The following is a 230,686-nucleotide window of genomic DNA, read 5'->3' on the forward strand; positions in this document are numbered from 1 at the left end:
ACTGTTTCAATTGCTCTCTTAATTTAGTATCAATCAATAGTGCGTAATCTGAGGCAATTTTAGACTCTATAAAACTATACATTAATTGATTTTTCCTGCTGTGAGCTATTGATTTTTGAAATTTTCTATCAGCAATCAGCTTGTCAAACCGTTCTGATGCCAAAGGTTTTTGCCAAAAAAACTTATTGTCCTTTGTCGTCAGACAGGTACGAAAATAATTATGGGACACTGTTGTAAACTCCTTACCAACAATTGATTTGTTAAACTAAGCAAAGTAGTCGACCAGTCCTTTGGGTAGATGCCTGGTTAATGAAGTGATTTTATTTTTATCTTCTGCTGATTGGATAAGATCTATTTCAGCATGATGGTTTTTCTGCGAACCTTGGCGGGAACTTGTATCGGTTCCAATATGCACCTCAGACAAGTTTATACCTTGCTGAGCCATCATCTCTCTTAATCTGGGAATCGCTTGATCAACAATTTCTTTTACATAAACACTGTGAGTAGATATGTTAACAGAGGCATTATCCTTTACAACTTTTACATTAATTTCCAAAGGCCCCAATTCTTCAGGATGAATTTTAATTAAGGCACTTTTTACATCTTGATGACCAAGCCAAACAATATGTTCAGATAATTGCTCTGACCATTGTGAATGATTGACATGAATTGGAATTGAAAAATTTTTAGGTATGTGAGAGTTGGAAACAACTGGGGGTTGAATATCTGAACCGGCTTTTTGGTTCATTTGAAAGGAACTACCAGGTATTTCAGTGCCCACTTTAGTTGCCTCTACTTCAGATTTTATTGCTTTAGTTCCTGGCTCAGCATTCGTTTTAATGTCTTCTAATATCGGGAAAGAGTCATTCCCTTTAATTAATTGATGATTTTTCGATGAATCATTCCCCGGTTGATTGATTGCCTCTTTTTGATAAGGGTTAATGTTATTCCCATCGTAATCTGCTTTTGGAAAATCCAGTTTCAGTTTGCCAGATTCAATAGAAGTTATTTCCGAGTCCCAAATTTTGTAAGTCTCATCTGTCTGATTTTCAGGTTTAACTATTGGTGGTTGGAAATTTTCAGAATTAATCCATGTCAAAGCCACATTTTTTTCTAGTGTTGATTCAAACTGCCCTTCACATTGATTACCTGATATTTCATTAATAACAGGTAAATCAACATCATGCCACAATGGATTATCTAAGGATTTTTTTTGCTCATTGAGTCCTTCAATTTGTTCGTCCTCTTCCACCTCTTTAAATTGCAAATTTTGCAAAACTTTATTATCTGCTGAATTTTGATGCTCATATTCGCATATTGTATCTGCATTATTTGTTGATAATATTTCGGCCATTAGCAGTATAAAAGATTCAGGAGTTAATAAATCCCTGCCACCATCAGAATCTTCATGAACATTAATCAATTGCTCAGGATTTAGATCATTTTGAACTGTTGAAGAGGTATCCAATAAGATGGATGAATTGAGTATAAGGTTTTTCAGATCAGACATATCACACTCCCTGTGTTATGATTAACATATAGCAAAACTCATACCATCTGCAAGCTTACTGAAAAAATAATCAAGGGACAGTTAAAAAATATTGCATGCATGTAAAACCTCTTAATACTCACTATAACCCCTAAAAAAATAATGCTAGTTTTTTGACATATTTTATAGGGAGAGAAATTTATCATGTATCACTATTTATTCAGCTGCCATAAATCTCAGGAATCTATAGATGGCTTGATTGAACAAGTAAAACAATTACTAAATCATGTAGAAATGGAACAAAAAGCTTATTTTTTAAATTTGTTGACTGCCCGTGTTGCCGAATTTCAAAACGAACTTAAATCAGAGGCCTCAAATACTATTAATAAACAACAGATACTTATCCAGTATGAAAAATTTGCGAAAACCTTGCTCATTTGCATAAAGCAACCTGAACGAACATCCTATGCAATACACAATTACCATAAAGGATTTTATTATCCCGTTGCTATTCACGATAAAATTAAACCCGATCCCACTATAGAAAATGCAGCTATAGCTACTCTTGGAGTAAGCCTTGCTTTGCTTTTGGGTTCAATACCAACATTCATTTTTAACCCACTCTTTGGTGTTATCATGGTATCACTAGCGGTGACACTGCTGTTACCAAGTGGATTTTATTTACTAATCCCAGATTCTCCAGATACAACAAGCAAAAAAGAAGAAGAAAAAAGGATTTTTATGGAAGGTGCAAAAATCATTAATCCTGATGTTAGAATCGAAGAATTTGATGAACAACCTTACCTCTCCTCTTCATTAATCAAAACATGATTTTGTTGATACTGAATGAAAACTTCCTGAAATTGAGCTATTATTCCTAGAGATTATTAATAATAATGATTTTGGGAGTACTTTATGAAAGTGGGTCAAGACAGTCTATCAACAAAATCACAATTAACAGTTGATGGAAAAACCTATAATTACTATAGTTTGAAAGAAGCTGAAAATAAACATTTTAAAGGAATTAATCGCCTCCCTTACTCCTTGAAAGTACTTCTCGAGAATTTATTACGTTTTGAGGATGGCAATACAGTAACGACCAAAGACATCAAGGCAATTGCCGACTGGCTCCATAATAAAACATCCCAGCATGAAATAGCATTTAGACCAACTAGAGTCCTGATGCAAGACTTCACTGGTGTTCCCGCAGTAGTAGATTTGGCTGCCATGCGTACTGCCATAGTAAAAATGGGAGGTAACGCAGACAAAATTTCTCCTCTTTCTCCTGTCGATTTGGTCATAGACCATTCAGTCATGGTAGATAAATTTGCTTCAGCTGATGCCCTTGAAGTGAACACCAAAATCGAGATAGAAAGAAATAAAGAACGTTATGAGTTTTTACGCTGGGGACAAAAAGCTTTTTCTAACTTTCAGGTCGTCCCACCCGGAACAGGGATTTGCCATCAGGTCAACCTGGAGTATTTAGGAAAAACTGTGTGGAATAGTGAAAATGATGGCCAGTTGTATGCCTATCCGGACACTTTGGTCGGCACAGATTCTCACACGACCATGATTAATGGACTAGGTGTCCTGGGTTGGGGAGTCGGTGGTATAGAGGCAGAAGCAGCCATGCTGGGGCAACCTGTATCCATGCTAATCCCCGAAGTAATCGGTTTTAAATTATCAGGTAAACTTAAAGAAGGCATTACCGCAACTGATTTGGTCCTTACCGTCACTCAAATGCTGCGAAAAAAAGGGGTTGTTGGTAAATTTGTTGAATTTTATGGTCCTGGACTTAATGATTTACCTTTGGCAGACAGAGCGACAATTTCCAATATGGCTCCCGAGTATGGCGCAACATGTGGCTTCTTTCCGGTAGACAAGGAAACAATAAAGTACTTGGAATTAACTGGTCGTGACAAGCATACCATTGCCCTTGTTGAGGCTTATGCAAAAGCACAAGGTATGTGGTATGACAAAGACAATGAAGAACCTGTGTTTACTGACTCTTTACATCTGGATTTAGGCAGCGTTGAACCCTCTCTGGCTGGCCCAAAACGCCCCCAAGATAAAGTCAATCTCAGTTCATTACCTGTAGAATTCAACAATTTTTTAATTGAAGTTGGTAAAGAAAAAGAGAAAGAAAAAACCTTTGCTGTTAAAAACAAAGATTTTCAAATGAAACATGGTCATGTAGTCATTGCAGCGATAACCAGCTGTACTAACACCTCTAATCCAAGTGTACTAATGGCAGCAGGACTGGTAGCAAAAAAAGCGATTGAGAAAGGATTACAGCGCAAACCCTGGGTTAAGTCTTCATTGGCACCTGGTTCTAAAGTAGTTACTGACTATTTAAGGCATGCCGGCCTACAAACCTACCTGGATCAACTGGGTTTTAATTTGGTTGGTTACGGCTGTACCACTTGTATAGGTAATTCGGGTCCTTTGCCTGATGATATTTCCCATTGTGTTGCAGAGCATGATCTTGTTGTTTCATCTGTACTGTCTGGTAATAGAAATTTCGAAGGGCGTGTTCACCCGCAAGTCAGAGCCAACTGGCTGGCTTCTCCCCCATTAGTAGTCGCTTATGCTCTATGCGGTACAACTTGCAGCGATTTAAGCAGGGAACCCATTGGGCAAGACAAAGAAGGAAACGATGTTTATCTCAAGGATATCTGGCCATCTAATGAAGAGATTGCTGCGGAAGTCGCTAAAGTAAGCGGTACCATGTTCCGTAAAGAGTATGCTGAAGTATTTAAAGGAGATGCTCATTGGCAAGCCATTCAAACAAGCTCAGGGCAAACTTATGAATGGAATCCTGATTCTACATACATACAACACCCCCCATTTTTTGAAAATTTAAGTCTGAAACCAGAACCGCTCAAACCTATCAAGCAGGCTTATGTTTTAGCCCTATTCGGCGATTCAATTACAACGGATCATATTTCACCTGCAGGTTCAATAAAAGCCAGCTCTCCAGCAGGCTTATATTTAAAATCCAAAGGGGTAGATGAGAAAGATTTTAACTCCTATGGATCACGCCGCGGTAACCACGAGGTCATGATGCGAGGCACTTTTGCCAATATACGCATTCGTAATGAAATGACTCCTGGACAAGAAGGTGGCGTCACTCGTTATGTTCCTACTGGAGAAACCATGTCGATTTATGATGCAGCCATGCGTTATCAGGAAAATCAACAAGACTTGGTTATCATTGCTGGTAAAGAATATGGAACAGGCTCTTCTCGCGATTGGGCAGCAAAAGGCACTAATTTGCTTGGTGTTAAAGCTGTGATTACTGAAAGCTTTGAGCGAATCCATCGTTCCAATTTAATTGGTATGGGTATATTGCCATTGCAATTTAAAGAGGGTACTACTCGTAAAACATTAAAATTGGATGGTAGCGAACGCATCAGTATTGAAATCTCTGATAAATTAACCCCGGGCGCGATGGTACCTGTAACCATAGAAAGGCAAGATGGGGACATTGAGAAGATAGAAACTCTTTGTAGAATTGATACTGCTGACGAGCTCGAATACTATAAAAATGGCGGAATACTTCAGTATGTATTGCGCAAAATAAGCTCTTAACAATTGGGCACATTGCGTGCCCTTCTCCCTTAGAGTGTTGGGTTCACAAAATATCTAGAGACGCATGAACACTGCATCACTAGGCAGCTGAAATCAGAATATCAGTAAAAATTGATACCATAATCAGGAGAAACCCAACAACTTATAAATATTAAGCAGTAATTAAACTGTACAGACAAACTTTTCTTTACTCTGTTAACTTATCATAATACCATTTATACCCCATTCAATACCCGGGTTTATTGCACTCATAAAGGATAAATAATGAATCATTCAAAAAAGGTTCTGAACGTTTTTTCTTTAGTTATGATCAACGTCATTGCTGTAGATAGTTTGAGGACCTTGCCTATCAGCGCAAAACTTGGATTTTCTCTGGTCTTTTATTATATTTTTGCAGCCCTTACCTTTTTTATTCCAGTAGCATTGGTTGCTGCAGAGCTCGCTACCGCCTATCCTAATACCGGCGGAATTTATGTCTGGGTCAGGGAAGCATTCGGGAGACGGGCAGGATTTATCACTATTTGGCTGCAATGGATCTATAACGTAGTTTGGTATCCAACTATGTTAGCTTTTATCGCCGCCACGTTATCCTATTTAATCGCTCCTCATTTGGGGAATAACAAATTTTATTTATTAGGCACAGCACTTACCTTGTTTTGGGTGTTTACTTTTTTGAATTGCTTTGGCATGAAACTATCCAGCATTGTAAGTATTATCGGCGCCTCCATAGGCACACTACTTCCTATGATAGTGATTATTGTCCTGGGCGCAGTTTGGATATTTCAAGATAGACCTGTAGCAGTCAATTACCCCACAACATGGTTACCTGATTTTAGTTCTTTAGGAAATCTGTCTTTATTTTCAGCGGTTTTATTTGGCCTTATAGGAATGGAAATGTCTGCTGTTCATGCTGAAGAAGTAAAAAACCCGCAAAGAGATTATCCAAAAGCACTTTTTTATTCGGCTCTTTTAATTATATCCACCTTATCATTAGGTTCTTTGGCAATTGTTATTGTAGTACCAAACGATAGTTTAAGTGTTGTGTCAGGCCTTGTTGATGCCTACGCCATATTTTTTAATTCCTATAATATGCCGTGGATGACATCAGTGATTGCCGTGTTAATTATTTTAGGAGGCCTCAGTGGCGTTTCAGCCTGGATAATAGGTCCAACCAAAGGATTACTAGTGTCTGCACGCGATGGTTCCTTACCTGCACTGTTTTCCCGTGTCAATAAATACGGCTCGCCGGTAGCCATACTGCTCACTCAAGGCGTTATATTTACTGTATTAAGTACAGTCTTTATTTTACTCGATTCAATTAATGCTGCGTACTGGGTATTAAGCGATTTAAGTGCTCAAATGGCATTGTTGGTATATATCATGATGTTCGCTGCAGCAATTAAATTGCGATACAGCAAGCCCGAACAGCCGCGTGGCTATACTATTCCTGGTGGAAATCTGGTAATGTCTCTTATCTCTGGAATTGGGATCATCTGCTGCATAGCTGCTATGATTGTCGGATTTATCCCCCCTTCACAAATCCCTATAAAGAATGTTTTTCTCTTTGAATGTTTTCTGATCGGCGGCCTTATTCTATTTGTTTTCATTCCCTGGTTATTTGCTAAAAAACACGACGAGCAATTATGTAGTGAAGAATAATTGAGCAAGAATTGTAAGCCCACAAAAAATTTTGTTGGGCTTTTCAAGATGATTCTTAAAAGTTGTTAATCAATTGTAATATACCCAATAAACTTCAAACTGCGAGTTTTACAGCCTCTTCTTTCGCAATATTCTCACGCATAATATGCTTTTTTAAATCACCAAGGCTGCTTAGTATTGTTTTCTACCTTTCGATAATTGCCATAATATTTGCCACATTAAATTGTTTTTATATGAACATTAAATTTAATGTATAATGCTCAATCATATTGTGAAAATAACCGAATGTATGTATGGCACGCAGCAAAGAAGAGAAGGCATTAGAACCAAAAGATGCAGAAAATAAGTTTAGAGTCTTAACAAGCGATGTTGCTGGAAATATACCCACTCATTCCTCTGTAACGGACGTATTAAATTTAATCTATTCTTCCATTACCACCCATAACTTATTCAAACCCCATTTAGAACCATTAAAAGCCAAGGCTTGTGTCGTGCAAGGCGATTTAGCTACATTAATATTGATAGCACAACGCAACCCTGCCGCGTTATTCCAAAAGGGAAATATCACCGACCCAAGAGAGCGAACTTTTTATAATGTATCTGCCTGGCAACTTATCCTGTTTCTGTGTGATGTGGACATGAAGAATCAACTGATGCCTTTCATTCCAGAGCAGTTTAAGGCCATAGCTCAAAAGCAAACCAACGAGCTTGGCAGTGGCGGCGCTGATTTAATTAAATTATCCCGTGACCCACAAGCCGTGGCTTTTGAAGATTTCGATGGGTTAACTCAATTTAAACAAACTCTCCCCCTCATTGATGGGACACGAAAGGAAGTCACTTTCCCATTGCTTGAAAATGTTGATGGGATTGTTTATTTCCAAGACAAGAATAAAGAAGTTCATTTCTACTATGCGAATCGAGAGTCCAAAACGATTACATCTCTCGTACCAGACCTCAAGTCAGAAGAAGATAAACAATTATTTGCTGCATTTAAGGCCTCCTTTGATGCCATGGAAAACAATTCCAGTCGTCGCTCAAGTGATACTGAGCATCAATTGATTGCAAAGCTATTTAATGCCAAACCTCAGCGTCAAGGCATTCAGTATGAGCACCAAGGAATACGTTACCAGGATAGTCGCACTTCATTTAGTTTGATTAATGCCTATAGAACAAGTATTAGACTGTATGACGAAGTACAAAATTATCAATATGAAAAAGCCGACACCTATTGGCGCGAAGTGGTAGGTAAAGCACAAGGTGAAGAGATGTGGCTTTTAGAGCGAATTTGTGAAGAAGGCCGTCCATTCCACCCTTTACCCGCAGATTTTAAAGAGTTTAAACGGGGATTTACCTTTTATAATTGGATTACCAACAAGGTAGAATCTGCTTTCGCGGGGGGGAAACTTGCAGTCGGTCTAGGTTCTGATTTTGCGTTATATAAGGGGCGGCTGGGTGGGGGCCGGGGTTGGGCGGCGGCGGGGTGGGACGGGGGCAGGGGCTGGGATTTGATTGCTGTATGGCGGCTTGTTGAAGACGCAAAAGCAAATATTATTGAGCCTGAACAAGAACAAGTGCCTGATTTACGTACGAGTGGTCCGAGTTAGCTAAAGCCGCTTGTGCTCCATCGAGGCGGTGAAGCAACATCCTTGCAACTTCTTTCGCGGATGCGTCCCAACAGGTGTCAATAAACCAGGTTAATAAGTTATGCTTTGTCCAATCATTTGCTGTTCGCGTCCACCAGGAGACCCATTGATGCAAGTAACTCATGGCTCGAAGGGAGGTGTATAGGTTCCATTGATAATGGATTGCACCCCTTGAGTTAACCATTCACTGATAGTACGAGCCATTAAGTTTGTGATGGGCAAACTTCTTGCGCTTATGGGTGCTTGCAAAAAGCTTGCTACCGGTATTCGTCATCTCTACAAAATCCCAGCGTTTCATGATGCTCCAATGTCAAAGTCACTGGAAATTATCATTGATACTTTGTCCTAATGATGCACCGATATCAGGCAGTATTTCAGTAAAAAACCGTTCAATTTCTCTTCTAAAATCCTTAGCACTGTTGAAAAATCGATTGTTTCTGACCTTTTCATTCATGACTTTCCATAATCGTTCGATAGGGTTTAAATTGGGACTATAAGGAGGAAGATAGTTTAAGTGAATAACTAATTTTTTAGCCTTTTCTTTGACTTTATCTGCTCGATGATAAGGGGCTTGGTCAAGTATTAAATGAATGATTCCTTTTGAACCATGGTTTGCTCTTATCAGACTGCTCCTGCTGTTCTCTATTCGCTTTATGTGGATGACCTTTAGGTTTCTTGTAGCTAAAGCCATTACGATGCATCCATTTATTCATCCCTGGAACACTATAGATAATAGACCATTTCTTCTCTACATAGGCAATAATATAACGCAATAAAACAGCTTTTATACGATCACGCTCCTTACCGTTAGAGCAACAACTATTCCTTGCTTCCAGCCCTTCTTTTCTTCTGGTGATAAGTGTATTCTTTTCATGCGGCATAGCATGATCTTCTCAGATCAAAAAAGCAAGCATTTTCATAGATCAGCGGTATAGATCAGCCCTCATACAAGAACAACCAAATATTGCCGTTCCAGACAGGGGCAGATCTCCTGTAATAAATTCACTTAAGATTTTATTATTCTCTTAAGTGAATTTCTAATACTGCTAACCTTCTTCCGGGATAGACATTAAACTGGCATTGCCTCCTGCAGCAGTTGTATCAACTGTATAGGTACGCTCATGGCAAAGTCGAATCAAATAGTTAGGGCCTCCAGCCTTGGGTCCTGTGCCAGATAACCCTTCACCACCAAAAGGCTGTAGACCTACTACTGCGCCAATCATATTACGATTTACATAACAGTTCCCTGCATGAACCCTTTGCCTAATGTAGTCAACTGTTTCATTAATTCGGCTGTGTATTCCCAGTGTTAAACCATAGCTAGTTTGATTGATTTGATTAATTACCTTATCCAGATCTTTTCTCTTAAACTGAATCACATGCAAAATTGGCCCAAATACTTCTTTTTCCAAAGCGCTGATACTATCAATTGCAATAGCTGTTGGCGGCATGAAATATCCTGATAAAGCTTCATCGTCAACAGTGCATTGATATAATATTTCATGATGTTTTCTCATGTTTTCGACATGATTTTTCAATATAGATAATGCTTCCTTGTCTATAACAGGGCCAACATCGGTTGATAACCATTGAGGATCCCCTACGACTAGCTCAGCCATGGCACCTTTTAATAGCTCTACAGTTCTTGGATACACTTCCTCTTGCACATACAATACCCTAAGTGCCGAGCATCGCTGCCCCGCGCTGCCAAAGGCAGAAGTGACAGCATCAACAACCACTTGTTCCAATAATGCTGAAGAATCGACAATCATTGCATTTTGACCACCTGTTTCAGCAATTAGAGGAATGATTTCACCACCTCGAGTAGCTAGCGTCCGATTAATCAAATTCGCCGTGTCAGTCGAGCCTGTAAATAATACTGCTTTAATTCGTTTATCTGCGACCAAAGCAGCGCCAATAGTCTCTCCAGCGCCTGGAATTAATTGAATTACTCCTTCAGGGATACCGGCCTGATGCATTAACTTCACAGCATAGGCTGCAATTAGTGGCGTTTGTTCTGCCGGTTTCGCAATAACACAATTGCCTGTAACCAGCCCGGCTACGACTTGTCCCGTAAATATAGCCAATGGAAAATTCCAGGGACTAATACACAATATTGTCCCGCGAGGATGCAAACTCAATTCATTTAGTTCCCCAGTGTATCCATTAAAGCGTTGAGGGCTACTCATAAGCTCTTGAGCTTTCTTGGCATAGTATCGACAAAAATCAATAGCCTCTCTTACTTCAGCAATGCCATCACTCCAGGTTTTACCAGCTTCCCGACAAGTCAATACCATGAGCTCTGCCATATTGGCCTGTAATAAATCTGCAAATCGATTTAGACAAGAAGCGCGTTCTTCTACTGGTTTCTTGCTCCACAATTCAAAAGCCAATTTTGCCTGATTTAATGCCACCTCTACATCATCAAGTGTGGCTTGCTGCACTGAGCCAATAGCATATGCCGGCTGCTGTGGGGACATAACTGTTTGCAGTAAGTCCCTGGATAATTTTCGACCAGCAATCATAGGACTTGCCTGCCATTCTTTTGATTCAATTTTTGCCAGTTCCTGCTGCAATAATGCGCGTTCAAGTCGATTTGTAAAGTCAAAGCCTTTAGAATTTTTTCGTACGGGTAAAAAGATATCCTCTGGCAATGGTATATTTTTATTTATTTTATCAAGTAACGATCTTGATTTAGCTACCGGGTCCTCCACTAACTCGCTAATAGGTGCCTTATCATCAACTATGCGATTGACAAAAGATGAGTTTGCTCCATTTTCCAGTAATCGTCGAACTAAATACGGTAATAAATCCTCATGGCTACCAACTGGTGCATAAATACGGCATGGAATACCATAACAATTTGCTGGAACAATCTGTTCATAAAGTTCATTACCCATACCATGCAGACATTGAAATTCAAAATCTCTATAACCTCCTACCAAATTAAGAATCATTGCTACAGAATAAGCATTATGTGTGGCAAATTGTGGATAAATGGCATCGGTCATAGTCAGGATTTTTTTTGCACAAGCCTGAAATGACACGTCAGTAAATACTTTACGGGTAAAAACCGGGTATTCAGAAAAGCCTTGCATTTGCGTTTTTTTGATTTCACTATCCCAATAGGCTCCTTTAATCAATCTGACCATAATACGCCGCTGCTTACTTCTTGCTAAAGCAGCAACCCAATCCAAGACATAAAAAGCTCTTTTTTGATAGGATTGAACGGCCAAACCGAACCCATTCCATCCCTGTAAACTCTCATCAGTAAACACTTTCTCTATCACATCAAGCGAAAGATCTAAACGCTCTGACTCCTCGGCGTCAATTGTCAAAGCAATACCATAATCTTTTGCTAAACGAGACAAGGCTAATAATTTGGGGGGTAATTCTGCCATGACACGCTCATACTGAAACTCGCTATATCGTGGATGTAAGGCAGAAAGTTTGATGGAAATACCAGGGCGTCTATATACATCTGAATGTTTATCAGCTTTCTCTCCAATTGAAATGATTGCTTCCTTGTAGGCTTCAAAATATCTTGCAGCATCAGCAGATGTTAAGGCAGCTTCACCAAGCATATCGTAAGAATATCTGTATCCCCTGTCTTCCTTTTTTTTCGCTCGAGCTAACGCTTCATTAATGGTACGTCCCATCACAAATTGTTTGCTCATAATTCGCATGGCTTTATCCACTGCTTTTCTAACAACAGCCTCACTACTTCGATTAACCAATTTTAGTAAAGCTTTGGTTAATGTATTTTCAGCTTTTTCAGGAGTTAAAACTTTACCAGTTAGCATTAAAGCCCAAGTAGTAGCATTTACAAAAAATGATTCACTCTGTCCACGATGCGCCCCCCAATCACCGCCAGCTAATTTATCTTTAATCAAGTTATCTATGGTGGCATTATCAGGAACGCGTAATAAAGCTTCTGCCAGACACATTAAGGCAATTCCCTCATCACTTGATAAGGCATACTCCGTTAAAAAAGAATCTATTCCTGTGCTTTTCTTTCTCTCACTACGAACTGATTGAACCAATTTTGTAGCACTGGTTTTAATTGCCATCATTTGCTGAGGATCAAGTGCTGCCTGTTCACTAAGCTCTGTAATTAAAGAAAGCTCATCCATGCGATAAGCTTTATTAATAGCAGCTCTTAATCCTTCCGGTAAATGAATGGACTGCTTTTCCAGCATAATGTTCTCCAAGACTAAAGTGGTAATTGAAAAAAATAGTTATTAAATTTTTACCATATAAGACAAAAATTAAATTCATTATTATAACAATGAAAAAATCCGGTTATGATATCTTACACTGGCTTATTTGCCATGCCCCTCTCTACGACAAGGCAATATTTCAGATATAAATCATAGTATCGAGCAATAAATTGGGCTATATAAAATCAATGCATCAACCCCCTTTTTGTGGCATATTATATGACGACAATCCTGTTCGATAAAGTAAAAACATGCTTTTTAACCCAGAAAAATAGAACTAAATTTAACCAACAAGATCTAATTATAATCAATAAGATGTTTTTTTGGTTATACATATAGAGCAATTAGTGAACTTATTGAAAACATTTTGCTCCATTCTCTTTTTCAGCCTGTAATTAACCTCATGATATGATTAATATTTTTACCTAATGGGCAACTTAAACCCTTATAAATTTACAATTAACTTATTTGTTAATATAATCACCATCTTTTGTAATAACCAATAATGGTGATTTAACAAGAAGAAAGGAGCAGTATGAATACATTATTTACTCTAATCTCAACTGTACTACTAACAAGTAATATCACATCCAGCACTCCATTATTTGCCAAGCCTGGAACAGACATTAACACCCAGGTACAACATCTTAGCCACAAGGCCCCTCAATTAAACAAGAAAGTATTAAAGCTTGCTTTAACGGCCTATAAAAATGCGAGTAAGAGAGGAGCAGTTAAAAAGCCTGTCCTCACAGTAATTGATTATTCCTTGCCTTCAAATAAGCAACGTATGTGGGTATTCGATCTTCGTAATGAACGTCTATTATACAATACGTACGTAGCCCATGGTAAAAATTCGGGAGTTAATGTTGCACGGAGTTTTTCTAACAGAGAGTCCAGCAAACAATCCAGCTTAGGTACCTATATCACAAAAAACACCTATATCGGACACAAAGGCTACTCCTTGAACCTCCAAGGCCTGGACAGAGGCTTTAATGATAATGCATACAATAGACGTGTTGTGATACATGGCGCGTGGTATGTTGAACCTGAATTTATTAAAAAGGCAGGTCGCGCTGGTTTATCCTGGGGCTGCCCAGCTATAGCACAAACCTTGGCAAAACCGGTGATAAATACCATTAAAAATGGTTCGGTTGTTTTTGCTTATTACCCTGATAAAAAGTTTTTATCTCACTCAGGTTATCTTGTAGCATAAAAAAGTAAGCCAGGGACTCAGCCCTGGCTTTTCGCAGTCATCCGTATAAGAACTTGCGTTCTTATTGTCATCCTGACAAATCAGATCCATCTAATTGCAAATCCATTTGCACGACTCATATCCATATAAGTCTTGATTAAAATTTAGCAATTGAATAGGGGAAGCGCAAGGTGTTAAATCACACCTTCACTCAATACTATTTTCAGATCAGAAATAGTCTTATATATTTATTTTATTAATAATCAATAACTTACCTACTTGTGTAAGAATTATTGCCAGGTAAACAGAATAATTTCTTCTATGGAATTGAGAAATTTCTTACATCAATTACAGCTTAAATTACGTCATTTTATCTTTTAGAGCAATATGCTGCTTGATTATGTCATAAGATATGGTAGTTTATTTACGATGAAATGTAGCGGGGTATGATTATGAACCAACAACTAAATGCAACCAAGAAAGATAAGCTTCAAGTAATCGATTGGCTTATTGAAAATTTTCCTAATGCATTTTTTAAAAAAGGAAACCAGGTCAAACCGCTCAAAATTGGAATATTTGATGATCTAATTGATTTTTATGAGCGACTGGATACTCCGCCTTTTAGTAAAAAATCGTTAAGAGAAGCATTAAGCTATTACAGTGCTTCTCCAGCTTACTTAAGCTGTCAAAAACCTGATACAGCACGTGTAGATATTTATGGTAATGAAGTCGATGTAGTTACGCCAGAGCAGGCCAAGTATGCTTATCAGCGTTATCAGGAGCGCTATGGCAATAAAAAAAGCCAAGAGTTAAAATAGCGCGGAAAAGCCACATTTGGATTTGTTTTATTGTAGGACCATAATGTAATTAATGCTTACATCAGAAACCAGAGTGGTCTTCCTAAGGAAAGGATTATAGCATAGGCCTTTCATATCAATGAGATTTAAATCGTAAAGGCGTGCCATTTTAACTAACTCACTGGGTTTAATGAATTTATCATAATCGTGTGTTTGCCTGGGTAACAAATTAAGCACATACTCCGCAGCAATAATAGCGCCGAGATAAGCTTTTAACGTTCTGCTAATAGTTGATAAAAATAATAGCCCATTTGGTTTTAATAAACGCCTGCAATGTTGTAAAACCAACTCAGGGTTTTGTACGTGTTCCAATAACTCCATACAAGTTATTACATCAAAACCTTGCTCCTCATACTCTTCAATAGGATTGCAAAAATAATCAATCTGCAACTGGTTTTTATGAGCATGTTCTTTGGCAATTTGAATAGCTTCTGGTTCTGCATCTAATCCACTCACATAAGCTCCTGCCTTGGCCATAGATTCACAGAGTATCCCGCCACCGCAACCGACATCCAACACCCTCAGCCCCTTTAGATTAATGTGCTCTGAAATAAACTCAAAACGAGCGCCATTGATATCATGCAAAGTTCTGAGAGGACCATTAGTATCCCACCAATCATTTGCAAGTTGGGCAAATTTATGTACTTCTTCAATAGCAATAGTCGATTCAATTTGATTCATAAGACAATAAATCCATTGGTTTAAAGAATTCTATAACACGTTGATTAGTAATAAAGCTTACATTATATGGGTGTTCTGAAACCAGTCCTATCAATAATTTATTTGCGGGTATTTTCTCAGCAATTTTACCAAATAAGATTAATTGCACATCAGGCTTCCTGATAGCCAATTGCTCAAATAAATTTTGCATAAATGGCTTCCAATGACGCGCGTGATACGGAACCTTACCTTTACTGTATATCAGGGAAGCATTCAATAATAAAATTCCCTTTTTCATCATTCCTTTAAAAAAATCTTCCGCAGTTTGTACCAGACATGATTTATTTATCTTGGCGATTGCTTCTTGCGAGGTATTTCCATGCAAATCACCCCGAGCGATCAATAACGTTTTAATCCAGTTGCGTAGTGAGGTTGCTCGATTAACTTCCTTACTTAGCCCTGTGGAGCTCCACAATAAACCTACAGAGTTATCCCAAAAAGCATACCCATTAGCAGAAATTTTGCGTGGATATGGGGACTCGCCTAAAAGAATATATTGTGTCTGGCTCAAAGGCAGGCTAAAAGCAGAAAACAGTTGATTTAGCCCAGGTAACCAATGGCTATCCTCTTGTATTTGTTTTAAGTAATCACTATCCATTGTATTCAATGCTTTCATCAGAATCTCTTTCCATTCCTCATGGCATCCAACCAATAAATTCTCATACATCTTAATTTTTACCCTTCCGTCATGATAATTAAATTTTCAAATTGAGGTATTTTGATAATTACCTATGTTTTTAAACCAGGTTTTCAGCCACTTTAACACTATTCTTAGACCATGAGAAATTGTCTTATTTTAACATCTGGAAATAAACCCCACGTTGGCCAATAGCTTATCTGTTGATTGCAGCGATTTTCTTGCCATATCAATCGTGGTGTGTTGCCTGAATATTCAAATTACACTAACATCATTTAAAAATGATAATCTGGAGTGATTATGTTTTTGGCCAACTGCAATATCGAGGAATTAGTTACAGAACATATAAAACAATTTCTAGCGGATGAAGAGTTGTCTTTCTCTGGCTTAAAAGATTTAATTCTGAGTAAAGCCCCAATTCCCTGGATTCACTCCTCTGTAACAGCCACTCTGCTTAAATCCAGAGACTCCGATAAAACAGAAGTAAAAAAAAACCTTGAACAACAATCTTATAAAGCTCAACTGGCTGAAGACAAGATTCAAAAAGAGCAGGATGATGCTGAAGCATTAAAAGATAAAAAATTAAAGGAAGTTTTAACTCGTGAATTAAACCACATCCCAACTCAAATCAGTGAACAGCAAACGGAACTCAGATTACTTCATTATAAACTAGAGCGACTCTTTGAAAGCCAAGCTAAAGTCGATGTGATTCAACATCCTGATTCTCCTATGAAAAAGATAAAGCCGTCCTCCAGTCACTCTGCGTCGATTGAGCGCCTGCAAAGATCTATTAATGAGCGTGAGATTAAAATTCAATCACTTTTTGAACAGGAAGTTAACAACAAGATAAAATTAAACGAAATTGAAAAGCGTGCCAGTGTACGCTCACAACATCACACTAAAAGGGTTAAACGCGCTCAGGCAAGAATTGGATACAATAGTACTGGAGAGGATATTCTCAGTACATTATCAGGGAAAAATCAATCCATTTTGTTGCGCAGTATTCAAAAACAACATCATGCTCTTGAAAAAAAATGCAGTGATCTCATTCAGGAAGCTGATCAGATTAATTACCCATTATTTCTTGAGGAACTTCAAAAGTATTTAAATAAAAAAAAGCATACTTTATCTTCTCAAGAGGTCGATGCATTAAAGTCTGTTATAAAATATATAAAGCAACACTTGGAATTTGAGCATGAGGTAATCAATACACAATCCAGTCTCCATATTAAAAAGCAATCCATCAGTTCCCAGATTGTAAAATTACGAGAATTACAAAATAAACTAAAAACCTTAAAAAACAATAACCCCAATTTGACAGCGGCAAATGAAGAATTAGTTTCACGTAATTTGGAATTAACGGCCATGAAAGAGCATCATGCTGACCTACGTCATCGCTTGGGCACACCCGCATTACTTTTATTTGGATTAACTTTTCTATTTTCAATTCCTCTTATTTTAACCATAAGCGGAGTAATTCCTTTTTTCATTGCGCCTGCGTTGCTTTATATTTTGGTCTCAGCGCCTCCAACCATCTTGCTGCTATCAACTCTTGGTGTTGGCATAGCAGCTATCGTTTTCAGCTTCAAAATGCATTCCAATGAATCAGCTATTAAATCCAATTTGCAAACGATTGAAACAAACTCTAATCAAATGAGCCGAAATTCCCAAAATTTAAAATCATTGGAAACGCTTACCATCCCCACTCTGGATATGCAAATCAAAAAAGATGAAAATTTAAGAGATCAATTAATGCTTTCTTTACAAAAACAGCAACGTCAAGCTGCCCAGGCATTCCAGAAAGCAAAAGAGGTAGAGTGCCTATCCTATGCTACCTCTTCACTTTTAAATTCCGGCAATACCCAATCCAGTGATCCATCATTATCCACGCATTCAGAAGAGAGCGACGAAGGGCTAAATGACTCGAATGACTCTCTGCAAGCGCTGGAAGAAGAAACAGTTAATGAGATAGCGTAAATTGCCTTTCTGTCAATAAAATTTCAATGGAGCAAGACTGAGTATTAACCCCCTGTAATAAAACTGCTAGTCCCAATATTGATAAATTAGTCTTTATGATCTAAAATGCAACAACTTGATTATTGGGAGTAATCTATGTCACTTGCTACTTATGATGTAAAACAGGAACTCGTCAAACTTACCCAGAATTTCTTCTCTATTGATCATCAATTTTCTGAATTAAAAAACTTATTAACCGATAAAAAAACCATTCCATGGATTCATAATCAAATAGTTGATCAGTTATCTCAAATTAAAAAATCAGACGAAATAGCTATGATTGCGCGGTTAGAAAAAAGCGCTTACGAACAACAAATGAAAGAAGATGACGATGAAAAAAATCGGGATGTTGAAGAGTTACGCCAAGATCTTCTCCGAAGGAATGATTTGACAAGACAACTCGAAATCTTGCGAGTCCGCAAAGAGCAATATGAAAGAGAGTTGCTCATCCGCAATACAGTACCCCATGTCCATACTCATCCGGACACTCCGGTAATTCATCAACATCCTTCTCAACCAATATCTGCACCCTTGCTAAACCCTAATAATCATGTACACACTCATCTTGAAGCCACTTTAAGTAGCCAGGATATTGAGCTGAGTGTTCGGAAGATTAACAGAAGAATTTCAGAGATAAATAAAGAGTTGGAAATTCTCGACTCCAGAAATAATGCAAGAGAAATTCGCAGAGGCGATAGAGAAAAACGCCTTCAAGCACGCCTTAATTATGTTCAAAAAACAGCAGGAGTTGTCAACACCCTATCTCCTGACAATCAGAAAAAACTGTTATCCAATATTGAGAAAGAAAAAAAATCACTCACACAACAACATTCCTCCTTGCTTCTGAAAGCAGATCAATTAAATTACTCTATTTTTCTTCAGCAATTTGAGCTCTCTTTACAATCTATGCAACGTCCTTTTCAAGAAGCAGACGCATTGAAAGCTATTGTAAAAAGAATGAAAGAGCATTTGAATTACAAAGAAAAAGCGGCATCGATTCAATCCCGATTAGATAATACAGTGCTTACTATTGGTGAAAATTTAAGAAGATTAACGCGACTTAATACTCAATTGAGTTCCTTGCAGCTTGCTAATCCTGATTTAACAAGGAGGAATGAGCGCCTGGAGGAACAAAACAGAGAGCTCCTTGAATCGTATAATAGCCATATAAAAACACGAAATAAACTGTTTTTTCCAACTCTCGTTATAACAGGATTATCCTTGCTCTTTTCTATTCCATTGATATTAACTCTAACTGGAATCATCCCCTATGCTATTGCACCAGCTGTATTGTTAACTTTGGTTATTGCTCCCCCTGCATTGTTATTGCTTGCTGGACTTGGTGTCGGTATTGCCACAATCATTTATGCTGTGAAAGCTTACTTCAATAATTCAACGATTGAATCAAACCAGGAAACAATAGAGAGTAATAGGCGGCAAATGGGAGCAAACCAAAAGGAAATTTACACTCTGGAAAATCAAACAATTCCCAATCTTAAAAAAGAATTGTTAGAGAACGAAGAAATTAAAAATCGCTTAACTGATGAATTACAGTATATCGAAAACCTGGCCGAGCAAGCATTAAAACAAGCAAACGAAGTAGAGCCATATGTCTACTCAGCTATGCCTTTCTTTAACCCCGAGGTTGTTGTTCATCAACATCCTTCTGTAGGTAATGGTATAGTAACTCCTAGCGCACCCCCGATCGATCCCCTCTATCCAGCCGTCCGGCATTAATTTCCAGCCTGGGTTATTAACACAGGCTATCATCCGGGATGACTTAAGTTGATTTCCCGGATGACATTATAGCTATCAGTTTCTCTTTAAATAATTACCACAGGCAATTCAGACCAGGAAGTTGTATAGCGAGGAGAACGGGACTGCGCCCGCATAGCCCATGGCTTCACATGCCCTTCTGCTGCCAAACGCAAGGTATGGCGGCCATATTTCGTGTTGATTTCATCTAATACCGACATCAATCGCTCTGTCTGATTCAATTCTTTCTCTGAAACCTGGTTAAACAAATCTAACTGCAAACAGTTTTTTTCAATTAAATCTCCTAAATAAACGCCTACCTTTTGGTAATGGAATCCAGAGCGAAATATTTTACGCAGGCACAATTTGGCACAACGAATCAAATGTCGCAGATCATCAGTTGGATTAATCAGCTTAAACCCTATAGTTTGCTGATATTGTGGCAAATCCAAACGAAATTGATTGGTTTTGATAAATATGGAAAGATGGCATGCCATCAATTTTTGATGACGTAACTTTTCCCAAGCTCTGGCACAATGGCTGCTGATGGCCTGAGCAAGAGCAGAATACTCTGTTTGCATAGAACCAAAGGATTTGGAAGATATTATGCTTTTTCTTGACTCAAAATCCTGTAAACTGCCACATGAAACCCCACGCAACTCAAGCACTGTTCGTTGCAATACAACACTAAATAATTTTTTAATTAATTGCAAATCCATACCAGCCAAGTCATGAGCTGTATAAATCCCCTGTTGTACTAACTTTTTACCCCATTGCCGTCCTATCCCCCATACCTCGCCAACAACTATTTTAGCTAGCCAATGATATTGATTTTCAATGTTAAATACAGGGGTTCTTAATTCCTTTTTCGCAATATGGTTTGCGAGTTTAGCCAGGGTTTTGGTTGCCCCTATGCCTATGGATACGGGAATACCGGTATGGCGCAAAACAATTTTTTGTAACTTGCGGCAAAACTCATCATGTTCAGATTGGGGCAAAGTATTCAAATCAAGAAAAGCTTCATCAATGGAGTAAATCTCTATTGCTGGCCAATTGTCTTCAAGAACTGACATAACCCGGCGTGACATATCAGCATACAATGTGTAATTGGATGAAAACACATGCACTTTATGCTGCTTACATAATGCTTTGACTGCAAAATAAGGCACTCCCATTTGAACACCCAAAGCTTTTACTTCATTAGATCGCGCAATCACACAACCATCATTATTAGACAAGACCAAAATGGGTTTATTCGCTAAGGCTGGTTTAAATAAACGCTCACACGAGACATAAAAATTATTACAATCGACCAGCGCAAACATCACAATACCGTATGAATAACATGAGTGACGACTCCCCAAATCACCATATCGTATTCCTCTGTAATATCTATGGGAGGAAAATCAGGGTTTTCAGCCAGCAACTTAACTTGCCCATGTTGACGGGATAAACGTTTTACTGTCAATTCGCCATTCAGGGCAACGATTACAATTTTTCCATGAGTAGCCTCTATGCCACGATCAACGATTAAAATATCACCGGAGTAAATACCGGCATTTATCATGGATTCTCCAGAAGCTCGTACAAAAAATGTGGATGCAGGATGCTTGATCAGGTACTCATTCAAATCCAGCATGGATTCAATATAGTCATCACCCGGAGAAGGAAAACCAGCTCTTACAGAACTGGTATATAAAGGAATCGCTGGGAACTCCTTTTCTCCTTGAAGATATTTCATCACATCCTGTATACGAGATTCAGGTATACGGACTGATTTGGTTGATTCTCCATATTTACCTTGCCCACGAGGGCGCCCAGCGCCTGCTCGTGCACCACCATGAGACATATACTCCCCTAAACTTGAATTTAGAATCAAAATTCAAGTTTAATTTTAAAGTAGCCCATTGTAAAGTTCCGACAATAATGAGAGTTTCATATGACGACTAAACTGAATTGACGCCAATACTCAAATTACGTTATTGTTGGGGATTTAGTGTAAGACTAAAGAGCCATGGTTAAATTATATAAGGAAATAATCAATTTAATAGATAATCACCAGGCAACTATGGTGGAGCAACTCCATCAATTTTGTGAAATCAATTCTGGAACAACTAACTTGACAGGATTGGCCATCATGGCTGAAACGTTGTGTTCAGCTTTCAAACCGATCGCTGATACCACAGAATTAATAACATTACCGCCTTTGTCTGTGATTGACATGACTGGAAACACAGTTATGCAATCCTGTGGGGATGTATTGTTCATTAGCAAACGTCCTCATTTAAAACGCCGAATTCTGCTAAGTGGGCATATGGATACGGTTTATTCCGCCAGCAACCCTTTTCAAAAATTAAGTTACCTGGATGCTAATCAGATCAATGGCCCGGGGGTTGCTGATATGAAAGGCGGGCTAATCGTCATCTTGCACGCATTAGCGGCCTTTGAAAACACCAGATTTGCGGAAGATATGGGTTGGGATGTGTTAATTAATTCAGATGAAGAAATTGGTTCACCTACATCAGGTTCCTTATTCAATAAATTGGCACATCGCTATCAGGCCGCTTTGGTTTATGAACCAGCAATGACACCTAATGGTACTTTGGCAAAAAACCGCAAAGGCAGTGGAAAACTAACACTGGTAGCAACAGGAAGAGCTGCCCATGCTGGCCGGGCATTTGATGAAGGAAGGAACGCCATATGCTATCTTGCTGAAGCAATTACGGCTGTTCATGCCTTAAATGGGCAAAAAAATGGAGTAACAATCAATGTAGGCAAAATAGCTGGCGGAGAAGCGCTGAATGTTGTTCCTGATAAGGCAGTAGCTCAGTTGGATATCCGAATTAGTCTGCCAGAAGATGAAATTTGGGTAAGAAATGAATTAAATAAAATCATCAAACAATTAGAGCGACCTGATTATTCCCTAAATGTGCATGGCACCTTTGGACGGCCTGTGAAGCGTATCTGCGCAGGGACAGAACGACTTTTTCATCGGATTCAAAAAATTGGAGAGGCGCTTGGCTTAACTATTGACTGGAAAGACAGTGGAGGTTGTTGCGACGGTAATAATTTGGCTCACTATGGCTTGCCTGTTCTGGATACTCTAGGTGTTCGGGGAGGCAATATACACAGTTCAGATGAATATATATTGCTTGATAGCTTATCAGAGCGCGCCGCACTTAGCGCGCTTCTTCTGATAGATTTGGCACAGGGTGGTTTAGAGGATCTAATAAAATGATGTTATTTCGTAGCGCTCGCGACTCTGACTTGGATGCGATCCATCAACTGGCAGAAATCAGTGGTGTTGGGATGACAACGCTCCCTAAAGATAAAGAATTATTAAAAAAACGCTTGGAATGGTCTTGCGAATCCTATCAAAGAAATGTCACTAACCCTGGCTGTGAATATTATTTTTTTGTCCTGGAAGAACAAAAAAATAATACAATTGTCGGTACCTCCGCTATAGAAGCAAGAACAGGTTATGAAATACCTTTTTATTCTTATAAACTCTCTAAAAGAACCAGAGTCTGTCACACACTCAACATACGCAGTGATTATGAAGTATTAAGTTTAGTCAATGACAATCAAGGTCGCACAGAAATATGTACTCTGTTTCTTCATCCTGATTACAGAAAAAATAACAATGGCCTATTGCTTTCGAAAGGACGCTTTTTATTTATGGCACAATATCCTCATCGCTTCGCCCCGATTGTCATCGCCGAAATGCGTGGGATCTCTGACGATAAAGGCAACTCGCCATTCTGGGATAATGTTGGAGCTAATTTTTTTCATATGCCTTTTGTAGAAGCGGATCGTCTGACACTAGCGACGAACAAACAATTTATCGCCGATTTAATGCCCCGCAATCCTATCTATGTCAAACTCCTTTCGCCAGAGGCGCAAGCAGTCATTGGCAAACCACATCAATCGACTATCCCTGCCATGAATATTCTCTTAAAAGAAGGCTTTCGTTATAACAACTACGTTGATATTTTTGATGCCGGGCCTACTATCGAATCACCATTATTAGAAATTAAAACCATTTCTTTAAGCCGGATCATGGTTATTAAAAACATCAGTGATGAAGCGAGCAGTAGCAATCGCTATTTACTCGCCAATACCCAAATGGATTTTCGAGCAACAATTAGCCACGCTGTTTTTAATGAACGAGAAAACACCTGCATTATTAGCAAGGAAACAGCAAAATTGCTTGATGTAAAACAAGGAGACAGTCTACGTATATCACCCATACGTACAGAAGATACTCCACCATTGTAACCAAGGAATAATGATGTCTAAATTACAAATCATACAGAGTAAAGGCCAATATATTAATGGAGAATGGATAAAGGGAAATGGTCTCATTCTGGAGTCTACAAACCCCGCCTCCGGAACTTTGCTTTGGCAAGGGAATAATGCTACAGATGAAGAAATTGCAAACGCTTGTTACGTTGCGCATCGCGCACTGAAATCCTGGGCTAATACCAGTTTTGAGGAAAGGGCTCGTTACACTAAGGCTTTTGTGGAACAAGTAGAAAAAAATCGTGAGCAACTGGCACGACTTATTTCATTAGAAACAGGAAAGCCATTATGGGAATCTCAAACTGAAGTCAGCTCAGTAATTGGCAAAGTAAATTTGTCAATTCAGGCTTATCAAGAAAGAACCTGGCCAAAACAAACTGAAACTGCAGAAGCTAATGCCTGCCTCCGTTTTAAACCGCATGGTATTGTTGTAGTATTAGGCGCGTTTAATTTCCCTGCCCATTTAAGCAATGGACACATTGTCCCTGCCCTCCTTGCAGGGAACACGGTATTGTATAAACCAAGTGAACATACTCCAGCAGTAGCGGAATTGATCATCCAATGTTGGCACGATAGCGGCTTACCTCCCGGAGTTATCAATTGTCTACAGGGTAATGCAAATTGTGGAAATACCCTATTGTCTCAAGATATTCAAGGCGTCTATTTTACCGGGAGTTATGCAACAGGGTTGCGTATACACCAACAATTCTGTAATAGACCCGAAGTTATTTTAGCTTTGGAAATGGGCGGAAATAACCCTTTAGTCATCGATGAAGTGAAAGACATTGATGCAGCTGTATACCATACAATCCTTTCAACTATGATCACTGCAGGACAACGTTGCACATGTGCGAGACGAATTATAATTCCTGACTCCCAGACAGGCGATCTATTTTTAGAACGCTTTGCCAAGGCTTGTAAATTAATGCGAATTGGATCCTTTGATAGTCAGCCAGAGCCTTTTATTGGGCCTGTTATTAGCCATGTTCAAGCATTAAAACATCTACACGCTCAGAAGCAACTAATCGAAATGGGGGGTGAAATCATTCTGCCGATGTCGCTTCTTCTTGAGTACACGGGACTTGTTTCTCCTGGCATTATTGATATGACTCGCGCCAAGAACCCGCCAGATGAAGAGATTTTTGCGCCATTTGCACAAATTTACCGTTATAATCACTTTGATGAGGCAATTCAATTAGCGAATCAGACACGTTATGGTTTGTCAGCAGGCTTACTCAGCGATAATAAAGACCATTATCAGCAGTTTTATCAAAATATTCGTGCCGGACTAATCAATTGGAACAGACCAACCACGGGTGCTGCCAGTAGCCTTCCATTTGGTGGTGTCGGATGCAGTGGAAATCATAGACCAAGCGCCTATTTTGCTGCTGATTATTGTGCTTATCCTGTAGCAAGCATGGAGCAACCTCTGTTAACAACTCCAGTGCAACGATTGCCAGGTCTGGTATTGGAGTAATTATTATGAATGTTTATGAATTGAATATGGATGGGCTTGTTGGTCAAACTCATCATTACGCAGGGCTCTCCTCGGGTAATATAGCTTCTACAAATAATGCTTTATCTATTTCCAACCCTCAAGCTGCAGCAAGGCAAGGTTTGGAAAAAATGCGGCAACTTTATAACATGGGGTTAAAGCAAGGCCTATTGCCCCCACATCAACGACCTAATTTGAATTTACTGTATCAACTGGGATTTAAAGGCACTCCCAGTGAGCAGATAAACAAAGCCTATAAAACAGCGCCCGAATTGCTTAGTGCCTGCTACTCTGCCTCAAGTATGTGGACAGCTAATGCAGCAACTGTTTCTGCAAGCGTGGATACTGAAGACAACAAAGTACATTTCACTGCTGCCAATTTAATCAGCAATTTGCATCGTCACCAGGAAGCTGATTTTTCAAAAAAATTATTGGAATTTATCTTTTCCAATTCTGATTATTTTAATCATCACCCTCTGTTACCCAAATCAATGGGCACAAGCGATGAGGGAGCAGCTAATCATAATCGCTTATGTCAAAGTCATGCGCACTCAGGGATTAATCTCTTTGTATACGGTAAAAAAGTGCTGGGAAATCATCAATTCGAACAGAGCCCAATAAAATACCCTGCTCGGCAAACTAAAGAAGCGTCAGAAGCCATCGCTCGCAACCATTTATTAAATCCTGAACGAGTAATCTTTGCCTGTCAAAATCCATTAGCAATAGATCAAGGTGTATTTCATAATGATGTCATCTCAGTTGCTAATGAACATGTATTTCTGGTTCATGAAGAAGCTTTTTATAATCAGGCTTATGTTTTGGATCAATTAAGAGAAAAAGCCGATTTTCCTTTAGTAATAATTCAGATCTCAAAAGAACAAATCAGCGTTAGTGAAGCAGTTGATACCTATCTTTTCAATTCTCAATTGATTACCCTGCCTGATCAGAAGAATATGATTTTAATAGCCCCTGCTGAATGTCAGGCAAACCTTAAAGTAAAAACTTGTATTGATGGATTGGTCGCCGATCCTCAAAACCCTATTAACTCAGTGTATTACCTGGATCTGAAACAAAGCATGCGTAATGGCGGAGGACCAGCCTGTTTACGCTTGCGAGTTCCTTTGAATGACTACGAGCTTAAAGCAATGCACCAAGGTATTCTAATTGATAATGATTTGTTAGATATTTTAGATAAATGGGTTTTAAAATATTACCGAACTGAACTGAAAATCCCCGATTTAGCTGATCCGCAACTATTATATGAATGTCTGGATGCATTGGATGAATTAACTCAGATCTTGAAATTAGGCTCAATATATCCCTTTCAATCTTGAGTATCCGAGTCATGTGGAAAACAAAATTCGGCAAATGTATCTATATTTCACCGTCAGGATATAAAGTCTATCAAAATTTGTTGTACCGTTGGCTTACTTTAGGTAGCGAAGCATGGCAAACTGTAATTAACCGTTATATACCTCGCAGGCCTGGTTTACATTATCTGCAAATTCTGACACTTATGGCGCGAAAATTTCCTAATGATTGTTGTTTATTAGGACTTGGAGGAGCAGGAATCGCTCACCTGCTGGGTGCACAAAAAACCATACGCTCTATCGTTGCCGTGGAAAGTAGTGAAGAAGTGATTCAAATTGCCAAAAAATTTTTCATGACAGATTTAATTCCTCATTTCACCATTACTCACCAAAACGCCCGAGATTTTGTACGTGAAAACAAAAAGACTTTTCAGCACATGCTTCTTGATCTATATGACGCAACACATTTTCCCGATGAGTGTCATTCTATGGATTTCTTCATTCATTGTAAAAAACAATTAACTGACGATGGATTTTTAGCTGTTAACTTAGCAAATTCCCAAGAACAATGGGCTCTGGTCCAACTAATCAAGAAACAATTTCCATCCAATATCATTATTCCAATAAAAAAATGTGCCAATATTGTTGTCATTGCCTCCAAAAATGACAACAAAGACTTGTTTATTAAACAAGTCAGGAATACTAATGAAATAAAAAAAATTACATGGGTAAAAGATTGGGGTTATGTTGCTGAATATTAATGTTCATTGAAAGGAAACAATAGTTTATTTACAAATGAAACCCAGCCAAAAGCTGGTATGTATTTAAATATTTTATCTTATTTTCGCATGTAATTAATCGCTTCAATTAATGCCTCATCAGAGCAATCGGTATTAGGGACATCTGCCTCTTTACATAAACCGCCATGATGCATCAACCCTTTACCCACCTTGACATTGTACAGCAGGTAATCCATTGCGCTTTCAAATTGTGAAGGATTATTTTTTGCTTCTATTTTTGCTTGTTTAAATCGCAGCTTCCATGCCTTTTTATCAAAAGCAGGAGGGGCTTTTATAGCCTTGGCTAAATTAGGGGCATGACAATTTTTACAGGCAATTTCGTAAGTATATTTTCCTAAATTTTTAGCAAAAACTGGAGTACTTGTTAAATAAACTAACATTATAATCAATGCATTCCTTTTCATCACATCCCCAAATTATTATTGCTAAAGCAATCTTAGGATTATATGAGATATTTTGCCAATTGAAATAGTTTTTTACTTTTTAATTAAAGCGTATAGACCATTATCTTGATGCTTAATTATAGAAATACCCTAACCAATTTATTGGTACTGAAGAGATATGAACAAAAATGAAACAAATATGCTAAAAGTCAAGGCAAGATCATTCCTATTTTAGTCGATTATGCCCGTGATATACTTTATAAATTTGAGCATATTTTTGTCATTCTCGCACGGTCGGGAATGACAAAAATTTAGCATTATATAATTAGAGTATGTTTTTTCTTGTACTAAAAACAAGAACTATAGCTCTATTATATAAAAGGAGTAACATCTATACCTTAAATTTCCATTAAATCTTTTTCTTTCTCGGCTAATACTGCATCAACTTCAGAAATATATCTATCAGTCAGCTTTTGGATCGCTTCTGCTGCACGTCGTTCATCGTCTTCAGAAATTGCTTTTTCTTTAACAAGTTCCTTTAGCTGATTATTGGCATCCCTTCTGATATTTCGAATTGAAACTCTTCCTTGTTCCCCTTCATGGCGAACAACTTTAATCAATTCCTTTCTGCGTTCCTCTGTTAAAGGTGGCATCGGAACTCGAATGGCTGTTCCAGCAGTTGCAGGATTCAAACCCAAATCAGAGTTTAGTATAGCCTTTTCAATAGCTGCGACCATAGATTTTTCCCAGGGTGTAACTAAAATAGTTCGGGAGTCACTGGTAGTGATGTTGGCAACCTGGCTTAAAGGTGTAGGACTTCCATAATAATCAACCATGACATGATCTAAAAGACTGGCATTCGCCCTGCCGGTACGGATTTTTGACATATCCGTATGCAAAGCCTCAATAGTCTTTTTCATGCGTTTTTCTGAATCTTGCTTAATCTCATTGATCATGATTAGCTCCGACTATAGTTCCTACTCGTTCTCCAGTTACAATTCGTTTTAATGCTTTAGGAGCCGCCATATCAAACACCTGTAAAGGCATTCCCTGATCTTGGCACAAACAAATTGCAGTGGAATCCATCACTTCCAAACCTTTGGTTAAAACTTCTTTGTAAGTCAAATAATCATAACGCTTTGCATCAGAGTTTTTAAGTGGGTCAGCAGAATAAACTCCATCCACCTTAGTTGCTTTTAAAACAATATCTGCGCCTATCTCAATTGCCCTCAAACAAGCAGCAGTATCTGTTGTAAAAAAGGGATTTCCTGTTCCAGCTGCAAAAATCACCACCTGACCATTGCGCAAGTGAGTGATAGCTTTTCTTCTATGGTATGGGTCAACTACCCCAAGCATTGGAATAGCTGACATAATACGAGCAGGCAGATCAATTCGCTCCAAAGCATCACGGAGTGCCAAAGCATTCATAACAGTGGCCAGCATCCCCATATGGTCTCCTGTCACTCGTCCTACGCCCGCCTGAGAGAGTGCTTTCCCTCTGAACAGATTACCTCCACCTAAAACCAAACCAACTTCCACACCCATATGAATTAATTCTGCTATGTCTCGAGCTAATGAGTCAAGAACTGAAGGATCAATCCCAAATTGAGATTTCCCCATCAGCGCCTCACCACTAAATTTAAGCAGAATGCGTTTGTATTTTAATTTAGGTTGACTTTCATTCATCATGTACGAACCTGAGCCATCACTTCTTCAACAAAATTGTCCTCTTTTTTCTCTATTCCTTCCCCTACTTCATAACGAACAAAGGATATTACTTCAGCATTTTTCTCTTTTAGAAGTTGACCCACTTTAATGTTAGGATCTTTTACATAAGGTTGTCCTAACAAGCTTACCTCATCAATAAATTTATTGATTCGCCCATCAATCATCTTGTCAATGATCTCTTGCGGCTTACCACTCTCTTTTGCTTGAGCAGTGAATATTTCTCTTTCGTTTTCAATCGCTTCGGCTGGTACCTGATCACGACTAACCACCATCGGTTTGCTGGCAGCAACATGCATGGCAATATCTTTAGCCAATGCTTCACTTCCATTCTTTAATGCGACCATAACTCCTATACGCGAACCATGCAAATAATACCCGATTACACCGTCGCAATGCATTTTTTCCAATCGGCGTAATTTAATATTTTCACCAATTTTAGCAACCAGCTCCTGTCTTGCTTGCTCAACAGTAGCACCAGAAGATAATGCCTGATTGGACAAGTCTTCTATGTTTTTTGGAAGGCTGGTTAATGCAACATCGGCAACAGCATTTGCAAAATTAGTGAAATTCTCATCTCGTGCAACAAAGTCTGTTTCACTATTAATCTCAAGCATTACCGCTGTACGTTCATCAGAAGAACGTGCAATAACAATTATACCTTCTGCTGCAACTCTATCTGCCTTTTTGTCTGCTTTTGCCTGGCCAGCTTTACGCATTTCAATGATTGCTTGCTCGATATCACCGTTAGTAGCTATTAGAAATTTTTTACATTCCATCATACCTGCGCCTGTGCGCTCACGCAATTGCATTACTAATGCAGCACTAATTGTTGACATTTTGATTTCTCCACATAGCAAAAAGGGGGCTTATTAAATTAACGCCCCCTTTATTCAAATAGTAATTATTCTCCGGATTTTTCTTCTTCATTAGAATTTGAAGTAACCTCAACAAACTCTGAATCAGATGATACTCTTCCTACAGTATTGCTATTTTTACCATCTAAAATAGCATCAGCGACACAGCGAACATAAATGTCCACAGCACGCATAGAATCATCATTGCCTGGTATAACATAATCAATGTTGTCAGGGCTATTATTGGTATCAACAACACCAATTACCGGAATTCTTAATCGACGCGCTTCTTCAACAGCAATATGTTCAAAACCAACATCAACCACAAATAACGCATCAGGTAGGCCGCCCATGTTCTCGATTCCACCAAGGCTACGCTCCAGTTTTTCAAGCTCTCTTGTCAGCATTAGCGCTTCTTTCTTAATCATGTCATTAAACAATCCCTTTTCCTTCATTTCTTTTAATTCTTTTAAACGGAATATTGATTGACGGACTGTTTTATAGTTGGTCAGCATACCTCCTAACCATCTATGGTCTACATAAGGCATCCCGCATCGTTTTGCATGCTCTCGAATGCTGTCTTGAGCTGCTCTTTTAGTGCCTACAAAAAGAATTTTTGCCTTGTTTGCTGCCAATCGACTAACGTAATTCGTTACGTCACTCAGCATGGGTAATGTTTTTTCAAGGTTAATGATATGGATTTTATTTCTTGAGCCAAAAATGTATTCACTCATTTTTGGATTCCAGAAACGTGTTCTGTGCCCAAAATGAGCACCTGCTTCGAGCAATTCACGCATACTAACATTATTCATATATATATCTCCAGGGTTAAGCCTCCACGCTTCCCATACGAAACCCACCAAGGGACCCTATCGCATGTGACGAAACGTGTGTGTATTTAAAGCGCGGTATTTATAACATATTCATGCCAATTCAGCAATCAAATTAACATTGCTCTCTGTACATGACAAAAATATGTCATGTACAAATCATTATGTATGACCACAGTAATTAGACAAAGCCTATTAGGAAATAAGTCTATATTAATTTGTACATTTTGATTTATACTGCTATCAGCATGGAAGTTTTAAAAATGTTGTACTCAGGAGAATCCTATTAACGATAACATTTAAGAGGAAACGATAATGAGTAAAAAATCTATCTGTTTAGCCACGCTCGCCTTGATATTTACCTTTGGTCAGCCTGTCTTTGCCAACTCAAGCGAAGCTACACAAACAAAGCCTTGTCATTGCCATGATCACAAAAAAATACTCAGTCAGCTTAATTTAACTCAAGAGCAAAAAACCAAAATCAAAACAATCAAAATACAAGCCCAAAAATCAATCAAAGAAAATTATAGACAACTTAAAGCGATCAAAGAACAAATCAATGCGCTCATTGCAAATGAGAAGCTTGATGAAGCCAAGCTGGATAGTTTAATCAACCAAAGAAATAAAATAACAGGGACTATGCTAAAAAATCGTGTAATGATGAAAAATCAAATTTACAATCAGCTAACGAACGAACAAAAATCACAATACAAAAAGAATATGTAAAACCTGATTGGTACCGATAATAAAAAATTCGGTACCAATCTATCCCAACTCTTCAGATATAATCATTGCTGTAATTATGATCTTTCTCACTGTTGCTTCCTGAACAATATTTTCTGAACGCAAAAAAATGGGCAAACCTTCTCTCTCTACCATTAAAAAACAGATGATATTTCGCTCAGTATGCTAACCCATAGCATGCTGCAGCAGCTGCACTGGCAATGATGCAAAGTGCAAATATTATAGTTCTCGCCATATTCTTCTTTGTTTTGGGTTTCATAACAAATCCTGGAATGACGGTTATCCTGATTGATATTTCATTTAAATTATAGTTCAAATTTTATGCACATCCAGACCCACATATTGATTGCCCTTACACTGAGTAGCATGGAGCTTTACTACAAATTCATTGCAAAACACTTGCTACAATTATTGACTTATGACCCAATTTAGAACAACCTATATCGGCGATGAGCAATATTGTTGTTGCAGAATAAAAAAGAAACCCAATTATGAGAGGACATATGATTTTTTTAAGTATTCCTAAAGGGATGGAATTTAAGCAAATTACAGAAAAAGACAATACGAACGACTATTTTGTTGATCCGAATGGAAAGTTACCACGAATTAATATTCAGGCTTTAGTTAAAGACGCTCTGCAGTACAACAAAGGTAGAAAAAAAGAAATCTCCCTGCCTGACTTCACTATTTATAGGCACAAACCACCTTATAGAGATGAACTCTTCCTTCAGTATAATCCAGATCATAATGGTAAATACTTTACAAAAGAATCTGTAAATTTGGTGAATGGTAAAGAATTTATTAAATATAAAACTCCTGCTACTTCATACGGCACTTTTTGGTTTCAAAAAGTACAATTATCCGAAAGCAGAATGGATGAAGTGCTTGCCAAGCGAAGTGAACAACGAGAAAATCGCAGGCATACAGGGGATAGTCCAAACCCAACATAATCAAACAAGAATAGTGAAAAGGCATGTACTAGCATGCCTTTTTTCAAAAAGAACAAAATGAAATTAAATGGCCAATGCAGTAGAAGCTTTAGTGTCTAATTTTTGAATTAACTGACTTTGCATGCACAAATATGCGCCTACAACTTTATAAGACTCTTGTGAATGGAAATTTTTTGTTGAGTATTCTTTAGGATAAGTGAGGCTTTCCAGCCGATTATTTGCTGCGGTTATCACTTTGTCTAAATCAATCAAGGTGGTAGAGTAATTATCACCACTGTCTGTTATCATTTTCATTTCTTCAAGAGCCTCCCGTACAACAGTCAGAATTTTATTAAAATTTAGACCAGCAGTGGTGCAACCTCGATAGATAGTAATTAGGCGATCGACAAGAGAAAAGAAATTAACCATCTTTTGCAAATTTGACTCAAGAATACGCATACATGCTACCATTTCTGTTGTGCTGCGTTGAGGATATTTGTCCATTAAAGCGTTCATCACTTCGACAACTTTTTTCACAAACCCATCTACAGCTTTAACGGAATAACTGTTTTTCTTAAACACTTCGAAAATAGATTGAGCATTTCTCATTGGATCCTTTAAAGCATTCATACTTTTAATAAACGCATTAATCTGCTCCCAAAAGCGGCTGCCATCCTTGCTGTTTTCTCTAGCTTCTTGATAGTTTTTGATTAACATTTTCGCAGTAAACGCATATTGGGGTAAGAAAAAGCGATCGCTTTTCTCAGCCATTATCGCCTGCAAAGTAAAAATTGGATTGTTCCATTGTCCTTCATCACACAGGAGATTCCATTGCTGGGCTTTCGCTCTGATTAAAAAGACTTTTTGTTCATTTGATAACGTAGTGATAACGTTGATTTTTGCTTTATACAATTCAAATGCACCAAGCTTTATTTTCTCTATAGCCTGTTCATGAGCTTTAATTAATTCAGCGGGAGAATTAAAATTATTAACAAACTTCATTGGTTGTAACTTATTGGCTTCAAATTCAAAATTACAATTGTATTTTGCCTGACGAACTCCTGCAGCATTAATTTCTTTTCCATCTATGTCATAAACATCTCTTGCATTCTCAATAGCTTTATCGCCAAACGCTTTGATTGTTTTGACATAGTCAGGATTAGTAAAGCCCTTTCCCTGAACAGGAATTTTGTAATTGTCCATGGTATGGACATTTTCACGGCTACAGGCATATTTAACTAAATGCATTGTAACGTTAGATGGAATAAGCTCTGGATTTGCTGAGAAAAATTGATACAAACCTTCAAGTATATCTTCTCGATCATCATAAAAAAAATAATCAATCTGCTCTCTAGCCTCCAAGGAAGAAGCTCTTTGCATGTGTGCATACACAAGCGAAGCTTTCGATTTATCATGTAACCAGCCGTTTTGAATTTTTGCGCCATTTGCAGGATTCGTTGCCTCATGGAGACTAGTACCTGCTGGCACCAAATTGTATGCATCAGCTAATAAAAACGGATCAAATTCCATGCCTAAGTCGGTGCACAGTTTTTGAATCTGGATAAAACAAGAACCATTGCCATTGGAGCGAGCATTACGCTTATCATCGCGATCACTTTGCCGATTCGAAGCAATTAGCGCGACTTCTTTAGTATAGTAGTTTGAAGTTTCTCGAATTCTTTGGGCAAGCTTTGGATTTTGTGCAACGATATTTATTAGATTGGTAACACCGACGCAACCATCATAATCAAAACCTGAATAACGAACTGGCATTTTATTTTCCTCTCAAAAAGATTGCATAACCACTGTCACTTTAATTAAGGAGAAAATTTCAAACATGGAAGTCGGAACATCGCCTTGAGTAAAGTGATACTTTCTTCATAGCGACGCACCCGTTTCCTCATGAAACTAGAAATAGCCAGTCCTCTAGGCAATCCTTATAGAGAAGACACATCGAAATTTTGCTAAACAATATTAAGCAAAGTTCATAATGTTAACATTATGCAAAGATATGTGTCAATTTCTTATTTATTGTTGTTTTTCTATTCATAGTTCAAACAGCCCCAATCAGGTTCAATTTGGACTGTATAAGCTCTCATATAACACGAGTTAATAGAGAGCTGGGAATTTCTGATATAAGATATGTAAACAGGAAATATCAAATCAAAAAAACTTGCTTTCAAGTGTGATACTTGAATCCATAATACCTAATTGCTCTAACAAGTCTTCAGGCAAATGCAAACCGCTCTCCCTGAGCTGCATTAATAAAATACTACGCTCATTTGAGTTAAAATCTTTTATCGCTTTTCTAAAAGCATTGATATTAAATTGATTATGCCCTTCATTATCACTCATATAATTTCTTTTAAAATAATCCGGATAAAAAGCCAATAAAACAAGAGCTTTATCAAATAATTTATTGTTATAACAATGCATGACGATATCGAAATCATTCTCATCGATGTATGTAAAGTATTCATTGATATCAATAGGATTTTGTCCTATTAAAAATTTTACAACAGATTGAAAATCAAGGTTATTCAGTACTAATGCGGCATTATGTAAAAAAGTCTTGTCTGATCGGTCATGCACTAAAAGATTAACCTGATTTTTAATCAATAGCTGAATGATATCAATGTATTTTTGGGTATCCTTCGCTAAAGAATATCCTTTCAATGTCAAACTCAAAGGACAATGACCAGAATGACTTTGCTGTTGATCGATATTAGCACCATGTTCAATAAGCCATTTTACATTTTCAACTTGTCCAAGATAACAGGCAGCCATCAAAGGGGTGAATGTATCCGCTTCATCAAAATCTAATATTTTTTCGTCAGAACCCACTTTTAAAAATGGCAAATCGATATCTGAGGCATTTAATTCTTGTTCTTTTGCAAGAGAATAGTTAGCTAAAATTATCCGTCCTATTTGAGTCATTAAAACTCTATCCCCTGCTTTAAGATCAAATCCTTCCAAATTATAGGGCATTTGTTCTAATCGGTACTGAGATTGATAAGTTTGATAAAATTCTTGTGCCGATAGCCAACCATCGCCAGGATTAAGAAAGTAATAATACCTGGAGGCCTGCTCTTCGTAGGTATTATAGTTGATTAATAGTTGTTGTCCTGCCTTGATGTTTTTAGTGGTTATAACTTTTGCTACTTTCTTGCGATTCAATGTAGTTTCAACAAACTCTGCATTATCCTGACTATCCGAAAAATTGATATAACGAGTCAAATTACCTTTTCTTGCTGCATCAATTACCCGTCCCCCAACATACATCGCGTAACTTTTATCAGAACCAACATGTTCCTTTAGATATTGTTCAAATTCTTGTTCAGAATATACTTCTCCTGTGTAAATACCAATACAAGTCCCCTTTGGGATATCTTCCCTGGCAAATAAACCTCGTCCGCCGGTTTTTCTGAGTAAATGGACAGACTGAACCATAACAAGATCAGTTCTGTCTATAGCAGATGGAATGTAATCGCTGCTTGACATGTTATCAATATGTAAATCAAGCATAATTTTGCTCGTGTCAATCCATTCATCCTTGCTTTTCGGTCCATTGACAGGAGTAAACAGCGTGTAAATATTACCTGGGAGGTGTGTCATCCCAGGTCCTTTTTTCTTTGCCTTTCTTTGGGAAAATTTAAATTTAGATTTGTGCTCTTTACTACCATGATTCAATTGCTGTTCTTTAAACTTTGACTGAAGGGCACTTTTCTTTTTAAGTTTGCTATCATTCTTGCTTCTTGGCATAACACTGCTCTCTTGTAAAAAATCATATAAAATAATCATTAAGGAGCCATTATACTCTATTAGAGTATTTTTTACTCTATTTTACATGTGATTTTCATTGAAAATCTATTATTTTGCTGATTGAAGAGTATTGTTGCCCCTCTTACCCATGTGCTAACATTTATGATTTTGGATAAACCATAATGGGCGTTACAATTAAAACTCCTGATGAAATTGAAAAAATGCGTGTCGCTGGCAGACTGGCAGCCGAAGTACTTGAGATGATTGGTCCTTATGTTCAAGTTGGCATTACAACTGATGAATTAAACACTATTTGTCACGATTATATTGTTAATGTACAAAAGGCTATTCCCGCCCCTTTAAATTATAACGGTTTCCCCAAATCAATTTGCACCTCAATTAATCATGTGGTATGTCATGGAATACCAGGGAAAAAAACTTTAAAAGATGGAGACATCATCAATATTGATGTCACTGTTATAAAAAATGAATACCACGGTGATACCAGTAAAATGTTTATTGTAGGCACCCCTTCTGTCAAGGCCAAGCATGTAGTGCAGATAGCACATGAGTGCTTGTATATTGGAATTGATATGGTTAAACCCGGTGTCCAGCTAGGCGATATAGGGCATGCCATTCAGCAACATGCAGAAAAAAATCGTTGCTCTGTGGTGCGCGATTACTGCGGACATGGAATTGGCCGTGTATTTCATGAGGATCCACAAGTGCTTCACTATGGAGTTCCCGGAACAGGGATGAAATTAGAACCAGGGATGACTTTTACTATAGAGCCGATGGTTAATATAGGGAAACATCATACTCGGCTATTACCAGATCATTGGACTGTCGTTACCAAAGATCATAGTCTTTCAGCTCAATGGGAGCACACACTTTTGGTAACTGATACAGGTGTTGAAATTCTGACTTTACGTAATGAAGAACGATAATCGCATCATAAAAAATACGATTAAACAGTTCAAGGAGAAGCTGTGCAAGGACTTTAGCCAAAAAACTAATATTACCTCCATCACACGCAAGCTTGCTGTATTTATTGATACTATTTTAATTCAATTATTTATTAAAAATAAGCTACACTTTGGAGATAATTTTTGTCTCCTGGCTCTTGGAAGCTACGGGCGTAGAGAGCTTCAACTCCATTCAGATATTGACTTGTTAATATTGCACACTGAAAAAGTAAGCAATATCCAATTACAACGCGCACAAAAATTTATCCAGGATTGTTGGGATGTGGGGCTGGAGGTAAGCCATCAAATTACCACTGTTTCTTCATGTGCCAATTTGGCCAGTCAGGATTTGAGCGTAATTTCTACCATTATGGATATGTTCTTACTGTGTGGGCATGGTGCCTTAATGGAGGAATTAATATACCAAACACATACCTTGCACATGTGGCCTAGCCATCAATACTTCTTTGCCAAACTTCAGGAACAGCAAAATCGTTATGCAAAGTATGGAGAAACCGCCTACAACCTTGAACCTAATATTAAAAATGGTCCAGGTGGATTAAGAGACCTGCAAATTTTGCTAAGCATCAGCAAACGCCATTTTAAAATTAAAAAATTAGCCGAGGGAATCGGTTACGGCTTTATTACTGATAAAGAGTATGAAGAATTAAAATACTGCCAGAACTTTCTTTGGCGCGTTCGATTTGCTTTGCATATGTTAGCAGGAAAGCCTGAGGAGCGCTTGTCATTTGATTATCAGGTTAAATTAGCTCAATTTTTTGGATATCAAGATCAGTCTCATATCTTGGCCATAGAGCAATTTATGAAAGACTACTTTAAAGTCATCAAACGCAATAGAGAGCTGAATGAAATGCTCTTGCAATGGTTCAATGAAACCATAGTCTATCATCAAAAGCAAAAAATTATTCGTCTGGATGATGAATTTCAACTGTCAAACCGATTCATTGAAGTACGCAATAACCGTGTATTTAAACAAAATCCGCAATCTATATTAAAACTATTCTATTGGCTTGTTAAACGCCCTGACATAGAAGGAGTAAGGGCAAGCACAATCAGACTAATAAGAGAATCATTATTTTTAATGGGCAAACGCTTTAGACAATCAAAAGAAACCGCTAATATATTTATCAACATATTCAGAACTGGTAATGATCCATACGATGCATTACAAAGAATGAATAGATATGGTGTTCTAGCGCACTATCTTGATTGTTTTGCTACAGTCACTGGACAAATGCAGTATGATTTATTCCATGCCTATACTGTTGATCAGCATACACTGTTTGTGATCCGTAATATATCTCGCTTTAAAAAGAACGAATATGCTAAACAATTTCCTTTATGCGCCAAAATCATTACTGCTTTAGAGAAACCTGAAATTTTGTATCTCGGCGCTTTATTCCATGACATTGCCAAAGGTCGGGGAGGAGATCATTCTGAATTAGGAGCAATTGAGGCACAACAATTTACACAACGCCACTATATGGAGGCAGAAGATAGCAAATTGATTGTTTGGCTTGTTCGCTACCATTTACTCATGTCACAAACTGCTCAGCGTAAAGATATTTATGATCCTAAAACAATTGAGCAATTCTGCCAACTTCTGCCTCATGCAAGGTATTTGGATTATCTTTATTTACTCACAGTAGCAGATATTTGCGGTACAAATCCTACTCTTTGGAATGCCTGGAAAGATTCATTACTTAAAGAATTATATCATGCAGCAAAAACAAGACTTCATAAACAACAAGAGTTGCTTGATGAAGCAGCTCTGATATCCATTCGTAAACAATACGCTATGGATATATTAATTTCAGATGGGATATCCTTCAGAGTCATACAGGATTTATGGGGTCAATTTAAGGGAAAATATTTTCTTCATGAATCTCCTGAGGTAATAGCCAGACACACCAAGGCCATACTGAACAGCAAACAATTTCCAGTGGTAATAATTATGCCGCATCACAGTCAGGGTGGAACTGAAGTATTTATCTACATGCCACATAAAGATGAGAGATTTACTATCACCACTTCAGTATTGAGCAATCATCACGTTACTATACAGGAAGCAGCAATTATTACTTGTGATAATCAATTTGATCTGGATACTTATATTATTTTAGATGAAAACAATCAGGCTTTTTTGAATGAACAACGTGCCAGAGACATCCAAAAAAGTCTATGTGATCATCTGGCCAATACAGGACGCCTCCCAGCTGTTTCTCGCAGAAGATTATCCAGAGCATTGACTCATTTTAATGTCAAAACACAAATTAACTTTATTGATGACAATACGAATCATCAAACCCAACTATTTCTCGTTACCAATGACAGACCTGGACTTTTGGCGACTATAAGTCGCGTGTTTCTTACACTAAACATTCATTTACATAATGCAAAAATTGCTACAGCTGGTGAGCGGGTAGAAGATATGTTTTATATCTCCAACCAGACAGGTTATTCCCTGAATCATGAGGAAAAAACAATTTTAAAAGAAAAATTAATTTTGGAAATTTCTAAAAGCAAGTATTAAGAAATATGCCAAGATAAATTACTAGCGAAGGTTTCTGAAAAAATCTGACAGCAATTGAGAACACTCAGCCTGCATAATGCCTTCGTCTATTAATACCGAATGGTTTAGAGCATGTAAAACATTAAACATTGAGCCAGCTGCCCCTGTTTTAAAATCTCGGGTAGCAAATACCAGCCGTTTGATGCGTGCGTGAACCATAAGTCCCGCACACATCACACAGGGCTCAAGAGTAACATAAAGCGTTGTATCCAATAATCTATGATTATTTAACTTTCTCGAGGCTTGTCGTATTGCCCTGATTTCAGCATGATCAGAAGGATCATGACTTTTTTCAATGACATTTCTGCCAACGCCTAATAATTGATTGTCTTTGCTAACCAACACAGCCCCAACAGGAACCTCTCCTTCATTACGAGCTATAACCGCTTGCTCGTAAGCCAGTTGCATCCAAAATTTATCAATCATTCCCATTCAATGGTAGCAGGTGGCTTGCCAGAAATATCGTAAGTGACACGTGATACTCCCTCTACTTCATTAATAATTCGATTGGATACTTTTCCTAAAAAATCCCAGGGCAATTGAGACCAATGTGCTGTCATAAAATCAACTGTCTCAACAGCTCTTAAACAAATTACGTAATCGTATCGGCGTCCATCCCCCATCACACCTACGCTCTTTACTGGTAAAAAAACAGCAAATGCCTGGCTGATTTTATGATAAAGCTGCGCGTTATGCAGTTCTTCAATAAAAATAGCATCGGCTTTACGTAATATATCCGCATATTCTTTTTTTACTTCCGCTAAAATTCTTACACCCAATCCAGGTCCAGGAAAGGGATGCCGATAGACCATATCATGTGGGAGTCCCAATTCCAGACCTACTTGACGTACTTCATCTTTAAAGAGCTCACGAATAGGTTCCAGCAGTTTAAGATTTAATGTATCTGGTAAGCCACCGACATTATGATGAGACTTTATGACCACAGCCGCATCATTAGTACTTGTTGCTGCAGACTCGATGACATCGGGATAGATTGTGCCCTGAGCCAGCCACTTTATCTCAGTCAGTTTCTGTGCTTCCTCATCAAAGACTTCAATAAATGTACGCCCAATAATTTTTCTCTTTTCCTCTGGGCAAGTTACTCCCTTCAAAGCAGTTAAAAATTTATCTTCGGCATTGACTGCAATAATGCGTATTCCCATATGCCGACCGAACATGCTCAGCACTTGCTCCGCCTCATTAAGTCTGAGTAAACCCGTATCAACGAAAACACAAACCAGTTGCTCTCCAATGGCTCTATGCAGCAATGCGGCTACAACAGAAGAGTCAACGCCTCCGGATAGGCCCAGTAAAACTTTTTCAGTTCCTACCTGTTCTCTGATTTTATTAATGGCTTCATCAATAATATGCTCTGGAGTCCAGTCTGTTGATGCTTTACAAATATCTACGACAAAACGTTGTAAAATTCTTAAACCTTGCAAGGTATGAGTAACTTCTGGATGAAATTGCAAACCATACATTTGACGACTCTCATCAGCCATACCTGCAATTGGCGCATTGCGTGTTTCACATATAATTTTAAATCCTGGCGGTAACTCGGTAACTTTATCTCCGTGGCTCATCCATACATCCAATAGTGCGCTGCCATCCGCCAGGATGCGATCTTCGATATTATTTAATAATTGACTATGGCCATGCAAGCGCAACTCGGCATACCCAAACTCTCTTAACGCCGATGAATGCACTTGGCCACCGAGTTGTACAGCCATGGTTTGCATCCCGTAGCAAATACCCAGCAAGGGCAAACCACTATCAAATAGCCATTGAGGAGCCCTGGGATTGGCATCATGCGTTACTGTCGAAGGACCCCCTGATAAAATCACACCGCAGGGATTTAATTTCTTAAATTGTTCATGATTAATATGATAAGGATAAATTTCACAATAAACCCCCATTTCTCGAACGCGTCTTGCAATTAATTGGGTGTATTGAGAACCAAAATCTAATATTAATAATGGGCTTTTTTTCAAATCATTCATTATTAATTATCCACCTGATAATTGGGGGCTTGCTTAGTAATACTCACATCATGCACATGTGACTCACGCATACCAGCATTAGTCACTTGCACAAATTCAGTTTTAGAATGCAATTCCTCAATAGTAGCACAACCGGTATAGCCCATACAGGAGCGTAAACCACCTAATAATTGATGAATAATTGTTTGAACCGGTCCTTTATAAGGTACTCTTCCTTCAATGCCTTCGGGAACCAGTTTTTCTGTACCAAGAGAAGCATCCTGAAAATAGCGGTCACTTGACCCCTGAGCTAATGACATGGCTCCAATGGATCCCATACCTCTGTAATTTTTATAAGTACGCCCCTGATATAATTCAATTTCACCAGGAGATTCTTCCGTACCTGCAAACATACTGCCAAGCATTACAGTATCAGCACCGGCAGCCAACGCTTTACAAACGTCACCAGAAAAACGTATTCCTCCATCGGCTATCACAGGAATTATCCCTTTAAGTTCTTGTGCCACATTTGCTATAGCGCTAATTTGCGGGATACCAACACCGGTCACTATGCGAGTGGTACAAATTGATCCTGGCCCAATTCCAACTTTTACTGCATCAGCACCCGCCTCATATAAATCTCTTGCGGCGGCAGCGGTTGCAATATTACCACCTATGACTTGTACATCAGGATAATTCTTTTTAATCCATTTCACGCGATTTAATACGCCCTGAGAATGACCATGCGCTGTATCCACTACTATGACATCAACTCCGGATTCAACCAGAGCTGCAACTCGCTCATCAGTCCCTTCACCAACACCAACAGCAGCCCCAACTCTTAGCTGCTCAAAACTGTCTTTACAAGCATAGGGGTTGTCTTTTGCTTTTTGTATGTCTTTTACTGTAATGAGTCCACGTAACTCAAAATTCTCATTCACTACCAATAATTTTTCTATTCGGTGCTTATGGAGCAAACTTCTGACTTCTTCTCTACTCGCTCCTTCTTTTACAGTAACTAAACGCCCTTTGGGAGTCATTACTTGCGCCACAGTCAAATTCATATTGGTTTCAAAACGAATATCTCGACTGGTTACTATTCCTACCAAATGCTTACCATCAACCACAGGCACCCCTGAAAAATTATATTTTGTCATGACTGCAAGCAATTCTTTAACTGTCAAGTCGGGAGTTACTGAAATAGGATCTTTCACCATACCGCTTTCAAATTTTTTTACTCTTCTGACTTCCTCTGCTTGATCAGCGATACTCATATTCTTATGAATAATCCCCAAACCACCTTCCTGTGCTAAAGCGATAGCTAACCTCGCTTCGGTCACTGTATCCATTGCCGCCGAAATTAAAGGCATATTAAGGTGGATTGCACGGGTTAATTTGGTTTTCAATGAAACGTCTTTGGGTAAAATAGTTGAGTGGGCAGGGACAAGCAAAACATCGTCAAAGGTTAATGACTGTTGCACAATGGATAGAGGCATTTTTATCTCACTCCAGTAATTAAATAACCAAATAGTTTACTACAAACTTTAAAAAATTTAAACATTTATTGTATAAATATATCACTACAACCTTTTAATTAGTTTTTATAACAATTAAGCTTTGGATAACTTGAATTAATGAATGAATAACGTGTAAACTGTTGGTTAAATATTGTGTTGAATCGAAAAAAATAGGAAGGGTTCAGCGTTGGCTAAAATAATAGTAATTACATCTGGGAAAGGCGGAGTAGGTAAAACTACTTCATCAGCAGCGATTTCTTCGGGACTTGCACTCTTAGGGCATAAAACTGTTGTTATTGATTTTGATATCGGTTTAAGAAACCTGGATATCATTATGGGCTGTGAAAGACGTGTAGTTTATGACTTCATCAACGTCATCAATGGTGAAGCCAACTTAAACCAAGCTCTCATCAAAGACAAACGGATCCCTAACCTTTGCATACTGCCCGCATCACAAACTCGTGATAAAGACGCACTAACTCTGGAAGGAGTAGAAAAAACTCTCAATGAGCTAGCAAAAGATTTTGATTTCATTATTTGTGACTCCCCTGCTGGAATTGAAACTGGAGCACTTATGGCAATGTATTTTGCTGATCATGCCATTGTTGTTACTAATCCTGAAGTCTCTTCTGTTAGAGATTCAGATAGAATTCTGGGAATACTGGCCAGCAAAACAAAAAGAGCTATAGAAAATAAAGCACCTGTTCAAGAGCACTTGTTATTGACACGATATGATCCTGAGCGAGTAGAACGAGGTGAAATGTTGTCTGTAACTGATGTAAAGGAAATATTAGCTATTCCTTTAATCGGTGTTATACCTGAGTCCAAATCGGTTCTTAAAGCATCCAATACTGGTACGCCAGTTATTCTGGATGAATCAAGCGATGCGGGCATTGCTTATCAAGACGCCATAGCACGCTTTTTGGGCGAAGAAAGACCAATGCGATTTATAAGTATTGATAAAAAAGGACTATTTCGTCGCTTATTCAGTAAAAACAAGGAGGAAGTGACAATATGAGTATCTTCAATTACTTACGCAGAAGAGCCTCAACCGCTTCTGTTGCTAAAGAACGCTTACAAATCATCATTTCTCATGAGCGTTCTCAACGCAATACACCAGACTATTTGCCTAAGCTGCAAGAAGAAATTCTTGCGGTTATAGCAAAATACGTGAATATAAGCCGAGATCAAGTGAGTGTTAATCTGGAGCGCATGGAAGATAGTGCCGTTCTTGAGCTAAACATTACAATGCCAGATAAAGCATTGGAAGACAGCAACTCATAATTCTATTAAGTTTTTTATACTTATAGGTATTATTACACTATCAAATAATGTAGTTTACCTGCCTGCTTAACATACGCATTAAAACATAATCTCCTTCAAGAATATTTCAAAAAACTTTAAATAAAATACCTAAATGAGTTAAGCATTACATGCATGGGAGTTAAACTCATTCTTAATGACTCTGCCTGTAAAGATCAATTGATTAAAACCAAAATCGATAAAAACATATGGGAATGATTAGCCTGACTCTAATTGCTGAATAGAATTACATCATGTAATTCTATTCAGCATTATAGAAAAGAATCTAGTATAAATTAAGCTGTTTCAGTTTCCATGTCATCCCTGGCTGGAATCTTTTTTTCTGACTTTACCTTCTCACCAAGTGACGAGGGACGACGTAGTTCTTCATCAGCAAAATCGTCTACCCTTATAACATCCTGTCTGGCCTTCTCAGCCTCCTCTAGTTGTTTCGCTTCAACTGGAGTCAATATTTGATGCTCAAGCGCTTCCAATATTTGCTCCTGGAAAGTCAATGAATGAAGGATATTATCTTTAACAGCCTTCATCACTTTGCGCTCTAGCTCTTCAACTGCACAAATCTTATGAAATGCTTCCTCCATCCTTCCTAAGGGACAATTATCCCCTGGCTTCTTATAAACCAATCTCGTGATTCGATTTCTTGTTTCATTAGGCTCTATCAGTATTCTTGCTACCTTATGACCCAATTTATCATCCGGTTTATGCCTTCTGTTGCCAAGAGGTTTTAGAATTAACGATAAAACAATTCTTGCCCAGCGTGCCGGAAAATTAATGATTACCCCATGCATAGCGGTTTCACACTCATGCAATAACTGCTGACAACTCCAATGAACAACAGGTAAATCAGCACGAGGTTCTCCGTCTTCGTAAAATCGTTTCAAAACAGCGGATGCCATGTATAAACAACTCAGCATGTCACCTAAGCGTGCCGATAATTTTTCTTTTCGCTTTAACTCACCACCTAATACAATCATTGAAAAATCTGCTAAAAAAGCCAGATTGGAACTGTACTTATGAATTAATTGATAATATCTTTTTACAGAACTGGCTGGAGACTTGCTAAAACGAGCATCGGTCCATCCAAAAATAAGTGACTTTGTAAAATTAGTAATAACAAAACCCACATGGGCAAAAAAGGAATCATCAAACGCAACTAAATCATTATTTCTAATACTTTCTAACTCCTTGAAAACATAAGGATGACAACGTATCGCTCCTTGCCCGAATATAATTAAGCTTCTGGTTAAAATATTGGCCCCTTCCACCGTAATGCCAATAGGAGAACCTTGATATCCTCTTCCAATATAATTATTTGGACCAAGGCATATCCCTTTACCACCATGTATATCCATTCCATCCAGTGCAAGTTGTCTCGCTCTTTCAGTAGTATGATACTTTAAAATAGCCCCTGCGACAGAAGGTTTTGCTCCATTATCTATAGCCGCTGCTGCCATAGTTAAAGAAGAATCAATGATATAAGCAGCTGAGGCTATTCTGGCAAGAGGTTCTTCTATCCCCTCGAACTTGCCGATTGGTTGATTGAATTGTTTACGGATTCTGGCATAGGCACCAGATGCTAATGCAACGGCTTGTGCACCTCCACTGGCGCTTGATGGCAAAGAGATTGCACGACCCGCGCTTAAACACTCCATTAACATTCGCCACCCTTGACCAGCCATAGAAGCACCGCCGATCAAATAATCAAGCGGAATAAAAACATCTTTGCCTTGAGTTGGACCATTCATAAACCCTGTATTTAAAGGGAAGTGCCTGCGCCCTTTTGTGATCCCCGGAGTAGTTGCAGGAATAAGCGCACAAGTAATACCAATGTCTTCACCTTTGCCTAGCAAGTTGTCGGGATCAAACATTCTAAAAGCCAAACCAATAACTGTCGCCACCGGGCACAAGGTAATATATCGTTTGTCCCAATTCAAACGAACTCCCAATATGAGCTCACCATTGAACTCCTGCCGGCAAACAACACCTTTATCAGGTATAGAGGCCGCATCCGAACCAGCATTAGGTCCTGTCAAGGCAAAGCATGGAATCTCCCTTCCATCGGCCAATCTTGGTAAATAATAATTTTTTTGTTCTTCTGTCCCATACTTTAAAAGTAATTCACCAGGCCCCAGTGAATTAGGTACTGAAATAGTTGTAGCAGCAGTAATAGAACGGCCATAGATTTTTACCAAAATTGACATCTGAGCAGTAGCGGAAAAACCAAGTCCACCATACTGCTTTGGAATTATCATTCCCAGAAAACGATTCTCTTTTATAAATTGCCAAACTTCGGGGGGAAGATCCGTTCTATTATGAGTGATATCCCAATCATCTAACATTTCACAGAGGGTACTGACAGGGCCGTCTATAAAAGCCTGCTCTTCTTCAGTTAATGCAACAGTTGGAGCATTCCTCAAAAGAGAGAAATTAGGATTACCACTAAATAAATCTCCTTCCCAACTCACTGTACCTGCTTCCAATGCCTCTCTCTCAGTAATAGACATGGAAGGCATCGTTTTTTTAATTATTTGAAACAAATGTTTCGATAGTACTTCTCTTCTTAAAGGCTTAATGGAGCCTAAAACCAGTACAGCTTCGATTGCCCATAAGACGATTTGCGACAACAAACCAGGAGAACTGAATTGCAAAACCAAGCCAAGAAAAATGGTATAACTAATAGCCCATACAGATATCGATGCATGTCGGGTTAATAACGTTCCAGCCACACCAATTGCTGCTAGTATTAATATAAGTTCTGACACAACATTCTCCTTATTATAGGCTAATCCAAATGAAAGAATTTAATAGACTTCTTTCTCGATAACAAAATCTGCAAACCAGTTAAGACGTCTAATCAAATTATAGCATCAATAACTTCTATAACTTGCTTTCCAACAGCTTTAGGGTGCTCCATTGGAAATAAATGTGTACCCATAGTTTTAAAACATTTTACATTAAAATGATTTTTCATATATCGAATGTCCATTCTATCAACTACAGTACTCTTGTCACCATAGATTAATGCGGCGGGAACTATAAGTTTACCTTTATAACGAGGAATAACATGCGGAATTGTTCTATATATTTGATATTCAACATGCCTGTCAAAACGCAGATAGTATCCGTCCTCTTTATATTGCAAACCATATTTAATATAGTCATTCAAGCATTCTTCTGTAAATGTTTTAAATAAATCCCTGGTTTTTAAATAGGAAATTAATTGTTCATAGTTTTGCCAATGCTCACGCCTTTTCTTTGTTCTAAAAGCAGGGGTTACTCTGTCTATGATACCTAAAGCCTTAGCCAATCTCACCATGCTTGATTTAAAAGCACCAATGAGAGGCGAGTCTAGCATAATGACCGCTTTAAATAATTTCGGTTGCTCTATCGCAGCGAGCAAACTCAAAACCCCTCCCAAAGAATGGCCAACTGCAATCACTGGCTGCTCTGCTTGTCGTTTAATGCTTGCAATGATCTCAGCAACCAGGTTATGCCAGTTTTCTCCGACAGGATAATCAGGATCATGGCCAATTTTATCTATAAAACAACAGTCAAAACGAGTTTCCAGCTGCTCTAATAACTGTTTGTAACATAATGATGGAAATCCATTGCCATGAGCAAAATGGATTAATTCTCTCATTTGAGCACCATTTTCCTGCTTTCATCTCGGAGACCATAGATACCGTAACTGTAATAGGCTGCCAATAATATCAACAAAATCACTCCAAATCCTGGAAAAATAAAATGAAGTGATAACATGGTTACCAAAACTACTAACATTGGCGTTGATGCGACCATTAACAGTCGGCTGGATTTTTTAAAGGATATAGTGAACGAAAAAAAGATTTTGGAAAATACTTGTCCTAAAAAGGCAATGACCAATAAAACAGTCACCATAATCGAATATAAAATAGCAACCACTATTGGATATATCATCAATTGAGAGGCATATTTCAAACCACTAATCGCATTATCCTGAATAATTTTTTTGCCATCAAATACCACATTCATGTCTTTATCTAATGGCTGAACAATAGGAACTCCTTTCTGTTCATTTACTGGGCTGCTACCCAATAATTCTGGTGTTGGCAATAAGAAATTAATACTATTTTTCTTAATCAGAATATTAAGGTAAGGATACTCCTCTGTGAAATCTACCACTTTACCTGTTGTGTCTATAATTATTACCACTTGATTTTTATCATTTCTGATTAAATAGGGCATTGGTTTATCAAAAATAACATTACCTTTTTGTACATAAACAGTTGGCAGCTGCAGCAAAGGTTCAATGATTTGCTGATTAAACGTTTTATTAAAATCAGAAGCAATTCTTATAGAAAACGGTATTGAACAAATAGCAATAACCAATAATAGATAAATCAAACCAATTCCACGCCAATGTTTTCCTACATCAACAAAAAGCCTCTTTGAATAAAAAGACATATACAGCGCTTGCCAATAACTATAGATAGGAGCATCAATCGGTTTTAATTTATTTTTTTCTTTAGCCACGCCACTCTCCCACACGTTTTCCTGTTCTCTCATCAAATACATGCAATTTCAATTTGGGTAGCTCTACATGTAATTGTCTGTTTGAGACCATCTGCTCTGCTGAAATTCTCAAATTAATCTGTTTATTATTTTTTAGACATTTCGCCTGAATCAATTTATCAGCCCCCATATCATCAACAAATTCCACATGAAGTTCAACTGCATCTTGACTCTGACTGGAACATAGTTGAATGTGTTCGGGGCGAATTGCCACGATAAGATCTGCATTGTCATCGACAGAATGAAGCCAATTGGGTGCTGAATAAACTATACCTATTTCGGTATAAATACTATCCGTTTTTTTATCGTATTTGCCAGAAATAAAATTAATAGGATAGTGCCCGGTAAAACCAGCTACAAACTGCGTAGCCGGACTTTGATACAGTTCTTGTGGCGTTCCAATTTGCTCAACTTCCCCCTGATTAAGCACCAGAATTCTATCAGCCATAGTCATCGCTTCGGTTTGATCATGAGTAACGTATAAACTGGTCGTATTAAATTGTTGATGCAATCGTTTAATTTCATGTCGCATTTCAGTTCTTAATTTTGCATCCAGATTTGATAATGGTTCATCAAATAAATAAACTGCTGGAGACCGCACAATAGCCCTACCCATTGCTACTCTCTGCTTTTGTCCACCAGACAGTGCTTGCGGCTTTCTGTCCAGATATGGAGTCAAATGCAATAAATTAGCTACTTCGGTCACTCTTTGATTAATGTCTGCTTTACTGAAGCGCCTCAACTTTAAACCATAAGCCATATTATCAAAGACCGTCATATGAGGATAAAGGGCATAATTTTGAAACACCATCGCCATATCCCTTTTTGCGGCTTCGGTATCATTAACGCATTGATTATTAATAAGTATTTTACCTGAGCTTAAAACATCAAGTCCTGCTATCAATCGTAACAAAGTAGATTTGCCACAACCTGATGGGCCAACAACAACCATGAATTCGCCTTTCTTTATATCAATGTTAATTCGATTCAAAATGGTTGTTTCTCCGACCTGTTTTGACACCTCGATCAAATTCAGTGTTGCCATTATTTCAATCCCTTTTCGAACCAACGTTGCATCACCATAACCACCATACAAGGCGGCACAAGAGCTATCAATGCGACGGCCATAATATAGTGCCACTCCGGTACTTGATCCGCTACGCCTGCCAAATACCGAATTCCCATCACAATAGTTGTCATTTTAGTTTCTGTCGTGATGACCAAAGGCCATAAGTATTGATTCCACCCATAGACAAACAAGATTACAAACAAGGCGGAAATTTGAGTTCTTGACAAGGGTAACACGATATCAATAAAAAATCTTAATGGACCTGCGCCATCTAATTTAGCAGCATCAACCAGTTCTTTAGATATGGTTTTAAAAAACTGACGAAATAAAAATGTTCCAGTAGCTGATGCCAATAATGGCAAGGTTAAACCAGAAAATGAGTTCAATAGGCCAAATGAAGCAACCACTTGAAAAGTAGGGACTATTCTTACTTCCACTGGTAACATCATCGTTGCAAATATCAGGGCAAAACAAGACTTTTTAAAAGAAAAATCAAAATATACCAATGCAAAAGCAGATCCCAGAGCCAAAATGATCTTACCCACTGCAATGATAAATGCCATGAATAAGCTATTTACAAGCATGGAAGTGATAGGCTCACCTCCAGTGACAGCTAAACCTTCAGTCAGCACACTTTTAATATTTTTGAAAAATGAGGTCCCTGGAATCAATGGCAACTGAGAATGCATCATGACCGTTCCTTCATGACTTGCAGCAACTACAGCCAAATACAAAGGAGCCATCATTAATCCTATAAATAACAATATTAACCCATGCGACCCCAAACGTTTAAATTGTCTCATTCGTAATGAACCTTTTTCTCAAGGTATTTAAATTGTAACAAGGAAACTGCAATTACAATAAGCATCAGTAATACAGATTGGGCTGATGAACTTCCCAAATCCATTCCCTCAAAACCGTCTTCATACACCTTATAGATTAAATTAGTTGTGCTATTACCAGGACCTCCGTGTGTCATGACTTGAATAATTCCAAATGTATCAAAAAAACCATAAATCAGGTTCATTATTAACAGAAAAAAGGTAGTGGGCGACAGGATTGGGAAAATTATTTGCCAGAATCGTTGCCATGTATTGGCCCCATCCATGATTGCTGCATCAATTAATGTCTGAGGAACTGCTTTAAGCGCAGCAAAATAAAATAAAAAATTGTAACTAAACTGCTGCCAACTGGCGGTTAAAATGACAACAAGCAAAGCCTGATTCGCGTCGTTGACATAATTAAAATGAATTCCCAAATACTCAAGCACCTGAGTTAACCATCCTAAAGTTGGATGACATAAAAACCGCCAAAGTATTGCAGCAACAGCAGGGGCTATTGCATAAGGCCATATCAACAAAGTCTTATAAACTCCTTGGCTTTTTCCTCTGTAATTTATTAAAGTAGCCATTAAAAGACCTAAACTCATAGTGATAAGCGTCACACTAATCGCAATTATAAAAGTAACCCATATGGCTTTTGCATAACCGGGATCAAGGAATAAGTCAAAAAAATTGGTCAATCCGGCAAAATTCTTATGCAAACCAAATGCGTCAGTATAAAAAAAGGATTGCAATAATGCGCTGCAAGCAGGCCAAATAAAAAAAATAATAGTGACAATTAGCTGAGGGACTATAAATAGCCAGGCAAACAAACGCTGATGATTAAATTTAGACATTAACTAACCATGTAGTTGTTAAAATGATAATTATCATCGCAATAGTTTAAAATAAAATTATATCGATTTTAAATCATTATGCGAGTTGTAAAAGATATAATATAGTAAATTATCATACTATGCATTCTTACCTTAAAAAGGATCTTATCTTGCATTACATACAGATTAATAATCCAGGACCTCATAGTGAATTAACCCTTGTCGAAGGTCCAAATCCTGGTTTTAATGAATCTCAAATTCTTGTGCGTGTCAAAGCCACAGCCTTGAATAGAGCTGATTTGATGCAAAAATATGGTAAATATCCCCCTCCTCCAGGAGAATCCGATATACCTGGACTAGAAGTAGCTGGAGAAGTAATCGTCACTGGTTCCAAGGTAAAACAATTTAAACCGGGTGATAAAATTTACGGTCTTGTCGGGAGTGGAGGTTATGCTGAAATCTGTCCAGTAGACGCTTCTTTAGCTCATCATATTCCTTCTCATTGGAATTATTCATTGGCTGCAGCGCTCCCGGAAGCATTAACGACAGTCTATGCTACATTGTACGATTTAGGTGCCTTAAGTGCTGGACAAACATTATTGATCCATGGCGCTGGAAGCGGAATAGCTTCATTAGCCATACAAATGGCTAAATTAACAAACACTAAAGTGATAACCACAGTCGGTGATTCCAGTAAAATAGAAAAGGCTCTTGCCCTGGGCGCCGATCAAGTCATTCATTACAAAGAACAAGATTTTGAATTATTAATTGAGGACAATTCTGTTGATTTGATCATCGATTTTGTCGGTGGTGATTATTTTAACAAACACTTACATTTACTGAAGCCTCAGGGTAAATTAATCCAAATTGCTTGCCTCAAAGGAAGCAAAGTAGAATGCAGTCTGGCTTTGCTTATGCAAAAAAGGTTGCACATCATTGGATTTGTACTCAGATCGCAAAGCATCAAAGAAAAAGCAAGGCTTTGGAAATTGGCTCATGATCATTGGTTTAATGCATTTGAAAATGACAAGATAAAACCAGTAATTGACTCGGAACTTGATCTAAATCAAATAGAAACAGCGCTGCAACGTATGCAACAAGGTTCTCATTTCGGAAAAATAGTCATTCGCGTAGGTAAGTAATGCTATGCCTCATCAATTTCTCATGAGCTCAATATTATATGCACAGACTCTTCCAAAGCTGCCTTGGCAATGTCCAGTGAGTTCGTGTTTTTGGTAGATAAATCAAGAGCTCTTCTTACTTTTATCCTTATTCCCCATAGCTGAACTATCAATACATATTGAGATATTTAGACTCATTTTGCATTGAGCCGTAAAGTTCGCTCTAACAATTGAGTGTAAATCGGCTCATTACGTGCTAATTGCACCACAATCGTTGCAGTAATGCAGGAGATCATAAGGGGTAGAATTAGAGAGTAATTTTTTGTCATTTCAACAACCAATACCACACCAGTAATTGGTGATCTTACTGCAGCTGCGAAAAGCGCTCCCATACCTGCAACTGCAAACATACCAGGTTCAATTGAAAAATCCATACTCAACCATTGAAATAAATGGAAAAAACCTAATCCAAATAGTGTTCCCAAAGCCAGCATTGGTGCAAAGATACCGCCAGGTACGCCACTTGAATAGGATAACATGGTCATGATAAACCTGATTACAATAAGACTGCATAACACGCTAAATGCAGGTGACATAGTCAGTGCTTCACTGATGATAACATAACCACCCCCAACAGTAGCAGGATAGGAGTACGCCAGATAACCGACTAAAAATCCAACAGCTAAAATATAATATTTTTTGTTTTTGGGATTTTGTTTATCCAACCATCCAACAGTTCTCATGAGTGTGACATTGAATAATAAACCAGCCAACCCCATTAATATTCCAAAAACAAAGAACAGCCACAAAGAGCCCAGTGTAGGTAGTTCAAAAACCTCCATTTGAATAGCCGGTTGTGAGCCAATAATAAGATGCAAAACAATCGTTGCCATAACACAACAAATAACGACCATTTTAAAATTGGTAAATGAATAATTAAACTGGTTACGCATTTCCTCCATGACAAACAGTACACCAGCCAGAGGCGCATTAAATGCTGCAGCCAAACCAGCGGCAGAACCAGCGGCTATTAAAGTATCACGGCGACGGCGTGTAAGTTGAAACAACTCTCCAAGCATCTGTCCAAGGTTACCGCCCATCTGAATAGTAGGCCCTTCTCTTCCCATAACCATTTTTGCCGATATGGATAACACACCCCCAAAAAATTTTACTGGTATCAGACGTTTCCAAAATATTGGTCTCACATGAAGCAAGGTGCCTTCAATTTCTTGCACACCACTTCCTGCTGCTTCTGGGGCGATGTACTTCACCATCATCCAGGCAATAAATAACATCATCATTGATATCATAGCAGAAACGATTCCTACAGGAAGTCCATAACTTTCTGTGATATGAAATAATAGCTCCAGCAGATGATCCATCTGTTGAATAGTAAGTTGGAATAATGAAGCAATTGCGCCTGTTAATATCCCTAATAGAACTGATACAAAATATAAAATCAGTATTTTTTTACCCATTGTCCTTCACCATATTCATCAAATTGGTGATTATTCTTAAACCCACTTGATCCGATAAAGACAAAATTGTCTCTGGATGAAATTGAACCGCATGCACAGGTAAATGCTCATGAGAAACTGCCATAATCACATCATCTTCACTTACAGCGGTAACTAATAATTCACTGGGTAAGGTCTCTGCTCTGGCATAGAGTGAATGGTATCTTCCCGCTTTAAAACAATCGCCTAAACCGGAGAACAACCCCTTGTTATCTAATACCCTAATTACTGAAGATTTTCCATGCATAGGGTATTCAAGAACATCCAAAACCCCTCCAAAATACTCAACAATTCCTTGCAGCCCCAGACAAACACCGAATATTGGTATGTTCTTTGAGAGTATCATATCAATTGTTTCTGAAAGCTTAAAATCAACCGGTTTTCCAGGGCCAGGTGATAATACGATCAAATCAAAATGATTATTTTGTAAATAGCCAATCGCCTTGTCATAGCGAACTGTTGTAACCGCAGCTCCCGTTTGCCTTAAATAGTTTGCCAAAGTATGAACAAAGGAATCTTGATGATCGATAAGTAAAACTTTTTTATTTTCCCCTACCAGGGGGATATTCTCTATCTTCTTTTTTGCCTTTTGCCATGGTTTTTGTAAAATGTCTAAAAATGCAGAAGCCTTTAATCTCGTCTCCTCTTCCTCAGCTTCAGGAATAGAGTCATAAAGTAACGTTGCGCCTACTCTAATTTCTGCAGTTCCCTTTTCTATTCGCACTGTTCTTAAGACCAATCCAGTATTTAAATTTCCATCAAAACCAAACCATCCTACGGCTCCTGCATACCATTTGCGCGGGGATTTCTCATGTTGTTCAATGAAATTCATAGCCCAAATTTTAGGCGCACCAGTCACAGTAACAACCCACATATGAGTTAAAAAAGCATCTACTGCATCAAATCCATCTCTTAAAACACCCTCAACATGATCAACTGTATGAATCAATCGAGAATACATTTCAATTTGGCGACGCCCAATGACTTTCACACTCCCTGCTTCGCATATTCTTGACTTATCATTTCTATCCACATCGGTACACATGGTTAGTTCTGATTCTTCTTTCTCTGAATCTAGAAGTGTCTGAATATTGTGAGCATCCTCAATAGCATCTGCTCCCCGTTTGATAGTGCCTGAGATAGGGCAAGTTTCTACTCTTTTACCTTGGACACGAACATACATTTCAGGTGAAGCACCTACCAGATATTCTTCGTCACCCAAATTAACAAAAAATCCATATGGCGATGGATTTATTTCTCGCATTTGGCGAAATAAAATTGACGGCTTTTCAGCAAAGTGAGTATAGAAAGTTTGGCTAGGAACCACTTCAAATAAATCACCACAGGAAAATTTTTCTTTAGCTTTTTTGACCACTTGGGCATATTCACCTGGCTCGTGATCACAGTTTTTTTCCGGTTTATGGATAGGTTGATATGGTGAATACTTTCCTTCTCTGGATAAAGATTGAGTTGATCGCCCCTGATATTGAAAATCATATCGTCTAACAAAGGCTTCTTCCTTACGATGATTTACTATATAAATTTCATCAGGTAGATAGAGGACCATATCTCTCTGTGTTTCATTTCTTGATTTACACCGCTCCAACTGTTCAAATTGATAAATCAGGTCAAACCCAAAAGCACCATATAAACCCAAGTATGAATCTTCATCTGTTTTAAAAAAATTCAATAAGAGGCGAATTGTACTGAATACTGACGGTTGATGGCTCCGCTCCTCCTCACTAAATACTTTGTCTGATGATTTAATTTTTAACTGACAAAATGAGGTCGTTTGGCTAATTACCTCCCAGAGATCTGTTGTTTTTAATAACGGATAGAGAAAAGATAATAATATCTCGCCTCGTTGATTTAATGCCTCAAAGCAGATGGTATTACTTTGGCAGATGATAACTAATGGGGGATTATAAAAACCCATGTCCCAACAAGTATAGCGTCCTGGATATTCAAAGCTCGAAGCAAATACTGCCCCACGTTGAGAATCAAGGCTCTCAAGCAAAAAATCTATGCCTTGTTGATAATCCAACTCTTGTTGAGAAAACTCAACATGAACACCACCGAGAGTTTTATATTGCTGTAACATGAATACCATTCTCTATCATTTAATTCGTACAAATATTCATTCTACTGTAAAACCACTGTTCTGCAAGAATCTTGTAACATTTCAATATCATTGCTTTTTTATGTCTTCAGAAGAGATTGCAAAACTTGCTTCAAAAAAGACATGACTGCAGTCATGATTAAACATGGCTCTAGGAAAGCAACTTGGCTCAACAGACTAAAAGATAATTAAACTAATACTTCATTTTTAGAACAATACCGCTATAATGTATAACCCTTATATTTGGATATGACCATGACTCTCTCTGCTAAAGATCTTGAAAATATTTCAAAATTGGCTTATTTAAATGAAGACTCTGAGCATTCTGCAAAATTGACTCAAGAAGTAAGTGCGATCATGGATTTTGTTGACCAGCTCAAAACAATAGATACAAGCCAAATAGCACCTCTTTTTCATCCTTTGGCACTAAATCAACGCTTAAGACCAGATGAAGTAACTGAAGCGGAATGTCTTGCTGAATTAGAAGCCATGGCGCCATTATTTGAGGATAACTTATATTTGGTTCCCAAGGTGATATCATCGGATAAATAATAATGGAACATTACTCACTGGCTCAATTATCAAAGGCTCTTCATAATCGAGAATTTTCAAGTGTTGAATTAACACAACACTGTATTAACAAAATTCAAAGCAATAAAGACTTGAATGCATTCATCAGCCTTGATGAAGACCAGGCTCTTAAAGAAGCGCAATCGGCTGATTTGGTACTAAAAAGTGGGGAGGGAAAGCCACTGACTGGTATCCCCATGGCTCTCAAGGATTTGTTTTGTACAAAGCGATTAAATACAACTTGTGCTTCAAAAATGCTGGCTAATTTTCAAGCCCCATATGATGCCACTATCGTCACAAAATTTAAACAAAATGGCGCAATTATTATTGGAAAAACCAATATGGATGAGTTTGCCATGGGATCCTCTAATGAAAACAGTTACTTCGGTTCGGTAAAAAACCCGTGGGATAGAGAAAGAGTGTCAGGTGGATCATCAGGCGGTTCTGCAGCAGCGGTTGCTGGAAATCTGGTACCTTTTGCAATTGGCTCTGACACCGGTGGATCAATTCGTCAGCCAGCAGCCTTTTGCGGGATTAGCGGGATAAAACCCACCTATGGATTAGTCTCTCGATACGGAATGGTCGCCTTTGCCTCAAGCCTTGATCAAGCGGGACCATTTGCGAAATCAGCTGAAGATCTGGCCATGATACTTCACTGTATGGCGGGGTTTGATAGTAAAGATTCCACGTCAGTTGATAGAGTTATACCTGATTATTCAGCAGAAATTAAAAACCCAGTAGACAAAATACGCATAGGACTTCCTTCTTGCTTTTTTCAACCTCAAGTCGAAAAAGGTATCCAGGATGCCATACATGATGCTGTGAAATTATTTGAGAATCTAGGGGCTGAAATAATTGAAATCGACTTGAAACTTCAGCCACTTTGGGTGCCATGTTACTATGTTATAGCTTGCGCAGAAGCTTCATCAAATCTTTCGCGTTATGATGGCATAAGATTTGGCCACCGAAGCAAATCCGCATCAACCTTAATTGAATTAATCACTAACTCTCGAAGTGAAGGTTTTGGTAACGAGGTAAAACGTCGAATTCTAACTGGAACTCATGTGCTCTCATCCGGTTTTTTTGATGCCTATTATTTGCATGCACAAAAAGTGAGGCGTTTGATTCGAGATGAATTAATTACAACTTTAAATTCAGTAGATGTTATCCTTGGGCCAACAACTCCTACCACCGCTTTTAAATTGGGTGAAAAAATAGATGATCCCATACAAAATTATTTGGCAGATGTATTTACTGTAGCAGCCAATCTTGCAGGCCTACCAGCTGTTTCTATACCAACTGGTTTTGAAAATAAACTACCAATTGGTTTGCAATTAATGAGCAAGCACTTTAGTGAAAACCGCTTGCTTGCAATCGCACATCATTATCAGCAACACACCAACTGGCATTTAGCCAATCCTAACAAGCAAAGGTGATATATGGAATGGGATACCGTCATTGGTCTTGAGGTACATGCTCAATTAAAAACCAAATCAAAATTATTTTCAGGAGCATCTACTGCTTTTGGTGCCACCCCTAACTCGCAAACGAGTTTTATCGATGCTGGTTTGCCTGGTGTTCTCCCTGTGTTAAATGAACAAGCCATCATAATGGCTATCCAATTTGGTTTGGCAATTCATGGAACCATTAATGATTTGTCTGTTTTTGAACGCAAAAATTATTTTTATCCTGACTTACCCAAAGGCTATCAAATCAGTCAGTATCAAAAACCCATTGTTACTAATGGCTATTTAAATATACAGCTTGGTAATAACCTGGAAAAAACAGTCCATATTGCACGCGCTCATTTAGAAGAAGATGCTGGCAAATCCCTACACGATGCCCATACTGATTACACCGGGATCGACCTCAACAGAGCAGGTACCCCACTATTGGAAATAGTCACAACCCCTTGCCTGTACTCGGCTGAAGAGGCGATTAATTATTTAAAAACGCTGCATCAATTAGTGAGATTCCTTGGAATATGCGATGGCAATATGCAAGAAGGTTCTTTTCGGTGTGACGTCAATCTGTCTATAAAACCTAAAGGCAGCTCAGTTTTAGGCACACGAACAGAACTTAAAAATCTGAATTCATTTCGTTTTATTGAAAAAGCCATTGCTTTTGAACAGGCAAGACACCAAGATATATTGGAAAGCGGTCTGTCAGTCATCCAGGAGACTCGCCTTTACAATCCTGACAATAACACAACTCAGGCGATGAGAGGCAAGGAAAATGAAAATGATTACCGTTATTTTCCTGATCCTGATTTATTACCAATTCATATTGACAAAGAACAAGTTGAAGAGATTAAAAATAACCTGCCGGACTTGCCTGAAGCAATTTCCAAAGAATTAAAAAACACTCCGTCCCTAAATGATGAAGACATTAATTTCATATTATCATCACCGGACACTTATCAATATTACAAAAAAATTAAATCCCTTTGTCCGGCTGCTGATAAAACAATTATCAACTGGTTAAAAGGCCAATATGCCGCCTTTCTTAATGAACACAACCTAACCTTTGAAACACCACCAATTTCAGCTAAAACCATGGCTGCTTTTCTTAGCAAAATTCATGAGAAAAAAATCTCTTCTAGTATTGCTAAAAATATTTTCAGTATGCTTTGCACAGGTGAAAAAGATATCGATGCGATTATTGAACGCGAAGGCTACCAGCAACAGAATGACAACTCGGCACTGGAAGAAATAGTTGAGCAAATAATCAAACAATATCCCGAACAAGTTACAGAATACAAAGCCGGTAAAGAGAAATTATTAGCTTTTTTTATCGGGCAAGCGATGAAACAAACTAAAGGGAAAGCAAATCCCGAGCAAATCAATCTGTTATTAAAAAAACATCTTGGATGATGCAATATTTTTATAATTCACAATGCTCATTTATGGCCTTGTTGATTGATTGCCAGCTATTATCATCTTTTTGTCAGAAGGTATAATGCAAGCATTCAATTATAATAACCAATTTTCATATAGAATTAATTGCATACATGACTTTTTTCCCGGTATTATTTCAAGCTAATTAATTTGTCATTTCGCTAAGGATTTTTGAAATAATGAAAATAAAGTTTTTGTTATCAATGATAGGAGTAATACTAAGCACACAATCAGCCTATGCTAAAATTCCTGATAGCTCAGCATCAAGAGCACAAAATATAAATGACAATAAGAGCGCAAAAAACGCTAATAACTTTTTAAAGAAAATCACGCCTGAATTTGCTTACAGCTATATAGATTTTAACTTTGATTCGACAGCTGGTCTTAATTTCAATCGATACAATGGGCATTCCAATCTTTATTCCATAGGTGCTGATCATTTTTCTCCAGTACCGAGCATCATTGCCGGGCTTTATGTTCTAAACATAGATACTGAAGTGAGTTCTCAATTTCAATTGTTTCCCAATACTCCAATTCCTTCCAGTCAAACGATTCACAACAACACATTATTCGCACATATGCGTAAAATATTTACCCCAAAATTTGATATAGATATCGCTGGAGGATATGGTCAAAATAGAATAAATTCACAAACTTTGTTAAATCGCGCCATCACTGATGTCGCTTTTTCAAAACACACTAATGACAACTGGCTTGCCAGCATTAATGCAGTTTATAGAAAGCGAGGAAAAAAAATATCTCTAAGAACCTATGTGGGAATGTTATACAGCCAAATTAATTCGGGTAGTTATATATTAGCCTTCCAGTCCAACCAACGCGGGCAAATCATAGCTCCTTTAACTACAAAAACAACTTATATTATGGAAGGGGCTGAAATCAGTTACAAACTCAAGCCTACATTAACCCCTTTTGTTAACGGTGGTTTGATTCAAATAGCGGACTTCACCAATAGCCGACCTATACTTACTCAACAAATTAATGGCTCTCTGCCTCAGCTCAATATGGATAAGAATGGCTACAAACTTGGTGCTGGAGTTATTTTTAATTATAAACAAATGACTTTAAGGCTTGAAGAAAAATATTACAGCGCAGGAAACATTTTTGAAAGTTATCAAACGACTGCCGGACTGGAGTACCGATTTAATTAGTTGGTTGTATAGTAATTTATTTATTGTTCTTCATATCGGAGGCACGAAAATTAATTTTGCAATAACATGGAACAAATATACCTGTGATCTACCAGGCTTAAAAACATTATTTCTACCCTTCCCTCGAAGACTATATACTGATTAATAAAGAGGACGCTCTTTCATCTTGGTTTAAGAGTAGCAAAAGGATAATTTTCGTGAATAAATTAACTCTTTATTTTCCTCAATTCCTCAATCACATAAAGTGGACTGAGTTTTTCTTGGGGCTGACAGTAACCCTTTTAGTGTTACTAACCTTGTTCTTTAATATTCCCCCACTCAATTCGCTAATATCCCAATTTGAAGGAAGAATTTATGATCAAATAATTAACTTTAATTGGCATTCAAAACCTGAAAACCTTAAAGTTATTATCATAGACATTGATGAGAAATCATTAGAACAAGAAGGAAGATGGCCATGGCCAAGAAGTAAAATAGCTGAATTATTAAATAAATTACAAGAAAATGGTGTGGTCACTGTTGGTTTCGATATAGTCATGTCAGAAGCGGAAACGAATTATGCTTTGGGCCTCATAGAAAAACTGAGTCAATTTTCTGGAAAAATGACAACTGATCAAAAACAGTTGATTGCCACATTAAACAGCGTTGCAAATCAGGTTGATAATGATCAAACGCTTGTTAACGCTTTAGGCAAAAATAATGCGATACTTGGTTTTTTTTTTCATAATAGCGAAGGCATTAGAAAAGGCTCTTTACCGACACCATTAAGAGATACTGACAGCAACCCCCTCCTGGCAAATAAGCTGTCAGTGTATCAATTTACTAATTTCAACGGTAATTTGGCCGCATTTACTGCGGCTGCAACTTCTGGCGGGTTTGTTACAAATTTACCCGACAAAGATGGGGTTGTAAGACATGCACTTTTATTGGCCAATTATAAAAACAACCTCTATCCCAGTTTATCTTTGGCAATAGCAATGAATTACCTCTTAACTGACAAGGTTGCTCTGAAAAAATATAACAACCAATTGATAGGTATAGAATTAGATGGGCTACAAATTCCCACAAATAGAAAAGGTCAAATTCTTATTCCATTTTGGGGAGGCCCGGGAACACTAAATTACTATTCAGCGACTGACATATTGAACAACCAATTCAATCCCGAGGAATTGGCTGGGAGTATCGCCTTAGTTGGCTCATCCATAACACTCTTATCTGATTTACACCATACACCAGTTGCCCAATTATTTCCTGGAGTTGAAATAGTGGGTAATATCGTAAAAGGACTGGTGGAACAAAAAATTCCCCGAGAATTTGACTGGGAATCATTGCAAGGAAAACTTTGTTTAGTGATTTTTGGCTTATTATTTGCGCTTGTATTTTCTTCTGTTGGTATTTTTGGCAAATTATTAATCTTTTTTATAACAACCATAGTAATATTAACAAATACAGTTATCTTGTTCGTATTTTACAACAATTACATCCCCCCTGCATTTTTATTAACCATCACTACCTTGCAAACTTTTGTTAATTTTTCCTATTCATATGTCATTGAAAAGAGGCAAAAAAGACGAATAAGTGAATTATTCGGTCAATACGTACCCAAAGAATACGTCAAAGAATTAATAGAGCATCCCGAACACCATACTATGGAAGGGCTGAATCGTGAAATGACAGTTCTGTTTACTGACATACGCAATTTCACAACAATTAGCGAAACACTTGGTGCAGGCGGTGTAAAACTGCTATTAAATTCATTTTTCACCCCAATGACCAAAATCATTTTTGAGCATAGAGGAACCATTGATAAATATGTTGGAGATATGATAGTGGCATTCTGGGGAGCACCAATAGAAGACAAGGAGCATGCGAGTCACGCCGTTTTGTGTTCTCTTTCCTGCTTTGAGCACTTGCCTCAAATTAATACCCATTTATTGGAGCATGGGCTGCCACAAGTTAATATTGGAGTAGGTATAGCAACTGGTCCTATGAACGTTGGTGACATGGGTTCTGAGTTTCGTCGAGCGTATACTGTTCTTGGCGATACCGTTAACCTCGCATCCAGGCTAGAGAGTCTAACCAAATTCTATCAAGTGAATATCCTGGTAAGTGACAAAACTCGCTCCTACCTGGATAGCATATTATGGCGTACCGTTGACAAAGTGGCAGTCAAAGGTCGTAAAAGTCCATTGACTATTTACCAACCTCTAGGTATTGTTGAACAAGCCTCTGCAAGACTTCTGCAGGAGCAGGAAAAATACGAAACGGCATTAGCTCACTATTACAATCAGGATTGGCTTGCCGCTGAGATTATCTTCAATGAGTTAAAAAATGTAAACCCTAAAATTTATTTGTACCAAATGTATTTGGAAAGAATAGCGGCATTCAAAAAAAAGCGGCCTTTGCCTGACTGGGATGGGGTGTATGTTCATAGAAGCAAGTAAGATCAAGAAGAAACTTTAAATACTGCAATAGGAAGGATTATGAAAACAATTAGGCTGTTTATGTTATCAATAATTGCACATTTTTTATTAACCTGCTCAGTAATTCATGACGTTTGGGCTGAAAAAACCCTAAATCCCGAAAAACTGGCAAATACCACAATCACATTAATTTCTAATAATCAAAATGCCTCAATTGCCAATTGCTCACTTCAATCAGTAACAAGTTGTACCATACTTCTTCATCTTGCTAACCCTGGTACCCCAGGAATTCTCCATGTGACTAACCACTCCTCTTTTGTTACAGCAACCAATATTGAAGCTGTACTACCAAGTTCACTAGAGTTTCTTGTGGATATGATTGAAAGCGGTTGTGATGTAGTTCCACCTGGAAGTACCTGCTCAATCTATTTCTATCCTGTAAGTGGCCCTATTTCTCCGCAACCAGTTCAGTTAATTGGCGACAATATAAGAACTGCGACATTTTATCTTGGTATAGAGATGTGATATCCAGTAGGAAGAACTCATGAAAAAATTGATTTATATTAGTCTAATTTTTGTTATAAGCAATGCGTTTGCTCAACCAGCAGCCACAGTATTATTTGCCAAACAAAAAGTCATCTCACTCAGAGAAGGTAAAGAATACTCACTCTCTCGAGGCTCTCAATTGGAGCCAGGAGACACTGTTGTTACGGGGGCAGGCGCCCTGATTAACATCAAATATAAAAATGGAACCTTGGTAAATATAGGTGAGAACTCCAGATATAAAATTCTAGCCTTTTCCCCAAATCCATCTGATGTTCAAATTAAAGCTGAATTATCTCAAGGAAAAATAAAGTTTAAAACCACAGGCAAATCAAATGAAAGCCTGAAAACTCCAGTGATAGCGATGGCAATTACAGGCACATCTGCCGAAATATTTGTAAAATCTGATAAACAAACTTATTTAAATTTGCTAGAAGGAAATATAAATAATTATGCTCCTGGGAGTTACATTGCTACACCACAGGGGGTTGTAGCAGGTGCCTTTCCTGCTGAAGGCCAGGTAAACACTCCAGCTGGCACAGATGGAAGCATCTCTGATGCTGAAACCACTGAGACTATCTCCTCAGAGTCTGCAGATGCTACAGATACAGCAGATGCTACAGACACGGCCGACGCAACGGATACCGCCGATAGCGCTGAAGAGGCGTCTGATACTATTGGATTTATTGAATCAGCTCAAGTAGTGGATCAAGCGACTACTGATTCAATAGAAGAAGAAATTGCAAGTGAAATAGCCGAGATCTCCCTGGAGTGTATAAGTGTTATATAGCTTGGCATGTCATTTTTGTATGCGACTTTACCTCCTTATTTATATAGGAGCCAAAGGCATATAATGGTATGTATTAACATAGAATATGGATTAGAGTCGGTCGATAAGCCGGGTTCTGTCGTGGGCAACCATTCATCTGGGACATGCGTCACCACATGCCTCAAGCGACCTACCCGAATCCCGTATGGGCCATACGTTAGGACCTTGCAGTCAAATGGATTCCTATTTGGTCTTGCTCCGAGTGGGGTTTTCCCTGCCACGACTGTTACCAATCGCGCGGTGCGCTCTTACCGCACCATTTCACCCTTACCTACGATTCCCAAAGGAAAAGTGGGCGGTATATTTTCTGTGGCACTTTCCGTAGGCTCACACCTCCCAGGAGTTACCTGGCACTCTGCCCTATGGAGCCCGGACTTTCCTCCCCTTGCTGTTAGGCAAAGAGCGATTGCCTGACCGACTCTGACTTCAATATTAGCAGAGTGCCCAGGCAAAGGCCATAATTAACGATGAATTTCTATTAGAATACCGCGAAAAATAACTGAACTTGGAAAGTATTAGCTATATAACTGAATTAAAAATCACGAGTACCAATGAATTCATCATCAAAATAACGCTTTAATTTAGTGCGCAAAGTACCACGACTTACACCAAGCACTCGAGCAGCTTTTGATTGATTATAGCGAGTTAATTCCATAACAGTCCGGAATAAAGGGGCTTCTACTTCCTCAACAATCAATTGATATAAGTTTAAATTAGCATCTTTACTACCGACACTTGTTAAATAACCTTTAACTGCACTAATCACTTGATGTGACAAGGCATCGTTACCTTGTGTCACTTGTTGCATAACTGCACTCATTATTAATCTCCTAATACAAATTTAATGAACATAAATCATGTCCAGCACATTAATTTGGCTCTAACACCATGACCGATATAATATCAAATATCCCAAAGAGTGTAAACATTGTTTTAATGATATTCATTTATTAAGGAATTATTAAGTCATTATTGTATCATTTTAGTTAGGTTTGTAAAAATAATTGCATTTATTTTTCTAAAAATTTACTTTTGAAATAATAATTATTAAACATGAAAGAAGTAATCACTGCTTTTATAATTAGAAATTTTTCGGGGATTAATAATTTAACTAATAAAAAGAATATAAAACCATGAGGCTGTATATTGCGACTGCCCTTCAAGCTAGCCGCTTATTGATAATATTAAAAAGGCATCGTGGACTTTCTGCTTATTTTACTGACTTACAGTAAAGCTCTCTCCACAACCACATTGCCCCGTCTGATTGGGATTATTAAAAATAAATTTATAATTTAAACCTTGTTTCACATAATCAACTTGCATATTTTTAAGGAATGGATAACTTGTTTTATCAACGCATACCAGATAATCTTTAGATAAAGAAGCTATCATATCTCCTTCTGAAGGTTCTTTTACGTAATCCACTACATAAGATAATCCCGAGCAACCCGTCTTTTTTACAGACAATCTTACCCCCTTGTTTCCTGGGTTTTTCTCCAGATAGGTGACCAGGTGCTTTATTGCCGATTCACTGAAAGTGATGTTGGGGTTCGTATTGCTCGCTTGTTGTATTTCTACACTCATTGCTTTACCTCTCAAATTTCTTACGCATCAAAGTCAATGCTTCCTTATATATGTCCTCTACCTGGACTGCTACAGGATACTGATTATTTGTTATCTGTAATACATTAATTAGAATCTGAAAATCTATTAATGGAAGTGATTCCAAAGTCTTACCTTCAATCTGGCAACATATCCATTCCATTGCCGCAATAACATAAGGGTTACCATTCGTTTTAAATCTGGCTTTGGATATCAGTTTATCTCCGTCACATTTTATATAAAAATGTACTGTATTCAGTTGATTAATCGGTTGACTTTGTACACCTATTACAAAAGGATCATTTAAATCCAGCTTACCAATATGTTGTGGCTGAAAAAAATAATCCTGTACAATTTTATTATACATCATAACGGCGATAATTCGTGCAGCCGACTCACTTGTGTGCAAATTATATCAATTGCCTTCTTTATTTGCACCTCGGAAGTGAAGCGTCCTATGGATAAACGAATAGTTGATTGCGCCTCTGTATCAGTCAAACCAATTGCCCTTAAGACATAAGATGGTTGAATACTGGCAGAAGAACAGGCAGAAGTAGTTGATATCGCTAACTCACTTAAAGCAAACAGCAATGAATCTCCATTTAATCCAACAAAACTCACATTCAGATTTCCAGCGATACGCCTGTGCTCATGTCCATTCAGTTTAATAGCCGGTAAATGTCGTATTCCGTCCCATAGTTGTTTGCGTAAATTTAGAATACGCGTCTGTTCAGGAATTCTATCAGCCTCTGCAATAGCAAAAGCCTCCCCCATGCCGACAATTTGATGGGTAGGTAATGTTCCTGAGCGCAATCCACCCTCATGCCCGCCACCGTAACTTAAAGGCTGTAAACGAATCCTTGGCTTATGCCTGACATACAGAGCCCCTACACCTTTAGGCCCATAATTTTTATGAGCAGAGAATGACATCAAATCAACCGAAAGCTGGCTCAAGTCGATTGGCAATTTACCAGCACTTTGAGCCGCGTCAACATGAAATATAATTCCCCTGTTTCGTAATAACTCACCAATAGAGGCAATATCTTGGATGACACCAATTTCATTATTAACATGCATGACAGAAACCAGAATAGTATCTAACCTGAGAGCAGATTCCAGTTTTTCAAGATCCAACAAACCATCTGATTCCGGATTAAGGTAGGTGACTTGAAAACCTTCTTTTTCCAGTTGGTGAAAACTGTCAAGCACAGCTTTGTGTTCAGTGCTCATAGTAACCAGATGCATTCCTTTATTTTTATAAAACCGTGCAGCTCCTAAAATCGCCAAATTATCCGCTTCTGTAGCTCCTGATGTAAACACTATTTCTTGGGGTGAGGCATTAATAGTTTCTGCAATTTGAGAGCGTGCCTGCTCAACTGCCATAGAGGCAACTCTCCCATACTCATGAGTTGCTGATGCAGGATTACCAAAATCCCCTTCAGGGCCTAAATATTTTATCATTTGCTCAACAACACGAGGATCAACGGGTGTTGTTGCCATATAATCAAAATAAATCGGTTTTATTGCCAATTCTATCGCTCCTATTGTCTTTCCTTGCCCACTCCAATGATTTCTGAACCTGGCTAAGCATACCTCTTAAAATACTAACTTCCATTTTTTCAAGGTTGATTCTATTAAATAGTCGCCTCACTCTTTGCATTAATCTCCTTGGATTAGAGGGCTTCAAAAAATTAATTTCAATAAAAACTTCTTTCAGATGCTCATAAAATTGCTCTATTTCATCAGCTGTAGCAGGTTCTTCATTGCGCAGAGCTACTTGAGCACTCGGTGATAATAACTTCATACGAAGTTCATAAGCGATAATTTGTACTGCCTGAGCCAAATTTAATGAACTGTACTCAGGATTGCTTGGAATATTGATATGGTAGTGACATTTTAACAGCTCTTCATTAGTAAGGCCCGCGTGTTCTCTACCAAATACAATGGCCACTTGAGTATTACCTGATTGTTGATTTATCAATTCTGCACAGGAAGCTGGAATTAATCCAGGTAATGACAGTCCACGGGGTCTGGCACTCGTCCCTAAAATCAACTGACATCCAATTAAAGCTTCGTCCAGGGTATTTGTAACAACTGCTGCATCCAGAACATCATCAGCTCCAGCAGCCATTTCTTTTGCTTTGAGATCAGGAAATGACTTTGGATTAACCAGGTACAGAGTACTTAGCCCCATGGTTTTCATGGCTCTTGCCGTAGAGCCTATATTGCCAGGATGGGAAGTTGAAACCAAAACAATTCGAATAGAACTTAACTTCATAAAAAATTATTCCAAATACAATAGATAACTATATCATAGGATTTATTAATTGAACTTCTCTTTGTTTAAAAAAAATGTGTTAGAATTGCTGATTTTATAGCTAAAGAGTATATCCATGGAACCACTTTTAAATATTGCTGTCAATGCTGCGCGACAGGCTGGTGAAATCATTAATCGTTATGTAGAGCAAGTTGATCGTTTAAAAATAACTCCCAAAAACAGCCATGAATATTTTAGTGAAGTGGACATTAAAGCGGAGCAAGTTATCATTAATACGATACATAAAGCCTACCCAGAGCATGGAATTCTTGCCGAAGAAAGCGGTATTCAGCAAAGCGATAGTGATACAGTCTGGATCATTGATCCATTGGATGGCACCTCAAATTATCTTCATGGATTCCCTTTTTATTCTGTATCCATAGCCCTGAAAATTAAAAATCGTCTGGAGCATGGTGTTATTTACGATCCCCTGCGACATGAGTGTTTTGCTGCAAGCAGAGGACGCGGAGCAAGGCTAAACGATAGAAGAATCCGTGTGTCCAAGCAAACTCAACTCAATGCTTCTCTGTTAGGCACAGGTTTTCATTTTCGAGATGCAACTCTTGCACAGCGATATTTACCAACCTTTGAAGCATTGATTGGAAAATGTGCTGGAGTTAGAAGAACAGGTTCTGCTGCTCTCGACTTGGCTTATGTTGCAAGCGGTCGTCTGGATGGCTTCTGGGAGTTTGGGTTGCGCCCATGGGATATTGCTGCGGGAGCCCTGCTGGTTCGAGAGGCTGGGGGATTAATAAGTGATGTCCAGGGTGGAGAAGATTTCCTGAATTATGGCGACGTAGTAGCAGGAACTCCTAAAGTATTTAAGTCACTTTTGCAAACCATATCACCCGTTTTAAAATAAGTTGTCAATTTAAGCTCATTTAAGACGTTCATTTAGGCTTATCGATTTTAAATTATTTTCGAATATCCGCTCTCTCGAAGCTGAGAAAGCGGATAAATACTCCTCTCCACTCTTATCTTAATCCTGGCTTCATTCCTAAAATTACTGGCAACTCATCTGCCATCGCCGTGCCCAAATTTTTAGTTAGGCGGTCAAAGACATTTTGCTTGTAAGTATAGTCAACTATATCAGTAATTTTAATTACCTCTCGCGCCAACTGCCCGCTACTGGCATAACCATCAATTAAACCACTAGCCAAGGCTTGCTCACCAGTCCAAAATAACCCGGAAAAAGTCTCATCATCAACATGTAATCTATTTCCTCTTCCTTCTTTGACACGAGTAATAAATTGCTTATGAACTATATCAAGCATGGTTTGTAGCTTTTCTTTCTGAAATTCAGTCGTTGGGGAAAAAGGGTCCAGGAAAGCTTTATTGACTCCTGAAGTTTGTAATCTGCGTGAAATACCAAGCTTCTGCAATGCATCAACAAAACCAAAGCCATTATATAAAACACCTATTGAGCCAACCATGCTTGCAGGACTTGCATAGATTTCATCTGCTCCAACTGCAACATAATACGCAGCAGAAGCACACATATCGACACAAACAGCGTAAGTTTTAATGTTTGGTTTTAGGCTTTTGTAATATTGTAAAACATTATAAATATATTCGGCCTGTACAGGACTGCCTCCAGGGCTATTTATCCGTACAATTAATGCTTTTAATCCTTTACTTCTATAAGCCTTCTCAATTCCTTTAGTAAAATTATCAGCACTTGCTGAACTGGAATCAGCAATTTCACCATTAATATCAATTAGGCCAATATGCTCTTTATCCTTAGATGCTTCCGTAGTTTTGGCGACTGAAACGATCTTATAAGATGAATAAACTAATACGGCCAGGATAATAGCTCTTATAATCCATTTCCATCGACGTTTTCTTTTCCTTTCTTGGAGATAGTCAATTACCAATTGATTAAGCAAAGCTTGTGAATCCAAATTAGAATTAGAAGATGACTCATTATTCATAAAAAACTCTTGAAAAATTGTAAATAATACCCATTTTATGGCATGTAAACTAGAATTAATACCCTAAAATAACTAGAAAGGTGTTCCTATGCGAATGGACAAACTAACATCAAAGTTTCAAATGGCACTTGCAGATGCCCAATCCCTGGCTTTAGGTAGAGACAATGGATTTATAGAACCAGAACATTTAATGAAGGCCTTGCTTGATCAGCAAGGTGGAAGTTGCAGACCTCTTCTCAGTAAAGCGGGTGTTAATATACCACTATTAAGAACTTTAATTGACCAAGCTCTGGATAAACTACCTAAAGTATCAGGCACCGGAGGAGATATTCACATATCTAATGCATTGAATAGACTACTTAACCTGACTGACAAATTATCGCAACAAAGAAAAGATAACTTTATTTCAAGCGAGCTTTTTATATTAGCAGCGATAAATGAGGATAGTAACCTTGCAAAAATACTTAAACAAGCCGGGGGTGACAACAAAGCAATTGAAAAAGCAATTGATGAGTTAAGAGGTGGAGAAACGGTTAATGATCCAAATGCAGAGGAACAGCGACAAGCCCTTGAAAAATATACACTGGATCTGACTGAACGTGCCGAGCAAGGAAAATTGGATCCAGTTATTGGACGAGATGATGAAATCAGACGCACCATCCAGGTATTGCAAAGAAGAACTAAAAATAACCCTGTATTAATAGGTGAACCTGGTGTTGGTAAAACAGCCATAGTAGAAGGTTTGGCACAACGAATTATTAATGGTGAAGTACCTGAAGGATTAAAGAATAAACGCTTACTGGCGCTGGACATGGGTGCCTTGATCGCAGGTGCAAAATATCGTGGAGAGTTTGAAGAACGCTTAAAAGGGGTGCTTAATGATTTGGCAAAACAAGAGGGTCAAATCATATTATTTATTGATGAATTACACACTATGGTTGGCGCTGGCAAGGCTGAAGGAGCTATGGATGCCGGGAATATGCTCAAGCCAGCATTAGCTAGAGGTGAATTGCATTGCATTGGGGCTACGACATTAGACGAATACCGACAATACATTGAAAAGGATGCTGCCCTTGAACGACGTTTTCAAAAAGTACTGGTCGATGAACCCAGTGTGGAAGACACTATCGCTATATTAAGGGGACTTAAGGAACGTTATGAAGTTCACCATGGAGTTGAAATTACAGATCCCGCTTTGGTTGCTGCAGCAACGCTATCCCATCGTTACATCAGCGACCGTCAACTACCTGATAAAGCCATTGATTTAATTGACGAGGCCGCCAGCTTAATCCGGATGGAAATTGATTCAAAACCAGAAAGTATGGATAAACTGGAACGACGCTTGATTCAGCTAAAAATCGAGCGTGAAGCATTGAAAAAGGAAAATGACGAAGCATCTAAAAAAAGACTTGTTGATTTACAAAAAAGTATCGATGAATTAGAGCAAAATTATTCAGACTTAGAAGAAATTTGGAAAGCTGAAAAAGCGACCATGCAAGGGTCCACTCAAATCAAAGAGGCACTTGAGCAAGCCAAACTGGAAATGGAAACTGCAAGGAGAGCAGGAGATTTAAGTCGTATGTCCGAATTACAATATGGACGTATACCCGAGTTGGAAAAAAGATTAAGCCAAGTCTCTTCCGTTGATGCTATGGAAACAAAGTTGGTACGCAATAAAGTCACCGAAGATGAGATCGCAGAAGTTGTTTCAAAATGGACAGGAATCCCAGTATCTAAAATGATGGAAGGAGAAAAGGAAAAACTGCTGAAAATGGAAGAAGCTTTGCACAGTAGACTCATTGGCCAGAATGAAGCGGTGGATGCTGTTTCTAATGCCATAAGACGGTCACGCGCAGGCCTGTCTGATCCTAATCGTCCAATTGGTTCATTTCTTTTTCTGGGGCCAACTGGTGTGGGAAAAACTGAACTATGTAAAGCACTTGCTTCTTTTCTTTTTGATACGGAAGAGGCGATGGTGCGCATTGATATGTCTGAATTTATGGAAAAACACTCTGTTGCGCGCTTAATCGGAGCGCCTCCTGGCTATGTAGGATATGAGGAGGGTGGCTATTTAACTGAAGCAGTCAGACGCAGACCCTATTCTGTTATCTTACTTGATGAAGTAGAAAAAGCTCATACAGATGTATTTAATATTCTGCTTCAAGTGATGGATGATGGCCGTCTAACAGATGGTCAGGGACGTACTGTTGACTTTAGGAATACCGTTATTGTTATGACCTCTAATCTGGGATCTCAACTCATTCAGGAAATGAGCAGCAAATTTAATTACGATGAGATTAAGGCTGCGGTAATGGATTTAGTCAGCCAACATTTCAGGCCTGAATTTATCAACAGAATTGATGAATCGGTGGTATTCCATTCCCTGACAAAAGAACAAATTGCAAAAATTGCAGCAATCCAGATTAACTATTTACATCATCGGCTGAAACAACAAAATATCACTATTGAAGTCACAAGTGAGGCTTTATCTCATTTGGCTGAAGCAGGTTTTGACCCGGTCTATGGTGCCCGCCCCCTAAAACGTACTATTCAGCAAAAATTAGAGAATCCACTAGCTCAATCATTATTGACTGGAAAATTTAAATCCGGGGATACCATTATTGTATCTTATAAAGATGGAGTAATGGAATTTTACAAGCAATGAGTATGCTTATCATTGGAAAATAACGCAGGAGTCCTTATCCAGGACTCCAAAATTACGGGGCAATGTTTCAAGACCAAGCTGGGTAAACATATCAAACAAATAAAGACGTAGTACGAGTCTCTGAATTATCTTCCTGGGCTTTGTTTACTGTTTGAACTTTTTTAGCTAAAGCCAATTCTGTTTGAAGAATAAATGTATTCATTGAGCCTTTTCCATTAAAAAAATCAAAATTAAGCTCAACTTTAGGATTAGCTTCAAAATATGTTTTAAGAAGCCTGATTGCATCAAGCATATCCTTATCAGTCAACTCATTGGGATTTATTTCCACACCCAGAGCCTGGTGAATGCAAAACCGTAATTGCTCCTTTACGCCCTCGTTTTGTAATAACAAACAATAACCACCCAAAGCCCGATATCTTGCAAGACTGCTATTACAATTTTTCATTGCTTCAATAAACGAACCACAATCCATCGTGCTAAAATTTTCCTGAATATGTCCGGTATACAACAGATCAATAATTTTTTCCTGTAAAACGTTCGATTCAATTTGAGCTTTTATTTGCTCTTCCATCAGTTCCAAGGATATGGTTTTAAAATCGGAACAGGTTTTTGGCAAGAATTTGCCTAAATGAGTCAAAGCCTCTTCAATTTGACGTTGCTCTTCTTCAATTTGTTTTACCAAGGATTGAATGAAATTTATGGCCTTGAATTGATTTAAAACAACAGGGTTACGTCTTTTGTGTTCATCAATAATTTCTTGTAAATAGGTTTCAAAATTCTTGTCTGCTGCAAAATGAGGATAGCTTTTATAGCGCGGCATTTTCCCCTCATCCTTCCCTACAATCAATTGCATATTATCACGAAATGTTTCCAAAGCAGTTACAATCGTTGTTACATCAAGAATTTTCAAGTCATTTATTCTATAATTCCTCTCCATCACCTCAGGTAAACCTAAAGCGAGTCTTATTGCTTGAAATAATCGACAGTCTTTTACATTAGATGGTGGCTTACTAAATAAAAATGATGGGTAAGGAATATATGAATTAAAGTTATCATACTCCTTAATCAGTCTAAAATAGCGATGAAGCAAAGCTCCTAATAAAAACAGGATGGCTTGCTTATTTTTTTCTTCATTATTTTCTTTTAAAACTTCTCGCAATTCATTACTTAATTGTTTAAAAACATCTCTGGCAGTTTCTCTATCCGTTTTGCAAATCACAACCTTATGGGTCCGAGCTAATAAAGTTTCCAAAGTATTTCTAATTATTTCACCACTCGATACCGCTTCAGATACAGGAGGATCAGTAATAATTTTATACCTGCCTAGCAAGGTAGAGAATATTGTCTCTAAGTTACGAGTATTTACACTTAATATTTTGAACTCGGGCGGAGTAAAAGTCATAGTGTCTCCTGTCTAAAACACGCTATTAAGTCCTAAAGTACGCATAATTCCTTTATAAATATCATAGAATGAAGTTTCCTGTTTCTCCCTGGAATGACGTAAGGCATGAATATCTGCTTGCACCGTCTTACCTAAACGTCGAATTAAGTTGTCATAAATGCGTTCATTACGATTTTGATAGGCAAATGAACAATATTGACTTAAAGCCTCTAAACTGGCATCAAACAAAGTGTCACTCATCTTTTGTGGGGAACTCACTTGCAAATCTCTTTGAAATAGCTCAACCAAAGTGCTATTCATTAAATTCGAGACAGTAGAGCTATAATGTGACCACATCATTAAATAAATTCCAGTTAGTACCTTTTTTTTGAATTCGTTAATATTTTTTGGAGTTACAGCAGAGTATGTTGTGACACCCTTCAGATAAGCGATTAAGTCATCGTCATTCTCGCTATCCAGGCTATAAGCAATCAATTTAATCGTATGAGTATCTTCAATAGCCGCTGTATTGGGTAATATCACTGAAAAAAAACAAAAACAGCCTAAGGATGGTATGCTGCGTTTCTTTAATTGATCTGTTAATTTCAATGCATTTTGCTGAAATTCGGCAAACTCTAGCATGGTTTCCCTCCCACAAGGGCCCACCCGCAAGAACCGCAGCGAGTAATACGCCTTTGATGATCAAGACTCTTTTAATTTTTATATCAACCTACACATAATATTGCAACTATTAATTTAACTATTTGCCAACAAATATTTCAAATCGCCAATTTTATTTGGATGAAGAAAATAAATATATTTTTCCGTAGGTTATTCTAAACTCAAGAGATACCTTTTACTGTGATGATCTTTTTGTGTTGGGGCTTTGCAAATAATGGGACATGACTTTTATTTCACCTGTTTCTCAATATCATGATATGTTCTCAAGACATTTCAGAATAAAAATGAATCGTTACATAAAAAGTTTATCTATAGAATCGATCAATTGTTGATGAATTCCATTAAAGCCTCTATTACTCATTACCAATACAGCATCGCCTTCTCTTACTGTTTTGATAATTTCTTTAACTATCTCTCCATTGTTTTTGCAAATTTTATATGGACAAGTCCAGGAGCTAACAAAATCTTTTAAATTAAAATCCTGAGGCTCCAGGACGTAGGCACCATCAACAGGAGCTAAAGCATGAGCCATTTCTGCGGCATGTACACCCGTTCTCATAGTATATGAAGCAAACTCCATAACAGCAAAAATACGTTGATGTCGTCCACTTCTTTTTAAAGCATCAATAGTTTTAGTAATTGCGGTTGGATGGTGGGCAAAATCATCATAAACGGTTATTCCATGTCGATTGGAACGAACTTCAAGCCTTCGTTTCACTGGAGAAAACTGTTCTAAAGCCTTGGCTGCAACCTCAGGATTTACTCCAGCATTCCAGGTAGCAGCAATTGCAGCCAAACCATTTTCTACATTGAATTGCCCTATCAACGGCCAAGATACTTCAGCAACCACTCCCCCATTATGGAGTATTTTAAATTGTGAACCACTATCGTCAATCAGTTCGGCAACCCATTCGGCTTCTCCAGATAGTGCCAGTGTTTCAATACGCGAAAATTGACCTCGTGATAGAACTTCATTAAGAGCCTTATCATCTCGAGGTTTGATAGCCACACCACTTTTGGGAATTGTTCTTAATAAATAATGAAATTGTTGTTGAATAGCTGCCAAGTCCGGATAAATATCGGCATGATCAAATTCCAAATTGTTTAATACTGCAATATTTGGTCGATAATGCATAAATTTAGGTCGTTTATCAAAAAAAGCACTATCGTACTCATCTGCCTCTATGACAAACCATCTCCCTTTGCCAAGGCAGGCGCTGGTATTGAAATCACTAGAGACGCCCCCAATGAGAAATCCCGGATTCATTCCAGCTTGATCCAAAATCCAGGCAATCATTGAAGTGGTAGTCGTTTTGCCATGAGTTCCAGCTACCGCAATCACCTGATATTTTGATAAAATATTTTCGGCAAGCCATTGAGGGCCTGACATATATGGTTTTCCCGACTCCATAACTGCTTCAAGAACCGGCATTCCCCGCTTAATAGCATTACCGACAATAACCATGTCAGATTGCAATGCTAAAGTGGAATCATCGTAGCCTTCAGTCCATGAAATACCTTTGGCAGCAAGCAAATCACTGATAGGCGGATAGCAATTGGCATCGCTGCCTGTCACCCTATATCCTGCGTCGCGGGCGAGCAAAGCCAAGGCACTCATAAAGGTTCCACTTACTCCTAGTATATGCAAATGTGTCATCATGTCATCGCCAAAAAGAAATAGTTAAAATGTTAACAGCGACTAAACCAAAAGCAGCTAAAACTGATTTTACCGGTGTAGTGCCTAAAGCAAATTTATAAATATGGGCTGTAATTACAAATTGCCAAATAGAAAGCCCCAAAGTAATGAACAAATATATCATACCTATAAATAAAAAAATGGGGGTTTTAAGATTCTCCGCAGACAAATAAGTGTCAATTAAGAACAATGGTGTCGCCAAAACATGTATAATAATATAGGCACTCAATAAACATGTTGATGTTTGTACAAGCCTGGACGCAAGATTTTGAAACTTTAAAATAACATAGGTATAGAATATAAAAGACAAAATCAGGCTCGTTGCCATCATTAAACTTAATAACCAATCGCGAGAAAAATCAAGTTCAGCGATATTCCATTGAATCAGCATTATAATAGAGAACAGAATACACATTACTACAAGAAGAAAAACGGAATAAGGAGAATTCTCCGGGGTTTCCTTCAATAGACTCAGACGCCAGTAATAAGAAAAAAGTAATTTTAGTGTATTCATAATTATTTTTTGATTATTTTCTTTAGGCTTAAGTACTCTCTGAACAAGGCAGAATATTTTATATTCCTCCATAGGCCCTAAGTGACTTCATAACTGTTTACTAAATAATCTTGTCTTCCTTTAGTTAAGGCAATTTCTTCACTATATTAAGCTGTTGCACAATAGGCTGATCCCAGGGGCCAGAAATTTTATAACTATATCCCGCAATTTTTTGCATGCTTTGATTAATAATTTTATTTGCAATCCATGCAGCAAGACCAGCAATCGGACCTCCAGCTATCGTAGCTACAACGGGTAAGCTGGCAGTGATATGCGGTGAAATGTTTAAATCCAAATCATATAATCGCCTTACCAAATCCAGATCCCCTTTCATACTAGCATAAGCTACTGGGCCATCAATGTAACTGTTATTGGTGCTCATAATGCCATTATTGACATTAAAGTTGCCTTTAAATATATCAAAACTGTAGCCATCATTTGAGAGATCACTAAAATCAAGTTTTAACCGTCTTGGAATAGTTTGCAAACTCAATATGCTTAATAACTTCCCTAAACCAAGTTTCTCTTCAGTCTCCGGGCTCAAATGAGTAATGCGGCCATTTTTCAACTGTAAATACATGGAACCATTCAACTTGGACAGAGAAAAATCATATAAGGAACCTTGCCAACCCCCATGAAACTCTATATATCCCTTCCCTGCATCCACCGCTGGATTAATCGCCCAACGATCAAGACTCTTGGCCAAATCTTTCAAATACATTTTAGACTGTAGCTTTGTTTGATTAAACTTCCCTTTCTGAAGCCATTCCCCTTCAAAATTAGCTTGATAATAAGGTGAGTCTATCCTGCAATAATCAATCTTCCACTGTTCTGATGTAGAATGACTTTTAAGGGTGATATTCCCAATTTGAATTTTTCCAATTGAAAAATTATCAACTCTTAAATTCAAATTGGGGATTTGCCCAGGAGTAGTATGTGAAGGAGTATCTTTATTATTTTTTGAGGATCCGATTTCAGATAAATGTAAGTATTTGACAAAGCCACTCAGAGAATTGGTTGCCGAATGGTAGGTTAAATCCGCATCGACTTTTTTCTGTTTTAAATTGATTGACCAATCATTATCAGGGCGTTTTTTCGCATACAAAGACATGTTATCAAACTGCTGATTCAAAAAGTTTAGTTTACCCATTTTTACATCAATAATATTAACCAAACTCAAGAGTGAGGGGTTCACATTCTCTTTAGAGAATCTGTTTATTACCTCTTTCCATGCCTGCAAATCAAAGCCGTCTAAAGTACCAGCTATACCGAGGCCAGGATGGTCCTGATTTACAGCTTGCGCACTACCTAAACGTATTTGACCTGATTTTAACTTAAACACGCCTTTTTGCTTTTGCATCAATAGATCCGTACTTAGTCGTCCATTGTAATTAACTCTTAAACGAAGAGTCTTTTGTGGATTAAAGTCCAGATTAACCTGTAAGGGGGTTTTTTCTTTATATGTTTTTCCTAAAGGTGCTGGAAGATCAACTGCCAATCCAATCAAATCGGAACTCAACTTCATATTATCCAAATCATTAGGATCGTCGGTAATTTTTAATAATGCCTTAGCTAAAATATTCCCTTTGAGTACAGAAAAAATAGGTAAGTGCCATTTTTTCTTTAGGGATTCTACAGTGCATTCACCTTCAATTGATATTGCGGTTAATGGTTGTGGAGATTTTTCCGATTGAATTTTAATATTCAGGGGGTAGCCGAATGCCCTGGCAGTTAAGGCACTATCCTGGATGCCTTTTTCATTAAACAGTAAATTTCCAGTAACATCCCTTACAGAAAAATCTCCCATCTGATGCTTGATGTTGATTATATTATTTTCAAAGGTTAATTCACCTCGGGCCAGATTATCATCATTCTCTGGATAAAGAGGTATTTCCAAACGCAAATTGAGTGATAGCATCCCCTTTATTAATAATATTTTTAAAGCAGATAATTTTTTCTTTAATGGGGAATTCATAACAAAATTGAGCATTTGTTGTGCTTTCCCATGAACAATTCCATGAATTAATAAGGTTTCCCTATCTTTGCCAATATCATCAATACGCAAATTCATTTGTTTAAGAAGAGTACCTTGAGCATCACCATCAATGATATCAATGTCAAGATTTCTATTTTTTAGTTTAATATAACCTTCCAAATCTTTAATCAATCTCCATTCTGGAGTAATTAAAATATCTCCGCCGACAACATGGCTTACTATAGAAAACTCCCCATTGCCATTATCAAATGGAAAATCCTTCGCCATTCCATTAATAGTTATCTTGCCTGTTGCTTGCCCTAAACGTTTGATGTCATTATTTAACCAAGCAAATAACTTGGCTTTCATGTGTTTTTTAGGCAAATAAGGCATCCACTTCTGTAAATTTTTCCCAGAAAAATTACCCACTAAACGAATATTGCCTACAGAATTTTGGGTCAGCTGATCAATAGCGCCTTCCAGACTAATAGTCAATTCGGGTTGACTTGCAACCAAGCGTTCAATACTCAACCGCAACCCATCATTTAACTCTTTCCAATCAAAAGCACCATTAAAAATGGTCAGTTTTTGAGCGGGATAACCTTTGATATCGAAAGTTGAATTCTCTGAATCTAACTCAAGGCGTCCTTCCGTAGGCTGCCAATTTAAAACGCCGGATAAATTACTCACTCCAGGAATATTATCCTTTGCTCTCCATCCTAATTGATCAAATCGAGTTAAAATATAATTAATTTGATTTTCTTTGATTAATACCTGAACATCACTCAATATTCCATGCGGTTTTAACTGCAGTACATTTTGAATAGCCGGTGGCCAATTAATTGCTTCGGATAATAGTGATTCTACAATAAGGGATTTTGTAAAGATTTGATAGGTATTCTGATTTTTATTAAAACGAATTGACAATTGGTTCTCTGGCCAAGTGACCCCTGCTACTCTTAGTTTCATATGGTCTGCCTGGAACTGCCACCCTTGTTTATCCAATTTCCAGCCCATGTTGGCATAAAATGATTGGATCAACTTACTATTTTTTTTATTTAATAATTTCCATGCCAGACGCTTAAGTCTCAATTCTGCCTGAATTGATGAAATATTCCCTTTCTCCAAATCAACCCATAATGAAACGTTTCCTTTACCTCCCTCCAGTTGCATTGAGGATTTTGGCAATAAATTTTGCCATTGTGCAGGTAAAACATTAATAGCTGAAAAATAGAAGCGTCCATTGGTGTTCTTAATTTGAGAAGGATCGAATTGTACATTCCCTAGCAGTTGGAAAACGGTTGCATTTGTTTGTTCGAGTCTTGCTTCCCCCTTTATCTTATAATTTCCCCCCTTATTAACTATCGACAGGTTTAATTCGTTAACAGGGATTAATGACCCGTCGTTAAAATGTAAGTGAGCGGAAACATGCCGTACAATTAATTTTTCCTGCTGAGCGAGCCAATCTAATATTTCTCTAGTTTTTTCAGGTGTAATATCAGTGTCTTTCATTGCATTACGTGAAATTCCCTCAATACACCAATGCCCGTCTTTTTCACGAAAAACCAAATGCATATCATCAATATAAAGTACGCCAGGTTGAATGCGCCAATTCCATAGGGATTTAAATAAATTAACACCGACAATTAACCTATCCAGATAAATTGACTTATTATGACCATCATGAATTCTTATATGTTTTAATTTGACTACTGGTTCAAACCAGTACCACCCTGTTTCCATAGTTTGAACAGTAACAGGTTGACCCAAAAGTGAAGTCAAATGCTGTTCCACCTCCCCTTTATATTGTTTAGCCCAGGGAGTAAGAGCGCGAAATACACTGGAAAAGACAGCTGCAACAATTATAAGGACGGCTAATACCATCCAAATTTTTTTAAAAAATTTATTTGCCAAAAGGTTATTATCGGTCATGTTTTAAACTACTATACCATTGCTTTTGTGCATATTCATCAGTTTCCTTTTGCTCAATACGCTGTAATTGCTTCAGTTCAGCTCTTTTTACGCGTTCAATTAACTTACTTATTCCTTCTTCTGAAGTTTTTGCTTGCTTATAATTTAAATCCGCCTTCATCCTGTTTTTTGCAAGTTGACTCAAGTAGGAGTTTAATTGTACCAAAGCAGTATCCAAATGATTAATAAAATTAATTCGGTTGCGTAAAGGCCCTACGTAACTTCCTTGTTGCCCCAATACTTCCAGTTGCTGTAAATAATCTTGTCTGTAACCAACTAATTGTTCATGCCTTGCTTTATTTTGATTAAATTGCTCTCTTGCTTTCACCAACTCTATATAGGCCTGTTGAGTCGCTTCCTGTTTAATTTTTAATAACTGAATCAAACGATCTAATCTGTCACTCATTGGTCATTCCCTACCAAAGTTGAAATCAGTTTGGTTAGCGATGATAAACTCTCATCGTAGCTTACTTGTTCATCCATTCCTTGCGCCAGGTAATCTTTGAGTTTATTCACTGCTAATATCGCTTTATCCACCAGGGGATCGCTTCCTTTTGCATAGGCTCCTAATAAAATTAAATCCTTGTTTTTTTCATAAACAGACAGGTATTTTTTAAACAATAACATATCTTTCATATGTTGTTCAGAGACAACACCCTGCATAACTCGGCTAATAGAAGCTTCAAGATCTATTGCAGGATACTGCCCTTGCTCTGCAAGCGCTCTGCTTAATACAACATGACCATCCAAAATAGCTCGTGCCGCATCTGCTATGGGATCTTGCAAATCATCTCCCTCAGTCAAGACAGTATAAAATGCCGTAATTGAACCACCCCCCGAAGTCCCATTTCCAGCTCTTTCAACCAATTTAGGCAATTTGGCAAATACCGATGGCGGATATCCTTTTGTAGCAGGAGCCTCACCAATCGATAACGCGATTTCTCTTTGTGCCTGGGCAAAACGGGTTAAAGAATCAATCAGCAAGAGAACATGTTTACCTTGATCCCGAAAATACTCAGCAATGCTTGTTGCAACCTTCGCGCCGTGCAAACGCATCAAAGGGCTTTCATCCGCTGGAGCGGCAACTACAACCGCTCGCCTCAAACCTTCCAGACCCAAATTGCACTCAATAAATTCTTTTACTTCGCGCCCACGTTCTCCAATTAATCCAACCACAACAACATCAGCTTCAGTAAAACGCGTCATCATCCCAAGCAAAACTGATTTGCCAACTCCACTTCCAGCGAACAATCCTATCCGTTGTCCGCGGCCAACAGTTAATAAGCCATTAATAGCACGAATCCCAACATCCAATGGAACTTCAATAGGGGCTCTTTTTAAAGGATTGATCACTTGCCCTATCAATGGATAAGTCTCAACCATTTCACCAGGAGGTCCATCGTCTATAAACATTCCCGAACCATTTAATATTCTTCCTAACAATTGATGGCCAACACTTACTTGAGCAATGCGTCCGGTAGGAATAATTTTCATTCCAGGGGCTATACCTTGTATATCACCAATAGACATTAAATAAACACTTTCATTACTAAAACCAACAACTTCTGCCTGAACAGAATGTTCATCATTGATTTTAACCAGGCAACGCGCTCCTACAGGCTGATTAAATCCCTTTGCTTCTATGGTTAAACCTATTGCTCTGCTGATTCTACCACAATGTAACAGTCCGGAATGATGTTTATTCCTTGTTCCTGACAAAATTTTATGGAGTTGTGTTTGGTAAATGGCCATCACTATTCCTGAGAAACGCCCATTGGGATTATATTCTCTTTATTAATATATTCATTGAATAAGGTAGTAAAACGAGTTTGAATTCGACCATCTAACTCGCTGTGTTCACCTTGTAAATAAAAATCTCCTCGATTTAATGCTGGATCAGCCACCAATAACTCATGAAGACCGGGGATATTACTTTCAGAAAATACTTCTTTAATCCATCGCACATCATCAGGATGCATGCTTATAGACTTCTTGCCAGTTAAAGAAGGTAACTCACCTTTTATTTTATTTAATAAATCATTTAGCTTATCTGGATTAACAGAAAGCTCAACAGCAACACAGTGTTGACTTAACCAAATGATGGTTTGAATGATTTCCTGCGTCAATTGCTCATCTAAAATTTGAACGGGCTTTTGAATTAAATCCAGCCATTTGGAGAGCTCCGCTTTAATTGCATTAATTTCTTCTTGTGCTTGTTGAAATCCATCTGCATAACCTTTTTGAAAAGCTTCCTGCTTCACTACCTCCAATTCATTAATCAACTCTTCTTCATCAGACGGCGAATGTTCAGCATCTTTGGAAGCCTGATACTTCCAAGTGGTAAATTCAATTTTTTTTATCTCTTTATTATACGGCTCAAATTCATTTGACATAGTTATCTAACCTTATCCCGGGCCCAAATCATACCAAAAATTACCACTTAGGACAAATAAAATACAATTTTGATACGGACTCTTGCTTAATGATTTTTACTATTTTCATAAAATGTCTAAAACTCATCCTGGGAAAAGTAACTAGATTAATTCGTCTCCGCCCTTTGCTCCCAGGCTAATCTTGCCATCTTCAGCCAGATTTCTTGCTATGGCTAAAATATCTCGCTGGGCACGCTCCACATCACTGACTCTTACAGGTCCTTGCACCTCGATATCATCTCTGAGGAGATCAGCTGCTCGCTTAGACATATTCGAATAGATTTTTTCTTTCGTTGTTTCAGTAGTACCCTTCAATGCTAATTTTAATTGATCAGATGTCACCTCTCGCAATAAAGTTTGTACACTTCTATCATCCATGTCTTTGATGTTTTCAAAAACAAACATCTTATCTCTTATCTTTTCGCTTAACTCCTCATCCCAATCCTTAATTCTCTCCAGTACCTCTTCTTCCATAGCGCCATCCAAAAAATTAATCACATCTGCTACGGTTTTAATTCCGCCGACAGACGATGATTTACCTGTGGTTTGGCCACTAAGCTGCTTTTCAATCACATGTCCAAGTTCAGAAATTGCTTCAGGTTTTACTGTATCAATATTACACATTCGTAATAACACTTCTGCTCTTTTTTCTGCGCTAAAGTAACTAACCACTTCAGCGGACTGCTCACTGTCCAGATGAATTAATATAGTGGCAATGATTTGGGGATGTTCATTACGAATCACTTCAGCTATCAGACGTCCATCCAACCATTTCAGCTTATTCAAACCACTGTCTTTATTTGATACCAATATTCTATCAATAAATGGAATTGCCTTTTCTTCACCCAATGCCTCAATGAGAACGGTTCTGAGGTAATGCTCTGTATCAACGGTTAAGCTGGTTTGATCTTCGATTGCGCTGATAAAGTCAATCAGAACATTCTGCATTTTCGCCTTGCTGACGCTATTCATCGTTGACATAGCCATTCCAACTTTTTGTACTTGCCTGGGCTCTAAATGCTTTAATACTTCTGAAGCATTTTTTTCTCCCATGCTTAACAATAAAATAGCTGCTCGCTCTATTCCGTCCATAATTACCCCCGATCAACCCATGATTTCACTACTTGTGCGACGCGTTTGGGCTCTTTATCAACCACTTGACGAAGCAAACTCAGCTGAGTTTCATAATCCTGAACATCTCTGAATGATATTTTTCCATCTAATGTAAAGTCTCCTGTATCCTGATTATCAGTGGCTTGATCCATGTCTTTATTACTTGCCAATGTTTTTAACATAGGTCTTAATACACCAAATAGGATTGCCAATATAAAAAGAGCCCCGCCAATCTGCTTAATCACAGACCAAAAACTGTCTTTTTGCCAAAAATGTTCTTCTGGAATTGCTTCTATAGGATCTGGCTTTACAAAACTGCTGTTGATCACATTCAAGCTATCTCCCCTCTTAACATTCAATCCTATGGCATCAGAAACCAATAACTTTATTTGTTCAATTTCTTCTTTAGTTAGCGGTTTCTTCTCCAGCTTCTTGGTTTTATCATTCATTACAGGTCGATTATCTACCAATACCGCAACCGACAAGCGTTTTATTGTTCCTGGCTGATTTTTAGTATGACTTATTGTTTTGTCCAATTCGAAATTTTTAGTGGTTTGCATGCGAACATCCTTTGCCTGCATTTGATCTGACGATGTTTGTTGAGGTAAGTTATTTGGCGTTGCATTTTGTTGAGGATTATTTTTTTGCCCAAGAGAACTATTTGGTTGAGGAGTATTTGATAATGTCCCAGGAACCCCGCTTGCTTCATTTGACGCATTACGACTCTCTTGCATAGTTTGTTCGCTGCGTAAAGCGGAGAGCTCCGGATTGAACAATTCTTGAGTTTGTTCATAGCTGGTAAAGTCAATATCTGCAGATACTTTGGCCCTGACACGGCCGTATCCCAATATTGGGGTTAAGATATCCTGAATTTTTTGAGCGTATTGATGTTCCAGGTTTTGTCTGTAATCAAGAAAACGCTCAGTCTCCGAAAAGAGGTTATATCCGCTACCCTCATTTAGCAATTGTCCGTCTTGATCAACTACTGTTACTCTTCCTGCGCTTAAATTCGGAATACTTGATGCTACTAAATTGACAATTGCTGCAATGGTATGTTTCTTTATTTCAAATCCTGAATACACATCAATAAATACAGAAGCACTAGGTTCTTGTGAGTCTCTTACAAAGGCTGACTCTCTTGGAATTGCCAAGTGTACTCTGGCCGATTTAATATTATTAAATTTACTGATCGTGCGTGCTAATTCCGCCTCAAGAGCTTGCCTATATCGGGCGTTTTCCATAAATTGGCTGGTATTAAACACCCCACCACTGCTGCCTAAAAGGTCATGACCTATGGCAGTATCGCGAGGCAATCCTTGTGCGGCCAATTTCAAACGCGCGCTTTGCAGCTCATCAGCAGGCACCATCAGCAAGCCATTATTCTTGTCAATTTTGAAATCAATACTATTGCGCTCTAAAATAGTCAAAATCTCTGATGAGTCCTGTGCGTTGAGCTGACTATATAAAGGAACATAGCTTGGATCACGAGACCATAGAACCACTGCTACGCCTATTGCAATACTGGCCGCCAATCCAAACAACACTCCAATTTGGCGTGGTATAGATAAGCTTGCAAATTTTGTAGCTGCTACTGAAGCATTATCAGCCAATGCCATGATTTACTCCTGTAATTTTTATCCTTTTTTCAGAATACTTCACTCTGAGCTTTAAAACTTTATTGAGAACATTTGCAAACTCATTATGGCATTCAAAAACCCCATAAAAAGCTGTTATTGAGTTTGATCTTGTTTATCTGTTGAAAAAGTTCTACTACCCAAATCATCGCACTAAACCGGCATGTTCATAATATCCTGGTATGCTTGTACCAATTTGTTTCTAACTCTTAATGTCGCCTCAAACCCTAAATTGGATTTTTGACTTGCTATCATTACTTCACCCAAGGACACATTAGGATCGCCTATTTCAAAGCGGGTCTTTAAACTATCTGCTGTTTGTGATAATTCATTGACTTGATTTAATGCCTGTTGAAAAACCGAACTGAAAGAAGCGTGATTTAAACCAGAATCCGGTTTTATCCCCTCAGCCTGGGCGGCCAGAGTTTTCATTTGATTAATTAAATTTACTGTATTAATATCGCTCATTCTCTCAGCCCCTGTTAAACCACATACCCTTCTTCACGCATTTTTGCGAGTTTATAGCGCAAAGTCCTTTCGCTAACCCCCAATAACGCAGCAACTTTTTGTCTGTTTCCTTCATTTTCTAATAATGTTTTTTCTATTAATTCATACTCATGTATCTGTAAATTTTTACTCGTACCCTTTGTCTTCTCTTCCGAAGGCATGGTAGTTGAATTCGTAATCTGCAAATGCTCTTCTTCGATGATACCTTGAGTCTGTAACACCAGAGCTCTTTGTATAACATTATCCAGCTCTCTCGCATTCCCTGGCCATGAATAGGACAACATTGCCTTTTGCGCATCCGGGCTAATGACTGGAACTATTGGTTGTTTATGCTGACAATGTTTACGGATTAAATAATTCGCTAATGGAATAATATCACTTGTTCTCTCTCTTAGTGGGTGCCATTGCAGAGGAAAAACATTCAATCGATAGTAAAGGTCCTCTCTAAAACGCCCTGCCTGAACCTCTTCCTTTAATTGCCTGTTTGTCGTCGCAATAATGCGCACATCAAGGTTTATTATTTTGTTTGAACCAATCCTTTCTACTTCTTTTTCCTGTAAAACTCTAAGTAATTTTGCCTGCAAACCTAAGGACATTTCACTTACTTCATCTAAAAGTAAAGTTCCGCCCTGGGCTTGCTCAAACTTGCCAGGGGTTGATTTGTATGCTCCGGTAAAAGCACCTTTTTCATAACCAAACAGGGTTGCTTCCAGCATTTGTTCAGGAATTGCAGCACAATTAATTGCAATAAAAGGTTGTTTGCTTCGATAAGAATGATCATGGATAAAATGTGCGAGCACTTCCTTTCCAGTACCGCTTTCTCCACTGATCATTACTCCCACATCGGATTGTGCGACTCTCAAAGCCATTGTCAGTAAGGCTTGGCTTTTAGGATCCCGTGCAATAGGATCATTATCCTCTTCACTCAGATCAGTTTTTATATACTGCTTTATTTTTTCAATTAAGACTTGCGCGCTGAAGGGCTTTTGCAAATAATCAACAGCGCCATTGCGAATCGCTGTAACCGCATCCTCTACAGAACCATAAGCTGTCATTAGAATAACCGGCAAACCAGGCCTCTTTTTTTGTATTTCATTTAATAACTGATTTCCATCTAATTTATCCATTCTTATGTCAGTGAGTACGACACTTGGATTATGTAATTCAAGAAGTGCTAATGCCTCTTTACCGTCTTTAGCAGTGATATAGGTATGGCCTGAGATCGTCATAGTCTCAGCCAACGCTTCTCTTAATACTGAATCATCTTCAACTATTAAAACATGACTCATAGAAAATCCTTTGTTTGATAAAGTTACCCTACGTTTCTGTTCAGGCAAGGTAAATAAATAGTTACCTGTGTCCCTATCCCTTCAGTCGACTCAAGAGTCACTCGACCACCATGCGCTTTTACTACAGCAAAAACCACTGCTAATCCAAGGCCGGTACCTTGTGCTTTTGTTGTATAGAACGGCGAAAATGCTTGTGCCCTGACTTCTTCAGACATTCCGTTTCCATTATCCTCTACTGATATTTGTATACCTGAATCATCCATGGATGCAAGTGTTAAATCAATTTGGGTTGCCTCAGATTGCAGCGCATTGATTATCAGATTTAAAATTGCTCCAATCAAAGACTCTCCATGTATGGAGGATTCACGAGCAATAAGATGGTTATTAACATGTAATACAGCTGCATAAGACTCGATGTATGGCTGAGCTCTTTGCATTAATTGAGAGCACCAAAACTCCATATCGATATACTTTGGCTCTATGGAGGTTCCTCTGGCAAATAATAATAAATCCTGAATTTGTTGCTCTATACTGGCATGACATTCTTGCAATCTGTGAATCCAGTTTTTAATGCGATGATCCAAACTTGGGAGATTATTTAAATGCTCGGTATACAATATGGCAGAAGACAAAGGAGTTCTAATCTGATGAGCTAATTGTGCGGTCATTGTACCAATAGAAACCAATCGTTTTTCATTTTCTTTGGCTTCTTCATAATCCCTGCTTGCAGTAATGTCAGACAAAGTAATCAATATACCGGGTAAACTCTCTAAAGACGAAAGGGCTACGTGCACACGCCTTCCATCAGCCAGAGACACTTCATGCCCATCATCAGCTCTTGGAACAAATGCTTTTTGAATCACATCTACCCATAGTGAACCAATCAGTCCATAACCAAGCATCGCTTCAGCTGAAGGATTTAACCACACCACTTTGCCTTGGGCATTCAAAATTACCAAGGCGGTAGGCAAACTGGACAAAATGTCCCATTCAGATAATTCTATCTGTGGTTTGACTGCACAAGTTTGATAATTTGAATAATGCATGTTATTCATTTTAATTATTATTATGAAATGTCTCTAGCAAAGTTCAGGCCAAAATTAAAATGTATTTGAAATCAATTAATTAACCAATTGAAAACCAGATTTTTTTGAATGTATTTAAAAATATAAACAATTTGTAATTTTTAAATCATTGTAACTTGGGTTAAGGAGATTTCAAAGAATCATCCTTGCTTCCTACAGTCAGAATTTTGACATACTCTTTATACTTCACCGGATACCAATGTCGATTGGATTTCTTCTTTGGGATAAATTGGGTGACAAACCTAACCTGGCTTAAACAGAGAACAAATCAAATTTTCTTTTTTACATCTTTATCTAATTGGCGCAGAAAAGCGAGCTTTTCTGCAATTTTAGTTTCTAAACCTCTTTGTACCGGATTATACCAATTTACTTCTGGCATTCCTTCAGGTAAATAACATTCACCAGCCGCATAGCCGTGTGGTTCATCATGAGCATATCGATATTCATGTCCATAACCTAGTTTTTTCATTAATTGAGTAGGAGCGTTTCTCAAGTGAATGGGTACTTCTCTGGACTTGTCTCTTTTTATAAATTCCATAGCTTGATTAAATGCGACATATCCCGCATTGCTCTTGGCAGCAACAGACAAATAAATTACAGCTTGCGCCAAAGCAAGCTCGCCCTCGGGTGAGCCAAGCCTCTCATAAGTTGCAGCAGCATCATTAGCGATTTGAATCGCTTTCGGATCTGCTAACCCAATGTCTTCCCATGACATTCTAATAATACGTCTGGCTAAATAATATGGATCCACACCACCATCCAGCATTCGACATAGCCAATATAATGCCGCATCAGGATTAGAGCCTCGTACCGATTTATGTAAAGCAGAAATCTGATCGTAAAACGCTTCTCCACCTTTATCAAAACGTCGACTATTTTGTACTATCACATTATGCAAAAGTTCTACATCAACAACTGCTGTTTTAATTGTTAGGCAGGCTGTTTTTGTTTGCTCAAGTAAATTGAGTAATCTCCTGGCATCCCCATCAGCACAAGAAATTAAAAAATCAACGGCTTCCTCGGTAAATTGCAGAGAAGATAAAGCTCTTTGGTGAGCCCTAAGAAATAAGAGTTTTAACTCCTGCTCCGATAACGGTTTTAAAACATAAACTTGTGCCCGTGATAATAACGCTGAATTAACCTCAAAAGACGGATTTTCTGTAGTTGCCCCAATGAAAGTAATTAAGCCTGATTCTGTATAAGGCAATAAGGCATCTTGCTGAGCTTTATTGAATCTATGAATTTCATCAATAAATAAGATAGTCTGCTTATCATGAATTAAATATTCCTGCGCTTTCTCAACCGCAGCTCGAATATCCTTAACTCCTGAAAATACAGCTGATAATGCTATCCATTCACAATCAAAAGCCTGTGCAGTTAATCTTGCTATAGTAGTCTTACCGACCCCAGGTGGCCCCCATAAGATCATAGAATGCAATTTGGAGCCCATAAAACAAAGTCTTAGAGGTTTACCCTCTCCAAGCAAATGACTTTGACCTATGACCTCATCGATATGCTGAGGCCTTAAACTTTCAGCCAATGGTGGATCAGGTTCTTTATTGAATAGGCTCATAAATCAACATTAAAATTATTGTTTTACCACATCCACACCTTTAGGGGGCTTGAATTGGAACAATTTGGCAGGTAACTTAGGATTTGACTTAATCTGCACTAATTTAACATCAGTAATTTGGCCTAGCTGATCATATAACTCCAGACCAATCAAAGTACTTTGACTAAAAATTAACTTAATTCTTTGAAAATTTTCTTTTGCAGATTTGGATTTCAAATCAAAAACGGTCAATTTCCCTTTTTGTTTTTCACTGACATCGAAATCATGAGTAAGAGTTTCATCATAGCCGCTCAAAAACAATGCAGCAGTACCACCTAGTCCCTTTTCCTGATTTTTGACTGTGACTTGTTCAAGGTCCACATCATAAATCCACATTTTTTGGCCGTCAGCAACAATTAATTGTTCCAATGGATCTTTTGTTTGCCAGCGAAATCGTCCAGGACGTTGCAATGCCATGGAACCTGAAGATCGTGACACTTCACGATTCTTTGCCTTTACAATTTGACTAAAATTTGCAGTCATGGTTTGTATAGCATTTAATTTACTCTGCAGTACTTCGGCAGAAGTTTGACTAAACACTTCATGCGAAAAAATGAGCAACAAAATGAGAAACAATTTATTCATATTCAGTCCTCAGTCACTGATGTTACTAATACGTCACGATAACCACCATCCAATGGACCGACTATTCCTGTCCTCTCCATTTCCTCTATCATTCTGGCAGCGCGATTATAACCGATTTTTAATCTTCTCTGTACCGCAGAAATACTAGCCTTGCGTGTCTGAATTACAAATTCTACCGCCTGATCATAAAGAGGATCATCGTCTTCTACGGATTGCCCCCCACTATCATCATCGAAAGCACCATCCCCATTTTCATTTCCCATTTTAAGGATGTCATCAACATAATCAGGTTCACCTCTTGACCGCCAGTCATCAGCGATACGATGAACTTCCTTATCATCGACAAAAGCACCATGCACACGCAAAGGAGCTCCACTTCCTGGTGCCAGATATAACATATCACCATGGCCGAGCAATTGTTCGGCTCCTTGTTGGTCAAGTATGGTGCGCGAATCAATTTTTGAAGACACCTGAAATGATATTCTTGTTGGAATATTGGATTTAATTAAACCTGTTAATACATCCACTGAAGGTCTTTGTGTCGCAAGAATCATATGGATTCCTGCTGCTCTTGCTTTTTGCGCAATACGAGCAATCAATTGCTCCACTTTCTTGCCAACAACCATCATCATGTCAGCAAGTTCATCAATTACAACAACTACATAAGGCAGTGCTTGCAATTCTGGTGCAGTTTCATCCATAGAATCGACGGGTTTCCATAATGGATTTAACAATGGCTGACCATTAGCTGCCGCTTCCGTAATTTTGGTGTTATACCCTGCCAAATTCCTAACACCCAACGCAGCCATTAACCTATAACGCCTCTCCATTTCCTCTACACACCAGCGCAGTGCGCTCGCTGCCTCCTTCATGTCGGTAACAACAGGAGTCAGCAAATGTGGAATCCCATCATAAACTGATAATTCCAACATTTTGGGATCGACCATAATTAAACGCACTTGCTCTGGACTTGCTTTAAAAAGAATACTTAAAATCATGGCATTAATACCAACTGATTTACCAGAACCAGTTGTTCCTGCAACCAGTAGATGAGGCATTTTTGCCAAATCAACCACCATAGGGTGCCCGCCAATATCAACTCCCAAGGCTAAAGATAAGGGAGAATGAGCTTGCTGATATACGTCAGCAGATAAAACATCTGATAACCTGACCACTTGGCGTGAATGATTGGGTAATTCAAGGCCCACAACAGTTTTACCAGGAATAACCTCTACAACTCGGACAGAAATAACTGATAACGAACGAGCCAAATCCTTTGCCAAAGCGGTCAGTTTGCTCACTTTGACCCCTGCTGCCAATTGCAATTCAAATCGGGTTACCACTGGCCCCGGGTGAACGGCTACAACATCTGCCTGAATACCAAAATCAAGCAAGTGTTGTTCTACATCTCTTGAAAGACTTTCCAATTCCTCATGTGTATAACCTCCCATCGGCTTCCCTGGTTGGCCTTTATCTAACAACGACAGACTGGGAAGAGCTCCAGGGGTTATTGTTTTAGGAGGACGAATTTCCTTGAATTCATTGGTAGGTTTGACAATTTCAGGTTTTTCTTCACTTGCAATTAAAACAGGTGTTGCTTTTTCTTGCTCTTTATCTTTCTTGTCCTGGAATAATTTAGGAACAGATTTCTTTTTTTCATTATCAGGTTTAGGGAGTTGTTCGGTCTTGATCAATGGTGTTTTTAATTTCTCTTTGTTAAAATTTTCAGAAATAATTTGCATTCCTTTTCTGATGAATTTATCAAGAAATGTGAAAAGATTTAATGTGTAACATCCGATTAACTCAATTGCCTTTATCCAGGATAATCCAGTCAGCCAGGTTGTTCCCACAAGAAACATTGCTAATAAAAGTAAAGTGGCGCCTTCCATGTTAAGCATTTGGTACCAACCATTTCCAACTGTTTGTCCGATAATACCTCCTGAACTGTGAATGGTATCTACTGCTTCAAAGCGATGATTTATACTCAATAAACCACAACCACCAGAAACCATGAGGATAAAACCAACCGTTCTCAGTAACAGAACCATTCTGTCCAACGCTTTAAAAGAGCGAAAATCCTTCAAAATGGCCCAGGCAATGTAAACAAATGCTACTGGTAATAAGAAAGCAAAATATCCAAATGCAAAATAAAGCGCATCGGCAATATACGCACCAACTTGTCCCCCTGAGTTTGAAACGGACATACCTGAACGGGAGGCATGAGACCAACCTGGATCATTGGTTGAATAGGTAAATAAAGACAAGAGAACAAAAAGAGCTCCTGTCAAAATCAATATAAAACTCCCCTCACACAAGCGTTTTATTATAAAGCTCGGCATGGATTTTTTAGGGATTCCAGCCTGTTTTCCCGAATGTTGTTTTGCCATAGGTATTTTAATGTTTTTATTTTTGTCATAATATTTGCCATCTTAACACAAAAAATAAGGAAGGCAGAGACAATGAGCATAAGCAATCACCATCGCTTAATCATACTCGGTTCAGGTCCTGCAGGTTACACTGCTGCAGTCTATGCCGCAAGAGCCAATCTGAATCCCGTTTTGATCACCGGAATGCAGCCTGGCGGACAATTAACAACCACGACTGATGTAGACAACTGGCCCGGAGATATTGAAGGATTACAAGGCCCCGCCCTAATGGAGCGTATGCAAAAACACGCGGAACGCTTTGATACTCAAGTCATATTCGATCATATTGTCAAAGCTGATTTAGCGCAAGCTCCCTTTACACTACAAGGGGATAGTACTACTTACACCTGCGATGCCTTGATTATTGCAACCGGAGCCTCTGCTCGTTATTTGGGATTACCCTCAGAAACGGCCTACCAGGGGCGAGGTGTCTCAGCGTGTGCTACTTGCGATGGATTTTTTTATCGCAATAAAAGTGTTTGCGTTATTGGAGGAGGCAATACTGCCGTTGAAGAAGCACTTTATTTATCAAATTTGGCATCTTCCGTTACTCTGATTCACAGACGAGACAGCTTGCGTGCAGAAAAGATACTGCAGGATAAACTCTTTGAGAAAGCGCATTCCGGTAACATTAAAATAATATGGAACTCAACCCTTGATGAAGTACTGGGCGATGGGAAAAAAGTCACAGGAGCCATGATTCGTAACCTTAAAACTGGTGAAACTGATCAACTGGCAATGGATGGTATTTTTATAGCCATTGGACACACACCAAATACTGCAATATTTCAAGATCAGCTGGCTATGAGAGACGGTTATATCTTGATTAAGTCAGGACTTGATGGAATGGCAACAAGCACTTCTGTTCCTGGAGTATTTGCTTGTGGCGACGTTGCTGATCATGTTTATCGTCAAGCCATTACATCAGCAGGATTTGGGTGCATGGCAGCCCTGGATGCTGAAAAGTACCTGGATTCAATATAAAATTGGCTTACGATAGCAACTATACTTTTCCTGACCCGGAAACCAGTGATAAACAGGGTTTATTAGCAATTGGGGGTGTTTTGACCCCCAAGCGAGTTTTGCAAGCCTACTCCCAAGGAATTTTCCCTTGGTATGAGCCCGGTAACCCTGTTCTTTGGTGGTCACCTAATCCGCGCCTGATCTTAATACCTAACGAATTTAAAATATCCAGAAGTTTAAAAAAAACTCTGAAAAAACCTTTTAAACTGACTGTCGATACTGCTTTTCAACGAGTCATTTCATACTGTGCAACTTGTTCAGACAGGTCTAATAAGACCTGGATCACTAGTGAAATGATAGAAACATACACCCAATTACATGAGATGGGATATGCGCATTCCTTTGAAATCTGGGATGGTTCCGAACTTGTAGGCGGACTCTATGGAATCAGCCTTGGACACGCTTTTTTTGGTGAATCGATGTTCCATACAATAACAGATGCCTCCAAAGTCGCCTTGCATTTTTTATGTCGCATTATGCAATCATGGAATTTTGATTTTATTGATTGCCAGTTGCCAACCTTGCATTTAATGAGCCTTGGCGCAAAAATAATAAGTCGAAAAGAATTTCTTCATATGTTACAAGAAACTTTAAAATACCCTGACAAAAAGGGAAATTGGTCTATTGATTAAATTTTTTATCGATAACCTTTTATCTTTATAAAACTAAATAGAGTGAGAATAAGCATGAAGCAACATTCACAAGGTTTTTTAAAACTGGTAACAGAAGCAAAAAAACGTATAAATGAGATAAGTCCTCAAATTTTAAAAAGTAAAATCGATAACAATGAAAAATTAATCATAATAGATGTTCGTGAAACAGATGAATGGGAAACAGGTAAAATCCCGAACGCAATTCATTTAAGTAAAGGGATTATTGAGCGTGACATTGAAAAAATTATCACAGACAATCAAAGCAATATTGTAGTTTATTGCAGCGGAGGTTATCGCTGTGCTTTGGTAGCCGATAGTCTACAAAAAATGGGATATACCAATGTATTGTCTCTGGATACTGGATTGCAAGGATGGCTAGAGGCGGGATACAGCTTGGTAAAATAATTGAATATCTCCCAATAATGAGCCTTGAGCTATATCTTTGAACAATGTAATTGCAAGACTGGATTGCCATTTTCCGCAATTTAGTGCACTATTTCACTTTTAAAAATTTGATACATCATTTGAGAGACATATGGCAAAAGAAGATCACATTGAAATGGCTGGTACTGTTATAGATACGCTACCCAACACCATGTTTCGCGTTGAGTTGGAAAATGGACATATTGTTACGGCTCACATTTCAGGTCGGATGAGGAAAAATTATATCAGAATTCTGACTGGGGATAAGGTTAAGGTAGAGCTGACTCCTTACGATCTTTCAAAAGGTCGTATCATTTTTCGCGATAAAGGCTAAATGCGTTTCATCCAATTTCTATAGCTGTTCTCTGTTTCATTAAAGAAAATCTGCCGGAATATAGAAAAAGCTGGCTGCAAGCAGCCAGGTATATCGCTAAAAATGTTCCAGAGAACTATCATCAAGATTACAGAGCAAGTGGTTAACCTCGATGGTTTGGGGCATTTTATTTCCCTGCAACCATCATATTTTCTATTAAAATAGAGCCACAGCGCATGGAAATATTCGGATTAATGTCACTGCCTACTGCCAATATCATCCGGTACATTTCTTTAAGATTTCCTGCGATAGTAATCTGATCAACCGGATATTGTATGACCCCATCCTCAACCCAGTATCCACTTGCCCCACGTGAATAATCTCCGGTAATACCATTCACACCCTGACCCATTAGTTCTGTAACCAGCAACCCTTTCCGCATCATTTTCAAAAGGTCACCAAGATCCCCGCAAGTAGGATCAATGGTTAAATTATGAACGCCATCACTATTTGCTGTTGTCCTTAAACCCATTTTTCGCGCCGAATAACTGCCAAGAACATATTGAAGCAAGCGCCCCTTCTCAACTAATACATTGGGTCGCGTAGGCACACCTTCCCCATCAAAAGGGGCGCTCCCCAAAGCACCTTTTAAATGTGGCTGTTCGTAAATATGAACAAACTCCGGAAACAATTGTTGTCCAATGGAATCAAGCAAAAAGGAATTTTTTCTATATAAATTTGAACCACTAATAGCGCTCACAAAGCTACCCAATAATCCACTGGAAACTCTTGAAGAAAAAATAACCGGAGTCATTTGTGTTTTAATTTGTTTTGATCCCAGACGACTTAATGCCCTTTCAACAGCTTTAGCTGCTATCAAATCAGCTGAGACTAAATTTTCTGCATTTCTGGCAGTCGTATAATCGTAGTCTCTTTGCATTTCATCACCTTCTTTGGCGATTACCGAGCAACTTACGCTATGTCGAGTACTATGAATAAACCCCTCTCCACCATGGGTATTGGCATAACCGTGATGAGATTCATAGGAAGAAACATTAACACCATCTGAATTAGTAATCCGTTTATCTAAAGACAAGGCATGTGATTCGCATTTTAAAGCCAAATCTATAGCGTGTTGTGGGGTAATGTCCCAGGAATGATACAAATCAAGATCTGGATGATTCTTTGTCATCAATTCCTTATCAGCTAATCCAAAGCAAGGATCTTCGGCACTAACCTTCGCTATCTCACAGGCTGCTTTAACCAAAGATTGTAATGCTTCAGGAGAGGTATCTGTACTGCTTGCTCCCCCTTTGCGCTGACCTATGTATACGGTTAAACCAACTCCTTTATCTTCGCTAAAAGCGACTGTCTCCACTTCCCCCATTCTCACATCGACTGAAAAACCTCGATCATAATTTACTGCTACTGCTGCATCAGTGGCACCTTCTTTTTTGGCAAGTTCTAAAACATCTTTTATTACTCGATTTAAATCTGTTGTTGACTTATATACTTCACTATTGTTATTTTGCGGTTTAATTTGCATATGAGATTCCGTGGTGTTGAATGATGTACATAAGGATACAATAACATGTCTTCGCAAACCAATGTTTATCCTGCAAACAAATTGAATTTATGGCTCTTGCTTGTTTTAGCACTCGCCATTGTCATCCCTATGACTTCCTACGCTGGCAGTGATTGGCAAGAACTGACTCCAGGTATTGAATATCAGGATCTCGAAGGAGGCTTGTTAAACCCTTGGTCTCATATTCATGTATTTCGTATCGATCTTAATAAAAATCAGATGGCACTGGTGACAGCCAAAAACCTTGCTCAAAAAAATGCATCCGTTGATCAGTTTGCCGAACACAGCAAAGCTTTACTTAGCATAAATGGCGGGTTTTTTGATCATGAATTTAATCCTCTGGGACTTAGGATTAACAACAAAAAACAGGAAAATCCACTAAAGCGCATTAGCTGGTGGGGCATTTTTTATGTTAAGGATAATAAGCCTCGTATTACTAATATACGCAATTTTCATTATGACAGTAACATTGATTTTGCTATTCAAAGCGGCCCCAGATTATTAATCAGAGGAAACATCCCTTCTCTTAAAGCCGGGGTTGCAGACAGAACAGCGTTAGGGATCACGGACGATGGCAAAGTGATTATATTAGTTACAACAAATGCTGCCATGTCAACCAGACAATTAGCTCAAATTATGAGAGCACCTCCATTATCCTGTAGTGACGCAATCAATTTGGATGGTGGAAGTTCCAGCCAATTATATGCCAAGATTGATAGCTTCCAACTCAATGTTCATGGTTTTTCTAATGTCAGTGATGCGATCATAGTTAAGAAAATTTAGTATCATTCAAGGCAAGCCCCTTATAATCGGTTGGGTTCAAACTCCTTATAGAATTAAATTCACGCGCTCCAACCACCTGCAGAACCCCCTTTTCAAATTCCACCTTCGTTTTTGCGAGATCCGTAATCCCGAATCTGCTATATCATTCGTATGCATAAATCACAATCAAGCCATGATTTTTTTAATGATATAATATAGATTATTGAGATAAAAATATTTATAAATTACTCCATTCAACAGGTAATTTAATGAAATTAAAAGAAATCAGAACAATCATCTACAACTATGGCGAGGAAGAAATCCTTAAGCATATCTTGTATGAATCCACAGAGCCTATCTTAATTAAAATACCTGATTTTACCAGCCAATTTTCACTCGATTATTTTGAACAACTCACTCAGGCCAAAACTACTTATTGTACCTTTGAAAACAAGCGATGTGTTGATTTCCAAGCGGGCAATTTTGCTGAGGTCATCCAACAAATAAAAAGCAACAAACCCATTCGTATTTTTGGGCAAATTTTGTCTAGAGAACGCTCTAAGGAAATAGAAAAGCATGTGCCACTTTGGCAAAAAATTCCTTTCAGACCAAGGTATTTTAGAGAGACCAAAAAAGTGGCTTATTTCTTTGGAGGTAAAGGCGCTGTCTCAGAAATGCATTTTGACCGAGAACATTGCTGCAATCTCCATTTATGTTTGAGTGGGAAAAAACAAGTATTGCTGTTTACCAGAAAACAAAGTGACAACCTTTACAAACTCCCCTTTATCGGAGATTCTTTAATTGACTTCACTCAACCCCTGGATGCTTTAATTCAACAATACCCCAGACTGAATCAGGCTGAAGGATATCAGGTTCTACTTGAGAAAGGCGATATGTTATTCATGCCTAGAAATTGTTGGCATTACACAGAGTATCTTGATGCGTCATCTGCCGCTACTTATGTTTTTTATCCTAAAAAATTTTTCCAATATTATGGATATTTTACCGGCAATTTTTTTTTAGGGTATAAAGAAGAATCCGGTTTTAAAATTTATAGATGGCCTTTTTTTGAGAAATTCAGCCGTTACTATGCATTATCAACAGGAGTCTCCAAAATCGTGTTTAAAATAATAGAAAAAATTTTATTTCTATTCATGCTGCCTATAATTAGCCTATTTAACATTATTTCTCATAAATTTAACCCCCGCAGAGTATTTTAACCCACAACTTATCCACAGAATAATCCCAGATTATTCTATTGACCAAAGCAAAAAAACACATTATCTTGTTATTAAAACCCCTAAAACACCCTATATATTGGGTTTTTTGCTATAATTATGGTAACAGTAAACAAAAGCTTCTCTTGACTGTCGTAAAAACAGGAGCAAATCATAGTTTCAATGAAACTAGGATCGCCTTTTAAACAAGTTCGTAAAACATGTTGGATTCACTGAAACAATGAATTGCTAAAATATATTTCGTGGAGGAAAAATGTCCGAAATTCTTGAGCCGGTAAAGGATATACCGCTAACAAATCAACTGGAATTGACTGCTAATGTCCCAGGCATGCTTAAAACAATAAAACGAAATGGCAAGGTAGTCATTTATGATGATACTAAAATCAAAATTGCTATTACCAAAGCCTTTATTGCCGACGAAGGTGGTACAGCCCCAACTTCTGATCGAATTCACCAGCAAATTGAAGAGCTAACCAGACAAATCACCCAGGTATTTAAACGTCGTTTACCTAGTGGTGGGGCTATTCATATTGAAGAGATCCAGGATCAAGTTGAACTCGCCCTTATGCGCAGCGGACATTATAAAGTAGCTCGCTCCTATGTTTTATATAGAGAAGAACGCAGAAAAGCACGTGAATCAGAATCGAAACAAAAACAAACAAAAGACAGTAAGCATTTATTAATAACTATGCCTAATGGAGAAGTACAACCATTAGATATGGACAGGGTCAATACTATCGTCAAAGAATCATGTCGTGACCTCAGCAACGTCAAAGCAGAACCTGTTATTAAAGATGCTTTGCGCAATCTTTATAACCAAGCCAAATATGAAGACGTCCATAAAGCTTTGATTATGTCAGCGCGTGCGTTGGTTGAAAAAGAACCTAATTATACTTATGTCAGCGCGCGTTTGTTGCTAGACAGCTTACGTTCTGAAGCACTGACTAAACTCAATATCAAATCAGAAGCTACATTTGATGAAATGGCTCAAATCTATCCAGTTTATTTCAAATCTTACATAGAGCAAGGTATTGCCCAAGGTATGCTTGACCCCAAGATGGCTGACTTCGACCTGGACAAGCTTAGCCAAGCTCTTCTTCCCGAACGAGATATGAAGTTCACCTATTTAAGTTTACAAACTTTATATGATCGTTATTTTATTCATGAGCGCGGGGTAAGATATGAGCTTCCTCAAGCTTTTTTCATGCGAGTAGCCATGGGTCTTGCTCTTCGTGAACAACATAAGGAAGAGAAAGCCATAGAGTTTTATCAGTTGCTTTCTTCGTTTGATTATATGTCTTCCACTCCAACCTTATTTAATTCCGGAACAGTAAGGCCGCAGTTATCCAGTTGCTATTTAACAACAGTACCCGATCATTTGGATGGTATTTATAGCGCTATAAAAGACAATGCCCTCCTCTCTAAATATGCTGGAGGACTAGGCAATGACTGGACTCCAGTACGAGCTATGGGTGCCCATATCAAAGGGACTAATGGTAAATCTCAAGGCGTAGTTCCTTTCCTGAATGTTGCCGATGCTACTGCTGTAGCAGTAAATCAGGGGGGGAAACGCAAGGGAGCTGTCTGCGCGTACCTGGAATGCTGGCACAGAGATGTAGAGGAATTTCTGGAGTTAAGAAAAAATACCGGTGATGATCGCCGCCGTACTCACGACATGAATACTGCCCTTTGGGTACCTGATTTGTTTATGAAGCGTGTTCGTGAAGATGGTAATTGGACTTTATTTTCACCTGATGAAGTACCCGATTTACATGATCAATATGGTAAAGCATTTGAGGCTCTCTATGTTGAATATGAAGAAAAAGCTCGACAAGGTATTATTAGGAATACAAAAACCATTTCAGCTGTCAAACTATGGCGTAGAATGCTTTCCATGCTTTTTGAAACTGGTCATCCATGGCTAACATTCAAAGATCCCTGCAATTTACGATCACCTCAACAACATGCTGGAGTAATACACAGTTCTAATTTATGTACAGAGATCACTCTAAATACTTCTGAAGAAGAAATTGCTGTGTGCAATTTAGGCAGTATCAATCTTCCAGCGCATATTAAAAACGGTAAACTGGATGAGCAAAAACTCAAGCGCACAATATCAACAGCTGTCCGTATGTTGGATAATGTCATTGATATTAATTATTATTCTGTACCTCAAGCTCGTAACTCCAACTTGCAACATCGGCCAATTGGTCTAGGTATCATGGGCTTTCAGGATGCGCTATACGAATTAAAAATGGATTATGCATCCAAAGAAGCCATTGAATTTGCTGACTCTTCCATGGAACTAATCAGTTACTATGCTATCGAAGCCTCTTGTGACCTGGCTAAAGAGCGGGGCAGTTACTCAACCTATGAGGGGTCTCTATGGAGCAAAGGCATATTACCTATCGATTCAATTAACCTCTTGCAACAATCCCGTAATAAATATCTGGAGCAAGACAGGTCACAAAAACTGGATTGGGAACCATTACGAGTTAAAGTTCGAACACAAGGCATGCGTAACTCAAATGTAATGGCTATTGCACCTACAGCCACAATATCCAACATCTGCGGTGTATCACAATCTATTGAACCAACTTATCAGAACCTTTACGTCAAATCCAACTTGTCCGGCGAATTTACCGTGGTGAATCCTTATTTGGTAGCCGATTTAAAAGCTCTGAATCTTTGGGATGAGGTCATGGTCAATGATCTAAAATATTTTAATGGCAGTGTACAACCTATCAGTCGAATTCCAGATGAGCTGAAAAGACGTTATGCCACTTCTTTTGAAATTGACCCCATGTGGTTGGTTGAAGCCGCGTCACGCCGTCAAAAATGGATAGATCAAGCCCAGTCCTTGAACATCTATATGGCGCAACCTTCTGGTAAAAAACTGGATCAGCTTTATATGCATGCATGGATTCGTGGATTAAAAACCACTTACTACTTACGTAGTTTAGGTGCAAGTAATGCTGAAAAATCCACTGTTACCGACGGGGCACTTAACGCAGTCAAATTAATAGATACCGAACCAAAGGCTTGTTCTATTACTGATCCAGACTGCGAGGCTTGCCAATAATCAGGAGAAATTTATGAACTACAATGATACTCAAGAAATTATCGTAACTCCTCTTATGGGCGCGACAGGGCTCGAAACTTTAGAAATGGGGGCTGCACGCATTCATGTTGATGATAAGCAAATCATTAATTGCCGTGCTGACTTAAATCAATTGGTGCCTTTCAAATACAAATGGGCTTGGGATAAATACTTGACAGCCTGTGCCAATCATTGGATGCCCAATGAAATCAGTATGAGTGCCGATGTCGCTTTATGGAAAGATCCTTATGGTCTTACAGAAGATGAGCGTTTAATCATTAAGCGTAATTTGGGATTTTTCTCAACCGCCGATTCACTCGTTGCGAATAATCTGGTTCTTGCTGTTTACAGACATATTACTAATCCTGAGTGTCGACAATATCTTCTAAGGCAAGCTTTTGAAGAAGCGTTACACACTCATGCTTATCAATACATTATAGAGAGTTTGGGGCTGGATGAAGCTGAAGTATTTAATATGTATAGAGAAATACCTTCTGTATCCAGGAAAGCAGTTTGGGCATTACCATTTACTCAAAGTTTAGGTGATGAAACCTTCCATACAGGCACTCCAGAAAATGATCAACGCCTGCTACGCGATTTAATTGCATTTTATGTCGTGTTTGAGGGTATTTTCTTTTATGTCGGATTTACTCAAATTCTCTCTATGGGACGTCGTAACAAAATGGTAGGAACATCAGAACAGTTCCAATATATACTGCGCGATGAGTCCATGCATATGAATTTCGGTATTGATGTGATTAATCAAATCAAAATCGAAAATCCTCACTTATGGACACCTGAATTTAAGAATGAAATGATCCAACTCATCAGAGAAGGTGTTGAGCTCGAATACCAATACGCCAGAGACACTATGCCTCATGGCATTCTCGGAATGAACGCCGAGATGTTTGAAGAATATTTGCACTTTATTGCAAACCGTCGCTTAAATCAAATAGGTCTGCCGGATCAATACCCAGGTGCTGAAAACCCATTTCCCTGGATGAGTGAAATGCTGGATCTCAAAAAAGAGAAAAACTTTTTTGAAACTCGTGTTATTGAATATCAGGCTGGTGGTACTTTAAGCTGGGATGATGAATAAAGTTTAATGATGTTACCTCTAGCAAAGTAAGGGAGTTCATTTAGAGAAATCCCTTACTTTGTGAAAAATGTCATACCCCTGTCTTTAACTTAACCAAACTTAATAATATTCTACGTATTTCCATTATTTTTGAATTAATTTTAAACAAATCAACCTCTAAATCCAAATTTATGGTGACATTTTAGTTTGATCAGGTAAAATCCCAAGCGCATAGAAATAATGCTATGCCAGCAAAATAATAACAACATCGCTAAAAGATATAACACACCCAGAAAAATGCATTCTATTAACTGAAAATCAAGATGAGGTAAGTTATGCAGTCTAAAATACACAAAAAAGAAGACAATACAAATTACAGCTTTCTATTAAAATGTATGGCTGCTGCTACAGCGGCACTTGCTACAGCAGCAATAGTAACCGCTGTGGTAATCAAAGCCACTGCGACAGCGGCAGTAGGTTTTGGTGTTGCAACAACAGGAGCCGCTCTATCGCCATTATTATTTGTAGGAGGAGCATTACTGGCCGCTGTGGGTATCTGCTGCCTTCCATTATTGCTCTGCTGTGGCAGCAGCCGTAGTGTATATACCGTGTCAAACTCACCAGCCTACAGGCCTTGGAGCAGTGCATGGTATACAGGAGGCTATAATCCAACTTTTCATTCACATCCTGTTTATAACAATGGCGGTACTTACCACACTCATCACTCAGGAACCGTACATACCCACTCTAATCCAGTACATACACATGGTAATAATGTTCACGTCCATACTACTCCAAGTAATGTTCATGGACATAGATAATTTTATCTAAACCAAGTGTATTTTATGTATTGCTTGACATAGCAATGGTTCTAAACAAACCATTGCTATCTAAAAATCGCTGTACTTTACTGTCTCAAATGCGGAAATAGAATAACGTCTCTGATTGATTGCGAATTAGTAAATAACATCACCAAGCGATCGATTCCAATCCCTTCACCAGCTGTAGGCGGCAAGCCATATTCCAATGCTTCAATATAATCACTATCAAAATGCATTGCTTCTAAATCACCCGCATCCTTTTCTTCAACTTGCTTTCGAAAGCGCTCAGCTTGATCCTCCGCATCGTTTAATTCAGAAAATCCATTCGCAATCTCACGACCAGCAATAAAAAACTCAAATCGATCGGTGACTTCCGGATTGGTATCAGAACGTCTCGCTAAAGGAGATATTTCTGTAGGGTATTCCGTAATAAAAGTGGGCTGAAATAATTGGTGCTCTACTGTCTCCTCAAAAAGAATAATTTGTAGTTTACCCAGGCCATCAGTTTCTTTATAAGGCAGACCTAAATCATTCAGAAGTGTTCTGCATCCCTCTACCGTTTCTAACTGCTGCGCCTTAATATCAGGATGATATTTTAATATAGCTTCTTTTACGCTCAACCGTTCAAAAGGTTTATTGAAATCAATGACCTGGCCTTGATATTCTATTTGCCGAGTAGCTAATACTTTATCGCATAGATAATGAAACAATTGTTCAGTAAAATTCATCAAATCATTGTAATCGGCATAAGCCTGGTAAAATTCCAGCATCGTGAACTCTGGATTATGACGAGTAGAAATTCCTTCGTTACGGAAATTTCTATTAATTTCATATACTCTCTCAAAACCACCAACAACCAAGCGTTTTAAGTACAATTCGGGGGCTATCCTCAAATACATGGTCATATCCAATGTATTGTGATGAGTTACGAAAGGGCGAGCCAAAGCACCTCCAGGAATTGGATGCATCATTGGTGTTTCTACTTCCAGAAAATGATTATCATCCATAAATTCTCTGAAGGCTTTGATTAAATGTGACCGTATTAGAAAAGTTTTTCGACTGTCTTCATTTGCAATCAAGTCAACATAACGTTTTCGATATTTCAATTCCTGATCAGCCAAACCATGGAATTTATCAGGAAGTGGCCTTAAAGATTTGGTTAACAACTCAACATGTTCTGCATTAATGGTCAGTTCACCAGTGTTTGTTTTAAACAACTCACCCTGTACACCAACAATATCTCCTAAATCCCAATGTTTAAACTGTTCATAAATGTCAGGAAGATCATTTGAACGAAGATAAACTTGTATCCGACCTGATACATCCTGAATATGAAAAAAACTGGCTTTACCCATAATTCTTCTCAGAACGATTCGGCCTGCAACAGATACTTTCACATGCTTTTGTTCTAATGTTTGTTTCTCAGTTTCAGAGTATTGCTTCAGCAAAGCATCGGCTAAATGTTCGCGGCGAAAAGTGTTTGGAAAATTAAACCCACCTGTGCGCAATTCCGCTAATTTTTGCTTGCGAATATGATAAACTTCACTTTCATCTAAATGTACATGTTCTTCACTCATGCTTGCCCTACTCCTGCCTTTAAACTGGCTTCAATAAATTGATCTAATGAACCATCCAATACTGCCTGAGTATTACTGGTTTCAACACCGGTGCGCAAATCTTTTATACGAGATTGGTCTAATACGTAAGAACGAATTTGTGATCCCCAACCAATGTCAGATTTGCTAGCTTCCAATGCTTGCTGTTCCGCATTTTTCTTTTGCATTTCCAACTCATAAAGCTTTGCCCTCAATTGCTTCATTGCCTGGTCTTTATTTTTATGCTGGCTTCGATCATTCTGGCACTGAACGACTATCCCACTAGGGATATGTGTAATTCTTACGGCAGAATCAGTACGGTTAACATGCTGCCCACCAGCCCCGGAAGCTCTGTAAGTATCAATCCGCAAATCAGCTGGATTAATTTCAATTTCGATATCATCGTCAATTTCAGGAGAGACGAAAACAGCTGCAAACGAAGTGTGTCTCCTGTTGCCAGAGTCAAATGGCGACTTTCTCACTAAACGATGGACACCTGTTTCAGTCCTTAACCAACCAAACGCATATTCACCTGTAAAATGAATAGTCGCACTTTTAATTCCTGCCACTTCACCAGGAGAGCATTCTATCAACTCGGTGGTAAATCCGTGATGTTCTCCCCAACGTAAATACATTCGTAATAACATTTCAGCCCAATCTTGCGCTTCAGTGCCGCCAGAACCTGCTTGAATATCAAGATAAGCATTGGAGTGGTCCATTTTGCCAGAAAACATTCTTCTAAATTCCAAACTGGCGACTTGTTGCTCAATTGATTTTAATTCCTCACCAATGTCGTTGATGGTTTGCTCATCATCTTCTTCTCGAGCCAATTCAAACAGTTCCCTCTGATCACTAATTGATTGGCTTAATTGGCTTAATGAGTGGACTATAGTTTCCAGCTGAGTTCTTTCACGTCCCAATGCCTGAGCCTGTTCCGGATTGTCCCACACATTGGATGATTCCAATTCGCGAATTACTTCTTCCAAGCGCTCACTTTTACCTTCGAAGTCAAAGATACCCCCTAAGCGATTCTATGCGCTCATTAAGATCGATTAAACTTAAATTAATTTGATTCACTTCTAGCATCAGTGTCTCTTTTAAAAATAAATAGGAGATTTTACAGCGAAAGTAAGATTCTATCTATACTAATTCTGATGTTTTAATGCGGTTCTATACGCCTGAAGATTCATTAGTAACTCTGCTTCAGCATTTGATAAATGACAACTACTGATAATTTCCTCACGAGTGCCACCCATTTCCAGGATTCTCAAGGCATGTTGATAACTGCCATCGTTATGTCTTATGTTTTCCAATTCTTGCAATTGAGTCTCAATACTAATTAATTGCTGATTAATTTCATTAAGTTGTTTCGCAAATAATAAATCCGCATTGATCAGCATAGGATGATCTTTTACTACTTGAGTAGCCAATTTTTCCAAAGAATCTATTTTGTTCTGTAATTTATTGATGTTTTTTCGTTGATTTAATAAATAATTACCCAAGAGTAAAAAAATTATCGCATGCAAATACAGAAAGATATGTGTCATTTTTTATCCTTAATTTTAGTATCCTTTTTATTAAACTCTACTGAATTTGTATTACTTATAACACTAAAATGGACTCTACTTAAATCTGGATTGAGAATTCTGTCCACTTTTCTATTTTTAGTGATAAGAATATTCACTCTTCGATTCTGGCTTCTTCCAGCTTCAGTGTAATTGTCCGTTATTGGGTATTGATCACCATATCCTGTAACCAAAATACGATGATTGGCAATTCCAAAACCATTTAAAATGCGACCAACAGTAGCTGCTCTTGCAGCTGATAATTCCCAATTTGAAGGGTATTGGGGCGTTTCAATAGGCACATTATCAGTGTATCCCTCAACAACCACTGTAAAAGGTAGATTCTTAATTTTCTCCGCCAGCTTCATTAGTTTAATCAATGCTTCTGGTTTAATATCAGCACTACCAGAATCAAATAATGAGCCTGCTTTTATATCTATCTCAACCCATCCCTCTTGTCTGTTTAATTTGAAATCACCATCTTCAAGTTCAGATAGTGATTTATTCAGTTCATCCAAACCATCTTTAAAAGTTCCCTTGGTCTTCTTTTCTTCAGGACCATCTTTAAGGTTATCTGTCGATTGAGTCGCTTTATTTTGATCCTTTTGATTAAATGCCGACTTCATTCCTTCAGAAAGAGATTTATATTTTGATACATTTACTGAAGAAATAGCATACATCACAACAAAAAAAGCAAATAATAAGGTAATGAAATCAGCATAAGATACGACCCATCGATGACTATCCTGATGTTCTTCAGTTTTCTTTTGTTTTGATTTCATCTTGCTTGTGTTGCCCATAGTTGTTTAACTTTAACTGCAGCATATTGGGACTCTCACCACTCGCCATGGCGACCAGGCCTTCAACGACCATTTCATCAAAATGCACCTTATGAGAAATACAACTTTTTAATTTATTAGCAACAGGTAAAAAAAACAGATTCGCGAACCCAACACCATAAATAGTTGCAACAAAAGCAACCGCAATGCCTAAACCTAATTGACTGGGATCAGCGAGATTCCTCATGACTTGAATTAAACCCAACACCGCACCTAAAATTCCTATGGTGGGGCTATAGCCGCCCATGCTTTCAAAGACATGCGCAGCACGCAAATCCTGATGCTCCGTTCGATCTATTTCTGCTTCCAAAACTTGTCGTAAGGTAAGCTTGTCCACTCCTGTAACCAGTAATTCCAACCCCTTATAAATTAAAGGATTGGTTTCGACATCCAAACGATCTTCTAGGGAGAGAAGGCCAAGTTGGCGAGCTTTTCTAGATAACTCTATGAGAGTCGTTCTGCATTCTTCAAAATTATGATGAGGAGGTTTCACTACCCAAGGCAATATTCTAAACGCCCTTTTAAAAGTGGTTAAAGGAGTTTGCACCATAACAGCCCCTAATGTTCCACCCATGACAATCAGTAAGGCCGGAAAATTAAGTAAGGAATTTAAATCTCCCCCCTCAAAAATTTGGCCTACGATAATGGCGAGAAAACCTGTCAACAATCCTATTAAAGTCAAAGTATCCATACTTATTTTTTATTCCGGTAATCTTGATCTAATACGGTGCGTTGCTTGACTTAAAATCTGTGAAATTCGTGACTCACTAACCTCCAGTATTTCCCCGATTTCCTTCAAATTCAAATCCTGCTCATAATACAAAGAAAGCACCAGCCTCTCTTTACGAGGGAGACTATCAATCACTTGGGTTAATCGATTCATCATATCACTTCGCATAACATTCCTGTGCGGTTCAGTTGAGCCATTCCCTTCATGATCAAATAAGACATCATCGGTTACTCCCAAGTCATCAAAACCATATAAATGACTGCTAATGGAGTCTTGCAACATATCATGATAATCATCTAATGACACACCTAGCTCTTCAGCAATTTCATTATCCTTAGCCTCACGCCCAAGTTTATGCTCCAATATGCGCACAGCATCAGAAATCATTCTGGAATTGCGATAAACAGAACGCGGCACCCAATCATTACGTCTTACTTCATCAAGCATATGTCCCCTGATACGTATTCCTGCATAAGTTTCAAAGGATGCCCCCTTGGATGAATCATAATGTCTTGCTGCTTCAAGCAGACCGAGCATCCCTGATTGTATCAAGTCATCCAGTTGTACACTCTGCGGTAATCGCCCGAGCAGATGATGTGCAATGCGTTTTACCAATGTGGCATGTGTTTTTACCAGAGCTTCCTGGGTTTGTTGATTTACTTTGCTGTATGCAGCCAAAGCATCCACGATACTCTCCTTACAATAACAGCAGATTGTAGTTATTAGTAATTTGGTAAATCTAAAACAAACAGAGTACAGCTAATTTTAAGTATAGCGAATAATTTAAAATTGTCCCGCAACCAAACGCTCCAAAAAGAAACTGGTGTTTCCACCTAAAGACGGTTTAAATGACCAATTACTCACCGATTCAGCTAATTCTCTCAAGGCATGAGCAGCAGGTGAGTCGGGATAAGCGATTAAAATAGGATTTTGTTTTTTTACTGATTTATGGATGTTTTCGTCAAAAGGAATCGCGCCGAGGTAATCTAACTGCACATCCAGAAACTGTCCTGAGACCCGAAACAGTTTATTAAACAGGTCACGACCATCCTTAACATTTCTAACCATATTAGCCAGAATGTGGAAATGCGTCCACTCATAACGTTTGCTCATCACTTTAATTAGTGCATAAGCATCTGTCAAAGAAGTAGGTTCATCACAGACAACAACAATCAATTCTTGCGATGAACGAGTAAAACTCAATACAGTCTCGGAAATCCCTGCTGCGGTATCAATAATCATATAGTCCAAATCATCAGTTAGTTCGTTAAATGAATCAATGATTCCCGCATGTTCCGCAGGACTCAACTGCGTCATAAACTCTGTTCCGGAAGCAGCAGGAATAACCCTGACGCCAGCGGGACCATGTAAAATAATATCACTTAAATGACATATGCCTTGAAGAACATGAGATAAATTGTATTTGGTATGCAACCCCAGCATAATATCCACATTTGCCAAACCTAAATCGGCATCCAGAAGCATAACACTATAATTTAGTTGAGATAACGCTATGGCTAAATTGACCGAGATATTACTTTTGCCTACACCGCCTTTGCCCGCTGAAACAGCAATCACTTTGACAGGTTTGTTTCGGGACAAATTTCTAAGACCAGAAGCCTGATCTTTTATACCTTTGCTAAGCTTCGACATAATTCTCTCTCCTAACATTCGGATGTATTTTGCTGATGTCCCTTTCCTCCTGAAATAACTGAAGTTCTTGTTGCGCAAATAACTCAACAAGCTGGTGACGCGTAGCAATTTTGATATCCTCCGGGACTCGTTGTCCATCGGTTAAATAACCCAAGGCTAAATTTGATTCAATAACAGCACTTATGGCTCCACCTACTGCAAGAGATTCATCCAATTTCGTAATAATGCACTGATCCACATGATTTGCCTGGTAACGCTTAATCGCATCGATTAATACCTGGTAATGACTGGTAGCTGGTAATACCAATACTTTTTCTATAGATTGCAGATAATTACTTAAAACAGTCATTTGTTTGGTTACACGTTCATCAGAAGGATTCATACCGGCTGTATCAATCAAAATTAATTTTTTGTCATTTAATTGACGCAATACTCTTGCCAAAGAGACTTCATCTTGCGCAATACAGACTTTAACTCCCAAAATCTTCCCATAGAGAATTAATTGTTCCTGAGCTGCTATTCGGTAGGTGTCCATAGTGACCAAACCCAACTTATCAGCACCAAATCGTAAAGCAAAGCGTGCTGCAATTTTTGCTAGAGTTGTTGTTTTACCAACTCCAGTTGGACCAACAAACGCGTAGATACCACCTTCTTCTATTCTACTAGAATCACGAATTGGCAATTGCTCTGTGACTTGTGACAAAATAAATTGCCAGGCTCTTTGTTGATTCAAATCAGGTTTTACTGAGCGAGCCCAAATTGTCGCCGTATTGGGACTAACACCTAAATACAAGAGTTTTTGCAGCATAACTGTATGTAAAGGCTCATGAATACCAACATTTCCACGCAGCTGTGCTTCGAGCATTCCTCTCAGTGTCAAAATTTCTTGCCGCATTTCGTCTAATGGCGTTTGCGCTGAATATTTTTCTGTTCGGCTTGGGGGTTCTGCTATAGCTACAGCAGCTTGAGTTGATATCACTGTTTCGTCAAAATCAATAGCAGCAACTATTTCAACACCATCTTTTATGTTATGGCTTGACAAAATAACGGCATCAGGGCCAAATGCAGCCTTTATTTGCTGCATGGCACTGCGAGTATCTGCAGCGACAAAGCGTTTTAATTTCATAATGCCTCCTGCCTTCAACACACCTATGCAACCCCAAAAACTAACCTACAGTTCCAATTATTCTTATTTGTTTGTTATCAGGTATTTCCTGATAAGACAAAACATGAAAGTCATTGGATATTGTACGCACAAATCGTGCCAAAACCGTTCGTATACTTGGTTGAACTACCAAAACTGAGCTCTCCTGCTTTGCCTGTTGTTGTGCAGCGAACTGGATTAGTGCTTGTTGGATTTTATCTGCCATTCCTGGCTCAAAGCTAACTCCGCCATGTCCACTGTTTTGTAGAGTATTGTGCAACAATTGTTCCAACTCTGGTTTTAATGTAATAATGGGCAATTCCTCGTTTAATCCACTGATTTTCTGAGTTATCAATCGTGATAAAGCAATTCTCACTTGGCTAATCAAATATTCCGTATCTTTTGATTTTGACGCATATTCCGCCAAAGTTTCGACTATAGTGCGTATGTCTGTTAATGGAATATGTTCTGATAATAATCCCTGCAACACTTTGCTAACCATACCTAAAGTAAGTCCATCAGGTACAAGCTCTTTAACCAGTTTAGGGGAACTTATGGCCAACTTATCCAATAGCTGCTGTGTTTCCTCATAGCCAAGTAATTGCTGGCTGTTTTGTTCCAGGATCATGCTTAAATGAGTAGCAACTACTGTTGATGCATCAACTACTGTATAACCTAAAGTGTGTGCTTTCTCCTTTTGATTTTCATTTATCCACACAGCATCCATTCCAAAAGCCGGATCTCTTGTTGGGATTCCCTCTAAATTACCAAATACCTGTCCGGGGTTTATTGCTAACCATTTATCAGGATGAATCATTGATTCCCCCATAATCACCCCAGCCAAACTTAATCTGTAATGATTAGGCTTTAAATCTAGGTTGTCACGAACATGAACGGATGGAATTAAGAAACCCAACTCTTGCGATATTTTCTTTCGGACACCTTTAATTCGCGAAAGTAATATTCCACCCTGAGCATTATCGACCATAGGGATCAATCGATAACCTACTTCCAAACCAATGACATCGACAGGATTAACATCATCCCATGATAACTCACTCAGTTTAGAGTCACTGGTTTGTGAAAATTCATTTTGCTCTTTATCCTGCTGCTCACGTTTAACTTTTTCCTGATTGATAAATAAATAAGCAATACCGGCTAACCCTGCTGATAATAGAATAAATGCAATATGAGGCATACCAGGAATTATACCTATTAGACCAATAATAGCTGCTGCAATGACAAGTGATCTTGGTTTTGCAAATACTTGAGAAATAACTGCCTGCCCCATATTTTGGGCGCTAGAAACTCGGGTCACAATGATTGCCGCTGCAGTAGACAATAAGAGGGAGGGAACTTGAGCGACCAAACCATCCCCGACTGTCAATAAAATATAATTATGAACTGCGTCATTAAAATTCATATTGTATTGAAATATGCCTATTATTAATCCACCAACGATGTTAATGATTAAAACCAAAATTCCTGCTATGGCATCCCCTCGGACGAATTTACTGGCACCATCCATTGAACCGTAAAAATCCGCTTCCTGAGCTACTTCTGTTCGACGCTTGATTGCCTGTTCCTGATTGATTAGACCTGCATTGAGATCTGCATCGATAGCCATTTGCTTTCCGGGTAAAGCATCCAAAGTAAACCGCGCACTTACTTCAGATACTCTCCCCGCCCCTTTTGTCACTACAACAAAGTTAATAACGACAAGGATAATAAATACCACTATACCTACTGTGTAATTACCTCCAATCACCACTTCACCAAAAGATTTTATGACCTGACCGGCAGCATCTGTACCATTATGGCCATTGAGTAAGACTACTCGTGTAGAAGCTACATTGAGAGCTAATCTTAACAAAGTTGCCACAAGTATCACTGTGGGAAACACCGCAAAATCCAGGGGTCTTTCACTATAAATAACTGCCAACAAAACAACTAAAGAAAGAGCGATATTAAAAGTAAAAAATATATCCAGTAGGAAAGGAGGCAGAGGTAACATCATCATGCTGATCATGACAATCAGTATTAATGGAGTACCAAACCCTTGGCGCATCCAATATTCTATATAATTCATAACATTGTTCATTCAATCTCCTCCTCTGCTTCGCGAGCCAGTTCAGGTGGAATAGGGACATTTTGTAAAATTTCAGGCTTATAATCATAACGTTGCCTGTCACGTAGCTGAAAAATATAGGCCAGCACCTGAGCCACAGCAACATATAACCCTCTGGGAATTTCTGCATTCAGTTTTGTTGAAAAATAAATAGCGCGAGCTAGTGCAGGAACTGAAATAATAGGGATCTTATGCTCTTTAGCAACCTTGGATATCTGAAAAGCAACCAGGTTTTTACCCTTGGCAATCACCACTGGAGCCTTTTTTCCTTTCTTTTGGTAACTAAGAGCAACTGCATAGTGCGTAGGATTAGTCAATATGACGTCGGCTTTAGGTACTTCACTCATCATCCGTCGTCTTGCAGTCTCCTGCTGTGCGCGACGTATAGCGCTTTTTACCTCAGGTTTGCCTTCCGTCTCTTTGTATTCATCTTTTAATTCCTGTTTAGTCATCTTAATCGATTTACTATGTTCATATAATTGGAATGGAACATCTATTGCCGCAATTAATATCAGACTTGCAGAAATCAGCACAAAAGATTTTAAAAGGATCATTACCCCACTAGTGATTGCTATTTCTAATGGTGCTTTCCCCAACTCAAGCAACAAGGGTACTTGCGATCTAAGCACTAGAATAGATGCGCTAGCCACCAGGACAAATTTTAAAAAAGCCTTAAGCATCTCAACAAATCCTTTGAGAGAAATCATGCGCTTAAGCCCTTTAAGTACATTTAATCGAGAAAATTTTGGCTGTATAGACTGTCCACTAAAAACCCATCCCCCCATAAGCAATGGTGCTAGCAAAGACAAAATAAAAATAACAAGCAATAGTGGAACAACAGACCAAAGCCCTGATTTTGTTAATTGAAACAAATTTTCTAAAGAATTATTCCCGGTAACAAGAATGTCACGATCGAAATCAAACGCCTGTTGCATTATACTGGCAATTTGCAGTGATAATTGTTTCCCAAAAATAAAGAAACCAAGTCCGGTAAATAATAAAATGACCGTTGCATTAAAATCTTTGGAACGTGCAACCTGCCCCTTTTTTCGTGATTCTTTTAATCGCTTGGAAGAAGGCTGTTCCGTTTTTTCTTGTGATTGTTCTTCATCGGCCATCAGCGCAATATTCCTGTTATAAATTGGATTCCATGCTTAATGCTCTCTACCATTTCTGTCCCGACAGTGGGCAACCCTATTTTAATGATGACAAACCCCATCAATAGCGTAATCGGAAAACCTAAAGAGAAAAGGTTTAATTGCGGAGCAACCCGAGCCATAACTCCAAAAGACAAGCTTACAATAAGCAAAGATAAAATCGCAGGTATTGAAATCAATACCGCTTCTTTGAACATCCACCCTGAAAACATAATCGTACTCCAGACAACTGATGGATCCAGAGAAGATTTACCGATTGGCATTATTCTGAAACTCTCGATTAGAGTTTCAAGAATAGCCAAATGGCCATTCAATGCCAAAAATATTAATGTGGTCACCATTAAATACAATTGACTGATTAAAGGCACACTAGCATTGCTGGTTGGATCAACCATTACCGCAAATCCCAAACCCGCCTGCATGGATATAATTTGCCCCCCAAGAATGAATACTTGAAATACTATTTGCAACACAAATCCCATTAACAAACCCAATAATAATTCCTGTACGAGATAGACAAGATAAAGGCCATTAAAATTTTCGAAAGACAAGTTATGAGGCACATAGGTAAAACACACACAGCTTAAAGTAAAAACAAAGAGAATTTTAATGCGTGCCGGTAATAGTGCTGAAGATAAAACTGGCACCGTAAGCATCAAACCACCAATACGCACCATGGGCCATATAAATTGGCTCATTAAGCGAATCATAGTTTGATAATCGAGATTCATTTTTTATCCAATCAAATAAGGAATATTGCTTATCAAAGTATCTGTATAATTTATCAATGTCTTTAATAACCAAGGTCCTGCTAAAATTAGAACCAAAAAGGTGACAAATAACTTGGGTATAAAGCTTAAACTTGTCTCATTAATTTGAGTCGCAGCCTGAAACATCGATATAATTAGTCCAACAATTAATCCCGGTAATATCAACACTGCCAGTAATAGCAAAATGATATAAACACTATCACTAAACAACGAAACGACTGATTCAGGGGTCATATAGCCTCCTAGGCAAGAGCAAAACTTGAAGCAAGTGAACCCAAAACCAAAGTCCATCCATCAACCATCACAAACAACATGATTTTAAAAGGTAATGAAATAATCAAGGGTGAAAGCATCATCATCCCCATAGCCATCAAAACACTGGACACAACAAGATCAATAATTAAAAAAGGTAAAAATAGAATAAAGCCTATCTGAAATGCGGTTTTTAACTCGCTAGTAATGAAAGCCGGAATGAGAACACTCATAGGAATCTCATCTAAACTTTTTGGTACATTGTGAGCAAATTTTTCAAATAAAGATAAATCATTTTTTCTCGTTTGATTTAGCATAAACTGACGAAGCGGCTTTTGTGCATTGGATAATGCCAGAGAAAAATCAATCCTTTCATTCATATAGGGCTGTATTGCTGTTTCATTAATTTTGTTGAATACAGGTGACATAACAAAATAAGTCATAAATAGAGCAATGCCGATTAATATTTGATTGGTAGGCGTCTGAGCCATCCCTATTGCCTGCCGTAAAATTGACAGAACAATAATTATCCTTGTAAATGACGTCATTGCCATCAGCAATCCTGGCAATACGGTCAATAAAGTCATAAAAATTAAAATTTGCAGATTGATACTATAAGATTGCGAACCATCAGTTCCAGGTTGCATTGTAACAACGGGAAAGGATAAAGGGTCTGTGTGACCTGCAACAGGTAATAAAAGAAATAATATCAAAATCAGTAACCAACTTTTAATTTTCATTTATGATTTTCCTATTGCTGATTTCAGCACATCGGCAAAAGACGATTTTTGATCAGCATCAAACCCTTCAGGAAGTTGATTGCCAAAATCACATATTAGATTAATGGAATATGACCCTACACCTATTAATAAATATCTGTCCCCAATTTTCAGCAATACAACCTTTTCCTTTGGACCTAAAATCATACTTGCAACAGTTTGGAATCCTTTAGATGAAGTAAAGTTTACTCTATGCATACGCTTCACTATCCAAGATAAAAAAATAATAATGAATAATACAAATAAGAGTCCCGAAATGATTCTTATCAGTTCGCCATAGCTGATCGTGTTTGGGCTTAAAGTAGATGACCAACCGACCGAACTGATTAGCGAAAGACTCAAAAATGCAAGATGGAGTACTTTGCTTTTCATTTGAGACGTTTTATTCGTTCAGCCTTGCTAACGATATCAGTTAATCTGACACCAAATTTATCGTTAACTACAACGACTTCACCATGTGCGACCAAAGTACCATTGACTAGCACATCAAGGGGATCACCAGCCAGCCTATCAAGCGCTACGATTCCTCCCTGATTTAATTGCAGTAAATTACGAATAGTCATTTTGGTACGGCCGATTTCGACAGTCACTGAGACAGGAATATCTAAAATTAATTCCAATTTCTCATTGCCAGGATCTGGATTCAGTGGATTCCCTTGATTTAATTGCTCTGTGCTGGTTTCGTTCACTTGAGTCATCCTTATCCCCTAATAACGTATTATTTTAATAACTTTCAAAGCTCGCTTTTCATTGGCACTGCCTAAGGTTGCAGTAAAGCTTGGTGTCCCTTCTATATCCAGAGTTACCTCCTCGTTTATTTCCAAAGGGACAAAATCTCCCACTTTCCAAGCCATTACCTGACCCAGAGTACTGACTGTTTCCGCCATAGAAGCACTTACCGTCAATTCAACGTCCATGAGTTCTTCTTTCAGAGAATTAATCCAGTTAGGATCAATTTCATCATCAGGTCTTGATGCCCCTAGCTCCAATTGCTGTTTGATAGGTTCAAGCATGGAGTAAGGCAAAATAAAGTAAAAAGCCCCGGTTTCCTTACCAAAATTCAAGACGAACCGCGCCACAAGCAACATTTCTTCTGGCTCGGCAATATTAACTAATTGGGGATTTGTTTCGTCATTGAATTTTGTTACATCCAGTTGAATTATTGGTTCACAGGCATGAATTAAATTAGTTACCAGTTTTTTAGTTACGACCTCCATAACACGAAGTTCAGTAGCAGTAAAATCTGTTTTATCCTTTTGAGCACCAAACTGGCTATTTCCGCCAAAATAATAATCGACCAAGTCATACACAAAGGTACTGTCAAACAAAATAATTCCTTTACCACGAAGAGGCTTGAATTTATAGATACCTATCAGGCTAGGATTAGGTAAACTCCTCATAAACTCCTTATGCTTTGTAATAAGTAGCGGATCTTGTTTAATTTCAAAATCTCTAGCCGTTAAATGATAAATATCTGCTGCAAACAGACGAACTGCCCTGTCATAAATTTTGTCTAATACCGGAAGCTGTCCTTTAACAATACGCTCTTGTCCGGTAAAATTAAGTGTTTTGACTCCTTCTTCCGCTACTTTTTTGTCAGAATCAAAATTAGAGTTTAATTCCTGGCTGGTAGTATCTTCTGGTTTTTTACGAACTGGCTGATCTCTTGAACTCAATTCTTCATCATTCGTTTCATCATCAATTGACTCATCCACTGAATCCAGTAATGCATCGATCTCTTCTTGTGATAACACATCTTTCTCAGTCATAAGCAATCCATTCGCATCTCAACCAGATTTTCAAAGTTATTTTAAAATTGAAGTGTTGATTAGTTTAAAATTAGCTCAATCAATCAGTAACAACTATAGAATGGTTATGTTTATGCAAAGCCCGTGCCATCCAAGAAATATATCAATAAATCAAATAGATAGTGTAATAATCAAATCTTGATTAGCTCATTTAATTAGACTCCGCCAATGTTTTGACGTAAAAATCATAAGGTTTATATTGATAGGACTTACGAAAAACTCCAAAGTCGAGGCAGAAAATGTTTTGGCGAGAGGATTTAGATAAACTAAATGACTGAATTAAAAATATTTTTTAACAAAGAGATTGGGGTTTTTCATAAGTCTTATGCACAGTATTTGAGGTTGTGAGCGTTCCTTAATGGTAGTGAAATCACTTCAAAAATAAATGTTTAGAAAATCCTCCACTTAGTCTACTGCTTGTTGCTCGCATTTATCTTCAGCTAAACTTTGACAATTGGAGTTACAATCTATTTCATCAGAGGTTAAACAAACATCATCCAGGCATTGCTGATAATTTTCCCCAACACATTCTTCCATATTTAATTTATCAGTGCCCTCATCCAGACCAGGAATATCCGCGGCAAATGCTATCAAGGAAAAAAATAAAAAGCAGGCTATGCTGGCAAGATTGAATATTTTGTTCATTAGAATACCTTCCATTGATATTTGATTTAATTATAGACATCCTATAGCCTTTGTTCCTGTTTCCATAATAAAAAAATCATGCGACACTCACTCAACTGTCTATTTAAAAATTTCTGATATGCGCAGCAAAAGAATCTTATTAACTAATTTTACCCGCGCAATTTATAGTGAATCCTGTTGTATAAGGCCAGACACAGAAAAAGAACTTATTCACTATATTGCACAAAATCAGCCTAAAAACATGCTAACCAGGGGTGCAGGATTGAGTTACAGTGATAGCTGTCTAAATCAAGACGGCCTGGTAATTGATACTAGTCGCTTTAATCATTTCATCGATTTTGATGTCGAAACAGGCATCGTAGTATGTCAGGGTGGAACACCATTTAAGGATCTGTTTTTACTTCATGATGAATTCATTCCCCCAGTTCTCCCAGGCACAGCATTTGCCACTGTAGCAGGTGGAATAGCCCATGATGTTCATGGTAAAAATAACCATTCAGCGGGAAGTTTTGGACATCATATTTCTTGGTTTGATTTATTGATAGGCGATCAAATCATGCATTGTAGCCGCGAAAAAAATAGTGATCTATTTTTCGCAACTATAGCAGGTTTAGGTTTAACAGGCATTATTACACAAGTCGCTATTCGCCTTAAAAAAGCACCACGCCATCTGGCAATAAAAAATAAACCATTTGCATCTATCCAAGAATTAATTGCAGAAATGGCGACTTATGGTCTTCAGCAAGATTACCAAGTAGCCTGGTTAGACTTGTTATACTCAGAACCCAGAGCCATTTTATCAACAGCAAATTATTGTGAATCGCCAAACTATCCTGATAAAAAATTAAAAATTTATAGCCTGCCTAAATTACCATTTGGACTTATCAAAAAATGGAACATGAAAGTATTTAATCAATATTTTTACTCCAGACAAAAAGAAAATGAAATGATGAGTCTCACCCAATACAATAATCCTCTGGATAAAATATCACATTGGAACCGACTCTACGGACCTAGAGGACTTATACAGTTTCAAGCCGTATTTGATCAAGATAAGGCAGCGCAAATTATTAATCACATATTAGAGATTATTAGGACTCATAGTGCTACTCCAACCCTCACTGTCCTTAAACTATTTACACAGCCTGGGTTAGGTTTGCTTTCGTTTTGTCGGCCTGGATTTACTCTGGCTATTGATTTTATTAATAATCCTCACGCCAAAAAAGCAATAAGCGCGATGAATCAATTCATTGCAGAAAACGATGGGTGTGTTTATTTGGCTAAGGATTTATTACTAAATCCAGAACAATATTTTACAATGTACGAAAATCAATCGAAATTTGCTCAAATACTTACAAAATATCGATGCCCCATGCGTTCAGATCTTGCGACACGTTTAGGAATCATAAAATGATGCAGAGGAAATGGGTTGTTTTAGGAGCTACTTCAGTTATTGCCGAACAATTCGCACATTTTGCTGCGCAAGCCGGTAACCATTTATGTTTAGTTGCACGCAACTCCGAGCAATTAGCCTTAATCTCAAAAGATATTCAATTGCGATATAAAATCCCTTGTAACGCGATAACTATCAATTTATCCGAGCCTAACGAGCAATTGCTTACCATTTTAGAAACCAGAGAAAGAGAATTGGATTTATTTATTGCGCATTGTGATTTTACCGATAATAACCATTTAAATCCGCAATCGATTAAACATTTAATTGATACCAATATCTCATCTACAGCGATCCTGATTAATACCTATTTACAATCCCAACAAGAAAAACATCGCATCGTTTATTTAAGCTCTGTTGCTTCCTGCCGCGGCCGTGCCAAAAATAGTCTTTATGGTGCCAGTAAAGCAGCAATTGAAATATTTCTCGAAGGCCTGCAGCAAAAAGCAACTCCACATCAACATATCTTAATCGCTCGCCTTGGATACATTGATACAAAACAAACGTATGGACTACCCGGAGTTTTTTACGCAGCTCAACCTCATGACTGTGCAAAGGCATGTTGGGAAAAAATAAATCATAATAAAAGATTATTTTACTATCCTTCTTTCTGGAAAGTGGTCATGGCAATTATTACAAAACTCCCTTTTTTCATTTATAAAAGAATGGGAAAAATATAAGTATCATTATCGCAATGATTTGCTTTTATGCGTTATAACGCCCTATTATAGGCTTTTGTATAATGATAAAAACTATCCTAGTATTAATTTAAGTAATATTATGATTGGTTTTAAAATAATGAATATTGCCGATTTGCAATCTTTTCTTGCAGTTGTAGAACTCCACTCTATCTCTTTAGCTGCCAAAAAATTGCATATTACTCAGCCTGCTTTAAGTAAAAGAATTAGAAAACTTGAGTCGGAGTGGAATACCCAACTTTTTATTTCTTCAGGATTAAGGACTGAGCTAACTGATAAAGGAAAACAATTATTGCCTTATGTTCGGCAGATGGTTTATCTGAGCCATGAGTTAATTAGCAGTACTGGTACAGATAAAAAAAAACCTCAGTTACTGCTAAATATTGGTACCACAGTATATATTGCTCAAACTATTATCCCCCCCCTTATAATCCATATGAACGCACTGGACTTGAACTACTTCATTAATACGAAACTGATTGCTGACAAAGATGTAGCTCACGGTTTAAGCGAAGGTGCTTATGATCTGATTATCTCTCCGTTCATGAGTAATTCTGCTGAAATTAAGTCTGTACCTTTGTGGCGAGAAAGGCTCATCCCAATTGTCGGGTTATCACATCCTCTAGCAAAAATTAAAGAAAAACTATCCTTTGCTGAATTAGCAGAATTCGATGCGGTGCTTATGGAAAAAAACTTTATAATACGCCGAATTATTGATAAAGAAGCTGAAAAACAAAAGTTGACTCTCAAAATAAGAGCTGAAGCCAATATTATTTATAACAACATAGCTCTTGTCGAACAAGGTATGGCTTGGAGTATGATTAATGAACGCTTATTGAATCCTAATTTAAAACCTCTCGAACTATCTGATTATGCCCTCAGCATTGATTTTTATTGTCATTTTCTTCAGAAACGTACAGATGAACGATTGATTCGTATTTTTATTGATAATCTGGTCAATTGGGTTAACACGTCAAGTGAATTAAGCTCTTTTTCCCTTGTTAATTAGATAAACCCTTTATTGCCAGTTAAAAATGGGGGGATTACCGTTTAGAAAAGCATCAGGACGCTCTTTTAGGTATAATTTTAATGCATCAGCATCTATTTTGTAGGGATTGCAAGGGCGACCTGAACCCTCTAGCTTCCCTGTTTGTGCTCTCAGACGCTTCCAGTTTTTTATTGTAGTGGTCCCTACTGAAAACAATCTACTTACTCCTTCTAACGTGCCTCCGTTATCTATATGCCGTAACACGTTTTCTCAAAGTCTAATGAATAGGTCATAAATTAAAAAGCGTCATAATAACAAATTACTTGGGCATTTCAAATTTTAAATCAGTATAGTTCATTGGCGTAATTATCAAACCAGACGGGAGGCAAAACAAGATATTCTGGATTACATTACTATGTTTTATAACAATCAAAGATTGCATTCGTCTTTGGATTATCTAAGTCCGAATCAATTTGAAAATCGGTACTGGGGGTTAATGAAAAAAGGGGCTTAACTGGGATGTGCAAATTGGATTGACCACTTCATGATTTAGTCGATTAGGAGAATGCTGCCTGATCTATTTCCATCATACATAACTTTTAACTGTAGCTCATCGACCATTCATATTCCCAATACATCCTTTCAGTCACGATCTAAAGAATAAAATTTTGTTCCATACTTTAGGAGGATACAACAGTAATAGCCTACATCGATAGCAAAAACCAGCAGCAACTCTCTTTTAGTCATTTACGTTTGCCGAAAACGTCACAGTGCATTCAGAATATTTGATTATGGAAATTAAATGCTTACTCGGTCAGATACTGATTTTAGAGAATCAATTAAATTTTAGTCAATTACAGAATTAATTAACTGAAAACCTATTTATTAAATATTGTTTCAAACAAAACATCAACAAAAACCTATTAGGTAATTGAAAAATAATATTTATTACTAGAAGTGATATGAGATATCAAGATATTCGATTGGTCAACTAATAATCAATATGTTTAAATTTATTTATTGCATTAACCAAGAGCATATCATGTCAATTACTATTCATACTTGGAAAGGAGGTACTAAAGGATTAGGCTTTAAAACCCCTGTAAAATCTACTTTATTTGGTGGTAATGTGGGACACGCTGCTTTAGAATTAACTTGGCCAGCTAATAAACAAGGAGATGAATTAGCAAAGAAATACGCACAAGCCCATGGCGTAATAATTAGTAAAAGAACTGAAATTGTAGGAGAAACTCAAGAAGAAGGTAGGATCATGCCAAAAGAGCGAGTAACCTACTTTGCCTATTTCAGCTGGTGGCCAGGAGAGCAAAATGGCCATTATATTAATTCTTTCAACGACGATAAGGACGCTGAATGGAGACACGAGCCCGATAAAAAAATGCATGCTGATTGGAAAAATCAAATCTATGGCCCACAGGGAATGAGTGAAGAAAATACAACAGACGTTAAGGGAATACTGATTAAAAATAAAAACATACAAAAATTAAAAACTATTCAGCACAGTACTCTGACAGCTGATATAGCTCAGGATAAAGCTTATAATGAGCTTCTACAACATAAAGAAAAATTAGACGAAGAATATAAATCATTACATGCGAAAGCAGTCGCATATCAAAAAGAAAAGGAAAATGCTATACGAGAAGAAAGAGAAATAAATCCTAATTTTGAACTGCTTGACGAAGATATTTCTAGAATGGGAGATCTTCCAAGAGAGTTCTCAATTTTAGAAGCGCAATTGAATCTATGCATCGCAGATTTTAATGAAAGACATCTGAGTTCAGGAAAAAAACCTGATTCAAGCGTGATTTTACCTACCTCTATGGATGAAACCAGTTTAAATCATACCTTAGATACGGAAAGCATTTTACGAGAAATGATCACTCTAGCGAACAGTGAAAAAGCTTACAATTTTACCAAATTTAATTGCTCTACCTCGGTTTGCCATATTGTGAAAGCAGGAGTGGATGAAAAATTAAAGGAAAATTTAAGCGATAATGGGTTTAATATAAATCGTTATGTGACTTCCTATATCACCACTCCAACCAACGTAAATGCTTTAGGATTAAAATTACAAGATGCGCTGCTTAAGCTTGAACTAGCAGAACATACAAAGGAAGCAGAACAGGTACAAAAGCCAGTGGCTAATACGATAAGTAATCGTTTTAATGAATTTAAGTCAAGACTGCAAGCCGTAGTATCGGAGCGGAATGCGCATAAAGATGACACCGAAGAAGTAACGATTAATAATCATAATTCCCTGAGGTAGTGTTTAAATGTAGTAGTTCAAACTTGATCTGACAGTTACCGGTTTTTCAAGAAGTGTCTGTCAGGTCAAATTTAGTTTATAAATTTTTCCATCCAGATTTGTTTATCCTCTACCAAAGTTTGCATTGGAGTACGACCACAACACATTTTACCGCCCAAGAGATCTCAATTAAAAACTATTGAATTTAAGTCAGCTTTGCACTATCTAAGCCACTATATTCATTTTCAGTAACTTCGCCTTCTTCCTGTTCCTCTATCAAATAGGCAGATGAAGAACTGTTGTTACCAAAAATTCCTAACTGAATTCTGACTGAGTTACTACTGCTTGATGATACTCCTGATTGTTGGGCAGCATGAGTACTTACAGCATCCTCAGAGCGCGATATCACTCTAATTTCTTCTTTTAGCTTCGCATGGCCATGGTTCATTTTTTTAATTTTGCTTGTTAATCCAGAAATTTCTATATTCAGTTTTTCTAATTCTTCTGTTAATTTTTCTAACTGTCTATTTAATTCCTTTTTATCCTTCTTTTTAAGAGAGGAATCCTTCGATTGAGTTTCTACAGTATCAATCTGGGCTCTCAACATAGATGCTTGCAGCATCAAACTTTTCATAGGAGCCACAACTATTCTTCTGGATTCACTTCCCATATGCGTTAATTTTTCAACGATAGTATGACGAGTTTTAGCCAAGTGCTCTAATTTATCGGCATGCCTTTCTTTAAAAGGGATTCCGCTATCAGGATGCGCAATAAAACATTCCAGGATGGGTTTTAACTGATTAGTAAATTGTATTAAACCCAGTAAATCTTCTGCAGGGTATAAACCAAATTCATTAGTAAAATGAGGGGCCATAATAATAGCAAGATTTTCCCATGTCATGAGATTAGTTTCATAAAAAACCCCTGCTGTATGCATTAGGTAACAATAGTGGTAAAGAATTTCTCCAACACGTTGATGATCAAGTATTTTTGAAAGCAATAAAGAGTCAATAAACTTACTCAGCAACTGTACTATTGCGTCGGTATTTTCAACATTATTCTTCTCAGAACTCAATAGATTTTTTAATTCTGTCATAAAAAGCTTGAGCAATGGGTCTTCAGTTTTCAACAAGACACTTTCTTTAAGAACTAAAGGCAACATTCCTAAAACATTATTCAGATGTAAATTATTTATCTGGCCATCTTCTAAAATATAACACGCTAAATTCCCCACACTAAAATTGTCATTAATAACTTGCTCAAGTAACTTTTCTGACTCTTCTCTAGATCCAGCCAATCGAAATACTCCTGGCCAGTTTAATAGCTCTGGATTTTGTGACACTAATTGGGCAACACATCGAAATACATTGACAATCACATGAGTACTATATGGTGGTGGCATAACAAATTCCCAGATTAAATTTTGAACAAAATATCATGGGATCAAAACTAAATCAATTATTGTTAATGAAATACGAACCTGAATTTTTCCAGCCACATTAATGTCTTTTGGATTAATTGAATTCATCTCAAGTGTTACTTGCGATGAAACTTGTGTTCCAGAATAAAATCATTATTGTCTAATCAGGAACGGCCTATTCTATTAGGCCGTTCCTGATTAATTTGAGGAAGCAAAAATCACTTTAAAATTTTAATCATTGGCAATATTGTTTTTATTACCCCAAAAAATTGCAAAATATAAATGATTAAAATAATTAATACCAATACATTTAACAGACTTTTAATAGCCCCGGGCATAGGTATAAAAACATTAATTAACCATAGGCCTACACCAAAAACCACTATCACTGCGATTAAATTCAGCAAGTCATTCATCATAGTGCTCATTAGTAAACCAGTGTCTATATTATAGCAAATCCAAAAACAACTTGCTTTTCTGCAGTCGAAAAGAAAAATCTGGAAATATTAAATTTTTTCAATCATTTCCTTTATTTCTTTGATCTTACTGTTCAAATCTTCAGGAACACCCCCACCACCTTGAGCCATATCATCTCGACCACCTCCTTTACCACAAAGATGTCTTACTAATTGAGCAGCACTTGGTGCTTTGCCAATAATATTCTTACTCACCCCGGCAATGACATTCATTTTATTCTGTTCAATAGTAAATAATATGATCACCGCTGAATCAATTCTTGATTTTAATTGATCCATGGTATGGCGCATGGTTTGGCTATCCATACCCTCTAACTGCTTAATCAATAAATTAATACCCTTGATCTCCTCGATCTCACCAAGAATATCTGCTCCAGATTTTTGTGCTTTTTCACTTAAAAGTTTTGCAATCATTTTTTCTTGATTTTTATTATCAAGCAATAATTGAGAAACTTTTTCCTGTAGACTATTAGGTGTTGTTTTAAGGGTAGCTGCCAGATTATTCATAAATCCCAGCTGTTCATTGACCCAGGCTAATGCATAACGACCCGTAACCATCTCAATCCGCCTGATACCGCTGGCAATACCATATTCTGCTACGATTTTGAAAAGACCTATATCACCAGTACGTCGTGCATGAGTTCCTCCACAAAGCTCCTTGGAAAAATCACCCATGGATAATACGCGTACTGCGTCGGAGTATTTTTCCCCGAATAAAGCAACAGCACCACTTTGCTTGGCTGATTCAATGTCCATTACTTGAGTTATTACTTCATTATTAGCTCGGATCTGTGCATTAACTACCTCTTCAATTTGCTGAATTTGTTGAGGAGTCAATGCCTCGAAATGAGAAAAGTCAAAACGTGCCCTTTCAGCATCCACCAGGGATCCTCGTTGTTGAACATGTTGCCCTACAATTTTTTTAAGAGCAGCATGTAACAAATGAGTTGCGGTATGATTCAATCGAATTGCATCCCGTCTTATGTTATCTACTTGCGCATGGATTAATAAATCTAAAGTGAGCTCACCTTTAATTACTTTTCCATAATGTACGACAGCTTGCCCTACTTTTTGTGTATCATCGACTTGAAAAGTAAATTCTTTTCCTATGAGTAATCCTTTATCTCCTACCTGACCACCACTTTCAGCATAAAATGGGGTATGATCAAGAATTACAGCCCCTTTTGCTCCCTTATTAATAGATTTCACTTCATTACCTTCTTGAAGTAATCCAATAATCTTTGCTTCCATGGATTCTTTTTCATACCCATGAAATTCAGACTGATGATCCAATTGAGACACGGCGTGATAATCTGTAGTAAACTGACTGGCGGCTTGAGACTGTTCTCTTTGTTGTTGCATCAATTGATTAAATGCTTCCATATCAATATGTAAACCTTGTTCACGAATGATGTCTGCTGTCAAATCGATAGGGAAACCATAAGTATCATACAACTTGAATGCCACTTCTCCTGATAGTTCCTGGCCTTGCAAATTTTTAATATGATCTTGTAATAAACGCAATCCTTGTTCCAAAGTACGGGTAAACTGATTTTCTTCTTGTTGCAAGATCCTTTCAATATGCGCTTTCGAATTGATTAGCTCGGGATAAGCATCCCCCATAACATCAATCAAAGGCTGAACAAGTTTGGAAAAAAATGGGCTGGGTAAGCCTAATTTATTCCCATGTCTGACTGCTCTGCGGATAATCCTTCTTAATACATATCCTCTGCCTTCATTACTAGGCAATACCCCATCAACTATCAAAAAAGAGCAGGAACGAATATGATCTGCAATCACTTTTAAGGAAGTATGATTTAAATCAATATCCTGGCCCAATTGTGCTATTGCTTTAATCAAATACTGAAAACTATCAATTTCATAATTACTATGGACACCTTGAATAACTGCGGCTAATCGTTCCAATCCCATACCAGTATCCACAGAAGGCTTTGGCAAGGGGTGCAAATGTCCCTCTCTGTCCCTGTTAAACTGCATGAATACCAGGTTCCATATTTCTATATAACGATCTCCATCTTCATCTGGACTGCCCGGGGGACCACCTGCTACTTCAGGACCATGATCATAAAAAATTTCTGTGCAAGGACCACATGGACCCGTATCCCCCATTGACCAGAAATTATCTTTTTCCCCACATCGAGAGAATCGCTCGGGAGATACCTTCATTTCCTTTAGCCATATGTCTTCTGCTTCCAAATCCTCTTTATAGACAGTAACCCATAGCCGTTCTGCCGGTATGTGTAAAACTTCTGTTAGGAATTCCCAAGCATATTGAATAGCTTCGCGTTTAAAATAATCACCAAAACTAAAATTACCCAACATTTCAAAAAATGTATGATGTCTCGCCGTATAACCAACATTTTCCAGATCATTATGTTTACCACCTGCACGCACACAGCGCTGTGCTGTAGCAGCACGCTGATATGAACGAGTTTCAAGACCTAAAAAAAGATCCTTGAATTGCACCATACCTGCATTGGTAAATAGTAAAGTGGGATCATTTGAAGGGACCAATGAGCTAGAAGCTACTATTTGATGACCGCGTTGAACAAAATAGTTAAGGAATGCTTGTCTAATTTCAGAACTTTTCATTTTTTAATATTTACCAGTTAAATTAAGTAAGAAGATTTAACCTCTTTAAATACCTTTGAAATAACATCCCTATCAAACCCTCGATACAGCAAAAACCGTTGCTGTTTTTGTATTTCACTATAAGAGAAATCATCCTGTCTCTTAAATTTTTTCTCCCATGCCCGCAAAGCATAATTGACCCAATTGTCTTTTTCTTGATGCAGCACACTTTGAATGAGATCTGGATCTATTCCCTTGTTTTTTAATTCCTGCCTGATCTTTAAAGGGCCATAGCCTTGATGAATTCGTACTCTGATATAATTTTCTACAAAACGCACATCGCTTTGATACCCAAGACGTTGGCATTCATACAAAGCATTTTGAACATCATTGGTGCTAAATCCTTTCTGCTTCAGTTTATCACATAACTCCATAGCGCTATACTCGCGCCTGGTTAACAGACGCAAGGCGCTATCGAATGCTTTAGTCATCTATAGTCTCAAAAAGATCTTCTGATGAACTAGCCAACACAGATAACTTTTTTTCCAAGAGCTCAGTACGGATTTGTTGTTCAAGCTCTGCAGCGACTTGGGGATTTTCTTTCAAATATAATCTGACATTTTCTTTGCCCTGCCCGATTTTTTCCTGTTTGTAGCTATACCAGGCACCTGATTTCTCAATTAAATTCAATTGAACACCCAGATTAATAATTTCACTCTCACGAGATATACCTTCGTTATATAAAATATCAAACTCAGTCATTTTAAACGGTGGCGCTACCTTATTTTTAACTACTTTAACTCGGGTTTCACTGCCTAATATTTCTTCACCCTTTTTAATTGAACCAATACGGCGAATATCCAAACGAACTGAAGCATAAAACTTCAAAGCATTGCCCCCTGTAGTAGTTTCAGGGCTACCAAACATCACACCAATTTTCATACGTATTTGATTAATAAAAATAACCAGTGTGTTCGAACGTTTAATGTTAGCGGTCAATTTACGCAGGGCTTGCGACATCAATCTTGCCTGTAAACCAACATGGGAATCGCCCATTTCTCCCTCAATTTCTGCTTTGGGAGTCAAGGCAGCAACCGAGTCAATTATTACGACATCAACTGCTGCAGAACGCACCAGCATATCAGTAATTTCCAGAGCTTGCTCGCCTGTATCCGGCTGAGAAACCAACAGCTCATCCACCTTCACACCAAGTTTCTGAGCATAGCTTGGATCCAGAGCATGTTCCGCATCGATAAATGCTGCTGTACCACCCATTTTTTGACATTCAGCGATCACTTGAAGAGTGAGCGTGGTTTTACCAGAAGACTCAGGGCCATAAATTTCAACAATACGGCCTTTTGGCAAACCGCCTATCCCTAAGGCAATATCAAGACCTAATGAACCTGTAGAGATTGCTTCAATATCCCGTGATACCGTGCTATCTCCCATACGCATTACAGACCCTTTGCCAAATTGGCGTTCAATTTGCGAAAGCGCCGCTGATAGTGCTTTTTGTTTATTTTCTTCCATAATTTATTCCAGATTATAATGTGTGCAAGAACAAAATTATCACACAGATGTGAGCGAGCAGCAAACAGTAATCTTAGTGTATTACTAAATAAAAGTAGCATACGATAGCTGATGATTAGTCTTTTATTATAAGCTACGTGGAATAACCATTTGTTCAAAAATGAAGGTGTTGTCAGTTTGAACTTCAAACCTTGATTTTTAGCTTGGTAACGGGGCAATATAAAAATATATAGACAATCCGACATAAAAACCAAGGTTTTACAATCAAAATAACGAAAATGTTAACTACTCATAATGCTGTGTCATAATTTATTGACCTTGAGATGAGTAAGCAATCTGGGAACAAAAATAACAGCGGCTAAAACTATACCACCGAAAAATAATAAATTGCTTGTTGAAAAGAAAGGGGTCTTATTATCAGACACTTCAGTTGAAGGTTTTTTTTCTGTCATAATATTTTCCTCATCTACCTTATTGACCAAAGAGAGAGATTGAGGAACAGAAGCGGTTTCCTTATTTTCTTTATAACGACCAAACAAAGTATTTAATTTAAGATCATGGTCTTTTGCCTTTGATAGTGCCGATTCATAGGCTAATTCGGCGTCGAAAACTCCAAGACTCGACTGTTGCAAAAATTCTTCACTATGCTGATGCAATTTGTCTATTTCATTTCCGAATTCAACATATCTGGTAGTTGCATTTCTTCTTAATACATTGAGCTTGTTATGTGGGATGCTATCATCAAACCCCATATCCGGATTTTTTCTTACCTCTCTTGCCAAATTTAAAATGGAATAAACTATCTGAACACTATCATGTTGACATTGCTGTTGAATTTCAGTGCTTGGTTGTGAAAAACCTTTATCATCAAAACTCTTAATTTCTGAAAGCCTGAGTAATTGCTCTTTTGTTCTATTGTAGACCGTGTCTTTAGAGTTATTTTCAATAAGCAGCCATTCTGCATAGGATCTCAGATATTCTTGCTCCACATAAAATTTTACTTGCTCAAAAACACGATCAAAAATGGTCATATCCATTGAGTCGGATTTTGAATTGGTTTCTATTTCCTTTAATAACTTCTCCGCGAATCCTAATAATTCATTCACCTCTTCGTATATGAGAGCGGCGTTTATTATCGCATCTTCACCTACTTTAAGTTTTGCGAGCTCAACATATTTTTTAATCTGGATATCAATCAGATCACATAAAAACTCAAACAACCTTGTATATTGACTCATATTTTTTCCTATTTTTTAATCAAATAAATTATTATACTTCTTGTGCAACTTTTATTATTCAGTTTAAAACAAGAAACACACTTTCGAGGATCCGTAGATTTTCATTGTATAAATCCACTCTACGAAATATTTGCGTTACAGCTATAAACAAAAGACACTGTTTATGCAAGAGATTTATTGTAATTTTTATTAGCTGAATGGTAAAAACAAGAATTTGAGACTAAATAATAGAATTGAAAAAATATAGACTATTGATGTTTTATTAAACTATGTTTTTAAAAAACCATTCGGTTAGCCACAGACTTTTTTAAGAGTAGAAAGAACTCCATTTAAAGCATATTGACAGGCAGACAAACGTATTTCTTGCCGACTTCCAGTGAATTGTTGTCTTGATGTTTGTTGAAATTGATGGTGAACTGCCCAGGCAAAGCATACAGTACCTACTGGTTTTTCAATACTGCCTCCTTCTGGACCTGCGATGCCAGTAACTGATACAGCGATATTACCCATACTATGTTGTAACGCACCAACAGCCATAGCCAAAGCCACTTCTTCACTGACTGCCCCATGAGTTTGTATTAGCTCGTGAGCAACAGCAAGCATTTCCTCTTTAGCTAAATTACTATAAGTAACAAAACCACGCTCAAACCAATTTGAGCTTCCAGGTATTTCCGTAAGGCAAGCAGCAATTAAACCTCCTGTACAAGATTCCGCAGTCACTAATTGCCATTTTGCTTTTTTTAAATAGGCAGCTATTTCTTCAACCAGTATTGAGAAATGACCCATACCTTTCACCTATAAAAAACCCCATAAAACATCTATGGGGTTTTTTGATAATTTATAAATAACACTGAAATTAATCTTACTGGCCTTGGCCTTCAGTAGAAGGTTGGGCTTGGTTATTTCCAGTATTTTCACCACCTTGTTGTTGCTGATCAGTTGGTTGTTGTTGCTGTTGTTGATCAGTCTTTGTATCTGCAGGCTTCGAGCCCTCACCACATCCAGTTAAAAATAATGCTAGACAACTAGCAGCAGCAATCATAGCTAAACGATTCATAATCACTCTCCCTATTTATTTTTTGTAATATCACGTTAATTCTAGCAAATATTCTCATTAAGTGAAGAACTTATCTCCTGAACTTAAAAAATAAAATTTATATTTTATTGCAGTATGTTAAATTAAATGACATAAACCATGCCTTAGTAATCATTTTGGCAAATTCTATAGTAATTTGCAGATTTTAAAAATCATACTTATTTTTTAGACACATCAAGGTTATATTAAATGCTTTTTGATCACATTGTCTTTATTGTTTTCATAAAAATCAATACCACCAACATGCCTTACTGACTTCGCACAACACTTTTGTTAAAATTGGGGCAATTTCAATCGGCTCAATCACTATGGCTAGCTCTCACACACCAATGATGCAGCAATATTTGCGCATTAAAACAGACTATCCCGACATGCTTTTATTTTATCGCATGGGTGATTTTTATGAGTTGTTTTTTGATGATGCCAAACGCGCGTCACAACTTTTGGATTTAACTCTGACACATAGAGGACAATCTGCTGACAAACCTATTCCCATGGCCGGCGTTCCTTATCATGCGGTAGAAAACTATTTGGCACGATTATTAAAAAAAGGGGAATCCGTAGCCATCTGTGAACAAATCGGAGATCCAGCTACCAGCAAAGGACCAGTAGAAAGACAAGTAACGCGAATCATTACTCCTGGTACAGTAACAGATGAAGCATTATTAGATGCCAGAAAAGATAATATTTTGTTGGCCATACACACCCAAAAACAAAAAATTGGTATTGCATGGGTTGATTTAGGTGGCGGTCGTTTTCATTTGCAGGAATTAACAGAAGAACATCAGTTAAATGCAGAGTTAGTGCGCCTGCAACCAGCAGAACTCCTCTGCAAAGAATCCACGCCGCTTCCTTCATTTTGTTCTAACTTTGCTGTTAAATTCAGACCAGGATGGGAGTTTGATGCAAGCAACGCACATAAATTATTGTGTGAACAATTCTCCGTGACTGATCTTTCGGCCTTTGGCGAACAAAATTACCCCACTGCCTTGATTGCAGCAGGCGCTTTATTAGCTTATTTAAAAACCACTCAAAAACAGTCATTACCACATCTTACAACACTTACTCTTGAGCAATCCGAGGATTACCTGCAACTGGACGCATCGACTCAAAAGCACTTGGAGCTTTTTGAAAATATACATGGTGGTGGTGAGCACTGTTTGCTTTCCATATTAGATAAAACAGCTTGTGCGATGGGAAGCCGTTTACTCAAACGTTGGCTGGGAAAACCATTAAAACAACATGCAATCATTCAAACAAGACAACAAGCCATTAAGGAAATTATTTTTCTTCAACAAGACGTTTCACTTCATCAGCTGATTAAACAATGCGCCGATGTGGAGCGCATAGTATCACGTATTGCTTTAAAATCAGCGCGCCCACGTGATTTGGTTTCCTTATTGCAAACTCTGACACTGCTTCCAGCAATCCATGACGAATTACAAGAAAACAAGAGCTTGTTAATCAATGAAATCAAGAAAGAAATAAGCCCTCTCCCACTGCTGCAGCAACTGCTTGAAACAGCCATTATAGACAACCCGCCAATGCTAATTAGGGATGGTGGAGTCATTGCTCCAGGATTTGATGAAGAACTGGATGAGTTGCGTAATTTAAGTAGCAATGCTCATGAAACATTAGTAAAACTTGAACAGGAAGAAAAAAATCGCACAGGATTATCCACTCTAAAACTAGGTTACAATAGCGTTCAGGGATTTTATATTGAACTGTCAAAGGCACAAGCTCAAAATGCGCCGCCCCATTTTCACAGAAAGCAAACTTTAAAAAATGTGGAACGTTATATTACTCCCGAACTAAAGCTGTTCGAAGACAAGGTGCTTTCAGCTCAATCCAAAGCATTGGCTCGCGAAAAATGGCTATATGACAATTTGCTTGAAGAAATTCAGCAATACATACCTGAGTTATCGGATCTTGCAAAATCTCTGGCGCAATTGGACGTATTGGTCACTCTTGCTGAAAGAGCACAAAGTTTAAATTGGAATTGCCCGAATCTCGTTCCTGAATCAGGCATTATGATACAAGCCGGACGACATCCTGTCATTGAGCCATTATTACAAGAACGGTTTATCGCTAATGATTTGGAACTTAAACCAAATCAAAATATGTTACTAATCACTGGGCCCAACATGGGCGGCAAATCGACCTACATGAGGCAAACCGCCTTAATCGTTCTGTTGGCACATATTGGAAGTTTTGTACCTGCTGATAAAGTGACATTAGGTCCATTAGACCGAATCTTTACTCGCATTGGGGCCAGTGATGATTTATCCTCTGGACGTTCCACTTTTATGGTGGAAATGACTGAAACAGCTCAAATATTAAGGCAGGCAACCAGCCAAAGCCTCGTATTAATCGATGAAATTGGTCGTGGTACCAGTACCTATGATGGAATGGCATTAGCTTATGCAAGCTGTGCCTTTCTTGCGTCAACAATAAAAGCCTATACTTTGTTTTCTACTCATTACCTGGAGTTGACTGAATTACCCAAAGAATTCTCTTGTATTCGCAACGTGCATTTGCAAGCATCCATCAAGACAGGACAAATTGTTTTCTTGTACCGTGTCGAAGAAGGTTGCGCAAATCGTAGTTACGGATTAGAAGTCGCAGAATTAGCTGGCATACCTAAAGAAGTGCTAAAGCTGGCTCATGAACATCTGAATCAGATACAAGATACTCAATCTATCCTGGTCCAGACTCAAATTATAAAGCCTCCCACATCTCCAGTTTTAACTGAACTAAAAAAAATTGATCCAGATAGATTAACTGCCAAAGAAGCGTTGGATTTAATTTATAAGTTAAAACACCTGGAGTGTGCCGAGAGCATCAATTGATGTAGTTATTACATGAATAGGTTTGCATATTTAATCATACTAATCATTTTGTATTTTCCATTGTTTGCTCAGGACAAAAAGGCCGGGCTGCTTGAGATTGATGGTATAAAAGGAAAAGTTCTTGCTAATGTGGAAACTCGTTTAGGTGAATTGAGCCAAATTAAACCTTTAAGCCAATTTACCCCAACTGAACTTCAAGACCAAATTAATAAAGCCATTCAACCATTTGGATATTTCAATGCGGAAACCAGTATTAATAACCTCAACAATAAAATAATAATAAAAGTTCAACCTGGGTCTCAAATTCGTATTGCCTCCATTAAAGCGATGCTAACAGGAGAGGGAGCACAAAATCCATTATTACGAAAAACTCTGAAAGAGTTACCTCTGCATATTGGAGATCCTCTGTTTTCAGAACAATACGAAAAAGCAAAACAAAATATTATAAATACCGCAGAAAATATGGGATATTTACACGGCGTATTTAAAAAAGCTGAAATATTGATAGATGAACACAAAAAATCGGCTCAAATCACCCTGATTTTTGATACGGGGCCCCAATACTATTTTGGCCAGGTGCAATTTGACCCAACCTATATTTCTCCTCAGCTATTACATCGTTTCGTACCATTTGATCCTGGCCAACCTTATGCCACAGATCAAGTTTTGAAATTGAATGATTATTTATCGAACAGCGGTTACTTTAGTTCTGTACTGGTAAAACCCCAAATTACTGACGCCCAAACAGTACCGGTCATTGTTCATTTGCAACCTGTACCTAAATATTCCTATTCATTTGGCCTTGGCTATGGAACAGACACAGGAGTGCGTGGAAAAGCAGCTCTTCATGTGATTCCAGTCAATCGCCAAGGACATAAGTTTAATGCCGTAGCGCAAGGCTCTTTCAGGCAAAACGCCTTACAAGCCCAATATGTAATCCCCGGAAAAAACCCTGTTACCGATCAATATGCCTTGACCGGTAATTTTTCAAATTTAAACTATAATGCAGGTTATAGTAATGCTACTCTCTTATCCCTGAGCCAATTGCATAATGTGAATCAATTTCAAAGAGCGCTTTCACTGAATGCTCTGTATGAAAGTTTTCATTACTCTCTACAACCCAATACGGATCAGTTTTTGCTCTACCCCAAAGCCAATATCACTTTCAGTAAAACTAAAAATCTCTTGTTTTCGCCATCAGGGTATAATATTACTTTTAACGCGCTTGGGGCGAATAAGGCTGTCCTCTCCCATCTGAACTTTGGACAACTTTCACTGGATGCCAAAGCCGCGCTCACATTGGATTCACTGCATTTGCGCCTGTATGGGCATACCATCCAAGGTATTACAGCAATCAATGATATCAATGAATTACCGCTTTCCCTGGCATTACTTCTGGGAGGAACTGACAACCTTAAAGCCTATAGTTTTAACTCTATCGGACCAGGAAAAATTATCACTTATGGTGGCTTTGAAATTCAAAAAGAATTCAAAAAAAACTGGTATCTTGTTGGATTTTACGATGCTGGAGATGTTTACAATCCATCCGTTAAAAACATTCAATACGATATTGGAGGCGGTCTGATGTGGGTTTCCCCTATTGGGCCAATTAAAGTTGGATTAGCCCAATCAGTCGATAATAAGATGGAGAGAATAGGACACAATCCAAGATTGGTTATCAGTATGGGACCAGACTTATGATGATATTAAAATTTATAAAAAAAGGATTTTACTACTGCTTAATAACAGCAATATGTCTGGTTAGTTTGATTATCTTTTTGATTTCAACTACCCCGGGGCTATATGCAGTAATTAAATTAACTCATTTATATCTTCCTGGCACTCTTAAAATACACCATCTTAAAGGACAATTACTTGACCAATTTTCTATTGGTGAAATGGAATATCAACATCAAGACACTAAAATAAAAATTTTTAACCTGGCGGTTAACTGGCGTTTCAGCTCATTGCTTCGCAAAAAATTGCCTATTGATAGCATGAGTGCTGAAAAGATTGAAATAAATCAAAAGACGCCCATACTGATACTAAAAAATATCAAATTAAGCGGTTATTTAAATCAACAATTAATTAAACTGAATACACTGCAATTTAATTATTGGAATCAATTGATTACCAGCCAATTAGAAGTTAGCAACTCATTTCCTCATGCATTTTCAGGAAAAATTCGTTTAAACCCACATTCTACAAATAAGAATATATTCTCAGGAGGGGTAGACATTGGCGGTAATCGGAATCAAACTCAATGGGGAGGAGAATTTGAAGGTCCTGGAAAAATAACAATTAACGGCAGTCTTCAACAGTTAAAACAAATAAAACAAATCATAAAATGGCGTGACTTACATTGGCAAGACAATAAAAATCACAATTTAAAAAGCTCGCAAGGAAGAATTGAGGTATCGGGAACAATTCCAAATTTAGCTATCGACTTAAAATCCAAACTTGGCATAGATCAATTAAAAAATTGGCAAATGAACGCTTCGATTAAGGGCAAGCTGCCTTGGCAATGGAGTGTCAATGCTACGTTCTCTCAACCATTAGATTTCTCATCAAAACTTGATGGTTTATATACAAAATTTGCTTTGAAAATGGAAACTCAAAGTGACCATCATGCCAACTTTCTGATCACGATTGCTCCAGGCCATTATCAAATGACAGAAAACAATCTGATGCCGTTAATTCAGTTTACTGGCGGCAATATTAAAGGCTCTCTTTCCCCAAAACAATTCAGTGGACAAGGAGTTCTCTTTCTAGATGCATATAAAAAAGTCAATTTCAATTTTAAATTCCCGGAGTTTAATGTCTACCAAGATATAGCGCAGCAAACAATCGATGCGAAACTATCCATTCTTTTTAACTCCCTGGATTTTTTGCAAAATGTCAGTCCTTATTTCATGAATCCCAAAGGACAACTTCTTGCCTCCATTCATGCAAAGGGAACTTTAAATAAACCAAGAATTGAAAGTAAACTCACTTTAAACAAAGGCTCAGTGAACATCCCTACTTTAGGCCTCAATATAACTGATATGGGATTAGCTGTTTTTAGCAAAAAAGATGGATGGGAAGCAACTGGCTCCATTCATTCATCTGAAAAAAAACTAACCCTAAAAGGACAAGGTAGTTTCAATAAGGAACTTGGTGGAACTGTTTCAATAGAAGGTTCTAATTTTCCGGTTGCAAACACTAAGGAATTTCAGGTTAATATATCTCCACAGTTAAATGTGCGCTTTACTCCATCACTATGTCAAATCACTGGAACCATCCAAATTCCTAATGCCCATATAAAACCACAAACGTTTACCAATAGTCTTGTGGCTACAGATGATATTGTATTTACGAGTAAGAATACTCAACCGATTACCCCACTCTTTAATACCAACATGTCGGTACGAGTTGAAATGGGAGAAGAAGTTGAACTGACCTTTAAGGGATTGCATGCTTATTTGGCGGGTATAGTTACAATCAATCAATTATCGCAAGGACCCATAACGGCAAATGGTGAGTTAGCTGTCAAAAAAGGAGAATATAAAGCCTATGGCCAGGATTTATCTATTGAACAAGGACAATTAATTTTTACAGGCGGTAGAATTGATAACCCAGAAATTAATCTAAGAGCATCGAAGAATATATCCAATTCATTTGGTAGTGTATCAGGATCCTCTGAGCTGTTTAATTTTAATAATTATAATAACCTCAATGTTGGCAACAATTTTAATGTTGGGGTCGAAGTAGCTGGACGATTACAATCGCCTAAAATTCAATTATTCTCTAACCCTCCAACACTTTCTCAAGCAGATATCCTATCTTTTCTTGTAATTGGCCGCCCAGCCAATCAAGCAGATAAGGCAAAAGGCCAATTACTTTTAACAGCTATTTCCTCGATGAACTTAGGAACAGGAACTAATGGAACCCAACTGCTGGAGCAATTAAAACAAAAATTAGGATTCGATTTTAACGTACAAACGACAACCAATTTTAATCAGCAAACCAATAAAATCAGTGAATCAACCGGCGTTGTGGTTGGAAAATCTCTTTCGGATCGAATTTATTTAAGTTATAACGTCGGTTTATCTCAAACCGATCCTAACGTATTAACCTTAAAATACATACTAAATAAATTTTTAAGCATTCAGGTAAGCAGCAGTGATTCAGGTAATGGCGTCGATGTCCTGTATACTAAAAGCTCGTCATCGCCGAAAAAAACAAAGCCTGACAAATAAAACATTAATCCATATTGTCTAAGGATGTAATAAATGAATGAATATAATTTGCCTTTGAGGTTATCTCGTTTAAGAAAAAATGCTATGTCGAGAGCATTAGTAAGAGAGACCAGGCTGCACGCACAACAACTGATTGCTCCATTGTTTATTAGTGAATATTTAACTGAACCAAAAGAAATCGGCGCTATGCCAGGCCAATTTCAACTCGGCCTCAATTGTATCCCTGAAGAAATCGAAATTTTATCAAAATCAGGCATCCCTGCAGTCATCTTATTCGGTATCCCTAAGCATAAGGATGCTTATGGCAGTGAATCATTTAATAGTAATGGAATCATTCAACAGGCTATAAAAAAAATAAAATCTGTTAATAGTGACATGTTAGTTATCACCGATCTTTGCTTTTGCGAATATACCGATCATGGTCATTGCGGGGTTCTGAATGGGACTCAAATTAATATTGCTGCCACTTTAGAGTTGTTAGGAAAACAGGCGGTAAGTCATGCTGAAGCAGGTGCTGACTGGGTAGCACCCAGTGGCATGACAGACGGAATGGTTTTAGCTATACGCCAAGCCCTGGATCATGCTTCATTTCATGAAATTCCTATTTTAAGTTATAGTGCCAAATATTGCTCGTGCCTTTATGGGCCTTTTAGAGAGGCAGCGCAGGGTGCACCACAGTTTGGCGATAGGAAAGCGTATCAAATGGATCCGGCAAATAGTGAGGAAGCTGTAAGGGAAACCCGATTAGATCTGGAAGAAGGCGCAGATATGATTATGGTTAAACCAGCCGGTTTTTATCTTGATATTATTTATAAACTTAAACAACATTTTGCTGATGTACCGCTTTGTGCCTATCAGGTCAGCGGTGAATATTCGATGATAAAAAATGCAGCAAAAAATAATCTAATCAATGAAGAACAAGCAATGACTGAAAGTCTCATTGCGATTAAACGTGCTGGCGCTGATTTTATTATTTCTTATTTTGCTAAAGGCATGGCTGAGTTATTAAACTCTCAAAATTTTATTTAATTATGAGTCAAATAAATCAAATCAAGAACTATAAAACGACTATATAAAGAGAAAGACTTGCCTCATCTATAACAAATCTCATATAGTAAATGGGATTGGCATTGCCTAATCAACTACAATCTAGAAGGAGAAATCAATGAATTTAATGCTTAAAGGTTTATCGGCCTTAGCAATTAGTCTCGGTGCTGCAACAACTTTTGCAGCTCCAGCTTATTTAACAACCCATAACAGAACTGGTGAAGAATCCAATGCCTACATAGCAGGCAGCATCCCCTCTCTTTACCCAACAGCAGCTTACTCTACCAATCAAGTGTATTGGAATTTAGTGAGATTGGCTTGCTATGGACATACAACTAATGGTCAATGCCCTGCCTTAATTAAAATGGCAACCAATACAGCTAACCCAATTGATATCGGATACGTTACCATGGATCTGAATACTGGCGATATTACTCCCAAGACGCTATCGGCTAAAGGCTATTCGCTGAGAGTAATAGGACCTGGAGAGGCTGAAATTACTAAAAACTAGTCAATTGTCTCCATTTGTTTTGAATAGCTTATGTAGGTTGAACGCTAATACAACCTACATAATCAATACATGTAAATACTTACGTTTATCTTAATTAAGATTAATTATCTCAGCACACGATTATCTAAACGTTATTTATCCCGACACACATAAAACTAACAGGGCTTATACAAAACCCCAAGGTCAGTGCAAAAAATATTTCCTAATTTTAGCGAAGAGATTGGGATTTTTCATAAGTTCTGACTAATAAAAAAGCCACGCATATCACGTGGCTTCTAACAAGGTCAAGAGAAAGCTTTATTTAGTCGGTGCTGGAGGTTCTTTATCAATAGTCCAAGTTGCTTGCACACCTACTAAATTGGCACCTGCAGTTCCAGATGCTGTAACGTTATATCTGGTTGTTGCAGTAAACGCATCAGTCCTGTTAATAACTGGATCACTTGAAGTAAATAAATGGGTATATCCGATATCGAGACCGATATTATTCGTTGCCTGATAATGAGCGCCAGCAGATAAAGCCCAACGATCTGTATCCGGTAAACGCACGTCTCTGTCAATATTGTTCGTAGGTGTTGGATCATAACCACCGCCCACACGAAGCATTAATTTATCATTAACATGATAATTGGCACCAATCGCTACCCGCAAAGTATCGTTATAATTCTGCGGTGATATGCTTATCGCCTTGGCTTGGGAAACATTTCCATTATCCGCTGGTCTTCCGGCAGCTGCATTAGAGAGTTGTACTGTTTTATAACTACTCCATGCAGTATAAACTAAAGAGCCTAACAGTGCAAGTTTGTCATTGACATCATGATAAGCACTAATAGTCACTACATCAGGAAAATCAATTGAGTTACTAAATAAATCATCGCTTTGAAATATGCCAGGTGCCGGGAACAAAAATGGCGCTAATATATTACCTGGACTTGCCAATGGCCCTGTTAGACGACTGTAGCCATAGAATTCATGCCGCATTGATGACTGATAGTTTGCACCGAGACGAGTATGATTATCGTTAAACATGCCCAGAACACCCACATGAAAACCTACTCCAAAAGAGTGTCCTTTATTGTAAGTCAGTGAATCGGCTAACATGGGGTTAAAAGGTGGCAAAACATTCAGTATGTTAGGTACTCCAAGTATACGATTGTATTTAACTCTAGCATATTGCAAATCCAAACCAGCCCCCAAAGCAACGTGCTCTGTTAATCTACCACCAATTTCGGGTGATATATTGGTGGTAATTAACTCAGTAAAAGTGGCTTGATAGCGCACTGGAGAATCTGGGCCCCAATCTGTTGCCAATCCAAATGGTGATACAACACTTAACCCAAACGTAGCATTTTCACCCAATGGCAAGGCATAATGAAACGAGGGCACAAAAGCATCCTCAGCCCCATTGATATTATTGAAAACCTCAGAATAAACAAAAGAAGGGAAAGGGGGCGGATTAATTGTTGAGTAAGTACTAACTCCGCTTAACTTGGCAGTTGGGAATACACCGACACCTGCAAATACAGCTTGCTGATCGCGGATTAATACCAAACCTGCTGGATTATACCAACCTGTAGAAGCATCCGCTGCTTCAGCAGCCACACCGGCAGCGAAGTTACCTGTTGTATATCCAGCTCCTTCGGTATACAAAGAAAATCCACCTGCGTTTAATGTACCAGTAGCTAGAACTCCGAGAACAGCAGTACTCACTAGCGTTCTTAAGGGTTTGTGCCTAATTTTCACTCCACACTCCTTTCGTTTAATAACATCCCAATTCATGGTAATAAAAATGATAATAAATGAATTTATAATGATTTAAAACGGTAAAAAAAAATTATTTCCTATTTTCTTAAATTTTTATAAAAGTTTTAATCATAATGAGTTAATCAAGTTAATTATGGTAAAATCAAAGGCATATGATAAATTTTTATTCGAGCCTACCTTTCCCAACCCATGCTTTGTAGACTCAACTCGTGACTTGGGTTGTCTTGAGAAAAATCTTTTTTAAATTGGGGCTTAATCTACTTGTACAAATACTTTAGTCCATGCTAAGGTGTATTAATTTTGAGCGGAATACTAATCATGCAACAAGTAGTCATCAAATTTGGCGGCACTAGTGTTTCAACCAGAGCCACTTGGAATAATATTGCTGCAATTACCCAAAAACATCTGAACACAGGTGTTCAGCCCGTTATAGTCTGTTCTGCTTTAACTCAAATTTCCAACAAACTTGAAAAAGCCATAGAGGCAGCCCTTCTTGACGAGCATCATAGCCTTTTCAATGACATTCAGAGCAGTCACCTGAATCTGGCAGAACAATTAGAAGTAAACCATCAATTAATTGCTAATGATTTGCACCAATTACAGCAATGGCTAACCGGGATCTCCTTACTCAAACAAGCACCTGCAAAAACACATGCGCAAATTTTAAGTTTGGGTGAGCTGATGATGACCCGCCTGGGCCATGCCTTTCTTGAAAAACAAGGGATTAAAGTAAAATGGTATGATGCCAGAGAATTGTTAACAAGCACACCAACCCTTGGTGGAGAAACAATGAACTATCTCTCTGCCCGTTGTGAGAGTGAATACGACTCGGCATTGGTAGAAAAATTTCTCTCCAGTGGGGCTCAAGCCATTATTACCCAAGGTTTTTTTGCTGCCAATCCTCATGGTGAAACCGTTTTGCTTGGTCGAGGAGGCTCTGATACTTCAGCAGCACTACTTGCGGGAAAACTACAGGCCGCTTCTTGTGAAATATGGACTGATGTCCCAGGCATTTATACCGCCAACCCGCATCAATTACCCCACGCCCGATTATTAAAGCAATTAAATTATGATGAAGCTCAGGAAATTGCCTCAATGGGGGCCAAAGTTTTACACCCCAATTGCATACCACCTGTTCGAAAAGCCAATATCCCTATGGTAGTCAAATACACTCACCTGCCTGAACATTCAGGAACATTGATTACCAAAGACATTGATGAATCGGCACCCTTAATAAAATCCATCCAGGTTAAGCACAGCATACTGCTAATTTCTATAGACACTTTGAATATGTGGCAACAAGTAGGATTTCTGGCTGATGTATTTGCCGCCTTTAAAAAGCATGGGTTTTCAGTTGATTTGCTTTCTTCTTCTGAATTCAATGTCACCCTATCCCTGGATGTTAATGCCAAAATACATGATAGACCAGCAATTAATGCCTTGCTCGACGATTTAAACCAATTTGGACGCGCCAAACTGATAGAACCCTGTAGTGCTGTCAGTTTGGTAGGACATCACATCCGAACTGTATTACCTCATCTTGGCCCGGCTTTGGAAGTATTTGAGGCAAAACAAGTATACCTGATGTCTCTGGCCTCGAATGACCTTAATTTGACTTTTGTTGTTGATGAATCACATGCCGATAAATTATGCCAAAGATTGCATCATCTACTAATCGAAAGTAATCCTCAAATCTTTTATTACTCCAAAAGCTGGCATGAAGAATTTGGCAAACCCAATGTTCGCCCAACACCTTGGTGGGAAATTGAAAGAGACCGCTTGCTTACAACCAGCGCAATACATTCTCCTTGTTATGTTTACCATAGTCCCACCCAGGCAACTCGTGCAAGACAATTATCTGCTCTGGAATCAATTGATAGCTTGTTTTACGCTATTAAAGCGAATCCATTCCCAACCATTTTAAAAACTCTGGAAAAAGAAGGGATAGGTTTTGAATGCGTTTCTATTCAGGAATTGGAATTGGTGTTAAAACTGTTTCCCAATATTAAAAAAGAAAGAATTTTATTCACACCCAATTTCGCTCCCAAATCCGAGTATGAATTTGCTTTGCAAACGGGCTGTTATGTGACTATTGATAGCTTATACCCTTTGGAAAATTGGCCTGACTTGTTTAAAGACCGCGAAGTAATCGTTCGCATAGATCCTGGTACAGGAGCTGGCCATCACAAGCACGTTTCTACTGGTGGAAATGAATCCAAATTTGGTATAACACAAAATGACATAAGCAAGATTCTATCACTTACCAAAGTCAACCACATTAAGGTCATAGGCTTACATGCTCATTCTGGTAGTGGCATACTCTCAACGGATTTATGGCAACAAACTGCCGTGATGCTTGCCTCCCTAACCGATCAATTTCCTGAAGTGCGTTCAATTAATTTAGGTGGCGGTCTAGGTATTGTAGAAAAACCGGGCCAACATCCCATTGATTTTGCTGCGCTTGACGCGCAATTAATGGCAGTAAAATCTCAATATCCAGGATTAGCAATCTGGCTTGAACCAGGTCGCTTCTTTGTAGCTGAAAGTGGTGTCATTCTTGCCAAAGTAACGCAATGCAAAGAAAAAGGAAAAGTAAAATTTATTGGTATTGAAACAGGAATGAACTCATTGATAAGGCCTTCCTTATATGGTGCGTATCATGAAATTGTCAATTTAACTCGACTACATGAAGAAAAGGCCGGGTTTGCTCATATAGTTGGCCCAATCTGTGAGTCGGGAGATACATTGGGTTATGACCGCTTATTACCAGTTACCAGAGAAGGCGATGTGATATTAATTGCAAACACTGGAGCCTATGGTCACTGTATGAGTTCACACTACAATTTAAGACCACCTGCTCAGGAAATAGTTCTGGAATAATGGCATGCGGTTAATTGATAGTGAACAAAGGAGCCAAGCGACAGATCCTGCTGAATCATTTATAGTCCAGGCTCCTGCCGGGTCAGGAAAAACAGAGATTCTTACCCAACGCTTTTTACGTTTGCTAAGCACTGTGCAGTCTCCTGAACAAATTATCGCCTTGACTTTTACCCGCAAAGCAGCAAGTGAAATGAGAGAACGAATCGTTCAGGCATTACATATGGCCGCGTCAAATCAACCGGCTGTCAGCGCTCATCAACAAAGCACTTTAAATTTTGCAAAACAGGCTTTACAGCGAAATAATCAATATCAGTGGGATTTACTTGAGCAACCAAATCGCTTAAAAATCATAACCATTGATTCATTGTGCCAAAGCATTAACAGGGCAATTCCTTTATTGGAAAAACAGGTGGCTTATCCAGACATTTCCGAGACACCCGATTCTCATTATATTAGTGCTGCACGTTGTTGTATCCAGTATGCTATTGCTACGCCAGAGTACCAGGAAGCAATTAAAACCTTGCTTCTTCATGTTGATAATAAACAGGAACGATTAATTCAATTATTCCAGGCACTTCTTAGCCAAAGAGATCAATGGTTGCCGACATTATTTCTGGCACGTGAACAAGAAAAGTCAACTTTTGAGCAAGCTTTACGCCTTATTGAACAGCATGAACTCTCTCGTCTAAGAAATAGCCTGCCATCGGACTTGGCTCAAGAACTAGTGCTTTTGTCGCGTGAATTAGCCGTTATAGAAAACAAACCTGATTCACCACGATTTATATTAAGAGAATGGTATGAGTTTCAAAAATGCGATCAGCAAATTGCAGGTGCTTTAAGCAAATTACTCTTAACTAGTGACAATCAATTGCGTAAATCGTTTGATCATCATGTGGGATTAGTTAAAAAAAATTGTGCACCAAATGAATTTACCAGAATAAAAACAGCCAGTTCAGATTTGTTTGCTAAACTTCAAGATTGTCCTGATTTCCTGGACGCGCTCCTTAAGGTCAATCAATTACCAACTCCTGAATACGACAAAGAGCAATGGGACGTTTTGCAAGCACTCTTTTTGTTACTGCCATTATTGGTTGGACATTTACAAGTTTCATTTGGTGAACATAACGAAGTTGATTTTACTGCCATCTCTCAACAAGCCTTGGCAGCTTTGGGTGATTTGGATAATCCGACTGATTTGGCACTCTATCTGGATCATTCAATTCATCATCTTCTAATAGATGAGTTTCAAGATACCTCCATTACACAATTTGAATTACTTACCAAGTTAGTCCAAGGATGGTTACCTGGAGAGGGAAAAACCTTATTCCTTGTAGGCGATCCTATGCAATCCATCTACCGTTTCAGACAGGCTGAAGTTGGATTGTTTTTTCAGGCGAAAGAGCATGGCATAGGACCAGTTCGCCTCAAATCATTGGAACTAAGATGTAATTTCCGTTCGACAGAAACAATAGTTAATTGGGTAAATGATCATTTCAGTAAAATATTTTCTCAACAAGTTGATATCGAATCAGGAGCAGTATCTTTCCATCCTTCTGTTCATGTCATCGAGAAGAATGAATCAAGCACTATTCAGGCCGTGCAATTTAAAAATCGTGAACAGGAAGCAAGGCATTTAATTGAAATAATTAATAGTGAATTAAACCGCAACCCTGAACAAACTATCGCAGTTTTAGTGAGGACAAGAACGCAACTCCCTGAAATCATTAGCCTACTTCGCCAAAATAATATCCCTTATCAGGGAACAGACATCGATTTACTAGCCAATTTAGTGCATTTACGTGACGTCTGGTCACTTGCTCATGCCCTGCTTTTCCCAGGAAATCGATTGTCCTGGTTATCGATACTCCACAGCCCTTATGTTGGATTGGGATTATCTGACATCCACTGCATAGCCCAATATAATTCAAGAAAATCAATTTATCACAATTTGCTCCATTTAGATAAAATTCAGGATATAAGTGAAGAAGGCAGGATTAGAGCCAATTTTTTTATTCAAATCATGAACCAGGCTTTGTTATGTCGATCACATAGTCGTCTATCTGATTGGATAGCGGATACCTTAAAAAATCTTCATGTAGAAAAGATCCTTGATAAAGCTCAGTTAAATGATCTGGAGCAATTATGGATGTTATTAGACCAATATGAAAAAGAAGGTCGAATTCCTGATATGAACGAATTTTTAAATGAATTCAATAAATTGTATGCCCAACAAACCACCCCTTCCCGGTTACAAATCATGACTATTCATAAATCCAAAGGACTGGAATTCGATACGGTTATTCTACCTGGCCTTGGGTCACAAGCAAATCGTGGTGAATCTCCCATGTTGCGCTGGCTTAAGCTGCCTACCCAAGACCATGGCAACTTGTTACTGGTATCACCCATAAAAAGTGCAAACCAGGATAATTGCCCTTTGTACGATTATCTGGATCAATTGGATGAAGAAAAATCCGCCTATGAGGCGCAAAGATTACTTTATGTTGCTGTTACCCGGGCAAAATCAAGATTATATTTGCTTGATCATTCGGCAAAATCCTATAAATCTTCCTTTCGAAACTTATTAAAATACCAGGAATTCATTGCAGATCCTGACGAAGCCCAACATGAAGAACAAGAATTCCCTCTGCCGAAATTAGTCAAACTACCTATAGAGTATTATCAAAAACAGATTCCCAGTTTAGTTCAATCTCAAGAGAGTTCATGCCCAGAGATATCTTCGGGTATTCCTCGGCTAATAGGCATTGTGTCCCATCAACTATTACAATGGATTTGTGATAACCATCCCCAAACAATTAATCATGTGCCATGGAACTTGGTACATAATGAACTTAAAGCATTAGGATTAAACCAGGAAGCCCAACAAACTGCTCTATCAATGATAAAAATCCAAATTTCTCAAATGTATGAAAATAAAATTGGCCTCTGGATTTTATCCAGACATGAAAATGAACAAAATGAATATGAGCTTCTGGTTGAGTATGAAAATAAATTGGTTACCCGTATTATCGATCGTACTTTTACTGAAAATGGCACACAATGGATCATTGATTTTAAAACCGGGAAAGAAGATATAAACACCTTACAGAAGCATCGCCAACAATTAAATGAGTACGGGCGCTATCTGTCAGATTGCACAAAATTCCCAATTCGATGTGGATTGTATTATCTTGCAAATGGACATTGGATTGATTGGCAGTATAAAATGAGCGCTTAAAAACACAGCAGCTATGCAATTGCCCAATAAAATCAAATGACATTATCTTAAGCTATTCGTCTTACTCATCAGAAAAGCTATACCCAAAATACATTTCTCTCAAGTAGATGCATTCATCAACCCAGCAAAAACGAATAGTAATGGTACTAGTGATTAGCCGAGACCTAAGTTATCATTACCTATTTATTTTCATACCAGGCTAAAAAATGACTATTGAAGATACAGTAATTAAGTTAATTGGCTCATTAAAGGATCCTTTGCTTGATCTTACTGGCAAAGAAATGAATCTACAGTACAAAATAACAACTAGCAACCAGGCTATGCATGTTGTCTTGACTGCCGGATATCCTACCTCTTTGTTAGAAACGAGCTATAAACCAATAGTACAGAAAATAGTTCAAGATGAATTCCCCAATTACCAAGTTACTATTTCTATTCAGCAGTTCATAAAAGCGCATAAAACTCAGTTGACAGGCAAAGCCCTGCGAGGAGTAAAGAATACTATCGCAGTGGCCTCTGGCAAAGGAGGGGTCGGAAAGTCTACTGTCACAGTAAATCTTGCAGCAGCATTGGCAAAACTGGGTGCTCGAGTCGGCATTTTGGATGCGGATATTTATGGACCAAGCATACCATTGATGCTTGGTGAAACAAAACCTGTACAAGTAAAAGATAATTGCTACATACCGGTTGAAGCTCATGGCATGCAGGCCATGTCTATTGGCTACTTGACCGATACAAACCAGGCATTAATTTGGAGAGGTCCTATGCTCGCCAAGTCTTTAATCCAAATGTTAGACATCACTCTTTGGAATGAATTGGATTATTTATTCATAGATCTACCACCTGGCACTGGAGATATTCAACTCACTTTGGTACAAAAAATTCCTTTAACCTCTGCCATAGTAGTTACTACTCCTCAAAATGTCGCAACTTTAGATGCCCAAAAGGCAATAACCATGTTTTCCAGAACAGGCATTGACGTACTTGGAATAATAGAAAATATGTCCACCCACATTTGTAGCCATTGTGGTCATCAAGAAGCAATCTTTGGTAGAGGTGGTGCAGCTGCGCTGTGTGACGCATATCAATGTACATTATTAGGTCAACTGCCGCTGGACAGCCATGTACGTAGACATTGCGATGAGGGAGTTCCCACGGCAACACATTCATCAAATCAATTAACTGACACCTTTATTAAAACAGCGATGCGAACTGCAATTGAGCTCAGCAAGAAACCCATAAACTATGCTGACAGATTTCCAAAGATAGTTGTGGAATAGAAGTAATAGCTTCTCTACTATGTATTATTCCCTTCAGATGAGTATATAATACATAAAAATTGAGTTTGCCACCTCAAAGATAACCAAGCTCACAAAAAACAAAAATAAAAATGTCATGATTAGATTATTAATAATAACAATCAGTGTATTATGTTCGGGACTTACGATAGCCAAATCAAGTTACCAAATTGATTTAATACTCTTTGCACAACCACAAAACGGTGTTAAAAGCATAAAATCAGATTCGCCTGTTCCCCTCATTCCTGTCAGTCCAAATGCTATTCAACTGCATTCGGATAATAATAAAAAACATATGCCTTACACTCTTCTACCGCGATCGCAATCAAAACTAAGTGATCAACATTATCTTTTAAGCCGTAAATCCCAATTTCAAATCCTGGGTCATTATTCCTGGAGACAACCAGCGAAAAGTGACAGTTTGGTTGCGCTACCTAAAATCAACCATAATGGATGGCAAATTCAAGGTACCCTCAAAGTGCGTCAAAGTAATTACTATCTATTTGATGCTGACCTGCAGTGTTTGTCTCCAGGTAATCAGGAGACTTCTTTTACTGTTTCGCAAAAACAACGCTTAAAAGGAAGCACAATTTATTATCTTGATCATCCTCAGTTAGGAATGCTAGTTAAAATTCATAAAATAGCTTCATGAAAGCTCATCCAGCTAAGCAGGAATTTACGTATAATTTATAATAATTTCTATGCTAATTTGGATTGAACATTTTTTGTTATTAATTCAGCAATTGCATTAAAACAAACTTGTCGTGGCGTTCCTGCTCGCCAAAATAACCCCAAGATACGAGAGGGTGCCGGCTCAGAAAAAGGAATACATTTTAAATGATTAGTTGAGGCAGTTAGTGTAGACAAAGCGGGCAGTAAAGTGACGCCCATTCCAGCTTGTACCATTAATCTCAAGGTTTCCAAACTGGTGGCAGTAAAATCTGCAATGTCGTCAGCTTTCGCTGATTGGCATACGGCCATGGCTTGCTCCCTCAGGCAATGCCCTTCTTCTAGCAACATAATCGGCTGATTTTTTAAATCATTGATATTAACTGATTTGGCTTGGGCCAAAGGATGAGTATTTGCGCAAGCAAAATAGAACTTTTCTTCATATAAAGTTTGACATGAAAAACGCTTATCTATTGGAAGTGCCATGATAGCAACATCCAGTTCTCCTTGCTCCAATTTAGTAATTAGCCTATGAGTTTGATCCTCTATTAACCAAACTTTCAGGCGAGGGTACTCATTTTTAAGTTCGGGCATTACCAAGGGCAACATGTAAGGCGATACGGTAGGTATAACCCCCAAACGCAATTCACCTGTAAATAGATCTTCCGACTGACGAGCAAGTTCTTTCATTTCATCAATCAGGATTAATATTTTTCTAGTTCGATCTAATAATTTGGAGCCTTGATCAGTCAGTAAAACCTGTTTGTTGGTACGCTCAAATAACACAACACCTAATTCTTCTTCCAGCTTTTTTATTTGCATACTCAAAGTGGGTTGACTTACAAAACACCTCTTAGCGGCTTCACCAAAATGCTTTACATCTGCCAGGATGACAAAATAATGTAAATCTCTTAAATTCATAATTTCTCAATAATAAAAAATCTATTGTGACATAAATTACAAATCTGCAGTATAGAAATCATTTTTCAAATTTTACAAAATACATACAGAATTATTGATTCCAATGTAATAGCAAATATAATTCATGAAGAAATAAAAGGTATTGCAGATTATAAATTTACACAAACATAACAATGCTATATATTCCATCAATTTCAACATAATACAAACTACTTTGAACAATTTATCGGCTATTAAGAAATCAAAAATCACCATTTGGTTGGTAGGAGTATTTTTTTTATTATTCCAATTCTTCTTGCAACTATCCTCGGGGATCATTGTAGGCGCAATAATGCACGAAGAACATATTTCCGCACTCAGCGCAGGACTTTTAAGTAGCGCCTTTTACTATGTCTATACTTCTTTTCAAATTCCTGTCGGGATTCTTTTTGATCGCTACAATACCCGATATTTGTTATCGGTCAATGCAACTCTTTGTGCCATCGGATGTTTTGTATTTGCCTCGGGACATAACCTCCCGACTCTTTTCCTTGGGCGGTTAATTATTGGCGCTGGCTCAGCCTTTGCCTTTATTGGTTTAAGCCATTTGTTACGCCAACATTTTCCCTTAAAACAATACGCTTTTATGATAGGCCTATCAGAAACGTTGGGATTTACTGTTACAGTATTAGGAATGATTGGCATGGGTTCTGTGATCAGCCATTTTGGATGGCGTTATTTTATTAACATAGCAGGAATCATTGGATTCCTGATCGCCAGTTTATGCTGGTTGTGTATCCCCAATAGCAAGCCAGTCGTTTCTTTTCCACATCAATATAAACAACAAATTATCCCCATTCTAAAAAATAAATTAGCCTGGTTTAATGGCCTTTTTGTTTGTCTGGAATTCTCAGTCATTACTGTCTTTGCCGCCATGTGGGCTGTTCCTTTTTTACAATTAAAACTGGATTGCACTATCAAAACAGCCAGTATACTAACTTCAATGGTCTTACTGGGTGCTGGCTTAAGCTGTCCTTTATTGGGTCAAATTTCGGTACATCTCAATAGACGAAAACCGCTGATTCATGCTTCTTGTCTGTCAACTGCGTTATTATTAATACTTGTTTTATATTTACCAACTCAAAATAAGCTATTGATAGGTATTTTAATGTTTTCTATGGGGTTAACCTGTGGTGCTTATATGCTAGCCTATTCAATTTCTAATGAATTGGCCCCACCTGAATTCTTGTCCACTTGTACTGGCTTCACCAATACCTTGGCAATGCTCTCGGCTCCCTTACTTCAACCACTCGTTGGATTTTTTTTAGATGTACTCAGTAACCATAAAAGCCAATACAGCCTGGCTGACTACCAACTGGCCCTTTTGATTGTTCCTTTTGCCATGCTATTGGCAAGCTTATTTACTTGCCTCCTGCCAGAAAAATCAAATTAGACTATCCCAAATTAGTAACCGCTTGTACTGCTGACTCCTTGATTTGCTTAAAAGTTTGTTTGGATATAAAACAAAATCCTTTTGGATTTTCTTCAGAAAAGCCTGCAACTGTTAGAGGAAAATCATCCTCTTGTTTTATGGTATTGACTAATTTTAACTTCAACCTGGGCAAACCCACGCTAAGTAAACATTGATTATCGGTTAGGGTTTTAATGGAAACAAATTGAGACATTTTGACATTATTTCCTGAAGGGTCTCGCCAACCTGCTACCGCAGCCCCCGTTGCATCAGGTTCCTTGAGATTTGCAGAATAAAAACCATTATCATTACTTAATCTGCAAAAAATAGTGCTTATATCATGAGGGGAATTTTGATCCTTGCTAAACCATAATTTGCTGAACCATGCCTTATTACCTGTTACAAACTGTTCTTTATTATCTACTCCCGTTTGCACGTGCCCATTTAATCGACTGGTCTGTACCGCTTGCAACTCTACCCCAGGTCTTAATACCTGTGTTTCAACATCTTTATTATCCTGTTTTAACATATCTACTTTAAAATTAAATCCTTTTGCATTTTCGACTTTCACGCCAAAAATCCAACTGTCATTGATCGGATTGTAGCGCAAAAATGAGCGCCCAACTTGCCAGTTCAACTGAGTGGAGCTATCTATTTTTTCGTTGGCCTCATAAAACAGAATTAACTGGTTGGTTTGGCCGTCAATTAATGCGGTTTTAGCATAAAAATCAGTACCTTGCCTTTGCATCTGAAAAAAATAGCCGTATCGATCACCGCTTTCATTGGTGACCATACCTGTAAATACCCAACTTCCAACGGTTGGTTCATTCGTTTGGGCTACTTTGTCTTCCTCTGGCTCTTCCACTGCAAAAACACTGCCACTTAAAAATAAAAACATGGATAATAGCAATAACCAAATTCGTTTTGGCATCATATTAGTAATAACCTTGTAATTGTTGATGTGACCAAAATGCTTCCCAAAAGGAATCATTCAACTTTGCTTCAACGGGTAAATAATATAATTTATCTGAACTAAATGAATAACATTTTACAGCATCCTTTTCTGTCATTATAACTGGTAGATCGATATCATTTAAATCATGAGGTTTAAATTGATGATGATCGGGATAAGAATATGGATTAAATTTTATACCTAATTGACTTAAAGTAGAATAGAATCGTTGCGGGTTACCAATTCCTGCTACAGCTGCTACTTCAGAAGTAAACAAATCATTACTGACTTCTTCCTGAGTTGACAATCGAACTATGTTTTTAGGAATTAATTCCATAGAATAAGTACCTTCTGCAGCACCTTGATTAACAATAACAAAATCAACTTGTTTTAATCGTGAATCAGGTTCCCTTAATGGTCCAGCGGGTAGACAAAAACCATTACCCAGTTTTCGCATCCCATCTATTACTACAATTTCAATAGATCGCCCCATTTTATAATGTTGCAAGCCATCATCACTGATAATAATTTCAACCGAGTGCTTGTCTAAAAGGTACCTTACTGCTTCATTGCGCTTAGGCGCAATAACCACTGGGCAATTAATTTTTCTTGCCATCATGAGCGGCTCATCGCCTACTAATTCAGCTGAATCATTTAATTTTACTTCGTATGGAAAATGTTTTATTGCTGCTTTGTAACCACGGCTTACAATCCCTACTTTTAAGCCTTTTTGCTGTATTTTTTTAGCAATTTCAATGACCAGAGGCGTCTTGCCTACTCCTCCTACGGTCACGTTTCCCACTACAATAATTGGTATAGGGTACAGCTGTTGGCAGAAACGCTGTAAATACCATCGTCTGGTTCGTATAACAATTCTGTATAACCAGGAAAATGGAACCAGTATCCACTGTAAAAAATGGTTACCATACCATATCCTGTTCACAAAAAATGACATTAAGCTACCACTTCCTCATTAATCCTGCCAAATTGTTGCACTTTATACAACTGAGCGTAATGACCATCCATATCAAGTAATTCTTGATGACTACCTTGCTCAACAATACGACCATGTTGCAATACGATAATCTTGTGAGCATGCTTAATAGTCGACAATCGGTGCGCAATGATTAAAGTAGTTCTACCTTTCATCACTTGCTCCAAAGCCGCCTGAATATAATGCTCAGACTCACTATCCAGAGCTGAAGTCGCCTCATCGAGTATTAAAATTGGAGCATCTTTCAAAATTGCCCTGGCTATCGCTATTCTTTGCCTTTGTCCGCCTGACAACAACACCCCATTTTCTCCGACCCTGGTATCATAGCCATCAGGTAATTGCTTAATAAACTCATCAGCATAGGCCAGTTTAGCCGCAGTAATAATTTGCTCTCGGCTCGCATCAAAACGACCATAGGCTATGTTGTTAGCCAAAGTATCATTAAAAAGTGTCACGTTTTGACTGACCAAGGACATCTGCTTGCGTAAACTTTCCAGACTAAGCTGTTGAATGGGCATGCCATCTAAAGTAATCATACCTTGACTCAATTCATAAAAGCGGGGTAATAAACTGGCTATGGTCGTTTTACCACTTCCTGAATGCCCAACCAGAGCAACAGACGTTCCTGCTTCAATTACAAAATTGACATCATGTAAAATATTTTGACCCTGTCGGTATGCGTGGTATACATGCTTAAACTCAATTTCACCACGTATCTTTTCTTTTAATATCAAACCATTGTTTCTTTCCAAAGGCAAATCAAGCAAATTAAATACACTTTCTGCACCAGCCAAGCCTCTTTGTATGGTTGCGTTAAGAGTAGTCAGAGTTTTCATAGGTTTTATTAATTGCAACATGGCTGCGATAATTGCCAAAAAAGAACCGGCACTGATAGTAATGACAGTAGATAAATGAATGGCAGCCATAATAATCGTGGCAATCCCGATAGCGATCACCAATTGAACGCCTGAAACATTAATCGCCTTGCTTATGGCAACTTTCATATCGTTTTTGCGTGAATATTCTGTTGCTTTATTAAATTTTGTTATTTCATACCGTTCACCACCAAAGATGCGAACCACTCGATAACCCTCGATTGCCTCACTGGCAATTTCTGTGACTTCGCCCATGGTTTTTTGGACTTTGTGACTAATTCGTCTTACTCTTTTATTAGTATAATTAACAATGATTCCCACAAAGGGGATAGTTAATAAAAACATCAAAGACAGCTGCCAACATATAACCATCATAACGGTCAGCAAACCGATGACCAGACATATATTTTGAATAAAATCTGTTAGGGCATCCGCACTGACTTGTGCCACTTGCTCAACATCGTACAAAATTTTTGAAAGAAGCTGACCTGATGTGGCTTCGTCATAATAATCCGCCGGTAAGTGAATAATATGAGAAAATACGGTCTGCCTTAATACTTTAACTACTGAGCGAGCCACCCATGTCATACAATAACTGCCTAAAGAACTGACCAATCCTCTCAGAGTAATACCGATTAAAACAATCAGCGGGATTTGTTTAACAAAATTCAGATCAATAGTAATAAAGCTTTTATCCAAAAAAAGCTTGGTCATATAGGTAAAGCCGGCGTCAATGCCCGAATATAGGATATTCGCCAATACTCCTAATAATAAAACTGGCCAAAAAGGTTTTACATAGCTTAACAAGCGTTTGTATAGCAGACGGGATTTAATAGGGAGGTTATTTTTCATTAATTTAGAAGTTAATCTTGTACGCAAATGTTATGAATTGTAACTCTTATTCTGTCTAAGCGCCAATGTTCTATCATGAAGTCCACCTATTCCATAGTTAGTTTTATTCTGGTGTAGGCACAACGAAATCCAGCCTTTTGAACGTTCAAATCTGAAACTGTACCTGGTTGAGTAGTTACGGTGGCGAATTCCAAACCATACTGCTTGGCCAGATTCAGACGAGCAAACAATAATTTTTTCTGAAGGCCTTTCCCTCGATAAAGAGGTAATGTGCTGGTAACGCCCAAATCACAAGCATCACCATGAATTGCTATTGTGGCGCCAGCAACCAAATTACCATGATCATATGCTGCAAATGCTAAAACTCCTTTTGCACTGGCATATTGGTAAAATTGTTCCTGAGCCTCAAGAAAACCAAATCCAATAGCTACTCTTTTTGCCCACTCTTCCAATTCAGACTGCTTCACTTCTCTTATAATAAACCCATCATCCTCGGAGTGAGCAACCAGATGGTAACTCTTTAAATCAAGAACTGAAACATTATTTAACTCAGTTATGTAGTAACCTCTTTGGCTTAAAAAATTAATTAAATGATTTCCCACAAAAGGACATAACTCAATATCGACACGATTATGGCCTAACGATTTATAAAAATTTTCTATAGCTTCTATTTCAGCTTTATATTGGTTAGGCTCTGTTTTAAATCCCCAGCCTACTACCTGGGATAGAAATGACTCAAAACCAGAAAAACAAGCTGCTCCGCCGTTGATTTCCAGAATTTTTCCTTGTGAGTACCGCTTTGTCACCTCAATGTGACTCTGCTTGATACACCCTTCCATGCGAACAGCCAATTCCTTAGTAATATACATCGATTTCCTCACCACCAGGATCAGATAGCATTTAAACCTGAAACAATATCGTGAATCAACTCCGGTCCCTTATAAACTAAACCACTGTATACTTGTAATAACGAAGCTCCTGCATTGATCTTGTCTTTGGCGCTCTCCAAACTGTCAATACCACCCACTCCTATCAATGTCACATCATTACCAACATATTGTTTCAACAAGCGCAAGCAGCGAGTAGATAATTCCATCAGTGGCCTACCACTTAATCCGCCCTGTTCTTCAGAACAAGGCAAATTTTTTACCATTTCCCGAGAACAGGTGGTATTCGTTGCAATAATACCCTCGATTCCATACTGTAAAATGATATCTGTCATTTGTTTTAGTGTTTCATCTGTTTCATCCGGAGATACTTTCACCACTAAAGGCACATGGCGTCCATATTGATCTGCTAATTTTATCTGTTCTTTTTGTAACTGGGTGAGTAATTCAGCAAAATAATCTCCTTGTTGTAACTGGCGTAAATCAGGGGTATTGGGAGAGGAAATATTGATAGTGACATAGGAAGCATGATCATATACTTTACGGAAGCAATAAAGATAGTCCTCTGCAGCTTGATTTAAATTAGTCTCTTTATTTTTTCCAATATTTATCCCTAATATTCCTTTATAATTTGCTCTTTTTACATTTTCTACCAGTACATCAACTCCCGAATTGTTAAAACCCATCCTGTTGATAATCGCATTTGCCTCTGCAATACGAAAAAGCCTTGGTTTGGGATTACCTGCTTGTCCCTTAGGTGTTACTGTCCCTAATTCAATGAATGAAAATCCCAATTTGGCTAATGCATCCAAATGTTCGCCATTTTTATCTAAACCAGCTGCCAGTCCAACTTGATGAGGGAATACAAGACCCATAGCATGAACAGGTTGACCGGCTATTTTCCGAAAATAAAAACCAGGGAGGTAATGTAATAAGGATAATGTTAATGAATGGGCTTTTTCTGCATCCAATCTGAAAAGTAAAGGGCGCAGCAGTGAATACATAAAATTACTCCTAAAGCAGGGAGAATCATTAATAAAGAACAATTGAGGTATGATAACATTTTTCGTGATGATTTTCGTACTGACGATTAATAGGAAGCGAAATAAAATTAATTCAGATAATTTTTTATGCATCTGCCCAGATAAATAGCGAAATGACTTGCTCATTATGATTGCAAATAGTCCTGTTGCATAAACGAGCTTATTCTGCTGATAGGCTATTCTCCCTGTCTAAAAGGGAAAATCATAGGCGCGTCTCTATTAATCGTTGGTCCACTCATAATAAAGCTAGAATCTTAAACCACAAAAACTGTATTCCTCTGCAGTATTAATATGTTCTTCCTTAACACCAGTATCACTCTTTGATGTTTTTGGACCTCTTGATTTTTGTTCGTTTAAATCAGAATTAATCACTTCTTCATTAGCACTCAATTTATCTTTTTTTAATCCATTTAGAATTTTTTGATGAGAACCCTGATCTTTGCATTGCCTCTCCATCGAGCTTCTGATTATTGGCTCAACAGGATGATCTTGCGCCTGATTATCAGCTATAAAATATGCAGCCAGGGTAGCAGCAAACACTCCTGTAGCAAAGCCTCCCAAGGCAAACATAAGCGCAGTAACCGCTGGTAACGCAAAAATTCCGGATAATCCAATTGACAATGGAACTAAAACGATGGCTAGAGTCATTCCTAGCAAAAACACAGGAATTATAGAGAGAGAAACTACAAAATCTGTAGCAAGCCAACCCAATAAAGCAGTCGCTCCTGAACTAGCAAACGAAGTCAAACCCAAGCTTCCCCAAAATTTCATGAAACCAAATTTTTCCCCGGTAACATTATCCTCATTCTGTTGAGATAAAGTGTTTTCACCTTCCAAAGAGTTGGATTGACACTGTAAATCATCATGACTAATCAGCAACTCAGATTTATCTTTTGTTAATTCATTGATCAGACCATTTCCATTATTGTTTTGTGGCAAACTGGGATTATTTTTTAACCGATGCGCAAACGTTGCAGCAACCGCTCCAAGAAACAATCCTGATACAACAAGTAGTAAACCAGGTAAAATAACTGGTGAAGCCAACACAGCCGGAGCGGCGCTCATAAGGAGCATAAACCCTATATAAAAACCCAAACTGAAGGAGTCAACGATAACAGCAGCTAATGTCATCCCCGACGCCAACCATAAGATAATTGCAGCTGCTCCCATACTTAATAACGCAGCAATCATGTGAGATCTTAAGGAAGGTGTAAACTCACTGTTTTTCTTATTTGATACTGCCATTTTTTCCTCCCTGCATACCAGTCACTTACTTTAAAAAAGTAATCTCAATTAAACAACACATTGTTGCGCCCAAACTCTTAGCATTGCATTACCTGATTTATGCAAATGAAAAGCAGCCTCCCTAACCTCCACTCCATAGTTCTCCTGTTGCAAGCCTAGTAAAACCGGTCCTAGAAATTGTGAAGTGTTACCTTCTCTATCAATCAATGGAAAAATTCTCACTTCTTTGGCTACCCTTGCTAATTCACGAATTGCAATCAGGTGAAAATCAACCGTTTGATCGTCAAGATCTGCAAAAAAATAATGAGAACTCAGAGCAAAATCAAAGGTAAAATCGGCAAATGGTAAATGATAATCGGTAAGCCCCAGGTACCTTCCATCAGCCTTACCTTGTTCATAATCCGCAAAAAACTGCTTCATTCCTTCTTGTCTTTCCTGAAGCAATTTATCCAAACTACCATTACGGCTAAAGTCAAATTGATCCTGATGCTGCCTAACCTCTTCAGCCATATTCGCAAAAATCATTTTTGCTTTAGCAAGCAGCGTATCTTTATCCAATACGAATAAAGGGTCACAACTCACTACTCCATTTTTTTTCACTTGAGTTTGCTGGTAATTAACAGCGCTAGGACCGCAACCGTATTCTAATAGTCGTGAATTCTCCACTCCCTGGGGTAAATCAAACATCTCACGATAGTCTTCAATTCCATGCCCCCATAATACCAGTTTTCTCATTAGAAATACTCCTCTTCTAAATCCATTTGGATTACACTTTGGCTAAAGATTAGGTGATTTTTTTACCCAGGTAAAGAATCATTTTAACCACTGCCCTGGGTAAAGGTGTTTTTGAGATAAAAATTTAAAAAGTTTGGAGAGAAAAGCCACCTTGCGATTGAACAAATGAATATTTACCATTCAAATTCTTTCAATTTTTCGCAATAAGACATCCGTATATTATCAAATGTATCAGTGGGTTAAAAAGATTGTCTTGGAAATAAACAGGAAGGTGACAAGTACGCTTCATTTGGGTATAGTCTAGCGTATTTATCAACATAACAGGATGTCACTCATGTACACAGGCTTAGACTTTCAACTGGGCGAAACGTATGACATGTTACGAGACAGCGTCAACCAATTTGCCCAAACTGAAATAGCTCCTTTAGCTGCACAAATCGATGAGAAAAATACTTTTCCTAACCATCTCTGGAGAAAACTGGGAGAAATGGGATTACTTGGCATCACAGTAAGTGAAGAATATGGTGGTGCCAATATGGGATACCTCGCGCATGCCATAGCAATGGAAGAAATTTCCAGAGCCTCCGCATCAGTTGGTTTAAGTTATGGCGCGCACTCTAATTTGTGTGTCAATCAAATCTTTTTAAACGGAAATAATGAGCAAAAGCAAAAATATTTGCCTAAACTTATAAGCGGTGAATATATTGGTGCTTTGGCGATGAGTGAGTCCAACTCAGGGTCCGATGTAGTCAGTATGCAATTACAAGCCCGTTCTGCTGGAGACAAATATATTCTTGACGGCACAAAAATGTGGATAACCAATGGTCCTGACGCGGATGTTTTGGTTGTCTATGCTAAAACAGACAAGCAGGCTGGAAGCAAAGGGATTACTGCCTTTATTATCGAAAAAGGAATGCCCGGATTTAAAACAGCACAAAAACTAGACAAGCTTGGTATGCGTGGGTCAAACACATGTGAATTGGTATTTGATCAATGTGAAGTGCCTTCTGAAAATGTTCTGGGAACAGTAAATCAAGGGGTCAAGGTATTAATGAGCGGCTTGGATTATGAACGCACAATCCTTGCTGCCGGACCAGTTGGAATTATGCAAGCTTGTATGGATGTTGTATTACCCTATGTCCATGAACGCAAGCAATTTAATCAGGCGATAGGTGAGTTTCAATTTATTCAAGGCAAACTTGCTGATATGTACACTGATTTGAATGCTTGCAGAGCTTATCTGTATGCCGTTGCCAAGGCTTGTGACAACGGTAGGGTTAGTCGTAAGGATGCTGCAGGAGTTATTTTATATACTGCAGAAAAAGCAACACAAATGGCTTTACAGTCAATACAGATTCTTGGAGGAAATGGTTATATTAATGAATATCCTACAGGACGTTTATTAAGGGATGCGAAGTTGTATGAAATTGGGGCAGGCACTTCTGAAATAAGAAGAATGCTAATTGGTCGTGAACTTTTTAAAGAAACAGCATAAGGAATGAGACAATGGAACATAATGATGTCGTGATAGTCGCAGCAAAAAGAACACCAATGGGAGCTATGCTAGGCAATTTATCTGCACTTTCCTCCCCAGAGTTAGGGGCAGTAGCGCATATGGCAGCGTTGTCTCAATCAGGTATTGCTCCGGCAGAAATCGATGAAGTGATCAGTGGTTGTGTATTACAAGCTGGTATTGGTCAAGCTCCTGCCAGACAGGCAGCAATAAAAGCAGGCATACCTAATTCGACAGGAGCCACGACCATTAATAAAATGTGTGGTTCGGGCATGAAGGCTGTGATGCTTGCGCATGATTTAATTAAGGCAGGTACAGCTAATGTAATTTTGGCTAGCGGTATGGAAAGTATGAGCAATGCCCCCTATTTATTATCCAAAGCACGAGCAGGATATAGACTGGGTCATGGTGAACTGAAAGATCATATGTTCCTTGATGGATTAGAAGATGCCTATGATAAAGGACAATTAATGGGGTGTTTCGCTGAAACAACTGCAAAACACTTTAATTTCAGCAGAGAACAACAAGACGAATATGCCTTACGCTCAATGACCAAAGCGCTAAAAGCAATAGAGAATGGTGCCTTTCGAGAAGAAATCGCTCCTGTCACCTTAACTACCCGCAAAGGAGATATCACGGTTGACGTCGATGAAGGGCCTGAGACAGCCAAACTTGCCAAAATACCTCAGTTAAAACCAGCCTTTCAAGCAGATGGTACAGTCACAGCAGCCAATTCAAGTTCTATTTCAGATGGCGCGGCCAGTTTAATTTTAATGAGTGCCTCAAACGCAGAAAAACGTGGCATTAAGCCCTTGGCAAAAATCATAGCACACGCCAGCCATTCCCAAGCCCCACAATGGTTCACAACCGCTCCTGTTGATGCAATCCGTAAGGTAATGAACAAAGCGTCATGGAAACAAGATGATGTGGATCTTTTTGAGATTAATGAAGCGTTTGCAGTAGTAGCGATGGCAGCAATTACTCAGCTTGAATTGAATCCGGAACAAGTCAATATACATGGCGGGGCATGCGCTTTAGGGCATCCCATTGGTGCTTCAGGAGCTCGCATTCTGGTTACTTTAATGCATGCGCTAAAACACCAGGGTAAAAAACGCGGAATAGCTTCTTTATGTATAGGCGGTGGTGAAGCAACAGCTATGGCAATTGAGCTAATTTAACGGTTAAAGATGACCTGGGTAAAACCTTTATTTTTACCCAGGTTTTTATATTAAAACTGGTTGCTATTTTTATTTGCGACCAGATAATGTTTTACCTATCAAAACCAACTTGGTTATAACAATAATAAAGGATGTACATGCTAAGACATAGTCTCATTTACCTTCTACTAAGTATTCTTATTGTCGTATTTGCAAAATATGCCCATCTTATCGTAGTTTACATCGATATGTTTTTCACTTACGTTAATTTAAAATTAACACCTATATTCAGCCAAACAGGTTGGGGACTGATTATCAGGAAAATTCTAGTCCTTATGTTATTACCCATAATCATCGCAGGAATCCCAGCGCTAATTTACCGGGCACTCAAAGGAAAAGACATGCCCCATTTTATTGCGATTGTCTGGATAATATGGACCATCATAGTCTTGAGTGATATTTTGATTCGGTAAGGATAAAAAATGGCTAAGTTAACTACTCAAATCAATACCAGCAGTCAGGAATTCAAAAATAATCAGGCGAATATGCAAGCATTGGTTACTGATTTAAGAGAAAAAATACATCAAATCTCTCTGGGTGGAGATGAAAAAGCACGTACCAAACATCAACAACAAGGCAAACTACTTCCGAGAGAACGCTTACACCAGTTGCTGGATCCAGGTAGTCCTTTTCTTGAGCTATCTCAACTTGCTGCCTACCAAGTCTATGAAGACACAATACCCGCTGCAGGAATAATCACTGGCATTGGAAGAGTGGCAGGAAACGAATGTGTGATTGTGGTCAACGATGCCACTGTTAAAGGTGGAACATATTATCCTCTGACCGTAAAAAAACACTTAAGGGCACAAGAAATTGCATTGATAAACCATCTTCCATGCATCTATCTGGTGGATTCAGGAGGTGCCTTTCTACCGCTTCAAGATCAGGTCTTTGCCGATAAAGAACATTTTGGACGTGTTTTTTATAATCAAGCGCAAATGTCAGCATTAAATATTCCTCAAATAGCCGTGGTTATGGGATCTTGTACGGCGGGAGGAGCCTATGTACCAGCCATGGCTGATGAATCTATTATGGTCAAGAATCAGGCAACCATATTCCTTGGAGGCCCTCCTCTCGTTAAAGCAGCAACAGGAGAAGTAATCAGTGCGGAAGAATTAGGAGGAGCCGAAGTTCACTGTCGCCACTCAGGAGTATCTGATCATTATGCGGAAAATGACGCTCACGCGCTTCATTTAGCGCGAGTCGCCATTAGCAATTTAAATCGTAAAAAACCAGATTCCATTCATAGAGTGGATACAGTTCCTCCTCTTTATGATAGCGAAGATCTTACCGGAATAATTCCCACTGACCCTAGAAAGCCTTTTGATATAAGAGAAATTATTGCTCGAGTGGTAGATGGTTCAGAGTTTGATGAATTCAAAGCACTTTTTGGAACAACCCTGGTTTGCGGTTTTGCTCGCCTATATGGATATCCTATAGGGATTATTGCTAATAATGGCATACTTTTTAGTGAAAGTGCGCAAAAGGGCAGCCATTTCATAGAGCTGTGCTGTCAACGTAAAATACCACTTGTATTCCTGCAAAATATTACAGGATTTATGGTGGGCTCCAAATACGAAGCATCAGGTATTGCAAAACATGGAGCCAAAATGGTGACAGCAGTTGCCAATGCTAATGTACCCAAATTTACCATCATTGTTGGTGGAAGTTTTGGAGCAGGTAATTATGCCATGTGTGGCCGGGCATATGCTCCTCGTTTCCTATGGGCCTGGCCTAATGCACGCATCTCAGTTATGGGTGGTGAACAAGCAGCGAATGTTCTCGCGCAAATCACCAGAGAGAAATATGCAAAGCAAGGAAAAGAATGGTCACTCGAAGAAGAAGAACAATTTAAAACTCAAATGAGAAGTCAGTATGAAACTCAGGGAAATCCTTACTATGCCAGTGCCAGGCTTTGGGATGATGGGGTCATCGCGCCTCAGGATACACGCAAAATACTCGGACTTGGATTATCTGCAGCCTTAAACGCACCGATTGAGGATACTCGTTTCGGTGTATTTCGCATGTAAAAGGAAAGGAACAATAGGCATGAGTGATTTATTATATGAAATTCAAGATAAAGTAGGTTTACTTACTATGAATCGAATTAGCAAGCATAATGCGTTCGATAATCAACTGCTGACTGAAATGAGAATACGACTTGACTCCGCAATAAATGATACTAACGTTCGCGTCATAGTACTTAAAGCGAATGGAAAGCATTTTTCAGCTGGTGCTGATTTGACCTGGATGCAAAGCATGGCTAACTTTACTGAAGAAGAAAACCTGGAAGACAGTCTGGTATTAGGTAATTTAATGTATAGCATCAGTCAAAGCCCAAAACCTACTATCGCCATGGTTCAAGGTGCCGCTTTTGGTGGTGGAGCTGGATTGGCAGCAGCATGTGATATAGCCATTGCATCTACTTCAGCACGTTTTTGTTTTTCTGAAGTGAAATTAGGTCTTATTCCAGCAGTAATTAGTCCCTATGTAGTTAGAGCAATAGGTGAACGAGCGGCAAAAATGTTATTCATGAGTGCTGAAGTTTTTGATGCCACACGTGCATATTCTCTTAATTTAGTTCAGCACTGCGTCCCTGATGATACGTTGTTGGAGTTTACTCTCAAATACGCCTCGCAAATCAGTAATAATGCTCCAGAAGCGGTTAAAAACTCAAAACAACTGGCACAATACGTCGCTAATAAAAAAATAGATGAAGAACTGGTTCGCTACACTGCTTCTCTGATTGCTCATAAAAGAGTATCTGATGAGGGGCAAGAAGGGCTTAAAGCATTTCTCAATAAAGAAATACCCAACTGGAATAAAGGTTCTGGACATGTTTAATAAAATATTAATTGCTAACCGAGGCGAAATAGCCTGTCGAATCATTAAAACAGCACATTCTATGGGTATTCAGGCTATTGCCGTTTATTCAGCAGCAGATAGAAACAGCCTTCATGTGCGATTAGCTGATAGCGCTTATTATATTGGAGAAGCGCCAGCTAAAGAAAGTTATCTGAATATTGACCATATTATTCAGGCAGCTAAAGAAAGTGGAGCACAAGCCATCCATCCTGGCTATGGATTTTTATCTGAAAATCCTGATTTTGCCAAAGCCTGTGAACAAGCGGGCATTGTTTTCATCGGTCCCTCCATTAAAGCAATGGAAGCAATGGCATCCAAACAATTAGCTAAACAACTTCTTGAAAAAACGAAAGTCCCACTTACACCGGGCTATCATGGCGTTGAACAGTCTGAAGAAAAGTTGTTGAGCGAAGCTAAAAAAATTGGATTTCCAGTACTGATTAAAGCCGCTAATGGTGGTGGTGGAAAAGGAATGCGAGCAGTACATGATGAAAAAGAGTTTCATGATGCATTAGCAGGAGCCAAAAGAGAATCTATGGCCTCCTTTGCGGATGATACTATGATAATTGAACGATTAGTTCTTAATCCTCGTCATGTTGAAGTACAGATCATGGCGGATAATCATGGAAATGTTGTAAATTTGTTTGAGAGAGATTGTTCCATTCAGCGCAGGCATCAAAAAATTATCGAGGAGGCCCCTGCTCCCAATTTATTGCCCGTGCTTAGGCAAAGGCTGGCAGAAGCAGCCTGCGAAGTAGCCCGCTCCATCAACTACAGAGGAGCTGGAACAGTAGAGTTTTTGGTAGACGGTGAAGATAAATTCTACTTTATGGAAATGAATACAAGACTTCAAGTAGAACATCCTGTCACAGAAATGATTACAGGACTTGATCTTGTCGCTTGGCAGATAAAAATTGCAGCGAATGACACATTACCTTTGCTTCAAAATCAAATTCAAGCTCAAGGCCATGCAATTGAGTGCCGTATTTACGCTGAAGATCCTTATCAGGGTTTTATACCCTCTATTGGCCAACTTCAATTCTTAAAAGAACCCTCTGGCGATGGCATACGCATTGATACAGGTGTTACTTTGTCTTCAGAAATAACAAGGTATTATGATCCCATGATAGCCAAGCTGATTGCCTGGGGACATAATCGTGAAGAAGCATTACATAGATTGGAGCGTAGCCTGGCTCACTATGACATTGGCGGGGTAAAAACAAATATACCCTTTCTACGAGCCATTTGCCAACATGTAAAATTTAAAGAGGCAAAATTAAGTACTGATTTTTTAGAGAAAGAAAACATAAGCCTGCCTAAACCAGATAATGAGTTAGGTATGCTCCTGGCCATAAGTTATGATTATTTAGGTATGATTAATCGCACTACGGATCCCTTGTTGCAAGAGGCATTTGGCTGGCAAATGCATCTTTCCAGCCATTGGATATGGCGTTATCAATTGAACTCCACGATAATTGAAGCTCAGATTACACCTATAGATAATAAAAAATTTAAAGCAAAAATTGAAAACAAGGAAATGGTCATCTATGCCAGATATGACATTGACCAGCTTATTATTGAAATTGATCAAAAATCAGTGAAAGCCAGAGTAGAAAACAAAGATCACCATTTGATCTTCTATACTGACAAAGGCCAACTTTCAATCGAACGCTTCTACTGGAGTAAACTGGATGCTCAAACTTCCGCCCATAAAGGCCAGTTAACCGCGCCAATGCCTGCCACTGTCGTTGCTATTTTAAAAAATATTGGTGAACAGGTAAAAGCTGGTGAAAGCTTAATTGTACTTGAGGCAATGAAAATGGAACACACCATTCATGCTCCAATCGATGGTATATTATCAGATATTTTTTATTCTGTAGGTTCCCAAGTGAGTGAGGGAGCAGAACTGTTAGCACTTAGCGAATCGGATACTTAAGAGAATATTTATGGACTATCCTCAGCATGTGACAATAATCGAAGTAGGTCCTAGAGATGGCTTACAAAATGAGCCATCTTTTCTCCATAGTGATAAAAAAATTGAATTAATCAATTTACTCAGTCAGACAGGGCTGAAAGAGATAGAAGTCACCAGTTTTGTTTCAGCAAAAGCAATTCCACAGCTAGCTGATAATGAAGAAGTATTTCAATCTATTAATAAGACTCCCTCCATCAACTACTCTGCCCTGGTTCCAAACGAACGAGGAATGCTTAAAGCCCTGGAAATGGGAGTACAAAATATTGCAGTATTCACTGCTGCAAGTGAATTATTCAATCAACGCAATATTAATTGTTCTATTAAAGAAAGTATAGAACGCTTTAAACCTGTTTTAGCATTAGCAAAAACCAATCAAATTAGAGTGAGAGGCTATATCTCCTGCGTATTAGGCTGTCCCTATGAAGGATATATACAACCTAGTCAGGTTGTTAGTGTCACTAAAATGCTTCTTGATCTAGGCGTACACGAAATTTCGTTGGGAGATACTATTGGCGTGGGAACTCCGAGGCAAACTCAGTTGCTTCTTGATGCCATACTACCCATACTTCCAATCACACAATTAGCCATGCATTTCCACGATACTTATGGACAAGCCGTAGCAAATATTTATGCCTCCCTTGAGTATGGAGTTAACCGCTTTGACAGCTCTGTTGCGGGTCTTGGAGGTTGTCCATATGCTCGAGGTGCCAGTGGCAATGTTGCAACAGAAGATGTACTTTATTTGATGCATGGATTGGGTATTGATACAGGTATAGATATATTTAAAATTGTTGCTGCCGGAGATATGATTTGCAAAGCACTAGGGCGAAAAAATCAATCCAAAGTAGCTAATGCTATGCTAGCCAATCCATGTAATTAAGAAGCTCCATCATTATTGGCTTTGATAAGTACTAAAAATCGGAAACTTAAAGAGAAGCACCCAGTTTTGTGCTAGCCTATACTTATAAACAAATTACTGATGAAATTTTCCAGTGTAACACCCATCATTCAAAACAGAACTATGAGAGAAATTTTCATGAACGACAAAGTATGGACACCTAAAAACCCTGAACAAACAAGAATGTGGCAATTTATGGACTTTGCCGCAAAAAGGCATTGTCAAGTTTTTGAAAATTATCAAGACTTACATACCTGGTCAGTAAAGCATCCTGAATCATTCTGGGAAACTCTTTGCCTTTTCTTTAAATTGAACTTTGATACACCACCTCACCAAATTCTGAATTATTATTCTGAAATGATTGAAGCACGCTGGTTTTCAGGAGCACGCTTCAATTTCGCTCAAAAATTATTAACCCGCAGGGATAATCACCCTGCCCTAATAAGCCTTGATGAAAATGACTGCAAAAGTGTCATTAGCTATGCTGAATTATATGAAAAAGTAGCCCAATGCGCTGCTGGTCTTAAAGCAATTGGTGTCGCCACTGGCGACCGGGTGGCCGCAGTGATGCCTAATACTTCTTACACAATCATTGCCATGCTGGCAACAACTTCTTTAGGGGCAATCTGGTCATCCTGCTCACCTGACTTTGGTACCCAGGCTGCACTTGACAGGATAGGACAAATTGAACCTAAAGTACTCTTTATTTGTGATGGTCATCAATATCAAGGTAAGAAACACAGCAGCTCTGAAAAGGTCGTACAACTTACTGCTGCGATTACTTCTCTAAGACAGGTAGTAATTTGCCCAAATATTAATGAGGAAATTAATCTCGAACAACTGCCTAACACATCGTATTGGAATGATTTTATAAAACCGGTAAAAGAATGTGATTTTATTTCTCTGCCTTTTGATCATCCTGTTTATATTATGTTTTCTTCAGGAACAACAGGTAAACCTAAATGTATCGTTCATGGCGCGGGAGGTACTTTAATTCAGCATCTGAAAGAATTAGGTCTTCATTCAGATATTAAATCCGCAGACAATTTATGTTTTTATACAACGTGTGGCTGGATGATGTGGAACTGGACTGTTTCTGCTTTGGCATTGGGAGCTACCATCACTCTATATGAAGGTTCTCCAACCTACCCTACAGATAATAGAATGTTTCGACTGATAGATGAAGAAAAAGTCACTGTATTTGGAACCAGCGCCAAGTTCATATCCGCGATTGAAAAAGCCGGGGTAAAACCAAAAAGTGAATTTCAATTATCCGAGTTGCGCTGTATCTTGTCTACCGGCTCCCCTCTTCTACCTAAAAACTATGATTTCGTCTATGAACATATTAAAAAAGATCTGCAATTAAGCTCTATTTCAGGAGGGACGGATATTATTTCTTGTTTTGCATTGGGAAATCCTATTCTCCCGGTTTATAGGGGTGAATTACAATGCATTGGATTAGGTATGGAAGTTGCGGTGTATGATGAGCAAGGCCATTCAATCAAACAAAAACGTGGTGAGTTGGTTTGCACCAAACCCTTCCCTTCCATGCCAGTCTGTTTTTGGAATGATAAGGATAGACAAGCATATAAACATGCTTATTTTGAGCGCTTCCCAGGGGTGTGGGCACATGGCGATTTCGCTGAAATAACTGCCCACAATGGATTAATTATCCATGGACGTTCCGACGCTATATTAAATCCGGGAGGAGTTCGTATAGGAACAGCTGAAATTTACAGACAAGTTGAAAAAGTAGATGATGTTGTTGATAGTATAGTCATTGGGCAAGATTGGCAGGATGATGTACGAGTTGTTTTATTCGTTAAGTTGCGTGAGGGGAAAAAACTGGATGATGAATTAATCAATCTGATTAAAACAACCATTAGAAAAAATGCCTCACCACGACATGTGCCAGCTAAAATACTACAAGTCCCAGACATTCCTAAAACTCTTAGCGGGAAAGTAGTGGAGCTCGCCGTCAGGCAAGTTGTTCATGGTCAATCAGTAAGTAACTTACAGTCTTTGGCAAACCCTCAAGCATTAGAATATTTTAAAGACAGGAACGAATTGAAAAGCTAAAATTGCGTGAAAATAGCTATTTTCAGCACGAATCCACATTAAAATTCATCTCATATCAACCAATAGAAAGGGCAACTGCAAGAGTTGCCCTTTCATGTAAATACTTGTTATTTGAATATTATTTGAATGAAAAAATTTAATAATCCTCATAATTTGAGGAAAACTCATTTACCCGAATACTTTAAAACCATCCCCTAATTTACAATTCATTTGATAACTTCCTAATCGCTCATAACTACTTGCATTCAGCACAGTGGTTTTAATTGAAGCATCACCCTCAGAATCTAAATTAAACTTACTGTAATCAAACATAGGTGTACCGCGAGCCAGCGGATCATCAAGAGTAAAATGCCTATCTGAGGCTGTAACACGGCTATCACCGATTACCATAACTGCATTCGGAGTAACTGAAACTATTGCAGAGTTCAATGGCATTTCCGAAGTACATTTTTTTAAGTTAATTACAAAAGTGATTCGCTTTCCTTCAGCTATAGCGTCTACTATATTTTGAAAAGTGTTTAATTCTACTGCTGCCTGCGCTGTGAATGAGCACAAGGTAAAAACTGCTAAAAACATCTTTTTCATGAATAATGTTCCTTGTATTAAAACCGGCTTAAGGTTGCCAATAAGAATTTATCTTGTCAATCCTCAACCAAAATAATTATTTTCAGACCGAATGACACCGCGAATCTGGTTAATGCGAATTATCTCTTTTTATATAAACCAAAAGCCAACCAATAATCATGAAAAACAAATCGAGATACTCAACAGAATTAAGATTTTTCTTTGTTTATGAATCCAGTTTGTGTATACTTGTGCATAGCGTCGATTTGAAACACAGCTTGCGGACGCTCAAAAGATTTATTCCTCTGTTTAAGAACATGAAAACTCTAAAATCGAGGTAAAATGCAATTTTTGCTTTTTATTAAGAATTATTGTTTTCCAGTGCTGCAGATATCTTTTGAAAATACGGCTAAAGCGGTTGCTTTCTAATCCCCACTTTATGCCCCGCAAGCGATATTCCCAGGTTATAGTAATGATTGAATTATGTGGGCTAAAAAAATCTTTCTCTGGTAAACTCGCCTTAAACGATATTAATTTATTTATTCAGGAAGGTGAAATTTTTGGAGTTATAGGGAAAAGCGGGGCAGGAAAATCAACATTACTGCGTTGCATCAATATATTGGAAAAACCTGACGAAGGTGAAGTCGTTATTGATGGGCAGAATCTGATGAGCCTTTCCAGAAAAGATTTAGCCTTGGCACGTCATAAAATTGCCATGATCTTCCAACATTTTAATTTGCTAAATTCAAAAACTGTTTTTGATAACATAGCCCTTCCGATGAGAATTCAAGGTATAGACGAAGAGTCGATCAAACAGAAAATTGAAGAGTTGCTTCCTGTTGTCGAGTTAACAGATAAGAAAGATGCTTTCCCCTCACAACTTAGTGGTGGGCAAAAACAAAGAGTAGCAATTGCACGAGCACTAAGTTGTTCTCCCAAAGTTCTATTATGTGATGAAGCCACTTCAGCCCTCGATCCTGCAACTACTGACGCCATATTATCACTACTAAAAAAAATCAATGAATTGTATGGAATTACTATTGTCTTGATTACTCACGAAATGGATGTCGTAAAACGTATATGCCAAAGACTGTCTGTCATGGTCGATGGCAAGATTGTTGAAACTACTGCTTTATCTAATATTTTCAATAAGCCAGAGAGTCTCGCTCGCAAAATGCTTTACGCACAAATTAGCCCTGAACTCCCAACCTGCCTTACTCGCAGGCTGGCGGACTATGCTACTGAAAAACCTCTCGTGAGATTATTTTTTCAGGGCGAGGAAGCAACGGTACCTTTTATTAGCCAAACCAGCAGAGAATTAAACATGGACATCAATATTCTACTGGCAAATATTGATCGTTTCGATGGAGTGACTTGTGGTGTTTTGGTTGTTGAATTAACAGCGAATCCATTATTGCTTGAAGCATTTATCAATCGTTGCGAACAAGCTGGTATTACTGTGGAGGTTTTAGGCTATGTCCTACCAGATGGTTTATGATTTACTTAACGCAACAGGAGAAACACTGTATATGGTGTTTTTTAGTACTCTATTTGCAGTACTCCTTGGCTTGCCTTTAGGTATATTGCTGTACTCATCATCTCGGATAAAACCAAACATTAAATTGAATAAAATTTTATCTGCTCTGATTAATATTTTCCGTTCCATCCCTTTTATCATTTTACTTGTTGCAATTATACCATTCACCAGGCTAATTGTTGGTACCAGCATAGGGATCAATGCAGCAATCGTTCCATTAACAGTTGGTGCGACTCCTTTTTTTGCAAGGCTAGTTGATAATGTTCTCCAATCGTTACCCCTTGGTCTTATAGAAACCGGTTATTCAATGGGAGCTAACACACGCCAAATTATTTTACATATCATATTACCTGAGGCACAATCAGGATTAATTCATTCCATTACAGTAACAGCAATCACTCTGATTAATTATTCAGCCATGGCAGGAGCTGTGGGTGCCGGAGGATTAGGTACATTAGCGATTAACTATGGTTATCAACGCTTTAATGCTGGCATTATGATAGCTACTGTGATTGTATTAATTATTTTGGTCCAACTGATACAAATGGTTGGAGACTACTTGGCCAAACGTTGTACACATTATTAATTGGGAGGTTCAATGAGAATTTTAAGTTGTTTGGTTTTAATCATTAGCCTGGTAGCTTGCAGTAGTAAGCCAGCTCCCAATACCTTGGTCATCGGCACAATTGCTGGCCCTGAAACAGAACTTATTGAAACAGCAAAACAAGTTGCTGAAAAAGAGTATGGGCTCAACATAAAAATTGTTGAATTTAATGATTATAATTTGCCCAATGAAGCACTGCAAGATGGCAGTCTAGATGCTAATGTTTACCAACATTTACCTTATTTAAAAGCTGCTATACTGTCCCATGGTTATGATTTGCAGGCAATCGGCAGAACCTTCGTTTATCCAATGGGTATTTATTCGAAGAAATATAAAACACTCAGTGAATTACCTGAGAATGGAATAATTGCAGTCCCTAATGACCCTAGTAATGAGATGCGCGCCTTCTTGTTATTGGAGAAAGCTCATTTAATTACTCTTAAAAATACAACGAATAGCGGTATTCAAGATATCGAAAGTAACCCCAAACAATTCAAATTCAAAGAGATAGACGCCGCTCAATTACCAAGAGTGCTCCCTGATGTTGATGCCGCAGTAATTAACACGACGTTTGCCTTGCCTGCCGGATTAAGCCCATCAAAAGATGCTTTATTTACTGAAGGCAAAGATTCACCTTATGCCAATATCATTGTGATACGCCGTGACACTGAAAAAAGGCCACAGCTTGAATTGTTTGTGAAGGCGTTGAATTCAGAAGAAGTAAAAGAGAAAGCAAAAAAACTGTTTGGAGAAGATGCAATACCAGCCTGGTAATTATTAATAAATTAGCTTAATTTTTACTTAATAAAAAACTGTTATACTTTATCTAGATAACCTTATTGAGGTATTTGATATGGCTTTTTATAATTCTATCCCTTTAATTGGTAAACATTTAAAATCAGAGAGCCGTGCAAAAAAATACACTTCTGAAGAATTTAAAAGGCTAGAGAGAGAATACAGAGATCATATCGGTTTGCCAGAAAACTCAAGCTTTAGTTCTGACGCATTCGATAAGCTTGTCAGCTCCAGAGTAGATGATTTCCGGGCTTTTCCGAAAACCAACTTACCCGGGGGATTGCTGTTTCATGATAAACTGAAGGAAGCCAATACTACCGAAGGGGATAATATCCGGGATGTCTTAAGTAAAACAGTCCTGGCACCAACTGAAAAATTTAAAACAGCACAAAAAAATTTTACAGAATCAACTTCAACATTTAAAGAGCTAACCAAATTAATTCCAAGCAAATTCCGAGCCCAGGATCTTGTTGGCACCATGAAGGAACTGACTGATGATGCTCGTAAAGCCATAATAGAACAGCAAGCGCATGAAATCCAAATGTTGAAAGAAAAATTGGATCCCCAGAAAGAAGGACAAGCTGGTAATTACGTATCCGATTTTAAAAAAGCACTGGGTCTTAAGGATAATGACGAAGTTAAGAAAGTTACAGAAGGCTTGATTAAGGAATTGGAAGAAACCCATAAAAAACAACTGGGTGAATTCGATAAATCCACAAGCGACTCGTTAAACCAACTACATAAAGCCTCTGCGAGTGAATCATCAGAGTATCTGTTTCTTGCCAATCTGTATGAAAACAATAAGGAAATGCGTCAAACGCTTGAAAAGTTATATGCCAAAGAACGCCAAAGAAAAGGGCTTCCTCCTGAATCTACAACAGTTCAAGTAGGTATATCAGAAAACAAAATTGATCTCAATGGAATCAAACTCAAAGATATTCCTGTCATTAAAAGTATTACAGGGAGAGAGATTCATCAACAACCGGATGGCAGTTTTGCAATCCAGATGCCGATGATAAACCCATTCTACTATCAGGATCCAAGGCAAAATGTCAAAACAGACATGATGCTCATTGCTCAAGCTATAAAAGCTTCAGGTTATGACTCTATTGAAATGAATTGTAATTTTCCAAATAGTGAAAAGGTAGCGATGGAAAGGGGCAGGCAAGCTTTTGCCGCCTGTATTGAAGCGGGATTTCCTGTTGACAAGATCACCATTAATGTTAACGGCAAACCTATGAAGGCGGACGAATTGTTTAAAGAACATCCGAAAACATATCAGGATATTATGTCAAGAGCCTCAAAAATCTCGAAAGATTACGAGGACATCAAAGCGCCCAAAACATCAACTGCCCCAGTGAACACTGTAGTTGTCAAACAGGAAATCGCCGCATTACGCACCAAACAGCAGCAAGAAGAACGAGCTCAAACACAACCTGTTGATGAACAACGACATGGCGTGACCCCCAATAATTGACTTATAAGTTGAATTTGGATTAAACAATCCAAATTCAACAAATTCATTATCCTCCCCGAAATTTGCTCAAAAAATTTCACTACCTCAAACCATCAATTTCTGATATTTTATCCATTGTAGATACTTTATTTTTAAATGACAGATTCTATTTACGCCGCTTATTAGAAGTATCCATAAAGCAGATACCGTTTACCTTGGATAAACTGTGTCAATAATGCTATTTGAGGTGGCATTTAAAAATAAAGTGCCAGTATAACTATTCAAGGTATTTTGGTATCATCGAGAATAGATATGGAATTCAACGGGTTAGCTAAGGAGAAAGCTATGAGTACTCGTCGCTTTGATGAATTTGACAATGAAATGGATGATTTTAGTGATGCTGAACCTGTTATAACTGAGGCAAGCCCTTCAACAAAATTGGAAAGACGTAGAAAAATAGAAGATCTGTTGGAGGAAAAGCGGTTAAGAGAAGAACTGGAAGAGTTTGGTTAGTTGGAAGAAAATTGAGCCATATAAATGTCAAACCTTACAGTCTTACCATCAATTGAGGCATCTGGCGGGAGTAATGGTTTTACCTTTTGTGGCCACTTGACTACAACTCTTGACTTAACATGAGATAAAGACAACTCGATTAACTCCATTGCATCATGATCCGTTCCAATTAATTGCTGCAAAACTTGCATCTCTTTCTTAACCAAAGCCGATTTGTTTCGTTCTGGGTGCATGGGATCAATGTAAATAATATCGGGATAATCCTTTTCTTGCAAACTATGCAGGAATGAAATAGCGTCACTTGCAATCAAAGACAAACACATTTTTTGAATGTCCGCTTCGTTTCTACGAGATAGTGCATCAGCAAGCAGTGCAGCCATGACCGGATGACGTTCCAGCATAACCACATCGGCACCAAAAGTTGCCAAAATAGCAGCATCTTTTCCCCAACCTGCCGTAGCATCCAAAATTTTAATCCCTTTTGTTGGCTTGCAAGCCCTGATCAAACCCTGTCTTTTACCCTCTCCTCTTCTTTTACTCCAGGTCATAGCACTGAAATCAGCAAACATAAGAGAAAAATTTCGAATTTTTAAAGTTAATTTTTCAGGAGTAACAAAAAGGCAGGTATCAGCATTTTGATCTAACTGTAAATTCAATTGATCAGCTAACAATTGTGCTTTTTCTTTGAGTTCATTGTTTTCATAACCAACTGCTTTTATTCTATTCATTCTTACAATAATAATTGATTGACATACTGTAACAGAGAATTATAAATTGGTACTTTAGGATATTGTGCCAACTCAGACATATCAGTCATATTAGAAAGTACAATAATAGGCTGGGCACCAACTGCCAATGCTGCTTGTATATCTGAAACTCTATCCCCTACAAAGGGCACGCTATCCAGTGAACAATTTAACTTTTCTGCCAGAGCCTTTAGCATTCCTGGCTGGGGTTTTCGGCAAAAACAGTTGTCTTCAGGTAAATGGATACAATACTCTAAGGCGTCAATTTGCCCCCCTGCTTCTGCAAGTACCTCTCTCAACTTACAATGAATGGCAGATAAATCATCCTCAGAGTACAGCCCTCTTGAAACTCCAGATTGATTGGTTGCAACACCGATTTTATATCCGGCAGCACTTAAACGAGCTATGGCAATAATGCTATCGGGTATAATAATAAGCTCATCAACATTCTTGATATAATTGATTGAGTCAGTGTTAATTACTCCATCTCTATCAAGCAATATAATTCGATTCATAAGTGCTACAACATTGAAATGTCAGCTACACCCTGCAATAACTCTTGTAATCGCTGCAGGTGCGCAAGCCTGTTCTGTTTCAATGACTCCTCTTCAACCATAACCATCACATGATCAAAAAAAGCGTCTACTGGCTCTTTAAGACTGGCCAGAAGCTTAAGTAATGCTTGATAATCTCCGGCAATGTATAAAGTTTCTACTGTTTTAGTAATTTTATTAAGATGATCAAATAATGCTTTTTCAGCGCCTTCCTCTATAAGCTCTTCCTTAATATCTACTTTTTTATCCGCATATGCTGCCTGAGCTAAGATATTGCCAACACGCTTACAAGCAGCTGATAATGATGTCGCCTCTGGCATAGTGATAAATGACTTTAAAGCGAATAGACGCTTATCTAAATCATATAACCAATCATCCTGACGAGCACGGACAGCATGAACCAAATCAGCGCTGATACCTTGATTTTGATAATAAGATTGAAGTCTCTCAAGAATAAATGGTTTTAATTCAGCCACTAAATTCTTGTCTTGAGGGAGTCGATCACCATAATTAGCCAAGGCTTCTTTAATCAAAGTTGATAAATTAAGCGGTGCTGATATTGAAATGAGTAAACGGACTACAGACAAAGCGTGGCGTCTTAATTTAAAAGGATCTTTTACTCCAGTTGGCTTTTGGCCAATCGCAAAAATACCCACCAGAGTATCCATACGATCCGCCAGGGAAAGTGCCTTGCCCAAATCAGTGGATGGTAAATTATCACCAGAAAATCTAGGCATGTATTGCTCATTTAAAGCGGTAGCAACAATAGCTTCTTCGCCATCATTAAGAGCATAATAATATCCCATAATCCCTTGCAATTCAGGAAACTCGCCTACCATACCTGTCATCAAATCACACTTGCTTAATAATGTAGCTCGCTCAGCCAGGTGAGAGGGTAAATTGAGAGACTGGCTTAAATGATCCATCATTGCCTTTATTCGTTGTACCTTATCATACATGCTTCCCAGCTTTACTTGAAAAATAACCTGCTCCGTAGAAGGTATATGCGCGCTTAGCGGCTGTTTCTTATCTTGTTTAAAGAAAAAGGCAGCATCACTTAATCTTGCCCTCATTACCTTCTCATTTCCTAAAACTACTTGTTTTGGATTGGAACTGGCGATATTTGATACCGTAATAAAATAAGGTAGCAGCTCACCATGCATATTTTTTAGTGCAAAACACTTCTGATGAGATTGCATGGAAGCAATAAGGGCTTCAGCAGGAACCTCTAAAAACTCCTGTTCAAAATTTGCAATGAGCGCTTGAGGCCATTCGACTATTGAGGTGACTTCATCAACCAATTCTTCAGGCATAATCACTGAAGCACCTAGAGGTGCTGCTAATTCTTGTACCTGATGGATAATGGCTTGTCGCCTAGTAGCAAAATCGGCAATTACAAAAGCATTTTTCATCTGATCTTCATAGCTTGCAGCTGAATTTATTCTTATTTCCTGAGGATGATGAAAACGATGTCCCCTGCTATGACACCCACTTGTAACGCCTAAAATTTTATGATTGAGTGTCTCACTTCCATAAAGCATCACGGCCCAATGGACAGGTCGGGCAAATTCGTCGTCTCCTTCTCCCCATCTCATGGGTTTTGCGATAGGTAAAGACTCTAAAGATTGACTAACCAATCCAGGCAAGAGATCTTTTGTTTTAGTACCCTCACTCTGAGTTTCAAAAACAATCCATTCACCTTTGTCAGTTTGAATCTTGGTGAGCGCATCTACCGTAACACTACATGATTTTGCAAATCCTAACAAAGCAGGGGTCGGGTTACCTTCACTATCGTATGCTGCTATTGCAGCAGGACCGCGTCGCATGACTTTTTGGCTTTCCTGTTCAGTTTGTAAGTCATGAATCACAATAGCCAGGCGTCTTGGTGTAGCAAATCTCTTGACTTCACCATAACTTAATTGCGCCTTATCTAATGCGGCTAACAATCGAGTAGAAAACTCATTTGCCAAAGGCCAAACAGCACCAGAAGGCAGCTCTTCACATCCTAATTCAAAAATAAAATCATTGACCATTACACACCTTTTGCATAGGGAAACCTAACGCCTCGCGCGCTTGATAGTAAGCTTGAGCTACTGCTCTTGATAGATGTCTTACACGTAATATATACCTTTGCCGCTCTGTCACAGAAATTGCTTTACGTGCATCCAGTAAGTTAAAAGTGTGAGAAGCTTTTATGACCATTTCGTAAGCAGGAAGAGGTAATTGCAAAGCTATCAATTTTTGTGCCTCTCCTTCATAATAATCAAATTGCTTAAATAATTCTTCAACATTGGCATGTTCAAAATTATAAGCTGACATCTCTACTTCATTTTGATGGAATACATCCCCATATGTCACTATGCCATTAGCCGTTTTACACCAAGGCAAATCAAATAAGTTATCTACCCCTAAAACAAACATTGCGATACGTTCCAAACCATAGGTTAATTCACCAGTGATTGGTTTACATACAAGTCCGCCCACTTGTTGAAAATAAGTAAACTGAGACACCTCCATTCCATTTTGCCAAACCTCCCAACCTAAGCCCCATGCGCCTAGAGTTGGTGATTCCCAATTGTCTTCGACAAAACGGATATCATCCAATAAGGGATCTACTCCAAGTGCGCGTAACGAATCCAAGTATCGGTCTTGTATATCCAATGGCGACGGTTTTAATACCACCTGAAATTGATAATAATGCTGAACCCGGTTTGGATTTTCTCCATAACGACCGTCCGTCGGCCTTCTGGATGGCTGAACATAAGCTGCTGACCATGGCTCAGGTCCAATCGCTCTTAAAAAAGTAGCTGGATGAAAGGTACCCGCGCCAACTTCCAGATCCAAAGGTTGCAAAATAACACAACCAAGATCTGACCAATATTTTTGCAAGGTCAGTATAATTTCCTGAAAAGTAGTAGGTTTAGTCATGAAAATCTCAAAAAACAAATATGATCTTTAAATATAGGTTGGTTTTTAATCCTTATATCCAGGATATATCCCACAAAACCTATCTTTCATTTAGAGAATTAATTATTCAGTCCAATAAATTATTGGAGTGTTGGGTGACAGAGTTGATTGAGCTCAACGCTACAACACTAAAATACTATCCCAGTTGAGGACAACTGGGACATATAAATTTAATCCAAATATTTAGATAAATACTTAATTGCCAGCCGCCTTTTTAATTAACTCACGTAGTGATTGCTCGCTTGTAGCGCCTGGTATAAATGATATTTCACTGCCCTTTTTATATTGACCATCTGGTGTTGAGCCAATTATAAAGGCTGGTGTACCCATCAAATGTAATTTTTCAGCCAATTGGCGATTCGCATCCAGGATATCGGTCACTTCCTGACTATCCATATCTTTTTTCAGCTTTTGCATATCCAAACCTATGGATTTTGCGGCATCCATCACTGTTTTTTCATCCAAACGTTTGTCTATCGTAATCAAAGCATTATGCATAGCCTGATATTTGCCTTGCATGCCAGCCGCCAGAGCAACTCTGGAAGCCAGATCAGAAGTCTTGCCAAAGATTGGAAATTCTTTGTATATAACTCGTAATCCGCTGTCTTTTTTAACCAGATTTTCAATGGTAGATGCCATTTTTTTGCAATGAATGCATTGATAATCAAAAAACTCAACCAGTGTTACATTCCCTTTAGGATTACCAACAGTAGTTAATTTGCCTTGAAAAACTTGTTCAGCATTTTCCTGAATTGCGGCTTGAGCTTGCTGTTGCATATTTTGTTGCTGTTTTTGTTGCAATGCTTGCGAAGCCTCCAATAAAACTTCCGGGTTATTAATCAGATAATCATGAATGACTTTTTCAATTTCCTTTTTTTGAGCATCTGATAAAGAAGCGCTAGCCGTATCAGCTGCCATTATTGCAGGTGATACTAATGTAGAGGCTAATGCTCCAGCTGTTAATAAACTTGTAAATTTCACGTAATTCCCCTTACTTATAATTAATCAATGACGCAAATTACATCTCGCAGATAACTTTATCATTAATTGATCTGCTCAAAACAGCAAAGTATAACAAATTTCTGTTGCCTAACGCACCCTAGCATTCATGAAAAAAAAATTCAATATTACAATAGCAAACTGCAAGTCAGGGTACCTCAGATATTTTATAAAAATTAAATGCAATAACTACAGGCATTCAGTCAAATTAGCATAGGCCAAAACCAACCATTTTACACCATGTTCACTGAATTTTACTTGAACTCTTGTATGAGCCCCGCTGCCCTCAATGGCAAGAACGACACCCTGTCCAAATTTGGCATGCTGCACATTTTGCCCAATTGTAATGCCCGACACCTCGTCAGCCACTGGCAATTTGCTTTTTGTAGTTCCAGGCCACTGAGAACGTGATTTAACTCTTACTTCATCAAGAAATTGTTGAGGAATTTCACGCAAAAATCTTGATGATCTGTGATACTCTTCACGACCATATTGTCTTCTGACCTCAGCATAGGATAAAACCAATTTACGCATGGCACGAGTCATGCCGACATAACATAATCGACGCTCTTCCTCCAAGCGACCAGGCTCTTCAAGCGATTGTCTGCCTGGAAATATTCCTTCTTCCATACCAACCAAAAACACAATCGGAAACTCAAGCCCTTTGGCTGCATGTAAGGTCATCAAGTGAACGGAGCGTTCATGTTCATCAGCCTGCAATTCCCCCGATTCTAATGAAGCATGAGCAAGGAATGAATTAACCAACGGTAACTCCTCCTCTTCATCGTACTCATATCGAAATTGTTTGGCAGCATTAATTAATTCTTGCAGGTTATCCACACGTGATTCTGATTTATCACCTTTGATTTTGCTAAAGTGGGCGTATAAACCACTATGCTGTATTACATCAGAGATCTGCTCATCCAACTCCTTATTAGCAACCACAACCTGTAATTTTTCGATCAAATCAATAAACTTGGCTAATGCCAAGCTCCCCCTTTGCCCTAATCCTGTGGATTGAAGTATGCCCTTGGAAGCGCCCCACAACGAACACTGTTCTGCTCTGGCGTACTGGCGAACCTCATCCAATGTTTTTTCTCCTATTCCTCGAGTAGGAAAATTAACTACTCTTTCAAACGCAGTATCGTCATTTGGATTAACTAACAATCGTAAGTAAGCCAAAGTATCTTTAATTTCTGCCCTGTCAAAGAAACGGACTCCTCCATATATCCTGTAGGCTATACCTGCACGTAACAAAGCCTCTTCCAAAACACGGGATTGGGCATTCGAACGATACAACACTGCAATCTCATCCGCACTGGCGCCCTGATTTAATTCCATGCCAATTCGTTCAGTAACAAAACGTGCCTCATCCAATTCATTGAATGCACTGTATACAAGAATTTTTTCTCCCTCACTACCAGCGGTCCATAACTCTTTGCCCATACGAGTACTGTTATTGAGAATCAATGCATTTGCTGCATTTAATATCATTGCGGTCGACCTGTAGTTTTGTTCAAGCCTTATGATATGTGTATCTTTAAAATCATGAACAAACTGCTGAATATTTTCCACTTTGGCTCCACGCCAACCATAAATTGACTGATCATCATCTCCTACAGCCAATACCGCTGTATGATCACCAGCAAGCAAGCGGATCCATGCATATTGAATCGTATTGGTATCCTGAAATTCATCAACTAAAATAGCCTGGAAGCGTTCGCGGTAATGAGCAAGTATCTCTTCATTATCTCGTAGCAATTCATGAGTTCGTAGTAATAGTTCAGCGAAATCGATTACCCCTGAGGTTTGGCAAACGTCTTCATACGCTTTATAAATTGCAACCAAAGTCTTGGCCGGACCATAATGCAGTGCATTAATATGTTGTGGACGCAAGCCTTCATCCTTTTTACTATTAATAAATGCTTGCGCTTGTTTGACTTGCCATTGCTCAGGATCAAGATTAAGTGAAAGAATGACTCGCTTGATAACTCGTGCCTGGTCTTCCGAATCCAGAATATGAAACTGTTCTGGAAGGTTAGCCTCCTTGTAGTGGCGGCGTAATAAACGATGACATAATCCATGAAAAGTACCAACCCATAAACCCAACGTCGGTGTAGACAACATACTGCTAAGTCTCGATCTCATTTCACCGGCCGCTTTATTCGTAAATGTTACTGCTAATATAGCGTGCGGGGAGAGATGCTGTTCTTCAATTAACCAGGCAATTCGGCTCACCAATACTTTTGTTTTACCACTGCCTGCACCAGCTAAAACCAGCATATTACCTAATGGGGAGGTTACAGCGTCACGTTGCTTTTCGTTTAATCCCTTGAGAAGTGCTGCTATGGTCATAGAATATTTCCAACAGAAAAAGTCCAAGTATTATCTTCAATTTAATTGCTAAAGCAAAGATATAATCGATGCGGTAAAAAATCTAAAAATTCTCCTGGATATATATCGATAAAACCCATACAAGTATTGCTTTCTGATCAATCAGAGCGCAAAATACTGTTCGTTTAAAGTAGCTACTAGATAGTATTATAATACAATGACGTTATCATAAAGGACTAAAATGCATACCCTCTACCCAGCAATTAAACCTTACACACAACACGAATTGAAGGTTAGTAAACTGCATACACTTTATTTGGAAGAAACCGGAAATCCTGAAGGCATACCTGTTATTGTATTGCACCATGGCCCAGGTGGAGAAGCTGACCCGCATCTAAGACGTTTTTTTGATCCTCAACGATATCGCATTATTCTTTTTGATCAGCGAGGTTGTGGCCGTTCAATTCCACATTTGGAAATAAGTGAAAATAATACCCAGCTTCTCATGGAGGATATCGACTCCATTAGAGATTTCCTGGGCTTAAGGGAATTTGTGTTATTTGGGGGTGGATGGGGTTCTCTGTTAGCATTATTGTATGCGCAAAAATTTCCTCAACAGGTGAAAGCATTGCTACTCCACCAAATTTTTTTAGGTCGACAAAAAGACATCGATTGGTTTTATAAGCATGGAGCCAGTCTGGTTTATCCTGATTACTGGGAAGAGTTTACGAACACAGTCCCCGAAAACAAACTTGATAATATCCCCCAATATTATGCGGAATGTCTACAAGGCTCTAATGAGCTAGCGCGAATGGCTGCTGCGAAAAACTGGGCTCTTTGGCAAGCCAGATGCAGTAGTTTACAGCCACACTTATATGTTATTGATCAGTATAGCGACCCACATTTCGCATTAGCATTAGCAACTCTGGAATCCTATTACATTATTAATCATTATTTTATTGAAGAAAATCAGGTTATAGCTAATGCCCATAAAATAAGGCACATTCCTACCTATATTGTTCATGGCCGTTTTGACTTGGTAAGCCCTTTATCCAGCGCATGGGAACTTCATCAAGCGATCCCCGCTTCCAATCTAAGAATTGTCAGAGATGCCGGTCACTCTGATAGAGAATCGGGAATTATTGATGCACTTATTTATGCCAGTAAGGACATCTCAAAGCAGGGTCTTGATGCATGTTAACTGTATTACAAAGAGTAAAGGAAGCCAGGGTTGATATTGATGGTCAAACAGTTGGCAAAATAAATCATGGCTTGCTGATACTTTGTGGTTTTGAACCTAAGGATTCGCTAGAAAATATTAAACGAATGCTGGATAAATGCATTAATTATCGCATTTTTGAAGACCCGAGTGGCAAAATGAACTTGAGTTTAAAGGATGTAAATGGCGGCTTGCTATTAGTACCACAATTTACTCTCATGGCAGATACCCAAAAAGGATTGCGTCCAAGTTTTTCAAATGCAGCTTCTCCAGAACTCGGGCGTGAGCTTTTTGATAACTTATTAACTCTTGCTCAGAAATGCCACCAAAATACTCAAAGTGGTTGTTTTGGAGCGAACATGCAAGTTTATTTATGCAATGATGGGCCTGTGACATTTCTGTTACAATTTTAATTAGTTTTTACTGTATTAAATTTTTGTATAACCTGAATTGTCGAGCAAAATACAATCAACATTCATTATTGGAATTCATTCCGGCCAAAAAAAAGCATGTTTGTTTCAGTTAAAAAGCAGCAATTTAAAAGGCCTATTCTTTACATCAAAGCATTTGTTTGCAAGAACCAAAAACTGGTGTAACATCATTTTAAGTATTTAATAAATAGAATAATTATGCGACTAATCTTAATGTTTGCTAGCATCATGGGATCCGTTATTTTAGCGAGCTGTGCAAGTAAAGGATCAAACCCGATCGATCCATTCGAACCCTTTAATCGTAAAGTGCACAATTTTAATATGGCATTTGATGCTACCGTATTAAGACCACCAGCAAAATTATATCAGGCTGTCGTACCAAAATTGGTAAGAAAAGGTGTGAATAATGCATTCAATAATCTGGATTTGTTCCCTACAATAGCCAGCGATATACTGCAAGCTGAAGGAAAATGGGTAATCAAAGACAGTTGGCGACTCTTCATTAACTCCACTATTGGGGTTGCTGGTCTGTTTGATGTAGCAGAAAAATTTGGTTTGCCACCGCATTACAATGATCTGGGCCTAACACTCGCCAAATGGGGCGATAAAAAATCGCCTTACCTTGTAATACCCTTTTTAGGCCCCAGTACTCTTCGTGATGGAGCCGGCTGGCTGTTCCAGTTTGCACTCTGGAGTCCTTATGTATATATTGATGATGCTGGTCTGGTTTATGGTTTAATTGGATTACGCTATATTGATTTACGAACACAATTTTTCGACTCTGAGCCTTTACTGAATGAAGCATTAGACAAATACACATTCATCAGAGACGCTTACCTGCAACATAGAAATTATCTTATTGCAGGGACTGAGCAAGATACAGGCACGTCCTTCGTTGAGGATAAGAAAGCTAACAAAACTGCAATGCAAGAATCAACCGCTTCAAATAACCAACTAGGTTCTGACTATGTTGATGAATAAAATGATTAATTGAGACTTGCCAGGTCATGATAAGGGTTGGTATTGAGCCAAATGCAAAACCAACCCTCTTTAAGCTCTGAACTTCAAAATCAAAATAATGACTGTTCTTTATTTTGATAAAGAAGTATGTAACTTTTCAAGGCAGCGCATATATTCACCTGCGATATCCAAACCAGTTTCAGTGCTAATTTCCCGAATACAAGTGGGACTAGTCACATTAATCTCTGTTAGATAATCACCTATCACGTCGATACCCACAAAATACAGACCTTTTTCTCTCAAAGCTGGAGCTATTTGTTCACATATCCATTTGTCTCTTTCAGTAATAGCTACCACTTCTCCCCTGGCTCCTGCGGCCAAATTTCCCCGCAAATCTCCTTTTGCAGGAATGCGAGCCAAAGCAAAAGGAACGGGTTCGCCATTGATCAATAAAATACGTTTGTCTCCGCTTACTGTAATATCCGGGATATAACGCTGAGCCATAATACATTTTGTCTGCCCTTTGGTTAATACCTCCAAAATGACCGATAAATTTTTACCTTCTTTGTCAACATAAAAAACGGAATTACCTCCCATTCCTTCAAGAGGTTTAAAAATAACTTGTTGATGAATTTGCCAGAACTCTTTTAATTGCCGAGCATCTCTGGATACAAAAGTAGGGGGACAGCAATGAGGAAAATTTAGGGTAAAAAATTTCTCATTCGCGTCACGTAAACTTTGCGGTTTATTTGCAACCAACACCCCTTCTTGTTCCGCTAAATCCAAAGCGTAAGTTGCATAAATATACTCCATATCAAATGGAGGATCCTTACGCATCAAAATAACATCAAAATCTCTCAATGGCTTATTACCCAAATCTATGGTTTTAACCCAACTCAGACTCTCTATATCTCCAATGTGAATTTCATGGACTCGTGCATAAGCGCCCCCATCACAACAATATAAGTCATTCAGGGTAAAGTAGGCGCAAGACCATCCCAATCCTTGTGCGCTTTTAATCATAGCTACTGTAGAGTCTTTATAGGGTTTTATTTGATCCAATGGATCCATAAGCACCGCAAGTTTCATCATTCGCCTCCAATTGCAGCAATTTCTCGAGCTGCAGCCAGTGCAGCCAAACGAGCTATAACCCCATAAACATAAAAACGATTTGGGCAGTCAACTACCTCTAAATCATCACATGGCATATTACAAGCCTGTGCGAAAGCTAACGGCTCAAAATGCATGCCTGGAGCATTGAGGTTCTCATCAATTCCTCTGCCTTTATGAACGCGATAAAATCCACCAACAACAAATTGACCAATCATATAAACTACAGGTTCAGCAACAGAACCATCAGGCATCGTTTCAAAAGTATAAACACCTTCCTGAATAATGACTCTGTCTACCTTCCTGCTTCCTTTACTGGTAGACATCCTGGTACGCTGCTTTCTATTCAATTGTCGAATTTCATCTCCATTATGAACCATCATAACGCTCATGCCATAAGTACCATTATCTGCCTTTACTACTGCGAACGGTTTATTTTCTATTCCGTAAGTAGTGTATTTATCGTTTATTAACGATAATATCTTATCAACTTCTTGAGCTAAGGTTTCAATCCCTTCCTGGGCCATAAAATCGACCCCCTCTATAGCGCTAAAATAGGGATTAATTAACCACGGATCAATACCGACTAATTCAGCAAACTCAATAGCTACTTCTTCAAAAAATTGAAAATGACTCGATTTTAATCGAGAAGCCCATCCTAATTTGGCTGTAGGTCTAATTCGCTGTTGCACATCCTGTAATATTTCAGGAACGCCTGAAGACAAATCGTTATTCAATAACAAAAGGCAAGGGCTGAAATTATCCAGTCCCACCTTATCACCTTGTCTTTGTAATGGTTCAATTAATAAAGTTTCACCTTGTTCGAGTATTATTTCTGTAGGTTCTTTAATGTCTGGATCTAAACTGCCTATTCGAACTATAAAACCGGCTTTTACAAAAATTGTTTTTAATACATTCAAACTCTGTAAATAATACTTATTCCGAGTATGGCTTTCTGGGAGAAGCAAAATTTTAGTACAATCAGGGATATACTCTATCAAGGCAGATTGAGCAGCTTGTATACACAGGGGAAGGAACTCCGGGTTTAAATTATTAAAACCAGCTGGAAATAAATTGGTATCGACGGGAGCCAATTTAAAGCCAGCATGTCGCAAATCAACAGATGACGTTAGAGGTGCCGGTGTTTCCTGCCACTTTTTTCTGAACCAGGATTCTATTTCAGCAAGTTTATTTAATATTATTTTTTCCACATGATACAAAGGACCTGAATGAGCAGTAGTCAGATGTGGAACGGGGATTTCATGCTTATTCATTCATACTCCCTATTTTTTAAAATGGATCGATGTTACCTAGGTTATTCATAAAATAAAAGTATTTATCATTCTTAATACATTATTACTACAGTTTTCATGATGACAACATATATAGAAAAGAGAGGCATTTATATAATAGTCGTGTTTCACAACAACATATTGTGAATACAGCAATATTTATTCCATCATCGATTCTTCATGTTCTTGACCAGGATTTTTGGCAAAATGTACTGCAATCATATAAAATAATAATTCAGCATTTGTAGGGATTAAAAAACTGTTTTATTGAGCAAAATTTAAAGGCCTCACAAGAATATCGTTATTTTCTACTTTCAATGGCATAATTATCCAAAATTATACTATTTATCCTACCTTTTATGCTCCATTTTAAAACCATACAATCAATCCTTCTTCTAATTGTTTTAGGATTCATCTGGGGATCAGGCTATACTCTTGCCAAATTTGCAATGACTAATGGAGTTAACCCACTAGGCTATGCTTTTTGGCAATCATTAGGGCCAGCCCTACTATTAACTTTAGTGAGCTTCTTTACAAAACAAACTCGCTTACTACACCCTGTTTATTGGCCTTATTTTTTTATATGTGGATTGATAGGTATCGCTATTCCTAATACCAACATGTATTTTATTGCCAGCCATATCCCGGCAGGTTTATTGGCAGTGTTAGTTAATACTGTTCCTTTACTGGTTTACCCTTTAGCTCTCATGGCGGGCCAAGAAAAACCGGATGGGTGGCGATTTTTTGCCTTGTTACTTGGTATGTCCGGCATACTTGCAATTATAGGAATAAACTCCGCAGGACTTTACTCAAGCTGGACTATATTAGCTATGCTTAGCCCTCTTGGCTTTGCTTTTTGCTCAATTTATATAGGAGCCAAACAGCCAAAAGAAATTAACGCCCTGCAAGCTGCTAATGGAATGTTACTGGCGGCGTCTCTTCTGCTTACCCCTGTTGTCCTCAAGCAGCACGCATTTTATTCTCTCTCAGCTCCGTTAACTCTCGTGAAACAAATCGTTATCCTTGAAATAATTTTATCCAGTTTAGGATATTTACTTTTCTTTATTCTCATTCGTATGGCAGGACCTGTTTTTTATAGTTTAACTGGTGGAGTCGTTGCAATAACCGGATTGTTTTGGGGGTACTTGGCTTTTGATGAGAAGCCTTCATCTATACAGGGCATGGCAATAGCTTTAGTGGTTTCCGCCATTTTTCTGTTATCATGGAGACAATCGAAACAGACTCAAGGAATCTGATTCATGCTCAGTGAATTAGCAAAACAATTTAGCACACAAATCCAAACCTTTTTCTATTTAATTATGTTAATTAATGGTCTTTTACATTTTATTTTTGCCGGAGCAGTGGCTCGAGACGCAGGTAATCTCTATAGGCTAGGTCAAAAACCTGTTTTAGTATCGGCCCCTACCTGGGCATTTGCGACTCTAATTGGAGGAGTCATCACAGCAACTATATACTGGCTGCTTCATCACTCCACATTAACCAGACCCACTATGAGAGAAATTCGTTATGACAAAGCATAAGATCAAAACAATAGACGTTCATGAACTAAAACACCAAATGGACAATCAAGCCAATTTGAGTTTGATTGATGTACGTGAACTGGACGAATGGGAAATGATGCATATCCCGGGAGCACTTCATATTCCTAAAGATCGCATCTCTCTTGAAATACAAAACCAAATACCCAATAAAGAACAAACTATCTATTTGCATTGCCGAAGCGGCGTCAGATCACTGTATGCAGCTCAATGCTTAATGGATTTGGGATATTACGAAGTCTATTCTGTGGATGGTGGAATTATGGCTTGGGCAATGAGTGGTTATCCGGTAAAACAGGAGTCTTACACCCCTTCCTGAGTGAAGAGGTGAGAGTAGAAAGCTTAAAGGCGATGATTTGCAACCTCATGAGTATCGGTGACTTTTTCTTTTCCTGATGGAACACTAAAAAGACCGCCTTGAGAGCTCTTTGGTTTTTGTTGCAGTAAATGCAAATCGCGAGCGGCGATAATAATCTCATGTCTTAATTTATGCACTCTATCAGATAATTCAAGAATATCATCAACAACGGAATAATGCTTGATTGCGAAAGGTTGTTTATCCAAATACCCTTTTCTTGGGTCAGAATTTTTATAAACATGGGAACGAAGGAATTTTTCCAAAGCACTGTACATATCAGCCAAATCTTCCCGATTAGGATTATTATCCTTATTCAAATCAAGCGATATGGTAAGAGATTTATAAAAATCACTGTTGTCGGGAGAGGTGTATTTATAAGTTGCAGCAATCTGATCACGAATGTAATAGGCCAATGCATTTAATACGCGTGCCTTATCTTCTGGCTCTTTGGATGAGTTATCCAGCAGTTCGATAGTTTTTAGCAAGACAAGGACTTGTGGTTGCCTTTCTCTTGAAACTTCTTTTACTGAGTACTCTAATTTGTCCTCAATAATTTTGGCTTTCTCATTATGGGACTTGATTAAAGTAATGATACTTTCCCTGATGCTTCCTTTTAATTTTTCATATGCGACCAATTCAAATGACATCTTATTTTCTCCTTATACTCCATGAACAGGACTAGTGAAATGCTTTCACTGTAGGCCAGTTTAAACCAATTCTCTCTTTTCGTCATGCTTTTTCTTTTTACTATCTAATTAATTTTCAATCTATTGATTTTAATGAAAAATTTGTAATTTCCTTGTTAGTTCATCAAATGAATAGACTTCTGGAGAGTATTTTTAAGCCTTGTTATCGTCGCTTTAAGAGTAAGCTCAGATCAATTAAATCAAGATATTTTTTGCTCAATCAGTCAGACACAATAAAAATTAGAAGAAATTTAAATAAGCTATTTATTGTTTTTATAAAACATTTGATTTAATTTACGCGTCAATTTGCAATATATGATGGTCATAAAAATGAAAAAAATAAGCTGCAGTATTCTTCTTTTGATCAACTCCTTAATTAGCTACGCTGATTCAGACCAACCTAAATTAATTTTACAAATAGTTGTTGACCAATTACGCGGAGATCTGATTTACCGTCATCATAAACAGTTTGGACCTTCTGGTTTCAATTATTTGCTTGCTCATGGTTTGGATTATCATAACGCACATCATCCTCATGCCAATACAACGACCTGCGCAGGCCATAGCACTATTGCAACAGGAAGCTACCCCTCTTTACACGGCATAGTTGATAATGATTGGTATGATAGAAAAACAAGAAAACTAAAGTACTGTATGGAGGATTTACAAGCCAAAATTTTACCCACTGTACACACCCATATAGAAATTTCAGGACGCTCACCGCGAAACCTAAAACCATCCACATTAAGCGATGAAATCATTTTAGCAAATAAAGGGAAAGCCTTTGGTGTATCATTAAAAGACAGGGCAGCCATCACTCTAGCTGGTCACGCAGGAAAAGCGTTTTGGTTTGACAAAACGAATGGTGGATTTATTACAAGCACTTACTACTATTCCAGTTATCCACTATGGGTAGAAAACTGGAATAAACACTATCAACCCAAAGCCTACGACTGGAATCTTTCTCATCCTAAATCATTCTATCAGAATGCAAATACTCTTCCATTTCGTCATAACTATGGCAGCTTTGGTCAAACATTTCCCCATCATGTAACCAATCCTCCATCTGAAGAATATTTCAAATCGCTTTCCAGAACACCAAAGGCAGATGAATTAACAGCTGATTTTGCCAAACAACTACTGGTTAATGAAAAATTGGGAAAAACAACAGGCCAAACAGATTATCTTGCAATCAGTTTTTCTGCTGTAGATGCTATTGGTCACCAATTTGGGCCTAATAGTCTGGAAGCAGAAGACAATTTGATCGCCCTTGATGACACCCTAAGCCAACTTTTTAAAACCATTGATAAAGAGGTTGGTCTTAATAATACCTTAATAATACTCACCGCAGATCATGGTGTCAGCGATGGTCCATCTTACCTTAAAGCACATAAAATACCTGAAATTAAACCTGTTAATATAGAAGCAACAGGAAAACACATCGAGAATTTATTATTGAAACGTTTCAACCTGCCTGCGCAAGCTTTAATGTCAATTAATCCTCCTTTTATATACCTTGATCACCAAATTATAAAAGAGAAAAATTTGGATATTGCAGAGGTCAGTTTCTACCTGGCAGAAGAAATCAGTCATCTTCCAGGGATATTCAAAGCCTACCCCTTACCTATTCGTGATATTGAAAAGGATTGGTTAAGCGCAAAAGTTGACCGGATGTCTTACGCTTACCGCGCAGGCGATGTTTACATTGTTCAACCGCCATATCAAAGCCACGGTGCAAAAAGTGAAGATCGAGTTGCTCATGGCAGTCCCTGGCAATATGATACTTATGTCCCGCTACTGTTTGTACACCCTGACTTCAAACCAAAACGTATATTCAGGCAAGTACACACAACGGATATTGCACCAACATTATCTTCCTTATTATTGATTAAACCCCCTGCCGCAGCAGTAGGACAGCCTTTAGTTGAAGTAGTCAATGCTTTTCATAAGACTGGAGAGAATGATTGAATTCCAACTGAAAAAACTTTACTATTCGTACAAAATTTTTAATGAAAACATTATGACAAAGCAAGCAATTATTATTGGGATTTCCGGCCCATCAGCATCTGGAAAAAGTTTATTAGCAAATACTATAGTCAATGAATTAGGATCCGAGCAGGTTGTCGTTATCTCTGAAGATGCCTACTATAAAGATAATGGGCATCTACCCTTTACAGAGAGAGAAAAAATAAATTACGATCATCCTGACTCCTTTGATCATGCTCTACTTTATGAGCATCTTCGTCAGCTACGAGTTGGAAATACAGTACAAATTCCTATTTATTCTCATTCCAAACATCTGCGTTTACCTGAAACCAGAGCAGTGGGTCAACATGCCATTATTGTACTCGAAGGAATACTGCTTTTCAGTGATAAAGCTCTACGAGAAATTATGGATATACGTATATTCATGTCGACTCCTCTTGACGTCTGTTTAACGCGGCGCTTAAAAAGAGATGTAGTAGAAAGGCATCGATCATTTGAATCGGTTATTCATCAATATGAGACTACAGTTCGCCCTATGTACATGCAATTTATTGAGCCTTCAAGCCGCTACGCTGATATAATAGTACCTCGCGGCGGTGAAAACAGAATCGCTATAGAGATGATTCAAGCTAAAATGCGGGAATTATTAGCTTCACATACTCGAGGCAGTTGATGTTTTATTAGGCTGTTTAAGAGCAACCTAATTGATATTGTGGTTTTAGTCCAGGATCGAAGTAACACTCACTTCGCCCTGCTAAATTAAGAATAATGGGAGGAGATACTATTGTGGGATTTTTAACTGGAAAAAAAGCACTTATTGTTGGATTGGCAAGCAACAGATCGATTGCATATGGCATTGCTAAAGCATTCCATAATCAAGGCGCTGAGTTGGCTTTTACTTACCAAAACGAAAAATTACAGTCACGTGTTGAAACAATGGCATCGGAATTTAATTCAACTCTAGTTTTTCCTTGTGATGTTGCAAGTGATGAAGAAATAAAAGCCGTGTTTGATAATTTGCGTAATCACTGGGATAAATTAGATATCCTGGTCCACTCTGTAGCTTATGCTCCTGCTGATCAGATCAGTGGTGATTTTGTAGAATGTGCAAATAGAGAAGGATTTAGAATAGCTCATGATATTAGTGCCTATAGCCTCATAGGTTTGTCTCAAGCCGCATTGCCTATGATGCTAGATACTCAGGGTTCAATTTTAACCTTAAGCTATTATGGGGCAGAAAAAGCCGTACCAAACTATAACGTTATGGGTGTTGCGAAGGCAAGCTTGGAAGCCTCTGTGCGCTATCTGGCAGCCAGCTTAGGATCCAGAGGATTAAGAATTAATGCCATATCAGCTGGACCAATTAAAACTCTTGCCGCTGCTGGAATTAAAGATTTTCGTAAAATTCATGCTGCCTATGCAAACATTACTCCATTACAAAGAAATGTTACTGCTGATGAAGTCGGAAATACTGCTGCCTTCTTATGCTCTGATCTGGCATCCGGGATTACTGGTGAAGTGCTACATGTTGATGCAGGATATCACGCAGTATCAGCGATGAGCGAACTAGGTTAGATATATATTAGTCCGCTTTAAATTGCTGACTTAATTCTTAGTTGTACTTAAAAAAATTCAATAAAGCTAAATTATATTGGGGCTGAGCAAATAGCGAGGCCCAGACTACTAAACGTTTTTTATAATATAACAGACAAATTTAGATTTAGCCTATCTAATCTATTGAATCGACATGAAATAGAGCACCTCAATCAAATGACTCCTGCGACTCCTTCATTAACGGATTATTATTAAGAGAATAAACCTCAACTTAAAAAGACCATATTTAGCTGATTTTGAATGAAAATAATCCTTCAAAAGCTCATATAACCACCTGCGCTCTATTCAGGATCATTTTCGTCCAGCCTGAACCCCAAACCAACCGCTATAAAATATTTCAACGCGTAAGTCTATGAACAGCTTCAGGCTTATTAATGTGATATTTATATCAGGAGCAACTTTGAAAAAGCCTCACAGAGAAAAACTATAGGCAAAAACTGAAGAATTCTCGATATCTGGCCATCCCTTAATTTCGTAAGGAACAGCCATTTTCTTATCCTATTTCCTTTCTATTTTCGCATGATGAAGCAAGTTATTAACATATAAATCATAATCCATCATTCCATAGCTAGCTTCTATTTGCTGTATCAAGCTATCTCTTTGCTCTTGATCCAGAGAGCTTAATTTTCCATCATTAATTCGTTTTAATTTAACAACAACATAATCGCCGTTGTCTAAAATTACTCCGTCTCGGCTTTCTGGACGTAATAAATTAAATGCTAAATCATTAATTAAAGAATTTGCTTTATCACTATCCCTGGAAGCATTCTCTACAGAATGCCATTCGAATTGATTGTTAGCGATTAATTCCTGCTGTTGCTTATCTTCAACGGGGTGAAGCAAACTACTACCAATTTCTTTTGCTTTAGCATCCCCATACTGTTTTGCAAGTATTTTTTTAATCTGATCTCGCACTTCATCCAAGGTTTGTTCTCTTGAAGGTATATGTTTCTTCACTCGTAAAACTATTACAGAGTCATTATCAATCTGTATAGGCTCGCTATTATTCCCTAGTTCTAAAACATCAGTACTGAATGCTGCATGGATAACCTGCTTATTTTTGGTAATAGGTTGCTTGCCACCATCACGAGAAAAAGGCTCTGTATGTTGAATTTTCAGCTTTAATGAATCCAAAACCGGATCAAGTGAATCAGGAGTTTGATAACTTAAATCTGTTAATTGCTCTAAAACTTGAGCGTATTTTGCCTGAGCCATATCACTGGTTAGTTGATCCATTATAATGTTTTCAACTTCTTGCAAAGATTTAGTTGTAACTGGCTTGTAAGCAATCAGCTTAAAAATTTCATAACCATATTTTGTTTGTACTGGTATAGAAATTTGCCCTGGTCTAGTTAAATTGGAAAGTACTCTGTCATATTCATTTTGCCCGCCAGTAATCCAGGGAAGAATACCCTTATTGGCTATAGATAACTTGTCATCAGATTTGGAAGCAACATATTTATCAAATTGTTCTGGATGCTTTTTTAAATCGCTATAAACCTCATCGGCTTTTTGCTTAATTGAATCTTGTTCTTCCTTGGTGGCATTTTCTGGAACTGCAAATAAAATATGGGCAACCCGCCATTGAGCAGGAGTTAGGTAGTTACTTTTGTTTTCTTCATAATAGCTTTTAATTTCGTCGGGTGATATCTTTATTTGTGACTTGATATCATGCATAGACAAAAGCACATAATCCAATGTAACTTGCTCTAAAGTCATAAATTTTTTATGGTGTTGGTTATAATAACTCTTGATATCATCTTCTGAAATCTTCGCCTGTTGTTCAAAGCGATCAGAAGGTACCGTCAAATAATCATAATCCCTGGTCTGCATGTACAATCTGACAAAACGCTTTATTTCATCTGATAAAGCAAATGATGTTCCCATAAACGCAAAACGTTGTTGATTAAGCAACATGCCTTGCCTTACTTCATTCTGGAAAGTCTCTGGAGTAAACAACGCTCCACTCAAAGCTTGTTGATATCGTTGTGCCGAAAAATGTCCATCCTCCTGGAATTGAGGAATTTGCACTATGGCTGCATTGGCTTGTTCTGGGCTAACCTCAAATCCATATTTCCTGGCAGCCTGAATACTCACCTCATTCGTTATCATTTGATTTAATACTTGATTTTGCAGATTTTTTTCATCAGCGGCAGTCATCTGTGGTAAATCTTGCTGGGCACGAGTACGTCTGTAGTTCGTTTCAAACGCTTGCATGGTAATTGGTCTATCATTAACTATTACCTTTGCATCGGATATTTGTCGAGATTGAAAATAATAATCAACACCAAAAAGTGTAAAGGTAATAGCAATTAATATAATAACTAACCACGCTACTACACCCTGAATGTGTTCATTTAACTTCTGCAACATGTCCCGAGATCCATTTTGATATTAACAATGCTTGATGAAACCGATTCTACCATAAGCTGATAAAAAAAACGCGCCTTTCAGCGCGTTTATCTGGCGGAGTGGACGGGGCTCGAACCCGCGACCCCCGGCGTGACAGGCCGGTATTCTGACCAACTGAACTACCACTCCATTTCTTGGTGGGTGCTGTAGGGATCGAACCTACGACCCTCGCCTTGTAAGGGCGATGCTCTCCCAGCTGAGCTAAGCACCCTGAAAACTTAAGCTTGTTGTACCGCTTCTTTCAGGTTTTTACCTGCTTTAAATTTGGCAACCCGTGACGCTTTAATTTGGATTGTTTTTCCAGTCTGTGGGTTTCTGCCAGTACGTGCTGAACGATTACCTGTTGAAAAAGAACCAAAACCAGGTATTACAACTTGATCGCCTTTCTTTAAGACATCAGTTACAGTAGCCATAAAAGTTTCAAGAACTCTGCTTGCGTCAGCTTTGGTCAAACCTGAACCGCTTGCTATAGCATCAACTAATTCACTCTTATTCATCTTTTCCCCTTTACAGTTAATCATCCATATTCCGGAGCTGATTTAAACAGATTCAACTGCTCCAGTCAAGTTCGTACATCCTTGCAGAGCCCGCCAGTAGCGGGCCACGAAGAGAAATATACTCTGTATTAATGTGCGTGTAAATCATTATTTTTAATTTTTTTTGATCTTTTATTCAATATAGTGCCAGGTTGTATATTTGTTGGCTCCTCCACCCATGGATTGCGTTGCAAAGCCAGTTCCAAAACCTGTTCAATGGTGTTAACAGGATGAATTGTCAGCTTGCGGAGCACATTATCAGGGATTTCCTCAAGGTCTTTTACATTCTCCTCGGGGATAATGACATGCTTGATTCCACCACGATGTGCAGCCAGCAATTTTTCTTTTAATCCTCCAATTGGTAAAACTTGCCCACGCAGAGTAATTTCACCTGTCATGGCGACATCTGCCTTAACTGGGATTTGTGTTACTATGGAGACTAGTACCGTGCACATTCCTATACCAGCGCTTGGGCCATCTTTGGGTGTTGCACCTTCTGGTACATGAACATGAAAATCATGTTTCTCATAAAAATCATCTGGCAAACCAAAAGCTTTAGCGCGGCTTCTTACTACCGTCATAGCTGCATGGATAGATTCTTGCATTACCTCACCGAGCTGACCAGTATGAGTAACTTTACCCTTACCTGGCATAATGGATGCTTCTATAGTCAGAAGTTCACCTCCAACACTTGTCCAGGCTAAGCCAGTGACTTGACCTATCTGATCGTATTGTTCAGCTAATCCATAACGATATTTTTTAACGCCCAAATACTTAGTAATGTTGCTAACAGTTATACTGATTGTTTTTCCTTTTTTTCCCTTTTTGCTTGAGAGTATTTCTTTAACAACTTTTCTGCATATACTCGCTATATCCCTTTCAAGATTACGTACTCCAGCCTCTCGAGTATAATAACGGATGATATCTCTAATAGCCCCTTCGCTAATATGGATTTCTTCATTGGTTAAACCATTTAACAGCATTTGTTTGGGAACCAAATATTTTTCAGCAATACTGACTTTTTCGTCCTCAGTATATCCAGGCAAGCGAATAACTTCCATTCTATCCAATAACGGGGCCGGAATTTCTAGCGAATTGGCAGTTGCAATAAACATAACATCACTCAAGTCATAATCAACTTCCAAGTAATGATCACTAAATGTATGGTTCTGTTCAGGATCCAATACTTCCAGTAATGCCGATGCCGGATCACCGCGAAAATCCATTGCCATCTTATCTACTTCATCCAGCATGATAAGAGGATTTTTAACTCCTGCCTTGCATAATTTTTGGATAATTTTACCTGGCATGGAACCTATATATGTTCTTCGATGACCACGAATTTCTGCTTCATCTCTTACCCCGCCCAGAGCGATGCGTATGAAAGTTCTTCCAGTAGCATTGGCGATAGATTGTCCAAGAGAAGTTTTACCTACTCCCGGAGGACCTACTAGACACAATATCGGTCCTTTCAATCTTTTTACTCGTTGTTGTACAGCAAGATATTCGATGATACGTTCTTTAACCTGCTCCAGACCATGATGCTCCTTATCGAGCAGCTTTTCTGCTTTTAGTAAATCAAACTGAATTTTGGTCCGCTTCTTCCATGGGACCATCAGCATCCAATCAAGATAATTACGAATAACAGTTGCTTCAGCAGACATCGGAGACATCATTTTTAATTTATGTAACTCTGCTAATGATTTCTCTTTAGCTTCTTTCGGCATTCCAGCCTTTTTGATTGAATTTTCCAATTGTTCAATCTCATTGCCTTCCTCACCCATTTCCCCTAATTCTTTCTGAATAGCTTTGATTTGTTCGTTTAGATAGTATTCTCTCTGGCTTTTTTCCATTTGACGTTTGACTCGACCTCTTACACGTTTTTCCACATGTAACAGATCAATTTCATTTTCTATCGCCGCCATTAATTTCTCAAGTCGAGTTCCTACATCCATAGTTTCAAGCAACTCTTGCTTATCATCTACTTTAAGCGTTAAATGTGCGGCAATGGTATCTGCCAGGCGACCTGGCTCTTCTATTCCTGCCAATGGTGACAAGACTTCTGGTGGAATTTTCTTATTAAGCTTTATATATTGTTCAAATTGCGACATCAAGGACCGCATTAGAATTCCAATTTCTTGCTCTTGAATTGTTGAGCCAACTTCCTCAATGTATTCAAGTGTCGCTTCGAGGTAACCTTTATCCTGAGTATACTCCTTGACACGTGCACGCTGCTCACCTTCAACAAGAACTTTTACAGTTCCGTCAGGTAACTTTAACAATTGCAAAACACTGGATACAGTTCCCACTTGATAGATATCTTCTGGACCAGGATCATCATGCGCCGATTTACGCTGAGCAACTAAAAAAATTTGTTTATTATCAATCATCGCTGCTTCAAGAGCTTTAATTGACTTGCCACGCCCAACAAAGAGAGGTATCACCATATGCGGATAGACGACTACGTCCCTCAATGGTAATACAGGCAAAGCAGAAGATTTCACAGTCTCATTTGATATTATTTCATTTTCATTAGACATAATGACCCTTATTCTTCAAAGGAAAATTTCTTGGTTATAGTTTCTTAATACTATTACTTACGAGTATACAGATATTGGTGCTGGTGAACAATTCGTAATGTGAGAGTTAGTCTATTGCTATTAAGATGGCTAAATTTGTTATTTTAAGCTACAAAATCAGCTTTAAATATATTTTGTGAATGAAAGATAAAATAACTTCTGCAACAATTTAAATTATTGCAGAAGTCAACATCTTACTTAATCTTTACTACCAGACGCACTTTTTTTCTCATCCTGTTCATAAATGAGAATCGGTTTAGATAGTCCATTCACTACACTCTCATCAATAACAACCTTATTCACGCCTTCCAAGGAAGGTAAGTCATACATAGTGTCTAAAAGAATATTTTCAAGTATTGATCGCAAACCTCTTGCGCCCATTTTTCTTTCGAGGGCCTTTTTAGCAATAGCAATCAAAGCTTCGCCTCTAAACTCAAGTTCAGAACCTTCCATTTTGAAAAGTGATTGAAATTGCTTTGTTAAAGCATTCTTAGGTCTCGTTAATATATCAATCAATGCCGCTTCATCAAGTTCCTGTAAAGTGGTTACAACAGGCAAACGTCCAACAAACTCGGGAATCAACCCATATTTAATTAAATCATCTGATTCCAATTGACCTAAAACTTTTGAAACTTCATCATTACTGCTTTTTTTGCTTTTTAATTGAGCAGAAAAACCTATGCTTGATTTATCGCTGCGTTCACGTATTACTTTGTCCAAACCTGCAAAAGCGCCACCACAGATAAATAAAATATTTGATGTATCTACCTGCAAAAATTCCTGCTGTGGATGCTTTCGCCCACCTTGCGGTGGAACAGATGCAACAGTACCTTCAATTAATTTCAGTAAAGCTTGTTGAACACCTTCTCCTGAAACATCTCTGGTGATAGATGGATTATCTGATTTGCGTGAAATCTTATCGATTTCGTCGATATAGACAATACCTTGCTGTGCCTTATCTACATCATAGTCGCACTTCTGTAATAACTTCTGGATAATATTTTCAACGTCTTCGCCAACATATCCAGCTTCAGTAAGGGTCGTGGCATCAGCCATGGCAAAAGGAACATTAAGAATCCGCGCCAGGGTTTGAGCTAAAAGAGTCTTACCACTGCCAGTAGGTCCTATAAGTAAAATATTACTTTTGCCGAGCTCAACACCATCCTCGCTTTTATGCTGTAATCTCTTATAGTGATTATATACTGCTACTGATAAAACCTTTTTGGCATGTTGTTGCCCTATTACGTATTCATCGAGAAAGTTAGATATTTCTTTTGGTGTCGGTAGACGTGCCTCAGTTTCTTCATGAGTTTCATGCGTCTCTTCTCGAATAATATCATTACAAAGCTCTACACATTCATCACAAACAAACACAGAAGGTCCAGCAATTAATTTTTTTACCTCATGTTGACTCTTGCCACAAAAAGAGCAATATAAGACCTTATCTCCATTTCCGTTACCGGATTTACTCATAACCAAACCCCTTCTTACAGCTATTACTAATTAATAGTAATTACATGTAAAATTTTAGACAATCAGATAATATTGCGCCACCACATTACTATCAAACCAACTTATATTATACTCAGATAAACTAGGAGTATCTAGCAAAGTTATAAGTCTGTAGAATGTCCAGCAACTTGTCTGTCATAGAGAACTTTATCGATTAGACCATACTCCATAGCCTGAGTAGCACTCATAAAGTTATCTCTTTCTGTATCACGCATGATTTGATCAGGTGTTTTTTTAGTGTGTTTAGCCATAATATTATTCAAACGTTCCCTAACTGCCAAGGTCTCTCGAGCATGAATTTCTATGTCTGTTGCTTGACCTCTATAGCCACCCAAGGGCTGATGTATCATAACTCTTGAGTTAGGTAAGCAGAATCGTTTGCCTTCAGCACCGGCACAAAGTAGCAAGGCAGCTGCACTTGCTGCCTGGCCTATGCATAATGTACTTACATCTGGCTTAATAAATTGCATGGTGTCGTAGATAGCAAGACCTGCAGTAACGACTCCGCCGGGAGAATTAATATATAGAGATATATCTTTCTCTGGATTTTCAGACTCCAGAAACAACAACTGAGCCACAACCAGGTTAGCCATATGATCTTCTACTTCACCCAAGAGAAAAATAATTCTTTCTTTTAATAATCTTGAGTAAATGTCATAGGAACGCTCACCTCGCGAGGTTTGCTCAATGACCATTGGTATTAATCCGCTTGCATTACGGATAATATTATCTGAATAGCCTGGCATGCTTACTCTCCTTTTTTCTCAGTGCCCTTTTTGGGATTCATCACTGAATCATAATCCATATTTTTGTATTTAAGTTTCGCATCTTCTGCTATTTTATCAGCAACCATATCTTCCATAACTAATGCTTCAACTTCAGCCATATGCTCTTTGCTGCTTTGATACCACGCGCGAAGCTCATCAGGACTTTCGTAAGCACTGGCAAATTTATCAATCATAGCATTAACTTTGTCGTTGTCTGCAACAATTTCGTGTTTTTTTACATACTCGGCAAAAAGTAAGCCCAAGTGTACGCGTCGCTTGGCTTGCTCTTCAAATAACTCCCTTGGGAAATCAGGAATTTTTTCATCGTCTTTATGTTCGTGACCAAACAATCGGTGATACATATCATGCTTTAAATGCTCAATTTCTTTATCTATCAAAGCTATTGGCAACTCAACATGATTCACAGACATTAATGAATCAAACAGTTTCTCTCTGTTCATCATGTTGACCCGACGTTCTAATTCACGAGCCATATTTTCTCTAATATCCTTTTTAAGAGACTCTATACCACCTTCTTTTATATTAAATTTCTCTGCAAATGCCTCGTCCAAAGCAGGCAACTTGCCTTCCATAATCTTTTTGATAGTGATCTTGAACGTTGCTTCCTTCCCAGCCAAATCTTTATGGCCATAATCTTCCGGGAAACTCACTTTGATATCGAACGGTTTGTCAATTTTCCCACCAACAATCCCATCTTCAAATCCGGGAATCATCGAACCAGAACCAATTACAAGCTCATATCCTTCAGCACTGCCGCCCTGGAATGGCTTATCATCCAAAAATCCCTGAAAATCAATAACAACTTTATCACCTTTTTTGACCGCATGAGTTACTTCATGCCACTCTTTGTTTTGTTCTCGTAATTTTTCAATCATGTTGTCAACATCTTTATCAGTGACTTCAGATCGAATTAATTCCACTGGAGCTTGATTGAGCTCGACAATTTCAAAAACGGGCATAACTTCAAATACAGCAGTGTATTTAAAATCCTTACCTGGTTCGATTTCTAAAGGCTCAACATGAGGATAACCTGCTGGAACCAATTCATTTTTTTGTAAGGCTTCATATAAGGTAGATTGGACCATTTCCCGGGCAACTTCTTCACGCACACTATCAGAGAAACGGCTTTTTACAACATTAAAAGGGACTTTGCCTGGACGAAAACCATCTATTTTCACTTTGCGAGCAAGATTTCTGAGACGCGAGCTCACCTCTTCCTCAACTTTCTCTGTAGGTACAGAAACTGTAACCTTACGCTCCAAACCTTCTAGGGTCTCAACAGAAACTTGCATTAATTCACCTCTCGGAAGTTATCATGAAATGGTGCGAAAGGAGAGACTCGAACTCTCACGGGTCGCCCCGCTGGAACCTAAATCCAGTGCGTCTACCAATTCCGCCACTTTCGCAATCAGGTTGGATTATCAATCAGTAATTCAGTCTTGTAAAGACTCAGATGGAATCTTTAGCGGTAGACTCAAAAAAATATTTGTTACAAATGGGGTGAACGATGGGACTCGAACCCACGACAACCGGGATCACAACCCGGGGCTCTACCAACTGAGCTACGCTCACCAAAAACACTCTTAAACAGGGCTTACGAAACTTCCCAAATTACAAATTCATAATTTTCTATATAGTTATTTACACAAAATAGATTTTCATTAAAGAATTACGTAACTATAGATGGTTTCGTAAGCCCTGTTCCAGCTATAATACTGCAAAAGCAAGGCGGCTGGCGCGCCCGGCAGGATTCGAACCTGCTACCCTCGGCTTAGAAGGCCGATGCTCTATCCAGATGAGCTACGGGCGCTTAAATGGTCGGGGAGGAGGGATTTGAACCCCCGACATCCTGCTCCCAAAGCAGGCGCGCTACCAGACTGCGCTACACCCCGATACCCGTCCCAAGGACAGAGCGCAGATAATACTAGGTGCTATCACGAAGGTCAATATCCTTTAGCATATAATTTTTATTTATTGATATAGTCTGAATTTCTTCAGTACTTTTCGTCAATTTATTGCCCTTTACAAGCGCTTACGTAGTTGCCTCAGCACTATTATCAACAATAACTCGTGTACTCTATAACTATGCACTTTCACCCTCATGACTTAAATCAGCAATTAGGTTAGGATAATGAATTATCAGCAGATAAGTTATGATCATGAAAACAAAACTATTACCCTTGTTTGATAATCTCAATCACATCCATAAAAACCATGAAAATGTAATATTGCCTGATGCCCGATTTCACAATGATTTCACTTATTGCTTAAGCTTTTTAAAAAGCTACATAGGGAGCGAAGGTACTTTCAACAGTTACAGAAGAGAAACAGAACGTTTGTTACAGTGGTCATGGCTTGTCAAAAACTCTACTATTGATTCTTTAAGGCGCGACGATATTGAACAATACATCCATTTCTGTCAAAACCCGCCTAAAACATGGATTAGTCTTAAAAAAGTTCCACGATTTATAGAAAAAAATGGTAACCGGATACCTAATGAAGAGTGGCGACCTTTTGTAGTGACACTAAGTAAGGTTTCCAGGAAAAATGGGCATCTTGCATCAATAGATCAATTCAAGTTATCTCAGGGAGCCGTGCAAGAAATATTCGCCATCTTAAGTACTCTATTCAACTTTCTAATTGCTGAAGAATATCTGATATCCAATCCAGTTGCCCTTATTAGGCAAAAAAGCAAATTTATTCGCAAAAGACAGCATAACGCGCCTGTTAGACGATTAAGTCTGGTTCAATGGGAGGCTGTCCTGAGAGCAGCTGAAAGTTTGGCTGAAGATTCCCCTGAAAAACATGAACGCACTCGTTTTATTTTAAGTCTGTTATTTGGCATGTATCTTCGTATATCAGAACTTGCTGCCAGTGAGAGATGGGTACCCAGTATGAATGATTTTGCCAAGGACAGTAATGGCCACTGGTGGTTTACTACCGTAGGGAAAGGAAATAAGGAACGACAAATTGCGGTAAGCGACGCTATGCTGGAAAGTCTTACCCGTTGGCGATTATTTCTTGGACTTACCCCTCTTCCATCACCAGCTGATAATTCGCCTTTACTACCTAAGCTGCGTGGTCATGGTCCAATGAGTGATACAGCTCCTATAAGGCGAATTGTTCAGCATTGTTTTGACTTGGCAGAAGAACAACTGCGACTTAATGGTTTATCAGAGGAAGCGGATAATCTATCCGCTGCCACGGTGCATTGGCTGCGGCATACTGGTATATCAGAAGATGTAAAAATCAGGCCCAGAGAGCATGTGCGAGATGATGCCGGGCACAGTTCAAGTGCTACAACGGACAGGTATATTGATATAGAAAAGCAAGCACGTTATCAATCGGCACGAAAGAAAATAATTCAGCCCAGCGAATAATTTATTTTTAAAGAAAATCTGGTTTTAAACTTATGCAAATATCCAGCTCGCTTACATGATCAATAGGAAGCTTAAGCTAATTTATGATAAAATGACTGATTAGTTCAAGCTTACGGTATAACATGCTTACATTGCGTCAAATTACTTTATCCAGAGGAGATAAAATTTTACTCGATAAGGTCAATGTCAGTCTTTATGAAAAACAAAAAATTGGCCTTATCGGTCATAATGGATGTGGAAAATCAACATTATTTGATTTTCTTTTAGGTCAATTATCTCCTGATACTGGAGAATATCTAATTAATCCACAACTCAGCATCAGTCATTTGTCTCAACACATACCTGATAGCAATGAAAAAGCTTTGGATTTTGTTCTTGCCGGAGATCAACAATACATTAAATTGCTAAAGCGCCTTTCAGAAGCTGAAAAAAACGGCGATGATGCAGAGGTTTTGCAATGTCACGAGGAACTCTCTCATACTGGTGGTTACAGTAAGCCCGCGCAAGCAGCAGTTATTATGTCTGGCTTAGGATTTAGTGGAAATCAACAGCAAGAGCCCGTTAACAGCTTTTCTGGTGGCTGGAGAATGCGCTTAAATCTTGCTCGGTGCTTAATGAAACCCGCCGATTTACTCCTGCTTGATGAACCCACAAACCATTTAGACATGGAAGCCATCTTCTGGCTGGAACGCTATTTAAAACAAAGTCCAAGTACTATTATTCTTATTTCACATGATAGAGAATTTCTTGATGCCTTTGTTACTCATATATTACATATAGAAAATCGTAATCTGACACTTTATTCAGGAAACTATAGCAGCTTTGAAAAAACTCATGCGCAACAACTGGCTCTGCAACAAGCAATGCATGAAAAGCAACAAACCAAAATCAAACATATGATGACTTTTGTAACTCGTTTTAAAGCGAAAGCAGCCAAGGCCAAACAAGCGCAAAGTCGAATGAAAGCTATAGAAAAGATGGAAATAATTGCAGCAGCCCAAGCCGACTCCCCTTTTTCTTTTGATTTTTTCCCTTGTCCTCGGGCAGGAAATCCTTTAATTCAATGCAATCAAGTTGATGCAGGATATATCAATCATCCTCCGATTTTGAAAAAAATCAAACTCTCTCTTAATCCCGGCGATAGAATTGCGCTACTGGGACCTAACGGTGAAGGAAAATCAACCTTAATTAAAACGCTTACAGCAGATTTGCCCGTATTAAGTGGAGATATTCATCGTTCTCCACACTTACAAATAGGCTACTACGCTCAGCATCAACTTGAGCAATTAAACTGTAAATTAAGTCCGGTAGAAACACTGCAAACTCTCTCGCCAGAGGTAAGAGAACAAACCATACGGGATTTTTTAGGTGGGTTTAATTTCAGAGGGGACATGGCGGTACAATCCATTCAGCACTTTTCAGGTGGTGAAAAAGCCCGCCTGGCATTAGCAAGACTGGTTTGGCTAAAACCCAATCTTCTTTTGCTGGATGAGCCAACAAACCATTTGGATCTTGGAATGCGCTCAGCAATTGAATTAGCGCTGCAAACTTATGAGGGTGCCTTAATTTTGATTTCGCATGACCGCCATTTGTTAAAATCAAGTGTGGACAACTTTTATCTTATTTATCAAGGAAAAGTACAACCATTTGAAGGGGATCTTGATGATTACTATCTCTGGCTGCAAACCAGAAATTCAGAAAAGGAATCCAAATTAGCTACTTCCCCAAATGAATATAAAGAAAGAAAAAGCTATCAAAACAAATTAAAAAAGCTGGAGCAACTCATTGAGCACTATCAGAATCAATTGCGCCTTCTTGATAAGCAGTTAGCTGACGTTTCTCTGTATGAAGACACAAAGCAGAAAAGCAAATTGGATAATCTTTTGATGGAACGAGATATCGCTCATTCTTCTTTAATGAAGACAGAAGAAGAGTGGTTAGAAATATGTAATGCTCTGGAAAACCTGGAGTAAGTAATAGGTTCTGCTAATCAATACCATTTAACCTTGTAACTGTTCCAACATGGCTTTTGCTGCCAACTGCTCAGCTTTTCTTCTATTAGGCCCTGTGCCATAAGCTACCTGACTTACTCCCTCAATTGTGCATGTTACATGGAAGATTTGAGCGTGCTCATCCCCCTCAATCTTGGTTAGGACGTATTCAGGTAAAGCGAATTTTGATGCTTGCAAAAACTCCTGTAATTGTGTCTTTGCATCCTTTAAACAATGATTTAAATCCGGATCATCCAATCGTGAACTATAAAGCATTAAAATAATCTGTTTTGCAGCAATCATTCCTCCATCCAAATAAATGGCTGCCAATATAGCCTCAAGGGCATCTGCTAATATAGATGTGCGGCGAAATCCACCGCTCCTTAACTCACCTTGCCCAAGAAATAGATAATCACCCAAATCTATTTCTCTGGCTATTTCTGCTAACATTTCACCTTTAACAAGAAAAGAACGCAATCGACTTAATTGCCCTTCACTGTGAAGTGGAAAACGATTGAATAGCTCATTGGCAATAACAAAACTTAGTATCGAATCTCCAAGAAACTCAAAGCGTTCATAATTATCGCTACCAGCACTGCAATGCGTCAAAGCCTGCTTCAAATAGGCTATGTTATTAAAATGATAGTTTAAACGTCTGCACAATCTTTCTAAATTAATTTTCACTACCTGTTATTACCTCAAAATTATCTTCAAAATTAAATAATAAGCTCATATTATAAATTAGAGGTTTGATGACTTGATATTTTAACTTAATTTTAAATTTATTGGGGCCTGAAGGAGTAATAACCAGCTCTCCTGGTTTTAAGTCCTCTACCCCATTGATATCTAATCGTTTAGTCACACTTTCCCTTAAAGTTGTAACATCGGTCAAGGGATCCCCCGACAAAGAAGAAACAGGTGTTGAATTTAATGCTTTGATTGAATGCAAAATCGAATAATGTTGAATATAAACTGGCACTGCCCGCATAACAAGTATACCAACCATTATCACCACAACAGCAGTAAACAGCATACCAATCAATGTCATTCCCTGTTGTTTTCTCATGCCCTATTCCCTCAATGAATTAATCTGCCTATCCTTGACCAGCGTACATTATCTGTTTTGCCATTCCAACTCATCCAGACCAGAAATGCTTTTCCTCTTAAATAGCTATCAGGTACAAACCCCCAGAACCGACTATCGGCGCTATCATCCCGATTATCTCCCATCATAAAGTAATTCCCCTCAGGAACAACTATATCAAAATCTACGGCTGGCGCATCAGGTCTGACAAATATGTCGTGCACCACACCGTTTAAATCTTCTTTATACTTTGTCACAGCCTTGCCAGAGCTTTCATCAGTAGTATACTCAACAAAGGTCTGTTTCACCTCTTTGCCATTAATAGTTAGTTTTTTATCATGATATGAAATTTTATCCCCAGGCACTCCAATAACTCTTTTAATATAGTCATAAGATGGTTCAGGTGGCCAGCGAAATACTGCAATTTCTCCCGTTTTGGGATTAGCAATTGGCACTATTTTTTTCTCCCATACAGGAAGTCTCAGTCCATAAGAAAATTTATTAACCGCTACAAAATCACCAACCAACAAAGTAGGCTCGAGTGAGCCCGATGGAATACGAAAAGGTTCAACTAAAAAAGAGCGCAATAGCAGAACAATAAAAAATACAGGAAAAAAAGAACGTGAATACTCAATCATTCGACCTGGCTTTTGTTCAGGCAAACGCTTTTTAGACCAAATCAACCAATCCAATAAAGCAATCAATCCTGTTACAGCGGATAATATGACCAATATTAAAGCAAAATTCATAAATTCAATATCCTCAATTTTAAGCAAAAGACAATTTAATCATGATTTGACTTATGTCCAGATGCTGACAAAAAGGTCAACACATCCTTATTAGTAAATGAGCGGCTCTACTTTTTTTTATCTGTTTGAAACACGGCCATAAATGCTTCTTGAGGTATTTCTACATGCCCCACCTGTTTCATTCTTTTCTTGCCAGCTTTTTGTTTTTCCAGTAATTTCCGTTTACGCGTCACATCACCACCATAACACTTTGCTGTAACGTTTTTGCGCAATGCTTTCACTGTTTGCCTAGCAATAATATGGCTTCCTATAGCAGCCTGAATAGCCACATCAAACATCTGTCTTGGAATAAGCTGTTGCATCTTCTCCGCAATCAATTTTCCGCGGCTATGAGCGGAGTCTCTATGAACAATCACAGCAAGAGCATCAACACGTTCGCTATTTATTAATATATCCATCTTGACTAAATCAGCAATCTGGAATCTTTGGAAGTTATAATCCAAAGAGGCATAACCTCGACTAACTGATTTTAATCTATCAAAGAAATCAGAGACTACTTCGCTCATTGGGATATCATAAACAACTGAAACATGACGACCACTATAGGTCATACTGACTTGAACACCACGTCTTTCAACACATAAGGTAATGATAGGCCCCAAATAATCTTGTGGCACTAGAATATTTGCTCTGACAATTGGCTCATACATCTCTTTTATTTGCGGGGTTGGGGGCAAATGAGAAGGATTATCAATTAATAAAGTTTCCCCCTTCTGAGTTACAATCTGATAAACAACAGTAGGCGCCGTAGAAATCAAATCAAGGTTATATTCTCTTTCCAATCTCTCCTGAATGATTTCCATATGCAGCATGCCTAAAAATCCGCAACGAAAACCAAATCCCAAAGCCTCTGAAGATTCCGGCTCATAAAATAAAGAAGCATCATTTAAACTCAATTTAGCCAAAGCCTCTCTAAATGCCTCAAAATCATCCGAGCTGACCGGAAACAAACCAGCATAAACTTGGGGCTTAACGCGTTGAAACCCTGGAAGAACTTTATCAGCTGGATTTCTATCCAGAGTTAAAGTATCACCAACTGGAGCGCCCTGAATTTCCTTTATACCAGCAACAACATAACCCACTTCACCAGCATATAAAGCATCCAGTTTAGTCCGTTTGGGGGTAAAAATACCAACTTGATCCACTTCATAAGCTCTGCCTGTGGACATCACTCGCATTTTATCACCTTTTCGTATGGCACCATTAACAATACGAACCAGTGAGACAACTCCTAAATAGCTATCAAACCAGGAGTCAATAATAAGTGCTTGTAATGGGGCATGAACATCGCCTTTCGGAGGGGGAATATTCGCAACCAATGCCTCTAAAACATCATTAACACCCAAGCCACTTTTAGCACTTACTCTAATCGCATCTTGAGCATCTAGACCAATGATATCTTCGATCTCGGAAATAACCCGCTCAGGTTCTGCCTGCGGCAAATCAATTTTATTCAGTACTGGCAATACGGTAAGAGACTGATCAATTGCTGTATAACAAACTGCTAAAGTTTGTGCTTCTACTCCCTGTGCTGCATCAACAACCAGAATAGCGCCTTCACAAGCGGCAAGAGAACGAGATACCTCGTAACTAAAATCAACATGCCCTGGGGTATCGATAAAATTCAATAAATAGGTCTTTCCATCTTTAGCTGTGTAATTCAAGGAAACGCATTGCGCTTTGATGGTAATACCTCGCTCACGTTCAATATCCATAGAATCAAGAACTTGCGAGCTCATTTCGCGCTCAGTCAACCCGCCACAAATTTGGATAAATCGATCAGCCAACGTAGACTTGCCATGATCAATATGGGCAATTATTGAAAAATTTCGAATTCGGTTTAAATCTTTCAACTGTTCTAACCTTCTTGCAAATAGCATAAGTCTATCTTAAATGTTCGCATGCAGAAAGTAGGCAAAGCAAATTCAGTCGTTTTTATATTCTTAAGAGAATGAAAATTGCTTATTCATTTACCAATTTCATGCACTGTATTTAAGATAAACAAAAGTCAAAAGTTTGCTATGAGGCTTTATTTTTACTAAAATTCGTGCTTTGCAACGATACAGGGTACATGATGCGACAAATCATCTGGCTAGGTTTCATTTCACTCTTCCTTTTATCTTTCACTACCTATTCCGACACAACTTTTACAAAACGTAAAGACGTACAATCGTTTATTAACATGATGGTAACGAATTATCACTTTAATCGTAATCAGTTAACTACAGTAATGAACCAAGTTAAACTTCAACCACAAGTCATCGAATCTATGGAAAAGCCCTATGAAAAGAAAAACTGGGATGTCTACCGAGAACTGTTTCTTACTCAGAAAAGATTAAAAAGCGGATTGCAATTTTGGGCTGAAAATCAAAAAACATTGGAAAAAATTCAGAGAAGATATGGGGTGTCTCCGGAGATCATTATAGCTATTTTAGGAGTAGAGACAATGTATGGTGAGCGTCAGGGTGAATACAGAGTCTTGGATACTCTGGCTACACTGGCTTTCAACTACCCCAAACGTTCTGCATTCTTTACTAAAGAATTAAAGGAGTTTTTCCTCCTGTGCCGAGAACAGCACGTATCCCCAACTCAATACAAAGGGTCTTACGCAGGTGCCATAGGAAAACCCCAATTTATGCCAAGCAGTTATCGATATTATGCAGTGGACTTTAATAACAATGGTCGAAGAGATTTAGTCAATGACAATGGTGACTCTATTGCCAGCATCGCCAATTATTTGCATAAACATGGTTGGAACTTAAATCAAGGCATCGCTCAACCGGCCAAAATCTCCGGATGGCGATACAAACAACTTCGCATGAACCCTAAAACAGCAAATTACCGATACTCACAACTTATAAGCTATGGAGTAAAACCAATTACAGCGTCACAAAATCATCCTCCTCGTGCAGGAGTCATTGAGTTAGTTACAAGGAAGGGTAAAGAATACTGGATTGCCTACCCCAATTTTTTTGTAATTACCCGCTATAATTCGAGCCCTCAATATGCTCTGGCGGTTTACTTATTATCCCAGCAATTGAAGCAACATTGGTATACTAGTGCCACCAAAAAGCACAGAGCTTATGTTTAATGCCAGCTGGAAATAATAATAATTACTGGTATATACTGAAAAATTGACAGCCATAACAATACAGAGTTTGACTTATGGATAAGTGTTTTATTTTTAGCAAACATCTCGATGATAATGGTTGTGTATGCCTGAAAATATCTGACTTGGGTGAGCTCATTGCTCCCCCTGAATTTCGGAATTTCTCGCAAATAAAAGATTTACAAAAAGAATCCAGTACAATTATTGTAGAAACCTGTACCAGAGCAATACTTCTTGGTCTTGCAATTCCATGGCTACCTGAAAGAAAAGCCAGAATTGCAATTCCCTATGCACTAGAGGATAAAGTAACTCAACCAGTCGAAGAACTTCATTTTGCCTTTGATAAATTTTATTATCAGAATAACCAATATCTCGTTGTTGTAATTGATAAACAACGAATGAAAAAGTTAATTCAAGTTTTTGATGAGCATGGGATAGAGTTTGATGCAGTAACTCTTGACTGGTTTGCGCTAGCATCTCAAGAATTGATCATTAGTGAATCCGAGCTATTGATCAATAACGAAGATTTTAAAGGTGTCCTCTCAGGTGATTTGGCTCAAACTTACCTGAAAAATCATCCACACACTCCCGCTCATCTGTTTCAAGACAGCAAAATACCTGTCGCCTCTCCAGCAAGCCAAAATGAAGAACACTCTTACACCTGGATTAGTAAAAGATTGATAAAATCAAAACCACTCAATCTTTGTCAAGGTGAAATACAACATGGAAAAACAACCGATTGGGTTAAAAAAGGATACCTATTGGTTGGCGGATTATGCGGCTTCTGGTTAATTTCTATTCTTTTTGTTAATTGGCTTTCTTTGCATTGGCTCAATAGACAAATAGATGAAATTGACCGGCAAACCGCGGTTATTTATCGCGAGTTTTTTCCTGATGCCAAACAGGTCATCAGTCCTAAGTTTCGAATAAGTCAGCTTCTTGGGGGGAGTACTGCAGAAAATCAAACTCGATTTTGGTTTATATTAAATCAATTATCCAAAGCCATAAAAGATAGTGGTATCACAGTAGAGCAATTAAGGTATCAAAACAAAACAATATCAATCACATTGGTAAGTTCTGATTTTGAAAGCTTACAAAAAATTGAAAATAAACTAAAACAATCACAACTCAAAGTGAAACAAACTCAAGCCTCAACGAAAGATCAACAAGTAGTTGCAACTCTGGAGTTAACGTGAAAACCTATTTAAACACGCTGAATGATCGAGAAAAGTGGATGGTTATAGTAGCTGGTGTATCACTTTTTATTTATGGCTACTATTTATTACTTTACACCCCGCTGAGCAACCAGGTAAATCAAAAATCCACTCAATTAATTGAAAAAACTGAAACATTGGAATGGATGAAGCAAGTAAGAATGCAAAAACGCTCTGCCAAAAGAAAGGAATCTGTAGATAACAGCCAATTGTTAACTATTCTTGCTTCCCAACTTAAAAATAATAAAACACTCAAATTCCCCTATCAATTACAACAAACAGGCTCGGGGGATGTTCAATTAACCTTTGACGCAGTCCCTTTTCAAAACTTTATACAATGGCTTGCAAAAATCAACGAAGTCTATTCTATCAATATAAAACAATTTGATGTGGAGAAAACCTCAACACCGGGAGTAACCCGACTGATGATCATACTCTCTACAAGTTAGAATTGCTATTATGTATTAGTCAAGACTATAAGCCTGACCTTAGAATAATAAAATACGGAATATCAAAGTATTTTTTTTAAATACATATAGTTTCTCAAGATAACCTATTCATTCAAATTTCCTTGAACACTCCCCCAATCTTTAATTCCAGCACCCTGTTTAATTTCAGGAGGTAATGATTCCAATGCTTTTTGAGCTGCTTCTTGACTATCATAAGTACCATATAAACCCTTATAATGGGTTTTGCCATTTTGATAATACTTCACTTGAGCCATTCTATCATTTTTAGGTGCTTTATAGAGTTTTTGGGCCACATAAGCAGCCTTTTCGTCATCGGCAATCTGAATCGTATAACCTTGAGGATTTTGGCTGTTTACCCAATTTCTATCTCTGTCCTTAAAGGATACAGGAGAATGATACTCACCAACATGATATGAATCAGGAACCACAACACTTTGACCAGATTGATTGCCATAATTGTAATCACGAGCACGATAATCTGTTTGAGGATACAGCTGACCATAATCATAGGTATAAATTTGATAGCGGGTAGTATATGTATCCTCATAAACCATACAAGAAGAAATATTCATTACGCCGATACCTAGAATGATGTACCTGATGCTAATACCCATCATAACACCCCCTGATTTTAACTTTTACTTTTACTCTTATTTGTTGTTATCTACAAATACAAGGAAAACTTTAGGAAAATGTTTTATGAATTGATTCAGAATTATTGGATTTCTATTCAAGTCATCGTCCGAAAAAATTTCCCTTATTCTGCGCGCATCAAAAAAATAAATGCCATTATAAACAATCGTAATTTTCCAGAGACTATGCAAAGACTCTATTGTTTCCCAACATGGTATAGAATAAAGTAATTGGTTTGTGGAATAAGGGCAAAAGATATGTGGACTCATAGACGTTCTGGTCAAACCAATCAAAGAGGCTCTCAAGATCATAGAGATCCCTATGAGCGAGATAGGACAAGAGTAATTCACTGTCCAGCATTTAGAAGACTACAAAGAAAAACACAAATTCTTGGAACAGATGAGGGCGATTTTCATAGAACCCGTCTAACCCACTCCCTGGAAGTAGATTCTATAGGTAGAAGTATCGTTCGCAACTTGATGACCAATCAGGAACACCAGTTGTTATTGTCCAGCCTTTTGCCAAATGATGACCTCATCAGCGTCATTTGTTTGCTTCATGATATTGGCCATCCGCCCTTCGGACATGGAGGAGAAGTCGCATTGAATTATATGATGCGACATTATGGAGGATTTGAAGGCAATGGACAAACTCTTCGCTTACTGACAAAAGTTGAAAATAGTTACGGTGGCTTTGGCCTGGATCTAACTCGTCGTGCGTTGCTGGGTATTTTAAAATACCCGGTAAAACGAGCTAATGTGGTAGCTCCCAAACAACCACCTATTCATGAATCGATTCATAAAACAATCAAAATCAATGACTGGCTGCCTCCTAAAGCTTATTTTGATTGCGAGCAGCCAGAAGTCGATTGGTTATTATCGCCTTTATCAGATAATGACAGAGAATTATTTCAGTCTCTCTCCGTAAAGCCCCATGGCACCCAAACAGGTAAAGCAGCCTATCATAATTTTGATTGCTCTATTATGGACACAGCGGACGATATTGCCTATGGAGTCCATGACCTGGAAGATGCAATTCACTTAAGATTAATTAACCGTTCACATCTTGATACTCCTGAGTTCAGGCAATTAATCGGTGAAACAACCCTCTCGCTACATCAGGAGCGTTTGCTTAATTCTCTATTTTCTCCAGAAATCTGTTTAAGAAAACAAGCTATCGGAGAAATGGTCAATTATTTTATTACCTCTACTCAAATCATTGTAACCAATGAAGAATTTGAAAACAGTTTATTAAAACATAATATTGCACTTATCCCAGAAGCCCATGCCCTCCTCCGCTATTTAATGCAATGTATTTATAATAATGTCATTGACTCCCAAGAAGCACGTACCTTTGAGTATGGAGGTCAAACGGTAGTACTCCGGCTATTTGATGCCATCAGCTCCAATCCAGCCAGCTTGCTTGATAATAAAAATCGAGTGTTATTTTCGCAAGCTCCAGATGAGGTCGCTGCTTATAGAGTCGTTTGTGATTATTTAGCAAACATGACTGACGAGTATGCTTATCGAATGCATGAGAGATTATTCGGATTTAATACAAGAACAATTTTTGAAAGGCTTTAGATAACAAGAAAGACCTTAAAACAATAGCCATTCAATATAATGGCGTCCCCAGGGGGATTCGAACCCCCGTTACCGCCGTGAAAGGGCGATGTCCTAGGCCTCTAGACGATGGGGACCTGGACCTTACTAAGATTACATCAAAACACTACTACACTATTTAAATGCCAAATAATGGCGTCCCCAGGGGGATTCGAACCCCCGTTACCGCCGTGAAAGGGCGATGTCCTAGGCCTCTAGACGATGGGGACCTAGTACTTTTTTTACCATCAACATACAACGATGTTGATGGTGGAGCTAGGCGGGATCGAACCGCCGACCTCTTGCATGCCATGCAAGCGCTCTCCCAGCTGAGCTATAACCCCAAAATAAGGTGTGCAGTTTAATTAGACGCATTAATACTGTCAAGTGGTTTTTCTATTTTAATGCAAGTCTTTTATAAGACAACCTTTTTTTACATCAAAATCATAAATAAATCCAAATCACAGCGCTAATTTTATCAATAGAAATGAACATGGGTAAAAGCACCATTGCAGCAAAAATTTTTGACCGTAAGAGCCTAATCCAAAAAAATATTTGACCAGCACGAAAACAAAGGTTGTAATAGATCTTTACATAACCTGGTTTTTTGTTTTAAGGCTGAGTACCAGAAAAAGTTTGCAACGCAGCAATATAATAAAAGGACAGGTTATTCAACGTGAAAAAGGAGAACCAAGGTTTTCAAAGCCGCATTTCGAAGCTTCTGGAAGGTTGTGTGAAATGTTCCATAAGGGATGGTTTCTATAAAAATAACTATCAAATGAAGAAGATCGCTTCAGTAGCTTAGGCCTTGCTAATTTCTCTGTTAATCCCTCTTTAGCTCCAATTTGATATTTGGTTTGTGCTTTTAACTCGGCCTTAACAGATGCAGTTTTCAACGTGGCCAAATTTTTTAAATCATGATGGATTGCTTTGCTTTGGAGAAATAACTGTTTTTCTTTACTCCTTTGGATTGCGGTATCAATACTCATTCCAGACAACAACAAACCAAAAATACAAGCGATACCCATAATTGCCAACCCAACCAAAGGAACTGCAGCAAAACCGGGGAAAATACCCAGGGCTGCAAACAAACCCAATGAACCACTGGAACAACCAGCCAGCGACCCAAATCCAGCACAAAACGCAATAAATCCCGTTTTTAACTTGGCAAATAAGGAAAGTTCTTCAAATTGAAGAAAAACACTACCACGATAAATAGTTAATAGTTTCTTTTTCAATACCAACTTATCCATCGTGCAAGCATCTATTAACATACCCAAAATAGAGTTTTTATGATTATCATCTAATAGACAGTCAAGAAATTGTGCTGTCGTAAACGAAACAGGCCGTTTTAACCTGGTTTTTAATAATCGATTTTTAAGATCTTCGGCCAGCACAGACTTATCATAATGATTACGATATTTTTGAGGATTTTTAAGTAAACATTCTTGCCTGGTTGCCAATAAATATTCCGTCAAATAATGAACGATTTGATTTTCCTGTTCTTCAATAGCATGTCGTAATTCATCATTTTCTTTATGCGAATTACAATAAGACCAATAAGTAACAGGTATTGCGACTAATAGGAATAAACTGGCAGAAATGGCGCCCAATGAAATAGTCAGTGCCGAATTGCCAACAGTTAGTCCAAAAGAACCAAATAGCAGTCCAAAGGTAGTCCATGCCACCCCCCCTGCTGTTCCCATACCTTCTGATAGTGATTTTAAAATTTGCATCGATTGATTCAACATTGCCATTTGGCCCAAAATACTATTTTAGTATGATTAAATTATTTCCACTATTCACTACCAGAATGCAATTGTCAGGTTACCAATGTCCAATATTGGGTGCAGATAACCAAGGTTCCTGCTTTGGCAAAGGCTCGCCCTTCTGCAATAACTCGATAGAAATATTATCAGGAGAACGAATAAAAGCCATGTGGCCATCTCTGGGTGGCCTATTAATTACAACACCACATTCCTGTAAATGTTGGCAGATTTTATAGATATCATCCACATGATATGCCAAATGGCCAAAATTTCTTCCCTCAGTGTAATCCTCCGGATCCCAGTTATAAGTCAACTCTAGCATTGGTCCATAAGAAGTTTGAACTTGCTCTATATCAGCAGGAGCAGCTAAAAATACCAAGGTAAAACGGCCTTTGGCATTTTCAGTTCGTTTTACTTCTATCAAACCCAATTTATTACAATAAAAATCGAGCGATTGTTCTAAATTCGAAACTCTAACCATGGTATGTAAATACTTCATCAATTATCCTTAACTATAGAAAATTATTTTTTTATTAATCATAAATTTAGTTTAAATAACCATCATGCCGGTAGCAAATAGGCTTTGTTAATTCTCTGAAGAGTATAACATTTAAGAATGATTTAAATATGATCATATTATACATAGTATGAGTATAATAAGTATTAACAAAACCTTCAGGAAAGCTTATCATAAGACCATTCAATAAGTTATATTTTGTAGTGAATCGACAAAATGAATCGAATCAAACTTGGCATCAGTAATCTTATTTTTATGGGAAGATGGCTTCAACTTCCCTTGTATCTCGGTTTGATCTTGATACTGGCCGGATATGTGTATCGCTTCATCATTGAATTATTTGAACTCATTTTTCATCTTAAAGGCCTGGATGATACCCATATCATGCTTGGAGTATTGGACCTCATTGACGTCGTCATGATTGCTAATCTTTTGATTATGGTAGTTATGGGCGGCTATGAAACCTTTGTATCCCATTTGCAATTGGATTCCCACCCTGATCAACCTGAATGGCTTGACCATTTTGATGCAGGAGCTATGAAAATCAAATTGGCTCTTTCACTGATAGGTATCTCCTCGATTCATCTGTTAAGAACTTTTATAGACCCTGCAAAACTTAGCAATTATTCTATTATGTGGCAGGTTGTGATTCATTTAACTTTAATTGTTTCAGCCTTGGCCATTGCATTAACCAATCGGTTGATGGATCAGCCCGCCAGGAAAAACCTCCAACACCCTGATTGATTTAAAAATCTGAAAATTAAATAACCTCTTTCTCTGATGTCACTCACTCTGCACATGACAAAACCTGTTATGTTCAGAGTCCCGCCCTAAAAAAATAATGACTGGCTTAAAATTATTCGATAGAATCAGGAAAGTTTGACCTATTCAGGGAACTCATGGGATTGAACCAGAAAGAAGTAGATTGCAAGCTCTTTCGGGTTGAATGTAGTCAAAATGGAAATAAAGGAATATGAATCATGACAGACACTCCAAAAGCTAATCTAGCCGTTGATGAAATTAAAGAGGATACCCCCAAAGACCAGCCCCTCCCTGAAGAAAACACGGAAATATTGGTAAAAAAACTGAAAGTATTGGAAACTACCCAAGAAAATTTTGATCAAATCAAAAAACATATTGCTGCGGTTATAGATTCCTTGGCAAAAAATCGCAGTTTTTTTGGCCGTGTTGCCGCCTACTGGGGAGAAATGCAGTTATGGTTAAAAATTACTCTTGGAATAGTATTGGTTGTTCCCACCTTGACACTTGGAATTGCAATTCAAGTGGCCTCTCTTATAGTAGTTAGCGTCCTGACTCTGGTGACTTATGTTGGTAGTGCCCTGCTTCTTGAAAATCATGTTCAAAAAGAAGAGCATATTACTGATCGTTTAAAAGAAGAAATGATAGGTTTGGCAGATAACCTGGGAAAAGTTATCGAGTCTTTTGAGCCTCTCCGCAAACAAATTGCAGAACAAATTGAGTATTTTCATAAAGAAAATGATAGATTAAACCTCAACGTTACTCAACTAAGTGATCATATTATGCGATTAACAAAACAAGCTGAACAATTACAAAAAACCGAACAAACTTTGCGTAAAGTCAGAGAAGAATTGGAAAAAACATCTGAAACTCTGGATGAAAAAGTACAAGTTCAAACCGAATTACTACAGATAAATCAGGAAGAATTAAACAGAATCAGGGAAGAAATTGCAAAAAATGAAATTGAATTATCTGAAAAAATTTCTGAGCTGGATCAAGTTAAGAAAGAAATGTCAGTAGAAATTGAAAAAGCCGAAACTGTTACCCAAGTATTAAAAAATACTGTAGAAAAACTGTCCCAAACTGCTATTGCAGATCACAATCATAGGGAATCGTTTCAAAATAAATTGAACGATTTTCTCTCTAATAAAGAACAAAGTTTCAATGATGTTGCTCAACGTATATGTGAAGCCGAGCACGAACTATGCTTTGTTAAAGAAGAATTAAACTTTAGTAACAAACGTTATCAGGAACTATTGGAACGTCAAGAAGAAGTAGTTAAACGTTTGGAACAACTCCAATTTTCCCGTAAGCCTACGCCATATAGTAATGCAAAAGTACTTGGTAAATTAGGTATTATGGCTACTGAGGAAAAAGAGTCTCCAACACCTGTTTCAGCAGAAGAAAATACAATCCCAACTCAAACTCTCACAGGTTAGATGTTTTTAAATCGATGTGCTATGGCACATCGATTGCTTATCACGTGCGGTCAACCAAAAACCAATCAGTGCAACGAAATTTATTTTAAAACAGATCGCCAATTACATACTGAGCATAAGGCTCAAACTAAAGCTATTCGTAGACAGCATAATTGTTCTATTAATGAGCTACTTTAGATCTATTGCCCATAATCAATTTATATTAAATCAGCTAATTTTTTTACTTTATGAACACAAACCCACAGAGAACAATAAAAGAACTATACTTTTAGAATATTGACTGTGACCAGTGAAATGATTCTTTGAAAAGGAGAGAGCTATGAGCACACCCAAATGGAATTTATCCATTTCTCGCGCAGTTATCTGCGTCATTGCATTATTTGCTTCTATGATTTGTGCTGCAGCTCATTTCGTTGGTGGAATTCATACAAATGCGGGTTATGTAGGATGGTATCATCCAGATTATTACAATCACGATGTTATAGGCGTGGGTAATTATCACCCAGGTTATGGCTGGGTTGCTCCAGTGTATGCTACTCCAACGTATATAATAGGCAATACGGGGTATAACTGCCAGACAGTCCAGCAATGTGATTCAGAGGGAAATTGCATTCAAAGCCAAAACTGTGATTAGTAGTGGAAAATGTAGCATATCAATGCGCATTATCTTTTTTACGAGATTGAGAACAAATTTCCCTCCACTTAGGTTCTCTAATCATCAAAACTGTTAATTAGATTAATAGGTAACCAATAATAGAGCGCATTGATTTTTATAACACATCAAAACTTATATAATCTTCCCAAGGTAAATTCTCTCGTGTACATACATCAACTCTTGCATTAAGAGGTCCTTTTTGCAACCAGGTATAAAATTCTTCCAGCTTATCTTCTTTTCCACATGCAAAAACCTCAACACGACCATCCGCTAAATTCCGAGCCCATCCACTTATCATCAATTGTTCAGCCAAATTTTTAGCAGAAGCTCTAAACCATACTCCTTGAACTCTTCCTGAAATATAACAACGCATACATAACTCCTTGGTCATGATTCTTTTCCACCTATCGTAAAAATATCAGTTACTTCATTTCATTTGACCTTGCATAACCTGTTTTCACTCTGATTCTGCTATAGTTAAATTAGCATTCTTATTAGAGCAAAATAAATTAGATAATTTGGATTTTTTCAATAATGGAGATAAAAAATGAAAAAAGTGATATTGTATGCACTTCCATCTTTAATGTTGGCAATCTTGTTTTCCCCAGCCTATGCTGATGAAGCCCCTGCTCAACTGACCGGCACACCAGCTGAACAGATTCAGCAATTAAATGCTCAGATTCAATCTCAATTACAGGAAATGCAAACAAAACAACAGCAACAACTGGATGCTTTAAATACCCAATTACAAAATCAAATTAAACAAGTCCAATCTCAATTACAAGAACAAATTCAAACGGTCAATTCTCAAACACAAGATCAGATTAAACAAATACAAGCAACCCTACAGGAGCAGATTAAACAAGTACAGCAGCAAGCATTGCAAAAGGCTAACCAATAGTTATTTGAATTTATATAACTTCGCCCGTGTGGACTTGGGCATTGACAATGCTTATGCATCTAAAACTTAAAGACAATTGATGGTAATTTGCATGAGTTTGGATAAAAATGGAATTATTTTTTATGTCGAACTCATGTATCAGGATTATAATTAATATTGGCTTGATCAAAACAGCCTAAAATCAAGAACAAACAAAACAGGTTCTTTTAGGCGATATCAATACAGGTATACTCGTTTCAAAAATGGGTAGATATAATTGTTCTATTGCTCTTTGTGCAAAATCAGCATTATCAATTACAATATTTGTTTCATGGCTGTTATGTAAGCTTAACAAATCAAGATTCGATGAACCGTAAATAACCACCTGCCCATCAATTGACATAAATTTCATATGAATAACCTCTTTTTTCATAGAATTTTCATTGTTATTCACACGATGAAACCAACGAACTTGCAAGTTATTTTGCCTGTCCTCATCAAGTAGTGAACTAAAATAATCTATCGCACTCTGATTTGTACCGCCATAGAATCTCTCGCGAAAATCATTGAATCCCTTTCCCATCAATAGATAGACATGGCCATTTCTATTATTAATAAAATCCGCCAGGGCATGGATGATTTCCGGCGAGTTTAAATTGGGAACAGCGATTCGAATAGTATGTTTGGCATATTTAATAGCAGCCATGTAGGCGTTATTCAATGGATCTTCAGGTAAAGGCGCCCTATAAAAAGGGAGAAGCGCCCATTTCTGCCTGATAGTATTTGTCACATAGAGCACAGAACAAGAGTTTGTATTTCTATAAGATTCTGTTGACTCCTGGCCTGTATATATGGGAGAAATTTCTGGTTCATCAGATTTATTGGTGCGCTTATCCCACATTGCTTTAAAATCGTAAAAAACCGCTTCCGCTGCGCCGCCAGGAATAAACATGGCGGCATCATGAAACCCATTAGGACCATAATTTTCCTGCTGAAAATTAGCCCCTGTCAAAATGACATCCCCATCAATCCAGATGGCTTTATTATGGTTGGACGCAATGGAATTATGAACATGAGTACCTATATGCAATTTAATATTCTGAGGTAAATTATCTAAACCTAAACAGGCTGGATCATGTTTTGGTTTTTTAGGAAGTATTTCGCCATGATAAAAAACTTGTGCCAAACGATCCAACTGATCGACCAGAAGAAATACTTCGACTTCATGTTTGATGTCACAAAGCGCATTTCGGATATCTTTGACAACCTGAGTTCCTGGCTCCCATACAAAAGCCTGAATAAGTATTTGCTTTTTAGCCTCTTTGATTTTATGAACTATTAAACGATATGCGCTCTCACTACCCGATACTATTTCTATCTGATTTGGATTCATCAGGCCCAGCATTTTTTCTGCAGAAACAGTTCCCTTATCAGCAGAGGGAATTGCTGCTTCAACTATTTTTCTCATTAAATAAGAATCGGTGGAAATTTTTTCTCCTGAATATTGCAAACCTTTCTCAAAAAATTGGAGCATGATTCACTCATAAATTAATTTTACCTAATTTATATCATTGAATTGATTTAATATTTTTGCAAATTAATTTGAGCGATTCAAAACAAAATTTAATTCATCGTAAATCCAATCCCAGACACCATCCACCTGTTATTATTATCCACAAACGAATTCAAATTTCCTTGATTTTTCAATTCAATATACTATACATAAGAAGTCATCCCTATTTATAAATTAAGGAAAATCAAAATGGATTTAAGCAAAAGAATAGAACCAAAAACCTGGTCATTTGTTGAAAAAATACAAAATGCGGGTGGAAAACCGATTTATGACATACCGGTTACAGAAGGTAGGGCAATATTTGATCAACTACAAGCCTTGCCCACCGAGAAACCTGATGTCGATGTTGAGGATAAAACTTTGCCAGTAGGACCTGGCGGTAAGGTTGACATTCGCATTGTTCGCCCTAAAGGCGCAAAAGAAGCCTTACCTGTCATCATGTTTTTTCATGGTGCTGGCTGGGTTTTTGGCGATTATCAAACTCATGGTCGTCTGGTACGAGAAATAGCAGTGGGTACTCATGCCGCAGTCGTGTTTGTTAAATACACATTAGCTCCGGAAGCTCAGTACCCGACACAAATAGAAGAATCTTACGCTGCCATGAAATATATAGCAGAACATGGTAAGCAATTTAATCTGGATACTTCACGATTTGTCGCTGCAGGTGACAGTGTTGGTGGTAATATGACCAGCGTCATGACTCTTCTTGCTAAAGAACGTGGTGGCCCCAAAATTGATTATCAAGTACTTATTTATCCTGTAACTGATGCCAATTTTGATAACGCTTCCTATAAAGAATTTGCTGAAGGCCCCTGGCTAACCAAAAAAGCGATGGAGTGGTTTTGGGATAAGTATTTGCCCAATAAAGAAAAAAGAAAGGAAATTACAGCAAGTCCGCTACAAGCTTCTCTTGAACAACTTAAAGGCCTACCACCAGCATTAGTCATCACTGGAGAGTGTGATGTTTTGCGTGATGAGGGCGAAGCCTATGCCCATAAACTCAATGCAGCGGGTGTGACAGTGACTGCAGTTCGCCATCTGGGCACAATCCATGATTTCCTGATGCTCAATGATCTCTCTGAAACACCGGCATGCCGAAATGCCGTTGAAACTATTATTGGTCACTTAACTCACATTTTTGGCAAGAAAAAGTAAAACAATACATGACTAACATCCAAGCGGATGTTAGTCATGCTGAATACATTTACAATAATTGTGCTATTTGGGGATTGCCGTTATTGAGTTGATGGTGTTGTCATCTGTTTCATTTTTTCCTGGTTTTGCAAAATCCTGAAACATCACCGGGATTGCCAATGGTGGTATTGAGGTTTTTTTTCTTGTTTTAGATCCAGATAAAGACTGATTTTCCAATTCAAAAATTCTTTTACGAGCTGTTGCCAATTCATCCTTTAATTTTTGATTCTCTAGTTCCAGAGCTTTTATTTTTTCATCAGGACTGGCTATCAAGTCATCTTCCCTGGTTTGCATCTCAGTCTTGGAACTACTGCCAGATTTAACCATTAAATCACTTGTTTTGGAATCTTCCACTGCATTGATTACAGGAGGAGAACTTTGTTTTTCAGCTTTTCTCAAGGCAATTTGTTGTTCTAATTTTGGCTTAAGCTCTTTACAGGAAACACCATTAATTTTCTTAAGATACCGTTTGTGATCTGTTTCATCTGGAATTAAACTTAATAACATCCTGGAGGTTATGCCTGTATGTTCCAGATTAATACTCTTTAATGTGATTGTATTACAGATAGTATCTAGCAAATCCTGCGCTTTTTCTTTTTCCTGTTGTTTTATTTCCTTTTTCTTCATCATTATTCGGGGAGAGATCATGCCAGTGCCAGAAGCTCCTGTTGATTTTGCATAAAGCGATTGGGTACTGACATCCAAGTTTTCTATAATCGGGTTACTTAATAAAGTCTTTACCCCTGCCCTGGTCATATTATTATTCGCAACATTTAAATCGGTAGCCGCTGGAAACTTCGAAACAATAAGCTTGGCATGATTATCATTTAAGCTGCAAAATGTTAGCAATAATGTTCGAATGGTATGATTAGGTCGAATGTCATCCAATCCCCATTCTTTTTTTAACCCGGGATTGAAACTCAAATCAACAGTCTGCAAATTCATTTTGGCAATTGCCTTAATTCCCTCTCCCCCTATTCCACAATTATCCAAATACAGGGTTCTTAACTGCTTTAAAGGCGCAAGCCTGGATACACCCTCATCACCAATCCCAGTATTTTGACTTAAATCAATAGTAGTCAACGATTGAAGATGAGCAAAGCTATCCACTCCTTGGTGAGTGATATTATTTCTTCGCAAATTAAAGTGTGTCAGACTTTTTAACCTGGACTCAGGCCGAGTCAAATACTCTAAATTGGCATCAGTAACGCCACAGTTACGCAAGGATAATTTTTTTAAAGCGGCAGCATTGCGACTTAAACTAAATAACACATAACTTGCGCTAAGTTCTGTATTATAATCCAAATACAATGCTTCAAGCATAGAATTAAACATAGGGCGGTTCTTTAAGTAATTACTTTTCAATGATAATTTTTTGATGTGAGTTAATTTGGAAAGCTCCACTGTGTCACTATCCTTAAGACCACAAGAATCCAAGCGTAAAGATTTAATTCCAGGTATATTATTAAGAGCAGTGACTA

At 38.2% G+C, this 230,686-nt stretch carries 194 protein-coding genes, 9 tRNA genes, 1 other RNA gene and 2 pseudogenes (2 of these 206 only partly in view); 86 read left to right on the plus strand and 120 right to left on the minus strand.

Translation table 11 applies throughout. From position 1 onward, the window contains the following. Both mavA and LPG_RS08465 read right to left on the minus strand, forming a co-directional pair. Positions 1–229, minus strand: the start of a protein-coding gene (gene mavA, locus LPG_RS08460; RefSeq protein ID WP_010947414.1) for a Dot/Icm T4SS effector MavA. 974 nt of this gene lie to the left of the window's left edge; 229 of the gene's 1,203 nt are visible here — the first part of the coding sequence; its start codon is at positions 227–229; its stop codon lies beyond the left edge, outside the window. 36 nt (positions 230–265) lie between these two features. After that, on the minus strand, positions 266–1,510 hold the full coding sequence (locus LPG_RS08465) for a flagellar hook-length control protein FliK (protein WP_010947415.1): 1,245 nt from the start codon (positions 1,508–1,510) through the stop codon (positions 266–268). Between the two features lie 183 nt (positions 1,511–1,693). On the opposite strand from LPG_RS08465, the gene LPG_RS08470 reads away from it, so the two are divergent. The 4 genes from LPG_RS08470 to LPG_RS08485 all read left to right on the plus strand — a co-directional run bounded on the left by LPG_RS08470 (position 1,694) and on the right by LPG_RS08485 (position 8,343). Then, a complete protein-coding gene (locus tag LPG_RS08470; RefSeq protein ID WP_010947416.1) occupies positions 1,694–2,320 on the plus strand; it encodes a lpg1689 family Dot/Icm T4SS effector in 627 nt (208 codons plus the stop codon). 84 nt (positions 2,321–2,404) lie between these two features. Further along, complete coding sequence (acnA, locus tag LPG_RS08475) at positions 2,405–5,080, plus strand: aconitate hydratase AcnA (protein ID WP_010947417.1); 2,676 nt, start codon at positions 2,405–2,407, stop codon at positions 5,078–5,080. A 264-nt stretch (positions 5,081–5,344) separates the two neighbouring features. Beyond that, a complete protein-coding gene (locus LPG_RS08480) occupies positions 5,345–6,739 on the plus strand; it encodes an APC family permease (RefSeq protein ID WP_010947418.1) in 1,395 nt (464 codons plus the stop codon). A 293-nt stretch (positions 6,740–7,032) separates the two neighbouring features. After that, entirely contained in the window at positions 7,033–8,343 is a 1,311-nt protein-coding gene (locus LPG_RS08485) for a lpg1692 family Dot/Icm T4SS effector (RefSeq protein WP_010947419.1), read from the plus strand. 355 nt (positions 8,344–8,698) lie between these two features. On the opposite strand, the pseudogene LPG_RS15480 reads toward LPG_RS08485, so the two are convergent. Beyond that, positions 8,699–9,146 (minus strand): annotated as a pseudogene (locus tag LPG_RS15480) (transposase); the annotation flags it as partial. Between the two features lie 282 nt (positions 9,147–9,428). After that, complete coding sequence (putA, locus tag LPG_RS08495) at positions 9,429–12,581, minus strand: bifunctional proline dehydrogenase/L-glutamate gamma-semialdehyde dehydrogenase PutA (protein ID WP_011946659.1); 3,153 nt, start codon at positions 12,579–12,581, stop codon at positions 9,429–9,431. A 556-nt stretch (positions 12,582–13,137) separates the two neighbouring features. Between putA and LPG_RS08500 the strand changes: the two genes are divergently transcribed. Further along, positions 13,138–13,815: a murein L,D-transpeptidase catalytic domain family protein gene (locus LPG_RS08500; RefSeq protein WP_010947424.1), complete on the plus strand. Its 678-nt coding sequence runs from the start codon at positions 13,138–13,140 to the stop codon at positions 13,813–13,815. Between the two features lie 425 nt (positions 13,816–14,240). After that, complete coding sequence (locus tag LPG_RS08505; protein ID WP_010947425.1) at positions 14,241–14,612, plus strand: ProQ/FINO family protein; 372 nt, start codon at positions 14,241–14,243, stop codon at positions 14,610–14,612. Between the two features lie 27 nt (positions 14,613–14,639). Here the strand turns inward: LPG_RS08505 and ubiG are convergent, their stop codons facing one another. Then, complete coding sequence (gene ubiG, locus LPG_RS08510; RefSeq protein WP_010947426.1) at positions 14,640–15,332, minus strand: bifunctional 2-polyprenyl-6-hydroxyphenol methylase/3-demethylubiquinol 3-O-methyltransferase UbiG; 693 nt, start codon at positions 15,330–15,332, stop codon at positions 14,640–14,642. Beyond that, positions 15,319–16,038, minus strand: coding sequence for a uracil-DNA glycosylase family protein (locus LPG_RS08515; protein ID WP_010947427.1), 720 nt, complete (start codon positions 16,036–16,038; stop codon positions 15,319–15,321). The genes ubiG and LPG_RS08515 overlap by 14 nt, the downstream gene beginning before the upstream one ends. A 264-nt stretch (positions 16,039–16,302) precedes the next feature. Between LPG_RS08515 and legC3 the strand changes: the two genes are divergently transcribed. Further along, a complete protein-coding gene (gene legC3, locus LPG_RS08520; protein ID WP_010947428.1) occupies positions 16,303–17,985 on the plus strand; it encodes a Dot/Icm type IV secretion system effector LegC3/PpeA in 1,683 nt (560 codons plus the stop codon). 135 nt (positions 17,986–18,120) lie between these two features. Further along, a complete protein-coding gene (gene ppeB, locus LPG_RS08525) occupies positions 18,121–19,761 on the plus strand; it encodes a Dot/Icm T4SS effector PpeB (protein WP_010947429.1) in 1,641 nt (546 codons plus the stop codon). Positions 19,762–19,847: 86 nt separating this feature from the next. On the opposite strand, the gene LPG_RS08530 is transcribed toward ppeB, so the two are convergent. Both LPG_RS08530 and LPG_RS08535 read right to left on the minus strand, forming a co-directional pair. Continuing rightward, positions 19,848–21,104: a Y-family DNA polymerase gene (locus tag LPG_RS08530; RefSeq protein ID WP_011946662.1), complete on the minus strand. Its 1,257-nt coding sequence runs from the start codon at positions 21,102–21,104 to the stop codon at positions 19,848–19,850. Beyond that, on the minus strand, positions 21,104–21,628 hold the full coding sequence (locus LPG_RS08535) for a LexA family protein (RefSeq protein WP_011946663.1): 525 nt from the start codon (positions 21,626–21,628) through the stop codon (positions 21,104–21,106). Before LPG_RS08535 ends, LPG_RS08530 begins: the two co-directional genes overlap by 1 nt. A 165-nt stretch (positions 21,629–21,793) precedes the next feature. Between LPG_RS08535 and LPG_RS08540 the strand changes: the two genes are divergently transcribed. From LPG_RS08540 to LPG_RS08560, 5 genes are read left to right on the plus strand one after another with little or no spacing between them, the layout of a single operon-like run. Beyond that, the gene (locus LPG_RS08540; protein WP_010947432.1) at positions 21,794–23,017 is read left to right on the plus strand and encodes a hydrolase; all 1,224 of its coding nucleotides are present in this window, start codon (positions 21,794–21,796) and stop codon (positions 23,015–23,017) included. After that, a complete protein-coding gene (locus LPG_RS08545) occupies positions 23,014–24,057 on the plus strand; it encodes an arginine N-succinyltransferase (protein ID WP_010947433.1) in 1,044 nt (347 codons plus the stop codon). Before LPG_RS08540 ends, LPG_RS08545 begins: the two co-directional genes overlap by 4 nt. A gap of 13 nt (positions 24,058–24,070) precedes the next feature. Next, the gene (gene astD, locus LPG_RS08550) at positions 24,071–25,558 is read left to right on the plus strand and encodes a succinylglutamate-semialdehyde dehydrogenase (protein WP_011946665.1); all 1,488 of its coding nucleotides are present in this window, start codon (positions 24,071–24,073) and stop codon (positions 25,556–25,558) included. Positions 25,559–25,563: 5 nt separating this feature from the next. Continuing rightward, positions 25,564–26,910 (plus strand): N-succinylarginine dihydrolase, encoded by a 1,347-nt coding sequence (astB, locus tag LPG_RS08555; RefSeq protein WP_010947435.1) that lies wholly within the window; start codon positions 25,564–25,566, stop codon positions 26,908–26,910. Between the two features lie 11 nt (positions 26,911–26,921). Further along, the gene (locus LPG_RS08560; protein ID WP_011946666.1) at positions 26,922–27,647 is read left to right on the plus strand and encodes a spermidine synthase; all 726 of its coding nucleotides are present in this window, start codon (positions 26,922–26,924) and stop codon (positions 27,645–27,647) included. Between the two features lie 77 nt (positions 27,648–27,724). Here LPG_RS08560 and LPG_RS08565 read toward each other — a convergent pair whose 3' ends face one another. The 5 genes from LPG_RS08565 to rpsB all read right to left on the minus strand — a co-directional run bounded on the left by LPG_RS08565 (position 27,725) and on the right by rpsB (position 31,463). Beyond that, on the minus strand, positions 27,725–28,090 hold the full coding sequence (locus LPG_RS08565; protein ID WP_010947437.1) for a c-type cytochrome: 366 nt from the start codon (positions 28,088–28,090) through the stop codon (positions 27,725–27,727). Positions 28,091–28,467: 377 nt separating this feature from the next. Then, complete coding sequence (gene frr, locus LPG_RS08570) at positions 28,468–29,025, minus strand: ribosome recycling factor (protein ID WP_010947438.1); 558 nt, start codon at positions 29,023–29,025, stop codon at positions 28,468–28,470. Continuing rightward, positions 29,015–29,758 (minus strand): UMP kinase, encoded by a 744-nt coding sequence (gene pyrH / locus LPG_RS08575; protein ID WP_010947439.1) that lies wholly within the window; start codon positions 29,756–29,758, stop codon positions 29,015–29,017. Before pyrH ends, frr begins: the two co-directional genes overlap by 11 nt. Then, entirely contained in the window at positions 29,755–30,633 is an 879-nt protein-coding gene (gene tsf, locus LPG_RS08580) for a translation elongation factor Ts (protein ID WP_010947440.1), read from the minus strand. The genes pyrH and tsf overlap by 4 nt, the downstream gene beginning before the upstream one ends. A 65-nt stretch (positions 30,634–30,698) precedes the next feature. Beyond that, positions 30,699–31,463, minus strand: coding sequence for a 30S ribosomal protein S2 (gene rpsB / locus LPG_RS08585; RefSeq protein ID WP_010947441.1), 765 nt, complete (start codon positions 31,461–31,463; stop codon positions 30,699–30,701). Positions 31,464–31,796: 333 nt separating this feature from the next. On the opposite strand from rpsB, the gene LPG_RS08590 reads away from it, so the two are divergent. Continuing rightward, the gene (locus LPG_RS08590; protein WP_010947442.1) at positions 31,797–32,207 is read left to right on the plus strand and encodes a Spy/CpxP family protein refolding chaperone; all 411 of its coding nucleotides are present in this window, start codon (positions 31,797–31,799) and stop codon (positions 32,205–32,207) included. 509 nt (positions 32,208–32,716) lie between these two features. After that, entirely contained in the window at positions 32,717–33,175 is a 459-nt protein-coding gene (locus LPG_RS08595) for a lpg1716 family Dot/Icm T4SS effector (protein ID WP_010947443.1), read from the plus strand. Between the two features lie 63 nt (positions 33,176–33,238). Here the strand turns inward: LPG_RS08595 and LPG_RS08600 are convergent, their stop codons facing one another. Both LPG_RS08600 and ankI read right to left on the minus strand, forming a co-directional pair. Next, entirely contained in the window at positions 33,239–34,927 is a 1,689-nt protein-coding gene (locus LPG_RS08600; RefSeq protein ID WP_010947444.1) for a lpg1717 family Dot/Icm T4SS effector, read from the minus strand. Positions 34,928–35,317: 390 nt separating this feature from the next. Beyond that, complete coding sequence (ankI, locus tag LPG_RS08605) at positions 35,318–36,955, minus strand: Dot/Icm T4SS effector AnkI/LegAS4 (RefSeq protein WP_010947445.1); 1,638 nt, start codon at positions 36,953–36,955, stop codon at positions 35,318–35,320. A gap of 143 nt (positions 36,956–37,098) precedes the next feature. Between ankI and map the strand changes: the two genes are divergently transcribed. Together map and glnD are read left to right on the plus strand one after the other, a co-directional pair. Then, entirely contained in the window at positions 37,099–37,863 is a 765-nt protein-coding gene (gene map / locus LPG_RS08610) for a type I methionyl aminopeptidase (RefSeq protein ID WP_010947446.1), read from the plus strand. Next, on the plus strand, positions 37,850–40,435 hold the full coding sequence (gene glnD, locus LPG_RS08615; RefSeq protein ID WP_010947447.1) for a [protein-PII] uridylyltransferase: 2,586 nt from the start codon (positions 37,850–37,852) through the stop codon (positions 40,433–40,435). The genes map and glnD overlap by 14 nt, the downstream gene beginning before the upstream one ends. Positions 40,436–40,456: 21 nt before the next feature. Here the strand turns inward: glnD and tadA are convergent, their stop codons facing one another. Genes tadA through guaB form a run of 3 tightly spaced genes read right to left on the minus strand, consistent with a single transcriptional unit; the run spans position 40,457 to position 43,949 of the window. Then, positions 40,457–40,900 carry a tRNA adenosine(34) deaminase TadA gene (gene tadA / locus LPG_RS08620; RefSeq protein WP_015444424.1) on the minus strand — a complete coding sequence of 148 codons (444 nt, stop codon included), beginning with the start codon at positions 40,898–40,900 and terminating at the stop codon, positions 40,457–40,459. Then, on the minus strand, positions 40,897–42,474 hold the full coding sequence (gene guaA / locus LPG_RS08625; protein ID WP_010947449.1) for a glutamine-hydrolyzing GMP synthase: 1,578 nt from the start codon (positions 42,472–42,474) through the stop codon (positions 40,897–40,899). The genes tadA and guaA overlap by 4 nt, the downstream gene beginning before the upstream one ends. A gap of 2 nt (positions 42,475–42,476) precedes the next feature. Then, the gene (gene guaB, locus LPG_RS08630; protein ID WP_010947450.1) at positions 42,477–43,949 is read right to left on the minus strand and encodes an IMP dehydrogenase; all 1,473 of its coding nucleotides are present in this window, start codon (positions 43,947–43,949) and stop codon (positions 42,477–42,479) included. Positions 43,950–44,157: 208 nt separating this feature from the next. Here guaB and minD point away from each other — a divergent pair, with 208 nt between their 5' ends. Continuing rightward, positions 44,158–44,988, plus strand: coding sequence for a septum site-determining protein MinD (minD, locus tag LPG_RS08635; protein WP_010947451.1), 831 nt, complete (start codon positions 44,158–44,160; stop codon positions 44,986–44,988). Next, positions 44,985–45,254 (plus strand): cell division topological specificity factor MinE, encoded by a 270-nt coding sequence (gene minE / locus LPG_RS08640; RefSeq protein ID WP_011213993.1) that lies wholly within the window; start codon positions 44,985–44,987, stop codon positions 45,252–45,254. Before minD ends, minE begins: the two co-directional genes overlap by 4 nt. A gap of 314 nt (positions 45,255–45,568) precedes the next feature. On the opposite strand, the gene LPG_RS08645 is transcribed toward minE, so the two are convergent. The 6 genes from LPG_RS08645 to LPG_RS08670 form a co-directional block, all read right to left on the minus strand. Continuing rightward, entirely contained in the window at positions 45,569–48,055 is a 2,487-nt protein-coding gene (locus tag LPG_RS08645) for an acyl-CoA dehydrogenase (RefSeq protein WP_010947452.1), read from the minus strand. 92 nt (positions 48,056–48,147) lie between these two features. After that, a complete protein-coding gene (locus LPG_RS08650; RefSeq protein WP_010947453.1) occupies positions 48,148–48,933 on the minus strand; it encodes an alpha/beta fold hydrolase in 786 nt (261 codons plus the stop codon). Continuing rightward, positions 48,930–49,847, minus strand: coding sequence for a DUF1189 family protein (locus LPG_RS08655; RefSeq protein ID WP_010947454.1), 918 nt, complete (start codon positions 49,845–49,847; stop codon positions 48,930–48,932). Before LPG_RS08655 ends, LPG_RS08650 begins: the two co-directional genes overlap by 4 nt. Then, the gene (locus LPG_RS08660) at positions 49,798–50,889 is read right to left on the minus strand and encodes an ABC transporter ATP-binding protein (protein ID WP_010947455.1); all 1,092 of its coding nucleotides are present in this window, start codon (positions 50,887–50,889) and stop codon (positions 49,798–49,800) included. Before LPG_RS08660 ends, LPG_RS08655 begins: the two co-directional genes overlap by 50 nt. Beyond that, positions 50,889–51,716: a sn-glycerol-3-phosphate ABC transporter permease UgpE gene (ugpE, locus tag LPG_RS08665; RefSeq protein ID WP_015444422.1), complete on the minus strand. Its 828-nt coding sequence runs from the start codon at positions 51,714–51,716 to the stop codon at positions 50,889–50,891. The genes LPG_RS08660 and ugpE overlap by 1 nt, the downstream gene beginning before the upstream one ends. Beyond that, positions 51,713–52,591, minus strand: coding sequence for an ABC transporter permease subunit (locus LPG_RS08670; protein WP_010947457.1), 879 nt, complete (start codon positions 52,589–52,591; stop codon positions 51,713–51,715). The genes ugpE and LPG_RS08670 overlap by 4 nt, the downstream gene beginning before the upstream one ends. Positions 52,592–52,710: 119 nt before the next feature. Here LPG_RS08670 and LPG_RS08675 point away from each other — a divergent pair, with 119 nt between their 5' ends. Continuing rightward, a complete protein-coding gene (locus tag LPG_RS08675; protein ID WP_010947458.1) occupies positions 52,711–53,712 on the plus strand; it encodes an NAD(P)H-quinone oxidoreductase in 1,002 nt (333 codons plus the stop codon). A 173-nt stretch (positions 53,713–53,885) separates the two neighbouring features. Here LPG_RS08675 and clcA read toward each other — a convergent pair whose 3' ends face one another. Together clcA and LPG_RS08685 are read right to left on the minus strand one after the other, a co-directional pair. Further along, a complete protein-coding gene (clcA, locus tag LPG_RS08680; RefSeq protein ID WP_010947459.1) occupies positions 53,886–55,169 on the minus strand; it encodes a H(+)/Cl(-) exchange transporter ClcA in 1,284 nt (427 codons plus the stop codon). Then, positions 55,162–57,309: an anthranilate synthase component I gene (locus tag LPG_RS08685; RefSeq protein WP_015444420.1), complete on the minus strand. Its 2,148-nt coding sequence runs from the start codon at positions 57,307–57,309 to the stop codon at positions 55,162–55,164. Before LPG_RS08685 ends, clcA begins: the two co-directional genes overlap by 8 nt. Positions 57,310–57,582: 273 nt before the next feature. Here LPG_RS08685 and gatC point away from each other — a divergent pair, with 273 nt between their 5' ends. The 7 genes from gatC to LPG_RS08720 all read left to right on the plus strand — a co-directional run bounded on the left by gatC (position 57,583) and on the right by LPG_RS08720 (position 65,719). Beyond that, on the plus strand, positions 57,583–57,879 hold the full coding sequence (gatC, locus tag LPG_RS08690) for an Asp-tRNA(Asn)/Glu-tRNA(Gln) amidotransferase subunit GatC (protein ID WP_011214003.1): 297 nt from the start codon (positions 57,583–57,585) through the stop codon (positions 57,877–57,879). 2 nt (positions 57,880–57,881) lie between these two features. Beyond that, a complete protein-coding gene (gatA, locus tag LPG_RS08695) occupies positions 57,882–59,333 on the plus strand; it encodes an Asp-tRNA(Asn)/Glu-tRNA(Gln) amidotransferase subunit GatA (protein ID WP_010947462.1) in 1,452 nt (483 codons plus the stop codon). Positions 59,334–59,336: 3 nt separating this feature from the next. Next, on the plus strand, positions 59,337–60,770 hold the full coding sequence (gene gatB, locus LPG_RS08700; RefSeq protein WP_010947463.1) for an Asp-tRNA(Asn)/Glu-tRNA(Gln) amidotransferase subunit GatB: 1,434 nt from the start codon (positions 59,337–59,339) through the stop codon (positions 60,768–60,770). Positions 60,771–60,973: 203 nt separating this feature from the next. Beyond that, complete coding sequence (locus LPG_RS08705) at positions 60,974–61,963, plus strand: autotransporter outer membrane beta-barrel domain-containing protein (protein WP_010947464.1); 990 nt, start codon at positions 60,974–60,976, stop codon at positions 61,961–61,963. A 197-nt stretch (positions 61,964–62,160) separates the two neighbouring features. After that, entirely contained in the window at positions 62,161–64,407 is a 2,247-nt protein-coding gene (locus tag LPG_RS08710; RefSeq protein WP_015444419.1) for a CHASE2 domain-containing protein, read from the plus strand. A gap of 39 nt (positions 64,408–64,446) precedes the next feature. Then, positions 64,447–64,911, plus strand: a complete 465-nt coding sequence (locus LPG_RS08715; protein WP_010947466.1) for a hypothetical protein — start codon at positions 64,447–64,449, stop codon at positions 64,909–64,911. Positions 64,912–64,930: 19 nt separating this feature from the next. After that, a complete protein-coding gene (locus LPG_RS08720; RefSeq protein WP_010947467.1) occupies positions 64,931–65,719 on the plus strand; it encodes a FecR family protein in 789 nt (262 codons plus the stop codon). Positions 65,720–65,807: 88 nt separating this feature from the next. On the opposite strand, the gene rnpB is transcribed toward LPG_RS08720, so the two are convergent. From rnpB to trmJ, 6 genes are all read right to left on the minus strand, one after another. Next, positions 65,808–66,180: RNase P RNA component class A (gene rnpB / locus LPG_RS08725), an RNA gene on the minus strand. Positions 66,181–66,290: 110 nt separating this feature from the next. Further along, positions 66,291–66,578 carry a helix-turn-helix domain-containing protein gene (locus LPG_RS08730; protein ID WP_010947469.1) on the minus strand — a complete coding sequence of 96 codons (288 nt, stop codon included), beginning with the start codon at positions 66,576–66,578 and terminating at the stop codon, positions 66,291–66,293. A gap of 395 nt (positions 66,579–66,973) precedes the next feature. Continuing rightward, entirely contained in the window at positions 66,974–67,342 is a 369-nt protein-coding gene (locus tag LPG_RS08735; RefSeq protein WP_010947470.1) for a HesB/IscA family protein, read from the minus strand. A 4-nt stretch (positions 67,343–67,346) separates the two neighbouring features. Next, a complete protein-coding gene (locus tag LPG_RS08740) occupies positions 67,347–67,730 on the minus strand; it encodes an iron-sulfur cluster assembly scaffold protein (protein ID WP_010947471.1) in 384 nt (127 codons plus the stop codon). Next, a complete protein-coding gene (locus tag LPG_RS08745) occupies positions 67,727–68,860 on the minus strand; it encodes an IscS subfamily cysteine desulfurase (protein WP_016356931.1) in 1,134 nt (377 codons plus the stop codon). The genes LPG_RS08740 and LPG_RS08745 overlap by 4 nt, the downstream gene beginning before the upstream one ends. Positions 68,861–68,864: 4 nt before the next feature. After that, complete coding sequence (trmJ, locus tag LPG_RS08750) at positions 68,865–69,638, minus strand: tRNA (cytosine(32)/uridine(32)-2'-O)-methyltransferase TrmJ (RefSeq protein ID WP_010947473.1); 774 nt, start codon at positions 69,636–69,638, stop codon at positions 68,865–68,867. Positions 69,639–69,753: 115 nt separating this feature from the next. Between trmJ and LPG_RS08755 the strand changes: the two genes are divergently transcribed. After that, entirely contained in the window at positions 69,754–70,539 is a 786-nt protein-coding gene (locus tag LPG_RS08755; RefSeq protein WP_010947474.1) for an inositol monophosphatase family protein, read from the plus strand. A 112-nt stretch (positions 70,540–70,651) separates the two neighbouring features. On the opposite strand, the gene LPG_RS08760 is transcribed toward LPG_RS08755, so the two are convergent. Next, positions 70,652–71,608: a S49 family peptidase gene (locus tag LPG_RS08760; protein WP_010947475.1), complete on the minus strand. Its 957-nt coding sequence runs from the start codon at positions 71,606–71,608 to the stop codon at positions 70,652–70,654. 88 nt (positions 71,609–71,696) lie between these two features. On the opposite strand from LPG_RS08760, the gene clpB reads away from it, so the two are divergent. Beyond that, positions 71,697–74,273: an ATP-dependent chaperone ClpB gene (clpB, locus tag LPG_RS08765; protein WP_010947476.1), complete on the plus strand. Its 2,577-nt coding sequence runs from the start codon at positions 71,697–71,699 to the stop codon at positions 74,271–74,273. 91 nt (positions 74,274–74,364) lie between these two features. Here clpB and LPG_RS08770 read toward each other — a convergent pair whose 3' ends face one another. From LPG_RS08770 to LPG_RS08845, 16 genes are all read right to left on the minus strand, one after another. Next, on the minus strand, positions 74,365–75,675 hold the full coding sequence (locus LPG_RS08770; RefSeq protein WP_010947477.1) for a lpg1751 family Dot/Icm T4SS effector: 1,311 nt from the start codon (positions 75,673–75,675) through the stop codon (positions 74,365–74,367). 12 nt (positions 75,676–75,687) lie between these two features. Continuing rightward, positions 75,688–76,335 carry a lpg1752 family Dot/Icm T4SS effector gene (locus LPG_RS08775; RefSeq protein WP_010947478.1) on the minus strand — a complete coding sequence of 216 codons (648 nt, stop codon included), beginning with the start codon at positions 76,333–76,335 and terminating at the stop codon, positions 75,688–75,690. 292 nt (positions 76,336–76,627) lie between these two features. Next, positions 76,628–77,995: a UDP-N-acetylmuramate:L-alanyl-gamma-D-glutamyl-meso-diaminopimelate ligase gene (gene mpl / locus LPG_RS08780; RefSeq protein ID WP_010947479.1), complete on the minus strand. Its 1,368-nt coding sequence runs from the start codon at positions 77,993–77,995 to the stop codon at positions 76,628–76,630. Between the two features lies 1 nt (position 77,996). Then, positions 77,997–78,617, minus strand: a complete 621-nt coding sequence (locus tag LPG_RS08785; RefSeq protein ID WP_010947480.1) for a hypothetical protein — start codon at positions 78,615–78,617, stop codon at positions 77,997–77,999. A gap of 52 nt (positions 78,618–78,669) precedes the next feature. Continuing rightward, entirely contained in the window at positions 78,670–82,491 is a 3,822-nt protein-coding gene (locus tag LPG_RS08790; protein ID WP_010947481.1) for a YhdP family protein, read from the minus strand. Further along, positions 82,481–82,936 (minus strand): flagellar export protein FliJ, encoded by a 456-nt coding sequence (gene fliJ / locus LPG_RS08795; protein WP_010947482.1) that lies wholly within the window; start codon positions 82,934–82,936, stop codon positions 82,481–82,483. The genes LPG_RS08790 and fliJ overlap by 11 nt, the downstream gene beginning before the upstream one ends. Beyond that, positions 82,933–84,282 carry a flagellar protein export ATPase FliI gene (gene fliI, locus LPG_RS08800; RefSeq protein WP_011946712.1) on the minus strand — a complete coding sequence of 450 codons (1,350 nt, stop codon included), beginning with the start codon at positions 84,280–84,282 and terminating at the stop codon, positions 82,933–82,935. The genes fliJ and fliI overlap by 4 nt, the downstream gene beginning before the upstream one ends. Positions 84,283–84,284: 2 nt before the next feature. Beyond that, positions 84,285–84,923 (minus strand): flagellar assembly protein FliH, encoded by a 639-nt coding sequence (locus tag LPG_RS08805; protein ID WP_010947484.1) that lies wholly within the window; start codon positions 84,921–84,923, stop codon positions 84,285–84,287. 141 nt (positions 84,924–85,064) lie between these two features. Further along, positions 85,065–86,054, minus strand: coding sequence for a flagellar motor switch protein FliG (fliG, locus tag LPG_RS08810; RefSeq protein WP_010947485.1), 990 nt, complete (start codon positions 86,052–86,054; stop codon positions 85,065–85,067). A gap of 2 nt (positions 86,055–86,056) precedes the next feature. Then, a complete protein-coding gene (gene fliF / locus LPG_RS08815) occupies positions 86,057–87,691 on the minus strand; it encodes a flagellar basal-body MS-ring/collar protein FliF (protein WP_010947486.1) in 1,635 nt (544 codons plus the stop codon). A 171-nt stretch (positions 87,692–87,862) separates the two neighbouring features. After that, complete coding sequence (gene fliE, locus LPG_RS08820) at positions 87,863–88,177, minus strand: flagellar hook-basal body complex protein FliE (protein WP_010947487.1); 315 nt, start codon at positions 88,175–88,177, stop codon at positions 87,863–87,865. A 14-nt stretch (positions 88,178–88,191) separates the two neighbouring features. Continuing rightward, positions 88,192–89,505: a sigma-54-dependent response regulator transcription factor FleR gene (fleR, locus tag LPG_RS08825; RefSeq protein WP_011946713.1), complete on the minus strand. Its 1,314-nt coding sequence runs from the start codon at positions 89,503–89,505 to the stop codon at positions 88,192–88,194. Between the two features lie 23 nt (positions 89,506–89,528). After that, positions 89,529–90,560, minus strand: a complete 1,032-nt coding sequence (locus tag LPG_RS08830; protein ID WP_010947489.1) for a sensor histidine kinase — start codon at positions 90,558–90,560, stop codon at positions 89,529–89,531. Positions 90,561–90,858: 298 nt separating this feature from the next. After that, positions 90,859–92,163 carry a replication-associated recombination protein A gene (locus LPG_RS08835; RefSeq protein WP_010947490.1) on the minus strand — a complete coding sequence of 435 codons (1,305 nt, stop codon included), beginning with the start codon at positions 92,161–92,163 and terminating at the stop codon, positions 90,859–90,861. 15 nt (positions 92,164–92,178) lie between these two features. Further along, a complete protein-coding gene (gene lolA, locus LPG_RS08840; RefSeq protein WP_011946715.1) occupies positions 92,179–92,787 on the minus strand; it encodes an outer membrane lipoprotein chaperone LolA in 609 nt (202 codons plus the stop codon). Between the two features lie 2 nt (positions 92,788–92,789). After that, positions 92,790–95,174, minus strand: coding sequence for a DNA translocase FtsK (locus LPG_RS08845; protein ID WP_010947492.1), 2,385 nt, complete (start codon positions 95,172–95,174; stop codon positions 92,790–92,792). 72 nt (positions 95,175–95,246) lie between these two features. On the opposite strand from LPG_RS08845, the gene trxB reads away from it, so the two are divergent. The 4 genes from trxB to infA all read left to right on the plus strand — a co-directional run bounded on the left by trxB (position 95,247) and on the right by infA (position 97,646). After that, positions 95,247–96,197: a thioredoxin-disulfide reductase gene (gene trxB / locus LPG_RS08850; protein ID WP_011946716.1), complete on the plus strand. Its 951-nt coding sequence runs from the start codon at positions 95,247–95,249 to the stop codon at positions 96,195–96,197. Positions 96,198–96,199: 2 nt separating this feature from the next. Further along, positions 96,200–96,868 (plus strand): leucyl/phenylalanyl-tRNA--protein transferase, encoded by a 669-nt coding sequence (gene aat, locus LPG_RS08855; RefSeq protein WP_010947494.1) that lies wholly within the window; start codon positions 96,200–96,202, stop codon positions 96,866–96,868. A 54-nt stretch (positions 96,869–96,922) separates the two neighbouring features. Next, positions 96,923–97,294, plus strand: coding sequence for a rhodanese-like domain-containing protein (locus LPG_RS08860; RefSeq protein ID WP_010947495.1), 372 nt, complete (start codon positions 96,923–96,925; stop codon positions 97,292–97,294). Positions 97,295–97,424: 130 nt separating this feature from the next. Then, positions 97,425–97,646, plus strand: coding sequence for a translation initiation factor IF-1 (gene infA, locus LPG_RS08865; protein WP_010947496.1), 222 nt, complete (start codon positions 97,425–97,427; stop codon positions 97,644–97,646). Positions 97,647–97,812: 166 nt separating this feature from the next. Here infA and pmbA read toward each other — a convergent pair whose 3' ends face one another. Then, the gene (gene pmbA / locus LPG_RS08870; protein WP_011946717.1) at positions 97,813–99,171 is read right to left on the minus strand and encodes a metalloprotease PmbA; all 1,359 of its coding nucleotides are present in this window, start codon (positions 99,169–99,171) and stop codon (positions 97,813–97,815) included. A gap of 45 nt (positions 99,172–99,216) precedes the next feature. Between pmbA and LPG_RS08875 the strand changes: the two genes are divergently transcribed. The 5 genes from LPG_RS08875 to LPG_RS08895 all read left to right on the plus strand — a co-directional run bounded on the left by LPG_RS08875 (position 99,217) and on the right by LPG_RS08895 (position 106,209). Then, on the plus strand, positions 99,217–99,993 hold the full coding sequence (locus tag LPG_RS08875) for a phosphodiester glycosidase family protein (RefSeq protein ID WP_010947498.1): 777 nt from the start codon (positions 99,217–99,219) through the stop codon (positions 99,991–99,993). A gap of 248 nt (positions 99,994–100,241) precedes the next feature. Beyond that, the gene (locus tag LPG_RS08880) at positions 100,242–101,192 is read left to right on the plus strand and encodes a cupin-like domain-containing protein (RefSeq protein WP_010947499.1); all 951 of its coding nucleotides are present in this window, start codon (positions 100,242–100,244) and stop codon (positions 101,190–101,192) included. Between the two features lie 271 nt (positions 101,193–101,463). Further along, entirely contained in the window at positions 101,464–104,292 is a 2,829-nt protein-coding gene (locus LPG_RS08885; RefSeq protein ID WP_010947500.1) for a ribonucleoside-diphosphate reductase subunit alpha, read from the plus strand. Positions 104,293–104,305: 13 nt separating this feature from the next. After that, positions 104,306–105,409: a ribonucleotide-diphosphate reductase subunit beta gene (locus LPG_RS08890; protein ID WP_011946719.1), complete on the plus strand. Its 1,104-nt coding sequence runs from the start codon at positions 104,306–104,308 to the stop codon at positions 105,407–105,409. Positions 105,410–105,723: 314 nt separating this feature from the next. Beyond that, positions 105,724–106,209, plus strand: coding sequence for a lpg1776 family Dot/Icm T4SS effector (locus LPG_RS08895; RefSeq protein ID WP_010947502.1), 486 nt, complete (start codon positions 105,724–105,726; stop codon positions 106,207–106,209). 86 nt (positions 106,210–106,295) lie between these two features. Here the strand turns inward: LPG_RS08895 and lysS are convergent, their stop codons facing one another. The 17 genes from lysS to LPG_RS08980 form a co-directional block, all read right to left on the minus strand. Beyond that, positions 106,296–107,786 (minus strand): lysine--tRNA ligase, encoded by a 1,491-nt coding sequence (lysS, locus tag LPG_RS08900; protein ID WP_010947503.1) that lies wholly within the window; start codon positions 107,784–107,786, stop codon positions 106,296–106,298. Next, positions 107,783–108,890, minus strand: a protein-coding gene (gene prfB / locus LPG_RS08905; protein ID WP_102990626.1) for a peptide chain release factor 2 whose coding sequence is annotated in 2 segments (ribosomal slippage) — positions 107,783–108,814 and positions 108,816–108,890 — 1,107 coding nt in all. Because the reading frame shifts where the segments join, the coding sequence is not laid out codon by codon here. Before prfB ends, lysS begins: the two co-directional genes overlap by 4 nt. 59 nt (positions 108,891–108,949) lie before the next feature. Further along, on the minus strand, positions 108,950–109,351 hold the full coding sequence (locus LPG_RS08910; RefSeq protein WP_010947505.1) for a DUF2802 domain-containing protein: 402 nt from the start codon (positions 109,349–109,351) through the stop codon (positions 108,950–108,952). Beyond that, positions 109,348–110,151, minus strand: a complete 804-nt coding sequence (gene motD / locus LPG_RS08915; protein WP_015444415.1) for a flagellar motor protein MotD — start codon at positions 110,149–110,151, stop codon at positions 109,348–109,350. The genes LPG_RS08910 and motD overlap by 4 nt, the downstream gene beginning before the upstream one ends. After that, complete coding sequence (locus LPG_RS08920) at positions 110,126–110,899, minus strand: flagellar motor protein (protein WP_010947507.1); 774 nt, start codon at positions 110,897–110,899, stop codon at positions 110,126–110,128. The genes motD and LPG_RS08920 overlap by 26 nt, the downstream gene beginning before the upstream one ends. A gap of 9 nt (positions 110,900–110,908) precedes the next feature. Beyond that, positions 110,909–111,625, minus strand: coding sequence for an RNA polymerase sigma factor FliA (locus LPG_RS08925; RefSeq protein WP_010947508.1), 717 nt, complete (start codon positions 111,623–111,625; stop codon positions 110,909–110,911). A 96-nt stretch (positions 111,626–111,721) separates the two neighbouring features. Then, positions 111,722–112,591 carry a MinD/ParA family protein gene (locus tag LPG_RS08930; protein ID WP_011946724.1) on the minus strand — a complete coding sequence of 290 codons (870 nt, stop codon included), beginning with the start codon at positions 112,589–112,591 and terminating at the stop codon, positions 111,722–111,724. After that, the gene (gene flhF, locus LPG_RS08935; RefSeq protein ID WP_011946725.1) at positions 112,578–113,717 is read right to left on the minus strand and encodes a flagellar biosynthesis protein FlhF; all 1,140 of its coding nucleotides are present in this window, start codon (positions 113,715–113,717) and stop codon (positions 112,578–112,580) included. Before flhF ends, LPG_RS08930 begins: the two co-directional genes overlap by 14 nt. 40 nt (positions 113,718–113,757) lie before the next feature. Beyond that, positions 113,758–115,836: a flagellar biosynthesis protein FlhA gene (flhA, locus tag LPG_RS08940; RefSeq protein ID WP_010947511.1), complete on the minus strand. Its 2,079-nt coding sequence runs from the start codon at positions 115,834–115,836 to the stop codon at positions 113,758–113,760. After that, positions 115,833–116,981: a flagellar biosynthesis protein FlhB gene (flhB, locus tag LPG_RS08945; RefSeq protein WP_011946726.1), complete on the minus strand. Its 1,149-nt coding sequence runs from the start codon at positions 116,979–116,981 to the stop codon at positions 115,833–115,835. Before flhB ends, flhA begins: the two co-directional genes overlap by 4 nt. Further along, a complete protein-coding gene (fliR, locus tag LPG_RS08950) occupies positions 116,981–117,751 on the minus strand; it encodes a flagellar biosynthetic protein FliR (protein ID WP_010947513.1) in 771 nt (256 codons plus the stop codon). The genes flhB and fliR overlap by 1 nt, the downstream gene beginning before the upstream one ends. A gap of 3 nt (positions 117,752–117,754) precedes the next feature. Further along, positions 117,755–118,024, minus strand: coding sequence for a flagellar biosynthesis protein FliQ (gene fliQ, locus LPG_RS08955; RefSeq protein ID WP_010947514.1), 270 nt, complete (start codon positions 118,022–118,024; stop codon positions 117,755–117,757). An 8-nt stretch (positions 118,025–118,032) separates the two neighbouring features. After that, positions 118,033–118,782 carry a flagellar type III secretion system pore protein FliP gene (gene fliP, locus LPG_RS08960; protein ID WP_010947515.1) on the minus strand — a complete coding sequence of 250 codons (750 nt, stop codon included), beginning with the start codon at positions 118,780–118,782 and terminating at the stop codon, positions 118,033–118,035. Then, entirely contained in the window at positions 118,783–119,193 is a 411-nt protein-coding gene (gene fliO / locus LPG_RS15420; protein ID WP_010947516.1) for a flagellar biosynthetic protein FliO, read from the minus strand. Beyond that, on the minus strand, positions 119,190–119,519 hold the full coding sequence (gene fliN, locus LPG_RS08970) for a flagellar motor switch protein FliN (RefSeq protein WP_010947517.1): 330 nt from the start codon (positions 119,517–119,519) through the stop codon (positions 119,190–119,192). The genes fliO and fliN overlap by 4 nt, the downstream gene beginning before the upstream one ends. A 9-nt stretch (positions 119,520–119,528) precedes the next feature. After that, positions 119,529–120,590 (minus strand): flagellar motor switch protein FliM, encoded by a 1,062-nt coding sequence (fliM, locus tag LPG_RS08975; RefSeq protein WP_013101527.1) that lies wholly within the window; start codon positions 120,588–120,590, stop codon positions 119,529–119,531. A gap of 444 nt (positions 120,591–121,034) precedes the next feature. Beyond that, positions 121,035–121,274, minus strand: coding sequence for a hypothetical protein (locus LPG_RS08980; RefSeq protein WP_011214054.1), 240 nt, complete (start codon positions 121,272–121,274; stop codon positions 121,035–121,037). A 118-nt stretch (positions 121,275–121,392) separates the two neighbouring features. Between LPG_RS08980 and LPG_RS08985 the strand changes: the two genes are divergently transcribed. The 3 genes from LPG_RS08985 (at position 121,393) to LPG_RS08995 (ending at position 124,434) form a co-directional block, all read left to right on the plus strand. Beyond that, positions 121,393–122,688 carry an FAD-binding oxidoreductase gene (locus tag LPG_RS08985; RefSeq protein WP_010947520.1) on the plus strand — a complete coding sequence of 432 codons (1,296 nt, stop codon included), beginning with the start codon at positions 121,393–121,395 and terminating at the stop codon, positions 122,686–122,688. Then, positions 122,685–123,407 (plus strand): SDR family NAD(P)-dependent oxidoreductase, encoded by a 723-nt coding sequence (locus tag LPG_RS08990; protein WP_013101528.1) that lies wholly within the window; start codon positions 122,685–122,687, stop codon positions 123,405–123,407. The genes LPG_RS08985 and LPG_RS08990 overlap by 4 nt, the downstream gene beginning before the upstream one ends. 118 nt (positions 123,408–123,525) lie before the next feature. Continuing rightward, a complete protein-coding gene (locus LPG_RS08995) occupies positions 123,526–124,434 on the plus strand; it encodes a LysR family transcriptional regulator (protein ID WP_013101529.1) in 909 nt (302 codons plus the stop codon). A gap of 9 nt (positions 124,435–124,443) precedes the next feature. Here LPG_RS08995 and LPG_RS09000 read toward each other — a convergent pair whose 3' ends face one another. Further along, a complete protein-coding gene (locus LPG_RS09000; RefSeq protein WP_223804290.1) occupies positions 124,444–124,677 on the minus strand; it encodes a transposase in 234 nt (77 codons plus the stop codon). Between the two features lie 88 nt (positions 124,678–124,765). On the opposite strand from LPG_RS09000, the pseudogene LPG_RS09005 reads away from it, so the two are divergent. Further along, positions 124,766–124,927: pseudogene (locus tag LPG_RS09005) on the plus strand (IS3 family transposase); the annotation flags it as partial. 489 nt (positions 124,928–125,416) lie between these two features. Next, complete coding sequence (gene rvfA / locus LPG_RS09010; protein ID WP_010947523.1) at positions 125,417–126,697, plus strand: Dot/Icm T4SS effector RvfA; 1,281 nt, start codon at positions 125,417–125,419, stop codon at positions 126,695–126,697. 184 nt (positions 126,698–126,881) lie between these two features. On the opposite strand, the gene mavB is transcribed toward rvfA, so the two are convergent. From mavB to LPG_RS09050, 8 genes are all read right to left on the minus strand, one after another. Next, positions 126,882–128,078 (minus strand): Dot/Icm T4SS effector MavB, encoded by a 1,197-nt coding sequence (gene mavB / locus LPG_RS09015; RefSeq protein WP_010947524.1) that lies wholly within the window; start codon positions 128,076–128,078, stop codon positions 126,882–126,884. A gap of 236 nt (positions 128,079–128,314) precedes the next feature. After that, the gene (locus LPG_RS09020; RefSeq protein WP_011946738.1) at positions 128,315–128,512 is read right to left on the minus strand and encodes a Thivi_2564 family membrane protein; all 198 of its coding nucleotides are present in this window, start codon (positions 128,510–128,512) and stop codon (positions 128,315–128,317) included. Between the two features lie 90 nt (positions 128,513–128,602). Further along, positions 128,603–131,185, minus strand: coding sequence for an alanine--tRNA ligase (alaS, locus tag LPG_RS09025; protein ID WP_010947525.1), 2,583 nt, complete (start codon positions 131,183–131,185; stop codon positions 128,603–128,605). Between the two features lie 17 nt (positions 131,186–131,202). Continuing rightward, positions 131,203–131,655 carry a recombination regulator RecX gene (gene recX / locus LPG_RS09030; protein ID WP_010947526.1) on the minus strand — a complete coding sequence of 151 codons (453 nt, stop codon included), beginning with the start codon at positions 131,653–131,655 and terminating at the stop codon, positions 131,203–131,205. After that, complete coding sequence (recA, locus tag LPG_RS09035; RefSeq protein WP_010947527.1) at positions 131,648–132,694, minus strand: recombinase RecA; 1,047 nt, start codon at positions 132,692–132,694, stop codon at positions 131,648–131,650. Before recA ends, recX begins: the two co-directional genes overlap by 8 nt. A 302-nt stretch (positions 132,695–132,996) precedes the next feature. Beyond that, the gene (locus LPG_RS09040; RefSeq protein WP_010947529.1) at positions 132,997–133,932 is read right to left on the minus strand and encodes a lpg1803 family Dot/Icm T4SS effector; all 936 of its coding nucleotides are present in this window, start codon (positions 133,930–133,932) and stop codon (positions 132,997–132,999) included. A 291-nt stretch (positions 133,933–134,223) separates the two neighbouring features. Next, complete coding sequence (locus tag LPG_RS09045; protein ID WP_010947530.1) at positions 134,224–134,718, minus strand: CinA family protein; 495 nt, start codon at positions 134,716–134,718, stop codon at positions 134,224–134,226. A 76-nt stretch (positions 134,719–134,794) separates the two neighbouring features. Further along, positions 134,795–134,989 (minus strand): hypothetical protein, encoded by a 195-nt coding sequence (locus tag LPG_RS09050; protein ID WP_011946739.1) that lies wholly within the window; start codon positions 134,987–134,989, stop codon positions 134,795–134,797. A 347-nt stretch (positions 134,990–135,336) separates the two neighbouring features. On the opposite strand from LPG_RS09050, the gene mutS reads away from it, so the two are divergent. The 5 genes from mutS (at position 135,337) to LPG_RS09075 (ending at position 143,673) form a co-directional block, all read left to right on the plus strand. Continuing rightward, positions 135,337–137,877, plus strand: a complete 2,541-nt coding sequence (mutS, locus tag LPG_RS09055) for a DNA mismatch repair protein MutS (protein ID WP_014844166.1) — start codon at positions 135,337–135,339, stop codon at positions 137,875–137,877. 12 nt (positions 137,878–137,889) lie between these two features. Next, positions 137,890–139,578, plus strand: coding sequence for an autotransporter assembly complex protein TamA (locus LPG_RS09060; protein ID WP_010947532.1), 1,689 nt, complete (start codon positions 137,890–137,892; stop codon positions 139,576–139,578). Continuing rightward, positions 139,575–142,115: a translocation/assembly module TamB domain-containing protein gene (locus LPG_RS09065; RefSeq protein WP_010947533.1), complete on the plus strand. Its 2,541-nt coding sequence runs from the start codon at positions 139,575–139,577 to the stop codon at positions 142,113–142,115. Before LPG_RS09060 ends, LPG_RS09065 begins: the two co-directional genes overlap by 4 nt. Positions 142,116–142,148: 33 nt before the next feature. Beyond that, complete coding sequence (hemB, locus tag LPG_RS09070) at positions 142,149–143,144, plus strand: porphobilinogen synthase (RefSeq protein ID WP_010947534.1); 996 nt, start codon at positions 142,149–142,151, stop codon at positions 143,142–143,144. Positions 143,145–143,280: 136 nt separating this feature from the next. Beyond that, complete coding sequence (locus LPG_RS09075; RefSeq protein WP_010947535.1) at positions 143,281–143,673, plus strand: hypothetical protein; 393 nt, start codon at positions 143,281–143,283, stop codon at positions 143,671–143,673. Between the two features lie 297 nt (positions 143,674–143,970). Here the strand turns inward: LPG_RS09075 and LPG_RS09080 are convergent, their stop codons facing one another. Continuing rightward, positions 143,971–145,413, minus strand: coding sequence for an OmpP1/FadL family transporter (locus LPG_RS09080; protein WP_011946743.1), 1,443 nt, complete (start codon positions 145,411–145,413; stop codon positions 143,971–143,973). A 339-nt stretch (positions 145,414–145,752) separates the two neighbouring features. Here LPG_RS09080 and LPG_RS09085 point away from each other — a divergent pair, with 339 nt between their 5' ends. The 4 genes from LPG_RS09085 to LPG_RS09100 all read left to right on the plus strand — a co-directional run bounded on the left by LPG_RS09085 (position 145,753) and on the right by LPG_RS09100 (position 153,499). After that, on the plus strand, positions 145,753–148,314 hold the full coding sequence (locus LPG_RS09085) for a bifunctional aspartate kinase/diaminopimelate decarboxylase (protein ID WP_011946744.1): 2,562 nt from the start codon (positions 145,753–145,755) through the stop codon (positions 148,312–148,314). Between the two features lie 4 nt (positions 148,315–148,318). Continuing rightward, a complete protein-coding gene (locus LPG_RS09090) occupies positions 148,319–151,549 on the plus strand; it encodes a UvrD-helicase domain-containing protein (RefSeq protein WP_010947538.1) in 3,231 nt (1,076 codons plus the stop codon). A 206-nt stretch (positions 151,550–151,755) separates the two neighbouring features. Continuing rightward, entirely contained in the window at positions 151,756–152,829 is a 1,074-nt protein-coding gene (gene apbC, locus LPG_RS09095; RefSeq protein ID WP_010947539.1) for an iron-sulfur cluster carrier protein ApbC, read from the plus strand. Positions 152,830–152,944: 115 nt separating this feature from the next. Further along, on the plus strand, positions 152,945–153,499 hold the full coding sequence (locus tag LPG_RS09100) for a CsiV family protein (protein ID WP_010947540.1): 555 nt from the start codon (positions 152,945–152,947) through the stop codon (positions 153,497–153,499). A gap of 47 nt (positions 153,500–153,546) precedes the next feature. Here the strand turns inward: LPG_RS09100 and LPG_RS09105 are convergent, their stop codons facing one another. Continuing rightward, on the minus strand, positions 153,547–154,437 hold the full coding sequence (locus tag LPG_RS09105; protein WP_010947541.1) for a LysR substrate-binding domain-containing protein: 891 nt from the start codon (positions 154,435–154,437) through the stop codon (positions 153,547–153,549). A gap of 259 nt (positions 154,438–154,696) precedes the next feature. Here LPG_RS09105 and LPG_RS09110 point away from each other — a divergent pair, with 259 nt between their 5' ends. Further along, positions 154,697–155,869, plus strand: coding sequence for an MFS transporter (locus tag LPG_RS09110; protein WP_129329830.1), 1,173 nt, complete (start codon positions 154,697–154,699; stop codon positions 155,867–155,869). Between the two features lies 1 nt (position 155,870). Here LPG_RS09110 and LPG_RS09115 read toward each other — a convergent pair whose 3' ends face one another. The 7 genes from LPG_RS09115 to LPG_RS09145 form a co-directional block, all read right to left on the minus strand. Then, positions 155,871–156,821, minus strand: a complete 951-nt coding sequence (locus tag LPG_RS09115; protein WP_011946746.1) for a hypothetical protein — start codon at positions 156,819–156,821, stop codon at positions 155,871–155,873. A gap of 1 nt (position 156,822) precedes the next feature. Then, positions 156,823–157,794, minus strand: a complete 972-nt coding sequence (lpxK, locus tag LPG_RS09120; protein ID WP_010947544.1) for a tetraacyldisaccharide 4'-kinase — start codon at positions 157,792–157,794, stop codon at positions 156,823–156,825. Next, on the minus strand, positions 157,794–159,560 hold the full coding sequence (gene msbA, locus LPG_RS09125) for a lipid A export permease/ATP-binding protein MsbA (RefSeq protein WP_011946747.1): 1,767 nt from the start codon (positions 159,558–159,560) through the stop codon (positions 157,794–157,796). The genes lpxK and msbA overlap by 1 nt, the downstream gene beginning before the upstream one ends. A gap of 86 nt (positions 159,561–159,646) precedes the next feature. Beyond that, positions 159,647–160,429, minus strand: a complete 783-nt coding sequence (locus LPG_RS09130) for a GNAT family N-acetyltransferase (RefSeq protein ID WP_011946748.1) — start codon at positions 160,427–160,429, stop codon at positions 159,647–159,649. A gap of 20 nt (positions 160,430–160,449) precedes the next feature. Beyond that, the gene (locus tag LPG_RS09135; RefSeq protein WP_011214079.1) at positions 160,450–161,451 is read right to left on the minus strand and encodes a quinone-dependent dihydroorotate dehydrogenase; all 1,002 of its coding nucleotides are present in this window, start codon (positions 161,449–161,451) and stop codon (positions 160,450–160,452) included. A 285-nt stretch (positions 161,452–161,736) separates the two neighbouring features. After that, positions 161,737–162,735: a hypothetical protein gene (locus tag LPG_RS09140; RefSeq protein WP_011214080.1), complete on the minus strand. Its 999-nt coding sequence runs from the start codon at positions 162,733–162,735 to the stop codon at positions 161,737–161,739. 48 nt (positions 162,736–162,783) lie between these two features. Continuing rightward, positions 162,784–163,470 carry a hypothetical protein gene (locus tag LPG_RS09145; protein WP_010947549.1) on the minus strand — a complete coding sequence of 229 codons (687 nt, stop codon included), beginning with the start codon at positions 163,468–163,470 and terminating at the stop codon, positions 162,784–162,786. A gap of 334 nt (positions 163,471–163,804) precedes the next feature. Between LPG_RS09145 and LPG_RS09150 the strand changes: the two genes are divergently transcribed. The 8 genes from LPG_RS09150 (at position 163,805) to LPG_RS09185 (ending at position 174,017) form a co-directional block, all read left to right on the plus strand. Beyond that, entirely contained in the window at positions 163,805–164,965 is a 1,161-nt protein-coding gene (locus LPG_RS09150) for an isovaleryl-CoA dehydrogenase (RefSeq protein WP_011946749.1), read from the plus strand. An 11-nt stretch (positions 164,966–164,976) separates the two neighbouring features. Next, the gene (locus LPG_RS09155; RefSeq protein ID WP_010947551.1) at positions 164,977–166,161 is read left to right on the plus strand and encodes an acetyl-CoA C-acyltransferase; all 1,185 of its coding nucleotides are present in this window, start codon (positions 164,977–164,979) and stop codon (positions 166,159–166,161) included. A gap of 137 nt (positions 166,162–166,298) precedes the next feature. Then, positions 166,299–166,613 (plus strand): hypothetical protein, encoded by a 315-nt coding sequence (locus LPG_RS09160; protein ID WP_011946750.1) that lies wholly within the window; start codon positions 166,299–166,301, stop codon positions 166,611–166,613. A 9-nt stretch (positions 166,614–166,622) separates the two neighbouring features. After that, positions 166,623–168,230 (plus strand): carboxyl transferase domain-containing protein, encoded by a 1,608-nt coding sequence (locus LPG_RS09165; protein WP_010947553.1) that lies wholly within the window; start codon positions 166,623–166,625, stop codon positions 168,228–168,230. A gap of 19 nt (positions 168,231–168,249) precedes the next feature. Then, entirely contained in the window at positions 168,250–169,044 is a 795-nt protein-coding gene (locus LPG_RS09170) for an enoyl-CoA hydratase-related protein (RefSeq protein WP_013101538.1), read from the plus strand. After that, entirely contained in the window at positions 169,037–171,001 is a 1,965-nt protein-coding gene (locus LPG_RS09175; protein WP_015444411.1) for an acetyl/propionyl/methylcrotonyl-CoA carboxylase subunit alpha, read from the plus strand. The genes LPG_RS09170 and LPG_RS09175 overlap by 8 nt, the downstream gene beginning before the upstream one ends. A 10-nt stretch (positions 171,002–171,011) precedes the next feature. Continuing rightward, positions 171,012–171,920, plus strand: coding sequence for a hydroxymethylglutaryl-CoA lyase (locus LPG_RS09180; protein WP_010947556.1), 909 nt, complete (start codon positions 171,012–171,014; stop codon positions 171,918–171,920). Positions 171,921–172,076: 156 nt separating this feature from the next. Beyond that, positions 172,077–174,017, plus strand: a complete 1,941-nt coding sequence (locus tag LPG_RS09185) for an acetoacetate--CoA ligase (RefSeq protein WP_015444410.1) — start codon at positions 172,077–172,079, stop codon at positions 174,015–174,017. 168 nt (positions 174,018–174,185) lie between these two features. Here the strand turns inward: LPG_RS09185 and LPG_RS09190 are convergent, their stop codons facing one another. Beyond that, positions 174,186–174,602 carry a VirK family protein gene (locus LPG_RS09190; RefSeq protein ID WP_010947558.1) on the minus strand — a complete coding sequence of 139 codons (417 nt, stop codon included), beginning with the start codon at positions 174,600–174,602 and terminating at the stop codon, positions 174,186–174,188. A 451-nt stretch (positions 174,603–175,053) separates the two neighbouring features. Here LPG_RS09190 and LPG_RS09195 point away from each other — a divergent pair, with 451 nt between their 5' ends. The 5 genes from LPG_RS09195 to LPG_RS15255 all read left to right on the plus strand — a co-directional run bounded on the left by LPG_RS09195 (position 175,054) and on the right by LPG_RS15255 (position 179,486). Beyond that, positions 175,054–176,079: a methionine ABC transporter ATP-binding protein gene (locus LPG_RS09195; RefSeq protein ID WP_015444409.1), complete on the plus strand. Its 1,026-nt coding sequence runs from the start codon at positions 175,054–175,056 to the stop codon at positions 176,077–176,079. Beyond that, positions 176,057–176,704, plus strand: coding sequence for a methionine ABC transporter permease (locus LPG_RS09200; protein ID WP_010947560.1), 648 nt, complete (start codon positions 176,057–176,059; stop codon positions 176,702–176,704). Before LPG_RS09195 ends, LPG_RS09200 begins: the two co-directional genes overlap by 23 nt. A 12-nt stretch (positions 176,705–176,716) precedes the next feature. Then, positions 176,717–177,496 (plus strand): MetQ/NlpA family ABC transporter substrate-binding protein, encoded by a 780-nt coding sequence (locus tag LPG_RS09205; protein ID WP_011215805.1) that lies wholly within the window; start codon positions 176,717–176,719, stop codon positions 177,494–177,496. 79 nt (positions 177,497–177,575) lie between these two features. Then, complete coding sequence (gene ceg25 / locus LPG_RS09210) at positions 177,576–178,994, plus strand: Dot/Icm T4SS effector Ceg25 (RefSeq protein WP_010947562.1); 1,419 nt, start codon at positions 177,576–177,578, stop codon at positions 178,992–178,994. Positions 178,995–179,318: 324 nt separating this feature from the next. Continuing rightward, positions 179,319–179,486, plus strand: coding sequence for a PA3496 family putative envelope integrity protein (locus LPG_RS15255; RefSeq protein WP_011214091.1), 168 nt, complete (start codon positions 179,319–179,321; stop codon positions 179,484–179,486). On the opposite strand, the gene LPG_RS09215 is transcribed toward LPG_RS15255, so the two are convergent. The 6 genes from LPG_RS09215 to uvrD form a co-directional block, all read right to left on the minus strand. Beyond that, complete coding sequence (locus LPG_RS09215) at positions 179,483–180,214, minus strand: class I SAM-dependent methyltransferase (protein WP_010947563.1); 732 nt, start codon at positions 180,212–180,214, stop codon at positions 179,483–179,485. The genes LPG_RS15255 and LPG_RS09215 overlap by 4 nt on opposite strands. 2 nt (positions 180,215–180,216) lie before the next feature. Then, entirely contained in the window at positions 180,217–180,747 is a 531-nt protein-coding gene (gmhB, locus tag LPG_RS09220; RefSeq protein ID WP_010947564.1) for a D-glycero-beta-D-manno-heptose 1,7-bisphosphate 7-phosphatase, read from the minus strand. A gap of 5 nt (positions 180,748–180,752) precedes the next feature. Then, on the minus strand, positions 180,753–182,819 hold the full coding sequence (glyS, locus tag LPG_RS09225) for a glycine--tRNA ligase subunit beta (protein WP_010947565.1): 2,067 nt from the start codon (positions 182,817–182,819) through the stop codon (positions 180,753–180,755). Next, positions 182,809–183,714 carry a glycine--tRNA ligase subunit alpha gene (gene glyQ, locus LPG_RS09230; protein ID WP_011214095.1) on the minus strand — a complete coding sequence of 302 codons (906 nt, stop codon included), beginning with the start codon at positions 183,712–183,714 and terminating at the stop codon, positions 182,809–182,811. Before glyQ ends, glyS begins: the two co-directional genes overlap by 11 nt. Positions 183,715–183,948: 234 nt before the next feature. Further along, positions 183,949–184,734 (minus strand): DsbA family protein, encoded by a 786-nt coding sequence (locus LPG_RS09235; protein WP_010947567.1) that lies wholly within the window; start codon positions 184,732–184,734, stop codon positions 183,949–183,951. 207 nt (positions 184,735–184,941) lie between these two features. Next, entirely contained in the window at positions 184,942–187,107 is a 2,166-nt protein-coding gene (gene uvrD, locus LPG_RS09240; protein ID WP_010947568.1) for a DNA helicase II, read from the minus strand. A gap of 220 nt (positions 187,108–187,327) precedes the next feature. On the opposite strand from uvrD, the gene pip reads away from it, so the two are divergent. From pip to LPG_RS09255, 3 genes are all read left to right on the plus strand, one after another. Further along, on the plus strand, positions 187,328–188,287 hold the full coding sequence (pip, locus tag LPG_RS09245) for a prolyl aminopeptidase (protein WP_010947569.1): 960 nt from the start codon (positions 187,328–187,330) through the stop codon (positions 188,285–188,287). After that, positions 188,281–188,718, plus strand: a complete 438-nt coding sequence (gene dtd / locus LPG_RS09250; protein WP_010947570.1) for a D-aminoacyl-tRNA deacylase — start codon at positions 188,281–188,283, stop codon at positions 188,716–188,718. Before pip ends, dtd begins: the two co-directional genes overlap by 7 nt. A 216-nt stretch (positions 188,719–188,934) precedes the next feature. Beyond that, entirely contained in the window at positions 188,935–189,717 is a 783-nt protein-coding gene (locus LPG_RS09255) for an MlaA family lipoprotein (RefSeq protein ID WP_010947571.1), read from the plus strand. Positions 189,718–189,825: 108 nt separating this feature from the next. On the opposite strand, the gene gshB is transcribed toward LPG_RS09255, so the two are convergent. Then, on the minus strand, positions 189,826–190,785 hold the full coding sequence (gshB, locus tag LPG_RS09260; protein ID WP_011946762.1) for a glutathione synthase: 960 nt from the start codon (positions 190,783–190,785) through the stop codon (positions 189,826–189,828). Then, on the minus strand, positions 190,785–192,080 hold the full coding sequence (gene gshA, locus LPG_RS09265) for a glutamate--cysteine ligase (protein ID WP_010947573.1): 1,296 nt from the start codon (positions 192,078–192,080) through the stop codon (positions 190,785–190,787). Before gshA ends, gshB begins: the two co-directional genes overlap by 1 nt. A 377-nt stretch (positions 192,081–192,457) precedes the next feature. Here gshA and LPG_RS09270 point away from each other — a divergent pair, with 377 nt between their 5' ends. Genes LPG_RS09270 through LPG_RS09280 form a run of 3 tightly spaced genes read left to right on the plus strand, consistent with a single transcriptional unit; the run spans position 192,458 to position 193,976 of the window. After that, entirely contained in the window at positions 192,458–193,354 is an 897-nt protein-coding gene (locus LPG_RS09270; RefSeq protein WP_010947574.1) for a DMT family transporter, read from the plus strand. Between the two features lie 3 nt (positions 193,355–193,357). Then, the gene (locus tag LPG_RS09275) at positions 193,358–193,639 is read left to right on the plus strand and encodes a hypothetical protein (protein WP_010947575.1); all 282 of its coding nucleotides are present in this window, start codon (positions 193,358–193,360) and stop codon (positions 193,637–193,639) included. Continuing rightward, positions 193,626–193,976, plus strand: coding sequence for a rhodanese-like domain-containing protein (locus tag LPG_RS09280; RefSeq protein WP_010947576.1), 351 nt, complete (start codon positions 193,626–193,628; stop codon positions 193,974–193,976). Before LPG_RS09275 ends, LPG_RS09280 begins: the two co-directional genes overlap by 14 nt. A gap of 23 nt (positions 193,977–193,999) precedes the next feature. Here LPG_RS09280 and lem14 read toward each other — a convergent pair whose 3' ends face one another. Then, positions 194,000–194,662, minus strand: coding sequence for a Dot/Icm T4SS effector Lem14 (gene lem14 / locus LPG_RS09285; protein ID WP_010947577.1), 663 nt, complete (start codon positions 194,660–194,662; stop codon positions 194,000–194,002). Between the two features lie 369 nt (positions 194,663–195,031). Here lem14 and LPG_RS09290 point away from each other — a divergent pair, with 369 nt between their 5' ends. The 3 genes from LPG_RS09290 (at position 195,032) to LPG_RS09300 (ending at position 198,262) form a co-directional block, all read left to right on the plus strand. After that, positions 195,032–196,669, plus strand: coding sequence for an alkaline phosphatase family protein (locus tag LPG_RS09290; protein WP_011946763.1), 1,638 nt, complete (start codon positions 195,032–195,034; stop codon positions 196,667–196,669). A 52-nt stretch (positions 196,670–196,721) separates the two neighbouring features. Further along, entirely contained in the window at positions 196,722–197,360 is a 639-nt protein-coding gene (udk, locus tag LPG_RS09295; RefSeq protein WP_015444407.1) for a uridine kinase, read from the plus strand. Between the two features lie 95 nt (positions 197,361–197,455). After that, positions 197,456–198,262: an enoyl-ACP reductase FabI gene (locus LPG_RS09300; RefSeq protein WP_010947580.1), complete on the plus strand. Its 807-nt coding sequence runs from the start codon at positions 197,456–197,458 to the stop codon at positions 198,260–198,262. A gap of 537 nt (positions 198,263–198,799) precedes the next feature. On the opposite strand, the gene LPG_RS09305 is transcribed toward LPG_RS09300, so the two are convergent. The 12 genes from LPG_RS09305 to LPG_RS09360 form a co-directional block, all read right to left on the minus strand. Beyond that, positions 198,800–200,674, minus strand: coding sequence for a SurA N-terminal domain-containing protein (locus LPG_RS09305; protein ID WP_010947581.1), 1,875 nt, complete (start codon positions 200,672–200,674; stop codon positions 198,800–198,802). A 91-nt stretch (positions 200,675–200,765) separates the two neighbouring features. Further along, positions 200,766–200,842: transfer RNA gene (locus tag LPG_RS09310), tRNA-Asp, on the minus strand. A gap of 6 nt (positions 200,843–200,848) precedes the next feature. After that, positions 200,849–200,924: transfer RNA gene (locus LPG_RS09315), tRNA-Val, on the minus strand. A 7-nt stretch (positions 200,925–200,931) separates the two neighbouring features. Next, a complete protein-coding gene (locus tag LPG_RS09320) occupies positions 200,932–201,210 on the minus strand; it encodes an HU family DNA-binding protein (protein WP_011214112.1) in 279 nt (92 codons plus the stop codon). Positions 201,211–201,338: 128 nt separating this feature from the next. Next, positions 201,339–203,789, minus strand: coding sequence for an endopeptidase La (gene lon / locus LPG_RS09325; protein ID WP_010947583.1), 2,451 nt, complete (start codon positions 203,787–203,789; stop codon positions 201,339–201,341). Between the two features lie 237 nt (positions 203,790–204,026). Beyond that, positions 204,027–205,301, minus strand: coding sequence for an ATP-dependent Clp protease ATP-binding subunit ClpX (clpX, locus tag LPG_RS09330; protein WP_015444406.1), 1,275 nt, complete (start codon positions 205,299–205,301; stop codon positions 204,027–204,029). A gap of 140 nt (positions 205,302–205,441) precedes the next feature. Then, on the minus strand, positions 205,442–206,086 hold the full coding sequence (clpP, locus tag LPG_RS09335) for an ATP-dependent Clp endopeptidase proteolytic subunit ClpP (protein WP_010947585.1): 645 nt from the start codon (positions 206,084–206,086) through the stop codon (positions 205,442–205,444). A gap of 2 nt (positions 206,087–206,088) precedes the next feature. Then, entirely contained in the window at positions 206,089–207,420 is a 1,332-nt protein-coding gene (gene tig / locus LPG_RS09340) for a trigger factor (protein WP_010947586.1), read from the minus strand. Between the two features lie 29 nt (positions 207,421–207,449). After that, a tRNA-Leu gene (locus LPG_RS09345) sits at positions 207,450–207,534 on the minus strand. A gap of 90 nt (positions 207,535–207,624) precedes the next feature. Then, positions 207,625–207,700: transfer RNA gene (locus LPG_RS09350), tRNA-His, on the minus strand. Positions 207,701–207,861: 161 nt separating this feature from the next. Next, positions 207,862–207,938: transfer RNA gene (locus LPG_RS09355), tRNA-Arg, on the minus strand. Between the two features lie 5 nt (positions 207,939–207,943). After that, positions 207,944–208,020 (minus strand) — tRNA-Pro (locus LPG_RS09360). A 261-nt stretch (positions 208,021–208,281) separates the two neighbouring features. Here LPG_RS09360 and LPG_RS09365 point away from each other — a divergent pair. Both LPG_RS09365 and LPG_RS09370 read left to right on the plus strand, forming a co-directional pair. After that, positions 208,282–209,508 carry a tyrosine-type recombinase/integrase gene (locus LPG_RS09365; RefSeq protein WP_010947587.1) on the plus strand — a complete coding sequence of 409 codons (1,227 nt, stop codon included), beginning with the start codon at positions 208,282–208,284 and terminating at the stop codon, positions 209,506–209,508. A 122-nt stretch (positions 209,509–209,630) separates the two neighbouring features. After that, positions 209,631–211,481, plus strand: coding sequence for an ABC-F family ATP-binding cassette domain-containing protein (locus tag LPG_RS09370; RefSeq protein ID WP_015444405.1), 1,851 nt, complete (start codon positions 209,631–209,633; stop codon positions 211,479–211,481). A 27-nt stretch (positions 211,482–211,508) separates the two neighbouring features. On the opposite strand, the gene rnc is transcribed toward LPG_RS09370, so the two are convergent. The 4 genes from rnc to lepA all read right to left on the minus strand — a co-directional run bounded on the left by rnc (position 211,509) and on the right by lepA (position 215,272). Then, a complete protein-coding gene (gene rnc / locus LPG_RS09375; RefSeq protein ID WP_010947589.1) occupies positions 211,509–212,183 on the minus strand; it encodes a ribonuclease III in 675 nt (224 codons plus the stop codon). Next, on the minus strand, positions 212,173–212,565 hold the full coding sequence (locus LPG_RS09380; protein ID WP_010947590.1) for a DUF4845 domain-containing protein: 393 nt from the start codon (positions 212,563–212,565) through the stop codon (positions 212,173–212,175). Before LPG_RS09380 ends, rnc begins: the two co-directional genes overlap by 11 nt. 11 nt (positions 212,566–212,576) lie before the next feature. Continuing rightward, positions 212,577–213,332 (minus strand): signal peptidase I, encoded by a 756-nt coding sequence (gene lepB, locus LPG_RS09385; RefSeq protein WP_015444404.1) that lies wholly within the window; start codon positions 213,330–213,332, stop codon positions 212,577–212,579. Between the two features lie 107 nt (positions 213,333–213,439). Beyond that, positions 213,440–215,272: a translation elongation factor 4 gene (gene lepA / locus LPG_RS09390; protein WP_010947592.1), complete on the minus strand. Its 1,833-nt coding sequence runs from the start codon at positions 215,270–215,272 to the stop codon at positions 213,440–213,442. Positions 215,273–215,466: 194 nt separating this feature from the next. Here lepA and mltB point away from each other — a divergent pair, with 194 nt between their 5' ends. The 3 genes from mltB to lspM all read left to right on the plus strand — a co-directional run bounded on the left by mltB (position 215,467) and on the right by lspM (position 218,164). After that, entirely contained in the window at positions 215,467–216,483 is a 1,017-nt protein-coding gene (mltB, locus tag LPG_RS09395) for a lytic murein transglycosylase B (protein ID WP_015444402.1), read from the plus strand. 74 nt (positions 216,484–216,557) lie between these two features. Next, a complete protein-coding gene (gene lspL / locus LPG_RS09400) occupies positions 216,558–217,697 on the plus strand; it encodes a GspL family type II secretion system protein LspL (protein ID WP_010947594.1) in 1,140 nt (379 codons plus the stop codon). Then, the gene (lspM, locus tag LPG_RS09405) at positions 217,694–218,164 is read left to right on the plus strand and encodes a GspM family type II secretion system protein LspM (protein WP_010947595.1); all 471 of its coding nucleotides are present in this window, start codon (positions 217,694–217,696) and stop codon (positions 218,162–218,164) included. Before lspL ends, lspM begins: the two co-directional genes overlap by 4 nt. Positions 218,165–218,268: 104 nt before the next feature. Here lspM and LPG_RS09410 read toward each other — a convergent pair whose 3' ends face one another. Next, a complete protein-coding gene (locus LPG_RS09410) occupies positions 218,269–218,802 on the minus strand; it encodes an SPOR domain-containing protein (RefSeq protein ID WP_010947596.1) in 534 nt (177 codons plus the stop codon). A 273-nt stretch (positions 218,803–219,075) separates the two neighbouring features. Here LPG_RS09410 and LPG_RS09415 point away from each other — a divergent pair, with 273 nt between their 5' ends. Further along, the gene (locus LPG_RS09415; RefSeq protein WP_016356938.1) at positions 219,076–220,401 is read left to right on the plus strand and encodes an anti-phage deoxyguanosine triphosphatase; all 1,326 of its coding nucleotides are present in this window, start codon (positions 219,076–219,078) and stop codon (positions 220,399–220,401) included. A gap of 40 nt (positions 220,402–220,441) precedes the next feature. On the opposite strand, the gene LPG_RS09420 is transcribed toward LPG_RS09415, so the two are convergent. The 5 genes from LPG_RS09420 to LPG_RS09440 form a co-directional block, all read right to left on the minus strand. Continuing rightward, a tRNA-Glu gene (locus LPG_RS09420) sits at positions 220,442–220,517 on the minus strand. Positions 220,518–220,573: 56 nt separating this feature from the next. Then, positions 220,574–220,649, minus strand: a tRNA-Glu gene (locus tag LPG_RS09425). 38 nt (positions 220,650–220,687) lie between these two features. Beyond that, positions 220,688–220,763 (minus strand) — tRNA-Ala (locus LPG_RS09430). 327 nt (positions 220,764–221,090) lie between these two features. Then, positions 221,091–222,155, minus strand: a complete 1,065-nt coding sequence (locus LPG_RS09435) for a hypothetical protein (protein ID WP_015444397.1) — start codon at positions 222,153–222,155, stop codon at positions 221,091–221,093. Positions 222,156–222,246: 91 nt separating this feature from the next. Beyond that, positions 222,247–222,687, minus strand: coding sequence for a VOC family protein (locus LPG_RS09440; protein WP_010947599.1), 441 nt, complete (start codon positions 222,685–222,687; stop codon positions 222,247–222,249). 234 nt (positions 222,688–222,921) lie between these two features. On the opposite strand from LPG_RS09440, the gene LPG_RS09445 reads away from it, so the two are divergent. The 3 genes from LPG_RS09445 to LPG_RS09455 all read left to right on the plus strand — a co-directional run bounded on the left by LPG_RS09445 (position 222,922) and on the right by LPG_RS09455 (position 225,537). Then, positions 222,922–223,449, plus strand: a complete 528-nt coding sequence (locus LPG_RS09445) for a TIGR00645 family protein (protein WP_010947600.1) — start codon at positions 222,922–222,924, stop codon at positions 223,447–223,449. Positions 223,450–223,685: 236 nt separating this feature from the next. Further along, entirely contained in the window at positions 223,686–224,903 is a 1,218-nt protein-coding gene (gene legC2, locus LPG_RS09450) for a Dot/Icm T4SS effector LegC2/YlfB (protein WP_010947601.1), read from the plus strand. A gap of 319 nt (positions 224,904–225,222) precedes the next feature. After that, on the plus strand, positions 225,223–225,537 hold the full coding sequence (locus tag LPG_RS09455) for a hypothetical protein (RefSeq protein WP_010947602.1): 315 nt from the start codon (positions 225,223–225,225) through the stop codon (positions 225,535–225,537). Between the two features lie 136 nt (positions 225,538–225,673). Here the strand turns inward: LPG_RS09455 and LPG_RS09460 are convergent, their stop codons facing one another. Beyond that, complete coding sequence (locus LPG_RS09460) at positions 225,674–225,949, minus strand: acylphosphatase (RefSeq protein WP_010947603.1); 276 nt, start codon at positions 225,947–225,949, stop codon at positions 225,674–225,676. A 156-nt stretch (positions 225,950–226,105) separates the two neighbouring features. On the opposite strand from LPG_RS09460, the gene LPG_RS09465 reads away from it, so the two are divergent. After that, positions 226,106–226,459 (plus strand): hypothetical protein, encoded by a 354-nt coding sequence (locus tag LPG_RS09465; protein WP_010947604.1) that lies wholly within the window; start codon positions 226,106–226,108, stop codon positions 226,457–226,459. 181 nt (positions 226,460–226,640) lie between these two features. Here LPG_RS09465 and LPG_RS09470 read toward each other — a convergent pair whose 3' ends face one another. Next, entirely contained in the window at positions 226,641–227,972 is a 1,332-nt protein-coding gene (locus LPG_RS09470; RefSeq protein ID WP_010947605.1) for an Lpg1888 family Dot/Icm type IV secretion system effector, read from the minus strand. Between the two features lie 228 nt (positions 227,973–228,200). Here LPG_RS09470 and LPG_RS09475 point away from each other — a divergent pair, with 228 nt between their 5' ends. Continuing rightward, the gene (locus LPG_RS09475; RefSeq protein WP_010947606.1) at positions 228,201–229,166 is read left to right on the plus strand and encodes an alpha/beta hydrolase; all 966 of its coding nucleotides are present in this window, start codon (positions 228,201–228,203) and stop codon (positions 229,164–229,166) included. Between the two features lie 63 nt (positions 229,167–229,229). Here LPG_RS09475 and legLC8 read toward each other — a convergent pair whose 3' ends face one another. Next, positions 229,230–230,686, minus strand: partial view of a Dot/Icm T4SS effector LegLC8 gene (legLC8, locus tag LPG_RS09480; RefSeq protein ID WP_010947607.1) — the 3' portion only. It continues 265 nt past the right edge of the window; 1,457 of the gene's 1,722 nt are visible here — the last part of the coding sequence; its start codon lies off the right edge, out of view — the gene reads right to left on this strand; its stop codon occupies positions 229,230–229,232.

Origin of the sequence: Legionella pneumophila subsp. pneumophila str. Philadelphia 1 (assembly GCF_000008485.1) — a bacterium.
In the GTDB taxonomy this organism is placed as follows: Bacteria; Pseudomonadota; Gammaproteobacteria; order Legionellales; family Legionellaceae; genus Legionella; species Legionella pneumophila.

Excerpts from the sequence above, each read along its gene's own strand:
- LPG_RS08465 (WP_010947415.1), bottom strand. The coding sequence starts at position 1,510 with ATGTCTGATCTGAAAAACCTTATACTCAATTCATCCATCTTATTGGAT.
- LPG_RS08470 (WP_010947416.1), top strand. The coding sequence starts at position 1,694 with ATGTATCACTATTTATTCAGCTGCCATAAATCTCAGGAATCTATAGAT.
- acnA (WP_010947417.1), top strand. The coding sequence starts at position 2,405 with ATGAAAGTGGGTCAAGACAGTCTATCAACAAAATCACAATTAACAGTT.
- LPG_RS08480 (WP_010947418.1), top strand. The coding sequence starts at position 5,345 with ATGAATCATTCAAAAAAGGTTCTGAACGTTTTTTCTTTAGTTATGATC.
- LPG_RS08485 (WP_010947419.1), top strand. The coding sequence starts at position 7,033 with ATGGCACGCAGCAAAGAAGAGAAGGCATTAGAACCAAAAGATGCAGAA.
- putA (WP_011946659.1), bottom strand. The coding sequence starts at position 12,581 with ATGCTGGAAAAGCAGTCCATTCATTTACCGGAAGGATTAAGAGCTGCT.
- LPG_RS08500 (WP_010947424.1), top strand. The coding sequence starts at position 13,138 with ATGAATACATTATTTACTCTAATCTCAACTGTACTACTAACAAGTAAT.
- LPG_RS08505 (WP_010947425.1), top strand. The coding sequence starts at position 14,241 with ATGATTATGAACCAACAACTAAATGCAACCAAGAAAGATAAGCTTCAA.
- ubiG (WP_010947426.1), bottom strand. The coding sequence starts at position 15,332 with ATGAATCAAATTGAATCGACTATTGCTATTGAAGAAGTACATAAATTT.
- LPG_RS08515 (WP_010947427.1), bottom strand. The coding sequence starts at position 16,038 with ATGTATGAGAATTTATTGGTTGGATGCCATGAGGAATGGAAAGAGATT.
- ppeB (WP_010947429.1), top strand. The coding sequence starts at position 18,121 with ATGTCACTTGCTACTTATGATGTAAAACAGGAACTCGTCAAACTTACC.
- LPG_RS08530 (WP_011946662.1), bottom strand. The coding sequence starts at position 21,104 with ATGTTTGCGCTGGTCGATTGTAATAATTTTTATGTCTCGTGTGAGCGT.
- LPG_RS08535 (WP_011946663.1), bottom strand. The coding sequence starts at position 21,628 with ATGTCTCATGGTGGTGCACGAGCAGGCGCTGGGCGCCCTCGTGGGCAA.
- LPG_RS08540 (WP_010947432.1), top strand. The coding sequence starts at position 21,794 with ATGGTTAAATTATATAAGGAAATAATCAATTTAATAGATAATCACCAG.
- LPG_RS08545 (WP_010947433.1), top strand. The coding sequence starts at position 23,014 with ATGATGTTATTTCGTAGCGCTCGCGACTCTGACTTGGATGCGATCCAT.
- astD (WP_011946665.1), top strand. The coding sequence starts at position 24,071 with ATGTCTAAATTACAAATCATACAGAGTAAAGGCCAATATATTAATGGA.
- astB (WP_010947435.1), top strand. The coding sequence starts at position 25,564 with ATGAATGTTTATGAATTGAATATGGATGGGCTTGTTGGTCAAACTCAT.
- LPG_RS08560 (WP_011946666.1), top strand. The coding sequence starts at position 26,922 with ATGTGGAAAACAAAATTCGGCAAATGTATCTATATTTCACCGTCAGGA.
- LPG_RS08565 (WP_010947437.1), bottom strand. The coding sequence starts at position 28,090 with ATGAAAAGGAATGCATTGATTATAATGTTAGTTTATTTAACAAGTACT.
- frr (WP_010947438.1), bottom strand. The coding sequence starts at position 29,025 with ATGATCAATGAGATTAAGCAAGATTCAGAAAAACGCATGAAAAAGACT.
- pyrH (WP_010947439.1), bottom strand. The coding sequence starts at position 29,758 with ATGATGAATGAAAGTCAACCTAAATTAAAATACAAACGCATTCTGCTT.
- tsf (WP_010947440.1), bottom strand. The coding sequence starts at position 30,633 with ATGTCAACAATTAGTGCTGCATTAGTAATGCAATTGCGTGAGCGCACA.
- rpsB (WP_010947441.1), bottom strand. The coding sequence starts at position 31,463 with ATGAATAATGTTAGTATGCGTGAATTGCTCGAAGCAGGTGCTCATTTT.
- LPG_RS08590 (WP_010947442.1), top strand. The coding sequence starts at position 31,797 with ATGAGTAAAAAATCTATCTGTTTAGCCACGCTCGCCTTGATATTTACC.
- LPG_RS08595 (WP_010947443.1), top strand. The coding sequence starts at position 32,717 with ATGAGAGGACATATGATTTTTTTAAGTATTCCTAAAGGGATGGAATTT.
- LPG_RS08600 (WP_010947444.1), bottom strand. The coding sequence starts at position 34,927 with ATGCCAGTTCGTTATTCAGGTTTTGATTATGATGGTTGCGTCGGTGTT.
- ankI (WP_010947445.1), bottom strand. The coding sequence starts at position 36,955 with ATGATTATTTTATATGATTTTTTACAAGAGAGCAGTGTTATGCCAAGA.
- map (WP_010947446.1), top strand. The coding sequence starts at position 37,099 with ATGGGCGTTACAATTAAAACTCCTGATGAAATTGAAAAAATGCGTGTC.
- glnD (WP_010947447.1), top strand. The coding sequence starts at position 37,850 with ATGAAGAACGATAATCGCATCATAAAAAATACGATTAAACAGTTCAAG.
- tadA (WP_015444424.1), bottom strand. The coding sequence starts at position 40,900 with ATGATTGATAAATTTTGGATGCAACTGGCTTACGAGCAAGCGGTTATA.
- guaA (WP_010947449.1), bottom strand. The coding sequence starts at position 42,474 with ATGAATGATTTGAAAAAAAGCCCATTATTAATATTAGATTTTGGTTCT.
- guaB (WP_010947450.1), bottom strand. The coding sequence starts at position 43,949 with ATGCCTCTATCCATTGTGCAACAGTCATTAACCTTTGACGATGTTTTG.
- minE (WP_011213993.1), top strand. The coding sequence starts at position 44,985 with ATGAGTATCTTCAATTACTTACGCAGAAGAGCCTCAACCGCTTCTGTT.
- LPG_RS08650 (WP_010947453.1), bottom strand. The coding sequence starts at position 48,933 with ATGAGAGAATTAATCCATTTTGCTCATGGCAATGGATTTCCATCATTA.
- LPG_RS08655 (WP_010947454.1), bottom strand. The coding sequence starts at position 49,847 with ATGTATTTGATGAGAGAACAGGAAAACGTGTGGGAGAGTGGCGTGGCT.
- LPG_RS08660 (WP_010947455.1), bottom strand. The coding sequence starts at position 50,889 with ATGGCAACACTGAATTTGATCGAGGTGTCAAAACAGGTCGGAGAAACA.
- ugpE (WP_015444422.1), bottom strand. The coding sequence starts at position 51,716 with ATGAGACAATTTAAACGTTTGGGGTCGCATGGGTTAATATTGTTATTT.
- LPG_RS08670 (WP_010947457.1), bottom strand. The coding sequence starts at position 52,591 with ATGTCTAAATTTAATCATCAGCGTTTGTTTGCCTGGCTATTTATAGTC.
- LPG_RS08675 (WP_010947458.1), top strand. The coding sequence starts at position 52,711 with ATGCATTCTTACCTTAAAAAGGATCTTATCTTGCATTACATACAGATT.
- clcA (WP_010947459.1), bottom strand. The coding sequence starts at position 55,169 with ATGGGTAAAAAAATACTGATTTTATATTTTGTATCAGTTCTATTAGGG.
- LPG_RS08685 (WP_015444420.1), bottom strand. The coding sequence starts at position 57,309 with ATGTTACAGCAATATAAAACTCTCGGTGGTGTTCATGTTGAGTTTTCT.
- gatC (WP_011214003.1), top strand. The coding sequence starts at position 57,583 with ATGACTCTCTCTGCTAAAGATCTTGAAAATATTTCAAAATTGGCTTAT.
- gatA (WP_010947462.1), top strand. The coding sequence starts at position 57,882 with ATGGAACATTACTCACTGGCTCAATTATCAAAGGCTCTTCATAATCGA.
- gatB (WP_010947463.1), top strand. The coding sequence starts at position 59,337 with ATGGAATGGGATACCGTCATTGGTCTTGAGGTACATGCTCAATTAAAA.
- LPG_RS08705 (WP_010947464.1), top strand. The coding sequence starts at position 60,974 with ATGAAAATAAAGTTTTTGTTATCAATGATAGGAGTAATACTAAGCACA.
- LPG_RS08715 (WP_010947466.1), top strand. The coding sequence starts at position 64,447 with ATGAAAACAATTAGGCTGTTTATGTTATCAATAATTGCACATTTTTTA.
- LPG_RS08720 (WP_010947467.1), top strand. The coding sequence starts at position 64,931 with ATGAAAAAATTGATTTATATTAGTCTAATTTTTGTTATAAGCAATGCG.
- LPG_RS08730 (WP_010947469.1), bottom strand. The coding sequence starts at position 66,578 with ATGAGTGCAGTTATGCAACAAGTGACACAAGGTAACGATGCCTTGTCA.
- LPG_RS08735 (WP_010947470.1), bottom strand. The coding sequence starts at position 67,342 with ATGAGTGTAGAAATACAACAAGCGAGCAATACGAACCCCAACATCACT.
- LPG_RS08740 (WP_010947471.1), bottom strand. The coding sequence starts at position 67,730 with ATGATGTATAATAAAATTGTACAGGATTATTTTTTTCAGCCACAACAT.
- LPG_RS08745 (WP_016356931.1), bottom strand. The coding sequence starts at position 68,860 with ATGGCAACAACACCCGTTGATCCTCGTGTTGTTGAGCAAATGATAAAA.
- trmJ (WP_010947473.1), bottom strand. The coding sequence starts at position 69,638 with ATGAAGTTAAGTTCTATTCGAATTGTTTTGGTTTCAACTTCCCATCCT.
- LPG_RS08755 (WP_010947474.1), top strand. The coding sequence starts at position 69,754 with ATGGAACCACTTTTAAATATTGCTGTCAATGCTGCGCGACAGGCTGGT.
- LPG_RS08760 (WP_010947475.1), bottom strand. The coding sequence starts at position 71,608 with ATGAATAATGAGTCATCTTCTAATTCTAATTTGGATTCACAAGCTTTG.
- clpB (WP_010947476.1), top strand. The coding sequence starts at position 71,697 with ATGCGAATGGACAAACTAACATCAAAGTTTCAAATGGCACTTGCAGAT.
- LPG_RS08770 (WP_010947477.1), bottom strand. The coding sequence starts at position 75,675 with ATGACTTTTACTCCGCCCGAGTTCAAAATATTAAGTGTAAATACTCGT.
- mpl (WP_010947479.1), bottom strand. The coding sequence starts at position 77,995 with ATGATGACACATTTGCATATACTAGGAGTAAGTGGAACCTTTATGAGT.
- LPG_RS08785 (WP_010947480.1), bottom strand. The coding sequence starts at position 78,617 with ATGGAGGAATATAAAATATTCTGCCTTGTTCAGAGAGTACTTAAGCCT.
- LPG_RS08790 (WP_010947481.1), bottom strand. The coding sequence starts at position 82,491 with ATGACCGATAATAACCTTTTGGCAAATAAATTTTTTAAAAAAATTTGG.
- fliJ (WP_010947482.1), bottom strand. The coding sequence starts at position 82,936 with ATGAGTGACAGATTAGATCGTTTGATTCAGTTATTAAAAATTAAACAG.
- fliI (WP_011946712.1), bottom strand. The coding sequence starts at position 84,282 with ATGGCCATTTACCAAACACAACTCCATAAAATTTTGTCAGGAACAAGG.
- LPG_RS08805 (WP_010947484.1), bottom strand. The coding sequence starts at position 84,923 with ATGTCAAATGAATTTGAGCCGTATAATAAAGAGATAAAAAAAATTGAA.
- fliG (WP_010947485.1), bottom strand. The coding sequence starts at position 86,054 with ATGGACGGAATAGAGCGAGCAGCTATTTTATTGTTAAGCATGGGAGAA.
- fliF (WP_010947486.1), bottom strand. The coding sequence starts at position 87,691 with ATGGCATTGGCTGATAATGCTTCAGTAGCAGCTACAAAATTTGCAAGC.
- fliE (WP_010947487.1), bottom strand. The coding sequence starts at position 88,177 with ATGAGCGATATTAATACAGTAAATTTAATTAATCAAATGAAAACTCTG.
- fleR (WP_011946713.1), bottom strand. The coding sequence starts at position 89,505 with ATGAGTCATGTTTTAATAGTTGAAGATGATTCAGTATTAAGAGAAGCG.
- LPG_RS08830 (WP_010947489.1), bottom strand. The coding sequence starts at position 90,560 with ATGAATAACATGCATTATTCAAATTATCAAACTTGTGCAGTCAAACCA.
- LPG_RS08835 (WP_010947490.1), bottom strand. The coding sequence starts at position 92,163 with ATGAGCCTATTCAATAAAGAACCTGATCCACCATTGGCTGAAAGTTTA.
- lolA (WP_011946715.1), bottom strand. The coding sequence starts at position 92,787 with ATGAATAAATTGTTTCTCATTTTGTTGCTCATTTTTTCGCATGAAGTG.
- LPG_RS08845 (WP_010947492.1), bottom strand. The coding sequence starts at position 95,174 with ATGGCAAAACAACATTCGGGAAAACAGGCTGGAATCCCTAAAAAATCC.
- trxB (WP_011946716.1), top strand. The coding sequence starts at position 95,247 with ATGAGCATAAGCAATCACCATCGCTTAATCATACTCGGTTCAGGTCCT.
- LPG_RS08860 (WP_010947495.1), top strand. The coding sequence starts at position 96,923 with ATGAAGCAACATTCACAAGGTTTTTTAAAACTGGTAACAGAAGCAAAA.
- infA (WP_010947496.1), top strand. The coding sequence starts at position 97,425 with ATGGCAAAAGAAGATCACATTGAAATGGCTGGTACTGTTATAGATACG.
- pmbA (WP_011946717.1), bottom strand. The coding sequence starts at position 99,171 with ATGCAAATTAAACCGCAAAATAACAATAGTGAAGTATATAAGTCAACA.
- LPG_RS08875 (WP_010947498.1), top strand. The coding sequence starts at position 99,217 with ATGTCTTCGCAAACCAATGTTTATCCTGCAAACAAATTGAATTTATGG.
- LPG_RS08880 (WP_010947499.1), top strand. The coding sequence starts at position 100,242 with ATGAAATTAAAAGAAATCAGAACAATCATCTACAACTATGGCGAGGAA.
- LPG_RS08885 (WP_010947500.1), top strand. The coding sequence starts at position 101,464 with ATGTCCGAAATTCTTGAGCCGGTAAAGGATATACCGCTAACAAATCAA.
- LPG_RS08890 (WP_011946719.1), top strand. The coding sequence starts at position 104,306 with ATGAACTACAATGATACTCAAGAAATTATCGTAACTCCTCTTATGGGC.
- LPG_RS08895 (WP_010947502.1), top strand. The coding sequence starts at position 105,724 with ATGCAGTCTAAAATACACAAAAAAGAAGACAATACAAATTACAGCTTT.
- lysS (WP_010947503.1), bottom strand. The coding sequence starts at position 107,786 with ATGAGTGAAGAACATGTACATTTAGATGAAAGTGAAGTTTATCATATT.
- LPG_RS08910 (WP_010947505.1), bottom strand. The coding sequence starts at position 109,351 with ATGACACATATCTTTCTGTATTTGCATGCGATAATTTTTTTACTCTTG.
- motD (WP_015444415.1), bottom strand. The coding sequence starts at position 110,151 with ATGAAATCAAAACAAAAGAAAACTGAAGAACATCAGGATAGTCATCGA.
- LPG_RS08920 (WP_010947507.1), bottom strand. The coding sequence starts at position 110,899 with ATGGATACTTTGACTTTAATAGGATTGTTGACAGGTTTTCTCGCCATT.
- LPG_RS08930 (WP_011946724.1), bottom strand. The coding sequence starts at position 112,591 with ATGTCGAAGCTTAGCAAAGGTATAAAAGATCAGGCTTCTGGTCTTAGA.
- flhF (WP_011946725.1), bottom strand. The coding sequence starts at position 113,717 with ATGAAATTAAAACGCTTTGTCGCTGCAGATACTCGCAGTGCCATGCAG.
- flhA (WP_010947511.1), bottom strand. The coding sequence starts at position 115,836 with ATGAACAATGTTATGAATTATATAGAATATTGGATGCGCCAAGGGTTT.
- flhB (WP_011946726.1), bottom strand. The coding sequence starts at position 116,981 with ATGGCCGATGAAGAACAATCACAAGAAAAAACGGAACAGCCTTCTTCC.
- fliR (WP_010947513.1), bottom strand. The coding sequence starts at position 117,751 with ATGAATCTCGATTATCAAACTATGATTCGCTTAATGAGCCAATTTATA.
- fliQ (WP_010947514.1), bottom strand. The coding sequence starts at position 118,024 with ATGACCCCTGAATCAGTCGTTTCGTTGTTTAGTGATAGTGTTTATATC.
- fliP (WP_010947515.1), bottom strand. The coding sequence starts at position 118,782 with ATGAAAATTAAAAGTTGGTTACTGATTTTGATATTATTTCTTTTATTA.
- fliO (WP_010947516.1), bottom strand. The coding sequence starts at position 119,193 with ATGAAAAGCAAAGTACTCCATCTTGCATTTTTGAGTCTTTCGCTAATC.
- fliN (WP_010947517.1), bottom strand. The coding sequence starts at position 119,519 with ATGACTCAAGTGAACGAAACCAGCACAGAGCAATTAAATCAAGGGAAT.
- fliM (WP_013101527.1), bottom strand. The coding sequence starts at position 120,590 with ATGACTGAGAAAGATGTGTTATCACAAGAAGAGATCGATGCATTACTG.
- LPG_RS08980 (WP_011214054.1), bottom strand. The coding sequence starts at position 121,274 with ATGAACAAAATATTCAATCTTGCCAGCATAGCCTGCTTTTTATTTTTT.
- LPG_RS08985 (WP_010947520.1), top strand. The coding sequence starts at position 121,393 with ATGCGCAGCAAAAGAATCTTATTAACTAATTTTACCCGCGCAATTTAT.
- LPG_RS08990 (WP_013101528.1), top strand. The coding sequence starts at position 122,685 with ATGATGCAGAGGAAATGGGTTGTTTTAGGAGCTACTTCAGTTATTGCC.
- LPG_RS08995 (WP_013101529.1), top strand. The coding sequence starts at position 123,526 with ATGAATATTGCCGATTTGCAATCTTTTCTTGCAGTTGTAGAACTCCAC.
- rvfA (WP_010947523.1), top strand. The coding sequence starts at position 125,417 with ATGTTTAAATTTATTTATTGCATTAACCAAGAGCATATCATGTCAATT.
- mavB (WP_010947524.1), bottom strand. The coding sequence starts at position 128,078 with ATGCCACCACCATATAGTACTCATGTGATTGTCAATGTATTTCGATGT.
- LPG_RS09020 (WP_011946738.1), bottom strand. The coding sequence starts at position 128,512 with ATGAATGACTTGCTGAATTTAATCGCAGTGATAGTGGTTTTTGGTGTA.
- alaS (WP_010947525.1), bottom strand. The coding sequence starts at position 131,185 with ATGAAAAGTTCTGAAATTAGACAAGCATTCCTTAACTATTTTGTTCAA.
- recX (WP_010947526.1), bottom strand. The coding sequence starts at position 131,655 with ATGACTAAAGCATTCGATAGCGCCTTGCGTCTGTTAACCAGGCGCGAG.
- recA (WP_010947527.1), bottom strand. The coding sequence starts at position 132,694 with ATGGAAGAAAATAAACAAAAAGCACTATCAGCGGCGCTTTCGCAAATT.
- LPG_RS09040 (WP_010947529.1), bottom strand. The coding sequence starts at position 133,932 with ATGAGTCAATATACAAGGTTGTTTGAGTTTTTATGTGATCTGATTGAT.
- LPG_RS09045 (WP_010947530.1), bottom strand. The coding sequence starts at position 134,718 with ATGGGTCATTTCTCAATACTGGTTGAAGAAATAGCTGCCTATTTAAAA.
- LPG_RS09050 (WP_011946739.1), bottom strand. The coding sequence starts at position 134,989 with ATGAATCGTTTAGCTATGATTGCTGCTGCTAGTTGTCTAGCATTATTT.
- mutS (WP_014844166.1), top strand. The coding sequence starts at position 135,337 with ATGGCTAGCTCTCACACACCAATGATGCAGCAATATTTGCGCATTAAA.
- LPG_RS09060 (WP_010947532.1), top strand. The coding sequence starts at position 137,890 with ATGAATAGGTTTGCATATTTAATCATACTAATCATTTTGTATTTTCCA.
- LPG_RS09065 (WP_010947533.1), top strand. The coding sequence starts at position 139,575 with ATGATGATATTAAAATTTATAAAAAAAGGATTTTACTACTGCTTAATA.
- hemB (WP_010947534.1), top strand. The coding sequence starts at position 142,149 with ATGAATGAATATAATTTGCCTTTGAGGTTATCTCGTTTAAGAAAAAAT.
- LPG_RS09075 (WP_010947535.1), top strand. The coding sequence starts at position 143,281 with ATGAATTTAATGCTTAAAGGTTTATCGGCCTTAGCAATTAGTCTCGGT.
- LPG_RS09085 (WP_011946744.1), top strand. The coding sequence starts at position 145,753 with ATGCAACAAGTAGTCATCAAATTTGGCGGCACTAGTGTTTCAACCAGA.
- LPG_RS09090 (WP_010947538.1), top strand. The coding sequence starts at position 148,319 with ATGCGGTTAATTGATAGTGAACAAAGGAGCCAAGCGACAGATCCTGCT.
- apbC (WP_010947539.1), top strand. The coding sequence starts at position 151,756 with ATGACTATTGAAGATACAGTAATTAAGTTAATTGGCTCATTAAAGGAT.
- LPG_RS09100 (WP_010947540.1), top strand. The coding sequence starts at position 152,945 with ATGATTAGATTATTAATAATAACAATCAGTGTATTATGTTCGGGACTT.
- LPG_RS09105 (WP_010947541.1), bottom strand. The coding sequence starts at position 154,437 with ATGAATTTAAGAGATTTACATTATTTTGTCATCCTGGCAGATGTAAAG.
- LPG_RS09115 (WP_011946746.1), bottom strand. The coding sequence starts at position 156,821 with ATGATGCCAAAACGAATTTGGTTATTGCTATTATCCATGTTTTTATTT.
- lpxK (WP_010947544.1), bottom strand. The coding sequence starts at position 157,794 with ATGTCATTTTTTGTGAACAGGATATGGTATGGTAACCATTTTTTACAG.
- msbA (WP_011946747.1), bottom strand. The coding sequence starts at position 159,560 with ATGAAAAATAACCTCCCTATTAAATCCCGTCTGCTATACAAACGCTTG.
- LPG_RS09130 (WP_011946748.1), bottom strand. The coding sequence starts at position 160,429 with ATGTATATTACTAAGGAATTGGCTGTTCGCATGGAAGGGTGTATCAAG.
- LPG_RS09135 (WP_011214079.1), bottom strand. The coding sequence starts at position 161,451 with ATGTATTCACTGCTGCGCCCTTTACTTTTCAGATTGGATGCAGAAAAA.
- LPG_RS09140 (WP_011214080.1), bottom strand. The coding sequence starts at position 162,735 with ATGGCAGTATCAAATAAGAAAAACAGTGAGTTTACACCTTCCTTAAGA.
- LPG_RS09145 (WP_010947549.1), bottom strand. The coding sequence starts at position 163,470 with ATGAGAAAACTGGTATTATGGGGGCATGGAATTGAAGACTATCGTGAG.
- LPG_RS09150 (WP_011946749.1), top strand. The coding sequence starts at position 163,805 with ATGTACACAGGCTTAGACTTTCAACTGGGCGAAACGTATGACATGTTA.
- LPG_RS09155 (WP_010947551.1), top strand. The coding sequence starts at position 164,977 with ATGGAACATAATGATGTCGTGATAGTCGCAGCAAAAAGAACACCAATG.
- LPG_RS09160 (WP_011946750.1), top strand. The coding sequence starts at position 166,299 with ATGCTAAGACATAGTCTCATTTACCTTCTACTAAGTATTCTTATTGTC.
- LPG_RS09165 (WP_010947553.1), top strand. The coding sequence starts at position 166,623 with ATGGCTAAGTTAACTACTCAAATCAATACCAGCAGTCAGGAATTCAAA.
- LPG_RS09170 (WP_013101538.1), top strand. The coding sequence starts at position 168,250 with ATGAGTGATTTATTATATGAAATTCAAGATAAAGTAGGTTTACTTACT.
- LPG_RS09175 (WP_015444411.1), top strand. The coding sequence starts at position 169,037 with ATGTTTAATAAAATATTAATTGCTAACCGAGGCGAAATAGCCTGTCGA.
- LPG_RS09180 (WP_010947556.1), top strand. The coding sequence starts at position 171,012 with ATGGACTATCCTCAGCATGTGACAATAATCGAAGTAGGTCCTAGAGAT.
- LPG_RS09185 (WP_015444410.1), top strand. The coding sequence starts at position 172,077 with ATGAACGACAAAGTATGGACACCTAAAAACCCTGAACAAACAAGAATG.
- LPG_RS09190 (WP_010947558.1), bottom strand. The coding sequence starts at position 174,602 with ATGAAAAAGATGTTTTTAGCAGTTTTTACCTTGTGCTCATTCACAGCG.
- LPG_RS09195 (WP_015444409.1), top strand. The coding sequence starts at position 175,054 with ATGATTGAATTATGTGGGCTAAAAAAATCTTTCTCTGGTAAACTCGCC.
- LPG_RS09200 (WP_010947560.1), top strand. The coding sequence starts at position 176,057 with ATGTCCTACCAGATGGTTTATGATTTACTTAACGCAACAGGAGAAACA.
- LPG_RS09205 (WP_011215805.1), top strand. The coding sequence starts at position 176,717 with ATGAGAATTTTAAGTTGTTTGGTTTTAATCATTAGCCTGGTAGCTTGC.
- ceg25 (WP_010947562.1), top strand. The coding sequence starts at position 177,576 with ATGGCTTTTTATAATTCTATCCCTTTAATTGGTAAACATTTAAAATCA.
- LPG_RS15255 (WP_011214091.1), top strand. The coding sequence starts at position 179,319 with ATGAGTACTCGTCGCTTTGATGAATTTGACAATGAAATGGATGATTTT.
- LPG_RS09215 (WP_010947563.1), bottom strand. The coding sequence starts at position 180,214 with ATGAATAGAATAAAAGCAGTTGGTTATGAAAACAATGAACTCAAAGAA.
- gmhB (WP_010947564.1), bottom strand. The coding sequence starts at position 180,747 with ATGAATCGAATTATATTGCTTGATAGAGATGGAGTAATTAACACTGAC.
- glyS (WP_010947565.1), bottom strand. The coding sequence starts at position 182,819 with ATGGTCAATGATTTTATTTTTGAATTAGGATGTGAAGAGCTGCCTTCT.
- glyQ (WP_011214095.1), bottom strand. The coding sequence starts at position 183,714 with ATGACTAAACCTACTACTTTTCAGGAAATTATACTGACCTTGCAAAAA.
- uvrD (WP_010947568.1), bottom strand. The coding sequence starts at position 187,107 with ATGACCATAGCAGCACTTCTCAAGGGATTAAACGAAAAGCAACGTGAC.
- pip (WP_010947569.1), top strand. The coding sequence starts at position 187,328 with ATGCATACCCTCTACCCAGCAATTAAACCTTACACACAACACGAATTG.
- dtd (WP_010947570.1), top strand. The coding sequence starts at position 188,281 with ATGTTAACTGTATTACAAAGAGTAAAGGAAGCCAGGGTTGATATTGAT.
- LPG_RS09255 (WP_010947571.1), top strand. The coding sequence starts at position 188,935 with ATGCGACTAATCTTAATGTTTGCTAGCATCATGGGATCCGTTATTTTA.
- gshB (WP_011946762.1), bottom strand. The coding sequence starts at position 190,785 with ATGAAACTTGCGGTGCTTATGGATCCATTGGATCAAATAAAACCCTAT.
- gshA (WP_010947573.1), bottom strand. The coding sequence starts at position 192,080 with ATGAATAAGCATGAAATCCCCGTTCCACATCTGACTACTGCTCATTCA.
- LPG_RS09270 (WP_010947574.1), top strand. The coding sequence starts at position 192,458 with ATGCTCCATTTTAAAACCATACAATCAATCCTTCTTCTAATTGTTTTA.
- LPG_RS09275 (WP_010947575.1), top strand. The coding sequence starts at position 193,358 with ATGCTCAGTGAATTAGCAAAACAATTTAGCACACAAATCCAAACCTTT.
- LPG_RS09280 (WP_010947576.1), top strand. The coding sequence starts at position 193,626 with ATGACAAAGCATAAGATCAAAACAATAGACGTTCATGAACTAAAACAC.
- lem14 (WP_010947577.1), bottom strand. The coding sequence starts at position 194,662 with ATGTCATTTGAATTGGTCGCATATGAAAAATTAAAAGGAAGCATCAGG.
- LPG_RS09290 (WP_011946763.1), top strand. The coding sequence starts at position 195,032 with ATGAAAAAAATAAGCTGCAGTATTCTTCTTTTGATCAACTCCTTAATT.
- udk (WP_015444407.1), top strand. The coding sequence starts at position 196,722 with ATGACAAAGCAAGCAATTATTATTGGGATTTCCGGCCCATCAGCATCT.
- LPG_RS09300 (WP_010947580.1), top strand. The coding sequence starts at position 197,456 with ATGGGAGGAGATACTATTGTGGGATTTTTAACTGGAAAAAAAGCACTT.
- LPG_RS09305 (WP_010947581.1), bottom strand. The coding sequence starts at position 200,674 with ATGTTGCAGAAGTTAAATGAACACATTCAGGGTGTAGTAGCGTGGTTA.
- LPG_RS09320 (WP_011214112.1), bottom strand. The coding sequence starts at position 201,210 with ATGAATAAGAGTGAATTAGTTGATGCTATAGCAAGCGGTTCAGGTTTG.
- lon (WP_010947583.1), bottom strand. The coding sequence starts at position 203,789 with ATGTCTAATGAAAATGAAATAATATCAAATGAGACTGTGAAATCTTCT.
- clpX (WP_015444406.1), bottom strand. The coding sequence starts at position 205,301 with ATGAGTAAATCCGGTAACGGAAATGGAGATAAGGTCTTATATTGCTCT.
- clpP (WP_010947585.1), bottom strand. The coding sequence starts at position 206,086 with ATGCCAGGCTATTCAGATAATATTATCCGTAATGCAAGCGGATTAATA.
- tig (WP_010947586.1), bottom strand. The coding sequence starts at position 207,420 with ATGCAAGTTTCTGTTGAGACCCTAGAAGGTTTGGAGCGTAAGGTTACA.
- LPG_RS09365 (WP_010947587.1), top strand. The coding sequence starts at position 208,282 with ATGATCATGAAAACAAAACTATTACCCTTGTTTGATAATCTCAATCAC.
- LPG_RS09370 (WP_015444405.1), top strand. The coding sequence starts at position 209,631 with ATGCTTACATTGCGTCAAATTACTTTATCCAGAGGAGATAAAATTTTA.
- LPG_RS09380 (WP_010947590.1), bottom strand. The coding sequence starts at position 212,565 with ATGAGAAAACAACAGGGAATGACATTGATTGGTATGCTGTTTACTGCT.
- lepB (WP_015444404.1), bottom strand. The coding sequence starts at position 213,332 with ATGAATTTTGCTTTAATATTGGTCATATTATCCGCTGTAACAGGATTG.
- lepA (WP_010947592.1), bottom strand. The coding sequence starts at position 215,272 with ATGCTATTTGCAAGAAGGTTAGAACAGTTGAAAGATTTAAACCGAATT.
- mltB (WP_015444402.1), top strand. The coding sequence starts at position 215,467 with ATGCGACAAATCATCTGGCTAGGTTTCATTTCACTCTTCCTTTTATCT.
- lspL (WP_010947594.1), top strand. The coding sequence starts at position 216,558 with ATGGATAAGTGTTTTATTTTTAGCAAACATCTCGATGATAATGGTTGT.
- LPG_RS09410 (WP_010947596.1), bottom strand. The coding sequence starts at position 218,802 with ATGATGGGTATTAGCATCAGGTACATCATTCTAGGTATCGGCGTAATG.
- LPG_RS09415 (WP_016356938.1), top strand. The coding sequence starts at position 219,076 with ATGTGGACTCATAGACGTTCTGGTCAAACCAATCAAAGAGGCTCTCAA.
- LPG_RS09435 (WP_015444397.1), bottom strand. The coding sequence starts at position 222,155 with ATGCAAATTTTAAAATCACTATCAGAAGGTATGGGAACAGCAGGGGGG.
- LPG_RS09440 (WP_010947599.1), bottom strand. The coding sequence starts at position 222,687 with ATGAAGTATTTACATACCATGGTTAGAGTTTCGAATTTAGAACAATCG.
- LPG_RS09445 (WP_010947600.1), top strand. The coding sequence starts at position 222,922 with ATGAATCGAATCAAACTTGGCATCAGTAATCTTATTTTTATGGGAAGA.
- legC2 (WP_010947601.1), top strand. The coding sequence starts at position 223,686 with ATGACAGACACTCCAAAAGCTAATCTAGCCGTTGATGAAATTAAAGAG.
- LPG_RS09455 (WP_010947602.1), top strand. The coding sequence starts at position 225,223 with ATGAGCACACCCAAATGGAATTTATCCATTTCTCGCGCAGTTATCTGC.
- LPG_RS09460 (WP_010947603.1), bottom strand. The coding sequence starts at position 225,949 with ATGACCAAGGAGTTATGTATGCGTTGTTATATTTCAGGAAGAGTTCAA.
- LPG_RS09465 (WP_010947604.1), top strand. The coding sequence starts at position 226,106 with ATGAAAAAAGTGATATTGTATGCACTTCCATCTTTAATGTTGGCAATC.
- LPG_RS09470 (WP_010947605.1), bottom strand. The coding sequence starts at position 227,972 with ATGCTCCAATTTTTTGAGAAAGGTTTGCAATATTCAGGAGAAAAAATT.
- LPG_RS09475 (WP_010947606.1), top strand. The coding sequence starts at position 228,201 with ATGGATTTAAGCAAAAGAATAGAACCAAAAACCTGGTCATTTGTTGAA.